General features: G+C 62.0%; 211 protein-coding genes, 3 tRNA genes and 2 pseudogenes (2 of these 216 only partly in view). 142 read left to right on the plus strand and 74 right to left on the minus strand.

Translation table 11 applies throughout. The features are described from left to right. A protein-coding gene (locus LAC81_RS00790; protein WP_223726348.1) for a winged helix-turn-helix transcriptional regulator crosses the window boundary here: on the minus strand, positions 1–24 show its 5' end (the start). Its footprint begins 486 nt before the window's first position; 24 of the gene's 510 nt are visible here — the first part of the coding sequence; its start codon is at positions 22–24; its stop codon lies off the left edge, out of view. A gap of 135 nt (positions 25–159) precedes the next feature. Here LAC81_RS00790 and LAC81_RS00795 point away from each other — a divergent pair, with 135 nt between their 5' ends. Then, positions 160–627, plus strand: coding sequence for an SRPBCC family protein (locus LAC81_RS00795; RefSeq protein ID WP_223726349.1), 468 nt, complete (start codon positions 160–162; stop codon positions 625–627). Positions 628–692: 65 nt separating this feature from the next. On the opposite strand, the gene LAC81_RS00800 is transcribed toward LAC81_RS00795, so the two are convergent. Further along, the gene (locus LAC81_RS00800; protein WP_223726350.1) at positions 693–1295 is read right to left on the minus strand and encodes a LysE family translocator; all 603 of its coding nucleotides are present in this window, start codon (positions 1293–1295) and stop codon (positions 693–695) included. A 200-nt stretch (positions 1296–1495) separates the two neighbouring features. Here LAC81_RS00800 and LAC81_RS00805 point away from each other — a divergent pair, with 200 nt between their 5' ends. Continuing rightward, positions 1496–2380: a DMT family transporter gene (locus LAC81_RS00805; protein ID WP_223726351.1), complete on the plus strand. Its 885-nt coding sequence runs from the start codon at positions 1496–1498 to the stop codon at positions 2378–2380. Between the two features lie 17 nt (positions 2381–2397). On the opposite strand, the gene LAC81_RS00810 is transcribed toward LAC81_RS00805, so the two are convergent. The 6 genes from LAC81_RS00810 to LAC81_RS00835 form a co-directional block, all read right to left on the minus strand. Next, positions 2398–2751, minus strand: a complete 354-nt coding sequence (locus LAC81_RS00810) for a GNAT family N-acetyltransferase (protein WP_328717346.1) — start codon at positions 2749–2751, stop codon at positions 2398–2400. Next, a complete protein-coding gene (locus LAC81_RS00815; protein ID WP_223726352.1) occupies positions 2694–2930 on the minus strand; it encodes a hypothetical protein in 237 nt (78 codons plus the stop codon). Before LAC81_RS00815 ends, LAC81_RS00810 begins: the two co-directional genes overlap by 58 nt. Before the next feature lie 61 nt (positions 2931–2991). Then, positions 2992–5208 carry an FAD-dependent oxidoreductase gene (locus tag LAC81_RS00820; protein WP_223726353.1) on the minus strand — a complete coding sequence of 739 codons (2217 nt, stop codon included), beginning with the start codon at positions 5206–5208 and terminating at the stop codon, positions 2992–2994. An 11-nt stretch (positions 5209–5219) separates the two neighbouring features. Beyond that, entirely contained in the window at positions 5220–5633 is a 414-nt protein-coding gene (locus tag LAC81_RS00825) for a YbaY family lipoprotein (RefSeq protein ID WP_223726354.1), read from the minus strand. A 2-nt stretch (positions 5634–5635) separates the two neighbouring features. Next, positions 5636–6844 carry an acetyl-CoA C-acetyltransferase gene (locus LAC81_RS00830; RefSeq protein ID WP_223726355.1) on the minus strand — a complete coding sequence of 403 codons (1209 nt, stop codon included), beginning with the start codon at positions 6842–6844 and terminating at the stop codon, positions 5636–5638. Positions 6845–6916: 72 nt separating this feature from the next. Further along, positions 6917–8713, minus strand: coding sequence for an acyl-CoA dehydrogenase C-terminal domain-containing protein (locus LAC81_RS00835; RefSeq protein ID WP_223726356.1), 1797 nt, complete (start codon positions 8711–8713; stop codon positions 6917–6919). Between the two features lie 536 nt (positions 8714–9249). Between LAC81_RS00835 and LAC81_RS00840 the strand changes: the two genes are divergently transcribed. The 4 genes from LAC81_RS00840 to LAC81_RS00855 all read left to right on the plus strand — a co-directional run bounded on the left by LAC81_RS00840 (position 9250) and on the right by LAC81_RS00855 (position 15597). Beyond that, positions 9250–13083, plus strand: coding sequence for a peptidoglycan-binding protein (locus LAC81_RS00840; protein ID WP_223726357.1), 3834 nt, complete (start codon positions 9250–9252; stop codon positions 13081–13083). A 339-nt stretch (positions 13084–13422) separates the two neighbouring features. Beyond that, positions 13423–14349 carry a sulfite exporter TauE/SafE family protein gene (locus LAC81_RS00845; protein WP_113536515.1) on the plus strand — a complete coding sequence of 309 codons (927 nt, stop codon included), beginning with the start codon at positions 13423–13425 and terminating at the stop codon, positions 14347–14349. Then, positions 14349–15149, plus strand: coding sequence for a TIGR02186 family protein (locus tag LAC81_RS00850; RefSeq protein ID WP_113536514.1), 801 nt, complete (start codon positions 14349–14351; stop codon positions 15147–15149). Before LAC81_RS00845 ends, LAC81_RS00850 begins: the two co-directional genes overlap by 1 nt. Positions 15150–15360: 211 nt before the next feature. Then, a complete protein-coding gene (locus tag LAC81_RS00855) occupies positions 15361–15597 on the plus strand; it encodes an Lrp/AsnC ligand binding domain-containing protein (protein ID WP_034797129.1) in 237 nt (78 codons plus the stop codon). A 51-nt stretch (positions 15598–15648) separates the two neighbouring features. On the opposite strand, the gene pdeM is transcribed toward LAC81_RS00855, so the two are convergent. Continuing rightward, positions 15649–16374, minus strand: a complete 726-nt coding sequence (gene pdeM / locus LAC81_RS00860) for a ligase-associated DNA damage response endonuclease PdeM (RefSeq protein ID WP_223726358.1) — start codon at positions 16372–16374, stop codon at positions 15649–15651. Between the two features lie 117 nt (positions 16375–16491). Beyond that, positions 16492–19038, minus strand: coding sequence for a ligase-associated DNA damage response DEXH box helicase (locus tag LAC81_RS00865; RefSeq protein WP_223726359.1), 2547 nt, complete (start codon positions 19036–19038; stop codon positions 16492–16494). Positions 19039–19148: 110 nt separating this feature from the next. Between LAC81_RS00865 and LAC81_RS00870 the strand changes: the two genes are divergently transcribed. Both LAC81_RS00870 and LAC81_RS00875 read left to right on the plus strand, forming a co-directional pair. Continuing rightward, positions 19149–19652 carry an Rrf2 family transcriptional regulator gene (locus LAC81_RS00870; RefSeq protein ID WP_223726360.1) on the plus strand — a complete coding sequence of 168 codons (504 nt, stop codon included), beginning with the start codon at positions 19149–19151 and terminating at the stop codon, positions 19650–19652. Positions 19653–19698: 46 nt separating this feature from the next. After that, positions 19699–20163, plus strand: coding sequence for a carboxymuconolactone decarboxylase family protein (locus LAC81_RS00875; protein WP_223726361.1), 465 nt, complete (start codon positions 19699–19701; stop codon positions 20161–20163). 80 nt (positions 20164–20243) lie between these two features. Here the strand turns inward: LAC81_RS00875 and LAC81_RS00880 are convergent, their stop codons facing one another. After that, complete coding sequence (locus tag LAC81_RS00880) at positions 20244–20879, minus strand: YitT family protein (protein ID WP_034797123.1); 636 nt, start codon at positions 20877–20879, stop codon at positions 20244–20246. Positions 20880–20984: 105 nt separating this feature from the next. Next, positions 20985–21923 (minus strand): methyltransferase, encoded by a 939-nt coding sequence (locus tag LAC81_RS00885; RefSeq protein WP_223726362.1) that lies wholly within the window; start codon positions 21921–21923, stop codon positions 20985–20987. Between the two features lie 162 nt (positions 21924–22085). Between LAC81_RS00885 and LAC81_RS00890 the strand changes: the two genes are divergently transcribed. From LAC81_RS00890 to LAC81_RS00900, 3 genes are all read left to right on the plus strand, one after another. After that, positions 22086–22352: a DUF6460 domain-containing protein gene (locus LAC81_RS00890; RefSeq protein WP_113536508.1), complete on the plus strand. Its 267-nt coding sequence runs from the start codon at positions 22086–22088 to the stop codon at positions 22350–22352. A 2-nt stretch (positions 22353–22354) separates the two neighbouring features. Beyond that, positions 22355–22858, plus strand: coding sequence for a CAP domain-containing protein (locus LAC81_RS00895; RefSeq protein ID WP_223726363.1), 504 nt, complete (start codon positions 22355–22357; stop codon positions 22856–22858). 301 nt (positions 22859–23159) lie between these two features. Then, positions 23160–24515: an MATE family efflux transporter gene (locus LAC81_RS00900; protein ID WP_223726364.1), complete on the plus strand. Its 1356-nt coding sequence runs from the start codon at positions 23160–23162 to the stop codon at positions 24513–24515. Here the strand turns inward: LAC81_RS00900 and LAC81_RS00905 are convergent. Beyond that, positions 24491–25576, minus strand: coding sequence for a quinone-dependent dihydroorotate dehydrogenase (locus tag LAC81_RS00905; protein WP_223726365.1), 1086 nt, complete (start codon positions 25574–25576; stop codon positions 24491–24493). The genes LAC81_RS00900 and LAC81_RS00905 overlap by 25 nt on opposite strands. Then, positions 25573–25920 (minus strand): DUF952 domain-containing protein, encoded by a 348-nt coding sequence (locus LAC81_RS00910; protein ID WP_223726366.1) that lies wholly within the window; start codon positions 25918–25920, stop codon positions 25573–25575. Before LAC81_RS00910 ends, LAC81_RS00905 begins: the two co-directional genes overlap by 4 nt. Positions 25921–26089: 169 nt before the next feature. On the opposite strand from LAC81_RS00910, the gene LAC81_RS00915 reads away from it, so the two are divergent. Then, on the plus strand, positions 26090–26509 hold the full coding sequence (locus LAC81_RS00915; protein ID WP_113536504.1) for a hypothetical protein: 420 nt from the start codon (positions 26090–26092) through the stop codon (positions 26507–26509). 81 nt (positions 26510–26590) lie between these two features. Continuing rightward, positions 26591–27241, plus strand: a complete 651-nt coding sequence (locus LAC81_RS00920) for a response regulator transcription factor (protein WP_113536503.1) — start codon at positions 26591–26593, stop codon at positions 27239–27241. A 58-nt stretch (positions 27242–27299) separates the two neighbouring features. Here LAC81_RS00920 and LAC81_RS00925 read toward each other — a convergent pair whose 3' ends face one another. Next, on the minus strand, positions 27300–30803 hold the full coding sequence (locus LAC81_RS00925) for a PAS domain-containing hybrid sensor histidine kinase/response regulator (RefSeq protein WP_223726367.1): 3504 nt from the start codon (positions 30801–30803) through the stop codon (positions 27300–27302). A gap of 260 nt (positions 30804–31063) precedes the next feature. Between LAC81_RS00925 and mscL the strand changes: the two genes are divergently transcribed. Together mscL and LAC81_RS00935 are read left to right on the plus strand one after the other, a co-directional pair. Beyond that, a complete protein-coding gene (gene mscL / locus LAC81_RS00930; RefSeq protein WP_223726368.1) occupies positions 31064–31492 on the plus strand; it encodes a large conductance mechanosensitive channel protein MscL in 429 nt (142 codons plus the stop codon). 207 nt (positions 31493–31699) lie between these two features. Continuing rightward, complete coding sequence (locus tag LAC81_RS00935; protein WP_223726369.1) at positions 31700–32866, plus strand: pyridoxal phosphate-dependent aminotransferase; 1167 nt, start codon at positions 31700–31702, stop codon at positions 32864–32866. A gap of 27 nt (positions 32867–32893) precedes the next feature. Here LAC81_RS00935 and LAC81_RS00940 read toward each other — a convergent pair whose 3' ends face one another. The 8 genes from LAC81_RS00940 to LAC81_RS00975 all read right to left on the minus strand — a co-directional run bounded on the left by LAC81_RS00940 (position 32894) and on the right by LAC81_RS00975 (position 40808). Continuing rightward, on the minus strand, positions 32894–33202 hold the full coding sequence (locus LAC81_RS00940) for a chorismate mutase family protein (RefSeq protein ID WP_113536499.1): 309 nt from the start codon (positions 33200–33202) through the stop codon (positions 32894–32896). Positions 33203–33703: 501 nt separating this feature from the next. After that, positions 33704–34708 carry a cytochrome d ubiquinol oxidase subunit II gene (cydB, locus tag LAC81_RS00945; protein WP_223726370.1) on the minus strand — a complete coding sequence of 335 codons (1005 nt, stop codon included), beginning with the start codon at positions 34706–34708 and terminating at the stop codon, positions 33704–33706. Continuing rightward, positions 34698–36125 (minus strand): cytochrome ubiquinol oxidase subunit I, encoded by a 1428-nt coding sequence (locus LAC81_RS00950; protein WP_113536497.1) that lies wholly within the window; start codon positions 36123–36125, stop codon positions 34698–34700. The genes cydB and LAC81_RS00950 overlap by 11 nt, the downstream gene beginning before the upstream one ends. Before the next feature lie 274 nt (positions 36126–36399). Continuing rightward, positions 36400–37569 (minus strand): M20 aminoacylase family protein, encoded by a 1170-nt coding sequence (locus LAC81_RS00955; RefSeq protein ID WP_223726371.1) that lies wholly within the window; start codon positions 37567–37569, stop codon positions 36400–36402. A 1-nt stretch (position 37570) separates the two neighbouring features. Continuing rightward, positions 37571–38395, minus strand: a complete 825-nt coding sequence (locus tag LAC81_RS00960; protein ID WP_113536495.1) for an ABC transporter permease — start codon at positions 38393–38395, stop codon at positions 37571–37573. After that, positions 38392–39117 (minus strand): ABC transporter permease, encoded by a 726-nt coding sequence (locus LAC81_RS00965; protein ID WP_113536494.1) that lies wholly within the window; start codon positions 39115–39117, stop codon positions 38392–38394. The genes LAC81_RS00960 and LAC81_RS00965 overlap by 4 nt, the downstream gene beginning before the upstream one ends. 98 nt (positions 39118–39215) lie before the next feature. Beyond that, entirely contained in the window at positions 39216–39998 is a 783-nt protein-coding gene (locus LAC81_RS00970) for a transporter substrate-binding domain-containing protein (RefSeq protein ID WP_113536493.1), read from the minus strand. A 36-nt stretch (positions 39999–40034) separates the two neighbouring features. Continuing rightward, on the minus strand, positions 40035–40808 hold the full coding sequence (locus LAC81_RS00975) for an ABC transporter ATP-binding protein (protein ID WP_113536492.1): 774 nt from the start codon (positions 40806–40808) through the stop codon (positions 40035–40037). Positions 40809–41082: 274 nt separating this feature from the next. Between LAC81_RS00975 and LAC81_RS00980 the strand changes: the two genes are divergently transcribed. From LAC81_RS00980 to secD, 5 genes are all read left to right on the plus strand, one after another. After that, positions 41083–41706 carry a TetR/AcrR family transcriptional regulator gene (locus LAC81_RS00980; protein WP_223726372.1) on the plus strand — a complete coding sequence of 208 codons (624 nt, stop codon included), beginning with the start codon at positions 41083–41085 and terminating at the stop codon, positions 41704–41706. Positions 41707–41723: 17 nt separating this feature from the next. After that, positions 41724–42914 carry a pyridoxal phosphate-dependent aminotransferase gene (locus LAC81_RS00985; RefSeq protein ID WP_223726373.1) on the plus strand — a complete coding sequence of 397 codons (1191 nt, stop codon included), beginning with the start codon at positions 41724–41726 and terminating at the stop codon, positions 42912–42914. Next, positions 42911–44518 carry a 5-guanidino-2-oxopentanoate decarboxylase gene (locus LAC81_RS00990; RefSeq protein WP_223726374.1) on the plus strand — a complete coding sequence of 536 codons (1608 nt, stop codon included), beginning with the start codon at positions 42911–42913 and terminating at the stop codon, positions 44516–44518. Before LAC81_RS00985 ends, LAC81_RS00990 begins: the two co-directional genes overlap by 4 nt. 229 nt (positions 44519–44747) lie before the next feature. Further along, positions 44748–45155: a hypothetical protein gene (locus LAC81_RS00995; RefSeq protein ID WP_223726375.1), complete on the plus strand. Its 408-nt coding sequence runs from the start codon at positions 44748–44750 to the stop codon at positions 45153–45155. Between the two features lie 111 nt (positions 45156–45266). After that, entirely contained in the window at positions 45267–47801 is a 2535-nt protein-coding gene (gene secD, locus LAC81_RS01000; protein ID WP_113536488.1) for a protein translocase subunit SecD, read from the plus strand. A gap of 270 nt (positions 47802–48071) precedes the next feature. Here the strand turns inward: secD and LAC81_RS01005 are convergent, their stop codons facing one another. Beyond that, positions 48072–48242 carry a hypothetical protein gene (locus LAC81_RS01005; protein WP_223726376.1) on the minus strand — a complete coding sequence of 57 codons (171 nt, stop codon included), beginning with the start codon at positions 48240–48242 and terminating at the stop codon, positions 48072–48074. Positions 48243–48342: 100 nt separating this feature from the next. Between LAC81_RS01005 and LAC81_RS01010 the strand changes: the two genes are divergently transcribed. The 3 genes from LAC81_RS01010 to LAC81_RS01020 all read left to right on the plus strand — a co-directional run bounded on the left by LAC81_RS01010 (position 48343) and on the right by LAC81_RS01020 (position 50379). Continuing rightward, a complete protein-coding gene (locus LAC81_RS01010; protein WP_113536487.1) occupies positions 48343–48555 on the plus strand; it encodes a hypothetical protein in 213 nt (70 codons plus the stop codon). A gap of 212 nt (positions 48556–48767) precedes the next feature. Beyond that, positions 48768–49223 (plus strand): RrF2 family transcriptional regulator, encoded by a 456-nt coding sequence (locus LAC81_RS01015; RefSeq protein WP_113536486.1) that lies wholly within the window; start codon positions 48768–48770, stop codon positions 49221–49223. 145 nt (positions 49224–49368) lie between these two features. Then, positions 49369–50379: a KpsF/GutQ family sugar-phosphate isomerase gene (locus LAC81_RS01020; protein WP_223726377.1), complete on the plus strand. Its 1011-nt coding sequence runs from the start codon at positions 49369–49371 to the stop codon at positions 50377–50379. A 45-nt stretch (positions 50380–50424) separates the two neighbouring features. Here LAC81_RS01020 and LAC81_RS01025 read toward each other — a convergent pair whose 3' ends face one another. After that, positions 50425–50949: an Lrp/AsnC family transcriptional regulator gene (locus LAC81_RS01025; protein ID WP_223726378.1), complete on the minus strand. Its 525-nt coding sequence runs from the start codon at positions 50947–50949 to the stop codon at positions 50425–50427. A 48-nt stretch (positions 50950–50997) separates the two neighbouring features. Between LAC81_RS01025 and LAC81_RS01030 the strand changes: the two genes are divergently transcribed. Next, a complete protein-coding gene (locus LAC81_RS01030; RefSeq protein WP_223726379.1) occupies positions 50998–52170 on the plus strand; it encodes an MFS transporter in 1173 nt (390 codons plus the stop codon). Positions 52171–52201: 31 nt separating this feature from the next. Here LAC81_RS01030 and LAC81_RS01035 read toward each other — a convergent pair whose 3' ends face one another. The 5 genes from LAC81_RS01035 to LAC81_RS01055 form a co-directional block, all read right to left on the minus strand. Continuing rightward, positions 52202–53512, minus strand: a complete 1311-nt coding sequence (locus tag LAC81_RS01035) for a capsule biosynthesis protein (protein ID WP_223726380.1) — start codon at positions 53510–53512, stop codon at positions 52202–52204. Positions 53513–53540: 28 nt separating this feature from the next. Continuing rightward, positions 53541–55133 carry an LTA synthase family protein gene (locus LAC81_RS01040; RefSeq protein ID WP_223726381.1) on the minus strand — a complete coding sequence of 531 codons (1593 nt, stop codon included), beginning with the start codon at positions 55131–55133 and terminating at the stop codon, positions 53541–53543. A gap of 97 nt (positions 55134–55230) precedes the next feature. Continuing rightward, positions 55231–56070, minus strand: coding sequence for an SDR family oxidoreductase (locus LAC81_RS01045; protein ID WP_223726382.1), 840 nt, complete (start codon positions 56068–56070; stop codon positions 55231–55233). A 97-nt stretch (positions 56071–56167) separates the two neighbouring features. Continuing rightward, positions 56168–57583 carry an aminotransferase class I/II-fold pyridoxal phosphate-dependent enzyme gene (locus LAC81_RS01050; RefSeq protein WP_223726383.1) on the minus strand — a complete coding sequence of 472 codons (1416 nt, stop codon included), beginning with the start codon at positions 57581–57583 and terminating at the stop codon, positions 56168–56170. Beyond that, entirely contained in the window at positions 57580–65085 is a 7506-nt protein-coding gene (locus LAC81_RS01055; RefSeq protein WP_223726384.1) for a type I polyketide synthase, read from the minus strand. The genes LAC81_RS01050 and LAC81_RS01055 overlap by 4 nt, the downstream gene beginning before the upstream one ends. Positions 65086–65493: 408 nt before the next feature. On the opposite strand from LAC81_RS01055, the gene LAC81_RS01060 reads away from it, so the two are divergent. The 3 genes from LAC81_RS01060 (at position 65494) to pncB (ending at position 68796) form a co-directional block, all read left to right on the plus strand. Continuing rightward, positions 65494–66675: a polysaccharide biosynthesis/export family protein gene (locus LAC81_RS01060; RefSeq protein ID WP_113536478.1), complete on the plus strand. Its 1182-nt coding sequence runs from the start codon at positions 65494–65496 to the stop codon at positions 66673–66675. Between the two features lie 177 nt (positions 66676–66852). After that, positions 66853–67452: a bifunctional nicotinamidase/pyrazinamidase gene (pncA, locus tag LAC81_RS01065; RefSeq protein WP_223726385.1), complete on the plus strand. Its 600-nt coding sequence runs from the start codon at positions 66853–66855 to the stop codon at positions 67450–67452. A 39-nt stretch (positions 67453–67491) separates the two neighbouring features. Then, a complete protein-coding gene (gene pncB / locus LAC81_RS01070) occupies positions 67492–68796 on the plus strand; it encodes a nicotinate phosphoribosyltransferase (RefSeq protein WP_113536476.1) in 1305 nt (434 codons plus the stop codon). A gap of 341 nt (positions 68797–69137) precedes the next feature. On the opposite strand, the gene LAC81_RS01075 is transcribed toward pncB, so the two are convergent. Continuing rightward, positions 69138–69851: a DNA helicase gene (locus LAC81_RS01075; RefSeq protein WP_223726386.1), complete on the minus strand. Its 714-nt coding sequence runs from the start codon at positions 69849–69851 to the stop codon at positions 69138–69140. Between the two features lie 322 nt (positions 69852–70173). Next, positions 70174–70248: transfer RNA gene (locus LAC81_RS01080), tRNA-Thr, on the minus strand. A gap of 157 nt (positions 70249–70405) precedes the next feature. Here LAC81_RS01080 and LAC81_RS01085 point away from each other — a divergent pair. The 12 genes from LAC81_RS01085 (at position 70406) to LAC81_RS01140 (ending at position 79597) form a co-directional block, all read left to right on the plus strand. Continuing rightward, on the plus strand, positions 70406–70651 hold the full coding sequence (locus tag LAC81_RS01085) for a hypothetical protein (protein WP_223726387.1): 246 nt from the start codon (positions 70406–70408) through the stop codon (positions 70649–70651). Between the two features lie 255 nt (positions 70652–70906). After that, the gene (gene murA / locus LAC81_RS01090) at positions 70907–72199 is read left to right on the plus strand and encodes a UDP-N-acetylglucosamine 1-carboxyvinyltransferase (RefSeq protein WP_113536472.1); all 1293 of its coding nucleotides are present in this window, start codon (positions 70907–70909) and stop codon (positions 72197–72199) included. A gap of 105 nt (positions 72200–72304) precedes the next feature. Then, positions 72305–72745 (plus strand): DUF2948 family protein, encoded by a 441-nt coding sequence (locus tag LAC81_RS01095; protein WP_223726388.1) that lies wholly within the window; start codon positions 72305–72307, stop codon positions 72743–72745. A gap of 42 nt (positions 72746–72787) precedes the next feature. Next, complete coding sequence (gene hisD / locus LAC81_RS01100) at positions 72788–74092, plus strand: histidinol dehydrogenase (protein WP_223726389.1); 1305 nt, start codon at positions 72788–72790, stop codon at positions 74090–74092. Continuing rightward, positions 74089–74565 carry a UPF0262 family protein gene (locus LAC81_RS01105; protein ID WP_113536470.1) on the plus strand — a complete coding sequence of 159 codons (477 nt, stop codon included), beginning with the start codon at positions 74089–74091 and terminating at the stop codon, positions 74563–74565. Before hisD ends, LAC81_RS01105 begins: the two co-directional genes overlap by 4 nt. 13 nt (positions 74566–74578) lie before the next feature. Further along, positions 74579–75046: a low molecular weight phosphatase family protein gene (locus LAC81_RS01110; RefSeq protein ID WP_223726390.1), complete on the plus strand. Its 468-nt coding sequence runs from the start codon at positions 74579–74581 to the stop codon at positions 75044–75046. Between the two features lie 272 nt (positions 75047–75318). Continuing rightward, the gene (gene infA, locus LAC81_RS01115) at positions 75319–75537 is read left to right on the plus strand and encodes a translation initiation factor IF-1 (protein ID WP_004435948.1); all 219 of its coding nucleotides are present in this window, start codon (positions 75319–75321) and stop codon (positions 75535–75537) included. 149 nt (positions 75538–75686) lie between these two features. Next, entirely contained in the window at positions 75687–76307 is a 621-nt protein-coding gene (locus tag LAC81_RS01120; RefSeq protein ID WP_113536468.1) for a Maf-like protein, read from the plus strand. Positions 76308–76312: 5 nt separating this feature from the next. Next, the gene (gene yacG / locus LAC81_RS01125) at positions 76313–76525 is read left to right on the plus strand and encodes a DNA gyrase inhibitor YacG (RefSeq protein ID WP_223726391.1); all 213 of its coding nucleotides are present in this window, start codon (positions 76313–76315) and stop codon (positions 76523–76525) included. A 343-nt stretch (positions 76526–76868) separates the two neighbouring features. Next, positions 76869–76944: transfer RNA gene (locus LAC81_RS01130), tRNA-Phe, on the plus strand. A gap of 347 nt (positions 76945–77291) precedes the next feature. After that, positions 77292–79058 carry a flagellin gene (locus LAC81_RS01135; RefSeq protein ID WP_223726392.1) on the plus strand — a complete coding sequence of 589 codons (1767 nt, stop codon included), beginning with the start codon at positions 77292–77294 and terminating at the stop codon, positions 79056–79058. Positions 79059–79414: 356 nt separating this feature from the next. Beyond that, positions 79415–79597, plus strand: a complete 183-nt coding sequence (locus tag LAC81_RS01140; protein ID WP_223726393.1) for a hypothetical protein — start codon at positions 79415–79417, stop codon at positions 79595–79597. Between the two features lie 106 nt (positions 79598–79703). On the opposite strand, the gene LAC81_RS01145 is transcribed toward LAC81_RS01140, so the two are convergent. The 7 genes from LAC81_RS01145 to LAC81_RS01175 form a co-directional block, all read right to left on the minus strand. Then, on the minus strand, positions 79704–80951 hold the full coding sequence (locus LAC81_RS01145) for a glycosyltransferase family 2 protein (RefSeq protein WP_223726394.1): 1248 nt from the start codon (positions 80949–80951) through the stop codon (positions 79704–79706). Between the two features lie 508 nt (positions 80952–81459). Further along, positions 81460–81846, minus strand: a complete 387-nt coding sequence (locus tag LAC81_RS01150) for a DUF930 domain-containing protein (RefSeq protein ID WP_223726395.1) — start codon at positions 81844–81846, stop codon at positions 81460–81462. A gap of 120 nt (positions 81847–81966) precedes the next feature. Beyond that, positions 81967–82428 carry a YbaK/EbsC family protein gene (locus LAC81_RS01155; protein WP_113536462.1) on the minus strand — a complete coding sequence of 154 codons (462 nt, stop codon included), beginning with the start codon at positions 82426–82428 and terminating at the stop codon, positions 81967–81969. An 88-nt stretch (positions 82429–82516) separates the two neighbouring features. Then, on the minus strand, positions 82517–82705 hold the full coding sequence (locus LAC81_RS01160) for a hypothetical protein (protein WP_223726396.1): 189 nt from the start codon (positions 82703–82705) through the stop codon (positions 82517–82519). 145 nt (positions 82706–82850) lie between these two features. Continuing rightward, a complete protein-coding gene (locus tag LAC81_RS01165) occupies positions 82851–83105 on the minus strand; it encodes a GlsB/YeaQ/YmgE family stress response membrane protein (protein ID WP_223726397.1) in 255 nt (84 codons plus the stop codon). A gap of 114 nt (positions 83106–83219) precedes the next feature. Next, positions 83220–84515 carry an L-rhamnose catabolism isomerase gene (rhaI, locus tag LAC81_RS01170; protein WP_223726398.1) on the minus strand — a complete coding sequence of 432 codons (1296 nt, stop codon included), beginning with the start codon at positions 84513–84515 and terminating at the stop codon, positions 83220–83222. A 14-nt stretch (positions 84516–84529) separates the two neighbouring features. Next, positions 84530–86629, minus strand: a complete 2100-nt coding sequence (locus LAC81_RS01175) for a bifunctional rhamnulose-1-phosphate aldolase/short-chain dehydrogenase (protein ID WP_223726399.1) — start codon at positions 86627–86629, stop codon at positions 84530–84532. Positions 86630–86830: 201 nt separating this feature from the next. Between LAC81_RS01175 and LAC81_RS01180 the strand changes: the two genes are divergently transcribed. From LAC81_RS01180 to visR, 20 genes are all read left to right on the plus strand, one after another. Continuing rightward, on the plus strand, positions 86831–87643 hold the full coding sequence (locus LAC81_RS01180) for a DeoR/GlpR family DNA-binding transcription regulator (RefSeq protein WP_113536458.1): 813 nt from the start codon (positions 86831–86833) through the stop codon (positions 87641–87643). A 115-nt stretch (positions 87644–87758) separates the two neighbouring features. Beyond that, the gene (gene rhaS, locus LAC81_RS01185) at positions 87759–88748 is read left to right on the plus strand and encodes a rhamnose ABC transporter substrate-binding protein (protein WP_113536457.1); all 990 of its coding nucleotides are present in this window, start codon (positions 87759–87761) and stop codon (positions 88746–88748) included. Between the two features lie 301 nt (positions 88749–89049). Further along, the gene (locus tag LAC81_RS01190; protein WP_223727872.1) at positions 89050–90546 is read left to right on the plus strand and encodes a sugar ABC transporter ATP-binding protein; all 1497 of its coding nucleotides are present in this window, start codon (positions 89050–89052) and stop codon (positions 90544–90546) included. Beyond that, positions 90543–91523 carry an ABC transporter permease gene (locus tag LAC81_RS01195; protein WP_223726400.1) on the plus strand — a complete coding sequence of 327 codons (981 nt, stop codon included), beginning with the start codon at positions 90543–90545 and terminating at the stop codon, positions 91521–91523. Before LAC81_RS01190 ends, LAC81_RS01195 begins: the two co-directional genes overlap by 4 nt. Continuing rightward, positions 91523–92527: an ABC transporter permease gene (locus tag LAC81_RS01200; RefSeq protein ID WP_223726401.1), complete on the plus strand. Its 1005-nt coding sequence runs from the start codon at positions 91523–91525 to the stop codon at positions 92525–92527. Before LAC81_RS01195 ends, LAC81_RS01200 begins: the two co-directional genes overlap by 1 nt. 7 nt (positions 92528–92534) lie before the next feature. Further along, positions 92535–92849: an L-rhamnose mutarotase gene (rhaM, locus tag LAC81_RS01205; RefSeq protein WP_223726402.1), complete on the plus strand. Its 315-nt coding sequence runs from the start codon at positions 92535–92537 to the stop codon at positions 92847–92849. Positions 92850–92853: 4 nt separating this feature from the next. Further along, the gene (locus LAC81_RS01210) at positions 92854–94242 is read left to right on the plus strand and encodes an FGGY-family carbohydrate kinase (RefSeq protein ID WP_223726403.1); all 1389 of its coding nucleotides are present in this window, start codon (positions 92854–92856) and stop codon (positions 94240–94242) included. Between the two features lie 690 nt (positions 94243–94932). Further along, positions 94933–96546 (plus strand): globin-coupled sensor protein, encoded by a 1614-nt coding sequence (locus LAC81_RS01215; RefSeq protein ID WP_223726404.1) that lies wholly within the window; start codon positions 94933–94935, stop codon positions 96544–96546. 41 nt (positions 96547–96587) lie between these two features. After that, positions 96588–96881: an STAS domain-containing protein gene (locus LAC81_RS01220; RefSeq protein WP_065372388.1), complete on the plus strand. Its 294-nt coding sequence runs from the start codon at positions 96588–96590 to the stop codon at positions 96879–96881. A gap of 3 nt (positions 96882–96884) precedes the next feature. Beyond that, a complete protein-coding gene (locus tag LAC81_RS01225) occupies positions 96885–97250 on the plus strand; it encodes a response regulator (RefSeq protein ID WP_025425897.1) in 366 nt (121 codons plus the stop codon). A gap of 19 nt (positions 97251–97269) precedes the next feature. After that, entirely contained in the window at positions 97270–99552 is a 2283-nt protein-coding gene (locus LAC81_RS01230) for a chemotaxis protein CheA (protein WP_223726405.1), read from the plus strand. 5 nt (positions 99553–99557) lie between these two features. Beyond that, positions 99558–100025, plus strand: a complete 468-nt coding sequence (locus tag LAC81_RS01235; RefSeq protein WP_113536449.1) for a chemotaxis protein CheW — start codon at positions 99558–99560, stop codon at positions 100023–100025. After that, positions 100022–100930, plus strand: coding sequence for a protein-glutamate O-methyltransferase CheR (cheR, locus tag LAC81_RS01240; RefSeq protein ID WP_223726406.1), 909 nt, complete (start codon positions 100022–100024; stop codon positions 100928–100930). Before LAC81_RS01235 ends, cheR begins: the two co-directional genes overlap by 4 nt. Continuing rightward, positions 100927–101988 (plus strand): protein-glutamate methylesterase/protein-glutamine glutaminase, encoded by a 1062-nt coding sequence (locus LAC81_RS01245; RefSeq protein ID WP_223726407.1) that lies wholly within the window; start codon positions 100927–100929, stop codon positions 101986–101988. The genes cheR and LAC81_RS01245 overlap by 4 nt, the downstream gene beginning before the upstream one ends. After that, positions 101988–102377 (plus strand): response regulator, encoded by a 390-nt coding sequence (locus tag LAC81_RS01250; protein ID WP_034851752.1) that lies wholly within the window; start codon positions 101988–101990, stop codon positions 102375–102377. The genes LAC81_RS01245 and LAC81_RS01250 overlap by 1 nt, the downstream gene beginning before the upstream one ends. After that, positions 102374–102928 carry a chemoreceptor glutamine deamidase CheD gene (cheD, locus tag LAC81_RS01255; protein WP_113536446.1) on the plus strand — a complete coding sequence of 185 codons (555 nt, stop codon included), beginning with the start codon at positions 102374–102376 and terminating at the stop codon, positions 102926–102928. Before LAC81_RS01250 ends, cheD begins: the two co-directional genes overlap by 4 nt. 69 nt (positions 102929–102997) lie before the next feature. Further along, positions 102998–103390, plus strand: a complete 393-nt coding sequence (gene cheT, locus LAC81_RS01260) for a chemotaxis protein CheT (protein ID WP_113536445.1) — start codon at positions 102998–103000, stop codon at positions 103388–103390. A 359-nt stretch (positions 103391–103749) separates the two neighbouring features. Further along, entirely contained in the window at positions 103750–105420 is a 1671-nt protein-coding gene (fliF, locus tag LAC81_RS01265) for a flagellar basal-body MS-ring/collar protein FliF (RefSeq protein ID WP_223726408.1), read from the plus strand. Positions 105421–106248: 828 nt separating this feature from the next. Further along, the gene (gene visN / locus LAC81_RS01270; RefSeq protein WP_223726409.1) at positions 106249–106989 is read left to right on the plus strand and encodes a transcriptional regulator VisN; all 741 of its coding nucleotides are present in this window, start codon (positions 106249–106251) and stop codon (positions 106987–106989) included. A gap of 12 nt (positions 106990–107001) precedes the next feature. Continuing rightward, complete coding sequence (visR, locus tag LAC81_RS01275; RefSeq protein WP_113536442.1) at positions 107002–107742, plus strand: transcriptional regulator VisR; 741 nt, start codon at positions 107002–107004, stop codon at positions 107740–107742. An 80-nt stretch (positions 107743–107822) separates the two neighbouring features. On the opposite strand, the gene LAC81_RS01280 is transcribed toward visR, so the two are convergent. The 6 genes from LAC81_RS01280 to motA form a co-directional block, all read right to left on the minus strand. Continuing rightward, positions 107823–108263, minus strand: coding sequence for a hypothetical protein (locus LAC81_RS01280; RefSeq protein WP_065372397.1), 441 nt, complete (start codon positions 108261–108263; stop codon positions 107823–107825). Between the two features lie 5 nt (positions 108264–108268). Further along, entirely contained in the window at positions 108269–109345 is a 1077-nt protein-coding gene (flhB, locus tag LAC81_RS01285; protein WP_113536441.1) for a flagellar biosynthesis protein FlhB, read from the minus strand. 272 nt (positions 109346–109617) lie between these two features. Next, positions 109618–110649, minus strand: coding sequence for a flagellar motor switch protein FliG (gene fliG / locus LAC81_RS01290; protein WP_223726410.1), 1032 nt, complete (start codon positions 110647–110649; stop codon positions 109618–109620). 29 nt (positions 110650–110678) lie between these two features. After that, positions 110679–111338, minus strand: coding sequence for a flagellar motor switch protein FliN (fliN, locus tag LAC81_RS01295; RefSeq protein ID WP_223726411.1), 660 nt, complete (start codon positions 111336–111338; stop codon positions 110679–110681). 24 nt (positions 111339–111362) lie between these two features. Then, complete coding sequence (locus LAC81_RS01300) at positions 111363–112307, minus strand: FliM/FliN family flagellar motor switch protein (RefSeq protein WP_223726412.1); 945 nt, start codon at positions 112305–112307, stop codon at positions 111363–111365. A 4-nt stretch (positions 112308–112311) separates the two neighbouring features. Beyond that, entirely contained in the window at positions 112312–113190 is an 879-nt protein-coding gene (motA, locus tag LAC81_RS01305) for a flagellar motor stator protein MotA (RefSeq protein WP_113132131.1), read from the minus strand. Between the two features lie 183 nt (positions 113191–113373). Here motA and LAC81_RS01310 point away from each other — a divergent pair, with 183 nt between their 5' ends. The 14 genes from LAC81_RS01310 (at position 113374) to fliP (ending at position 123119) form a co-directional block, all read left to right on the plus strand. Beyond that, on the plus strand, positions 113374–114153 hold the full coding sequence (locus LAC81_RS01310) for a DUF1217 domain-containing protein (protein WP_223726413.1): 780 nt from the start codon (positions 113374–113376) through the stop codon (positions 114151–114153). Positions 114154–114155: 2 nt separating this feature from the next. Further along, positions 114156–114881: a flagellar basal-body rod protein FlgF gene (gene flgF, locus LAC81_RS01315; protein WP_223726414.1), complete on the plus strand. Its 726-nt coding sequence runs from the start codon at positions 114156–114158 to the stop codon at positions 114879–114881. Positions 114882–114899: 18 nt separating this feature from the next. Continuing rightward, positions 114900–116291 (plus strand): flagellar protein export ATPase FliI, encoded by a 1392-nt coding sequence (gene fliI / locus LAC81_RS01320; RefSeq protein ID WP_223726415.1) that lies wholly within the window; start codon positions 114900–114902, stop codon positions 116289–116291. Continuing rightward, entirely contained in the window at positions 116291–116848 is a 558-nt protein-coding gene (locus LAC81_RS01325; RefSeq protein WP_223726416.1) for a flagellar protein, read from the plus strand. The genes fliI and LAC81_RS01325 overlap by 1 nt, the downstream gene beginning before the upstream one ends. A 175-nt stretch (positions 116849–117023) precedes the next feature. Beyond that, on the plus strand, positions 117024–117404 hold the full coding sequence (flgB, locus tag LAC81_RS01330; RefSeq protein ID WP_113536756.1) for a flagellar basal body rod protein FlgB: 381 nt from the start codon (positions 117024–117026) through the stop codon (positions 117402–117404). 5 nt (positions 117405–117409) lie between these two features. Further along, entirely contained in the window at positions 117410–117829 is a 420-nt protein-coding gene (flgC, locus tag LAC81_RS01335; RefSeq protein WP_113536434.1) for a flagellar basal body rod protein FlgC, read from the plus strand. After that, on the plus strand, positions 117829–118170 hold the full coding sequence (locus LAC81_RS01340; protein ID WP_065372406.1) for a flagellar hook-basal body complex protein FliE: 342 nt from the start codon (positions 117829–117831) through the stop codon (positions 118168–118170). The genes flgC and LAC81_RS01340 overlap by 1 nt, the downstream gene beginning before the upstream one ends. 11 nt (positions 118171–118181) lie before the next feature. Then, positions 118182–118970 (plus strand): flagellar basal-body rod protein FlgG, encoded by a 789-nt coding sequence (gene flgG / locus LAC81_RS01345; protein WP_113536433.1) that lies wholly within the window; start codon positions 118182–118184, stop codon positions 118968–118970. A gap of 17 nt (positions 118971–118987) precedes the next feature. Beyond that, complete coding sequence (flgA, locus tag LAC81_RS01350; protein WP_223726417.1) at positions 118988–119500, plus strand: flagellar basal body P-ring formation chaperone FlgA; 513 nt, start codon at positions 118988–118990, stop codon at positions 119498–119500. Continuing rightward, positions 119497–120612 (plus strand): flagellar basal body P-ring protein FlgI, encoded by a 1116-nt coding sequence (locus LAC81_RS01355; RefSeq protein WP_113536431.1) that lies wholly within the window; start codon positions 119497–119499, stop codon positions 120610–120612. The genes flgA and LAC81_RS01355 overlap by 4 nt, the downstream gene beginning before the upstream one ends. Further along, positions 120609–121148: a MotE family protein gene (locus tag LAC81_RS01360; RefSeq protein WP_223726418.1), complete on the plus strand. Its 540-nt coding sequence runs from the start codon at positions 120609–120611 to the stop codon at positions 121146–121148. Before LAC81_RS01355 ends, LAC81_RS01360 begins: the two co-directional genes overlap by 4 nt. Further along, on the plus strand, positions 121145–121858 hold the full coding sequence (gene flgH, locus LAC81_RS01365) for a flagellar basal body L-ring protein FlgH (RefSeq protein ID WP_113536429.1): 714 nt from the start codon (positions 121145–121147) through the stop codon (positions 121856–121858). Before LAC81_RS01360 ends, flgH begins: the two co-directional genes overlap by 4 nt. Positions 121859–121875: 17 nt before the next feature. After that, positions 121876–122373: a flagellar basal body-associated FliL family protein gene (locus tag LAC81_RS01370; RefSeq protein ID WP_113536428.1), complete on the plus strand. Its 498-nt coding sequence runs from the start codon at positions 121876–121878 to the stop codon at positions 122371–122373. An 8-nt stretch (positions 122374–122381) separates the two neighbouring features. Then, the gene (gene fliP / locus LAC81_RS01375) at positions 122382–123119 is read left to right on the plus strand and encodes a flagellar type III secretion system pore protein FliP (RefSeq protein ID WP_113536427.1); all 738 of its coding nucleotides are present in this window, start codon (positions 122382–122384) and stop codon (positions 123117–123119) included. A 99-nt stretch (positions 123120–123218) separates the two neighbouring features. Here fliP and LAC81_RS01380 read toward each other — a convergent pair whose 3' ends face one another. Next, complete coding sequence (locus LAC81_RS01380; RefSeq protein ID WP_419195791.1) at positions 123219–125162, minus strand: glycosyl transferase; 1944 nt, start codon at positions 125160–125162, stop codon at positions 123219–123221. Positions 125163–125536: 374 nt separating this feature from the next. Between LAC81_RS01380 and LAC81_RS01385 the strand changes: the two genes are divergently transcribed. The 23 genes from LAC81_RS01385 to LAC81_RS01495 all read left to right on the plus strand — a co-directional run bounded on the left by LAC81_RS01385 (position 125537) and on the right by LAC81_RS01495 (position 147139). Then, the gene (locus tag LAC81_RS01385; protein ID WP_113536425.1) at positions 125537–126478 is read left to right on the plus strand and encodes a flagellin; all 942 of its coding nucleotides are present in this window, start codon (positions 125537–125539) and stop codon (positions 126476–126478) included. 290 nt (positions 126479–126768) lie between these two features. Then, positions 126769–127713 carry a flagellin gene (locus tag LAC81_RS01390; RefSeq protein WP_113536424.1) on the plus strand — a complete coding sequence of 315 codons (945 nt, stop codon included), beginning with the start codon at positions 126769–126771 and terminating at the stop codon, positions 127711–127713. A 272-nt stretch (positions 127714–127985) separates the two neighbouring features. Beyond that, positions 127986–128930: a flagellin gene (locus LAC81_RS01395; RefSeq protein ID WP_113536423.1), complete on the plus strand. Its 945-nt coding sequence runs from the start codon at positions 127986–127988 to the stop codon at positions 128928–128930. 361 nt (positions 128931–129291) lie between these two features. Further along, entirely contained in the window at positions 129292–130263 is a 972-nt protein-coding gene (locus LAC81_RS01400; protein ID WP_223726420.1) for a flagellin, read from the plus strand. 444 nt (positions 130264–130707) lie between these two features. Then, the gene (locus LAC81_RS01405; RefSeq protein WP_113536421.1) at positions 130708–131361 is read left to right on the plus strand and encodes a hypothetical protein; all 654 of its coding nucleotides are present in this window, start codon (positions 130708–130710) and stop codon (positions 131359–131361) included. Next, complete coding sequence (locus LAC81_RS01410) at positions 131358–132593, plus strand: MotB family protein (RefSeq protein ID WP_223726421.1); 1236 nt, start codon at positions 131358–131360, stop codon at positions 132591–132593. Before LAC81_RS01405 ends, LAC81_RS01410 begins: the two co-directional genes overlap by 4 nt. Before the next feature lie 5 nt (positions 132594–132598). Next, positions 132599–133900 carry a chemotaxis protein MotC gene (gene motC / locus LAC81_RS01415; protein ID WP_223726422.1) on the plus strand — a complete coding sequence of 434 codons (1302 nt, stop codon included), beginning with the start codon at positions 132599–132601 and terminating at the stop codon, positions 133898–133900. After that, positions 133897–135336 (plus strand): flagellar hook-length control protein FliK, encoded by a 1440-nt coding sequence (locus tag LAC81_RS01420; RefSeq protein ID WP_223726423.1) that lies wholly within the window; start codon positions 133897–133899, stop codon positions 135334–135336. The genes motC and LAC81_RS01420 overlap by 4 nt, the downstream gene beginning before the upstream one ends. Further along, on the plus strand, positions 135287–135838 hold the full coding sequence (locus LAC81_RS01425; protein WP_223726424.1) for a transglycosylase SLT domain-containing protein: 552 nt from the start codon (positions 135287–135289) through the stop codon (positions 135836–135838). The genes LAC81_RS01420 and LAC81_RS01425 overlap by 50 nt, the downstream gene beginning before the upstream one ends. Positions 135839–136108: 270 nt before the next feature. After that, a complete protein-coding gene (gene rem / locus LAC81_RS01430) occupies positions 136109–136780 on the plus strand; it encodes a transcriptional activator Rem (protein WP_113536416.1) in 672 nt (223 codons plus the stop codon). A gap of 91 nt (positions 136781–136871) precedes the next feature. Beyond that, entirely contained in the window at positions 136872–138113 is a 1242-nt protein-coding gene (locus tag LAC81_RS01435; protein ID WP_223726425.1) for a flagellar hook protein FlgE, read from the plus strand. 23 nt (positions 138114–138136) lie between these two features. Continuing rightward, positions 138137–139585 carry a flagellar hook-associated protein FlgK gene (gene flgK / locus LAC81_RS01440; RefSeq protein ID WP_223726426.1) on the plus strand — a complete coding sequence of 483 codons (1449 nt, stop codon included), beginning with the start codon at positions 138137–138139 and terminating at the stop codon, positions 139583–139585. A gap of 2 nt (positions 139586–139587) precedes the next feature. Beyond that, positions 139588–140646, plus strand: a complete 1059-nt coding sequence (locus LAC81_RS01445) for a flagellar hook-associated family protein (RefSeq protein ID WP_223726427.1) — start codon at positions 139588–139590, stop codon at positions 140644–140646. Positions 140647–140680: 34 nt separating this feature from the next. Further along, complete coding sequence (gene flaF, locus LAC81_RS01450) at positions 140681–141028, plus strand: flagellar biosynthesis regulator FlaF (RefSeq protein WP_034800744.1); 348 nt, start codon at positions 140681–140683, stop codon at positions 141026–141028. Next, positions 141025–141474 (plus strand): flagellar biosynthesis repressor FlbT, encoded by a 450-nt coding sequence (gene flbT / locus LAC81_RS01455; RefSeq protein ID WP_034800746.1) that lies wholly within the window; start codon positions 141025–141027, stop codon positions 141472–141474. The genes flaF and flbT overlap by 4 nt, the downstream gene beginning before the upstream one ends. Beyond that, positions 141465–141875, plus strand: a complete 411-nt coding sequence (flgD, locus tag LAC81_RS01460; protein WP_113536411.1) for a flagellar hook assembly protein FlgD — start codon at positions 141465–141467, stop codon at positions 141873–141875. Before flbT ends, flgD begins: the two co-directional genes overlap by 10 nt. Positions 141876–141882: 7 nt before the next feature. Beyond that, positions 141883–142149, plus strand: a complete 267-nt coding sequence (gene fliQ / locus LAC81_RS01465; protein WP_043624946.1) for a flagellar biosynthesis protein FliQ — start codon at positions 141883–141885, stop codon at positions 142147–142149. A 132-nt stretch (positions 142150–142281) separates the two neighbouring features. After that, a complete protein-coding gene (gene flhA, locus LAC81_RS01470; RefSeq protein ID WP_113536410.1) occupies positions 142282–144369 on the plus strand; it encodes a flagellar biosynthesis protein FlhA in 2088 nt (695 codons plus the stop codon). After that, positions 144366–145118, plus strand: a complete 753-nt coding sequence (gene fliR, locus LAC81_RS01475) for a flagellar biosynthetic protein FliR (RefSeq protein WP_113536409.1) — start codon at positions 144366–144368, stop codon at positions 145116–145118. The genes flhA and fliR overlap by 4 nt, the downstream gene beginning before the upstream one ends. Positions 145119–145122: 4 nt before the next feature. Next, on the plus strand, positions 145123–145536 hold the full coding sequence (locus LAC81_RS01480; protein ID WP_223726428.1) for a hypothetical protein: 414 nt from the start codon (positions 145123–145125) through the stop codon (positions 145534–145536). Positions 145537–145638: 102 nt separating this feature from the next. Continuing rightward, entirely contained in the window at positions 145639–146190 is a 552-nt protein-coding gene (locus LAC81_RS01485) for a rod-binding protein (RefSeq protein ID WP_113536407.1), read from the plus strand. 14 nt (positions 146191–146204) lie between these two features. Next, entirely contained in the window at positions 146205–146573 is a 369-nt protein-coding gene (locus tag LAC81_RS01490; protein WP_113536406.1) for a hypothetical protein, read from the plus strand. Beyond that, positions 146573–147139, plus strand: a complete 567-nt coding sequence (locus LAC81_RS01495; protein WP_113536405.1) for a hypothetical protein — start codon at positions 146573–146575, stop codon at positions 147137–147139. Before LAC81_RS01490 ends, LAC81_RS01495 begins: the two co-directional genes overlap by 1 nt. A 109-nt stretch (positions 147140–147248) precedes the next feature. Here LAC81_RS01495 and LAC81_RS01500 read toward each other — a convergent pair whose 3' ends face one another. Further along, entirely contained in the window at positions 147249–148238 is a 990-nt protein-coding gene (locus LAC81_RS01500) for a glycosyltransferase family 2 protein (RefSeq protein WP_223726429.1), read from the minus strand. 155 nt (positions 148239–148393) lie between these two features. On the opposite strand from LAC81_RS01500, the gene LAC81_RS01505 reads away from it, so the two are divergent. The 3 genes from LAC81_RS01505 to LAC81_RS01515 are packed head-to-tail and all read left to right on the plus strand — an operon-like array spanning position 148394 to position 151334. Then, positions 148394–149632 (plus strand): glycosyltransferase, encoded by a 1239-nt coding sequence (locus LAC81_RS01505; protein WP_223726430.1) that lies wholly within the window; start codon positions 148394–148396, stop codon positions 149630–149632. Beyond that, the gene (locus LAC81_RS01510; protein ID WP_223726431.1) at positions 149629–150444 is read left to right on the plus strand and encodes a WecB/TagA/CpsF family glycosyltransferase; all 816 of its coding nucleotides are present in this window, start codon (positions 149629–149631) and stop codon (positions 150442–150444) included. Before LAC81_RS01505 ends, LAC81_RS01510 begins: the two co-directional genes overlap by 4 nt. After that, a complete protein-coding gene (locus LAC81_RS01515; RefSeq protein ID WP_328716809.1) occupies positions 150441–151334 on the plus strand; it encodes a DUF6492 family protein in 894 nt (297 codons plus the stop codon). Before LAC81_RS01510 ends, LAC81_RS01515 begins: the two co-directional genes overlap by 4 nt. A 12-nt stretch (positions 151335–151346) precedes the next feature. Here LAC81_RS01515 and LAC81_RS01520 read toward each other — a convergent pair whose 3' ends face one another. Continuing rightward, on the minus strand, positions 151347–152621 hold the full coding sequence (locus LAC81_RS01520) for a lipopolysaccharide biosynthesis protein (protein WP_419195792.1): 1275 nt from the start codon (positions 152619–152621) through the stop codon (positions 151347–151349). A gap of 255 nt (positions 152622–152876) precedes the next feature. On the opposite strand from LAC81_RS01520, the gene LAC81_RS01525 reads away from it, so the two are divergent. After that, a complete protein-coding gene (locus LAC81_RS01525) occupies positions 152877–154877 on the plus strand; it encodes a GumC family protein (RefSeq protein WP_223726433.1) in 2001 nt (666 codons plus the stop codon). A gap of 214 nt (positions 154878–155091) precedes the next feature. Beyond that, positions 155092–155991, plus strand: coding sequence for a bifunctional methylenetetrahydrofolate dehydrogenase/methenyltetrahydrofolate cyclohydrolase FolD (gene folD / locus LAC81_RS01530; protein ID WP_223726434.1), 900 nt, complete (start codon positions 155092–155094; stop codon positions 155989–155991). Positions 155992–156039: 48 nt separating this feature from the next. On the opposite strand, the gene LAC81_RS01535 is transcribed toward folD, so the two are convergent. Further along, complete coding sequence (locus LAC81_RS01535) at positions 156040–157071, minus strand: substrate-binding domain-containing protein (protein WP_223726435.1); 1032 nt, start codon at positions 157069–157071, stop codon at positions 156040–156042. 290 nt (positions 157072–157361) lie between these two features. Between LAC81_RS01535 and LAC81_RS01540 the strand changes: the two genes are divergently transcribed. The 8 genes from LAC81_RS01540 (at position 157362) to LAC81_RS38270 (ending at position 164889) form a co-directional block, all read left to right on the plus strand. Beyond that, entirely contained in the window at positions 157362–158720 is a 1359-nt protein-coding gene (locus tag LAC81_RS01540) for an ABC transporter substrate-binding protein (RefSeq protein WP_223726436.1), read from the plus strand. A 191-nt stretch (positions 158721–158911) separates the two neighbouring features. Then, the gene (locus tag LAC81_RS01545; protein WP_419195793.1) at positions 158912–159925 is read left to right on the plus strand and encodes a carbohydrate ABC transporter permease; all 1014 of its coding nucleotides are present in this window, start codon (positions 158912–158914) and stop codon (positions 159923–159925) included. Position 159926: 1 nt separating this feature from the next. Further along, entirely contained in the window at positions 159927–161072 is a 1146-nt protein-coding gene (locus LAC81_RS01550) for a carbohydrate ABC transporter permease (RefSeq protein ID WP_223726437.1), read from the plus strand. A 28-nt stretch (positions 161073–161100) separates the two neighbouring features. Continuing rightward, positions 161101–162753: an alpha-glucosidase family protein gene (locus tag LAC81_RS01555; protein WP_419195794.1), complete on the plus strand. Its 1653-nt coding sequence runs from the start codon at positions 161101–161103 to the stop codon at positions 162751–162753. Positions 162754–162810: 57 nt separating this feature from the next. Beyond that, positions 162811–163899 (plus strand): ABC transporter ATP-binding protein, encoded by a 1089-nt coding sequence (locus LAC81_RS01560; protein WP_223726439.1) that lies wholly within the window; start codon positions 162811–162813, stop codon positions 163897–163899. Between the two features lie 135 nt (positions 163900–164034). Then, positions 164035–164445, plus strand: coding sequence for a hypothetical protein (locus LAC81_RS01565; protein ID WP_113536395.1), 411 nt, complete (start codon positions 164035–164037; stop codon positions 164443–164445). Between the two features lie 78 nt (positions 164446–164523). Next, positions 164524–164733: a hypothetical protein gene (locus LAC81_RS01570; protein ID WP_223726440.1), complete on the plus strand. Its 210-nt coding sequence runs from the start codon at positions 164524–164526 to the stop codon at positions 164731–164733. A gap of 27 nt (positions 164734–164760) precedes the next feature. Further along, positions 164761–164889, plus strand: a complete 129-nt coding sequence (locus LAC81_RS38270; protein ID WP_268906753.1) for a hypothetical protein — start codon at positions 164761–164763, stop codon at positions 164887–164889. Positions 164890–164990: 101 nt separating this feature from the next. Here the strand turns inward: LAC81_RS38270 and edd are convergent, their stop codons facing one another. The 5 genes from edd to LAC81_RS01595 form a co-directional block, all read right to left on the minus strand. After that, the gene (edd, locus tag LAC81_RS01575; RefSeq protein WP_223726441.1) at positions 164991–166811 is read right to left on the minus strand and encodes a phosphogluconate dehydratase; all 1821 of its coding nucleotides are present in this window, start codon (positions 166809–166811) and stop codon (positions 164991–164993) included. Between the two features lie 234 nt (positions 166812–167045). Further along, on the minus strand, positions 167046–167744 hold the full coding sequence (gene pgl, locus LAC81_RS01580) for a 6-phosphogluconolactonase (RefSeq protein ID WP_223726442.1): 699 nt from the start codon (positions 167742–167744) through the stop codon (positions 167046–167048). Positions 167745–167752: 8 nt separating this feature from the next. Next, entirely contained in the window at positions 167753–169228 is a 1476-nt protein-coding gene (zwf, locus tag LAC81_RS01585; RefSeq protein WP_113536391.1) for a glucose-6-phosphate dehydrogenase, read from the minus strand. A 198-nt stretch (positions 169229–169426) separates the two neighbouring features. After that, positions 169427–170713 (minus strand): NAD(P)/FAD-dependent oxidoreductase, encoded by a 1287-nt coding sequence (locus LAC81_RS01590; protein WP_223726443.1) that lies wholly within the window; start codon positions 170711–170713, stop codon positions 169427–169429. A 15-nt stretch (positions 170714–170728) separates the two neighbouring features. After that, on the minus strand, positions 170729–172165 hold the full coding sequence (locus tag LAC81_RS01595) for a glutamine synthetase family protein (RefSeq protein ID WP_223726444.1): 1437 nt from the start codon (positions 172163–172165) through the stop codon (positions 170729–170731). 124 nt (positions 172166–172289) lie between these two features. Between LAC81_RS01595 and LAC81_RS01600 the strand changes: the two genes are divergently transcribed. The 3 genes from LAC81_RS01600 to LAC81_RS01610 all read left to right on the plus strand — a co-directional run bounded on the left by LAC81_RS01600 (position 172290) and on the right by LAC81_RS01610 (position 176732). After that, positions 172290–173474 (plus strand): NAD(P)/FAD-dependent oxidoreductase, encoded by a 1185-nt coding sequence (locus LAC81_RS01600; protein ID WP_223726445.1) that lies wholly within the window; start codon positions 172290–172292, stop codon positions 173472–173474. A gap of 235 nt (positions 173475–173709) precedes the next feature. Next, positions 173710–173856: a hypothetical protein gene (locus tag LAC81_RS01605; protein ID WP_223726446.1), complete on the plus strand. Its 147-nt coding sequence runs from the start codon at positions 173710–173712 to the stop codon at positions 173854–173856. A gap of 353 nt (positions 173857–174209) precedes the next feature. Then, positions 174210–176732, plus strand: a complete 2523-nt coding sequence (locus LAC81_RS01610) for a methyl-accepting chemotaxis protein (RefSeq protein WP_223726447.1) — start codon at positions 174210–174212, stop codon at positions 176730–176732. A gap of 96 nt (positions 176733–176828) precedes the next feature. Here the strand turns inward: LAC81_RS01610 and LAC81_RS01615 are convergent, their stop codons facing one another. Continuing rightward, positions 176829–177020 (minus strand): hypothetical protein, encoded by a 192-nt coding sequence (locus LAC81_RS01615; RefSeq protein WP_223726448.1) that lies wholly within the window; start codon positions 177018–177020, stop codon positions 176829–176831. Positions 177021–177124: 104 nt separating this feature from the next. Between LAC81_RS01615 and LAC81_RS01620 the strand changes: the two genes are divergently transcribed. Beyond that, positions 177125–177994 (plus strand): LysR family transcriptional regulator, encoded by an 870-nt coding sequence (locus LAC81_RS01620; RefSeq protein WP_223726449.1) that lies wholly within the window; start codon positions 177125–177127, stop codon positions 177992–177994. A gap of 60 nt (positions 177995–178054) precedes the next feature. Here the strand turns inward: LAC81_RS01620 and LAC81_RS01625 are convergent, their stop codons facing one another. The 3 genes from LAC81_RS01625 to aceA form a co-directional block, all read right to left on the minus strand. Continuing rightward, on the minus strand, positions 178055–179164 hold the full coding sequence (locus LAC81_RS01625) for a LuxR C-terminal-related transcriptional regulator (protein WP_223726450.1): 1110 nt from the start codon (positions 179162–179164) through the stop codon (positions 178055–178057). A 281-nt stretch (positions 179165–179445) separates the two neighbouring features. Beyond that, positions 179446–179685 carry a hypothetical protein gene (locus LAC81_RS01630; RefSeq protein WP_034800815.1) on the minus strand — a complete coding sequence of 80 codons (240 nt, stop codon included), beginning with the start codon at positions 179683–179685 and terminating at the stop codon, positions 179446–179448. 131 nt (positions 179686–179816) lie between these two features. Next, positions 179817–181106: an isocitrate lyase gene (gene aceA, locus LAC81_RS01635; protein WP_223726451.1), complete on the minus strand. Its 1290-nt coding sequence runs from the start codon at positions 181104–181106 to the stop codon at positions 179817–179819. A 227-nt stretch (positions 181107–181333) separates the two neighbouring features. Between aceA and LAC81_RS01640 the strand changes: the two genes are divergently transcribed. Beyond that, on the plus strand, positions 181334–182743 hold the full coding sequence (locus LAC81_RS01640; RefSeq protein WP_223726452.1) for a helix-turn-helix domain-containing protein: 1410 nt from the start codon (positions 181334–181336) through the stop codon (positions 182741–182743). Here the strand turns inward: LAC81_RS01640 and LAC81_RS01645 are convergent. Next, positions 182737–183720, minus strand: coding sequence for a fatty acid desaturase family protein (locus tag LAC81_RS01645; protein ID WP_223726453.1), 984 nt, complete (start codon positions 183718–183720; stop codon positions 182737–182739). The genes LAC81_RS01640 and LAC81_RS01645 overlap by 7 nt on opposite strands. 334 nt (positions 183721–184054) lie before the next feature. On the opposite strand from LAC81_RS01645, the gene LAC81_RS01650 reads away from it, so the two are divergent. The 4 genes from LAC81_RS01650 to LAC81_RS01665 all read left to right on the plus strand — a co-directional run bounded on the left by LAC81_RS01650 (position 184055) and on the right by LAC81_RS01665 (position 188134). Continuing rightward, positions 184055–185149 (plus strand): polyamine ABC transporter substrate-binding protein, encoded by a 1095-nt coding sequence (locus tag LAC81_RS01650; protein WP_223726454.1) that lies wholly within the window; start codon positions 184055–184057, stop codon positions 185147–185149. A 104-nt stretch (positions 185150–185253) separates the two neighbouring features. Next, positions 185254–186396 carry an ABC transporter ATP-binding protein gene (locus tag LAC81_RS01655; RefSeq protein WP_223726455.1) on the plus strand — a complete coding sequence of 381 codons (1143 nt, stop codon included), beginning with the start codon at positions 185254–185256 and terminating at the stop codon, positions 186394–186396. A 4-nt stretch (positions 186397–186400) separates the two neighbouring features. After that, positions 186401–187312 carry an ABC transporter permease subunit gene (locus LAC81_RS01660; RefSeq protein ID WP_223726456.1) on the plus strand — a complete coding sequence of 304 codons (912 nt, stop codon included), beginning with the start codon at positions 186401–186403 and terminating at the stop codon, positions 187310–187312. Positions 187313–187315: 3 nt separating this feature from the next. Further along, positions 187316–188134 (plus strand): ABC transporter permease subunit, encoded by an 819-nt coding sequence (locus tag LAC81_RS01665; protein ID WP_223726457.1) that lies wholly within the window; start codon positions 187316–187318, stop codon positions 188132–188134. Positions 188135–188222: 88 nt separating this feature from the next. Here LAC81_RS01665 and LAC81_RS01670 read toward each other — a convergent pair whose 3' ends face one another. After that, positions 188223–190046: an AsmA family protein gene (locus tag LAC81_RS01670; RefSeq protein WP_419195835.1), complete on the minus strand. Its 1824-nt coding sequence runs from the start codon at positions 190044–190046 to the stop codon at positions 188223–188225. A 185-nt stretch (positions 190047–190231) separates the two neighbouring features. Between LAC81_RS01670 and LAC81_RS01675 the strand changes: the two genes are divergently transcribed. Continuing rightward, positions 190232–192184, plus strand: coding sequence for an acetoacetate--CoA ligase (locus LAC81_RS01675; RefSeq protein ID WP_223726459.1), 1953 nt, complete (start codon positions 190232–190234; stop codon positions 192182–192184). Between the two features lie 299 nt (positions 192185–192483). Here the strand turns inward: LAC81_RS01675 and LAC81_RS01680 are convergent, their stop codons facing one another. Both LAC81_RS01680 and LAC81_RS01685 read right to left on the minus strand, forming a co-directional pair. Continuing rightward, positions 192484–194166: an ABC transporter permease gene (locus tag LAC81_RS01680; protein WP_223726460.1), complete on the minus strand. Its 1683-nt coding sequence runs from the start codon at positions 194164–194166 to the stop codon at positions 192484–192486. A gap of 91 nt (positions 194167–194257) precedes the next feature. Further along, on the minus strand, positions 194258–197935 hold the full coding sequence (locus LAC81_RS01685) for a PAS domain S-box protein (RefSeq protein ID WP_223726461.1): 3678 nt from the start codon (positions 197933–197935) through the stop codon (positions 194258–194260). 229 nt (positions 197936–198164) lie between these two features. On the opposite strand from LAC81_RS01685, the gene LAC81_RS01690 reads away from it, so the two are divergent. Next, positions 198165–198614, plus strand: a complete 450-nt coding sequence (locus tag LAC81_RS01690; RefSeq protein ID WP_223726462.1) for a phasin — start codon at positions 198165–198167, stop codon at positions 198612–198614. Between the two features lie 193 nt (positions 198615–198807). Continuing rightward, a tRNA-His gene (locus LAC81_RS01695) sits at positions 198808–198884 on the plus strand. 64 nt (positions 198885–198948) lie between these two features. On the opposite strand, the gene LAC81_RS01700 is transcribed toward LAC81_RS01695, so the two are convergent. Then, a complete protein-coding gene (locus LAC81_RS01700; RefSeq protein ID WP_223726463.1) occupies positions 198949–199149 on the minus strand; it encodes a hypothetical protein in 201 nt (66 codons plus the stop codon). 346 nt (positions 199150–199495) lie between these two features. Here LAC81_RS01700 and LAC81_RS01705 point away from each other — a divergent pair, with 346 nt between their 5' ends. Further along, positions 199496–201259 carry an adenylate/guanylate cyclase domain-containing protein gene (locus LAC81_RS01705; RefSeq protein ID WP_113536371.1) on the plus strand — a complete coding sequence of 588 codons (1764 nt, stop codon included), beginning with the start codon at positions 199496–199498 and terminating at the stop codon, positions 201257–201259. Between the two features lie 24 nt (positions 201260–201283). Here the strand turns inward: LAC81_RS01705 and LAC81_RS01710 are convergent, their stop codons facing one another. After that, positions 201284–202165, minus strand: a complete 882-nt coding sequence (locus tag LAC81_RS01710; RefSeq protein WP_113536370.1) for a LysR family transcriptional regulator — start codon at positions 202163–202165, stop codon at positions 201284–201286. A 128-nt stretch (positions 202166–202293) separates the two neighbouring features. Here LAC81_RS01710 and LAC81_RS01715 point away from each other — a divergent pair, with 128 nt between their 5' ends. From LAC81_RS01715 to LAC81_RS01725, 3 genes and pseudogenes are all read left to right on the plus strand, one after another. Then, positions 202294–203790, plus strand: a complete 1497-nt coding sequence (locus LAC81_RS01715) for a CoA-acylating methylmalonate-semialdehyde dehydrogenase (protein ID WP_113536369.1) — start codon at positions 202294–202296, stop codon at positions 203788–203790. A gap of 235 nt (positions 203791–204025) precedes the next feature. Beyond that, positions 204026–204304: pseudogene (locus tag LAC81_RS01720) on the plus strand (DUF898 family protein); the annotation flags it as partial. Then, positions 204303–204578, plus strand: a pseudogene (locus LAC81_RS01725) (M48 family metalloprotease); the annotation flags it as partial. The pseudogenes LAC81_RS01720 and LAC81_RS01725, both read left to right, overlap by 2 nt. An 88-nt stretch (positions 204579–204666) precedes the next feature. On the opposite strand, the gene LAC81_RS01730 reads toward LAC81_RS01725, so the two are convergent. Further along, entirely contained in the window at positions 204667–205686 is a 1020-nt protein-coding gene (locus LAC81_RS01730) for a Fe(3+) ABC transporter substrate-binding protein (RefSeq protein ID WP_419195836.1), read from the minus strand. A gap of 213 nt (positions 205687–205899) precedes the next feature. Here LAC81_RS01730 and rirA point away from each other — a divergent pair, with 213 nt between their 5' ends. Beyond that, complete coding sequence (gene rirA / locus LAC81_RS01735) at positions 205900–206364, plus strand: iron-responsive transcriptional regulator RirA (protein ID WP_113536750.1); 465 nt, start codon at positions 205900–205902, stop codon at positions 206362–206364. Positions 206365–206498: 134 nt separating this feature from the next. Here the strand turns inward: rirA and LAC81_RS01740 are convergent, their stop codons facing one another. Further along, positions 206499–206888 (minus strand): response regulator, encoded by a 390-nt coding sequence (locus tag LAC81_RS01740; protein ID WP_223726465.1) that lies wholly within the window; start codon positions 206886–206888, stop codon positions 206499–206501. 73 nt (positions 206889–206961) lie between these two features. Beyond that, a complete protein-coding gene (locus tag LAC81_RS01745) occupies positions 206962–207675 on the minus strand; it encodes a helix-turn-helix transcriptional regulator (protein ID WP_223726466.1) in 714 nt (237 codons plus the stop codon). Positions 207676–208324: 649 nt separating this feature from the next. Between LAC81_RS01745 and LAC81_RS01750 the strand changes: the two genes are divergently transcribed. The 8 genes from LAC81_RS01750 to LAC81_RS01785 all read left to right on the plus strand — a co-directional run bounded on the left by LAC81_RS01750 (position 208325) and on the right by LAC81_RS01785 (position 215847). Next, positions 208325–209920: an ABC transporter substrate-binding protein gene (locus LAC81_RS01750; protein WP_223726467.1), complete on the plus strand. Its 1596-nt coding sequence runs from the start codon at positions 208325–208327 to the stop codon at positions 209918–209920. A 203-nt stretch (positions 209921–210123) separates the two neighbouring features. Next, positions 210124–211128: an ABC transporter permease subunit gene (locus LAC81_RS01755; RefSeq protein WP_077962292.1), complete on the plus strand. Its 1005-nt coding sequence runs from the start codon at positions 210124–210126 to the stop codon at positions 211126–211128. Positions 211129–211137: 9 nt separating this feature from the next. Continuing rightward, the gene (locus tag LAC81_RS01760) at positions 211138–212046 is read left to right on the plus strand and encodes an ABC transporter permease subunit (protein ID WP_113536362.1); all 909 of its coding nucleotides are present in this window, start codon (positions 211138–211140) and stop codon (positions 212044–212046) included. A 2-nt stretch (positions 212047–212048) separates the two neighbouring features. Next, a complete protein-coding gene (locus LAC81_RS01765; RefSeq protein ID WP_223726468.1) occupies positions 212049–212891 on the plus strand; it encodes an ABC transporter ATP-binding protein in 843 nt (280 codons plus the stop codon). After that, complete coding sequence (locus tag LAC81_RS01770) at positions 212888–213715, plus strand: dipeptide ABC transporter ATP-binding protein (RefSeq protein ID WP_223726469.1); 828 nt, start codon at positions 212888–212890, stop codon at positions 213713–213715. The genes LAC81_RS01765 and LAC81_RS01770 overlap by 4 nt, the downstream gene beginning before the upstream one ends. 171 nt (positions 213716–213886) lie before the next feature. Beyond that, on the plus strand, positions 213887–214234 hold the full coding sequence (locus LAC81_RS01775; RefSeq protein WP_223726470.1) for a RidA family protein: 348 nt from the start codon (positions 213887–213889) through the stop codon (positions 214232–214234). 177 nt (positions 214235–214411) lie between these two features. Next, positions 214412–214582, plus strand: coding sequence for a hypothetical protein (locus LAC81_RS01780; protein WP_223726471.1), 171 nt, complete (start codon positions 214412–214414; stop codon positions 214580–214582). Positions 214583–214707: 125 nt separating this feature from the next. Beyond that, complete coding sequence (locus LAC81_RS01785; RefSeq protein ID WP_223727875.1) at positions 214708–215847, plus strand: AI-2E family transporter; 1140 nt, start codon at positions 214708–214710, stop codon at positions 215845–215847. 17 nt (positions 215848–215864) lie between these two features. Here the strand turns inward: LAC81_RS01785 and LAC81_RS01790 are convergent, their stop codons facing one another. Then, the gene (locus LAC81_RS01790) at positions 215865–216662 is read right to left on the minus strand and encodes a response regulator (protein ID WP_113536357.1); all 798 of its coding nucleotides are present in this window, start codon (positions 216660–216662) and stop codon (positions 215865–215867) included. Between the two features lie 186 nt (positions 216663–216848). Here LAC81_RS01790 and LAC81_RS01795 point away from each other — a divergent pair, with 186 nt between their 5' ends. Further along, complete coding sequence (locus LAC81_RS01795) at positions 216849–217052, plus strand: NepR family anti-sigma factor (protein ID WP_223726472.1); 204 nt, start codon at positions 216849–216851, stop codon at positions 217050–217052. Between the two features lie 60 nt (positions 217053–217112). Here LAC81_RS01795 and LAC81_RS01800 read toward each other — a convergent pair whose 3' ends face one another. Continuing rightward, complete coding sequence (locus tag LAC81_RS01800) at positions 217113–217361, minus strand: glycine zipper domain-containing protein (RefSeq protein ID WP_113536355.1); 249 nt, start codon at positions 217359–217361, stop codon at positions 217113–217115. 498 nt (positions 217362–217859) lie between these two features. On the opposite strand from LAC81_RS01800, the gene LAC81_RS01805 reads away from it, so the two are divergent. Continuing rightward, positions 217860–218183, plus strand: coding sequence for a hypothetical protein (locus tag LAC81_RS01805; RefSeq protein ID WP_223726473.1), 324 nt, complete (start codon positions 217860–217862; stop codon positions 218181–218183). A gap of 50 nt (positions 218184–218233) precedes the next feature. Next, complete coding sequence (locus tag LAC81_RS01810) at positions 218234–218431, plus strand: CsbD family protein (protein WP_057250941.1); 198 nt, start codon at positions 218234–218236, stop codon at positions 218429–218431. A gap of 168 nt (positions 218432–218599) precedes the next feature. Here the strand turns inward: LAC81_RS01810 and LAC81_RS01815 are convergent, their stop codons facing one another. Both LAC81_RS01815 and LAC81_RS01820 read right to left on the minus strand, forming a co-directional pair. Next, positions 218600–220297 carry a hypothetical protein gene (locus LAC81_RS01815; protein WP_223725502.1) on the minus strand — a complete coding sequence of 566 codons (1698 nt, stop codon included), beginning with the start codon at positions 220295–220297 and terminating at the stop codon, positions 218600–218602. A 158-nt stretch (positions 220298–220455) separates the two neighbouring features. Next, a complete protein-coding gene (locus LAC81_RS01820) occupies positions 220456–220653 on the minus strand; it encodes a hypothetical protein (protein WP_223726474.1) in 198 nt (65 codons plus the stop codon). A 227-nt stretch (positions 220654–220880) separates the two neighbouring features. Between LAC81_RS01820 and LAC81_RS01825 the strand changes: the two genes are divergently transcribed. From LAC81_RS01825 to LAC81_RS01835, 3 genes are all read left to right on the plus strand, one after another. Then, on the plus strand, positions 220881–221045 hold the full coding sequence (locus tag LAC81_RS01825; protein WP_113536352.1) for a DUF1328 domain-containing protein: 165 nt from the start codon (positions 220881–220883) through the stop codon (positions 221043–221045). Between the two features lie 153 nt (positions 221046–221198). Next, on the plus strand, positions 221199–221702 hold the full coding sequence (locus LAC81_RS01830) for a TIGR00645 family protein (RefSeq protein ID WP_113536351.1): 504 nt from the start codon (positions 221199–221201) through the stop codon (positions 221700–221702). Positions 221703–221767: 65 nt separating this feature from the next. Then, positions 221768–223021, plus strand: a complete 1254-nt coding sequence (locus tag LAC81_RS01835) for an NAD(P)/FAD-dependent oxidoreductase (RefSeq protein ID WP_223726475.1) — start codon at positions 221768–221770, stop codon at positions 223019–223021. 81 nt (positions 223022–223102) lie between these two features. On the opposite strand, the gene LAC81_RS01840 is transcribed toward LAC81_RS01835, so the two are convergent. Continuing rightward, positions 223103–223855: an SDR family NAD(P)-dependent oxidoreductase gene (locus LAC81_RS01840; RefSeq protein ID WP_419195795.1), complete on the minus strand. Its 753-nt coding sequence runs from the start codon at positions 223853–223855 to the stop codon at positions 223103–223105. A gap of 93 nt (positions 223856–223948) precedes the next feature. Between LAC81_RS01840 and LAC81_RS01845 the strand changes: the two genes are divergently transcribed. Continuing rightward, positions 223949–224566 (plus strand): TetR/AcrR family transcriptional regulator, encoded by a 618-nt coding sequence (locus LAC81_RS01845; RefSeq protein WP_223726477.1) that lies wholly within the window; start codon positions 223949–223951, stop codon positions 224564–224566. Between the two features lie 63 nt (positions 224567–224629). Here LAC81_RS01845 and LAC81_RS01850 read toward each other — a convergent pair whose 3' ends face one another. Continuing rightward, positions 224630–225088: a hypothetical protein gene (locus LAC81_RS01850; RefSeq protein WP_328716826.1), complete on the minus strand. Its 459-nt coding sequence runs from the start codon at positions 225086–225088 to the stop codon at positions 224630–224632. Positions 225089–225344: 256 nt separating this feature from the next. Between LAC81_RS01850 and LAC81_RS01855 the strand changes: the two genes are divergently transcribed. After that, the gene (locus tag LAC81_RS01855; RefSeq protein WP_223726479.1) at positions 225345–226484 is read left to right on the plus strand and encodes a fumarylacetoacetate hydrolase family protein; all 1140 of its coding nucleotides are present in this window, start codon (positions 225345–225347) and stop codon (positions 226482–226484) included. A 28-nt stretch (positions 226485–226512) separates the two neighbouring features. On the opposite strand, the gene LAC81_RS01860 is transcribed toward LAC81_RS01855, so the two are convergent. Then, positions 226513–226608: the 3' portion of a hypothetical protein gene (locus LAC81_RS01860; protein WP_223726480.1), read on the minus strand. Its footprint extends 153 nt past the window's final position; only the last 96 of its 249 coding nucleotides appear in the window; its start codon lies beyond the right edge, outside the window — the gene reads right to left on this strand; the stop codon is at positions 226513–226515.

Raw genomic sequence — 226608 nt, forward strand, 5'->3', positions numbered from 1 at the left:
ACCCGAGCGAATGTCGTCCTTCATTGGCACCTCTTCAAAACCGCTTGCATTATCGCAGCAGTGAAGCTAACGTGCAACTGCTTTCAAAATTATAGCAGTTTTTAAAAGAAACCAGTTTTGCAATTGCCACCGGTTTTCCGGTCCAGAGGAGACAAGCACATGACTGACAGATCCGTGGAACATACGAGCTTCACCATTGAGCGCAGCTTCAAGGCGACGCCGGAACAGGTGTTCAGGGCCTTCTCCGAGCCGGCGGCGAAGGAGCGCTGGTTCGTCAATGTCGACGCCGGGGCTCAAATCACGCACGACTTCCGCGTCGGCGGTCGGGAAAGCGGGCGTTTCGTTCAGGACGAAGAGACGACCTATCACGACGACACCGTTTATCTCGATATCGTGGAAAACCGCCGGATCGTCTTTGCCTATACGATGGCGCAGAACGACAGGAGGATTTCCGCTTCTCTTGCCACGGTCGATATCCGGCGGGAGGGCAGCGGCACGCGCCTGGTTTTTACCGAACAGGTTGCGTTTCTCGATGGGCTGGACAAGCTCGAATACCGCCGCGATGGCTGGGAACAGTTGGTCGGGGCGTTGGCCAAGGAGCTTGGCGAGGCGGCCACCGCCGCCTGACGCGCGGCAGCCTGTGTCAAAAGGTCAGTGAAATCCCCGCGGGACGGTGCCGATCTCCGGGGATTTCAATGCATGGCGGCGATGGCGCTGCCGGCAATTCCCATCGAAAACAGTGTGAGGCAGACGGCGGCAATCCGACGCGGCAGATGCGATGTCGACAAGCCTTTCGACATCTGCACGAGCATGGCGCCGGCGCCGATCCAGCTTGATCCGACGGCAACGACCAGTAGCGAAAATCCGGCGATCCAGGGCCAGACGGTCGCCAGTCCGGTCTGCGGCAGCAACACCAGGGCGACGATCAGGGCTTTCGGGTTGAGCAGGGTCGTGACGAAGACCTGACGGACGGAGATGACGACGCCTTCGCTGCGCTCGGCATCGGTGGTCCAGAGCGCATAGGCGAGATAGAGAACCCAGCAGGCCGCGATCAGCCTCAGCGCCAGGCCAAGCTGTGGATGGGCGGCGAGGAATGGCGCGAGAAGCGCAACCGCCGGAATGATGACGACGAGATAGCCGCCGAGTTCGCCGGTGAGCAGGGGCAGTGAACGGCGGAAGCCGATAGAGGCGCCGGACAGCCAGAGCAGCGTGTTCGTTGGCCCCGGCGTTGCGAGCAGGATTAGGGCGGCAAGGGCGAAGGCGAGCGGCTGCATGTCGTTGAACTCAGGTTTCATGGCCGTTATCGCTGTCTTCTAGCAACGGCGCAAGCGCCCGTTCTTGATCTCCATCAAGCGGGTATCCGATCGCGCCGGAAGCGACCCGCAAGAAATCGCCACAGGCGCCCGCCGGAATGCCTCTTCCGCGTGTGTCACGGCCGCGCTATCAGACGGGGACGCTGCCGCTTCTCTCCCGCCGGCGCGATCGAGGCTTTCCCATGAACAAGACCGTATTGTCAGGCATCGTCATGACGACGTTTTCCTATTTCCTGTTCTCGCTGCAGGATGCGTCGGTCAAATGGCTCGTCGTCGGCTATTCGGTCTGGCAGATCCTGTTTACCCGAAGCATCACGATCCTGCTGCTCTGCCTGATCATCGGCCGCGGCAAGCTGGTGCGCAATGCCATCTCTTCTCCGGTGGTCAAGCCGTTGTTCGTGCGCAACCTCCTGTTGCTCGCCGCCTGGCTTTCCTACTTCAACGCGGCCCGCGATCTTGGCCTCGCCGAAATGACGACGCTCTACTATGCAGCACCGATCATCGTGACGCTGCTGGCCGTGCCTATCCTGAAGGAAGACGTGCCGCCGATCCGCTGGTTCGCCGTCTTCATCGGCTTTGTCGGCGTGCTGATTGCCTGCGATCCGCTCGGGACCGGCATGAAGCTGTCGATGCCGGTGTTCCTGGCGCTCACGGCTGCCGTCTTCTGGGCGATCGGCACGGTGATGTTGCGCAAGACCGCGCTCCAGGAAACGACCCTGGTTCAGATGACGATCTCCAACGTCTTCTTCATCGCCATGACCGGCCTAGCGGTCGGCTTCTTCTGGACGCCGCCGGCGCTTTTCGATGTCGCCTTGATGGCCGGCACCGGCGTCATCGCGGGCATTGCCCAGTACGCACTGTTCGAAGGCATGCGCCGTGCGCCGATCTCGGTGATCGCACCCTTTGAATATACTTCGCTCGTCTGGGCCTTCGGCCTCGGCTTCCTGATCTGGGGCGACGTTCCGGCCTCTAACGTCTTCGCCGGCGCCGGCCTGATCTTTGCTGCGGGCCTGCTGATCATCGTCGGCGAGCGACTGGCGCACCGGCGCGCGAGTGCAGCCGCCTGACTCCTTCCCAGGGGTGGTCAGGCCGCCTCTGAGGTCATGTAGCGGCGCTCGGCGGTCTCGTCATAGATGCGGAGACCCTCGCGCTGGTAGAAGGCGACGGCCGGATTGGTGGTTAGCACACTGAGCCGCAGGGGCAGGCCGATCGCCCTTGCTTCGCCAAGCACCTGGCGAAGCGCGATCGCGCCATAGCCGTGATTCTGATGATCGGGGGCCACATAGAGCTTGTTGACCCAGACATGATCGTCCCGTCGGGTGACCGAAACGCAGCCGACATCTTCTCCTTCGGCAACGATGATCCGATGTTCGCCGAGGATCAGCGCATCCGCCGACCGTGGCCGCCCCAGAGCGCGATCGCATAGTCGCGCATGCAGGCCTCTTCGAGCGAACGCAGGTAGGGTTCGTCGCCAACGATGGCGGGGCGCAAGGTGGCTTTGGTCATGGCTTCGACACGGGAGTACGTTGCTTCGACGCGGACAGGTCTAGCATCGTAATCGTGACAGGTTAATGCCTGTGCCGATGCGGGCTGCAGCACGCCATGCTTCTGGAGCAAGCTTTTCGCCCAAGCGAAAACAGGCCCGGAGGGGGCCTGTTTTCAATGCGTTGAGCGGAGTTTACGCCGCTTGCTTCTTCTCGCCATAGGGATCGAAGCGACCGTAGAAGGTCTCGCCGCGTTCGGCCATTTCCTTGAGGAGCGCCGTCGGCTTGAAGTGGTCGCCATAGTCCTTGGCGAGCTTCTCGCACATCTTGACGAAGGTCTTTACGCCCATGCCGTCGATGTAAGAGAGCGTACCGCCGGTATAGGGCGCAAAGCCGAAGCCGAGGATCGAGCCGACGTCGGCTTCACGCGGATCGGTGACGATGCCTTCTTCCACGGTGCGTGCGGCCTCGAGCGCGATCGTCGCAAGCAAGCGCTGCTTCAAGACTTCGACGTCGATCGTGTCGGCGTTCTTCTGCGGATAGAGCGTCTTCAGCTCCGGCCACAAATACTTCTTGGCGGGCTTGGCCGGGTATTCGTAGAAGCCCTTGCCGTTCTTGCGGCCACGACGGTCGAGGTCGTCGACCATCTTGTTGATCAGCGCCAAGTGCTTGGGATCGACGGCCTTTTCGCCGAGGTCGGCGACGGTGGCCTTCAGGATCTTCTGGCTGAGGTCGATCGCCACTTCGTCGTTGAGCGACAGCGGGCCGACCGGCATGCCGGCCATCTTTGCGGCATTCTCGATCATTGCCGGCGGTACGCCTTCGATCAGCATGTCATAGGCTTCGTGGATGTAGCGGAAGACGCAGCGGTTGACGTAGAAGCCGCGCGTATCGTTGACGACGATCGGCGTCTTCTTGATCGCGGCCACATAGTCGAGCGCTGTGGCGAGTGCCTTGTCGCCGCTCTCCTTGCCGAGGATCACTTCCGTCAGCATCATCTTCTCGACCGGCGAGAAGAAGTGGACGCCGATGAACTGGTCCGGGCGCTTGGAGTTCTTGGCAAGACCGGTGATCGGCAGCGTCGAGGTGTTGGAGGCAAAGATCGCGTCCTCGGCAATCACCGCTTCCACCTTCTCGATCACGTCCTTCTTGACCTGGCGATCCTCGAATACCGCTTCGACGACGAGGCCGGCGGTCTTCAGATCGTTGTAGTCGGCCGAAGGCGTGATACGGGCAAGCAGGGCTTCGCCTTCTTCCTTGGTCAGGCGGCCCTTGCCGATCGAATCCTTGACGAGGCCTTCCGAATGGGCCTTGCCCTTTTCGGCCGCTTCCATGTCGCGGTCGATCAGCGTCACGGCAATGCCGGCAGCAGCCGTCACATAGGCGATCGAGGCGCCCATGAAGCCGGCGCCAACGACGCCGACATGCTTGAATTCGGACTTCGGCACGCCGGCCGGGCGGCGGGCGCCCTTGCCGAGTTCCTGCATCGAGACGAACAGCGAGCGGATCATCGAGAAGGCTTCGGTGGTCTGAAGGATCTCGGTGAAGTAGCGCTGCTCGATCTTGAGCGCCGTGTCGAACGGCACCTGCAGGCCTTCATAGACGCACTTCAGGATGGCAACGGCGCCCGGATAGTTGCCGTAGGTCTCGCGGCGCAGGATGCCGGAAGCGGCCGGCCACAGCTGGGCCGAGGCCGGCGTCCAGATGCCGCCGCCCGGAACCTTGTAGCCCTTTTCGTCCCAGGGTTGGACCGGCTTCAGGCCGTTCTTGATCATCGCCTTGGCAGCATCGACCAACTTGTCGGCATCGACGACCTCATGCACCAGGCCGAGCGCCTTGGCGCGGGCTGCCGTCAGCGACGAACCTGTCGTCATCATCTGCAGCGCGTCCTGTGCGTTGGTAAGGCGAGGCACCCGCTGGGTGCCGCCAGCGCCCGGGAAGATGCCGACCTTGACTTCCGGCAGCGCGATCTTCACCGCCTTGGAGTTGGAAGCGACGCGGCCGTGGCAGGCGAGCGAGAGTTCGAAGGCGCCGCCCATGCAGGTGCCGTTGATCGCCGAGACCCAGGGCTTGCCCGAGGTTTCGAGCTTGCGGAAGAGACCGGTCATGCGGCCGACCAGGCCGAAAAGCTTCTGGGCGGCGTTATCCGGATCCTTCTTCTTTTCTTCTTGCTGGAAGGTGAACATCGACTTGATCATCGAGAGATCAGCGCCGCCGGAGAAGCTCGACTTGCCGGATGTGAAGACGACGCCCTTGACCGCTGCATCGGCAGTCGTTGCGTCGACGATGGCGTTGAGTTCCTCCATCACCTCCTGGGTGAAGACGTTCATCGACTTCTCAGGCATGTCCCAGGTGACGAGTGCGATGCCGTCGGCGTCGGTCTCGATCTTGAAATTGGTGTAATTCGTCATGGTTCTCCCCCTCAGTAGAGAATGGGTTCGATGTGCAGCGAGATATTCGATCCGCCGCTGTAACGTTGTTTGCTGGTGTTGGTGGCGATCAGCCGTCCGTCGCGCTCGACGCGGACGGTGAAGCCCGCATCGACGGCCTTGTCCAATTCGGGCTTGGGCACCTGCAGCACGAAGGGCACGCGCGTCGCCTTGCCATCGCTGACGACGGACGTTTCCGCAATCTGCTTGGCGGCGACATCCATCACGCCCTGCTCCTCGAGCCGGATCGTGACGGTGCCGGCCGGAACCGGGCCGCTGGCGACATTGGAGATCGTACCGGTGAGCGTGAAGCTGTCGCCGCCTTCTTCCTCGTCCGAGACGCAGCCGGCGGCTGCAAGCAGCCCCAGACCCATCAGTCCGAGAAGGGTGCGGCGCGTCACGTCCATCGTCAGACCCTTTCGATAATCGTGGCCGTGCCCATGCCGGCGCCGATGCAGAGTGTCACGAGCGCGGTGTTGAGATCGCGGCGCTCCAGTTCGTCAAGCACCGTGCCGAGGATCATCGCGCCGGTCGCGCCGAGCGGATGGCCCATGGCGATCGCGCCGCCGTTGACGTTGATCTTGTCGTGCGGGATGTCGAAGGCCTGCATGTAGCGCAGCACGACGGCTGCAAACGCCTCGTTGAGCTCGAAGAGATCGATGTCCGACAGCTTCATGTCGGCGCGCTTCAGGAGCTTTTCGGTGACGTCGACCGGACCGGTCAGCATCAGCGCCGGATCGGAGCCGATATTGGCGAAGGCGCGGATGCGGGCGCGCGGCTTCAGGCCCATGCTCTCGCCGCCGGCCTTGGAGCCGAGCAGCACGGCAGCGGCGCCGTCGACGATGCCGGAGGAGTTGCCGGCGTGGTGCACGTAGTTGATCTTCTCGATTTCCGGATGGGCCTGGATGCCGACGGATTCGAAGCCGCCCATCTCGCCCGGCATCTGGAAGGACGGGTTGAGCGAGGCGAGCGCCTGCATGTCGGTGCCCGGGCGCATGTGCTCGTCACGGTCGAGGATCGTCAGGCCGTTCTGGTCCTTGACCGGAACGACGGACTTCTTGAAGTAGCCCTTCTCCCAGGAATGGGCCGCACGCTTCTGGCTCTCCACCGCATAGGCGTCGACGTCGTCGCGGCTGAAGCCGTATTTGGTGGCGATAAGATCGGCCGAAACACCCTGCGGCATGAAGAAGGCCGGCAGATTGACCGAGGGGTCCATGAACCAGGCACCGCCGGACATGCCGAGACCGACGCGCGACATGCTCTCGACGCCGCCGGCAATGACAATGTCGTCGGCCCCTTGCGCGATCTTCGCCGCGCCGAAGTTGATGGCGTCGAGACCGGAGGCGCAGAAGCGCGAGATCTGCATGCCGGGAGCGCGGGTCGAGTAACCGGCCTCAAAAGCGGCAGCCTTCGGGATCACCGCGCCCGCATCCATAACCGGATCGACGCAGCCCATGATAATGTCGTCCACGGTCGAGGTGTCGAGGTCGTTGCGGTCACGCACCGCTTCCAGCATTTTGGCGGCGAGGCGCACGGACGGCACTTCGTGCAGCGATCCGTCCTTCTTGCCACGGCCGCGCGGCGTGCGCACGTGGTCGTAAACGAAGACTTTCGTCATGTCTCATCTCCCTTTCGGCAGCACCACGCGGTGCTGCCCGTCAAAACATTTTAGATCGAACCCGCGACGCGATTAGAAAGCGGCCGCGTCGAGCGCCATCAGCGTGTCGGCGCCGGTTTCGATGCGGGCCTTGCGCAGGGCCGTTTCCGGCAGGATCCTTTCCATGAAGAAGGTCGCGGTGATCAGCTTGTTCTTCAGATAGTCTGCACGCGCCGTTTCGCCAGAGGCAAGCTTTTCCCCAGCGGTCTTGGCGATCTTCGCCCACATGTAGCCGAGGACTACGAGACCGAAGAGGTGCATGTAGTCGGTCGAGCCGGCACCCGCGTTGTCGGGCTTGGCCATGGCGTTCTGCATGAACCACATGGTGGAGGCCTGCAGGTCGTTGAGGCCCTTCTTCAGTGCCTTCGTATAGGCGGAGAGCTTCTCGTTGCTGCGGTTTTCCTCACAGAAATCGCCGATCTCCTTGAACAGGGCCATGACGGCGCGGCCGCCGTTGAGGCCGAGCTTGCGACCGACGAGGTCGAGCGCCTGGATGCCGTTGGCACCCTCGTAGATCATCGCGATGCGGGCATCACGGACATACTGGCTCATGCCGTGTTCTTCGATATAGCCGTGGCCGCCAAACATCTGCTGCGCCATGACGGCATGGTCGAAGCCTTTGTCGGTGAGCACGCCCTTGAGGATCGGCGTCATCAGGCCAAGGATATCATCAGCCGTCTGGCGGTCGGCTTCGTTGTCGGAGCGGTGCGCGATGTCGGACTTCAGTGCCGTCCAGAGCGTGAAGGCGCGGCCGGCTTCGTTGAAGGCCTTGATCGTCATCAGCGTGCGGCGGACGTCCGGATGCACGATGATCGGGTCGGCCTTCTTGTCCGGCGCCTTCGGGCCGGAGAGCGAGCGGCCCTGGATACGGTCGCGGGCATAGCTGGCGGCGTTCTGATAGGCGATTTCGGCAATCGACAGGCCCTGCAGGCCGACGCCGAGGCGGGCCTCGTTCATCATCACGAACATGGCGTTGAGGCCCTTGTTCTCCGTGCCGATGAGGTAGCCCTCGGCCTCGTCATAGTTCATGACACAGGTGGAGTTGCCGTGGATGCCCATCTTGTGTTCGATCGCGCCGCAGGAAACGCCGTTGCGTTCGCCGGGTTCGCCGTCGGCATTCAGCTTGAACTTCGGCACGATAAACAGCGAGATGCCCTTCACGCCCTCGGGCGCGCCCTCGATGCGGGCGAGCACCAGATGGATGATGTTGTCGGACATGTCGTGTTCGCCGGCGGAGATGAAGATCTTCTGGCCGGAGATCTTATAGCCGCCGTTGCCATCCGGAACCGCCTTGGTGCGCAGCAGGCCGAGGTCGGTGCCGCAATGCGGCTCGGTGAGGTTCATCGTGCCGGTCCAGGTGCCGGCGACCATCTTCGGCAGATAGGCCTGCTTCTGTTCGTCCGTGCCGTGGACGAAGATCGCAGCGATCGCGCCCTGGGTGAGGCCCGGATACATGGTCAGCGCCATGTTGGCCGACGACATGTATTCGCCGACGGCGGTGTGCAGCGTATACGGCAGCCCCTGGCCGCCGAATTCCTCGGGAACGGCGAGGCCGAGCCAGCCGCCTTCGCGGTAGAGATCGAAGGCTGCCTTGAACCCCTTCGGCACGCTGACCGAGGCGTCGTCGCGGCGCTTGCAGCCTTCCTGGTCACCGGAGAGATTGACCGGGAAAAGAACCTCCTCGGCGAGCTTGGCTGCCTCGCCGACGATCGCCTCGATCATGTCAGGCGTCGCATCGCCGAAACCTTGAAGATTGTTGTAGCGTTCGATGCCGAGCACGTCGTTCAGGATGAAGAGGGTATCGTCGACTGGAGCCTTGTAGATGGGCATTCTTTCCTCGCCTTTGGTGCTTCGGGCCGTCGTGTCTCGTTGTCGACGCCCGGTTGCAGGATGCCGGATGCGCCGCCCTCCTCTAAGAGCGCCGTGCGTTCGGATGACCGCACAAGGGACGCCCTAGAACTATGATTCTAGAACATCTTTCCACTTTCGGTGATTCCACGTGAAAGCGGGTTGCTCTAGGGGTCTCGCATCGTTGGCAGGATGCTACAAAATTTTGACGTTTGCGTAAACGTCAAAAATTGCGGGTTGCGAAGTTTCGTCGCGTATACCCGCAGAAGTGGAAATGGGCGCGCCGGAAACCCGACGCTTGCGGCACGATCCTGCCAAATCGTTAAAAACCACCCGCAGGTTAACCGCTTGTTTACCACGTTTCGTGAAAGGTGGGTGTTGAGATGGTCAAAACTGCAACCTGTCCTGGCGTCGCATCGTTGTAGTTTTGCCCGCGTCGGAAGCGCCACAGGGGTGAAGAAAGCTGTTTTCTTCCGTGACGACTTTCGAGATGGCCGACGACAGGGGCGAAGAACACCATGAATGGATCGCGATCAAATCCTCAGCGCGCAGGCAGCCAGTCCTATAGCGAGCGGCCGTCGCTCGACGCATTGAACCGCACCATCGAAGGTTTGGAGGCCCGGATCGAGGGCCTGATGAACGGCGCTGCCCGCGACGCGGCCCCAAGGCCGCCCGAGCGCGTTCCCGCCCGCGAACCGGCCAGAGAACCCATAGCGCCCCGTGACGCCGTCGCCGAGATCATGCAGCGTCAGCGCAGCCTCAGCGCTTCGCGCGAGCGTCCGCCGCTTCGCGATCGGCTGTCGCAGCGCGAGCCGGAACGCTACGCCCCGGAACGCATCGCTTCTGAGCGGCCGGTCTCTGCGCGCTTCGCAGAAGAGCCGCGCCCCCAGCCGCTCCATAGTCAGCCGCAGCGCCCGTCCTCAGCCGTCAACGATATCGCGGAAGCCCTCGTCGGTTTGCGCCAGGACCTGAAACGCGACATCACCGACGGGCTGACGCGCGAGATGAATTCGTTGCGCTCCGAAATTCGCGGCATCAAGGACCAGGCACAGGATCACAGCTTTGCCGAAGACGTGCGTGGCGACATGCAGCGCCTCGCCGACAGCATCCAGCAGCTCGGCCGCCAGGCGTCTCCCGCGCAGGCCGATGCGCTACGCGGAGACTTCGACGAACTGCGGGCGATGATCGACGGCCTGGCGCGTGAAGACAGCATGCGCCGCATGGAAAACCGCTGGAACGGCGTCGAGGATCGGCTGATCGCGTTTGATCAGAACCGTGACGACGAGCTGGTGGCACTTGCCTATCGGCTGGACGAGATCAAGTCGCAGATCGGCTCGCTGAACAACAGCTCTGCCGTCGACGTGCTGGAAGACAAGCTGATCGCTGTCGCGCAGGCGATCGAAATGCTCGGCCGGCAGATCCAGCCCGACGATCGCCGTCTCGTTTCGCAGTTTGCGGATATCGACAGCCGGCTCGACGAAATCAGCCGCGCCATCGCTGCCAACAGCCGCACGACGACCGCACTCGATGGCGGCTTCGGCAATCGCCTGGAAAATCGGCTCGGCGACCTTTCCCGTCAGATCGACAGCCTGTCGCGCCCGAACGATTCCGGGCTCGGCGCACGCCTGGAGGCTTTGACGAGCCGGGTCGAGGATCTCGCCGGCGAGAAGGCGGCCGCCCGTCTCGAGGAGCGGCTCGACCAGCTTTCGCTGCTGATGGAGCGCAGCAACAGGACCGCACAGTCGGATCTCAACGACTACCTGTCGGACATTTCGCGCAAGATCGAGGCCTTGGACCAGGGCAGCGTCAACGACGCGCTGGCCGAGCGGCTCGACTATCTGGCGCGCCGGATCGACGAACTTGACGCGCATGGGGCTCAGCCTGCCTCCGACCCGCGTTTCGATCGGCTGGAAGATCGCCTTGTCGGCATTGCACAGCGTCTCGAAGAGACCCACGCCGCGCCGTTCGACGATCGCGCCGCCCTGCAGAATCTGGAAGCACAGATCGCCAATCTGTCGACGCTGGTCAGCCAACCGCGCGCGGACGTTGCCGCGAGCGCCATGCCCGTCGATTTCGAAAACCGCATGAGCGCACTCGAGGACTACCTCTCGACCAGCGACGAATACATCGTCGAGGCCGCTCGTCAGGCGGCCGAAGCGGTGATGGAAGCCTACGCCAAGAATGGTTCTCCACGCGGTTCCGGCGGAGATCTCGCGGCAATCTCGGCGCTTGCCGAGGACCTTCGCACGCTCGAGGACCTGAGCCGCTCCAGCGAGGAGCGGACGGCGCGCACCTTCGAGGCTTTGCACGAGACGCTCGTGCATATCGCCGACAAGCTGGAGCGCATCGAAAATCGCGAGCCGACGATGGCGGCGCGGACCGAGGCGCCGGTAATGCGCGAACCGGCGATGATGCCGAGGGCCGCACAGCCGGATTTCAACGATCCATTCGGCGGCAACGAGCTCGACGACCGATACGAGGACCTGCAGCGCAACGTCCGCGCCCTGCAGGCTGAAGATCAGGCGGTGGTCGCGCAGGTCGCAGAGCCGGAAACGGCTTTTGCCGACGAGCAACAGGTCTCGACCGTTGAAGTCGAAGACGTGCGCGAACCGGCCGCTGCAGCCCGCACCGGCCTGCTTGCAGGTTTGACCCGGCGCTTCTCCGGCAAGCGGTCCGAGCCGGCGCCGGAACAGGCTCGGCAGATCGTCGAGCCGACCCCGTCGATCGATCCGTCCGAAATGCTTGCGCCCGAGGAAGCCAACCAGCTGCTGGAGCCGGGTTCGGGCGTTCCAGACGTCAAGAAGATCCTGGAGCGCGTGCGCGCCGGCCAGATGAGCAAGGCGGGTGTGCAGCCCGCCGACGGCGACAAGTCGGATTTCATCGCCGCCGCCCGCCGCGCCGCCCAGCTCGCCGTCGAAGAGGCCGACACCCTGAACAAGGCCGGTCAGGGCGGGAAGACCTCCGGCATCGGCGGCGCTTTTGCCCGTCACCGCCGGCCGATCCTGATGGCCGTCGGCGCGGTCCTGCTGGCGATCATGTCCTATCCGCTCGTCACCAACATGCTGAAGAAGCAAGAGAGCGCACCGGTCGAGCCGGCTGCGATCATCGAGCATCAGGCAGTGCCGGAATCGCGCGAAAACAAGATCGTCGACGGCCTGTTGCCGCAGAGCGCGGCCGTGGCGCCGGCTGAAACGTCGCTTACGGCATCCGGGACCCCGGCCGCATCACCTCTCGATTCCGCTGAAGCACCAGCGAAGATATCTCAAGCTTCGATCTCGGTCCCGGCGACGACCGTGCCGACGACCAGCATCGGGACGCCGGTCGAGGAAAAGGCACCGATGCTCGCGCCGGTGGCGGAGACGAAAGCTGCTTCGCCGGTTTCCGAGTTCCAGCCGACGCCGGCCGGCAATGCGCCTGCCAGCGGTGCTGCCCTTGTCAGTTCATCCGCCGAGAGCGCGGCGACACCGGCGCTGTCGCCGGTCGCCGCACCGGGCGACGTCGTCCTGCCTGAAGGTTTCGGTCCAGCCGCCCTGGTGACGGCCGCCAAGGGGGGCGATCCGCTTGCCTACTACGAGATCGGCGCTCGCTATACCGAGGGGCGCGGGGTTCTGGAAAACATGGCGGAAGCCGCCAAGTGGTATCAGCGCGCGGCCGATGCCGGCGTCGTTCCGGCGCAGTACCGCCTTGCGAGCATGTACGAGAAGGGCACGGGCGTGACACGCGACGCCGCCAAGGCGAAAGCGCTCTATCTCGCTTCCGCCGGCCAGGGCAACGCCAGCGCCATGCACAATCTTGCTGTCATGCTGGCGAGTGGCCGTGACGGTGCCCCGGATTTTGCCGAGGCGACGAAGTGGTTCGCGAAGGCGGCCGAACTCGGCATTCGCGATAGCCAGTTCAACCTTGCCGTCCTCTATGCGCGTGGCAACGGCGTACCGCAGGATCTCACCGAATCCTACAAGTGGTTCTCGGCCGCCGCCCGCGAAGGTGATGTGGATGCCGCCGCCAAGCGCGACGAAGTTGCCAAGGCGATGAAGCCCGAGCAGCTCGAAAGCGCCAAGGCGAAGGCGGATGCCTGGAAAGCACAGCCGGTCGACGCCAAGATGAACACGGTGGACGTTCCGGATGCCTGGGTCGGCCCGGCCAACAAGACCGCCAGCGTCGACATGACCAAGGCGGTCCGCAACATCCAGGCGATCCTGAATAACAACGGCTTTGACGCCGGCAAGCCGGATGGCCAGATGGGCAAGAAGACCGTGGCGGCCATCAAGGCCTTCCAGAAGTCGGTCGGCCAGGAGCCGACGGGCGAGATTACCGAGCAGCTGGTCAAGGAATTGCTGAAGCGCAATTCCTGACCTTTGGACTTGCGCCGTAATAAAGCCGCAGAGCCGGGCGACACGGGTTGCGGGTGGCGAAGCCGTCTGCCATGTGGCTGAAAAGGTTGAAATGTCAGGCCTGCTGCATAATTCCTTAATCGGAATCAGGCTAAGGAAGAATTGATGCAGCAATCAAGGTCCGACTGTGGCCTTGGCACGTCCTGGTGGAAGCGCAACGCTGCAGGAGTGCATGACGAAAGCCGCCTCGCCCTCGGGAGAGGTGCCGGCCTTTCGAATAATCCCTCATTCGTGGTGAATTGCTTGCCACACTAACCGGTTTGCCCGCATTGCGGGCCGTTGGCATATCGAGGACCCGGCGTGACGATCTATCTGCCCATCGCAGAGTTGTCGGTGAACATACTCATCATTCTCGGTATGGGCGCAGCCGTCGGCTTTCTGTCCGGCATGTTCGGCGTCGGCGGCGGCTTCCTGATCACACCGCTCCTGATCTTCTACAATATTCCGCCTGTCGTGGCGGTGGCGACCGGCGCCAACCAGGTGGTGGCCTCGTCGATCTCGGGCGCGATCACGCATTTCCGGCGCGGCACCATCGATATCAAGCTCGGCACGGTGCTTCTATGCGGGGGTCTTGCCGGCGCGACGGTCGGCGTCTGGCTATTCTCGCTGCTGCGCCGCCTCGGTCAGCTCGATCTGGTGATTTCGCTGCTCTATGTCGTGCTGCTCGGCACCGTCGGCGGCCTGATGCTTTGGGAAAGCATCACCGCCATGCGCAAGGCGGCCAAGAACCAGCAGACGACCTTGCGCCGTCCCGGACAGCACAACTGGGTGCATGGCCTGCCGCTGAAGATGCGCTTCAAGAAGTCGAAGATCTATCTGAGCGTCATTCCGGTGATCGCTCTCGGGTTCTGCATCGGTATCCTGACCTCGGTCATGGGTGTCGGCGGCGGCTTCATCATGGTGCCGGCGATGATCTATCTCCTGCGCATCCCGACGAACGTCGTCGTCGGTACGTCGCTGTTCCAGATCATATTCGTCTCGGCCTATACGGTCATCGTCCAGGCATCGACCAACTATACTGTCGACATCGTGCTCGCCTTCGTCCTGATGATCGCCGGCGTCATCGGTGCTCAGTATGGCGTGCGCGTCGGTCAGAAGCTGCGCGGCGAACAATTGCGCGCGCTGCTGGCGCTCCTCGTTCTCGCCGTCGGCATCCGTCTGGCGATCGAGCTCGTCATCCCGCCGAAGGACGTCTATTCGGTCGTATCCGCGGGGTTCGGTTTCTGATGATCCGTTTTGCCCGCACAGCACTCGCTCTTTTCGTCCTTGCCCTGGCCGCGCCGGCCGGTGCCGCCCTGCAGGAAGAAAACGCCGATCTCACAGAGAAGCTGGAGATCGGCATCTCCACCGACGAGATCGCCATTACCTCGGATTTTCGCGGCGCGGATCTGACGATCTTCGGCGCAGTGGACGGTTTTGATTCCGGGTTATTGGCCCAAGGCCGGTACAACATCATCGTGTCCCTCGAAGGCCCGAAAGACAACGCGACGGTGCGCAAGAAGGAGCGCGTCTTCGGCATCTGGGTGAACACCAGCTCCATGACCTTCGAGCTGGTGCCGGAATCCTATTCGCTGTCGAGCACGCGCGATATCGAAACGATCGCGCCGCCCGGCGAGATGGGCAACATGGGCATCGGTGTCGATCATATGCGGTTGGTCCCGCTCGGTTTCGTCGGCGACGGCAGCAATCTCGGCGAGTTCCGCGATGCTTTCCGTCGCATCCGTGAAACGAGCGGCGTCTACGAGCGCGATCCGGGCGGGGTGCAGTTCATCAGTGCGAGCCTGTTCAAGGCCTCGGTGCGCCTGCCGGCGAACGTGCCGAACGGGGTCCACGTGGTGCGCGCCTATCTCTTCCGCGACGGCGTCTTCGTTGCCGCCAAGGCGCTGCCGCTGCGTGTCGTCAAGACGGGCCTGGAGCAGTTCATTACCCAGGCCGCGCATCAGCAGCCGCTTTTCTACGGTCTCGTCGCCGTCCTGCTCGCAGTCATCACAGGCTGGGGCGCCAGCGTGATCTTCCGCAAGGAATAGTTTGGGCAGAAGCTTGCCTTGCGTTTGCTTTTGCCCGGCACGCGTTTAAAGAAAGAGCAGCAGGATGCTTTAGGGGTAAAGTACCCGGTGTCCCGAACATGTTGATCTGAACGCGTCGCGCCAAAAGGCGTGGTGAGTTCGAGAAAGCGATGCAGCTTGCGCCTATCCCCCGGATGACGGCAAGCGACGCGACACAGACAGAGGAAGCTCGATGAAACCGATTTTTGTCCAGTTGCAGTGCGCTCCCGGCAAGACCTACGAAGTCGCCGACGAGATCTACCGCAAGGAGATCGTTTCGGAGATGTACTCGACGAGCGGCGATTACGACCTGATCATCAAGGTCTACATCGAAGAAGGCCAGGACATCGGCAAGTTCATCAACGACAACATTGCCACGGTGCCGGGCATCTCGCGCTCGCTGACCACCCTGACGTTCAACGCGTTCTGATTACAGGCGGAGCCCCGGCGCGGGAGAGCCGCGCCGTTTTCCCCGCTCTCGTCAGGCGATGAGATTGGCAAACCGTACTGAATAGATCCGGTCGCGCCCGAGCATATGGGCGACCAGCTTGCTGCGGTCGAACAGCCCGGTCATCGCCCGATGCCTGAGGTCGAGCCCGCCGGTGGTCACACCAAAGGCGGGCATCAGCATGCGTGTGCCGTCCGTCGCAAAGCAGGCGCGGCGCACGGCCCTGTCCCGTCTGACCACCGTTGCTGCCGGATGCAGATGACCGGCGATCTCGCCCGCGACTTCGCCGCGCTTCGGCTCATGCCGGAAAACGAGACCGGCATGGCTAAGCTCGTCCATCGAGGCGCCCGGGAGCCCAAAGGCGCCGTCCGGGTCGTGGTTGCCGTTGATCCAGACCCATTCCCGCCCGAGCGCCATGGCGGCAATCATGTGGCGGAACGTGTCTGGCATCGCAGCTGAGCCGACGCGGTCGTGGAAATTGTCGCCGAGGCTGATGACGAGTTTCGGATTGTGACGGGCGATCGCGGCTTCGAGAACGCGTAGCGTCGCCAGCGTATCATAGGGCGGCAGCAGCATGCCGCGCCGGGCAAAGGCGGAACCTTTTTCCAGGTGAAGATCGGAAACGACGAGCGTGCTTGTCTCCGGCAGATAGAGGCTGCCGAGCGGATCGCACATCGCCGCGACTCCGTTGACGATTGTCTGGGCGTGGAGGAGCGGGGCAGTGGTCTGAGCCGAGAGGGCGTGGGCGAGCCGGTGCATGGTTATGGTCTCGCACGCTCTGTACGGAGGGGGGTACCCGCCTGACGCGGCAGACCGTCCAGAGAGGGATCACCCGCCCAACGCCACCGACTGCTCATTCTCAAAACCATTTTGCTATCAATCCACATTCAGCCCACCCATCGCCTCGTGGATCAGGTCGTCGGCGGCCTCCGAAAGCAGGAAGTCCTGCGCCTCGCCCTGGACCATCTCCTTGCCGATCTCCAGCATGACGGGCACGGCCAGCGGCGAGATGTGGTCGAGCCGTCGATGGGTGATGTGTCCCTTGATTCGCTTCAGCATATCCCCGAGGCGAGCGATGTCCAAAAGCCCTGTTGCCGCATCGTTGCGGGTCGCCTCGAGCAGCAGGTGGTCCGGCTCGTGCGCGTGCAATACGTCGTAAATGAGGTCGGCCGAGACGGTGACTTGGCGGCCGGTCTTTTCCTTGCCGGGATGCCGCTGGTCGATCAGCCCGGCGATCACGGCGCAATTGCGAAAGGTGCGCTTCAGCAGGAAGGATTCGTTCAGCCAGGCCTCGAGGTCGTCGCCTAGCATGTCCTCATCGAAAAGGTCGGCGAGCGCCCCGCGCCTGAGTTCGAAGGTGGCGCCGAGATCGTCGAGTGCCCATACCGCCAGGGAGTAATCGGTGGCGACGAAGCCGAGTGGCTTCAACCCGGCGCGGTCGAGCCGGCGGGTAAGCAGCATGCCGAGCGTCTGGTGCGCCAGCCGCCCCTCGAAGGCATAGGCGACCATGTAATGCCGGCTGCCGCGCGGAAAGGTCTCGATCAGAAGCTCGTCCTCACGCGGCAGCATCGAGACGTCCTTCTGCAGCGACAGCCAGTCGCGCACCTGTTCCGGCAGCGCCGAGCGCCGCGCCGGATCGGCGAGCATCTTGCGCACCTGCGCGGCCAGATAGGTCGAAAGCGGGAACTTGCCGCCGGCATAACTCGGCACCTTGGGATCAAAGGTGAAGGCCTGGCTGACGAGGCACTCGTTCTCGCGGATGCCTTCGAAGCGCAGCACCTTGCCGGAGAACATGAAGGTATCGCCCTGGGACAGCATTTCGAGGAAATATTCCTCGACCTTGCCGAGCGGCATGCCGCCGCGGCCAAGCGCGCCGCGCTGGTTGCGCTTGACCATGCGCACGTTCAGCATCGGCGACTCGACGATCGTGCCGACGTTCAGCCGGTATTGCTGCGCCACCAGCGGATTGGAGACGCGGTAGAGCCCGTCCTTGGTCTTGCGGATGCGGGCGTAGCGCTCATAGGTCTTCAGCGCATAGCCGCCGGTCGCGACGAAATCGATCACCCGTTCGAAGGTTTCCCAGGAAAGTGCCGTGTAGGGCGAGGCGGTGGTGATCTCGTCATAGAGGTCGAGCGGAGCGAACGGAGCAGCACACGCCATGCCGAGCACGTGTTGGGCGAGCACGTCGAGCGCGCCCTTGCCGACGGGTGGCGTATCCTGCGCACCGATATAGTTGGCGTCGAGCGCCGCCTGGCATTCCATCACCTCGAAGCGATTGGCCGGCACCAGGATCGCCTTCGAGGGTTCGTCCATGCGGTGGTTGGCACGGCCGATGCGCTGGGCAAGGCGGCTCGCCCCCTTCGGCGCGCCGACATGCACGACGAGATCGACATCGCCCCAATCGATACCGAGGTCGAGCGTCGAAGTGGCGACGACGGCGCGCAGGCGGTTCTCCGCCATAGCCGCCTCGACCTTGCGACGCTGGGCGACATCGAGAGAACCGTGATGCAGCGCGATCGGAAGGTTGTCGTCATTGATCGTCCAGAGTTCCTGAAACAGAAGCTCCGCCTGGCTGCGGGTGTTGACGAAGAGCAGTGTGGTACCGTGCTCCTTGATCGCGGCGTAGACATCGGCGATGGCGTAGCGCGCCGAGTGCCCGGCCCAGGGCACGTGCTCTTCCGTCTTGAGGATGGAAATCTGCGGTTTCGCACCGCCTTCGACGAGCACGAGCCCGGCGTGGTTGTTCGCGTCCGGCTCCTGTGGCACCAGCCAGCGCTGCAGATCCATCGGATCCGAGACCGTCGCCGAAAGCCCGATTGTCTGCAGTCGCGGTGCCAGCCGGCGTAACCGCGCCAGGCCGAGCGAGAGAAGATGACCGCGCTTGGAGGTGACGAGCGAGTGCAACTCGTCGAAGACGACGTAGCGCAGGTTTTTGAAGAAACGCGTCGCTTCGCCGTTGGCAAGCAGCAATGCCAGCTGTTCCGGCGTTGTCAAGAGAATGTCGGGCGGATTGAGCTTCTGCCGTTGGCGCTTGGCGGTCGGCGTGTCGCCCGTTCGGTTTTCGACGCGCACCGGCAGGCCCATTTCGCCGACCGGCTTCATCAGATTGCGCTCGATGTCGACAGCGAGAGCTTTCAAAGGCGAAATGTAGAGCGTGTGGATGCCGACGAAGGCGGAGCCCGGCGGGATCTTGCCGCGTCGGGTGAGATCGACCAGCGATGGCAGAAAGCCGGCAAGCGTCTTGCCGGCGCCCGTCGGCGCGATCAGCAGCGTGCTTTCTCCCGCCTCGGCGTGTGCCAGCAGCTCGAGCTGGTGGGCACGCGGCCGCCAGCCTTTCTCGCCGAACCAGCGTAGAAAGGGTGCGGGCAAGGTCAGGGCATCGCCTTGCGGTTCCGGGGAATCGATCCTGTTCACGGAGAACAAAGGTAGATCAAATCTGCCAAAAGAGAAGCCTGTGAGGCGGGTGGCAGACGGTCCCGTTGACTCTTTTTGAGAATCATGGATAAAATATATCTATGATTATGGGGGTGCCAATGAAACTTGGTGATGGGGTCGAGCAGGCCATTCACAGTGTGACGATGCTGAGCTGTCTGCAGCCGGGCAGCACGCTGTCGGCTGCTGCCCTTGCGGAGTTCCATGGCGTCTCCACCAGCTATCTCCTGAAGCACCTGCAGGCAATGTCGGGGGCAGGGTTGTTGGAGGCGGTGCCGGGCCCGAAGGGCGGTTATCGCCTTGCCCGCAAGCCGGAGAAGATAAGCCTGCTCGACATCGTGCTTGCGGTCGAGGGCCCGGAGCCGGCGTTCCGCTGCAACGAGATCCGCCTGCGCGGTCCCAATCCATACACCTGCAAGCCGACGGCGCCCTGCACCATCAATGCCGCGATGCTGAGGGCCGAGCAGGCCTATCGCGCCGAGCTCAGGCGCGTGACCATCGCCAGCATCATGGAAGAGCTCTATGCCAAGGATGACGGCAGCATTGCCGCAAGAACCAATGCGTTCCTGAAGATCAACGAACGCCGGTCAGCCGCCGGCGTTTGAGATCGTCCGCCAACCCCATAAATCACGTCAACCCAAGGAGAAGTGCATGCAACCGCGTTTCAATTTCGTCGAAGCCGCCCCGGATGCCTATAAGGCCGTTGCCGCGCTGGACAAATACGTCGTCAAGGACTCGGGCCTGGAGCCCCGCCTGATCCACCTGATCAAGCTTCGCGCCTCGCAGATCAACGGCTGCGCCTATTGCGTCGACATGCATGTGAAGGAGGCGCGCCATAGCGGCCTCAGCGAGCAGTGGATCCACCTGATCTGCACCTGGCGTGAATCGCCGATCTACGACGCGCGCGAGCGCGCTGTGCTTGCATGGACGGAATCGCTGACCAACATCGCCCAGACCCGTGCGCCGGACGAAGACTTCGAGCCGCTGAAGGAACATTTCACCGAAGCCGAGATCACCAAGCTCACGGTCGCGATCGGGGTGATCAACACCTGGAACCGGATCGCTGTCGGCTTCCGCTCCCAGCACCCGGTCGACGCGCCGTCAAAGGCTGCCTGAACCATCGTTATTCCGGGAAAAGCATGAAGCGCTCTCCCGGAAATGCCTCTTGCAACAGGCCTTCCAAGCGGAGAACCGATCTAGAGGGCGATGTACCGATCGGCGCGGTGATTGATGGCCACGAACAGGTTGAGGACGACCGCGCCGAGCACCGACCACGCGACGACTGTGGGTGAGGTCACGCCGAAGGCAAAGACGAGCACGACCATGTCGATCGCAAGCTGCACGAGACCGGCGCGAATGCCGAAACGCTCCTGCAGGTAGATGCCGAGAATGCCGACGCCGCCGAGGCTGGCGCGGTGGCGATAGAGCGCCAGGAGGCCGTAGCCGAGCAGCAGGCCGCCGAGCAGGGCCGCCCAGGCCGGCTGGATCGTGCCGATCTGGAAGAGGCGCGACTGGATGTCTGTCAGGAACGAGGTCACGCCGATGGCGATGAAGGTCTTGACCGTGAAGGCCGGGCCGAGCCGCTTCAGCGACAGGTAGAAGAACGGCAGGTTGAGCAGGAAGAAGGCGAGGCCGAAATTGATGCCGAAGGCATAGTGCAACAGGAAGGCGACGCCCGCGGTGCTGCCGGTGAGCAGACCCGCGCTTGCGAGGAAATAGAGGCCGAGCGCGGCAATCAGGCTGCCGGTGAAGATGCCCTGCAGGTCCTCGACGGCTGAGTGCCGGGTCGGGCTGGTGTTCCAGAGACCGAAAACGCTGCTGATCTGAGCCATGGCAAATCCTCGATTGCGATGGCAAAGCAATGCTGCAACGCACAAAAACAATCAAGAAAAATACGTCAGTTATGCTGACCTATTTTTGCGACTCTGCCTTGCGTTTTACGCAGGCTTGCGCGCCAGGAACAGGATGCCGAAAACCGGTTGGCCGGCATCCATACGAATGACGGTGCGCTCGATGGCCTTGAACTCCAGACCATGCGTCGCGCAGAGCCCGCGGATATAGGTTTCGCTGTGGGCATAGCGCAGCGAGGGGCGTAGGAGGAAATCCACGCCATCGCCCGCATCCTCGACCGAGAAGGCGAAGTGGCCGCCTGCGTCAAGCAGTCGGAGGGTAATCTCAAAGACACTGTCGAGATTGCCGAGATACATGAGAACGTCGGCGGCGCTGACGAGATCGGCCCGGGCGGGGGCGAAGTTGCCGAAGATGCCGGATGTTTCCGGCGAGAGCGAGAGGTCGGCGCGTGCCAGCCGATCGTAGGTGGATTTCGCCTCGGCCTTGGCGAGCATGTTGATGGAGATGTCGAAACCTTCGAGAAACTGCGCTCGATCCCGGATGCGCTCGCCAAAGAGGCCGGTGCCGCAGCCGAGATCCGTCACATGCTCGAAGATGAGGCCTCCGGTGTGGCTTTGGATTAGGGCCGCGAGCTTCTGCGGCACGGTATAGCCGAGCTTCGCCACCAGCGCCTTGTCGAAGCGGTCGGCATAGTCGTCGAAGAGCCGCTCGACATAAAGGCTCGGCGGCTGTTCGGGCATATCTGCCGCGCCGAGAAGCGCCAGCTTCAGGCCGGCGCCGAAGATGTCCTGAGGGCTCAGCGACAGGGTTTTTCTGAGCGCGTCGATCGCCGCCTCTTTCCGGCCAGATTTTTCTTCATAGTCCGCGAGCCGAAACCAGCCAGCTGCCCAGTTGGGGGCCTGTTCCAGCGCTTGCGACATGAGTTCGGCCGCGCTTGAGTGCTCGCCGCCCTCGGCAAGCATTTTTGCGTAGTCGGCGCGGCGGTCGGCGATCAGGTCGCCGGAGGAGAGCTGGTTGAGCGTCATCAATGTGAGATGTTGGTTGCGATCAGCGCTTCTGACGCCGGATGCCGCAAAACACAAGCGGAATCTGGCCGAAACCGAGAGCTTGGGCGCCATGCAGGGGCTGGCCGACTTGCGACGCCGCCGATCGCGGCTTATGTGAAGACAAACAGGAGAAGTTCGAGGATGTCGGACGGAATGGACAGATTCTTGGGTGACTCGCCGCTGCGCGTGCTGGTTAAGCTCGTCGTGGTGTCGATCCTCGTCGGCTTCGTGATGAGGATGTTCGGCTGGTATCCGACCGATATCTACTTCGCTGTCCGCAACTTCCTGCTCGACCTCTGGTATACCGGCTTTGCCGCACTCGGCCGGGTAGGGGACTACCTGCTGCTCGGTGCCGTGATCGTCGTTCCGGCCTTCGTCATCCTTCGCGTGCTGAGCTATCGGCGCTGATGATGCAGGACCGGTTTCTTCTCATCGAACGCCGCGGCCTTCTGCGCGCCACCGCCATCCTATCGCTCGGCGCGCTTGCCGGCTGCACGACCTCCAAGGTGCTGACGCCTGAAAGCGGCACCGGCAGCGACCAGACTGCGGCGAGCCTCGGCTACGTCAACAAGCTGCGCAAGGGCAGGGGGCTGACAGAGCTCGTGGCCAACCACGCGGCTTCGGCCGCTGCAATGAGCCAGGCGGCGCGCATGGCCAAGGTTGGTAAGATGCAGCATCTGATTGGCTGGAACGACAGTTTCTACGACCGGATGAAGGGCCAGGGCGTGACCCTGCCGGCCGCCGAAAACATTGCCGTGGGCCAGGACGACGCAGAGCGCGCCTATGACGCCTGGTTCAAGTCGCCCAAGCATCTCGAAAACATGCTCGGCAACTATCGCGGCCTCGGCGTTGCGGTCGCCCAGAACGCCGCCTCCGGCAACCGACCCTTCTGGGCCATGGTGCTTTCGGGCTAAGCGCGCCTCACCACTACGCGACCGCTCTCTTGGAGCTTTGCCCCTCATCCCCCTGCCGGGCCCTACTCCCCAGAGGGATGGGGAGCAGGAGACCTATGGCGCTTGCTCGGTCCGTCGCGACGTCCCCTCTCTCCATCTGCGGGGAGACGGCCAGTCCTCCGGTTAGATCCGAGGAGAGGGGCCTTCACATACGCTGACCCGCGCATGCATTCGCGGTCGGCAGCGGCAAATGCCACCTTGCATCCCCCCATGCTCATTCCCTAAAACGGTCATCTCTCACCTATCACGCCCGGACCGTTCGATGACCGCCTCTCCCGTCTCGCCGAGCGAACCTGCCGGCCCCTTTCACGTCACCCATCGTCTGATCCTGGCAATTGCGCTGCCGATGACGCTCGGCTTTCTGACGACGCCGTTGCTCGGGCTGGTCAACACGGCTGTCGTCGGGCGCATGGGGCAGGCGACCCTGCTGGCGGGCCTTGCTGTCGGCGCCATCCTGTTCGACCTGATCTTCACCACCTTCAACTTCCTGCGGGCAGCGACGACGGGTTTGGTTGCCCAGGCCTATGGCCGCGGCGACCGCCGTGAGCAGCAGGCGGTGTTCTGGCGATCGCTGATCATCGCGCTCATTTGCGGTACGGTCAGCCTGCTCGTTTCGCCGCTTCTGCTATCCGGCGGCCTCTGGCTGATGGGACCGGAGCCTGAGGTGGCAGCCGTCACCCGGACCTATTTTCTCTGTCGCATCATTTCAGCGCCTGCCGCTCTTGCGAACTACGCCATCCTCGGTTTCGTGCTTGGCCGCGGCGAAGGTACCATCGGCCTGGTGCTGCAGACGCTGATTAACGGCATCAACATCGTGCTCTCGATCCTGCTCGGTCTCGTTCTCGGCTGGGGTGTGACGGGTGTCGCGCTCGCGACCGTCATCGGCGAGATTGTCGGTGCGCTTGCCGGCTTTGCCATCGTTTATGGGCGCTTCGATCTCAAGGACGCGCCGAGCTGGGCGTCGATCTGCGATCGCGAACGGCTGAAGCCGCTCTTCGGGCTCAACCGCGACATCATGATCCGCTCCTTCGTGCTGCTGGCCGCCTTTACACTGATGACGCGCATCGGTACGGCCTTCGGGCCGGTGACGCTAGCGGCAAACGCGGTGCTGATGACGATCTTCCTGGTTGCCGGCTACTACCTCGACGGTCTCGCCAATGCTGCCGAACAACTGATCGGCCGCTCGATCGGTGCCCGCTACCGCCCGGCCTTCGATCGGGCGCTACGCCTCACGGGCGCGTGGTCGCTGGGGCTCGCTCTGGTCACCACGATCGCCCTCGTGCTTCTAGGCGACAGGCTCGTCAATCTGCTGACGACGGCGTCCGATGTCCGCGCGGCCGCATACGAGTATCTGCCATGGGCGGCGGTGACCGCGACCACGGGCGCGCTCGCCTTCCTGATGGACGGCGTCTTCATCGGCGCCACCTGGTCGCGCGAGATGCGCAACATGATGGTCGCGGCCTTTGTCGGCTACGCGGCGGCCCTGGCCGTGCTTGTACCCGTCTTCGGCAATCACGGGCTCTGGGCCGGCCTCAACCTTTTCCTGCTGATGCGCGGCCTGTTTCTGCTTTCGAGAATTCCCGCGAAGGCGCGTCAGACCTTCCGACCGGCCCAATAGTCGAGGCGGCTGTCGCGGATGTCGCGGATCGAGTTGAGCCGTTCGCGGTCGCAGAGATCGGAAAGACCACGCACAATACGGCCGGGCAGCGCGGGGCCCTCATAGACCATGCAGGAATAGAGCTGGACCAGATCGGCGCCGGCGCGGATCTTCTCCGCTGCGGTCTCGGCCGAACCGACGCCGCCGACGCCGATGATCGGCAGGTTCGGTCCGACGCGCTTGCGCATACGGGCAAGCACTGCCGTCGACTTCTCGAAGAGCGGCCGGCCGGAGAGGCCGCCGGCTTCCTTCGCTTGGGTCTGATCCTTCAGGCCTTCGCGCGAAAGCGTCGTGTTGGAGACGATCAGACCATCGAGATTGTGGGCGAGCACTTCGGCTGCGATGTCATCCATGCCCTCTTCCGTCAGATCGGGCGCGATCTTCAGGAATACCGGAACATAGCGGCTGCTGCTGCGGGCTTCCTCGTCGCGAGCCGAGAGCACGGCCGATAGCAGGGCGGCGAGGCTCTCACGCGCCTGCAGGTCGCGCAGGCCGGGCGTGTTGGGCGAAGAGATGTTGGCGGTGAAATAGCGGGCGACCGAGTAGAAGGCGTGGATGCCGTTCACATAATCGGCAATGCGGTCGGCACTGTCCTTGTTGGCGCCGATATTCACGCCGATCAGCGCATTGCGCGAGCAGGCCTTGAGCCGCGCCAGCGCCGCGCCATGGCCCTCATTGTTGAAGCCCAGCCGGTTGATGACGGCCTCGTCCTCGACCAGCCGGAAGATGCGTGGCTTGTCGTTGCCGGACTGCGGCTTCGGCGTGACCGTGCCGATCTCGGTGAACCCGAAACCGATCTTCAGCAGCGCTTCCGGCACCTCGGCATTTTTGTCGTAGCCGGCGGCCATGCCGATCGGGTTCGGGAACTCGATGCCCGCGACCGTCTGGGACAGCCGCTTGTCGGCCTTGGCGGGACAACTCGGCACGAGCCCGGTCTTCAACGCCTTGATCGAGAGGCCGTGCGCGGCCTCCGGATCGAACAGGAAGAGGCCACGGCGGGCGAGATTGGTAAGCGGGTTCATGCGTCAAGTTCCGGGAAGATATGCGAGCCATCGGCACCGAGCGGCAGGGGCTTTTCCCAAACCACGGCGGAGAGGAAGAGGGGGGCGTAGAGATGCGGAAAGAGGGCGCCACCGCGCGAAGGTTCGTAGACCAGCTCCTCTCCGAGCGCGTCGCCATCGACGGCGACCAGCAGCAGGTCTTCCTGTCCTTCGAAATAGCGCGCCGCCGTCTCGACGACCTGCTCGCCGGTCGAAAAATGGACGTAACCGTCGGCGAGATCGACGGGCGCGCCGTCGAAGCGCCCGCTGCGCTTGGCTTCCTGCCACAGCGAGGCCGGAACGATCTTGTAGATGATGGAACCCATTGTGCCCGTCTGTCCCCGTAATCTTCTGTCGTGGCCTTGCCGCAAATATCGGCGATTGTCCATCGCAGAAGGACGTCGATTCGCGCATAATCGGTGGTGAAGATCGATTTCGCTCATCCCGTTCATGTGCCGGACGTCATCTGGCAAGGACCGCAACGGAGAGGACGTCATGAGAAAAGCAACTGTCGCACTTCTGATTGGTGCCGGCTTGGCATTCGCCGGCATCGCCTCGGCGCAGGATCCGGCGCCCGGCCGCTATAGTATGCAGAAATCCGAGACCGGTATCGCCCGTCTCGACACGCAAACCGGCGAAGTGTCACTCTGCCAGGAAAGGAACGGCGAACTCGTCTGCCGCATGGCAGCGGACGAACGCTCTGCGCTCGAGCTGGAGATCGACCTCCTGACCAAACGGGTGGAGACCTTGGAAAAGGCCGTCAAATCCGGTGATAGCGTCGCGAAACGGGACCTTCCGACCGACGAAGAGATTGACCGGACAATGGGCATCATGGAAAGAATGATGCGTAAGTTCATGGATATCGTGAAGGATCTCGAAGGCAGCGACCCCGCGACGGAGCCGCAGAAGACCTGAGACGCCGGATCGGCCATGCGGAATGCGGATCGGCGCGTGGAGGCGTGCAGGTCGCAGACCGGGCTCTTGGGAGGGAGCGACATGACGCCGGACATGACCATCATCATCGCGGACGATCATCCGCTGTTTCGTGGCGCCATGCGCCAGGCCCTCAGCGGCATGGACGGCGCGCCTGCCATCGTCGAGGCAGGCGATTTCGCAGCCGCGCGCAAGGCTGCTGCCGATTATCCGGATGCCGATCTCCTGCTGCTGGACCTGACCATGCCCGGCGTCAGCGGCCTCTCGGGCCTGATTGCGCTTCGCGCCGAGTTTCCGAGCCTGCCGGTCATGGTGGTTTCGGCCCACGACGATCCGGCAACGATCCACCGCGCGCTCGATCTTGGCGCCTCCGGCTTCCTGTCGAAGTCGGCCGGTATCGAGGAAATCCGTGAAGGTATCGAGAAGGTGATGGCCGGCGAGGTCTTCGTGCCGGCGGGTTATGACCAAACACAGGAATACGAACCGGAAGTCGCCGATCTGCTGCAGCGGTTGCAGACGCTGACGCCGCAGCAGTCGCGTGTTCTCAGCATGCTGGGTGAGGGGCTGCTCAACAAGCAGATCGCCTATGAGCTCGGTGTCTCCGAGGCAACCATCAAGGCGCATGTCTCGGCGATCCTGTTGAAGCTGAATGTCGACAGCCGCACCCAGGCGGTCATCCAGCTTTCCAAGATAGGCACCGTCGCCGCGGCCTGAGGCGGTTGACCTAGCGCTGCAGCCATTTTCTTCTATCGCCGGCGCACCGCCGACGCGCTCATTCAGCAGCCGTTCGCGCCGCAGTCGAAAGTTGCGTCAGCCACGCCCGCATCGCTGCCGGTCGCACCGGCTTGTTCTGGACCGAGACGCCGTCGCGCTCGGCCGCGGCGCGTACTTCCGGAGTGCGATCCGCCGTCACCAGCAAGGCCGGAATCGCCTCACCCGCGCATAGCCGGATCTTTGCAATTGCCTCGATGCCCGTTCCATCGTCGAGGTGGTAGTCGGCGATAACAGCGTGCGGCTTTTCGGCCGGCTGTGCGGCCATCTCGGCGCAGGCGGCAACCGATTCAACCGTGCTGACGACGCAGCCCCAGCCGGACAGCAGCACCTTCATGCCCTCGAGGATGCGCGGCTCATTGTCGATGCAGAGCACACGCAGGCCGTTGAGCGCCTCGCTTGCCTTGCTGGGAACGACCGGGCGGACGCCGACCCGTTCGCCGGCGCTGATGTCCAGCGGCAATGTCACCTTGAAGCCGGTGCCCTTGCCCGGTGTCGATTGCAGGCTGACCGGATGGTTGAGCACGCGCGAGATGCGATCGACGATCGAAAGGCCGAGGCCGAGGCCGGAAGCCGTGCGCGCACCCTCATCGAGCCGGGCGAACTCCTTGAAGACCGTGCGGAATTTTGAGGATGGAATACCGATGCCGGAATCGAGCACCTCGATCGTCGCCATCGCACCATGCCTGCGCACGCCGACCAGCACCTTGCCGGTGAGCGTATATTTAATCGCGTTGGAAACGAGGTTCTGGACCACGCGTCGAAGCAGGTTCGGATCGCTGCGCACCGTGAGCGAGGTCGGCATGACCACCAGTTCGAGATCCTTCGCGCGGGCGATCGGCGCGAAATCGGTCTCGACGCGGCGGAGCAGGTCGTTGAGCGGCACGGATTGCAGCCGCGGCTTCATGGCGCCGGTGTCGAGGCGTGAGATGTCGAGCACGGCGCCGAGAATGGCTTCGACCGATTCCAGCGAGGAATCGATGTTCTCGACCAATGTGCTGTCATCGGAATCGCCGAGCCGCTCGACCAGCGAGGAGGAGTAGAGCCGGGCGGCATTGAGCGGCTGCAGGATGTCGTGGCCGGCCGCTGCGAAGAACCGCGTCTTGCCGATATTGGCCTCTTCCGCGGCAGCCCGTGCTTCGGCGAGCTCCCGGTTCACGCGGGTCAGCTCGCCAGTACGCTCCTCGACGCGCAGTTCCAAAGTCTCGTTCGCCTGTTTCAGCGCCATGTCGGCGGCAACGCGCTGGGTGATGTCGGTATAGGTGGTGACGATGCCCTTGTCGGGCATGGCGTTGGTACGCACTTCGATGATGCGCTCGCCATTGCCAAGTTCGAGCAGGAAGGGTTTGTCGAGTGTCAGGAAGTTGGCGATCAGCCCCTTTTCCTGATCCTTGCGGATATCGCCGCGCTTGGTGAGGATCGAGACGATATCGGCAAGCGGGAAGCCCACCTGGCCGGCGGCTTCAGGCAAGTCGAGAAGCTGGCGGAAGCGCCGGTTCCAGATGATCAGGTTGTTGGCATTGTCGAAGACGGCAATGCCCTGGTCCATCTGCGAGAGTGCCGTCTGCAGCATATCCTGATTGTACTGCAGCGCCTCGCTTGCCTGGTCGAGCAGCCACGCGGTGTCCGACGACGTGTCGTCGCCGCGCTGCAGGACGAGCGAAAGCACCAGACGCGCCGAGGATGAGCCGATGGCGCTGCCGAGCAACTGCTCGGAAAAATGCACGACCGCCATGTCGGCCGGCGCGTTGTCGTCCAGCCAGCGGCCGGACTGGCGCTCATAGGTGTGGAACGAGCGCTGCATGCGCTCGGTGCCCATGTAGCGGCCGATCGTCGCCTTGAGATCGCGCACCGTGACCTTGGTCTTGCGACCGCGGAAGGTGCCCTCGGTGCGCGACCGCCGGGTGATGAAGATGCCGGCCTGGAAGCGCTCGATCGGCTTTGGTGTCCGCGTCAGCGACGCCAGCACATAGGCGCTGCAGTTGACGAGCAGGCTCAGCGTCGTGGCATTGACCAGCGGGTCGGCGCCGGGACCCGAGAACAGGTCGGTAAATGGCAGCAGGAAGCTTAGGACCGTTGCCGCGACCTGGGAATTGTCCGGTCCGCCGAGGCTCGGCAGGAACAGCAGATAGGCCCAGACGAAGAAACCGGAGACCATGCCGGTGATCGCGCCGCGCGCATTCGCCTGGCGCCAGACGAGGCCGCCGAGCATGGCCGGCGCCATCTGGGAGATGGCGACGAAAGACAATAGCCCGAGCGAAGCAAGCCCGGCGCTGATATCGGCGGAGCGGTAATAGCCGTAACCGAGCAGGAGCACGACGAAGATCGCCGAGCGGCGGATGTTGAGAAGCGTCCCAGCAAGGTTTTCCTGCAAGCCTCCGCGCTGGCTGAGATTGCGGCGCAGGAAAACCGGCATGACGATGTCGTTGGAAATCATGATCGACAGCGCCACCGACGCGACGATCACCATGGCCGTCGCTGCCGAGAAACCGCCAATGAAGGTAATCAGCGTCAGGAGCGGCAGGCCGTTGGCGAGTGGCAGGGTCAAGAGGTAAAGGTCCGCGTCCCCCGAGCCCGAGAAGGTGAGGAGTCCGGCAATCGCGATCGGCAGCACAAAGAGATTGATGGCGACCAGATAAAGCGGGAAGAGAATGCCGGCGGTCCGAAGTTCTCCGTCCGTGCGGTTTTCGACGACGGTGACGTGAAATTGGCGCGGTAGCATGATCACCGCGAAGGCCGAGGTGACGATCAGCAGGATCCATCGCGCCGTCGGGGTCTCGTAGGACAGTGCCGATTGTACCGCCGGGCTTTCGGTGGCCAGCGACCAGAGATGCGCCGGGCCGTTGAAAATGACGAAGACGATGTAGAAGCCGGCAGTGACGAGTGCCACGAGTTTGACGAGCGACTCCATCGCGATCGCCAGGATCAGCCCGTCCTGGTGCTCCGTCGCGTCGGTGTGGCGCGTGCCGAAGACGATGGCGAAGCAGGCGAGAAACAGGGTCACGAGCAGCGGCAGGTCGATGAAGCTCTGCCCGGCGCCGATGCCGTAGTCGCTGGTGTTGATCATCGCCGCGACAGAACTCGAAATCGCCTTGAGTTGCAGCGCGATGTAGGGGATGGCGCCGACCAGCGAGATCAGCGCGACGATTGCTGCCACGGCCGGGTTCTTGCCGTAGCGCGCGGCGATGAAGTCGGCGACCGAGGTCAGTTTCTCTGTCTTGGCAAGGCGGATGATCTTGCGGATCAGCGGCATGCCCAGCGTGAACATCAGGATCGGCCCGATATAGATACCGGTGAATTCAAGCCCGCGCTCGGCCGCAAGCCCGATACCGCCGAAATAGGTCCAGGACGTGCAATAGATCGCAAGGCTGAGGGCATAGACGAGCGGTCTGCCTTTCAGCGCAGCGCTTTTCCTCCTGGCCCGCCGGTCGCCATAGCTCGCGACTGCAAACAGCAGCAGCAGATAGGCGAAGGCCGAGGCAAAGATGACCGAACCCGAAAGCATGCCTCATTCCTCCGACACGAAGCATAGGACAAGTCCGTCAGGTTGAGAATTGCCCCGCGCATGAGTCTTAAGTCCAAGGCGCTGCTAGAGAAAATGCGCTCTCGGGTGCGGCGGGGTTTCGGTCCTTCTTTTCGCAGGCGCGATTTGACCAAAGCAAAGAAAGGTTTTCTCGCTGCCCGCTTTGGTTTAGTTTCCGTAAACGGTTGCAGCGCGGGACAGCGCCGGCGGTCGCTTTCAACGGGGATAAAACGGAGAGACGTATGCTGAATGAGTTCAAGGAGTTTATTGCCCGCGGGAACGTGATGGATCTCGCGGTCGGTGTCATCATCGGCGCCGCCTTCAACAAGATCGTGACGTCGGTCGTCGAAGACCTCGTGATGCCGATTGTTGGTGCGCTCACCGGCGGTGGTTTCGATTTCTCCAATTACTTCGTCCCGCTCTCCGCCAATGTGACCGCGACGTCTCTCGCCGCTGCCCGTCAGCAGGGCGCGGTGTTTGCCTATGGCAACTTCATCACCGTGCTCATCAACTTCCTGATCCTTGCCTGGATCATCTTCCTGATGATCAAGGCCGTGAACCGCATGCGCACCTCGCTCGAAAAGCAGAAGGAAGCAGCACCGGCCGCTCCGCCGGCGGAAGACATCCAGCTTCTCTCCGAAATCCGCGACCTGTTGAAGCAGCGCGCCTGAGCCATTTCTCGCGGCCTCGGCCAACCGGGGCCGCGAAACATCACAGAAATCGATAAACCGGTCAGATAAAGTCGCGTGATCGCTCACGCGAAAGCGGCTAGAAGCGATGGACAGTCTGGAGCGGGCCATTTCCGCTCTAATCCATTGGAATCTTTCGCGATGATCTCGGGCGATCCGGCCGGGACCGTCGCGCGTCCGGAGCCCGTCATGACCATCCTCAGCACCATCAGCCCCCGCGCTCTTGCGGCGCCCGAAAGCGGTATCGTCGAGGTGGTGAACTATGCCCGCGGGCGTGACGGCCTGATTCCGCTCTGGGTCGGCGAAGGCGATCTGCCGACGCCTGCCTTCATCAGTGACGCGGCGCGCGAGGCGCTTGTCGCCGGCGAGACCTTCTACACCTGGCAGCGCGGCATCCCGCCACTGCGCGAGGCGCTGGCGCGCTACTACCAGAGGCGCTTCCAGAAAAGCCTTTCGCCCGAAAACTTCTACGTCGTCGGCTCCGGCATGCAGGCGATCAAGCTCTCGATCGAGGCGATCGCCTCGCCGGGTGACGAGATGGTGCTATTGACGCCGGCATGGCCGAACTTTGCCGCCGCCGCCGATCTCTCCGGCGTCCGTCCGGTTTCGGTCGAGCTGCGCTTCGAACACGGTAAATGGCAGCTCGATCTCGATCGACTGGAAGCGGCAATCGGACCGAAGACCAGGGCGCTGTTCATCAACACGCCGTCGAACCCGACCGGCTGGACCGCGACCCGCGAAGAACTGGCCGCGATCCTCGCGCTCGCGCGCAAGCACGGCCTCTGGATCATCGCCGACGAGATCTACGCCCTCTACTACTATGCCGGTACCCGCGCGCCGTCCTTCCTGGACGTCATGGAAGAGGGCGACCGTATCCTCTTCGTCAATTCCTTCTCGAAGAACTGGTCGATGACCGGCTGGCGTGTCGGCTGGATCGTCGCGCCTCCGGAGATGGGCCAGGTGCTGGAAAATCTGGTGCAATATTCGACGTCGGGTGTTGCCCAGTTCATGCAGCGCGGCGCCGTCGTTGCGCTCGACGAGGGCGATGCCTTCCTGGACGCGAATGTCGCCAAGGCGACGAAAAACCGTGACGTCTTCTGCGATGCGCTGATTGCCACCAACCGGGTGGAAACGCTGAAGCCCGACGGCGCGCTCTACGCGTTCCTGAAGATCGATGGCGTTACGGATTCGCGTGCGGCGGCGATCGATATCGTCGACAAGACTGGCGTCGGCCTGGCGCCGGGCACCGCCTTCGGCGACGGTGGTTCGCTGTTCATGCGCGCCTGTTTCCTGCGCGATCCGGCTCAGGTGAAGGAAGCCGCAGACCGCCTGCAGCGCTATATCCTTGGCGGCTGACGCCGGGGCGCGTGACCGAAGAGGCGACTATTCGTCGCCGGTCTCGCCCAGAACTTTCTGTTCATGGGCAATCGCATGGCCAATCAGCCGCGCCCAGATATCCTCGTAGAAATCGGGGTCGAGATTGAAGTTCGCGGCGTTCTTGCGGGCGTTCTCGCGCACTTCCATGACGCGCGCCGGGATATCCGCCTTCAGCTTCAGCGGCGCCTTGATCTCGGCTGCCCGGTCGATATAGCCCCAGCGTTCGGCAAACAGCGTCATCAGTGCCTCATCGAGCCGGTCGATTTCGGCACGCACATCGGCCATGGTTTCGCATTGCGCGGGGGTCTTCTGCATCTGTCTCGTCCGATTGCCTGGGGTCCGACCGTTTCGGCCGAGCGCAGATCCAGGGCGTTCGAGCGTCCCTCGGCTCTCAGTAAGCGGGGCGCCCTTGCGGCGCACTGCTAACAAACGGCGAGCTTTCTGAGAAGGGGCAACAGGGTCGCACTGTGGGACGTCACCACTCCGAAAGGAGGGGGAAAGATACGCAGGCGGCTGAGCGCGGGGTGGTCACCTCAGCAGGCGATCGCTTTGCAGGGGAGGAGGGTGCGGTCCTGTCTCCGTCTGCGGCGATCGCCTGCTGACGTGTTTAGAGAAGTTAGCCGGCCAAGCTTGAGCGAGGCTTTATAGAGCGGAAAAACTCCGCGCGGGCTTCTGCCTCCCGCGCTGAATTTATGTGATTCGGTCACGTTCCGATCATCAGCTTGATCGCAAGGCCGACGAGGGTGACGGCCGCCACCCCCGCACACCAGAGGCCGACGAACCAGAGAAGCTTGCGGCCGGTACCCGTCTCGCTGGTCAATGGTAGCCCTCCTCGGGATCGACCTTGCCACGGAACACCCAATAGGCGTAGGCGGTGTAGGCAAGGATGATCGGCACCAGCACCAAGGCGCCGGCGAGCAGGAAGGACAGGCTTTCCTCCGGTGCTGCCGCATCCCAGATCGTCAGCGATGGCGGCACCATATAGGGATAGAAGCTGATGCCGATGCCGGCATAGCCAAGCACGAAGAGGCCGAGGGCGGCGATGAAGGGGCGGCTGTCGTGCCGGTTGCGAATGCCTGTGATCAGCGCATAGAGGCAGCCGAGAACGAGGGCCGGCACAATGACGCTGAAGATCGCCGTCGGAAAGCCGAACCAGCGATCCAGATATTGCGGCTCCAGGAACGGCGTCCAGAGGCTGACGATGCCCATGGCAGCGATGGTGCCGAACGAGCACTTGAGCGCAAGGCCGCGAGCCCGGTCCGCAAGTTCGCCGTGGGTCTTCATGACCAGCCAGGTGGCGCCGAGCAGCGCATAGCCGACAACGACGGCGATGCCGGTCATGATCGAGAACGGCGTCAGCCAGTCCCACCAGCCGCCGACATAGGCACGGTTTTCGACCGGGATGCCCTGGACCAGCGCCCCGAGCGTGATCCCTTGCGCAAAGGCCGCAAACATCGAGCCGCCGGAAAAGGCCCAGTTCCAGAGATATTCGGCCCGGCGCGTGCGCCAGCGATATTCGAAGGCGACGCCGCGGAAGATGAGGCCGATGACCATGGCGATGATGGGGGCGTAAAGTGCTGGCAGGATCGTCGCGTAAGCGAGCGGGAACACCGCCATCAGGCCGCCGCCGCCGAGCACCAGCCAGGTTTCGTTACCGTCCCAGACCGGGGCGACGGAATTCATCATCACGTCTCGGTCGTGCTTCTCAGGGAAGAATGGAAAGAGGATGCCGACGCCGAGGTCGAAGCCGTCGAGAATGACATAGGCGAGTACCGCAAAGGCGATGATACCCGCCCAGATGAGCGGCAGATCAAAGTCCATGGTGACCTCCCTGGGTGTTGGCGTGCGTGCTGTGGATGGCAGGGCCGGGCATGATGCCGGAACTGCGCAATGGTCCTTCGTCGAGATCCGGCAGGGTGTCCTTTGGCAGACGTGCCATGAGGCGGAGGATGTAGAAAGTGCCGGCGCCGAAAACGAAGAAATAGACGATGATGAAAGCGATCAGCGAGGCGGCGACAGCCGGTGCTGCAATCGGCGCCACTGAATTCGCCGTTAGCAGGTGGCCGTAGACTGTGTAGGGTTGGCGCCCGACCTCGGTGGTGACCCAGCCGGCGAGCACGGCAACGAAACCGGCGGGCCCCATGGCGATGGCGGCGCGGTGCAGCCAGACATTGCTGTCGAGCGTGCCGCGGTAGCGACACCAGAGCGACCAGAGGCCGATGCCGAGCATGGCGAAGCCGAGGCCGACCATCACCCGGAACGACCAGAAGACGACGCCGACGGGAGGATGTAGCTCTTCCGGGATCGTGTCGAGACCGGCGAGCGGGGCGTTGAGATCATGCTTCAGGATGAGGCTGGAGAGCTTCGGCACTTCGATCGCATAGTCGATGCGCTTTTCCGGCGAGTTCGGGATGCCGAAAAGGATGAGTGGCGCGCCGTCCGGATGGCTCTGGTAATGGCCTTCCATCGCCATCACCTTGGCCGGTTGGTGTTCCAGCGTGTTGAGGCCGTGCATGTCGCCGGCAAAGATCTGGATCGGCGCGACGATCGCCGCCATCCACATGGCCATAGAGAACATCTTTCGCGCGCGCCGCGGCGCCGTCTTGCGGATGAGGTGCCAGGCGCCGCAGGCACCGACGACGAAAGCGGTTGTCAAATAGGCGGCAAGCACCATGTGTACGAGGCGGTAGGGGAAGGAGGGATTGAAGACGATCTTCCACCAGTCGACGGGAACGAACTGGCCCGCTTCGTTCATGGCGAAGCCAGCCGGCGTCTGCATCCAGGAATTGGCCGAGAGGATCCAGGTGGCGGAGATCAGTGTGCCGACGGCGACCATGAGCGTCGCGAAGAAATGCAGCTTCGGTCCCACACGATTGAGCCCGAAAAGCATGACGCCGAGGAAGCCGGCTTCGAGGAAGAAGGCCGTCAATACCTCATATCCCATCAGCGGCCCGATGATTGGCCCGGCCTTGTCGGAAAAGACGCTCCAGTTGGTCCCGAACTGGTAGGACATCACGATGCCGGAGACGACGCCCATGCCGAAGGCGACGGCGAAAATCGTCTTCCAGAAGTGGAAGAGCTCGAGATAGACTGCGTCCTTCTTCAGGAGCCACAACCCCTCCAGCACCGCAAGGTAGCTCGCAAGACCGATGGAAAAGGCGGGGAAAATGATGTGGAAGGAGACGGTGAAGGCGAACTGGAAGCGAGCGAGCAGGGTCGCATCGAAACTTTCAAACACGGGCGCAATCCTTTCAGACATACGGACGCACGGCGTCGTTGACGCGGGCCGTATCGCTCTGGCTGCTGCATCTTGTTGTCCGTGACCGATCGCCGATCAGGGAACCTCTTTGGCCGTTTGCCAGGACAGACTTCAGTGTTTGTGCCGGCGTCTCAGCATGCGCTTGAATCTGCGCCAAATTTGCCAAACGTCAATGACAGCGCGTCCGCCACGTTGTCACACTGCGGCAATGTTGCGCTGCGGCATATTGGCGAAACGGTAGGACGAGCGCGCCTCAGCGGCGCGCGAGATAGGCTTCGGCAAGCTCGGTCCAGAAGGCGGCGCCGATCGGCAACAGGTCGTCGTTGAAGTTGTAGCCGGGGTGATGCAGCGGTTTGTCGTCATCGCTGACCTTCGAGCCCAGGAAGAAGTAACTCCCCGGCCTCTCCTGCAGCATGTAGGCGAAATCTTCGCTGCCCATGAACGGACGGGCAAGATCGACCACCTTGTCGGCCCCGGCAAAGCGTACTGCGAGTTCGCGAACGAGATCCGTCTCGGCCTTGTGGTTGATCGTCGCGTCGTAGCTGCGCTGGTAGTCGACCGATGCGCGCATGCCGAAACTGGCGGCCTGCGCTTCGGCGATCATGCGGATGCGGCGTTCGAGTTCGTCGCGCACGGCGGGGTCGAAGGAGCGGATGCCGACGACGATTTCAGCGCGCTCGGGAATGATGTTGCTGGCCGAGCCCGCATGGAAGGCGCCGACGGTGACGACGGAGGGATCCATCGGGTGAATGTTGCGCGAAACGATCGACTGCAGCGCCATGATGATCGAGGCGCCGCAGACGATAGGGTCAGCCGTTTCTTGCGGCTCGGCGCCGTGTCCGCCGCGGCCGTGCACGGTGATGCGCGCCTCGTCGACGGCGGCCATGATCGGCCCTTCGCGAAGCGCGAACTGGCCAAAGGGCAGGCCCGGTTCGTTGTGAAGCGCGAAGACGGCGTCGCAGGGGAATTTTTGAAACAGGCCCTCGTCCATCATGATCTTGGCGCCGCCGAAATTCTCCTCGGCCGGCTGGAAGATCAGGTGGATCGTGCCATCGAAATTGCGTCGTTCGGCGAGCGCTCGGGCCGCTCCCAGCAGCATCGTCGTGTGGCCATCATGACCGCAGGCATGCATTAGCCCTGCGGTCTTGCTGGCATAGTCGAGCCCGGTCTCCTCCAGAATCGGCAGCGCGTCGATATCGGCGCGGATACCGATCGAGCGCGTGCTCGTGCCGTTTCGGAGCGTGCCGACGACGCCGGTTTGCGCGAGGCCCGTCGTTACTTCGTAACCGAGACTTTTGAGATGTTTGGCGATGAAGGCAGAGGTGCGCTTCTCCTCCAGCCCGAGTTCCGGATGGGCATGCAGATCGCGGCGGATGGCGACGAGTTCGGGCATGGCGTTGGTGATGGAGGAGGAAAGCTTCATGTCAGGCACCGCGGGTTGGGATGCGATTTTCGAATGTGCGGAAGGCCACCACCAGAATGCCGGTGAGGCACATATAGATGAGCGCCAGCAAAAGCAGCGGCTCGTAGGTGAGGAACGTTTCCTGCCGCACCTTGGAGATCACCGCATAGACGTCGACGACGGTAACGGTGGCAACGAGCGGCGTCGATTTCAGCTGCAGCACGGTTTCGCCGTTGAGCGTCGGTAGCGCGCGGTGGATGGCGCGTGGCAGCCAGATTCGGCGGAACATCGTCCAGCGGCCCATGCCATAGGCCTTGGCCGCTTCCAGCTCTCCATGCGGAACCCCGGCAAAGGCACCGCGCATGACCTCGCCCTCATAGGCGGCGAACGAGATGGTCAGCGCCGCCATGCCATAGGGCCAGGCCTCGCGCAGATAGGGCCACAGGAAGGATTGTCGGATGGCCGGAAACTGCGGGAACAGCGAGCCGAGCCCGTAGTAGAGCAGCCAGAGCTGCAAGAGCAGCGGCGTGCCGCGGATGACGGTGCAAAAGACCTTGGCAGGGAGCTTCAGGAACCAGGGGCCGGTCACCTGCACCAGGCCGATCGGCACCGCGAAAAGGAAGCCGAGGATCGATGTGCTGAACAGCATCAGGAGGCTGACGAGAATGCCCCAGCCAAGCCGCGGCAGGTAGCGCGGCAGCCAATCCCAGCGCATGAAGACGGCGATCGAGACGACGAAGGCTGCGAAGACCAGCATCATCACGATGCGATGGGGCTGGAAGAAGCTCTTGGCCGTCGGCAGGTCCTCGGGCGTGAAGGCAACGGCGTGTGTGGTTTCGTCGGTCATCGCTGCACCGCCAACCCTCGTCGTGCATGGCGTTCGAGCATGCCGATAAAGATGTTGGAGACGAGCGTCAGCATCAGATAGAGCGCGCCGGCGGCAAGGAAGAACAGGAGGTAGGCCTTGGTCGTTCCGGCCGCCTGGCGCGTGACCAGCGTCAGCTCGCTGAAGCCGACGACGGCGAGCAGCGCCGTATCCTTGGTCGCGATCAGCCAGAGATTGGAAAGGCCGGGAATGGCATAGGGCAGCATCGCCGGCAGCGTGATGCGCCTCAAGACCTTGGTCGGCGACATGCCGTAGGCACGCGCGGCCTCGATTTGCCCGGCAGGAACCGCCTTGATCGCGCCGCGCAACACCTCGGTCGAATAGGCTCCCTGGACGACGCCGATGACGAAGATGCCGGCCATCAGGCCGCTGATGTCGACCGGGCCGATCGAAAAGAGCGCAAGCACCTGGTTGAGGAGATCGGTGCCGGCGTAATAGAGCAGCAGGATCAGCACCAGTTCCGGCACCGCGCGTACGACCGTGGTGTAACATTCGAGCAGGTCGCGCAGCACCGGGCCGCCATAGAGCTTGCCGAAGGCGCCGCCGACACCGAGGGCGAGCCCCAGCGTGAAACCGCCGACGGCGATCTGAATGGAATTGAAGAAGCCTTGCAGCAACACGCCGCCCCAGCCGGGCGCCGTAAGCGAAAGCAGGCCCCAATTGATGAGGGAATCCGCAGCCATACGTCGAGCTCCGATGGCGCCGGCCGGCGGTCGCTACGGCGTTGCGTGCCCTTCAGACATGCAACGCCTTAGCGGGTTGAACGCCGGCCGATCGCGCCTTACTTGCCGTAGATGTCGAAGTCGAAGTACTTCTTCGAGAACGTGTCGTATGTGCCGTTGTCACGGATCGCCTTGATGGCGGCGTTGACCTTGTCCTTGAGTTCGGTTTCGCCCTTGCGCAGGCCGACGCCGACACCCGGGCCGATCACGGCGACGTCTTCGGCGACATCACCCTTGTAATCGCAGCATTCCTTGCCCTGGTCGGTCGCGAGGAAGGTCTTGAGCGCGATCGCATCCGCCTGGACCGCATCGAGGCGACCGGCGGCGAGGTCGTTGTTGGCCTCGTCCTGCGTCTGGTATTCCTTGACCTCGACGCCTGCTGATGCGAAGTGCTTGGCGGCATAGGCCTGATGGACCGTCGAGACCTGGACGCCCAGCGTCTTGCCGTTCAGGCCTTCCGGCGTCGGCTTGATGTCGACGCCCTTGGTGCCGATGATGCCCGTCGGGGTGTTGTAGTACTTGTCCGAGAAATCGATCGTCTTCAGCCGCTCGTCGGTGATCGACATCGAGCTGATGATCATGTCGATCTTCTTCGAGGTCAGCGCCGGGATGATGCCGTCCCAGGCGACAGGCGTCAGCACGCATTCGAGTTTTGCCTCGGCGCACATCGCGTTCATGAACTCGACTTCCCAGCCTTCCCACTTGCCGCTGGCATCGGGTGCGGTGAACGGCGGATAGGGTTCGGCGGCGACGCCGACCTTAAGCGCTTCCGCCGAGGCGGCCACGCCGCCGCTGACGGCGATTGCCGCCGCAACGGCCAGGACTTTCAATGCCTTCTTCATGCTGTTCCCCTTTTTGGTTGTTTAGCATTCAGGAATTCAGTGAATGGAACTGATGAACTTCTTGAGCCTTTCCGATCTCGGTGCGCCGAAAATGGCCTCTGGCGGGCCCTGTTCCTCGATCACGCCGTTGTGGAGAAAGACGATGTGGTTGGCGACGTCGCGCGCGAACTTCATCTCGTGCGTCACCAGGATCATCGTGCGCTTCTCGCGCGCGAGGTCTCCAATGACCGATAGCACTTCGCCGACAAGCTCGGGATCGAGTGCCGACGTCGGCTCGTCGAAGAGCATGACGAGCGGCTGGATCGCAAGCGCCCGGGCGATCGCCGCGCGCTGCTGCTGGCCGCCGGAAAGAAAGGCCGGGTAGGCGTCTCTCTTTTCGTAAAGGCCGACACGCCGGAGCAGCGTTTCGGCGGTTGCAACCGCTTCTGCCCTGGGCTTGCCGAGCACGTGGATCGGGGCCTCGATGACGTTTTCAAGGATTGTCATGTGCTGCCAGAGGTTGAAACTCTGGAAGACCATGCCGAGCTGGCTGCGGATGCGCTGGACCTGTTTGCGGTCCTCCGGCACCAGGCCGCCGCGGCCGTCGGATTTCATCTTGATCTTTTCGCCGTGCACGCTGACGCTGCCGGCTGACGGAAGTTCCAGGAGGTTGATGCAGCGCAGAAAGGTCGATTTGCCGGAGCCGCTGCCGCCGATGATGGCGATCACGTCACCCTGTTTCGCCGTCAGCGAAACCCCCTTCAGCACTTCCAATGGCCCGAAACGCTTGTGCAGGTCAGTGACCGCGATTGCCTGGGCCGTATCCGTCATCGGCACGCCACTCCGGCGGCTCTCAGAGCATTTGCTGTTGGCATGAGAACTGTTCCCCTGTCGTTTTCCGCGCGGCATCTTCGGCCTGTCACGGGTCTTTGTTGGCCGGCATCGTTGCACTTGTGTCGCTATTGTTCAAGCGTATAATAACAGCCGTCGTCGATTTTTTGACGCCCGCCCTGAGTCTCGATTTCCCGAAGGAGCCGCCCATGCCCCCGTCCCGGCCGATGCCATTGCCGACCGCGCCAGGGCACGTTTTCAAGCGGGCCGTGGCATGAACAGGCGCAGTTTTCACCGTGCCCCGGAAGGCGAGCGCCGCCAGGAACTGATCGAGGCGACGCTCGACTGCATCTCCGAATTCGGGCTCAAGGGCGCGACGGTAAGGCAGATCGCGATTCGCGCCGGAGTGACCGCGGGGCTGGTGCGCCACTACTTCGAATCGAAGGACCAGATGGTCGCCGAGGCCTATCGCGCCGTGATCGCATCCTTGACCGACAAGGCGAGCAAGGTGGAGGGCGATCCGGAAACACGGCTTCGGGATTTCATCGCCATCAACCTCACCGAGCCGGTGGCCGACAGCCGCAGCATTTCGCTCTGGGCGGCGTTCATCAGCCAGGTGCGGGTCGATCCGGTACTCGCCGAGATCCATCGCGAAGGTTATCTCGCATTCCGCAATACGCTGCAGGAACTGCTTGCGGACTTTCTTGCCGCCAAGGGGAAGCCGGCGGATCCGGAAAGCTGCCGGGCCTTCGCCATCGCCATCAACGGGCTGGTCGACGGCCTCTGGATCGAGGGATGCCTGGCTGGCGATCTCTTTCGCGAGGGCGAACTGATCGCCATCGCCATGTCCTCGGCCGAAGCGCTGCTCGGCACGTCGATCGGAACTGCAAAACAATGAAAACGGGAGAAAGCACCATGCGCTACGCGTCCATCACCGAACGTCTTGCCGATCTTGGTTCGGGAAAATGGTCGCTGCATATTCGTGCCCGCCAACTGAAGGCGAGCGGCGCCGACATCATCGAATTGACGATCGGCGAGCCGGATCTCCCTCCGGATCGCGCGCTTCTCGACGAATGCCAGCGCGCGATGAATGCGGGGCGCTATCGTTATTCCAACGGTCGCGGCGAACCCGCGGTCGTGGCCGCGCTCGCGCAGAAATACAGCCGACGCCGTGCCGACGTTACCGCGGCGAACGTCCTGTGCTTTCCGGGCACCCAGACAGCGCTCTTTGCCGTGATGCTGGGCCTGGTGGAAGCCGGCGATGCGGTGCTCGTCGGCGACCCGCTCTATGCGACCTATGAAGGCGTGATCCGCTCCACCGGCGCCCATCCGGTGCTGGTGCCGCTGAAGCCGGAATTCGGCTTCCACATGCAGGCCGAAGATCTCGAAAAGGCGATCACGCCTGAGAGCCGGGTGCTGCTGCTCAATACGCCGCACAATCCGACCGGTGCCGTGCTGACGGCCGCTGAAATTGCCGCGATCGGCGAAGTCGCCCGCCGCCACGATCTCTGGATCGTCTGCGACGAGGTCTATGAGGAGCTGGTCTTCGACGCGGTGTTTGCCTCGCCCTTCGACAATCCGGATCTCGCCGAGCGCACCATCGTCGTCTCGTCCATTTCCAAATCTCATGCGGCGCCCGGTTTCCGCAGCGGCTGGGCGGTGGGCCCGGTCGAGTTTGTCGACCGGCTGCTGCCGGTCTCGGAGACGATGCTCTTCGGCACCCAGCCCTTCATCGCCGACATGACGGCTTACGCCCTGACGCATGACATCGACACAGCCCGCCGGATGCGTGAAGCGTACAAGTCCCGCGCCGCGCAGATCGTCTCCGGCCTCGCCGCCGCACCCGGCATCGACGTCTTTGCGCCGGAAGCCGGCATGTTCATTTTGATCGACGTTTCCGGAACCGGCCTCGATGGCGACGCGTTTGCCTGGGCACTGCTCGAAGAAGAGGGGGTTGCCGTCATGCCCGGATCATCCTTTGGCGATCAGGCGCAGAATTATCTGCGCGTCAGCCTGACCGTGCCCGATAGCGCCATCGACGAGGCCTGCCGGCGCATCACCGCGCTCGCCGAACGGGCCAGCCTGCGTAAGGAGCGCCGCGCATGACTATGGAAAAGACGGTTGGAGAAGTCCTCGTCGATCTGCTCGAGGCCAATGGCGTCGAGGTCGTTTTCGGCATTCCCGGCGTGCACACGGTCGAACTCTATCGCGGACTGGCGGCATCGAAAATTCGCCATGTGACCCCGCGCCATGAACAGGGCGCGGGCTTCATGGCCGATGGCTATGCCCGCGTCAGCGGCAAGCCGGGCGTCGCGCTCGTCATCACCGGACCGGGACTGACGAACACGATCACGGCAATGGCGCAGGCCCGGCAGGATTCGATCCCGATGCTGGTGATCTCCGGCGTCAATCGCCGCGATTCGCTCGGTCATGGTCGCGGATTGCTGCACGAGCTTCCCGACCAGCACGGCATGATGAAGACGCTGGCGCTCTATTCGCACACCCTGCTCAATCCGGATGACCTGCCGTTCGTCGTCGACCGGGCGTTCTCGGTGCTCGTCTCCGGCCGACCGGGCCCGGTGCATATCGAAATCCCGACTGACGTGATGGCGGCGAAGATCGCGCCGCAGGCAGCACGGCCCGCGACCGCCACGCGCCCGCGCTCCGACAGTGAGACGCTGCAGCGCGCTGCCATCCTCTGCGCCGACGCCTCGCGACCGGTGATCATCTGCGGCGGCGGCGCCTTGACGGCGGAGGCCGAGGTGAAGGAGCTTGCCGAGAAGATCGGCGCCCCCGTCGTCACGACCGTCAATGCCCGCGGCATGCTCGCCGGCAATCCCTTGCGCGTTCCGGCAAGCCCCAGCCTGAAGGCGGTACGGTCACTCCTGAAGGAGGCCGACCTCGTCCTGGCGCTCGGCACCGAGATGGGTCAGACGGACTACGACATGTATGCCGATGGCGGCTTCCCGGCCTTGCGCAACCTCATCCGCACTGACATCGACGCCGCCCAGCTTGCGCGCGGACCGCATGCGGCGCTCTCCATTCTCTCCGGCGCCAAGGCGGCAACCGCAGGCATCCTCGCCTTCCTGCCCGGCCACACCGCGAAGGACGGCGTGGGGCGTGCCGAAACCGCGAGACGGGCAGCGCAGAAGGAACTGACGCCGAAGATGCGGGCCGAGATCGCCATCATCGACACGCTCTACAGGACGTTGCCGGATTGCACCGTTGTCGGTGACTCGACCCAGGCCGTCTATGCCGGCAACCTCTATTGCGATGCGCCGCGCCAGCGCAGCTGGTTCAATTCCGCGACCGGCTACGGCTCGCTCGGTTACGCCCCGCCGGCGGCGGTGGGCGCTGCGGTCGCCGATCCGTCGCGGCCAGTGGTTTGCCTCGTCGGCGATGGCGGCTTCCAGTTCTCGCTGGCCGAAATCGGATCCGCGGTCGATGCCGGAGCGAAGGTGATCTTCCTCGTCTGGAACAACGACGGCTACCAGGAAATCGAGTCCTACATGGTCGACGCCGGCGTCACCCCGGAAGGGGTCAAGCCTTCGGCGCCGGACTTCTTGATGGCGGCCAAGGCCTATGGGGTAGAAGGGCAGCGGCTCACCTCGATTGCCGATCTGGCGCAGGCGCTTGCCGTGGCCGCAGGGCGCAAGGGGCCGTCGCTCATCGAGATCCACGAGAGGCGGACGGTGGGCCTTTCGGCCTGACGGCGCGGGAGTGGTACAACGGGCCGGATTTGACTTTTCCGGCCCGCAATGGTGTTAAAGGCGCGCATGCTCGATTCCGGCCACGTTCTTGCGGTACGGTTGGGGTTCGGGCTGATTTTTTCGTGTCGCAGGCGCTGTTGCGCTTCGAATTGCTGCTTATGCTTCCCTCGGATCGAATAGGATTCAAGGAAATATGCAGTAGGCGCCAAGGAAAGGGACTGCGTCCTCGATGGACCGCTTGGGTGGTGGCAGCAAGAACATGCAGGCCGGCCGGCTTCTAGCCGTGCTGTGGCTGTTCTGTGCCTCCTTCGCTATGCAGGTCATCTCGGTTGGGCAGAGCATCCCGTCTCGCTCGTCCTCTGGTGCCCAGGCCGGCAACGTCACCGATACCGGCTCGAGCGATCGCCCTGCAGCCCGACAGATGTCGCGGGCGACACCACTTTCCGATCTCCGATTTACGGCCGAACGCAAGGACGCCAAGTCCGCAGCAGACGACGGTTTGCCGGCTCTGCTGCCCGTACTGGCCGAGCTGGAATATCCCCAACCGTCGGACGGTCGGTTCCTGCGCCGTGTCGCAGAGCAGATCGGTGGGACTGCGAACCACGGTCCCCATATTCGCGCGCCCCCGCGCGCCTGATCCATCGAGCACATACTGGCTGGCTGGCGGATTCGACGCAGCACTGCCTTTGATGAAACAAAGTCCTGACGGCGCGCCCCGTGCCCGTGCAGGCTCTTCTGGAACCACAACATGCGTACATCGAAATGGGCGATTCTCGTCTATGTCGTCGTGATCATCTTCGGATGTATCGCGGCGCTTCCCAACGTGCTGACACCAACGCAGCGTGAACAGTTCGGCCGCTGGCTGCCGGTCAAGCCGGTGACGCTCGGCCTCGACCTCAAGGGCGGTTCGCACCTCGTCCTCGAAGTCGATGCCGCCGGCCTGCGCAAGGCCCGCCTCGAAACCCTGCTCGACGATACGCGCAGAGCGCTTCGTGCCGAGCGCGTTCCGGCGTCGTCGGCCCGCATCGCCGGCGATACCGTGACGGTCAAGATCGAGGACGCGGCCGACCGCGACAAGGTCCTGCCGAAGCTTAAGGAACTGGCGGCTCCGGTTGGCACGCTCGGCTTCGGCGGCTCGGCTTCCGATATCGAGGTGACCGAGGACGGCGACACCATCACGGTCGCGATGACCGAAGCCGGCCTGAACGACCGAACGACCAAAGCAGTCGAGCAGAGCCTGGAAATCATCCGTCAGCGCGTCGACACGGTCGGCGTCGCCGAACCCTTGATCCAGCGCGTCGGTTCCAACCGCATTCTCGTCCAGCTCCCGGGTCTTGAAGACCCGACGGCGCTGCGCCAGCTTCTCGGCTCCACCGCACAGATGAGCTTCCACATGGTCGACCAGACCGTGGATCCCAATCAGCCGGCGCCGCGTGGCGTCGACATCCTGCCGGGTGCACACGACACCAACAAATACGCCGTCGAAAGCCGCGTCGCCATCTCGGGCGAGCGCCTGGCAGATGCCAAGGCCGGTTTCGATCAGCGTAGCAACGAGCCGATCGTCTCCTTCAACTTCGACGCACTCGGTGCCCGTCAGTTTGCTGAAATCACCCAGGCCAATGTCGGCCGGCCCTTCGCGATCGTGCTTGATGGCAAGGTTCTGACCGCGCCGGTCATCCGCGAGCCGATCATCGGGGGCAGCGGCCAGATCAGCGGCAACTTCACCGCCCAGGAAGCGACCGTCCTTTCGGCGCTGCTGCGCTCCGGCGCCCTGCCGGCACCGCTGACCGTCATCGAAGAGCGCTCGGTCGGCCCGAACCTCGGCTCAGACTCGATCCGCATGGGCATCTACACCGGCCTTGCCGGCTTTGCCCTCGTCGTCACCCTCATGGTCGTGCTTTACGGCGCCTGGGGCATGATCGCCAACGTCGGTCTGGTCCTGCACACGATCCTGACGATCGCCGTCCTGGCGATGCTCGGCTCCACGCTGACCTTGCCCGGTATCGCCGGTATCATTCTCGGCATCGGCATGGCGGTGGACGCCAACATCCTGATCAACGCACGTATCCGCGAAGAGACGGAAGGCGGAGCGGGCGCGATGAAAGCGCTCGATATCGGCTTCAACAAAGCCTACGCGACCATCATCGATAGCAACGTGACGACGCTCTCGGGCACCATCCTGCTGTTCGCCTTCGGCTCCGGCCCGGTGAAGGGCTTCGCCATCACCATGATGCTCGGCATCATCATCTCGATGTTCACCTCGATCACCGTCGTGCGCCTGATGATGCGTGAGGTCGTCGTTCGCCGTAAGATGAAGAAGCTGGAAATCCCGTCGCTCTTCGGCCGGGTTCCGCGTCTGCCGACCTTCTCCTTCATGAAGGGTCGCTACATCGCCATCGGTATGTCGGCCTTCCTGTCGGTAAGCTCGGTGGTCCTGTTCTTCACGCCTGGCCTCAACTACGGCATCGACTTCGTCGGTGGTATTCAGGTGGAAACTACGTCGAAGAACACGCTCGACCTTCCGAACCTGCGCCACAATCTCGAGGCGCTCAACATCGGCGAAGTGGCACTGCAGGAGTTCGGCCAGGACAAATCGGTCCTGATCCGTGTCCAGCGTCAGCCGGGCGGCGAGCAGGAACAGACCACTGCATTGAACCGCATCAAGGACGCGGTGGTGCAGACGATCCCTGACGCGACCTTCGAGCGTACCGAGGTCGTCGGTCCGACCGTCAGCGCCGAGCTTGCCCGCTCGGGCTTCCTCGCGGTCGGCCTCGCCATGGTGGCGATCCTGCTCTACATCTGGTTCCGCTTCGAATGGCACTTCGCCGTCGGCGCGATAGCGGTTCTGCTGCTCGACATCACCAAGACGATCGGCTTCTTCGCGCTGACCGGTATCGACTTCAACCTGACGGCCATCGCGGCCCTGCTGACGATGATCGGTTACTCGGTCAACGACAAGGTCGTGGTCTATGACCGCATGCGCGAGAACCTGCGCAAGTATAAGTCGATGCCGTTCTCCGACCTGATCGACATGAGCATCAACCAGGTGATCGCGCGATGCATCTTCACCTCGATGGCAACGGCACTGTCTCTGGTGCCGATGGCGATGTGGGGCGGTGACGCGGTCAAGAGCTTCGCCTGGCCGATGATCTTCGGCGTGATCGTCGCGACGACTTCGTCGATCTATATCGGCGGCCCGATCCTGCTGTTCCTGAACCGTTGGTGGAAGGATCGCGAAGCGTCTCGCTCGACCACGACCCAGGCGGGCACGCCGGCGGCATGACTTGGGTCTCGGTTTGAGCGCGATGCATTGATCCCGCTCACCGGATATAAAACGTGAAAGGGCGGCCCGGCGGGCCGCCCCTTTTTTGTCCGAATGTGCTGTCTTTATCCCACTCGTGCCTTGCAGACTGATTCTTCGCTACCTAGATAGCAAGGGTCTCCGGTTTCGGGGTGGGAGAACGGATTTGCGTCCGTGTCCCCCTAAAATTTGAAGGGCGGGAATTATTTTTCGCGTCTTCATCTTTTTAATTGACGGAATTGGTAGATTATTCTAGTTTGCCAATACGTGACGCGGGGAGTCCGCCTCACGGTTGTTCATCAAACGCACCGGCATGTTGATGCCGGGCCAGCCAAAGGAGAGTGACATGTTCGGAAACGTCTCGACCGCCGCCTTCTTCGGCACGCGTCTCCTTTGTCGCGCAACAGAGAAAAAATGGCTCATTCGCAATCTCTGCCGAATGTGACCGTCGAACCCCTCGAACTTTATCTTTTGCCGAAATTGAAAGTCTCCGCGCCTCCGGCGTGGAAGGAGCGTTATTTGTATGAGCAAGCAAGTTATCGAATTTGGCGGCGAAGCCGTCGGCGTGGTCGTCCCGGATGAAGATCGGTTCAAGTTCCTGGCGGTGAAGTATCACGTCTGGGATCTGGACGCGAAACGCTTCGGTTCGGCCGAGGAAGCCCGTGCCGCGATCCGCCAGTTGCTGGCCCATCAGGCCGTTTCGGCGAACCGGCGGGGCCACAGCGCAGCCGCTTGAAGCGGGTGAGGAAAGCCGTATTCGGCCTTCCTCCCGCATCCGCCAGATAGGTCTGAAAACTGTCGTTGCTTCTGCTGCAAGCGCGGCCGCGACTTCGGCTAATTCCCCACTATAATTATATGTTGGCAGTACGTTTCTTGTGCTATGCCAAGATATATTTGCATTTGCGCGGATGATTCCCGTTCAGGGAGCCGCAGGGAAAGCGTGCCGGAATGCTGACGAAGAAGGGAAAATACGGACTGAAGGCTTTGGTCGATCTTGCACGGCTGGAGCCGGGGGAGACCGCCTTCATTACCGAAATCGCACAGCGCAACAATATCCCGAAGAAATTCCTGGATACGATCCTGCTCGAACTGCGCAACGCCGGCATGCTGCGCTCCAAGAAGGGGCCGGGTGGCGGTTACTCGCTGTCGCGGCCGGCGGCCGAAATCCGCATCGGTCATGTGATCCGCACGCTGGATGGCCCGCTTGCACCGATCCGCTGTGCCAGCCGCACGGCCTATGAGGTCTGTGAGGACTGCAACGATCCCGAAACCTGTCAGGTGCGGGTATCGATGACGACGGTGCGTGACGCCGTTGCCGCGATCCTCGACTCGATGACGTTAGAGGAATTCGCCGCGGACAAGTCGATGCCGCTCGAAACACTGGAAGAAAAGCGGGCCGGCTGACGAAAACGCCGCCGATTGCGCCAGTTTTCCCCCAAAGTCTGCTTCCAAGGCTTGGTTTGCCAAGAAAAAGCGCTTATCTGCCGTCAATGGTCTGGCGCGCAGCGTTGCAGCCTGCCGCTTAAGTCTTCGCAGAATTGGGGTCATCATGGGTTTGAGACAAGCATCGGCGCATGAGCGCACCGCGGTTGCGGCTTTGGAGTCGATCGGTCGGACGCTGACGACTGCAATGGTCGGCATCAAGGCGCTGGCAGATCACCTTGGCTCCGACGAGGCCTTCGCCCGCAACATTGTCGATGCCGTCGAACTGATCGGCGAAAGCCAGGGGCGTGTCGTCGTCTCCGGCGTCGGCAAGAGTGGCCATATCGGTCGCAAGATCGCCGCGACCCTGGCATCGACCGGCACCTCCGCCTATTTCGTGCATCCGACCGAAGCGAGCCATGGCGACCTTGGCATGGTCACTTCCCAGGATGTGCTGATCCTGCTTTCCTGGTCGGGAGAGACGGCCGAACTCGCCAACATGCTCACCTATGCCAAGCGCTTCAATGTGCCGATCGTCTCGATCTGTGCCAACCGCGACAGCGTGCTGGCGCGCAACTCCGAAGTGCCGATCGTCCTGCCCAAGGTGCAGGAGGCCTGCCCGCACGGCCTCGCGCCGACGACGTCCGCCATGCTGCAGCTCGCCGTTGGCGACGCGCTGGCGATCGCACTTCTGGAACGCCGCGGATTTTCGGCCGAGGACTTCAAGACATTCCACCCGGGCGGTAAGCTCGGTGCGCAATTGCGGCTGGTCCGCGAACTGGCGCACGAGGGTGCCCAGATGCCGCTGCTGGAAACGGGACGGCCGATGAGCGAAGCGCTTATCGAAATGTCGTCGAAGGGTTTCGGCGTCGTCGGCATCGTCGAGAACAGTGGCAAGCTTGTCGGCGTGATCACCGATGGCGACCTGCGTCGCCACATGTCGGGTGATCTGCTCCTGCAGCCGGTCGAGGCGGTGATGTCACGCAATCCGCGCGTGATCCGCGGTGACGTGCTCGCCAGCGGCGCCATGGAGTTCATGCAGCAGCACAAGGTGACGGTGCTGTTCGTCGTCGACGATGGGGGAGCACCGGTCAGCATCCTGCATATTCACGACCTGCTGCGCGCCGGCGTCGTCTGAGGGGGCTTGGGGCAGTAGGGCAGGCCGTGCGCCCGACAAAACTGTCTAGCCCTTGACCACGGCGGGCCAATCGCTCGTCGTGCCCGGCTGCACCGGCCGTTCCAGATAGGTGGAAAGCACCACATAGCTCCGCGTCGCCTTGACGCCCGGCGTGTCGTAGAGACGCGCCAGCAGCCCCTCGAGCGCATGCGTGCTTTCGGTGCGCACCTTGAGAAGCATGCAGGTATCGCCGGCGACCGAGTGGATTTCCTCCACCTCCGGGCATTCCTCGATGGCAAGCAGCGCCTGTGTCTTGCCCCAGCCGGTCGTGTCGACATGGACGAAGGCGAGCAACGTCTTTCCGATGGCCTCCGGATCGATCCGCGCCGACACACTTCTGATCGCTCCCGATCGCCTCAACCGCTTCACACGTTCATGCGCCGCCGGCGGCGAAAGTCCGACCCGTTCGCCGAGTTCGGCATAGCTGGTGGTCGCGTCCTCCACCAGCACGCCTAATAGTTTTCGGTCCATCGCATCAAGCTCGCGCTCTGGCGTGCGCTTCCGCCGAATGTCATCTGTATTTTGATTCATTCCAAAATATCCTCTTGCTGCTGAATGTCGTTCTGCAAACATGAGGTAATGACGAACATCAATCAATCAGTTTCCGATGGCTCGATCGACAAGGCGCGTATCCCGCCCTTTGCCTACGTGCTCACCATCTGCATCGGCGTCATCGGCTCCAATTCGCTTGCGCTCGGACCGATCGCGCCGGAAGTGGCGCGAAGCCTTGCGGCCGACGTTCCAGCCGTCATGACGGCTTCCGCCGCCTTCGGTCTGGGCACGGCGGTCAGCGCCGTCTTTCTTGGCCGCTTCATCGATCGTCATGGCCCGCGTCGCATGTTGGCTGCTGCCCTCCTACTTCTGGCTGCAGGATTGGGCGGCAGTGCGCTCGCGCCATCGCTTGCGGTCCTCGTCGCTGCCCAGCTCGTCGTCGGTCTTGCTGCCGGCATTGCACTTCCCTCGATCTATACGCTGGCCTCGGTCATTGCGCCGGCCGGACGGGAGAGCGAGACGATTGGCCTTGTGCTGACAGGCTGGACTCTCAGCATGGTGGCGGGCGTGCCGTTATCGGCCGCGATCGCTGACTTTGCGGGCTGGCGCGCCGTTTATGTCATCGTCGCATCGGCAACATTGATCGCTTGCGCCGCCGTCAAGTTCGCATCAGTGCAGGAAGCTGTCACCGGCAAGGCGACATCGCCGCTGGCGGCATTGAGCGTTCCCGGCGTTGCGCCGCTTCTGATCGCCTGTGCTGCCTTCATGGCCGCCTTCTATGGCGTTTACGCCTATATCGGCGAGCACTTGCATGTTGCACTTGGCCTGCCGGTCAGCGCCAATGGTCTCATCGCGGTTTCCTATGGGTTCGGTTTCGGGGCCGCCGCCTTTCTCGACCGCCTCATTGATCGTTTCAGCGCGGGCGGATTGTTACCATTGATCTTTCTGGTGGTCGGAGGTGTCTATGTGGCCATGGCGGTGGCAAGCGGCTCCTATACGGCCATGTTGGCCGTCGTCTTCCTCTGGGGGCTTGCCAACCATTTTGGGCTGAATGTGCTGATCATGCGCCTCACAGGCCTCGATCCCGGCAAGCGCGGCGCGGTCATGGGGCTGAACAGCGGCGTCACCTATCTCGCGCTCTTTGTCGGCACGATCGGGTTCGGCGCGGCCTATGCTCGGGTCGCTTTCTTCATGCTGCCTTTGGTAGCGGCGGGCCTGATGCTGCTCGCAGCTTTTGTCGTCGCGACGGCGCGGCGTTAGGCTGGCACAGCAGCCGCTACGTCAGCCTTCGTCACGCGGACGAGGCGATTCTTGACCGTTTTTCCGGCTTGCGGCGGGGCGGCGGGTCGACAAAAGCGCCGGGCTGGTTGAGGCTGTTCTCACTGAGGCGCTTGGCAATCGCCTCTGCACCCGCATCGCTTCCGGCGCGCGAATAAAGATTTCCACGCACCTGGATCGAGGCGGCGAGCAGGCGGAACATCGCATTCGCCAGGTCCGGTTCCGGTGCCTGCGGTGCGCCCCAGAAATCATCGAGCGACTGCTGATCGGTCAGTCCGGCGATATCGAACACGGCGGTGCCGAGCACCTTCACCGGTCGCCCCTGCTTCAAGGCATGCAGACCGGCCGTAGAATTGACCGTGACCATGCCTGCACTGGCCTCTCCGAGCGTATCGAGGTTGCCGCCATCGAGATAGAAGACACGCCCGCCGAGACCCAGCGCGGCTGCTCGTTCTTCGATGATCCTGCGCCAGGGGATCAGGTCGTTGTCGAGCGGGTGCACCTTGAAGACGAGGCGTGCGTCGCGCGCGGCAAAGGCGGCGAAGGAAGCCAACGCCTCGGCGATCGCGTCCTTCTGGCTGTGGAACGGTGAGTGCGCCCTGAGCTGGAAATCGGTTTCGAGCTGCAGCGGATAAACGAAATAGGGGGCGTCATCCGAAAGCAGCTTGGCAACGGTCGTCTCGGCCTCGGCATTGCGCCGCTTTTCGGTCACGAGCCGGCGAATCCAGCCCGCATACTCGGCAAGCGGATGGAAGATCGCGTGGCGTCGATAGTGCGGGAAGAGAAACCAGAGAAAGACGTTCGGCAGATTGTAGAGCAAGTCATAGCTCGCATCGGCGAGGAACGTCTGGCTGTAATGCTTGCGCCAGTCCGGCTCGGGCACGCCCGCTGCCGCTGCAAGTATCTGCACGGGATCAGCAGGGAAATGCGAATTCGAGGACATGCCATTGCGCTCTAGCGTCAGCCAGTCCGGTCGCAGATACCCCATCTCGATAATGGCGACGCTAACGCCTGCGCGCCGTGCGACCGCGGTTGCTGCCTGGTGGTACGCCCGCTCCTCACCGAGCATGAGCATGTCGGTGACGCCGTGCTGCGCGACGAAGGTCGTGAGATAGGCAGGCCAGTCGGCTGCCGTGCCACGATAATTGTACGCACCCTTGCGGCCCCAGATGATCTGGTCGCCGACATTCAGGTTGATCCTCAGGCACGTGTGCCCGCGAGCTTCGAGCCGGTCAGCGATCTTGCGGAAGATCGACGAAGAGGGTCCCTGCAGGAACAGGAATACCCGTCGCTTTGGCCGATTGGCCGCTCCGGTCGATGTCATCGAAGCGTTTTCCATTCGTCCACCGCCGCTACCGCAGCGTATCCTTTCTGAGGTTGGCGTGGTTGAGCAGGTCTTCGACCAAATTCCAGGCCTCGACGTTGCTCGGTTCCACCGGCTTGTGGGAGGACGACTTTGCCTTGGCAAGCGGTACGATCAGGTAGTCGGTGCGCGGATCGGGGAAGGGATCGGCAAAGGATTTGAGCAGCGGCGCATGGTCGCCGTAGAACACGAGCCAGACCGGGCGGTCCAGCTTGTCCAGGCGCTCGCTGAGCGTGTTCAGGGCAGCGTCGGATTGTTCCAGAATGGCCAGATAGATATCGACGGGATTGGCAAGATCGTCGACGCGGCCCGGTTCCCATGGGCCGTGATTGGCCATGGACGCAACGAAGATGAAACCGCTTTCGTCCTCAGGCAGTTCTTCGCAGGCGTCGATCACCTTGGCTGCGAGCTTCTCGTCGGAGACGTAAGGCCCGTCTCTTTCGGGCCGATGGTCGAAGCCGTCGAGCATCGTCAGCTTGGAAAAGCCGAGCTGCGGCATCGCCTTGTGGCGAAGGAAGAAGGTGCGGTCATAGGGATGGATGAAATGCGTGTTCCAACCGGCACGCTTCATCTTCCCCGGCCAGACCACGTCCGCATAGTGCGAGGCCCTGAGATAGGGGTAGCTGGCGTCGACGTGGATGTCGTCAGGCACGAGACCGCTGATGACGGCGAACTCCGTGCGCAGCGTATAGCCGCCTTCAAAGACGCTGCTGAGCCGGCCCCATTGCACCGCCTCGCGACGCAGCCGGTCCAGGGTCGGCATGTTGAGCGTGTTGACGCCGAAGTGCCGCATGTCGATGAAGGATTCCGATTGCCAGACCACGATCAGCGGCGAGCCGTCGTCACCGATCAGATCATGCACGGCCGCGCGGACGATCTCGGAGAGTTCGGCGACGATCTTTTCACGCCGCACGCCAAGCCAGACGATGAAGCGGAAAACGACCGAGCCGAAGGTGCCGAAGCGCACCGTATTCATCTTGACGTCGAGCACCTTCAGCAGTCTTTGCACCAGCGCCGCCGTCGGGCGGTTGACCGGACCGTAGAAGAGCAGGAGCCAAGGGCCGTAGGCGATGCCGAGCATCAGGAGGATCCAGAACGCTTTGCCGCGATCAGGCAAAATGGCCGGCTCGAAATACATGTAGAGGCCCGACACGCCGAAGACATAGAGAAAGGCGACGGTCCAGAAGACGACGTTCAGCGAACTCGCGTAGAAAATCGTCTTGTACTTGAAGACGTCGACGACGAGCGCGATATCCGAAAAGATCAGCGGTTCACGGATGAACTTGAACTTGGCGCGGGAAATGCCGGTGAAAATGATGAAGAAGCTCATCGTACCGGCTGCGGCATAAAGCGGCCGCCAGGAGCCGGCGAAGAAGCCGGCAAAGACCAGCGCGATGACCGGCAGGCGGGCGAGCGCATCAATCACATCCTGCGTCCGTCCGAACGGCGAGGGGTGGGCACGCCGCTCCCGCTTCGGCAGTGCAAAGCGGTCGGTAAAGAAGATCACCGCACAGGACAGCACGTAACAACAGAGCGTCAGTGTTCTTGGGTAGTCGTGCAGCTGAAAGGGAAGCAACGCCAAGCGGAAACCTTCATGTCTTCATGCCGGCCGAAGCCGCTTCATGCGGCACAGCGTCCGCCCGACACTTAGATCTTATCGCCTGGACGTACAAGCGCAGTCAGGTCTGGCGCTCAGACACTCCACTATTATGCGTCGCGGTGTTGCTGCCACGCGCAATCGCCCTGTCGAACCACCAGTTAAGCAACGGGCGGATGGCCGGCGCGAAGCGGCCGAGGAGAAAGAGCGTTGTGCCGAAGTAGACTTCGAACCGTCCCCGGTCGATCCCCTTGACTATCGCTTTCGCCACGGCCTCCGCCGGCCAGGGACGGACCGTGCCCATGATGATGGCGGCCTCCGGCGGGCGGCTTGCAAGCTCACGCTGAAACTGCGGGGTCTCCGTATCCGGCGGAAAACACACGGAAACACTGACGCCATGGGCGCAGGCTTCCGAGCGCAGCGCCTGGGCGAAGCCGTGCAGCGCGAATTTCGACGCGCAATAGGCCGAATAGCCGTAGATACCGATGAGGCCGGCGCCGGACGAGATCATCATGATCCGACCGCGCCCGCGCCGCTTCATGCCGTCATAGACTGAGCGGACCGCATGCACGGTACCGGAGAAGTTGATGTCCATCTGGCGGCGGAACGAAACGCTGTCGAGCTCCTCGAAACGGCCGGGCTCGACGATGCCTGCCGATGTCACGAGGATGTCGCAGGCTCCGAAGACCTGTTCGCACCTTAGGACCGCCGCCTCGACGTCGTTTTCCGAAGCGACATCGGCAGCTTCGATCCTGATGTTGCCGGCACTGCCCCCGCTGGAAGTTGCCAGCTTCGCTTGCGCTTGTTCCAGAAGGTCGCGGGAACGGGCGATCAGCGAGACGCGCGCCCCGCGCGCCGCATAGATCGATGCGACCGAAAATCCGATACCGCTCGAGCCACCGGTGATGATCACATGCGTCATGCTGATATTCCGCCCTAGAGCAAATTCCGGAAAGGCGCCAAGCGGGCTTGCGTCCGGTTTTGTGCGAATGCAAGACGACCGCACACGTGGATGGCTCTTAGCGCGCCGAGAGCGCCTTCATCATCTGATCGATGTCGATGCCGCCCAGTCCGAAGTTTCGCTCGGTGAGATCTGTCAGTCGTTCCGCGGTCAATGTCACCGTCCGGCGGATCTGTTCTTCCGTGTGATCGCTGGTGATGAAGAAGCGCAGGCGCGCAAGCCCCTCGGGTACCGCCGGGTGGATGATCGGCAGCGCATTGACCCCTTCGGCAAGCAGGTCATTCGAAAGCTGAACGGCGCGCAGGGAATCCCCAACCAGAACCGGGACAACGGAAAAGCCGCTGCTAAGGCCCGTGTCGAGGCCGGCTTCCTTGGCAAGCTTCAGGAACAGGGCACCGTTGCGGCGCAACGCCGCCGTCCGCGCCGGTTCGCGTTCCAGTACCTCGAGGCTCGCGGTTGCTGCGGCCGCCAGCACGGGCGCAAGGCCGACGCTGTAGACGAAGCCGCCTGCGGATGCCTTCAGCACCTCGACCAGTGCTTCGCTGCCGGCGATGTAGCCGCCGCAGCTCGACGTGGTTTTCGACAACGTGCCCATCCAGATGTCGATCTCGCGTGGATCGACGCCGAAATGTTCGGCAAGGCCGCGTCCGGTCTTGCCGAGAACGCCGAGCGAGTGTGCCTCGTCGACCATCAGCCAGAAGCCGTATTCGGCCCTAAGCTTCAAAAGCGCAGGCAGATCGGCGACATCGCCGTCCATCGAGTAGATACCCTCGACGATCACCATGATGCGGCGATAGTCGCCAGCAACCGTGCGTAGTACGTGTTCGAGGTCGGCGACGTCGTTATGCTTGAACAGGCGCCGGGTCGCGCCCGAAAGCTTGATGCCGGCAAGCGCGCTGTTGTGGATGAATTCGTCGTGGACCACGAGGTCCTTCGGGCCCATCAAACAGCTGATGGCGGCGACATTGGTCAGATAGCCGCTGACGAAGCAGACGGCGGCGTCCACGCCGTAGAAGCTTGCGATCTTCTCTTCGAGCGCCACGTGCACTGGCCGTTCGCCGGCAACGAGGCGGCTTGCCGACGCGGAGATACCGAAGGTGCCGATCGTATCCCTTGCCTTCGCCAGCACCTCCGCATGGCGGTTGAGGCCGAGATAGTCGTAGGAGGCGAAGTTGATCAGCTTGCGGCCGTCGATGACGGTCGTCGCCCCGGCCGCGGTCTGGTGCGCGCGATAGAACGGATTGGCGATGCCAAGCTGCTCGCTTGCGAACTTCTGAGTCATGACCTGCTTGTATTCGGGCAGATCTTCGAAACGGGCCTGCTGACGGCGTGCCGGCGGCGGCATCTCCCGCTCCGAGCGCGCCATGCGGTTGCGCTCGGAGGATTGATGCGTATTTCGCATCCGGTCCAGCAGGTTCTCCTTGAGGCTGCTGGTCATCTTGGATGCGCCTGGACCGTTTCCGTTCGTGCTCATTGGCTCTGTGCTTTTTCCTTCGCCGTTCCGACGTGCCGCTGTGCGAGATCGCTGACGATCTTGTCGTCGGCGGGCTCGGCATCGTCGCTCTGGTCGCGCTTGCTGACCTTCTCATAAAGCTTGCGGGCGACATCGCCAACCGTCGTGTTGTCCGCGACCCCGCTGAGCGGCATGTCGAAGCCGGTGTTCTGCTGGAAGCTCATACCGAGTTCGACGGCCATCAAGCTGTCGAGGCCGATTTCCTTCAGCACCTTGGCGCGCGTGACCGTATCCTTCGATACGCGCAGGATTGCGGCGATCTCGCCGGCCACGAGGTCGAAGAGAATGTCTTCGGCTTCCTGCGGCGACTTGCCTTCGATCATCGCGACCAGGTCCATCTTGGTGCCTTCGCCGCCTGCGGCGTGCTGGTCGGCGCTGCGCAGGATGACTTCGAAGAGGGCATTCTTGGCGACCGGCAGATTGCGCGCGGCCGACCAGTCGATCTCCGAGATCATGACGGTCGCCGCATCGACGGTGCCGGGGTCGAAGGCGAGGTGGCTTTCGACCATGTCGAGCGCCGTCTGCGCCTTCAGCGCCGTCTTGCCGATGCGCTTGGCGAGCAGGTCGTTCACATCGGTGTTCTGGGCCAGGTAGCCCGTGTCGGCAATTGCGCCGAAGCCGACGGCAAGACCCGCAAGACCGCGGGCGCGACGGGCGCGGGCGAGACCTTCGAGGTAGCCGTTGGCAGCGACGTAGTTCGCCTGCCCCGGGTTGCCGACGAGTGTCGTCGCCGAGGAGAACAGGATGAAGTTGTCGAGCGTGTCGTCCTTGGTCAGTTGATCGAGAACGGCAGCACCCTTGGCCTTGGTATCAATGACCGGGCGGTTGCGCTCACGATTGAGATTGCTGATCAGCGCGTCGTCGAGCACCATCGCCGCGTGGACGATCGAGCGAAGCGGGGCGATTGCGCGCAGCTCTTTCAGCATACGCTCGGTTGCTGCCGGATCGGTGACGTCGCAGGCACGGACCGTGACGGAGACGCCGACCTTCGTCCAGGCTTCGATCATCGCGGTCGTTTCGGCATCCGCCTGTCCCCGGCGCGAGCAGAGGGCGATTTTCGTCGCTCCCTTTTCGACGAGCCAGTTGGCGGCAGCCAGACCGAAACCGCCGATACCGCCGACCACGAGATGCATGCCGTTCGGATCGACCTTCATGCCGCCATGCGGGCGCTTGGCGACGCGGTGCATGCCGGCAACCGGCGGCAGCACGACGATCTTGCCGATGTGGCCGGCATTCTGCATCAGCCGGAAGGCGTTGCCGATCTCATCGAAGTCGAAGGCGCGATAGGGAAGCGGCGTGAGCTTGCCATCTTCAAACAGCGCGCCGATCTCGGTGAAGATCCGCTTGGTGAGTTTCGGCTGGTTGACCAGCAACTGGTCGGCATCGATGCCGAAGTAGCTGACATTGCGACGGAAGGGCCTAAGGCCAATCTTGCTGTCGGCATAGTAGTCGCGCTTGCCGAGTTCGAGGAAGCGCCCGAAGGGCTTCACCAGCGCCAGGCTCTGCTCCATCGCTTCGGCAAAGAGCGAGTTGAGGACGAGATCGACACCCTCTCCGTCCGTCACGGCGCGGACGTCGTTGACGAAGCCGAGCGAACGCGAATCGAAGACATGATCGGCGCCGAGCATCGAGAGGAAGCGACGCTTCTCGCGTGTGCCGGCCGTGGCAATAACCTTGGCGCCCTTGAGTTTCGCGACCTGCAGCGCGGCAAGGCCGACGCCACCGGCAGCACCGTGGATGAGGATCGTCTCGTCCGGCTGGATCCGGCCGAGTTCCACCATGGCGTAGTAGGCCGTGAGGAACGCGACAGGAACCGTTGCTGCGGCGACCGGGCTGACCGACTGCGGCAGCCGGGCGACGCCGGCGCGCGAGACGACGGCATGGGTCGAGAAGGCGGAGGACGCGATCGCCATGACGGCGTCACCGGCGGCGAGATCGTCGACTCCTGGGCCGACGGCAACGACGTGGCCGGAAAGTTCCATGCCGATCGTTGCGCCTGCGAAACCGTCTTCCAGTGCCTCTTCGGGCAGCAGGCCCATCGCCCACATCACGTCGCGGAAGTTCAGGCCGGTGGCTGCGACCTCGACGACGACTTCACCCGAACCTGCCGAGGGAATGTCGCTCTCTTCCCAGACGATGCTGCCCACCTGTGAGCTGACGCGCTGGCGGATCGTTGCGGCCTTGAAGGTGTCGATCGCCGCATGGGCGTTGTCGACTGGGCCGGGTACGGCGCGGATTTCGGAAAGCGCCGCGTCTTTTCCTTCCAGCAGCCACTCGCGGTTGACGGTGACGCTGCCGAGCAGCGGACGTGCTGCCGCGATCTGCTCGATCGTGGTCGGCGAACCATCGATATCGAGCGCGTGCACATCGAGGAATTCGTATTCGTTTTGAAGCACGCGGGCGAAGGCCCAGAGACCGGCATTGACGCCGTCACTTGCAACCGTTTCACCGGTCGCCCGGCTCGCGATCGGGGCTCCACCTGGCGCGACGAGCACGAGACGCGGGCGATTTTCGCCTGACGGCTCGGCTCCGCCGATGTGCTGTCGCAGAGCTTCGGCGAACGCACCGAGAGCAAGGATCTGCGCCTGCAGCGAGGCGGAATCGTCTTCCCGGGATGTGGCGGCCGGCGACGCAAGGAAGATCGCCCGCAGCGGCTGGTCGCCAAAGGTTTCGAAGCCGCTGAGAAGGGCTGCCTTGTCGGCGACGATATCACCGCTCAGATTCACGGGAATAGCCGGCGTCGAAGGCTTGCTGTCCTTGCCGCCTGCGGTCTGCAGCAGCAGATACGGGCCGGCGGCCGGTGCTTCGGCGCTTACCGAAGCCGCGGCGGCGCCGCGCGCTTCGAGCAGGATGACATTGCCGCTGGCGCATTCACGGTCGGCGATATCGACGTCGCGCAGATCGAGATCTCCGAGACATTTCTGCCAATGCGGGGCGGCCGCAAGATTGCCGATCGGGAACTCCGCTGTCTGACTGCGGGCGAACCATCCTTCGGAAAGCCCGAGGGCGAAATCGTTGAACAGCGACGGCGCGCTGACGGCGGCAATCAAGCCGCCGGTGTCGCGCAGCGCCGAGCGAAGTGCGGTGCGAACCGCAACGTCGTCCTCGATCAGGCTGTAGAGACCGTCGGACGCGCTGACCACGAGATCGAAGGACGTAAGCGTTGCCAGCTCACCCTTCTTGAGAATGCGCACGTGGGCATCGTTCTCGAAGGCGAGCTCCAGGCCACGCTGGGCGTTGTCACGCGCTTCGAAGACGGTCAGGCTGGCGGCGTGCTTTTCGGCAAGCGTTGCCAGGCGGCGGGTGAACGCGGCCGAAACGCTGCCGATTTCGACGACGCGCAGGCGCGTACCGGGTGTCGCAGCCAGAGATTTTTCGAGCGCGTCGAGAACGAACGCCATCCGTTCTCGACTTGCCTCCGAGTGGACGGCCTGATGGTCGAGCGTGGCATCGCTGATGAACGTGGTGCCGAGGGATCCTTCGTCGCCGGCCTGCAGAGCATCAAGGCGCGCAAGAGCTTCCGCATAGGCATTGTTGATCAAGACGGCTTCGACGGCGCGATCCGAGCGTTCGCCATAGAGTTCGCGCAGGATTTCCGGGACGCTCGGCAGATTGAAGTCCTGAGCAATCGTCCAGACACCGTCCCTGTGTTCGCAGAGACCGGCGTCCTCCAACACGTAGAGGCAGCTCGTCAGGAAACACTGAAACGCAAAATCGCCGGGCAGGTTGTTGCCTTGAAGGGTCGGTCGGCCCTTGGCGAGTTTGAGGGCAATCTCCTGACAGGCGCGATAGATGGCGGCGTTGAAAAGCAAGGTCGTATTGTCGACGCCGGCCTCGCTGGCGTCAGGCATGGCGATCTTGATCGGCGTCGGTGCCTTGCCCTGCAGACCCGGCAGCGCGGATTCCGATTGCACTGCCTCGTAGTGGAAGGACAGCGCATCGAGCGTTTTGTGCTTGCGCAAATAGGTGCGGCGGAAGCGGCAATCCTCGAAGTGGGCGATCGGCGCGCCCGACTTGTCGAAGAAGTGGAACTTCGCCTTGATCGAGTTGGGGCTGACGCGCTCGATCTCGATCATCGCGCGCGCGATTGGCTGGCTGCCGTTGACGACCCGCACCGAACCGAAGCGAACGGGGATATACGGGGCACCGCTCTTGTCGCCGGTGAAGCGATCGAACAGGGCGACGAGCCCGTGGAAGGTCGCATCGACCGAAATCGGGTTCAGCGCATAGGTGACGAGCGGGTGACCGGCTACATCGGGTGTCTTCAGCTCGACATCAACCAGCCGATCGCCATAGGCGACGGCCTTGGCCAGCAGCTGGAAGCGCGGGCCGTAGTCAAGACCGAACTGTTTTGCCGTCTCGTAAGCACGCGCGGGTGCGACCGTTGCGGTCTTCGCCAAGCCGGCAAGCGACGGATAGGCGCGCTCCTCGGCCGGCAATGGCTTGCGGCAGCGGGCAACCGCATGCACGGCCCAATCGTCTTCCGACAGCCGCTCGCGCGAACGGATCTCGATGTCGCCGGTCTCCGGCGAAAGCACCGTCGACAGCTCCATGATCTTCGTGTCGCTGAGCTCCAGCGGCCGGACGATTTCGAGATTGGTGATCTCGACCTCGTCGCTGCCATAGAATTGCTGTGCTGCAGCCACGGCGATTTCGATGAAGCCGCTGCCTGGCAGGATCGCCTTGCCGTCCACGACGTGTTCGGCAAGGTCCGGGAAGAGATGCGCATCGACATGGTTCTTCCAGCTGCCGCTGTTCGGGTCGCTGCGCCAGCCGGTCAAACGGTAAGGCTTCTCGGTCCGGCCGAAGAGGTCGGTCGCGTCGGTTGTTGCCGCAGGGCGCAGTTCGACGGGCTCGAACGGCAGGCTGGGCAACGCGATCGACGCGTTGCGCTTGCCGAAGACGCGGGCCGTGTCGACGACCGCGCCATGTGCGACGGCACGCGCCATCGCTGCCGAAATCGGGTCCTGGCCAGTTTCGCCGACGTCCCGCAGCAGGGTCGGCACGACCATGCCCGGGGCCGCAGCCTGCTTGATCGTCTCCTTCACATAGGACGACAGGATCGGACGCGGCGAAATCTCGATGAATAGGCGGCAGCCCATCTCGATTGCAGCTTCGGCGGCCGCCTGGAAGCGGACCGGCTCGCGCACGTTCTTCCACCAGTAGTCCGGATCAAGCTGCGTGCCCTCGAGAGCGGCACCCGTCACCGTCGACAGATAGGCGAGTTCGGTGCGGCGCGGCGCGATATCCGGAATATCCGAGAGGAAGGCGTCCTTCGCCCGATCGATGATCGGATGGTGGAAGGGATAGTTGATGTCGAGGATCTGGACCGGAATCTTCGCCTTGCGCGCGGCGTCGCGGAAGCTCGAAATCTGATCGGCCGGCCCGGAGATCGTCACGGAATTGTGGGCATTGATTGCGGCAACGCAGAGCTCGTCAAGGCCGCGTGCTTCGGCGAAGGCGCGAGCGGCCTCTTCCCCGAGCATCACGGCGGCCATCGTTCCGTGACCGGCAAGCAGATCCTGATGCAGCGAGCGCTTCGCCACGATCGAAACGGCGTCGACCAGCGACAGCGCACCGGCGGCATAGGCGGCGGCGATCTCGCCGACGGAGTGACCGAAGACCGCAACCGGCTTGACGCCCATGGCGACCAGCGAATCCGACAGTGCAGCCTGCACCGCAAAGAGCAGCGGCTGTGCGATCTTTGTATCGCCAAGCTTCTTGTCGAGGTCTGGATCGGTGAGAAGATCTGTCAATGCGATGTCGGAGTGGAACTTGAACAGCGCGCTGACGGACGTGAAACACTGACGGAAATGCAGGTTCTCGCGGAAGGCCTCGACACCCATGCCGGCCCATTGCGAGCCATTGCCGGAGAAGACGAAGGCGACCTTGGCATCGCGGGCGACGGCTTCGCCGATCTCGCCGATGCCGGAGCCCGGCTTTTCCAGATGGCTGGCAATCGCGCGGACGATATCTTCCGGCTGGTCGCTGCGAGCGGCGAAGCGATGGCGCATATGGGTGCGGTTCGCACCCGATGCGGCGATCATCGAACGGGCTTCGCCCTTGGAAGCATGCGCGAATGCCGCCTTGTAGTCGTTGAGAAGCGCCTCCAGGCTCGACGCCGTATGAGCACTCGCCAGGAAAACATGACCGGAAGACGACGGGTTCGACGCCTTTTCGTCGGCCGCGGGTTCCGGGTCGCTGATGACGACGTGCGCATTGGCGCCGCCGAAACCGAACGAGTTGATGCCGGCGAGCCGGGTGCGCTTTCCGCGCAGAAGCTCGATCGGGTTCGCCGTGACGCGCACGTTGAGACCGTCGAAGTCGATGTGCTCGTTTGGCGTGTCGAAGTGCAGCGAAGCTGGCAGGTAGTTGTTTTCGAGCGCCATTACGGCCTTCAGCATGCCGAAGAGGCCGGAGGCGGGTTCCGTATGACCGATGTTCGACTTGATCGAACCGATCGGCACTGGCGCCCGGCGCTTGGCGCCGATGACCGTTCCGATCGACCAGACTTCGGCCGGATCGCCGACCTTGGTGCCGGTGCCGTGGCCTTCGACAAAGGCCACCTGGTTGGCATCGATGCCGTTGCCTTCGTAGATCGCCCTCAAGAGATTGGCCTGCGCCTCGCGCGAAGGCAGCGAGATGCCGTTGGTGCGGCCGGCCGAGTTCACGCCGGTCGCGACGATCCGCGCGTAGCTGCGATCCTTCTCCCGGCGCGCCCGATCCGAGCGGCGTAGAACGAAGACCACGCCACCTTCGGCGCGCACATAGCCTGCGCCGTCGTTGTCATAGGCGCGGCACAGGCCCTCCGGCGACAGCATGCGCGCCTGGGCGAAGCCGACGAAGGGCAGGGGGTGAGCAAGGATGTTGACGCCGCCGACGATCGCGGTGTCGATTTCGCCCGAGTTCAATGCCCGCATCGCCTGGTCGAGCGCGACCAGCGAGGAGGAACAGGCAGTATCGACCGTCATGCTGGGGCCGCTGAGGCCGAAGATATGGGAGATACGGTTGGACACGATCGACAGCGTATTGCCGGTCATGAAGTAAGGGCCGGCCGCTGCCGGGTCTTCCACCGTCAGGTTGGCATGGTCGAGGCTCGATGCGCCGATATAGACGCCGACATTCTCTCCCTGCAGCGATGTCGCCGAGATATTGGCGTCCTCGAGCGCGCGCCAGGCGAGCTGGAGCAGCACGCGCTGCTGCGGATCCATATACATGGCTTCGCGCTGCGACATGCCGAACACGGCAGGGTCGAAATCATAGAGTTGGTCGAGCACGCCGGCGGCAAAGGAATAGGTCTTGCCCTGCGTGCCCATGACGGGGTGCCAAAAACGCGCGACGTCCCAGCGATCCGACGGAATGCTGGTGACGGTGCACTTGCCTTGACGGAGAAGTTTGAACAACGCCGAAGGCGATTCTGCTCCAGGGGCGAGGCATGCACGCCCAATAATCTCAACAGCCATGTATGATCGAACGCTCTAAACTGCCGCTAAAGTTGCATCTGCGATTGCGCGTCGGAGGCCGAAATGCAATCGCCAATCGTCATGCTGCCGGGCTATCCCCAGCTATATTCGTTCCGCCTCATTAGTCAGCTTTTAACTTAAAGTCCCTAGCTTTCAACCCCAAACACTGAAGATATACACGCTGTCAACGCCAGTCCAAGGCGGATAAGGCGATAAACCACGCTCAAGGTAGAGAAGGTATGACCAGAAAGACGCGGGTCCAAATATTTTGCCCGTCTTGGTCTTCGGATGACTTGTTGTGGGACGGCGATTGTGCTTTTCAGGGACCGGCGAAATTCCCGGTCGGGAGATGATGCGGCGCGGAACTGTGAGTAAAATCATGGCCGTGTCGAATTTGGAGTGTCGTAGTTGAAACGAGTCAGTGCCCTTCTGCTTTGTACCGCCCTCGTGGGATGCCAGGCCGTTCCGGGCGAGGGGCCGCTGGCCGGAGCGATCGTCAAGGATGCCGGTCAGTCCGGCGCGGAGATCGGGCGCCAGAATGCGACCGTCTTCGATATCGTCGAAGTGGATGGCCGCACCGCGCGCCTCGTTTCCGATTATGTCTCCTCGACGCTCAACCGTCGTTTCGGCATTGGCGGCGGCGTCGGCCGAGTCGTCATCGGTGTCGGCGACGCATTGAAGGTGTCGATTTTCGAGGCCGGCAGCGATGGTCTGTTCTCGACGCAGGATTCCAAGCAGACAAGCATCGATCTCGTCGTCCAGCCGGATGGCAAGGCTGCGATCCCCTATGTCGGTCCGGTCAACTTTGCCGGCCTGACACTGGAACAGGCGCGTCAGGAAATCCTGGAAGCGCTGAAGCAGAAGGCGGTCGAGCCGGATGTCATCGTCACCAGCATGAGCACCGCCTCGCGCAACGTCACCGTTTCGGGTGCCGTCGGTAAGTCGTCGGTCGTGCCGCTCAGCCTCGTCGACGAAACGATCAACGAAGTGATCGCCAAGGCGGGTGGTCCCGTCGCCCAGCCCTACGAGACCTATGTCACGTTGGTGCGCGGCAAGAAGACCGGCACGGTTCTTCTCAAGTCAATCATCGAGAACCCGTCCGAGAACATCCACGTAAAGCCTGGAGACCAGATTTTCGTTGCACGCGATCCGCGTCGTTTCACGATCCTGGGCGCCGTCAAGGCCAACCAGCGCGTCGAATTTGGTGCCAACGACCTGAACCTGCTCGAGGCCATGGGTCTTGCCGGCGGTGGCGCGGACTATACGCTCGACATGAAGGGCTACTTCATCTTCCGTTACGAAGAGCCTGATGTGGTCATGAGCCTGCTCGGCCAGCAGCGCTTCAATGAGATGCTGCGCAAGGGCATGAAGACCGACAGCATGGGCCGCTACCCGATCGTCTATCGCTTCGACATGAGCAAGCCCGATAGCCTGATCGTCGGCCAGACCTTCCCGGTCAAGAACCGCGACGTCATTTATGCCTCGCGCCATCCGTCGGTCGACTTCTCGAAGTTCCTCAACTTCATCGCCCAGCCGGTCGGCATCGCCAATTCCGGCTTCGCGATCGCGGACAACCTCAACGGCAATTGATCGCACCAGACCGCTTTTTTCGAGGGGCGTCGACCGCAAGGTCGGCGCCCTTTGTCTGTCTGGCCTTCTGATTTTCAAAGCCAGCGGAAGCGGCTTGTCGTCGCTCAAATTCTGTGATTGATCTTGGACTTAAATCGATTTTGGTGATCGATGACGTTTGGCAGGCAGGGATGAATTATGGCGGATAAGGCGTTGGTCGTCGTGGATGTGCAGAACGATTTCTGCCCTGGCGGGGCGCTTGCGGTCGCAGGCGGCGATGAGATCGTACCGATGATCAATGGCCTGATTGACCGCTTCGAGCATGTGGTGCTGACGCAGGACTGGCATCCCGCTGGCCATTCGAGCTTTGCTTCCAGCCATCCTGGCAAGAACCCGTTCGAAATGATCGCGATGCCCTATGGCGGCCAGACGCTCTGGCCGGACCATTGCGTCCAGGGAAGCGGCGGTGCTGATTTCCATCCGGCGCTCGAATGGACGCGGGCCGAGCTCCTGATCCGCAAGGGCTTCCGGCCCGAGATCGACAGCTATTCCGCCTTCTTCGAAAACGACCGCCGGACACCCACGGGCCTCACCGGCTATCTCAGGGACCGCGGCATCAAGAGGGTCACGCTGTGTGGGTTGGCAACGGATTTCTGCGTGGCCTTTTCTGCGCTCGATGCCGTCGCGCAGGGGTTCTCGACATCGGTCATTCTCGAAGCCTGTCGAGGCATCGACCTCAATGGTTCGCTTCAGGCTATGATTACCCGCATGCGTGATGCCGGTGTCGAGCTGAACTAGTTCGACTGCCCTCGCGCTGAGGAAGGAGAGATTTCACCGATGACGAAGACCGATATCGCCAGGCGCGTCTATAACCACGCCTGGAAGCTCGACCCGATCGTGCGAAGCCTGCTGGATACGGATTTCTACAAGCTCTTGATGCTGCAGATGATCTGGCAGCTTTACCCGGATGTCGACGCCACCTTCTCGCTGATCAACCGCACGAAGACGGTGCGACTTGCGGACGAGATCGACGAACAGGAACTCCGCGAACAGCTCGATCACGCGCGCGAGCTACGCTTCTCCAAGAAGGAGATGATCTGGCTCGCGGGTAATACGTTTTACGGCCGCAAGCAGATCTTCTCGCCGGAGTTCCTTGCCTGGCTCGCGAAATTCCGCCTGCCGGACTATGAGCTGAAACGCAGCGACGGCCAGTTCGAACTGACGTTCCGCGGCCGCTGGGCCGAGACCACCATGTGGGAAATCCCGGCGCTGGCGATCATCAACGAGCTGCGCTCGCGCTCGGCGATGAAGGGACTCGGTCCCTTTACCCTCGACGTGCTCTATGCCCGCGCCAAGGCCAAGATGTGGTCCAAGGTCGAGCGCCTGCGGCAATATCCGAACCTCAGGATCTCCGATTTCGGTACGCGGCGGCGGCACAGCTTCCTCTGGCAGCGCTGGTGCGTCGAGGCGCTGAAGGAAGGGATCGGCAGTTCGTTCTCCGGGACCAGCAACGTGTTGCTCGCCATGGACAACGATCTGGAAGCACTTGGTACCAACGCACACGAATTGCCGATGGTGGCTGCGGCCCTTGCCCGCAATGACAAGGAACTGGCTGCCGCCCCCTATAAGGTGCTGCAGGACTGGAACCAGCTCTATGGCGGCAATCTGTTGATCGTGCTGCCCGATGCCTTCGGAACCGCAGCATTCCTGCGCGACGCGCCGAAATGGGTGGCGGATTGGACGGGCTTCCGGCCGGACAGTGCGCCGCCGATCGAGGGCGGTGAAAAGATTCTTGCCTGGTGGAAAAAGATGGGACGGGACCCCCGGGAAAAGCTGCTGATCTTCTCCGACGGTCTCGACGTCGACACGATCATCGAGACCTACCGGCATTTCGAGGGGCGCGTGCGCATGAGCTTCGGCTGGGGCACCAACCTCACCAACGACTTCGCCGACTGCGCCCCGACGGAAATCAGCGGCCTCAACCCGATCTCGATCGTCTGCAAGGTCAGCGAGGCCGACGGCCGCCCGGCGGTGAAGCTCTCCGATAATCCGCGCAAGGCGACCGGCGATCCCGCCGAAGTCGAGCGCTATCTCAAGTTCTTCGGCTCCGAAGACTTCGTCGAGCAGGCCGTCAAGGTCTGACGCCGAGGTAGCGCCAAGAAGAGCGCGCAGCGGCTTCCGCCAATTCAAAAAAGAAACCGGCAAGTGCCGGTTTCAATAGGGGATCAAAGATGTTGCGACTGTCCATCATCGCGATGTCAAATCTGGCAGTGGAATCTTAAGGTTGCGTTAAGGCGCCAACCTGCCGTTGCGTATCGCTTCTCTAAAACACGAACATGTAGAGAAGGATGATGACGATGAGCGGCACGCCCATGAGCCAGAGAATGATGCCTTTCATGTATAAGCCTCCGCGTTGCTGTCTTTGAAACTGTAACGCGGCGAGGGCGGATACGTTCCCGATCTTGGCTTGCTCGCCCGGTGCGTCAGGCCACGCACTGCAATCGCGTCTCTCCGCGGTTCAGAAAGCACGTCTTGTCGAAAAGCCTGAGGTCGAGCGGATTCGGCAACCGGATATCGTCGATATCGGGAAACGGTTTTGTACTGGCATCGTAGGAACGGTCGATCTGGGAAATGAAGACCATGATGATGCCGTGTTCCTGTGCAAACGCCCTTAAGCTCAGAACCTGCTTCCCCAGTTCCGGGTTTTCACGCCTCTGGTCGAGCAGTTGCAAATAATCCACGACTACCAACGAGTCGCGTGGCGCTGATGCCAGCTTCTTGATGATGTACTCGGCGTTGATTGCATCCGAGCAGTCGATCTCGAAGAGTTCGACAAACGACGCGTATTCGGCGCCGACTGTGGGAAAACGATCGATCACGTCCTTCGTCGTATATTCCAGCGTGAAGAAATACGCCCGCCGGCCGACCTTCATCGAATTCACGGCCAGCTCGAGGCTCTTCAGCGTCTTGCCCTGTCCGGGCCGTGCACCTAGGAGAAGCAGGTCTCCCGGTCGCAGGCGCTCCAACAAGGTGTCTTCGGGCTTGGCAGAGACATGCCTTGAGGCGAGAAGGCTCCAATTCGCATAGCCTTCGTGAACGGCGACGCGATTGAGTGCCTCATGAAGCGGAATGTCTTCATCGCGGGAAAGCCGCTTCGCTTTGCGCTTCAGATGGTAGATTGGCGCAGACAGTTTCATCGGTAACCTCCTGATGCGAGCAGTCTTCGCAATCCCTCCTTATGCTCAAGGCTCGAACAGTTGGCTCGATGGTGGATGGCCCCGTATGAAATCTACTTTCCCGAGCGGAGGGGGGAGGCATGGGCGCGCCCGAATCGGAGCATAGCGCAGTGGCTGGACGAGTTGAATTGCCTGGTGACGGCCGAAATGGGAGAGAAGCCCGACGGGTGAGATGGCGCGGACGGAGCGGCGCACGGTCCGCATGAGGCGGTCACGGGTGAAGCCGACGGGTCATCTGTACCAGAGTGACCGGATTAAATGTTTGAATGTCCTGCGGGAAAACTGGTGCTGCTAGAGAGATTTGAACTCTCGGCCTCTCCCTTACCAAGGGAGTGCTCTACCCCTGAGCTATAGCAGCATCTGGCGGCCGGTTCGTGTGTCAGCCGCATCAAGCGAGGGGGCTATTGCCATAGCTGGACGGGGAGTGCAAGCCGCATTTCGAAGTTTTTCGCGAAGACCTGTGAGAAAGTTTGCCGCCGCTTCCGAAGACCCTGGTTTTGCGCTAATGCAGGACCATGCAGATAAACGACAGTGATGGTGGAAAAAACGAGCCCGCGCCGGACGAGTCGCGGAGCGAGGGCAAGGTGCGCCGGGACAAGAAGAAGGATACGACCGAGGCGGACCTGAAAAAGGCGCGACTTGCCAGGAACTTGCGCGACAATCTCCAGCGCCGCAAGCAGCAGGCGCGGGCGCGTCGCTCCGGTGCAGCTGATGAAGTGAGCGGCCTTCCTGCCGCAAAAACGGACGAATCCCAAGATTAGTACGGGGCAGGGGCGGCGTTCGCCGGCTCTTTCCCATGTGCGGGCGGCCCGGCCGTCTGGCGTCCAATTGCATAAATGCTCGCGGTCGGTGGCGATCGAGGGCAGCGACTTAATCGATATGGCGACCTCAGGCGTTTGAATGGACGCTTGGCGTTCAAGGTACTTCTAATTTCGCGGCGTCTCCACTAAAGAGGCGCCTTCAGACAAACATGGATTATTTTTGGAAAGGCGGGCCAAGCCCGTTCGAGAGGCCTCATGGATCGCATCAGGATTGTAGGCGGCAACAAGCTTAACGGCGTCATTCCGATTTCCGGCGCCAAGAACGCGGCCCTGCCGCTGATGATCGCGTCGCTTCTGACCGACGATACGCTGACGCTCGAAAACGTGCCGCACCTCGCCGACGTCGAGCAGTTGATCCGTATCCTCGGTAACCACGGCGTCGATATTTCCGTCAACGGCCGCCGCGAGCGCCAGGGCGAGAGCTACGCCCGCACCATTCATTTCACCTGCCGCAACATCGTCGATACGACCGCCCCTTACGAGCTGGTCTCGAAGATGCGTGCCAGCTTCTGGGTGATTGGCCCGTTGCTGGCCCGTGAAGGCAAGGCCCGCGTTTCGCTGCCCGGCGGCTGTGCCATCGGCACGCGTCCGGTCGATCTCTTCATCGAAGGCCTGCAGGCGCTCAGCGCCAATATCGAGATCGACGGCGGCTACGTCAACGCGACGGCGCCGGAAGGCGGCCTGATCGGTGCGCGTTACACGTTCCCGAAAGTCTCGGTCGGTGCCACCCACGTCCTGATGATGGCAGCGACCCTTGCCAACGGCACCACGGTGCTGGGCAACGCTGCGCGTGAGCCCGAAGTGGTTGATCTCGCCAACTGCCTCAATGCCATGGGCGCCAAGATCACCGGCCAGGGCACGCCGACGATTACGATTGAAGGCGTACGTTCGCTCTCCGGCGCGCGCCACCGCGTCCTGCCGGATCGAATCGAGACCGGCACCTATGCCATGGCCGTTGCCATGACCGGCGGCGACGTCATCCTCGAAGACACCAATATGGCGCTGCTCGACACGGCGCTCGAAGCGATCCGCCGCGCCGGTGCCGAGATTACCGAGACGAACAGCGGCATCCGCGTCGTGCGCAACGGCGCCGGCATCAAGCCGGTCGATGTCGTCACCGATCCTTTCCCTGGCTTCCCGACCGATCTGCAGGCGCAGTTCATGGGTCTGATGACCATGGCGAAAGGCACCTCGCACATCACCGAGACGATCTTCGAAAACCGCTTCATGCATGTGCAGGAACTGGCCCGTCTCGGCGCCAAGATCTCGCTTTCCGGCCAGACGGCGAAGATCGAAGGCGTCAGCCGGCTGAAGGGCGCGCCCGTCATGGCGACTGACCTTCGCGCCTCCGTCTCGCTCGTCATCGCCGGTCTGGCTGCCGAGGGCGAAACCATGGTCTCGCGCGTCTATCACCTCGATCGCGGCTTCGAACGGCTTGAAGAAAAGCTCACCCGCTGCGGTGCGCATGTCGAGCGCGTCAGCGACTGATTTGATCGGTTGCGCCTGATACCGTTGCGGTTTCAGGCGCAACATCCTATGTCCATTTCAATTGTGGCACGGAAGATGTGCGGCGAAATGAAAGGGATGGACGGCATGAACGGTCTGAAGCTGCTGGCGCTCGACGAGGAGGATCTCGCTGTCGTCTCCGCGCACGTCCAGGATGCCGTGTTCAAGGTGTCGGGCCTGGAATATGACGCTCGGCGCAAGCAGTTCTCGCTCATCGTCAATCGGTTCGTCTGGGAGACGGCCGACGGCAAGCGGCGCTCCTTCGAGCGTCGGCGCGCACTTTTGTTGTTCAAGCAGGTGAATGCCGTCCGCTCGGTCGGCTTTGACCGGCGCGATGCCGAGGCGGTTCTCGATCTGCTGACGCTGAAGTTCAGCCTGCGCGGAGAAGGGCCGGAAGGCACGCTTGAACTGGTTCTGGCCGGTGCTGCGTCGATCGCGCTTGACGTGGAGTGTATCGAAACGCAGCTTGCGGATACCGGCGGGGCGTGGGAAACCGCATTTAAGCCCAAGCATCCTGAAGGCGCTTGATCCACTCGACCCGAACGACACTGGCATACAAGGACGTCTCCTTTGGCAATCAGGCTCAACTTCCTCGACGGCGACTTCGAACAAAAGTTCGCGTCCTTCCTGACGACCAAGCGTGAGGTGTCCGAGGACGTCAATGCGGTGGTCAAGGCGATCATCGACGACGTACGCGTCCGCGGCAACGCGGCGCTCGCCGAGTATTCCAAGCGTTTCGATGGCGTCGATTTCTCCGTGACGCCGATGGCCGTGAGTGCCGCCGAAATCGATGCGGCGATCCAGGCGGTCGAGCCGGAGGTTCTGGGCGCCCTGAAGGTTGCCGCCACCCGTATCGAGGCGCATCACGCCCGCCAGCGGCCGAAGGACGATATCTACGAGGACACCATGGGTGTCGGCCTTGGCTCGCGGTGGACGGCGGTGGATGCCGTCGGTCTCTACGTGCCCGGGGGTACGGCGAGCTATCCGAGCTCGGTGCTGATGAACGCGCTTCCAGCGAAAGTGGCCGGCGTTCCCCGTATCGTCATGGTGGTGCCGGCAACGGGCGGCGAGATCAACCCGGCGGTGCTTGCAGCAGCAAGGCTTGCCGGTGTCGAGGAAATCTACCGCATCGGCGGCGCGCAGGCCGTTGCAGCCCTTGCCTATGGCACCGAGACTGTCGCGCCGGTCGCCAAGATCGTCGGCCCCGGCAATGCCTATGTGGCCGCTGCCAAGCGCCAGGTGTTCGGCACCGTCGGCATCGACATGATCGCTGGCCCCTCGGAAGTGCTCGTCATTGCCGACGAGCACAACGACCCGGACTGGATCGCCGCCGATCTTTTGGCCCAGGCCGAGCACGACGTCGGCGCCCAGTCGATCCTGATCACCGACAATCCGGCCTTCGGCCAGGCGGTCGAGGAGGCGGTCGAACGGCAACTGAAGACGTTGCCGCGCGCCCAAACCGCGGCGGCAAGCTGGCGCGATTTCGGCGCCGTCATCCTCGTTCCCGATCTCGAAAAGGCTGTGCCGCTTGCCAACCGTATCGCGGCGGAACACCTGGAGCTGGCGCTCGCCGATCCGGAACCGATGATCGCCAAGATCCGCAATGCCGGCGCGATCTTCGTCGGCCGCCACACGCCCGAAGTTATCGGCGACTATGTCGGCGGTTCAAATCACGTGTTGCCGACGGCGCGCTCGGCGCGCTTCTCCTCCGGTCTCGGCGTGCTCGATTACATGAAGCGCACGTCGATCCTTAGGCTCGATCCCGAGCAGCTGCGGATCCTGGGGCCTGCGGCGATCGTGCTGGCAAAATCCGAGGGCCTTGAGGCTCATGCGCGCTCCGTCGCCATTCGTCTCAATTTCGAGGATGCTGGATGAAGGCGGACCGCAACCTGCGCCTCTGCGATGTCGTTCTGGACGAGACCATCGGCCGCTCGACGCCTGACGTGGAGCATGAGCGCGCGGTTGCGATCTTTGATCTGCTCGAAGAAAACCTGTTCGAGCCCGTCGGCCATCCCGGCGGTCCGTACAAGCTCAACCTCTCGCTCGTCGATGCGAAGCTGGTCTTTGCAATTTCGACCGAAAAAGGCGGCGACGTTGCCACCCATATCCTGTCGCTAACGCCGTTTCGACGGATCGTGAAGGACTACTTCATGATCTGCGAGAGCTATTACGAGGCGATCCGATCGGCGACTCCAAGTCAGATCGAGGCGATCGACATGGGGCGCCGCGGCATCCACAACGAGGGCTCACAGACCCTCCTGGATCGTCTGTCCGGCAAGATCCGGCTGGATTTCGATACGGCCCGTCGCCTGTTCACGCTCGTCTGCGTGCTCTATTGGCGCGGATGAGAGCGGGACCGGCATGACGGGAACCGAGGTTTCGCCACTCAAGACGCCCCGTTCGGTCCTGTTCATGTGCGGCATGAATGCCATCCGCTCGCCGATGGCCGAAGCACTCGCCAAGGCAGCCCTGCCGGCCGGAACCTACGTCGCTTCCGCCGGTGTCCGGCACGGCGAACGCGATCCTTTTGTCGACGTGGTGATGGCCGAGGTGGGCTTGAGTCTCGGACGGCATCAACCGCACACGCTGGACGAACTGGAGGACGATTACTTCGACCTCATCGTCACGCTGGCGCCGGAGGCGCATCACAAGGCGCTGGAATTGACTCGCTCGATGGCCGTCGACGTGGTCTACTGGCCGACGCCGGACCCGACGGTAGCAGCCGGCACCCGCGAGCAGATCGTCGACGCGTATCGCGCAGTGCGTGATCACCTGTCGACGCTGATCAATCTTCGGTTGGTCGGCCCGCACAGACGAGAAAAAACCTGAGAACTTCACGGCGATCCGCATGCGGTTTCCGGCGACAGTTCTTTTACATGTCTTCTTCAATCCTGACCGATTTAAAGCTAAAGACATGCCGCAGTTCAAAGTGCTATAGCGACCGCTGCGCCTCTGATAGGACGCGCGGCATTGTAGCCCGTCACAAAAGCGCAAAAGCCGGTCTTAGATGGTTCACAAATCCTCGTCGATTGTGTAGTTTCCGGCGAATTTTTCGGGATACCTGACGTATCCCTAAACAAAGATAGAAAGAACAGTCCTACATGGCGAAAGAAGAAGTCCTTGAATTTCCGGGCGTGGTCACCGAATTGCTTCCGAATGCGACCTTCCGCGTGAAGCTCGAAAACGAGCATGAGATCATCGCTCACACCGCGGGCCGCATGCGTAAGAACCGTATCCGCGTGCTTGCCGGCGACAAGGTTCTCGTTGAAATGACCCCGTACGACCTCACCAAGGGCCGTATCACCTATCGCTTCAAGTAAGCCGCTCCGGCTCTACGCAATTCCTGGAGCATTTCCGCTTCTTCTTCGAATCGCGAAAACGCTCTAACGTTTGGTTGGATTGCAATTCCAGACGCAAAACCGCCTACCGCATTTTTGCTGGAATTGCTCTGGAGTGACGGCTCGTTCCGATGACAGTGGCCAAGAAACTGATACTGGCGTCCGGCTCGCCGCGTCGCGTCGAACTTCTGGCGCAGGCGGGCATCGAGCCCACGCGCCTGATGCCGATGGATCTCGACGAGACGCCGAAGCGTGCCGAACATCCGCGTTCGCTCGCAAGGCGGCTGTCGGCCGAGAAGGCGCGGGCAGCGCTTGCCGCGATCAAGGGCGAGCCCGGCTGGGACGGTAGCTACATCCTGGCGGCTGACACGGTGGTCTGTGTCGGACGACGTATTCTGCCGAAGCCGGAACTGGTCAGCGACGCATCCAGCGCCCTGCATCTTCTCTCCGGCCGCAGCCACCGCGTCTATACCGGCGTCTGCCTGATCACGCCGGACAAGACGCTCCGGCAGAAGGTCGTCGACACCAAGGTGCGCTTCAAACGCCTTTCAGGCTTTGACATCGAAAGCTACCTCGCCTCGGGTCAATGGCGCGGCAAGGCTGGCGGCTACGGCATCCAGGGCATTGCCGGCAGCTTCGTGGTCAAACTCGTCGGCTCCTACAGCAATGTCGTCGGCCTACCGCTCTACGAAACCGTCAGCCTGCTTGTCGGCGAAGGCTATGACGTGCACAATCGTTGGCTGGAAGGCTGAAGCCAGTGACCGACGAAACCCAAAAGAGCGGTTCGAACATCGCGCCCCTGCGGGCGCCTAGGCCCTGTCCAGAATGCGGGCGGCCGTCGCATCGGGAGCATTATCCCTTCTGCTCCGACCGCTGCCGCAATGTCGACCTCAATCGCTGGCTCTCCGGCTCCTACGCCATTCCGGTCGCCGACGACGAGGCGAAGGCCGACGACAGAGACGACCGCTAACGCGTGCCGACGTGGCCGCTCGCGCAGTTCTGGCCATTTCCCTCCATGCATCCTCTAAGCTCTGAACAACGGCCGGACGATCCTGCGCGTCTGCAGGTGCGTGCAGCCGTCGTTTCGGCTTCTGAAGGCCGCTTCTCTCGCAGCGCGTAGCTGGGAGCGAGCACGATCCCTCTGAAACTCCTTGTCTTTTTGGTTTTTTCGACTGTCCACAGGATTTCGGTCAAAAAACTTTCATTTGGCGCTGGACACCGCCGAACAAGATGTTATAACCCCGCTCGCTTCCGGGGCACAAACAAGCGCCCCGAGGGTTCCGCAAGGAACCGCTGCCCGAAAACGGCAGGATGCCCGGATAGCTCAGTTGGTAGAGCAGCGGATTGAAAATCCGCGTGTCGGTGGTTCAAATCCGCCTCCGGGCACCATTCATCTCAAAGAGTGTTTGGTCCCTAAGATAGATACAAGGCGTCTTCAGCGTGTGCGGCGTGACGCAATCCCACCTCTGGCACTCCGTGTAATGTTCGTTGGCCGCACCCTTGCGGAGGCGGATTGGCGCGGGAAGTCTTTGTCTTGGCGTAGTCCCACCTGAGTGGCCCCCGGCATGCAGTAAACCTTCATGTTTCCGCCGATCCATGCCGGATCAACGGATTATTTTAAGCTCGCGGTGCGGCTATGCCGTTGTCTTAAGATTTAATTAACCATCTCCTTGCTTGTATCGCCACAATCTCGCGTCGCCCATGATGGGTATTTTCAATTTTAAGATGTTTCTAATATGGTCAGCATTCATACGAACGCTGGGGCAATTTCTGCGCTCCAGGCTCTGCGAACGATCAACTCCGGCATGGCTTCGGCGCAGGGCCAGGTAAGCTCCGGGTTGCGGATCCAGACGGCGGCCGAGAACGCAGCCTACTGGTCGATCTCGACGACCATGCGATCGGACAGCAAGGCGGTTTCCGCGGTCCAGGATGCGCTCGGACTTGGTGCGGCGAAGGTCGAGACAGCCTATGCCGGCATGGAAGCCGTCGTTGGCATCCTCAGCGAGTTCAAGTCCAAGCTGGTGGCGGCGAAAGAGCCGGGCGTCGACAAGAGCAAGATCCAAAAGGAACTCGGGGAACTGAAGCAGCAAGTCGCGAGCATTGTCGCGTCATCGAGTTTCAGCGGGCAGAACTGGCTGAAGACCGACGTCTCCGATATCTATGACAGCGATCTCAACCGAACGTCCGTCGTCTCCTCGTTCTCACGCGACTCCAGGAATGGCGTGTCGCTCAATACCGCAGATTTTCATTTGAGAGAGTCCTCGCTGTTCAACAGCACGGGCGGCGGCATCCTCCAGGCTGATACGCGGGATCTGCGTACGGTCGGGGGCATCCGCTTCGTTACCGGTACGGATGTCGACGGCTATACGACCAACAGCCGCAACAATGGGAGGATCGGCGGCGCCGGGGAGTTCGTGTTCACTTTCAACGGTCCGATCACATTTTCGGATCCGAGCCACAACATCACTTTCGATATCATCGTCGACAAGGATAGCAGCACGCAGGGTCTGCCATTGCCGCACCATGCAGGCAAGCCGACGCTCGGGATTACCATCGACCGTACGACCGTGGATGCGGTCCTGGGCGGTGCCGCCAACGGCGTCATCTCGAACTACACGCAATATGCGGCGGTACTCAATCATGCGGTCACAACCGCGGGCGCCGGTGCCGTTGTTCGTACATACAACTACAACTATCCGCCCTATGCGCCTATCATCGACAGGATCGGCTTCAGGACGCAGGAGAGTTCCGGGCTGGATGGATCCTATGTCGAAGTCGCCAATCTGACGGTCAACACCGCAACCGGGGGCGCCGGTGGACTGGCGCCGAACTCGGACTTCGGCGAGCGCGGATCGGAGATGACGCTGACCTTCGAACCTTTCGAGGTTTACAAGGATGTGGTCGTCTCCTTCAGTTTTGCGGTCAACGGCGAGGCAGCCAGTGCGCATTCCTTCGATCGCAACTACGTGAACAACCTGCTCGGCAAGGATACCGGCAAGATCGAAACCGGCGACGAGATGGTGACGCTCCTGCAGTCGCTCGTCACGCGGCCCGGCACCATTGTTCAGAATGATGGGGCAGGCGGGGTGTTGGTAAAGTCCGATCCTGCCGTCGATCGGAAGTCCGGCATTTCGACGCGCATCGAGTTCTCGGGCATCGACGTCAACATCGAGCCGATCGCGCGACGCGATTTTCTGGATATCGATGTCGCCGCAAACCCGCAGTCGATCGATTCCTACATTCAATATATCGAAGTCGTGTTGCAGAAGACGATCGACGGAGCTGCCGCATTGGGTTCGCTGCTGACGCGCATCGACATGCAGTCCAGCTTCGCTCAGTCGCTGATGGCCACCATCGAAAAGGGTGTTGGACGTTTGGTGGATGCCGATATGAACGAGACGTCGACACGCCTGAAGGCATTGCAGACGCAGGAGCAGCTTGGCATCCAGGCTTTGCAGATCGCCAACTCCAACGCGCAGAACATCCTGCAACTCTTTCGCTGAGTGATCTCACCGTCGCGAAGCGATGGTTGTTGGAGAAGCCAAACGCCGATCACAGCTGCTTCAGCTTTCCAGCCCGTTGTTTTCTGGAACGCCCTCCTGCTTCAAGTGGCACCACTTGGAGGGGGGATGTTCCGGTATTGATCCTCCTTTCTATCGAAGGCGGGGATCGGCGGCTGTTACCTGCGTTACATGTCCGTCGCAGCTTCTGCCTATTCTGGCGCCCGGGAGGACCTGAGCGACGAACGTCTCGTCGCGTAATCGATGCTACGGAACCACAACAAAAACAGGATCGTGGCAGGGTCAACCGAGGATTAGAAATGCGTAAATTTGCCAGGCTTTCTTTAGCAACTTTCGTCGTGGCTACGATCGCCGCGGGCGCAGCCGCTCCTGCCTTTGCAGGCGGCAGCTACTACAAGGGCGTGTCACCAACGCCGGTCAACGAAGGCCACCGGAGCGAGAAGTACAATCCGCCCGGAAAGACCGTAAACCGCCCGCCGCCGAGAAACGGCTCCTACTACAAGGGCATCATGCGCAAGTAGGAAGGGCAGGTGTGAGGCCGAAAAGGCCGTTGGCGCTTGGCCACGGCTCCGCCTCTCAGACGGTGCCACCTTGAAAACAAGAAAGGGCGCGGTGGCGCCCTTTCGTTCAGATCAGAACATGGCTGAGAATATCGCCTTCGCTGACCACCATGTTCGGCGGATAGCCTTCGCGCAGATAATGCTTGCGGTCGCTATCGGAGGTGATGAACACGGCGGTGCGGGCCATCTCGTCCGCCGTCAATTGTGTCGTTGGCGGCACTACTGCGATTTCGGAGCGCAGTCCCAGCTCACGCAACAGCGCCTCGATCGCGCCGTGGTCGTCCACGCCGTGAAGGACAAGCCGATCGATTTCTGCGATGGCGTTCGTGTGCCACGTGACGGTCTGGAGCGCGACCATGAGGGGCAGCGCCGCTCGTGCCTGCTGAACGTCGGGATGGTGCTCGAAGCCGCCCAACATCAGCCGCGTATAGAGCTCATAGGCGCGAACATAGTCCTTCTTCAATACCCACATGCGCAAGGCGACGCTCATGCGGACCATGGTGAAGTCCCGAATCTGCGCATCGAAATAGGCGCGGCGATCGGCAGTCAGCTTCACAACGCCGCGTTTGGCGCCGCTGTAGATGAAGTACTCAAGGCCGCCGCGATAGGTATCCCACCCGGTCAGCGTTTCGGCGTGGCCCGCCTGCGGCCGATCGCGGACGATCTTGGAGCGTATCACCTGGCGGTAGAAAGGCTTCTTCAGGAAGGTGACGGCACCGAGTTCGAGAAAATGCGCGAGATAGGAGAAGGCCCAATATGCGAAGTGCCGAGGCGCCCAAGCGGAGCGCAGGGCCGAGGTCCGGTAGATGCCGATCTCGGGAAAGACATGTCGGTCAACGAGAAAATCGAACACCGGCTCGAACTCCCGCTTCTTGAACTTCGTGTCCTTGTCGACCGAGAAGAACGGCGCGTTGTCGCGTTCGTCGACCTCGTCATGCGTGTACCAGGGCGCAAAACAGGCGGTTACTTCCGGATTGAGGTCCAGATAGCGGATTGCCTCGCGCAGGCCATCGTTGATGAGCACGTCGTCGTCGGCGAGGTAGAGCGTGTACTCGCCGACCGCGCGGCTGACAGCACTGATGACGTTGGGAATCGCACCGAAATTCTCCGACTGGCGGAAATAGCGGATCGGCAGCCCCTTGGCGACAAAACGATCGACGATCTCCCGGGTGCCGTCGGTCGAGGCGTTGTCGGAGATGATGATCTCGTACTTGAAGGGGAACTGGTAGAGTTCGACGAAATAGCCGAGCGCCTTTTCGAGGAAGGGCGCGCGATTATAGGTGGGAATGCAGATGCTCAGCTTGACCTGGCTCACTCGCCTCTCCTCAGTCATGTGCGACATCGAGCCCTCGGCCAAGCCGCCGGTCGCGTCTCTTTTGCTTGCACGCCGGCACGAGAGCAGCGGTGGCTGGCGATGCAACGGCAGGGTAGGGACCGGACGCCTCCGGGCGCAACGGCAGCGCGTCGAGGGGCCATTCCTAGGGCTCCCTTATTCCGCTTCGATCTTGCCTGAGCCTTGCCTTGAATGGAGGCGGTTCAGGCGGCCGCGATGTTGGGGGCGAGTGCGGCTCGCGTTAGCGAATTGTTAACCATGCTGGCGCAGTCTCGATGGTTGTAGCAATAGCGCTCGAACCTGGCGCTTTTCGAGACTTCCGCCCAAAAAGCAGACGCATTCGTTCATTCCTGAGGGAGCAGAGACAAGGATGTACGATATGGCAGCTCACATGATGAAGATGTTGATGAGCATCATGGCCGCGTTGTCGCTCGGCTCGCTGCTGTTTCTGCTGGCTGTCCTCTAACGGCGACTTCGGGCGACGCCCCACTCAGGGATAGAGGTAGAATTCGTCCCAGCTCTCGTGCGGCACAAGCTCGCCGATCTTGTATTCGAAGGACAGGACATCCAGGTGCTCCGTATCGGTGCGGCACTTGAACTTCAGCTTGTACCATTCTCCCTTGCTGCGGAATACGGCGCCCGGCGCCTTCATCTTGTCTTCCTTCACCACCGGTTCGGCGAAGGTGTAGGCGATTACCTTGTCCGGTTTGAAGGTCGACTTGTCGGCATTGATGCGCTCCATCGCTTCAGTGTCGCAGCGCTGCTCCAGGCGGGTCTGCGGGTCAAGCTTTTCGAACTGGCGTACCAGGGACTGATCCATCGCCAGCGCCGGAGAAAATGTGGCAGCGAAGATGAGCGGGTACGCGAGTAGCTTCATGCTTGACGGACTCCTGACCATGCAAAGAACCGAACCGGCAAATCACTACCGGTGCGCGCCTGCGGTTTCAGTTAAGCTTTGTGGCCATTCCAAGGCAGGTCACGTTCGTGAAACGCCGAACTACGTTTCCGATACGTCGATCCACTCGGCGCCGGTCAGTTCGGCAATGCGGGCGGGGCTGATGTGCACGGCCGCATTGGTGGCGCCGGCGGCCGGAACGACGATGTCGTAGGCCTTCAGCGACAGGTCGCAATAGATGCTGTGCGGCTTGGCAAGGCCGAAGGGGCAGACGCCGCCGACCGGGTGGCCGGTTTCGGCTTCCACCTCGTCGAAGCCGAGCATACGCGCCTTGGTGCCGAAGCGGGCCTTGTACTTCTTGTTGTCGAGACGGGCATCGCCACGGGTGACGATCAGGATCACGTCGTCGCCGACACGAAGCGCCAGTGTCTTGGCGATCTGAGCCGGCTCGACGCCGTGGCCCTCGGCTGCAAGGGCAACCGTGGCGGTGCTTTGCTGTAGTTCGATGACGTCGATGTCTGGGGCATGCTCGGAAAAGAAGTGTTTGACGGAAGTCAGGCTCATGGCGAACAGTTCACGTTATTAAAAGGCAATGGCGATCAGCCGCGGCGCGAAGAGCGCTATGATCTTGCGCGCCGGGTGCGCAAATCTCTCAGTCGTCGTTGGAGGCGTCAAGGTCTTCCGGGCGCAGACCTTCCTGCTGTGGTGGCAGGTAGCCGTGGCTGGTGAACCAGTTCTCGAGGATTGCGATGATCGCCTCGTCTCGTGTCTGCAGGCCCGGATGATCCGCGATGAAATGCTTGAGCGCCGTTTCGATCTTGTCGGTGTAAAGCGCGTTCATGCTCGCCTCCGTCTGGCAATGTAAGATTTTCCGGCTGATGACCCGGCCAGCAAATCAGAGTGCTACAGCACCCTTCGCGCGTCCAGATCGAGCGACCCGGGGGGCTCCCAGGCGCGAAGGGTTGCTGCTGCTGGATGGTGTGGGATCAGGCCTGTTTGACGATGCGGATCAGCACCAGCAGGATAACGGCGCCGATCGTCGCGTGCAGGATCGCCGAGAGGATGCCTGTCCCGAGGCTGATGCCGATCGCCGGGAAGAGGAAGCCGGCGATGAAGGCGCCGATGATGCCGACCACCATGTTGCCGATCAGGCCAAAGCCGAAGCCTTTGACGATGAGGCCGGCAAGCCAGCCGGCGATCGCGCCGACAATCAGGAAGACGAGAATGCTTTCGATACCCATGAACGGTTCCCTTTCCGTTGGACCTTCAAGGGAAAGATAGATCAGGAATTGAAATCAGATAGGGGGCAATTTCATCGCGCGACGATTTTTTTGAACCGTCGCGCTTGATGAAAGTCAGACGATACCGCCGCCGCCACCGGCAACGGCCGGGCGGTCAGCCGCGACTTTCGCGCGGTAACCGCTCTTGCGATAGGTCGCGACAGGCGCGACCGCCCCGCCGCTTTCAAGCCGCGCCATGGCAAGGATCGGCTCGACGTCGGTGCGGAAGGCAGTCTTCAGCGTCTCGCTCGCCATCAGGGCGTCATTGTCGTCCTGGCAGGTTTCAAGCGCCTTGCGATCGACGATCAGCGCCTGGGCATAGGCGCGGCAGACCTCGGTTGCGCTCGTCATCAGGCTTTCGATCGGGTCGGTGACGTTGTGGCTCTGGTCGAGCATATGCGCCGGCTCAAAGCCTTTGGCGCCGCGCGCTTCCGCATCCACCAGTTCGTTGAATACGAGGAACAGGCGGTAGGGGTCGATTACGCCGGTGTCGAGATCGTCATCGCCGTATTTCGAATCGTTGAAGTGGAAGCCGCCGAGCTTGCCGAACTGGATGAGGCGGGCGACGATCATCTCGATATTGACGTTCGGCGCATGGTGGCCAAGGTCGACCAGGCAGAAGGCCTTGGGTCCGAGTTCCTGGGCGATCAGATAGTTGCTGCCCCAGTCCTGTACCACGGTCGAATAGAAGGCAGGCTCGAACATCTTGTGTTCGGTGAAGACCCGCCAATCCTCCGGCAGGGCTGCATAGACCGACTTCATCGCGTCGAGATAACGCTCGAAGGCGCGGGTGAAGTTGCTCTGGCCGGGGAAGTTGGAGCCGTCGCCGACCCAAACCGTCAGCGCCTTGGAGCCGAGTTGCCGCCCAATCTCGATGCATTCGAGATTGTGTTCCACCGCCTGGCGGCGCGTGGCGGCGTCGGCGTGCGACAGCGAGCCGAACTTGTAGGAGTGCAGCTGGCCGGGCGCGTCGGAGAAGGTGTTGGAGTTCATCGCGTCGAAGCCGAGACCGAGCGACGTGCCCTTCGCTCTCAGTTCGGAAATGTCGTTCACCTTGTCCCAGGGGATGTGCAGCGAGACGGTCGGGGTCGCCCGGGTCAACTGCTGGATGACGGCGCAATCTTCGAGCTTGTCGAAAATGTTGCGTGGCTCGCCCTTGCCGGGGAAGCGGGCAAAGCGCGTACCGCCGGTGCCCACACCCCAGGAGGGGACGGCGACGCCATAGGCGGCGACCTTGCGCTTGATCGCGTCGATCGAGATACCACGGCGGTCGAGCCGCTCGCCGAGGCTTTCATAATCCCGGCGAAGTGCAGTGAGCCGGCTTTCGTTCTCGGCCTCGACCGTTGCCTGGCTGATCATGGTGGTCGTCATGAAACTCTCCTCGATCAGCGGGTGAAGGACTGGGCGTTGCCCGCGTCGACATTGATGATGTTGCCGGTCGATTTCGCCGACATGTCGGAGGAAAGGAAGTAGATCGCCTCGGCGATATCCTCGGGGAAGACACTGAGCTTCAGCATCGAGCGCTCGCGATAATGCGCCTCCAGGTCGTCGACATCCATCTTGTAGGCGGCGGCACGCTGCTCCTTCCATTCGCCGGTCCAGATCTTCGAGCCGCGCAGAACCGCGTCCGGATTGACGACGTTGACGCGGATCTGTGCGCTTGCACCTTCAAGCGCCAGGCAGCGGGCGAGATGGATCTCGGCGGCCTTGGCGGTGCAATAGGCCGACGCGCCGGGGGAGGCGGCAAGGCCGTTCTTGGAAGCGACGAACACGACGTTGCCGCCGGCCTTTTGCTGGCGGAAGATGCGGAAGGCCTCACGCGAGACAAGGAAATAGCCGGTCGTCAGAATGTCGATGTTTTTGGTCCAGAGCGCCAGCGTCGTGTCTTCGATCGCGGCAGACGAGGCGAGGCCGGCGTTGGAGACGAGAATGTCGAGACCGCCGAAGGCAAGCAGCGCGTCGGCGAAACCGCCTTCGACCGCCGCTTCGCTGGTGACGTTCATGCTGACAGAGCGGACGAAATCCTTGCCGTAGCGCGCGGAAAGCTCGCTCGCAGCGGCGCTCAGTGCGGTTTCGTCGATATCGGCGAGCACCACGCAGGCGCCTTCCTGCATCAGCCGGTTGGCCGTCGCCTTGCCGATGCCGCCGGCGCCGCCGGTGACGAGCGCGATACGGCCGGCCAGGCTCTTCGGTTTCGGCATGCGCTGGAGCTTCGCTTCTTCAAGCAGCCAGTATTCGATGTCGAAGGCTTCCTGTTCCGGCAGGCCGACATAGGTGGAGACCCCGGAGGCACCACGCATGACGTTGATGGCGTTGACATAGAATTCGCCGGAGATGCGGGCCGTCGCCTTGTCCTTGGCAAAGGTGATCATGCCGACGCCAGGCACGAGATAGACCACTGCATTCGGATCGCGCATGGCGGGACTGTCTTCGTGCTTGCAGCGCTCGTAATAGGCCGCATAGTCGGCGCGATAGGCGGCAATCGCCTCGGGCAGTGCTGTCAGCGTCTTGTCGACATCCGGATTGGCCGGGTCGAAATCGATCACCAGCGGGCAGATCTTGGTGCGCAGGAAATGGTCGGGGCAGCTGGTGCCGAGTGCTGCGAGCGGCTTCAGGTCGCGCGCGGAGACAAAATCAAGCACGGCCTGGCTGTCGTCGAAATGACCGACCTTGCGCTCGTCTGCGCTGATCAGGCCGCGGATGACGGGCATCAGCTTGCGAGCGACGTCGGCACGGGCGGCAGCATCAAGCGTCGCAGTGACTGCGCCGCCAAAGGCAGGCTTGGTGTTCTCAGCCTCGAACCAGGCGATCGCCTTGTTGATGATCTCGATCGTCGTCTCGTAGGCTTCTTTCGCCGTATCGCCCCAGGTGAAGAGACCGTGGCTTTCGAGCACGACACCGCGCGCCCGGGGATTTTCCAGGCAGAATTTTTCGAGCCACAGGCCGAGCTCATAGCCCGGACGTTTCCACGGCAGCCAGCCGATGTCGTCGCCGAAGATCTTCGCCGTCAGTTCGCGGCTGTTCTTTGACGCGGCAATCGCGATGATCGCATCGGGATGCATGTGGTCGACGTGCTTCTTCGGGACATAGGCGTGCAAAGGCGTGTCGATGGATGCGGCGCGCGGATTGAGATTGAAGGTGCAATGCGGCAGGTAACCGACCATCTCATCTTCGAATGCGACACCGCGATAAATCGACTTCAGCGCGTTGAGCTTGTCCATATAGAGGGTGGCAAAGCCGTCGAGCTTGATCGTTCCGACGTCGCCGCCGGAGCCCTTGACCCAGAGAACCTCGACCGTGCCGCCACCGAGCGGATCCTTCTCCATTACCTTGGCCGAGGTATTGCCGCCGCCGTAGTTGGTGATGCGCTTGTCGGAGCCGAGCAGGTTCGAGCGATAGAGCAGGCGTCCGGATTCGCTCATGCCGGCAGCCTTTGCCTCGTCCCAAAGGTTTGCAAGTCGTGCGCCCTGCTGCTTGTCAAGCATCTCGAATTCCTCCCGGTCAGATGCGCGCGGCTTGGCGACCGCGCAGAGATGTGGTTGGCATCAGATCACAGGACTTGAGCGTTAAAGTCAATCAAAAACGATCAAGTTCGCGCATATTGCGCTGCACAATGAAAAAATATGATTGATTGTGATTGACAATGGTCGATCGTGATGGAAGCATGAAAAGCATCGGAGGAGCGCATGCACGAGAAAGAAAGACACCGGATCATTCTGTCGGCGGTTCAGGAAAAACCCGTCGTCACCGTCCAGGAACTGGTCGATCTGACCGACAGTTCCGAGGCGACGATCCGGCGTGATATTGCAGCCCTCCACGTGCAGAAGAAGCTGCGCCGGGTGCGCGGCGGTGCGGAGGCAATCAACCCGCCGCAGTTCGTCGGGCTTGCCGGTCGGCCGTTCAAGGTCAACGAAGGTCTGCACGCCCGCGAAAAGCAGGCGATCGCCAAGGAGGCGGTGGCGCTTTGCGAAGATGGCGAGCCGATCATCATCAATGGCGGCACCACCACCTTTCAGATGGTGCATTTCCTCAGCAATCGCCGGATGCAGGTCTTCACCAACTCCTTCCCGATCGCCGAGCATCTGCTGAAGCATTCGAAGAATACGGTGATGCTGTCGGGCGGCACGATCTACCGCGAGCAGAACATCATCCTCAGTCCTTTCGACAATGACGTGACGCGCAATTTCTATGCGCGCCGCATGTTCATGGGGGCGCAAGGATTGGGACCGCTCGGCCTGATGGAGGCCGACCCGCTGCTGATCCAGGCGGAACAGAAATTGATCGACCAGGCGGACGAACTCGTCGTGCTGGTCGACTCATCGAAATTTCACAAGCGCTCCAGCCTGATCCTGTGCGGATTGAAGCGGATCGCCACGGTGATCACGGATTCGGGCATCGAGGACAGGCATGCCGCGATGCTCGAAAATGCCGGTGTGAGGCTGGTCGTTGCCAGCGGCAGAGCCGGCACGGATGCAGAGAACATGTCCTCGTCCGCCTGAGGCGGAGGAGGGAGGGGAAGGTGGCGGTCACGGCCGAAACGGCCGGGTCGTCGCCGAACGGAGGAATTCGCGCCGGATGCGATTTTCGCGCACCGGACAATGGGAGGAAATGAGCATGAAGATCCTGAAGTCACTGATGGTAACGGCCGCCGTGTCGCTGGCGCTGATGGCCAATGCCGCGCATGCGGAAAACAAGAAGATCGCGCTCGTCGTCAAGGCGCTCGGCATCGGCTTCTTCGAAGCCGCCAACAAGGGCGCCCAGGAAGCCGCCAAGGAACTGGGCGACGTCGAGGTGATCTACACCGGCCCGACGACGACGACCGCCGAAGGCCAGATCGAGGTGATCAATTCGCTGATCGCGCAGAAGGTCGACGCGATCGCTGTCTCCGCCAACGATACCGACGCTCTCGTTCCGGCGCTGAAGAAGGCGATGGATCGCGGCATCAAGGTCATTTCCTGGGATTCCGGCGTCGCCAAGGACGGCCGCCTGATGCACCTGAACCCGTCTTCGAGCCCGCTGATCGGCAACATGATCATCAAGCTCGCCGCCGACAACCTTCCCGAAGGCGGCGACGTCGCCGTGCTTTCGGCAACGGCAACCTCGACCAACCAGAATGTCTGGATCGAGGAAATGAAAAAGGTGCAGGGCAACTACAAGGGCATCAATGTCGTCGCGACCGTTTACGGTGACGACCTTGCCGACAAGTCCTACCGCGAAACGCAGGGCCTCATTCAGTCCTATCCGAACCTGAAGGCGATCATTGCACCCACCTCGGTCGGCATCGTCGCAGCTGCCCAGGCCGTCACCGACGCCGGCAAGATCGGCCAGATCAACGTCACCGGTCTCGGCCTTCCCTCGGAAATGGCCGGCCACGTGAAGTCGGGCGCCTCCAAGTCCTTCGCGATCTGGAACCCGATCGACCTCGGCTACTCCGCAACGATGATCGCCTATGACCTGATCAACGGTGCCGAAGCCAAGCCCGGCGCAGAACTGAAGATGGGCCGCATGGGCGCCGTCAAGCTCGACGACAACAACGAAGGCGCGATGGCTGATCCGTTCGTCTACGACGCCAAGAACGTCGAGGAATTCGCCAAGATCTTCTGATCGGGTGAACCGCCTGGCCGATGTCGGCCTCATCCTTGCGGGGAGGCTGCCCTTCATCCGCCTGCCGGCACCTTCTCCCCGCTTACGGGGAGAAGGGACGAGCGGCAACGGTTTGCCTTCGTCCTGACGAGGGGAAGGAGCGCGGCATACTCGTTCCCTCTCCCCGTCCGCGGGGAGAGGGTTAGGGTAAGGGGCAACCTCGCGCAGCCCAATGCGGGCATACGAGTCCCGAACGACTTTGCGTCATCGAAACACTGAACTGGTGGACTGTCTCTTGCTGCAGGATACGCTCACATCGCGGATGAAGCCCGCCATTGCGCTCGAGGGGATCTCGAAGTCCTTCCCCGGCGTGAAGGCGCTCTCCGACGTCTCGCTGTCGCTCTATCCGGGATCTGTGACCGCGCTGATCGGCGAAAACGGCGCCGGAAAATCGACGCTGGTGAAGATCCTGACCGGCATCTACCAGCCGGACCATGGCACCATCTCCGTTGCCGATCGGGAGGTACACTTTCCGACAGCGCTCGCGGCGGCGCGTGCAGGCGTCACGGCGATCCACCAGGAAACCGTACTTTTCGACGAACTCTCGGTCGCCGAGAACATCTTCCTCGGCCATGCCCCGCGCAATCGTTTCGGGCTGATCGACTGGAAGAAGCTTAATGCCGATGCACGCGCCCTGCTCGCGCGCGCCGGCGCCGATTTTGATCCGACGATCCGACTGCGCGATCTCGGTATCGCCAAGAAGCATCTCGTCGCGATCGCCCGGGCGCTATCCGTTGATGCCCAGGTGGTCATCATGGACGAGCCGACGGCAGCGCTGTCGCACAAGGAAATCAATGAGCTCTATGCCCTCGTCGAGCGGCTGAAGGCCGACGGCAAGGCGATCCTCTTCATCAGCCACAAGTTCGATGAGATCTTCCGCATCGCCGATCGCTACACGGTCTTCCGCGATGGAACGATGGTGGACGAGGGGCTGATTGCCGATGTCAGCCAGGACGAACTGGTGCGCCTCATGGTCGGTCGCGCCGTCGGATCGGTCTATCCGAAGAAGGACGTCACCATCGGCGAACCGGTGTTGACCGTTTCCGGCTACCGCCACCCGACCGAATTCGAAGATATCAACTTCGAGCTTCGCCGCGGCGAGATTCTCGGCTTCTACGGCCTTGTCGGCGCCGGCCGATCGGAGTTCATGCAGTCGCTGATCGGCATCACCCGTCCATCGGCCGGTGCGGTCCGGCTCGATGGCGAGGTGCTGGTCATCCGCAGCCCCTCCGAGGCGATCCGGTCAGGTATCGTCTATGTGCCGGAAGAGCGCGGCCGGCAGGGCGCGATCATCGGCCTGCCGATCTTCCAGAACGTCACCTTGCCGTCGCTGTCGCGCACCTCGCGCTCGGGCTTCCTGAAACTTGCCAACGAGTTCGCGCTCGCCCGCGAATATACCTCGCGTCTCGATCTGCGCGCCGCCTCGCTCGATCAGGATGTCGGCACGCTCTCGGGCGGCAACCAGCAGAAGGTCGTCATCGCCAAGTGGCTGGCGACCCGGCCGAAGGTGATCATCCTCGACGAACCGACCAAGGGCATCGACATCGGCTCGAAGGCTGCAGTGCACGCCTTCATGAGCGAACTGGCGGCGCAAGGCCTCAGCGTCATCATGGTCTCCTCGGAAATCCCCGAGATCATGGGCATGTCCGACCGTGTCATCGTGATGCGAGAAGGACGGATCGCCGGTCGTTTCGAGCGCGCCGATCTGACGGCGGAAAAGCTGGTGCGTGCCGCCGCCGGCATCCAGGAGGCCGCGTGATGGCGAAGTTTCTTAGAAATCGCGAATTGCTGCTCGTCGGCGCGATCGCCGTGCTGCTCGCGCTGATCACCTGGCGCTTCCCGCCCTTTGTCGCACCGGCAAATCTGGCACGCGTCTATAACGACACCTCGATCCTGATCATTCTGGCCCTTGGCCAGATGGCGGTGATCCTGACGCGATGCATCGATCTCTCGATGGCCGCCAACCTGGCGCTCTCGGGCATGGTGGCGGCGATGCTGAACGCCGCCTTTCCGGGCCTTCCGATCCCGCTGGTCATCCTCGCCGCCATGGCGCTCGGCACGCTGCTCGGCATGATCAACGGCGCGCTCGTGTGGAAACTCGATATTCCGCCGATCGTCGTCACGCTCGGCACCCTGACCATCTATCGCGGTCTGATCTTCCTTTTGAGCGGCGGCAAGTGGATCAACGCGCACCAGATGAGTGATGCGTTCAAGGCGCTGCCGCGTGCCGAGCTCATCGGCTTTCCGGTTCTTTCCTGGCTCTCGCTTGTCATGATCGGACTTGTCTTCCTGCTGATGAGCCGGACGGCGCTCGGGCGCGCCTTCTACGCCGTAGGCGGCAATCCGCATGCGGCCGTCTATACCGGGATTGATGTCGGCCGCACCCGCTTCTCGGCCTATTGTCTTTCCGGTGCGCTCGCCGGGCTTTCCGGCTACCTCTGGGTATCGCGCTACGCGGTTGCCTATGTCGATATCGCAGCCGGCTTCGAACTTGACATCATCGCCGCCTGCGTCATCGGCGGCATCTCGATCGCCGGCGGCATCGGAACGGTGGCCGGCGCCGTGCTCGGTGCGCTGTTCCTCGGCGTGATCAAGAACGCGTTGCCGGTCATCAACATCTCGCCCTTCGCCCAGCTGGCGATTTCGGGCATGGTCATCATCATTGCTGTCGCCGTCAACGCCCGCGCCGAGCGGCGCAAGGGACGCGTCATTTTGAGAAAGGCGGAGGCTGTCTGATGGCCGAGACACACCTTACCCCCCGCAACATTCCCGACCGGTTGGAAGGTCGCGGCGCGCGCCTGTTGAAGAGCTGGGAAAGCCTGCTGTTCGTCGTTGCCTGCCTCATCTTTCTCGGCAACTCGCTGGCCTCGCCCTACTTCCTCGACCCGTGGAACCTTTCGGACGCGACCTTCAACTTCACCGAAAAGGCGATGATCGCCTTTGCCATGGCGCTGGTGATCATCTCCGGCGAGATCGATCTGTCGGTGGCGTCGATCATCGCGCTTGCCTCGACGGCGATGGGCTATGCCGTCCAGCTCGGTTTCGATACGCCGGCGCTGGTGGTGATCGGCCTCTCCGTCGGCCTCATTTGCGGCGCCATCAACGGCCTGCTGATCACCGGCCTCGGCCTGCCATCGATCGTGGTCACCATCGGCACCATGAGCCTGTTCCGCGGGCTCTCCTTTATCATCCTCGGCGACCAGGCCTTCACCGGTTATCCCGACAGCTTCTCCTGGTTCGGTCAGGGCTATGTCTGGTGGGTCTTTTCTTTCGAGTTCACGCTCTTCGTCGCCCTTGCGGTGGCCTACGGCGTCGTGCTGCACAAGACCAATTTCGGCCGTTCGGTCTATGCCATCGGCAACAACCAGACGGCGGCACTCTTCTCCGGCATCCGCGTTGCGCGCATCAAGTTCATCCTGTTCCTCTTGACCGGGCTGATGGCCGGGCTCGCCTCGATCTGCCTGACTTCGCGCCTCGGCTCCACTCGTCCGTCGATCGCGCTCGGCTGGGAGCTCGAAGTGGTGACGATGGTCGTGCTCGGCGGCGTCAATATTCTCGGCGGCTCCGGAACCGTTCCCGGCGTCGTGCTCGCGGCGGTGATCATGGGCATGGTGACCTTCGGCTTCGGTCTGCTCAATGTGCCCGGTATCGTCATGTCGATCTTTATCGGCCTGCTGCTGATCTCGGTGATCGCACTCCCCATCCTCTGGCGGCGTGCCCGCCGCCGTCTTGCGCATTGAGGTTCTGATGGAAAAATACGCATTCCGCATGCGGCTGAACCCGGGCATGGTCGCCGAATACAAGGCGCGGCACGACGCCATCTGGCCGGAGTTGGCGGCGCTTTTGAAGGAAGCCGGCGTCTCCGACTACTCCATCCATCTGGACGAGGAGACCAACCTGCTTTTCGGCGTGCTCTGGCGCACCGCCGATCACCGCATGGCCGACCTGCCCTCCCATCCGGTCATGCAGAAATGGTGGGCCTACATGGCCGACATTATGGAAACCAAAGCCGACAACGAACCGGTGGCAGTGCCGCTGACGACCGTTTTCCATATGGACTGATGCGATGCGGGTTGTTGGCGTTATCGATATCGGCAAGACCAATGCCAAGGTAGCGGCCGTTGACCTCGACCGTTTCGAGGAGATCGCCGTGCGCAAGACGGCGAATGCGGTACGCGCCGATGGTCCCTATCCGCATTTCGATGTCGAGCGTCTCTGGGCCTTCCTGCTCGAGAGCCTTGCGGCGCTCAATTCCGAACACGCCTTCGAGGCAATCTCGATCACCACCCATGGCGCGACCGCGGTCGTGCTCGATGCATCAGGCGACCTGGCGCTGCCGGTGTTGGACTACGAATACGCTGGCCCCGACACCCTCGCCGCCGAATATGGTGCGGCGCGGCCGCCGTTTTCGGAGACCGGCTCGGCCCGCCTGCCGATGGGTCTCAATGTCGGCGCGCAGCTCTATTGGCAGCAGAAGGCCTTCCCGGCTGAGTTTGCCAGGGTCGCCTCGATCCTCACCTATGCGCAATACTGGACCTACCGCCTGACCGGCGTGCTCTGCAACGAGCTCACGTCGCTCGGTTGTCACACCGATCTCTGGAATCCGCGCGCCGCCACGTTCTCGTCTCTGGTCGAACGCCAGGGCTGGCGGCCGCTTTTCGCGCCGGTACTGAAGGCGAGTGATGTCGCTGGTGCTCTGCGGGCGGAACTCTGTGCCGCAACCGGGATTGCGGCCGGGACGCCTGTCTATTGCGGCATTCATGATTCCAATGCCTCGCTGCTCCCGCATCTGCTGACGCGGGCCTCGCCATTCTCGGTGGTCTCCACCGGCACCTGGGTCGTCATGCTGGCGGTCGGGGCAGAGCCGAAGGCGCTCGACGAACGTCGCGACACGCTCATCAACGTCAATGCGCTCGGCGATCCCGTACCCTCCGCCCGTTTCATGGGTGGCCGCGCCTTTCAGCTATTGTTGGGAGAGGGGGCAGCTCCCGCGTCGCCGTCGGTGGAAGATGCGGTGGCCCAGGCCGGCTACATGCTGCTGCCTTCCATTCCCGAGGGATCCGGTCCGTTTCCGGCGTCGAAGGCGGTCTGGACGACCGACGAACAGACGCTTGCTCCCGTCGAGCGTTTCGCAGTCGTCTCGTTCCATCTGGCACTGATGACGGCCACCTGCCTCGATCTGATCGGAGCCCGCGGCGAGGTCGTTGTCGAGGGACCGTTTGCCGTCAACAAGGCCTATTTGCGCATGCTTGCTGCGGCCACAGGCCGGCCAGTCTTCGCCGATCCTCACAATGTTACGGGTACGAGCCTTGGCGCAGCCTGCCTCATAAAGGGATCGAGGGTCAGGACCGGGGTCGAGCCGGTTGACGGTGAGATACCCGAGAGCTTTGTCAGCTACGCGCAGGCGTGGCGCAAGGCCGCCCTGCAGCATGCGGGCAAAGAAAAACAGCCGTAGAACACCCGTTCACGGCCGCAAGGTGCTCGGTTGTGTCAGTAAGAGACGGACCTGAGCCTGATTAAAACACAGAACTGCGCTTTGCCGAGCGGTTGTGTTCGATGTTGAGCACGATCGATACTGCCGTCATTGTCAGGATTGCTGTAAGCGCGGCGCCAATACCAAGAACAATCATTGTTCGTTTCCTGTAAGCGCATCGTCATGATGTCGCCTTGACCGGTGCGAAGGTTTCTTCGCGCATCGAGCGCCCACTTCACTTTCGCTTCGATACGCGAGCGCAAGTCAAAGTACAATTCTAAACTCTTGTGATTGAGAACCTGTTGAAATCCGGGGCCTTTATTACAGTTTTGTTGCGGTGCAAAAATCGCCTGCGAAAACACCCCGCGAATTTTAGTGATTCCGATTAGAGGCTAGGGACCGTTAACCTTCAGGCAAGGAATTAACCATAAACATGGTCCCACACGTCGGAATGGGATAATTCACAAGTCTCCTCAAGGCATGATGCCGCCCCGCCGTACCGGTTCCGGTCCGGTATCCATTCTTCACCGAATTAACTTGCGGGATGAACGATAGCAGACGCCAGCGGCGGGGGCTGATCTCATCGATGTGGCGTGCACGTCCGGTGGACCGTGGCTCCCCTTGAACCTCCCCAGGGCAAATTCGAAAGCACGCACTACCCGGGGATCAGCGTTGAGGCAGGAAGCATCGTCAGAACAGGCAAGGAAGGGCCAGGCAGGCAGCCTGCTGGAGCGCTTGCGTTTTGCCGGGCTCGACGAGGAAAGCTGCAACCGCGTCCGCGACCACAGGCAGAAGCTTTCTCCCCGCATCGACCAGGCGCTTCGTGACCTTTTCCAGCGCCTCCAAACCTATCCTGATGCCTCCCGCCATTTCGAAAGCGACCGCCAGATCGATCGCCTTCAGGACCTTCAATCCTCGCACTGGAACGTGCTGACCGACGCGCGCTTTGACGGGCTCTATGCCGAGCGCGTCAAGGTCCTCGCCGATACCGCAAGCCGCATGGGTCTCGATCCGCGCTGGCAGATGGCAAGCCATGCGGTCGTGCTCGAGCAACTCCTCGTAGGCCTCATCGAAGACGCCTGGCCACGATCCTTCCTGCCGATGGGCAAGACGCGACGCCGCGAACTCTGCGACCTCGTCGCCGCGCTCGTGCGCACAGTCTTCGTCGACACCGAAATCGGCGTTTCGCTCCGCTTCAACGCACTGCGTCAACAGCACCAGCGTCAACTGACCGAGCAGCGCAGTGCCGACGAGCAGGAAGTCAAGGCGCTCTTCGGCGACTTTGCCGAGAGCCTGAGCCACGGCGATCTCGGTGCTCGGCTGCCGGAAGCAACGGCGGAAGCCTACCAGCCGATCGTCGCCAGCCTGAATACGGCGCTGGAGCAAATCCAGCAGAGCCTGCAGGCATCTGATCAGCACAATCGGTCCGCAGAAGCCCTGGTCGATCGCATGCGCGCAAACGCGGCAACCTTCTCGGACAAGGCGACCGCCGAAGCCGATGCGCTGTCCGGCCAGCTTGCAGCGCTCGCCGACATGGCCGGTCGCATGACGAGCGGCTCCGGCCGCATCAGTGCGACGGAGACGAAGGCCAACGAAACCCGCATCGCGGTCGAGCGCAGCGGCGAAATCGCCGGTCAGGCGATCACGGCCATGGCCGACATCGAGGCATCCGCCGAAAAGATCGGTCAGATCATCGGCGTCATCGACGAGATCGCCTTCCAGACCAATCTCTTGGCGCTGAACGCCGGCATCGAAGCGGCCCGCGCCGGCGACAGTGGTCGCGGCTTTGCGGTCGTCGCCCAGGAAGTGCGCGCGCTCGCGCAGCGCTCCGGTGAGGCGGCACGCGAGATCAAGCAGCTCGTCACCGGCACCAAGGCGCAGGTCGAAACCGGCGTCGAGATTGTCGGCCGCACCCAGGACGCGATCAGCAACATTGTCGAGCAGGTCACGTCGATCAATTCGGCGGTGTCGGGCATTGCCCGCGAAGCTGAGCAGCAGGTGGGTGACCTCCGGGGCGTTGCCGCCGAGATCGGCACGATCTCCCAGGGCGTGCAGGCAAGTGCTGCCTTGGCGGGAGAAACCGCGCGTTCGTCGGACGATCTCCACACCGTCATCGTCGAGCTTGGCGAGACCATCCGTCGGTTCCGTCTTGAGCGGCGCCATCCCGTCTCGTCAGCCGTCGGTCGCGAACCGAGCCGGCCGGCCCCGCGCGTGTTTCCCGAGGAACCGACGGCCGCGCTGTTCGACGATGGGCCGCAGCGGCAGTTCGCCGGATGGCAGCGCTGATTTCAAGGGCAGTACAGAGTTAGCAGTCGAGGAAGACAGGAATGGCCAGCAAGAAGACCGCTCAGAAGACGCTCAGCCTCGCTCCGGTGTTGGACCTGAACGAGGCGACGGCGTTGCATGAGAAGCTGCTCGCGCTCAAGGGCAGCGATATCGTGATCGACGCCTCGGCGGTCGAGCGGGTCGGGACGCTTTGTGTCCAGGTGCTGATGGCCGGCGCCAAGACCTGGGAAGAGGATCATTTGTCTTTCACCTTCAGCAAGGTGTCGGACGCTTTCGAGAAAACGACACAGCTCATCGGGGTCGAGATCGACCACCTGGTGGCAAAGGAGATTTGAGAAATGAAGAAGCGAGTTCTGACGGTCGACGACTCCCGGACGATCCGAAACATGCTGCTGGTCACGCTGAACAATGCCGGATTCGAAACGATCCAGGCCGAAGACGGCGTCGAGGGCCTTGAGGTACTGGAAGAAGCCAACCCCGATGTGATCGTCACCGACATCAACATGCCGCGTCTCGACGGCTTCGGTTTCATCGAAGGCGTGCGCAAGAACGACCGCTATCGCGCCATTCCGATCCTGGTTCTGACCACGGAAAGCGATGCGGAGAAGAAGAACCGTGCGCGACAGGCGGGAGCAACGGGCTGGATTGTCAAGCCGTTCGACCCGACCAAACTCATCGATGCAATCGAGCGCGTAACGGCCTGAAGTCCGGGGATAGCCTCCAATGGATATGAACGAAATCAAAGAGATCTTCTTCCAGGAATGCGAGGAACAACTCGCCGAACTGGAATCGGGTCTGCTGAAGCTCAATGACGGCGACCGCGATCCGGAAACGGTCAATGCGGTGTTCCGTGCGGTGCACTCGATCAAGGGTGGCGCCGGCGCTTTCGGGCTCGATGACCTCGTCTCCTTCGCGCATGTGTTCGAGACGACCCTTGATTGCGTTCGTTCCAACCGGCTCGATCCCGGACCGGAGGTTCTCAAGGTGATGCTGAAGTCGGCCGACGTGCTGGCCGACCTCACCAACGCCGCGCGCGATGGCGGCAGCGTTGACGAGGCGCGCAGTCGTCAGCTCATCAAGGAGCTCGAAGCTCTGGCAAACGGTGAAGTGCCGCAGGTGTCCGCTGCACCGGTTGAGCCGGTCGCCGCCGTGGCTCCGCCGCCGGTCAATGACGAAGGCTTCCAGCCGGTCGCCTTCTCCTTCGACGACTTCGAAGCGGACGAAGAGCCACCGCTGATGGAAACGCCCACCTATGAGATCGTCTTCAAGCCGAAGTCCGATCTCTACGCCAAGGGCAATGAGGCAACGCTGCTTCTGCGCGACCTCTCCCGCCTCGGCGAGATGAGCATCCATTGCGACATGGGCGCACTGCCGACGCTCGATCGGCTGAGCCCGGAGAACGCCTATTTCTTCTGGAAGATCTCGCTCAAGACCGACAAGGGCGAGGACGCCATCCGCTCCGTTTTCGAATTCGCCGAGTGGGATTGCGACCTGGAGATTTCTCTCGTCGAGGACGAGGCCGTGCAGTCGGGCGAAGAGCTGCCGATGCAGCCGGTGCCGTTCGATCTGTCGATCCTTGATGATGAACCGGCGGTTTCCGTCGGTGTCGTCGAGGAGGAGGAACAGCTCGCGGTCCAGCAGCAGGAAATCCGCAATGCTGCGGTTTCTGCCGCAGGCACGGCCAGCAACGTGCTTCAGATGGCTCAGTCCGCCGCGCGGGCGCCGGCCGAGAAGTCGACGCCAGCCGCAAGTGCCGCAGCGCAGAGCGCTGCCGCACAGCAGGCCGCCGCATCGGCCGCCACGCCGACGATCCGCGTCGATCTCGACCGTGTCGATCGTCTGATCAACCTCGTCGGTGAACTCGTCATCAACCAGGCGATGCTCTCGCAGAGCGTCGTCGAAAACGACACCAACGGCACGTCCTCGATCAATATGGGCCTCGAAGAGCTGCAGCAGCTCACCCGCGAGATCCAGGACTCGGTGATGGCGATCCGTGCCCAGCCGGTAAAGCCGGTGTTCCAGCGCATGTCGCGTATCGTTCGCGAAATCGCCGACATGACCGGCAAGTCGGTCCGCCTGATCACTGAAGGCGAAAATACCGAGGTCGACAAGACGGTCATCGACAAGCTGGCCGAGCCGTTGACCCACATGATCCGCAACGCGGTCGACCATGGCCTCGAAACGCCGGAGAAGCGCGTTGCCGCCGGCAAGAGCGCCGAAGGCACCGTGCGCCTGACGGCCAAGCATCGTTCCGGCCGCATCGTCATCGAGCTTGCCGACGATGGCGCGGGCATCAACCGCGAGAAGGTGCGCCAGAAGGCGATCGATAACGACCTGATCGCGGCCGACGCCAATCTTTCGGACGAAGAGATCGACAACCTGATCTTCCACGCCGGCTTCTCGACGGCGGACAAGATCTCCGACATCTCCGGCCGCGGCGTCGGCATGGATGTGGTCAAGCGCTCGATCCAGGCGCTCGGCGGCCGTATCAACATCTCCTCGAAGCCGGGCCACGGTTCGGTCTTCACGATGAGCCTGCCGCTGACGCTTGCCGTGCTTGACGGCATGGTGGTCACGGTCGCCAACCAGACGCTCGTCGTACCGCTGACCGCGATCGTCGAGACCTTGCAGCCTGAGGCGTCGGCGATCCACTCTTTCGGCTCCAACCAGCGGCTGATCTCGATCCGCAATTCCTTCTGCCCGCTGGTCGATGTCGGTCGCATCCTCAACTTCCGCGCCATCCAGGCGAACCCGGTCGAGGGCGTCGCGCTGCTGGTGGAATCCGAAGGTGGCGGCCAGCGTGCCCTGATGGTCGACGCGATCCAGGGGCAGCGCCAGGTGGTGATCAAGAGCCTCGAGGCCAACTACACACACGTGCCGGGCATCGCTGCCGCGACCATCCTCGGCGACGGCCGCGTGGCGCTCATCCTCGATGTCGATGCGATCGTCGCCGCCTCGCGCGGGCAATCGCTGAAGCCTGAAATGTCACTTGCTGCTGTCGGATAATGACAATGACCTACGCCGCAAAAAATCTGACGGACGGGCGGGAGCTGATCGCTTTCCGTGTCGGCGCTCAGGAATTCTGCGTGAACATCATGTCGGTGCGCGAGATCCGTGGCTGGACGCCTGCGACGCCGATGCCGCATGCGCCACCTTATGTCCTCGGCGTGATCAACCTGCGTGGTGCCGTGCTGCCGATCGTCGATCTTTCGGCCCGCCTCGGCATGACGCCGGCCGATCCGACGGTCCGTCACGTCATCATCGTCGCGCAGGTAAAGAGCCAGGTCGTCGGCCTTCTGGTGGACGCCGTCTCCGACATCCTGACGATCACCGACGACAAGATCCAGCCGACGCCGGATGTTGTGTCGTCGGAGTTCGAAAAGAGCTTCGCTCGCGGCGTGCTCGCGATCGAAGGTCGAATGATCTGCCTCATTGAGCTGGAAGCCATCTTCCCGCAGGAAGAAAGGGAAGCCGCATGAGGAACCAGGTAGCGTTCGAACAGAAGCTGTCGCCGGACGAGTGCCTGGCAAGCGGCGAATATCCCTTGACCCGTCGCGATCTCACCGAGATCGCCGCCATGATCTATGCGGATGCCGGCATCTATCTCAACGAGAGCAAGGCATCGCTGGTCTATTCGCGTCTGTCGAAGCACATCCGCAATCTTGGGCTCAAGGGTTTCCGTGACTATTGCCAATTGGTTGCTTCACCCGCCGGTGCTGCCGCGCGGCGCGACATGCTCTCGCACCTGACGACGAACTTCACGCGGTTCTTCCGCGAGAACCATCATTTCGAACACCTGAAGACCGAGGTGCTGCCGGAACTGATCGCCCGTGCCAAGGCCGGCGGTCGCGTGCGCATCTGGTCGGCCGCCTGCTCGGATGGGCAGGAGCCCTATTCGATCGCGCTGACGGTTCTGTCGCTGCTGCCGAATGCGGCCGACTACGACTTCCGGATCCTGGCGACCGACATCGACCCGAAGATCCTGGCGCTTGCCCGCGCCGGGGCCTACGACGCGACGGCGCTTGAGACCGTCAATCCGGCCATGCGCAAGCAGTGGTTCTCCGAAGTCAATGCCGGTGGCCGCTTCAAGTGGCAGATCGACGATCGCGTCAAGCGGCTGATCACCTTCAACGAGCTGAACCTGATGGCGCAATGGCCGTTCAAGGGTCCGTTCGACGTCATCTTCTGCCGCAACGTCGTCATCTATTTCGACGAGCCGACGCAAATGAAGATCTGGTCGCGCTTCGCCGGCATGCTGAATACCGACGGACATCTTTACATAGGCCATTCCGAGCGCGTTTCGGGTGACGCCAAGGCGCACTTCGACAACATCGGCATCACCACCTACCGCCATACCGGCAAGTTTCATGGAGGACGGGCATGACCGCTCCCGCACGTGTTCTCGTCGTTGACGACTCGGCCACCATGCGTGGCCTCATTACCGCTGTCCTGAATGCCGATCCTGATGTGACCGTCGTCGGCCAGGCGGCCGATGCCATGGAAGCGCGCCAGGCGATCAAGCAGCTTGACCCCGATGTCGTCACCCTCGACATCGAAATGCCGAACATGAACGGCCTCGAATTCCTCGACAAGATCATGCGGCTGCGGCCAATGCCGGTCATCATGGTCTCGACGCTGACGCACAAGGGTGCCGAGGCGACGATCGCCGCACTCGAGATCGGTGCCTTCGATTGCGTCGGCAAGCCGCATCCGGGCGATCCTCATCCGTTCGCCGGCCTCGTCGACAAGGTGAAGGCCGCCGCACGCTCGCAACGCAAGTTCATCATCACCGGCAACAGGGTTGCCGCCGCTCCCGCTGCTGCCAATGCGAACACGGCTTCGGAATACCGGGCCAGCCGCAAGATCATCGCCATCGGCGCTTCGACCGGTGGCGTGGAAGCGCTGATCACGGTGCTGCAGAAGTTCCCGGCCAATTGCCCACCGACAGTGATCACCCAGCACATGCCGCACACCTTCACCAGGAGCTTTGCCGAGCGGCTGAACCGCTTGTGCGCGCCGGCGGTGCAGGAGGCGACGGACGGCGCGCGGCTCGAAATCGGCAAGGTCTATCTGGCGCCGGGTGGCGAGCGCCATCTGCAGGTCTCCAACCCCACGGCACCCTGCTGCCGGCTGGTCGATCGCGAGCCGGTCAACGGACATCGCCCGTCGGTGGACGTGCTGTTTGATTCCGTTGCTGAACTTGCCGGTCGCAATGCGATCGGCGTCATTCTGACCGGCATGGGGCGCGACGGCGCCTCCGGCCTCCTGAAAATGCGGCATGCCGGGGCAAAGACCTTCGGACAAAACGAAAAGACATGTGTCGTCTACGGCATGCCGAGAGTCGCCTATGAATTGGGCGCCGTTGAAACCCAGCTCCCCCTCGGATCCATCGGGGAGGAGGTCCTGAAAGCAGCGGCGCTCCGCAAGGAAGGAAGCGAATAATGTCCATCGCCGAAAAAATCAAAGTTCTGATCGTCGACGATCAGGTAACCAGCCGCCTGCTCCTGGGTGACGCCTTGCAGCAGCTCGGCTTCAAGCAGATCACTGCCGCCGGTGACGGGGAGCAGGGCATGAAGATCATGGCCCAGAACCCGCATCATCTGGTGATCTCCGACTTCAACATGCCGAAGATGGACGGCCTCGGCCTCTTGCAGGCGGTCCGCTCCAATCCGACGACCAAGAAGGCCGCCTTCATCATCCTCACGGCCCAGGGCGACCGTGCCCTGGTTCAGAAGGCTGCGGCCCTCGGTGCCAACAACGTGCTCGCCAAGCCTTTCACCATCGAAAAGATGAAGGCTGCGATCGAAGCCGTATTCGGGGCGCTTAAATGAACATGGAAGCCGCCGGCAAGCGCGTGCATGTCATCCAGGGCGAGTACAAGGTCTTCAACGATCCCAACATCGTGCTGTCGACCATTCTCGGCTCCTGCGTGGCTGCGTGCATGCGCGATCCCGTGGTCGGCGTCGGCGGCATGAACCACTTCCTGCTGCCCGGTTCCGCGACGTCGCCTGCTTCCGGCGGCGACGCGACCCGCTACGGGGTCCATCTGATGGAGCTCCTGATCAACGGGCTGCTGAAACAGGGGGCACGCCGAGATCGTCTCGAAGCCAAGATCTTTGGTGGGGCCAAGACGATCGCGCGCTTCTCCAATGTTGGCGAACAGAATGCCGCTTTCGCGCGGCAGTTCCTGCTCGACGAAGGCATCCGCATCGTTGGGGAGAGCACTGGCGGCGAGCACGGCCGCAAGCTCGAATATTGGCCGTCCAGCGGCCGGGCTCGGCAATATGCCCTGACCGGAGTCGAGACGCAGCGCACCGTGCAGATGGAGGAGCGCCCGATCATCGCGCCGAAGCCGGCCGAAAGCTCGATCGAATTCTTCTGATCCTGCGAGGCTGGCGCCTCGCAGGCCGCAATACGACTACCGAAGCCCCGAGCCACGTGAGACATACCAATGCAGACCGACTACCAGGGCCACATGCCACACGTGGAAGAAGCACTGCCCGAAGTGCTGATGCGAATCGTCACCGAACTGCATGACGTCGCCTACCTGATCGAACGGATCGAACCGCAGCTCCTGGGCGACGACGGCGTCGATGCGCTCGACAATCCGGACAAGATGATGGTGCTGCAGGGCATCGACCTTGCCGTGCAGAAGACGCGCGGCCTCGCCGAGTTCATCGATACGATAACGTCGTCGATCCCCGATGACTGGCTGGTCGACGTGACCACCGCCGTCAGCCTCGTCAAGCTTGCCGATATGAAGAAGGCACTTGGCAACGGCATGTTGCGCCACGGCCACTCCCAGCCGCTGACCAAGGCAGCCGGCGATTTCGAGGCCTTCTAGCACGCGCCTGAGGTCTGCGCGACGTCCAGCACTGGCAATAGAGCCGTGAAATCAATAGTTTAAGGCGCCTGGGTCAGCGCGCCACGCATGCCGCGTGCCCCGGATATCCGTCTCTGCAGGCTCTTTTCAGTCGGTGGATAACCCCGCCGATATCGCCACTTGGTCTGCCGTCCGAGCCGATCAAGCCAATTTCGCGCAAGTTTCGTTTCCTACGGTCCCGACCGGGGCTGGTAGATTCGCGCGCATTGGAAGTCGATACGAAGCATGTCGATACCCAGCAAACCCGAATGTTGGAACTGCGCAGGGCGTTCGGCCGATGACCGGCTCGAAGACCTTGCGATACTGGGTGCGGAAACAGAATGAGTCTGTTGGATCAACTCTCGACGGTCACGAAGAACCTGAGCAATCTCGGGCAAGGCAAGCTGATCGCGCTCGCGGCAGCCGGCGTTGTCGCCGTCGGCCTGGTGCTCGGGGCAGGCATTTACGTCAACAGACCCTCGTTCGAGACGCTCTATGTCGGGCTCGAACGCAGCGATGTCACCCAGATCAGCATCGCGCTGGCTGAGGCAAATATCGACTTCAATGTCGGCGCCGATGGCGCAAGCCTTCAGGTCCCCGTCGGCATGACGAGCAAGGCCCGTCTGCTGCTTGCCGAGCGCGGCCTGCCGAGCAGCGCCAATGCCGGTTACGAGCTCTTCGACAATGTCGGTTCGCTCGGCCTCACCTCTTTCATGCAGGAAGTGACGCGCGTCCGTGCCCTGGAAGGCGAAATCGGTCGCACCATCCAGCAGATCTCGGGCATCGCCGCCGCCCGCGTCCACATCGTGATGCCGGAGCGCGGCAGCTTCCGCAAGGCGGACCAGAATCCCACTGCCTCGGTCATGATTCGTGCCAGCGCCACCGTTGGCCGCAGTGCCGCCGCTTCGATCCGTCATCTCGTCGCCTCTTCCGTACCGGGGCTCGATGTCGATGACGTAACCGTGCTCGATTCGACCGGGCAGCTGCTCGCCTCCGGCGACGACCCCGCCAACAGCGCGCTTAACCAATCGCTCGGCGTCGTCCAGAACGTTCAGTCCGAGCTTGAGAAGAAGATCGACAACGCGCTGGCGCCCTTCCTTGGAATGGACAATTTCCGCTCCAGCGTCACGGCCCGTCTGAACACCGACACGCAGCAGATCCAGGAAACGGTCTTCGATCCGGAATCGCGGGTCGAGCGCTCCACGCGCGTGACCAAGGAAGAACAGAAGTCCAGCCAACAGCAGCCGGACAATGCCGCGACGGTGCAGCAGAACATTCCTCAGGCCGCCCCGAAGGGCGGCGCCGGCCCGCAATCGAGCGATCAGGCCGAGAAGAAGGAAGAGCAGACCAACTACGAGATCAACAGCAAGACGATCGCCACCGTCAAGAACAGCTACACGGTCGAGCGCCTCTCTGTTGCGGTCGTGGTCAACCGTGGCCGTCTGGCCGCCATGGTTGGCGAACCTGCCGACCAGGCGAAGATCGACGCCTATCTCGCCGATATGCAGAAGATCGTCGCATCCGCCGCCGGTCTCGATACCGCCCGCGGCGACGTCGTGACCCTGACCGCCATGGACTTCGTCGAAACGCAATTGCTCGACCAGGCCGTCGCTGGCCCCGGCGTCATGGAAACGCTGACCCGCAATCTCGGCGGCATCATCAATGCCCTCGCCTTCATCGTGGTTGCCGCCCTCGTTGTCTGGGGCATGCGACCGCTGGCTCGCCAGCTCGGCTTCGGCAGCAATGCCGGCCAACTGGAAGGCGAGGCAGCCGGTCTCGAACTGCCCGACTTCTCTCCGGCGACCGCCGGTGCCGGTGGGGCGCTTATGGACGGCTTCGGGTCGGACTTCGGCTTCGACAGCACCGACGATCTGCTCAACATGGGCGAGGACGGTGGCTTCAATCGCCGCGTCAAGGAAGGGCCGGAGAGGCGCCTGGCCCGGATGGTCGAGATCAGCGAGGAACGCGCTGCGAAGATCCTGCGCAAATGGGCTCTCGACAAAGCCGCCTGATACCGCCGCACCCAGTGCCGCATGCAACAGATCCCGCCCCCGAGGCGGGATTTGTGTTTGTAGCGCGGCTGCTTTACGCGTCGCGCAGGCGTTCATGTTCGGCGCAAATATTATGAGAGTCCCACCGCGTCCGTCGCCCTCGCTGTCAATTTGCTTCAAGTTTCGAAGCGAGGTCGTCGAGTCCCGTCGTATGCCGAAGATGGTAATATTTTAACGTTATCTTAATTTATAGATTCAGCACGCGCGCATGGCGTGCATTGTGGGTGGGCGTCTACTATGCCGGCACTCGTCTATACATAGTCAAATGAAAATATAACTTTAAAATAATCATTAGTTATTCTGAAGAAATCACAATTTATATATCGGTAAAATGAGTAGGAACTGAAAACCTCCTGGTGCAATTCAGCAACAGCTGGCAAGGCAAAGTATAATTTCTTCAGGTTCTAATTTTCAAAGAGCGACAATAAACGCCCGTTTCATGGGCAAAATGTCGCCGATGGCGCTACCTCTGATCGCCAAACTGGCACGGAAACGTCGACCAACTTGGGAGAAAAATGTTTTCTGTCAATACGTTGCGCCTTCGTGTCGTCGATGAGCATCGCTGGGCCGAGCGTGAAAGGCTCGCTTGGATCGAATCGGCCCATGCACAGGATGGGAAGTAAATAGCCAGAACAGGGCGGTGGTATTTTTCTCGCAGCGATGTACATTTTTAACAGTTGATTCGCGTCCTGATCTGCGACTGGTGGTAATATTCGGCTTCGGCCGGCTGTTGGCGGCGACAGTGCAAGTGCAGTTCCGGGATGGGAATCCGGTACAGGGGCTGAACTCATGAACATTTCGCAAGCAGACATCGCTGTCTGGCCTTTGCCGACGGCGCCGACACGTGCACGCGGCGGCGGCTTCTCGCGCGAGCAGCTTTTGCGAAGGCTCGGGGATATTGCCGGGCGGGGCGCTCTGGGCAGCGGCCTGGCGGCATTGACCGAATATGTCGGCGCGGGCCACTATCTCCTGGCGCGTTACGACCTGTCGCAGGACAACGGGCTCGATTTCGTGGTCTGTTCCGATTGGCCCTTCGATGTCGTTCGACGTCTCTCCGGCGTCGTCACGTCGCTGCACGCCAAGACGACCGAACTGGAGAAGTGCCTGGCGGTATTGCAGCCCTGCTTCTACGCACTGCCCGATGATATCGACCTGCCGCGCGGCATGAGCCGCGAATATTGTGCGATCACCTTTAACGTCGGAAGCCTGCGCTTCTCGCTGATGCTGCTCGTCCCCGAAGACGTGATCCTGTCACAGGAGAGCCTGCGGGACGTCACGCTGCTTGCCGGTTATCTCGCGAGCTTCACCACGCGCGCAGAAGTCCGACATGACCGAGACTTCGAGCTGACGGAGCGCGAACTGGAATGCCTGTTCTGGATCGCCGAAGGCAAGACCAGCGAAGAGATCGCGGTGATCCTCGGAATCTCGCGCAACACCATCAACAACTACATCACCAGCGTCATGCGCAAGACTGCGACCAGGACGCGATCGGAAGCGATTGCTTACGCGGTGCGCAACAATCTTGTGTAAGGAACGGGCGCGATGACCCATTTTCTCGGTGGCGGGCGGATCGACGACGAACAAAAGCTCGCCAGACAGGGTAATCGCGCCGCGCGTGCCGCGACCTTGGTCACGCGCCTTCAAGCCATGCAGCGGCAGATCAATGCCAAGCACTTCGCCGTGCTGCGCCTCAACGGCAAGGGAACGGCGCGAAAGCTGACCTGCGTCCTAGACAACTGGGGTCTATCGGCCGAAGCGAATGCGCATGATCTCGTCAGCATCTACGGCGAGGAGCTGATTGCCCACCTCGATCAATCCCTGCTGCCTGTGCTTTGGAACGGGGCAGGGGAGCACCAGGCGGCCGAGGTCTTCGACCTTGCGCCTTTTGCACATCGGCTGAAGGCCCGAAATCTATCCTTTTCTGGTATCGCCTTTCCCGTCAGGCTTGGCGCCCAAGGCAACGGTTACGTGATCTTTGCCGGCAATTATGTCGATGCCTCGACGGAACAGGTGGTGGATCTGCATGGCCGCAGCTGCATGATCATGACTGACCTTTTGGCCGCCGACGAAAAGCGCATGGCGCCGGCCGAAACGCTCAGCGACCGCGAGATCGCCTGCTTGCAGATGGCAGGAGACGGCCATATCAGTGAAGAGATTGCCGAGCGCATGGGCCTCTCCGTCCATACGGTCAACGCCTATCTGGGGGCGGCGACGACCAAGCTCGATTCGGTCAACCGCATCCAGGCGATCGCCAAGGCGATCCGCCTTGGCTACATCAGCTAGAACCAGGCGCGGCTGCCCGCTCCGCAAGGATCTCGAGCACCGGCGCGTCGGCAAAATGCGGACGCGCTTAAGCGGCTCCCTCAACTGGCGAGTGGCAATTCATAGGACTTGATGAACTTTGCGTCCGCCAGGCTTCGTGCCAGGAAGGCCGTGTTCTCGTCCGGGTCGGCCGACGGGTTCTGGAAGCTGATATGGCTGATCTCTATGCCGGCCGTCTCGTTGCCGAGGGACAGGCGGACATAGATGGTGACGCCACGGGGCTTGAGCTCCAGGTCGAGGACGATTTCCGGCTCGCAATCCCAATCCAGATTGTAGTTGCCGCCGAGGCCGAAGTTGACCGTGCCTGGCAGAAAGTAGAGCTCTGCCGCCGACTCGACCAGATCAGCGAGGCTGGCATAGGACTCGAACCGCAAGAGTGCGATGAAATCAGCGGCGTCGATCAGACGCAGTTCGGTCGCCACGGGGCGAATTGCTTCAGCTACGATCTGTTCCCGCTTCTCGGAGAATTCGCACTTTTTCATCGGAGTTATGTCATCCGTTTTGGTTGCGATGCATGCACCCGGTGAATGAGTTCGGCCACAGCCTTGTAAAACACCGGTGGAATCACACTATCGACCGAGACTTGTGCAAACATGGAGCGCGCAAGCGGCGGGTCCTCGAACACCGGCACGCCGTTTTTCTCTGCGATTTCACGGATTTTCAGGGCAACCAGATCCTGGCCCATCGCCACGACGATCGGCGCGTCGCTTTCCTCGCGCACATAGCGCAAGGCGACGGCGTAGTGGGTCGGGTTGGCGATCACCAGCGTGGCACGCGGAACGGACGAGATCATCCGCTTGCGTGCGCGATCACGCTGCATCGAGCGCAGGCGCGACTTGACGATCGGATCGCCTTGGGCCTGCTTCATTTCCTCCTTCACCTCCTGCTTGGTCATCATCAGTTCGGTGTACCAATGGTGCCGTGACCAGAAGAGGTCGGCGATCGCCAGCACTGCGGTCGCAAACAGGATGACGATCATGATCTCGTTGAGATCGCTCGCCATCGTCGAAAACATGGTGACCGGATCGGAGAACATCAGGTCGAGCGTCGCGAAGTAATCGTCCCACAGCACCAGGACGACGACGATCGAGACGATGATGATCTTGAACAGCGATTTGCCGAACTCGACCAGTCCCTGGACACCGAAGATGCGCTTGAAACCGCCCATCGGCGAAATACGGTTCAGTTTCGGCTGGATACGGTCCAGTACCGGGCGCGGCAGGTTCTGGAAGATCGAGGAGCCGACGCCGAAAAGGATGAGCAGCACGAAGGCCGGCACGAGCAGCGCGGTCGATTTCCACGCAAGATGGGTGATGAGCGCCACCACGTCCGTCGCGTTTTCCAGCCGCCACGCTTCGGGTTGCTCGAAGATGTCCTTCAAGGCCTCCGCCATGGTGCTGACGCCGTCGGCAAGAAAGAAGACGAAGAAGATGTAGATCGCGAGCGTCGAGGCGAACATTGTCGCCTCGCGGGAGAAGGGCACATTACCCTTCTCGGCGGCGTCGGAGATCTTCTTCTCGGACGGGGCCTCTGTTTTGCTGTCTTTATCCTGATCATCAGACATGAAGCAGGAAGGCTCCGGTTACATCCAGGCAGCGTTGATCGCGATTCCTTCAACGCCTCGCGTCTCTTCAGACGTGCAAAGGTCGCTGCAAGACGTCGGGCTGCCGCATATTCTTCAAGATCGATGTCGATCCAGGGAATGCAGTAGTGAACCGGGAAGGCAAGGCAGGCAAGCGTTGAGCCCCGGCATTCGCCAGGGCTCAACAGGAAATACGGTGAGGATGGCGCGCGCCGTCTGTCCGTGCGATGGGCTGTCCGCAAGCGGCCGTCGGATCAGGCCGCTTGCGCGTCCTTTTCCTTGAGTTCGAGCTGGCCGCTGGCGGCCAGTCGAATGGCTTCCTGGGTGATCGAACGCCGTGCGATCGCGATGTCGCGCGGGTTGATGCCGGCATCGCCCATGGCGAGGTCGGATTCGATCATGCGGCGTTGTCGTGCGCCGATCGAGGCGAGCACCGATTCGCGCAGTTCTCCCGTCGATCCGCGCAGCGCCATCGTGATGATGTCCGTCGACACGTCGTTGAAGAGCTGAACGCGGCTGCGTTGCGGCATGTAGAGCACGTCGTCGAAGAGGAAGATCTTCGGGCGCACCTTGTTGGCGGACGCGGTGCTGAGCGATTCGAGCGACGCGAGCAGGGTATCCACTTGCGGCTTGTCGAGTTCGTTCATCACTTCGGCGATCTTGGCCGGGCCGGCGGAATTGCGTTCCGCTTCCATCTCGCCGATCATTTCCAGGACGCGCCTCTCGATGATCGCAGCCGCCTTGGAGTTGACGTCCTTCATGTTGACCGCACGCTTCAGGATGTCCGGCCGCTGCTCTTCGGAAAGCTGCAGCAGGACCTTGGCGCCGAAGCCCGAAGGCATCATCGACAGCACGTAGGCGATCGTCTGCGGGTGTTCCTTGGCAAGCTGCATCGATACGGCCACCGGATCGCATTCCTGCAGGCGGTCCCAGATGCTGGCTTCGTAGGATTGGAAGGTGGCGCGGCGCCCGAGCAGGCCGTCGACCTCGTCGGGGGTCAGGCCTTCTTCGAGGATGCTTTCGATCGCCTTGGCATTGTCCATCAGTCCGGCGCCCTCTGTGAAGAGGTCTTCGAACTCGTTGACGAGAGCTTCCAGCTCATGCGGCGGGATGGCGCGCAGCGATTGAGCCGCAGCGATGATCGACTGCAGCTCGCTCTGGGTGAAGAACTTCAAGAGCTTGCTTGCTACGCCCTTGCCCATGGCAAGCAGAACGGCCGCCGCCTTGTCCGTCTGGCTCAGCGGCCTTGATAGCGCCTGAGCCTCGAAACTTTCGAAATCCATCATGGATTTATCCTTCGCCCGATCATCGGGCTTTATGACTTCTTGCTGCCCTTGATCTCGATGAGTTTGACGCCGAATCGGGTGTCGTCGCCTTCGAGAACGGTAATTTCGCCGCGGCCGATCACCCGGCCGTTGACCATGATCTCGACCGGCTCGCCGATCCGGCGATCGAGCGCAATCGTTGCACCTTCGCTCAGGTTCATGAGACCGGAAACCTGCATGCGGCTGGTGCCGAGCACGATCTGGACGTCGATCGGGATATCCATGATCAGGTCGATATTGGCCGTCATGCCGCTGCCTGGCGGCGCGTAGATCGCAGCTTCAGCGCTGTCGAAGGACGTCGCGCCGAAATCCGTGCCGCCGAAATTGCTCGAAGCGGAGCCGCCGCCGAGATCGGCGCCGAAGTCATTGGAGCCAAAGTCGGTGGAGCCGAAATCGCCGCCGAACGCGTCGAGGCCGCCGGCCGGTGCGCCGAACTCGCTACCGAAATCTGTTGCCGCGCCAGCGGGCTCGCTGCCGAAATCCGAGCCGAAGGCCGCCGGCGCATCCGAATCCTGCTTGAGGACACCGCGCAGGTCATTGATCGCCTGGTCGAGTTCCATGTCTCCGACAGCGGCTTCTGCCTGTTCGTTGATGGGTGCTTTCTTGGGTGCCATGTGAGAACTATTCCAGTTGAAGCTTGCCTCAGGCATGCTGCGAGGGCGCGGCAGGCCGATTTAACTCATGATGTGGCGAAGGATGTCCTGCTCGGAGCCATGAGTATCCTTGACCCGAACGGTGTATTTCGATCCCGATCGTCCAAATTCGCAGACATAAAGGTCGCGACCGTTGGCGTTGACGTCGACGCGAACGTCCTGGGCGTCATGGAAGGGAATGACGTCGCCTGCCTGCAGCCGGCTGATCGTTTCGAGCGTCAGGCTTTCGAGCCGGATGCGCGCCTCGATCGTGACGGCGGAACGGCGGACCTGTTCCTCGAGCTGCTCGGTCCATTCGGCCTTCGCCTTGCGCTGCTGGCCGCTGCCCTTCGGGAAGACGATCGTGGTCTTCAAGAGGACGCTTTGCGGGACGATGACGGAGAAGGTGGACAGGACAGGGCCGAAGCCGATCGTCATGTCGATGGCGCCCGCATGGATGTCCTCGATCATCGGATCGACCTTGGGACGCGACACGCTGTTGAGCGGACGTTCGACGATCGGTTCGAAACCGCCAGGCGCGTTGACGGCGGTGCGCAACACGTCGGCGATCTTTTCGAAAAGCGGTACGGCGACGTCGATCTCGATCTGGGAAAGTGCGCGCGGCTGCGGCTCCTCGATGCCTTCAGGCTCGGCGCCGAGCAACGCCTCGACGATAGTGATGATGATCGGGCTGTCGCAGGCGACCTGGAAATCCGCGCACCAGTTGCGCAACGACACGTCGCTGATCACCACGCCGGTACCAAGGCCGGCGATCAGCTGCTGGCGGAGCCCCGTTCGGAAACCGGCATAGCCGATCGTGACGTCGAGGCCCGTCTCCGCCCGGCAGATGTCGGGCAGGAATTCGCCGAAGACCTGACCGAGCTCAAGAGCCAGCCGGCCGATCACCTTGTCGTCGCCAAGCGCGCCGGTCATGCGCGCCAGGAGTTTCCGGTCGAATGCGTGAACGTTGGATGTTGCGGAATTCATGGGATCAAGCCGCCTTGCTTTCGCCGCCGCCGCCGGGGTTCATCATTTCCTGCTCGACCGCATCGATCGACGGACGCTCGTAGGCCGAGATGGTCTTGCGGCCGTATTCGAGCGCAACCTGCGGTACCGAACCGTTCATGTAGGCAAGCAGCGTCTGCTTGACGATGATGTAGAGGCGGTTCTGCTTCTCGCGGACGGACTTGATGTTGGCGACCAGCGGCGCGACGATCGAATAGGACAGGAACACGCCAAGCAGCGTGCCGACGAGTGCGGCTGCGATCTTGGCGCCGAGAACTTCCGGCGCCTCGCTGATCGCGCCCATCGCCTTGATGACGCCGAGAACGGCCGCGACGATACCGATGGCCGGAAAGGCGTCGCCCATCGTGTTCAGCGCGTGATAGCACTTCATCTTGTCGTGGGTGATGGTCTGGATCTCTTCGTCCATCAGCGCTTCGATCTCGTGCGAACGGGCGTTGCCGATGATGATCAGGCGCACGTAGTCGCAGATGAAGGCGGTCAGTTCCTTGTTCTTCAGAACCGTCGGCGCCGCCTGGAAGATCGAGGATTCTTCCGGGTTGTCGATGTGGCTTTCGATCTCGTTGCGCGACTTGGTGCGCAGATCCCGCATCAGCGAATAGAGAACGCCGAGCGTGTCGAGATATTCGCGCTCCTTCGGCACCCGGTGGCGAAAGGCCTCACCGAGCGCCTTGCCGGTGTCCTTCACCACCTTCATCGAGTTGGCCATGATAAAGCCGCCGATGCCGGCACCGCCGATGATCAGCAGTTCGAAGGGCTGGTTGAGGACCTCCATGTGGCCGCCCATGGCCAGATAGCCGCCGAGAATACAGCCGAACGTCACAAGAAGCCCGATGATGATGTTCATTTTCGATACCTGTCGCGATCTTATTTTCCGCTAACGGGATACGGTTTCATCCTTGCGTGAGGCTGGCCGGTAAGGGTGATGGGAGCATTCATCGGAACAGGTTCGCGCAAGGCTATCCGGTCAGGATTTGGCAAGGCAGGGCGCATGCTCTGTCTGTGTCATTCCGGCAGGGGCAAACCGATCGTGACCACGACCTATACGAGCTACAAGCTGATAACGGCCGACTTGACCAGGTCGTTGGCCCGTGTTGCCGAGCAGCCGGATGTGGCCCGCGAGACGGAGTACTACCTGTCGAAAATCGGCGACGTCAAAACGATCGACGATTTCTTTGCCGATACCAGGCTCTACAACTACGCCATGAAGGCTCACGGTCTCGAAGACATGGGCTATGCCAAGGCTTTCATGCGCAAGGTGCTGACCGAAGGCATCGACAAGGATGATGCCTTCGCCAACAAGCTGACCGACAACCGCTACAAGCAGCTCGTCGAATCGCTGAATTTCGCCGCCCACGGCGCAGCCGCCACATCCTTCGACCGCGCGCAGAAGGGCGTCGCCGACAAATACGCCCGCCAGACGCTGGAGCAGAATGCCGGCGAAGAGAATGCCGGCGTGCGGCTTGCCCTCTATTTCTCGCGCATGGCGCCGACGATCGGCAGTGGTTATGAGATCATCGCCGACGAGGCGCTGGCCCAGGTGGTGCGCACGGCGCTGCAACTGCCCGACGAATTCGCCGCGACCGATGTCGATCGTCAGGCCGAGGCCTATGAAGAGGCGATCGATTTCAAGGACTTCCAGAGCCCGAGCAAACTGACCGAGTTTCTCGACCGGTTCACGGCGCTCTGGGAAATCAAAAATTCAACGGACGGTTATGATCCGCTCGCAGTCTTCGGTTCTTCGAGCGGCTACGGCATCTCTTCCGATCTTCTCCTGTCCATCAATAGCCTGAAACTCGGGGGACGCTGAACGTGCAGACCGGTCTTTACGTCGCGATTTCGTCGCAGATGGCGCTCGAAAAGCGCCTCAACACACTTGCAGACAACATCGCGAATGCCAACACCGTCGGCTTCCGTGGCACTGAAGTGAAGTTCAACCAGATGCTCGGCGATACGAAGCCGACAAAGGTTGCCTATGTCAGCAAGGGCGAGGAATTCCTGAACACCAACAACGGCTCGCTGACGCGCACCGGCGCGGCGCTCGACTTCGCCGTCAAGGGCGACGCCTGGTTTCAGATCGAGACGCCGGCTGGCCCGGCCCTGACGCGGGACGGGCGCTTCACCCTGACGGATGCCGGCGAACTCGTCACGATCCGCGGCTATCCGGTGCTCGATGCCGGGGGTGCGCCGATCCAGCTCAACGGCAATGGCGGTGAAATCACCGTCGGGGCCGATGGCGCGCTCCACCAGAACGGTGTCGCTGTCGCCTCGCTCGGCCTCTATCAGGCCGATTTCAGCAACGGCTTCGTGCGCCTCGACAACAGCGCCGTGCAGCCTGCGATGCAGCCGGAGGCAGTGGTCGACCGTTTCGACGTCGGCGTGATGCAGGGCTTCCTCGAGGAGTCGAACGTCAATGCCATCCAGGAAATGTCGCAGCTGATCATGGTCACGCGCGCCTTCGACAACATCACGTCCCTGTTGCGTGACAGCGAAGGATCGCTCGAGGAAGCGGTCAAGACGCTCGGCGGCAGTCGCTAATTTCTGACGGGTACCGGCATGCAACGCGAAAGCCTGAAGACAAGCACGGGATCGACCTCTCTGGCAGCACTTGCCGGCCTCGTCGAGCGCTATGCAAAGCCCGAATTCTCGATCGCCCCCGGCGGTCATGTGCAGACGATTTCGCCCGGTCACTATACGGTGACCGGCCTGTCGCGGCATGTGCGGCTCGGTGATTTCGTCGCCCACAAGAGCGTCACCGGAACGCATCTCGGCGAGGTGGTGCGGGTTGAGCCGGAGCGGGTGGTCGTCTGCCCGATCGAACCGGGCGATCCGATCGGCATCCATGATACGGTCATCCGCAAGGGAGCCTTCCGCGTCGCGCCGACCGATCAATGGTGCGGCCGTGCCATCAATGCACTCGGCGAGCCGATCGATGGTCTCGGACCGCTGCTGCAGGGCGATGTGCGCCGTTCGATTTCCAACACTGCACCGCCATCGATGAGCCGCAAGCGGGTCGAGAAGGGCTTTCTTACCGGCGTAAGGGCGATCGACATCTTTTCGCCTCTCTGCCTTGGCCAGCGCCTTGGCATTTTCGCCGGCTCCGGTGTCGGCAAGTCGACGCTTCTTTCGATGCTGGCGCGCGCCGACGCTTTCGACAAGGTGGTGATCGCGCTCGTCGGCGAGCGCGGCCGCGAAGTGCGCGAGTTCATCGAGGATACGCTCGGCGACAATCTCGCAAAGTCCGTCGCAGTGGTGGCAACCAGCGACGAAAGCCCGATGCTGCGCAAGATGGCGCCGCTGACGGCTGTCACCATCGCCGAGCACTATCGTGACAATGGCGACAACGTGCTCTTGATCGTCGACAGCGTCACCCGTTTCGCGCATGCGATCCGCGAAGTAGCGACCGCTTCCGGGGAACCACCGATCGCCCGCGGTTACCCGGCCTCGGTCTTCACCGAGTTGCCCCGCCTGCTGGAGCGCGCCGGTCCCGGCACCGAAGGCTCGGGCACGATTACCGCGATCATCTCCATCCTCGTTGACGGCGACAACCACAACGATCCGGTCGCCGACTCGACCCGTGGCATTCTCGATGGCCACATCGTACTCGAGCGCAGTCTTGCGGAAGAGGGGCGTTACCCGCCGATCAACCCGCTCGCCTCGATCTCGCGTCTGGCGCGCAAGGCCTGGACACCGGATCAGGAAAAGCTGGTGGCGCGCCTGAAGGCGCTGATCCACCGCTTCGAAGAAACCCGTGACCTTCGCCTCATCGGCGGTTACCGCCCCGGCGGCGATCCCGACCTTGATATGGCGATCAAGCAGGTGCCGGTCATCTATGACGTGCTGACACAGACCGCCGGCGAGCGCCCGGCACAGGACGCATTTGCCGATCTCGCCAATGCCTTGAAGGCGGCAGCGATGGGCAATCAACCGGGCGCGAGAGCGAGGTGATGGCGGTGACCGATTACGAAGCGGACGAAATGGTTCATCAGCGCAAGCGCACCAGCCGCATGCCGATGACCGACAAGTTCCTGGCCGCAACCGGTGTCGCGCTGGCCGCCTTTGCGACGTTCTTTCCCTGGTACGCCTTTTTCCATCAGGACAAGTTCACAATGCCGCCGCTCTGGCAGGGATCGACCCGCGATCTGCCGGAGCGCGCCGCCCGCAACGTCGTTTCGGTCTCGCCATTGGCGATGCCCGACGGAGACGGCGAGACGCTTGCCGCGATCGACCAGTTGACGACGGCGACCGTACCCGGCATCGGCGATGGCCCGGGCCCCGAAGGGACTGCAGCGGAAGAGGGACTTTCGCAGCCCTTCCCCGGCAAGTCGGGCTTCAAGCTGATGCATGTGGCCAACGGCCGGGCGCTGATCGAGGACGCGAGCGGCATGTACATCGTGCGCATCGGTTCCGTCCTGCCCGACAACACCCGCCTTGCCACGCTCGAGCAGCGCGATGGCCAGTGGGTGATGATCACGTCGTCCGGCGAAGTCTACCAGGCCAACTGAGCAAGCCTCACATCGTCGGCGTTGACGGCCGCGTATCTCTTGAGATGCGCGGCGCGCTGCTCTTTGCCCCGCCGACCGGCAGCGGGACGCAAACGTTCCTGTCGCATCTGCGTCCGACGAAAGTCCCACGCAAGATTACCGGCCTAGGTTCGCATCACCAAGCATGGAGCTTTTGATGCAACCGATTCAGCTTTTCGAACTCGCGTCCCGGCAGGCCCAGTGGCTGACCGTTCGCCAGAACGTGGTGGCCGGCAACATCGCCAATGCGAACACACCGCACTACAAGGCGAAGGACGTCAAACCGTTCGAAAGCGTGCTGCAGGACACCGGCATGCAGATGGCTGCGACGAACAAGGCGCACTTCACCGACGGCCTCCAAGCCTCGCAGGTCGCCGAAGTCGGCATGGTCGACGGCGTACAGATCCAGCAATCCGGCAACAGCGTCGCAATCGAGCAGGAAATGATGAAGACCGGCGAAATCAAGCGCGACTACGAGCTTAGCGCCGGGCTTGTGAAGGCGTTTCATCGCATGATGCTGATGACGGTACGGAAGTAAGAACCATGGATCCATTGACCTCAGCCCTCAAGGTATCGGCCTCGGGCCTCCAGGCGGAATCGACCCGCCTGCGTATCGTCTCGGAAAACATCGCCAATGCCCGCTCGACCGGCGACACGCCGGGCGCCGACCCCTACCGCCGCAAGACCGTCAGCTTCGCCGCCGAAGTCGACCGGGCAAGCGGCGCTTCGCTGGTCGAGATCGAACGGCAGGGCACGGATGATTCGGATTTCAACATCGAGTTCGATCCGGGCAATCCGGCCGCCGACGAAAAGGGCATGGTCAAGTTGCCGAACGTGAACATCCTGGTCGAGATGGCCGATATGCGCGAAGCCAACCGCGCCTACGAGGCCAACCTTCAGACCATCAAGCAGTCCCGCGATCTGATTTCCCAGACAATCGACCTGTTGAGAGCCTCGCAATAATGATCGATGCAGTCAAATCCCTCGGCGCGTTCTCGGTCACCAAAGAGACCGACGGCACCCGTTCCACATCTTCCTCTTCGTCGATCTTCGGCATGCCGGCCGCCACGCCAGGCGTACCGCAGGGGCAGAGCTTCGCCTCGGTCCTCGGGGATATGGCGACCGATACCATCAACGCGATGAAAAAGGCCGAGGGCGCATCGCTCGACGGCATTCGCGGCCAGGCAAACACCCGTGAAGTTGTCGATGCTGTCATGAATGCGGAGCAGTCGCTCCAGACAGCAATCGCCATCCGCGACAAGGTGGTCACCGCCTACCTCGAAATCGCGCGCATGCAGATCTGAAGGAACGAGACATGAAGGCCCTTTCCATTGCCGCAACCGGCATGAACGCCCAGCAGCTGAACCTCGAAGTGATCGCGAACAACATCGCGAACATCAACACGACCGGTTACAAGCGCGCGCGCGCCGAATTCTCCGATCTGCTTTATCAGACCGAGCGCGCCCAGGGCGTGCCGAACCGTTCGAACCAGGCAATCGTTCCGGAAGGCGCGATCATCGGTCTCGGCGTTCAGACGGCTGCCGTGCGTAACCTGCATATCCAGGGAAGCATGGTCAACACCGGCAACGACTATGACCTGGCCCTGATGGGTCGCGGCTGGTTCCAGGTCGAGACGCCGGACGGCGAGACGGTCTACACGCGTTCGGGCGCCTTCAACAAGAATGCGCAGGGCCAGCTCGTGACCATCGACGGTTACACGGTCGTCCCCGGCATCACGGTTCCGCAGGATGCGACGGAAATCGCCTTCACCAGTTCCGGTCAGGTGATGGTGCGCATCGGCAACGATCCCGCGATGCAGGAAATCGGTCAGCTGACGATCGCCAACTTCGTCAACGAAGCTGGTCTGGAGCCGCAGGGCGACAACCTCTTCAAGGAAACCCCGGCTTCCGGCGACGCCATCGTCGGTACGCCTGCGGACCCGGGCTTCGCCCAAATCAAGCAGAAGTACCTCGAGGCGTCCAACGTCGATCCGGTCAAGGAAATCACCGACCTGATCTCGGCGCAGCGCGCTTACGAGATGAATTCCAAGATCATTCAGGCGGCCGATGAAATGGCGGCCACGGTGAGCAAGAACCTCAGGTAACGAAAGAGGGGGCAAACATGATGTTTCGCCGATCCGCAAACATCAAGGTTTCGAAAGACGACAGCACCTCCACGGCGCTTCGTCTGGCGGCTGGCGCCTTGCTTGCCGCCACTTTCCTGTTGCCATCGGCAACCCTCGCGGAGCGGCTGACGGCGGTGATCCCGACGCGGACGATCTATCCGGGCGAAACGGTCGACCGCAGCCGCGTCGAAGTCGTCGAGGTTACCAACCCCGATCTCGCGGACGGCTACATCCGGACCCTGAACGAAATCGATGGCAAGGTCACCAAGCGCACGCTCCTGCCGGGCCGGGTGATCCTCGCAAATGCGCTGCGCGAGCAGTACGCGGTCGAACGCGGCTCCACCGTGCGCCTCGTCTTTAGCAACGGCGGCCTGACCATCAGCGCCGCCGGATCACCGCTCCAGGATGCCGCCATCGGCGAACTGATCCGGGCGCGCAATATCGATACCGGCATCATCGTTTCCGGAACGGTGATGGCCGACGGCACTGTCCATGTGGTGGCGAAATGAAAATGCTTGCCTGCAAATGGTTCCTGACGCTGGCCGTCGCGTTCTCCGTGGCGCTGACGCCGGCTCTCGGCGCGTCCAGGATCAAGGATGTCGCCTCGCTCCAGGCTGGGCGCGACAACCAGTTGATTGGTTACGGTCTCGTGGTCGGCCTTCAAGGTACCGGCGACACCCTGCGTGCCTCGCCGTTCACCGACCAGTCGATCCGCGCAATGCTGCAGAATCTCGGCATCTCCACCCAGGGCGGGGATTCCCGCACGCGCAACGTTGCGGCAGTGTTGGTGACTGCCACCCTGCCGCCCTTCGCAAGCCCTGGCAGCCGTGTCGACGTGACGGTCGGTTCGCTCGGCGACAGCACTTCGCTGCGCGGCGGCACGCTGGTGATGACCTCGCTGTCGGGCGCGGACGGACAGATCTATGCGGTCGCTCAGGGTTCCGTCGTCGTGACGGGTTTTGCCGCGCAGGGTGATGCGGCAACGCTCAACCAAGGCGTGACGACGGCCGGGCGGGTTCCCAACGGCGCGATCATCGAGCGCGAGCTGCCGTCCAAGTTCAAGGACGGCTTCAACCTCGTTCTGCAACTGCGCAACCCGGACTTCTCCACGGCAGTCGGCATGGCGGCGGCGATCAACAAGTATGCCGCCCAGCAATACGGCGGCCGCATTGCCGAGGCACGTGACTCCCAGTCCGTGCTCGTCGAAAAGCCGAAGATGGCCGACCTCGCCCGGCTGATGGCCGATATCGAAAACATCGTGATCGAGACCGATGTTCCGGCCCGCGTCGTCATCAACGAACGCACCGGCACGATTGTGATCGGCCAGGATGTTCGCATTAACGAGGTGGCGGTGAGCTACGGCACCCTGACCGTCGAGGTCAGCGAGACGCCGACCGTGGTTCAGCCGCTGCCGTTCTCGCGCGGACGGACAGAGGTGGAGCCGAACACCACCATCAACGCGCAGTCCGATGGCGGCACGGTGGCGATCCTCAACGGGTCGAGCCTTCGCTCCCTCGTCGCCGGTCTCAACAACATCGGTGTCAAGCCTGACGGCATCATCGCCATCCTGCAAAGCATCAAAACGGCTGGGGCCCTACAGGCGGAGCTAGTGCTGCAATGACGGCGTACATCAACCCATTTCTCGGCAAGGTCCGCAATCTGCTGTTTGTCGGCGCGGCCGCAGCTTCGATGCTGACGATGCCCGGCGCATTCGCCCAGGACGTCACCGCACCTCCGGCAGCCGACGCGACGCAAAACGAGATTCAGCAGTTCTGCACCAACATCGCCGACGCGGCACGCGACCAGCGTTATGTTTTGCAGCGCAAGGACCTCGAGACCTTGCAGGCAAGCATCGACGAACGCATCGCGACGCTGGAGAAGCGGCGCGACGAGTACGAGGACTGGCTGAAACGCCGCAACGATTTCCTGAAACAGGCCGAACTCGGGCTCGTCGATATCTACAAAACGATGAAGCCGGATGCGGCCGCCGGCAAGCTTGAAATGGTCAACCCGGCTATCGCCGCTGCGATCGTCATGCAGCTGCCGCCGCGACAGTCGTCGCTGATCCTCAGTGAAATGAGCGACGAGAAAGCGGCAGCTCTCACCAACATCATTTCGAGCGCCAGCGACCCGAACACCTCGAAGGAACCATCATGAAAATGCGTCTAACGGCCGTGCTGACGGCGGCGGGTCTGCTTGCCGGATGTCAGAACCAGGCGTTCAACGAGATTGGTCGGGCGCCTTCGATGAGCCCGATCGGCAGCGGCCTGCAGTACTCCCAGACGCCGCAGCTGGCGATGTATCCGAAGCAGCCGCGCCAGGTGGTGAACGGCTACTCACTGTGGAATGACCAGCAGGCGGCTCTGTTCAAGGACGCGCGCGCAATCAATGTCGGCGACATCCTGACGGTCGATATCAAGATCAACGAAGGCGCCACCTTCGACAACAAGACGGATCGCAGCCGCAAGAACGCGAGCGGCTTCAACATCGGCGCCAACGGCAAATCGCAGTCGAGCGATTTCGACTGGTCGGGCGAGTTGAAGTACGGCTCGAACACCAAGACCGAAGGCGATGGCAAGACCGAGCGTTCGGAAAAGCTGCGGCTGCTCGTTGCGGCTGTCGTCACCGGGGTGCTCGAAAACGGCAACCTGCTGATCAGCGGTTCGCAGGAAGTGCGCGTCAATCACGAACTGCGCATTCTCAACGTCGCCGGCATCGTCCGGCCGCGGGACGTCGACGCCGACAACGTGATCTCCTACGACCGCATCGCCGAGGCGCGTATTTCCTATGGCGGCCGCGGTCGCCTGACCGAAGTGCAGCAGCCGCCCTACGGCCAGCAGATCATGGACCTGATTTCGCCGATCTGACGGCAGGGAATGGCAAGATGGAAGAACTCGATTCCGCCAATGCTTCGAAGTCGCCGTCGAAGATCATAACGATTGCGATCGTCGCGGTGCTGACGCTCGTCGCCGGCGGCGGCGGCTGGCTGGTCGGCGGCCTGCTCGCGCCGCCTCCGCCCAAGGAGCAGGTCGAGGCGACGAAGGAACCGGCTGCCAATGCCACCGGCGAAGAGGGCCTGCCGAAGGTTGCGACGGAAGCGAACGGCGTCGTCCAGCTGGAGCCCATCACCACCAACCTTGCCTATCCTTCGGAGAATTGGATACGGCTCGAGGTGGCGCTGCAGTTCGACGGCGCGCCCGATCCCAAATTGGCCGAGCAGATCCACCAGGATATCGCCGCCTATCTGAAGACGGTCTCGCTGCAGCAGATTCAGGGGCCGCGTGGCTTTCAATATCTCCGGGATGACATTCAAGAGCGGGTTGACCTGCGCTCCGATGGGCGCGTAACCAATGTGATGTTCAGAACCTTCGTCATCCAATGATTCGATAAATGGTCCGGCTTGTCGCCTTTATAGTTGCCATGATGGCGATGTCCGGTATCGCCGGCGCCCAGAGTTTTCCCTCTGATATCCTGAATACGCCTGTCGACGGGTCGGCCGCCTCGTGGATCATCCGCACCTTCGGCCTCTTGACCGTTTTGTCGGTGGCCCCGGGCATTCTGATCATGGTCACCAGCTTTCCGCGTTTCGTGATCGCCTTTGCGATCCTGCGCACCGGCATGGGGCTGGCGACTACCCCATCCAACATGATCATGGTTTCGCTGGCGCTGTTCATGACCTTCTATGTCATGGGCCCGACCTTCGATCGCGCATGGCGTGACGGCATCGACCCGCTGATGAAGAACCAGATTACCGAGGCTGAGGCGATCCCGAGGGTCACCGAGCCCTTCCGCGAATTCATGCTCGCCAACACCCGCGACAAGGATCTGCAGCTCTTCATCGATATCGCCAAGGAAAAGGGCCAGACGGTCGTCGTCGACGACAAGGTCGACCTCAGGGCGGTCGTGCCCGCCTTCATGATTTCGGAAATCCGTCGCGGCTTCGAAATCGGCTTCCTGATCATGTTGCCGTTCCTGGTGATCGACCTGATCGTCGCCACCATCACCATGGCCATGGGTATGATGATGCTGCCGCCGACGGCGATTTCGCTACCCTTCAAGATCCTGTTTTTCGTGCTGATCGACGGCTGGAACCTGCTCGTCGGCAGTCTCGTTCGCTCCTTCAGCTAGATAGACGCCTGTCAGCGAACGGTTGACGCTTCGAACAGACACAAAAAAGGCAGCGCCTTGGCGCTGCCTTTCGTCGTTCAGGATCGAGTGTTCGCTCGCCTAGCGCTCGAACGAGCTGGTACGCGCCGGCAGGGCCGGGACGTCGATATGGTCGGGCGCCAGGCCTTTTCGTGCGCGGTCAGCCATCATTTCGTAGCCCTGTTCCAGGTGGCGGCAGAAGCGTTCGGCGTCGAACAGCGGCATGCGGAAACGGTTTTCCTCGAGAGTCTTGCGGTAGTCGGCAATCTTGTCGCGGTTGCTGTAGAGTGCGACTGCCTCGCGCACATAATCCTCCGGCCCTGCGGCAACGAGTTCCGGCACGCCGATGGCGTTGAGCAGGCTCCCGCTCACGCGCGAGGCGAAGTTGGTGCCCTTGAAGGTCAGGACCGGAAGGCCGGCCCAAAGCTGCTCCGACGTCGTCGTGTGGCCATTATAGGGATAGGTGTCGAGGCCGATGTCCGCCACCGGAATACGGCTGATATGGTCGTGATAGAGGACCTTGGGGCAGACGACGATGCGTTTGGTATCGATGCCGGCGCTCTTGAACTTTGCGATGATGTTCGCTCGTGAGTCCGGGCGGCCGCACATCAGCCACAGCACGCTGTCCGGAGTCTGCTGAAGAATCTCGATCCAGAGGTTGATCGTCTGCAGCGATATCTTGCGATTGGCGTTGAACGACGCGAAGACGAACGCATCCTCGGGAAGGCCGAGCTGGCGACGCGACAATGCCTTCGGCAGCGGGCGGCTGTAAGGGTCGTTCGGCTGATAGGTCTCCGGCAGGCGGCAATATTTTTCGTAGTAATGCTTTTCGCTTCCGTCGGGCAGCACGTGGGGATCGCCGATGATGTAGTCCAGATCGACGTTGACGGTAGTGCCGGGGAAGCCGAGCCAGCTGACCTGGATGGGGGCGGCCTTGTGGTTGAAGATCGTCGCCCGGCTTTCGAGCGTGTGCCCCTTCAGGTCGACGAGGATGTCGATGTTCTGGGCGCGGATGACTGCGGCCGCATGCTCATCGGAAAGCTCGCCGATCTGGATGATATTGCCCCATTTTTCGCGGGAGCCGTTATCCCTTGCGACATTGCTGGGTGAAGTATGGCAGAACAGCGTGACCTCGAAGCGTGTGCGGTCATGCGCCTCAAGCGCCGCTGCCATCAGCTTCATGGTCGCGTGATCGTGCCAGAAGTCGGAAGACACATAGCCGATGCGTATGCGATCGCCCCATGCATGTGGCATGGTCCGGCGCAACTCGGTGTTTTCCGGCGGGAAGGGGCGATATTGCGAGCCGGCGATCCGGTTAAGCCTCTCATCTCCGCACCAGGTAACGTGGTAATATGGCGCTTCCGACGAGAGGGTGTCGTCCTGACCAAGCTTCAGGGCTCTCTCGATATCACGGTGATGCTTCTCGACCTCCGGATAGTCGTTGGCTTCGCGGGCGTAGACGAGATAGGCCGAGCGCAGCGTCGTGTTCTTCGGGTAGGCCTTGAAGAGATTGGCGACGGCTTCGCGGTCCTGCACATCGCCAACATCCGCTGTCAGGAGTTTGAATGCGAGCGATTGGTGATAGCGATTGGCGCTGGTCGAAAGCGGCGCCTTGAACAGGCCGAGAATCTCTTTCTGGTCGCGCTTCAGGAAAATCGAAGCGATGATGAAGGCGATATCCGGATCCGTCTTGGCCTTTTCGAGAAGCGGCAGGCCGATCGCAAGCGCTTCGTCTTCGTGCCCGTTGGTGAAATAGAGTTTCATCGCCTCCGTCAGATAGTCCTGCGACCGCGAGCCGCCGGCCTCGCCGGCGAGCTGGTAGGCGCGCGCCGCTTCAGGCTTGAACCCCAGTTTCAGCAGAACCTTGGCGAGCAGCACATAGGTCTTCGTATCCCGATTGACGTTCATCAGGATGTTGAGCTGGTCGAGCGCGTCCGTGTACTGGCCTTTCTGGTATTGCCGGGAAGCGGTCGAGAAGATGGCTTGGGCGTTCACTGATAGCTCCGTCGTATGGGCTGCCGGCATCGAGGGCTTGGCACCTCGATGTCGCAAAGCGGGTCTTGCAGCCATCGTAGGGGCGGGACCTTGCCTCAGGCATGACGCGGCCGGCCCGGATTGGCGTGCGGTTCCGTCTCGCAAAGGGCCATTTCAATGGTCCGCCCGGTAACCCCACGCGCTCACTTAAAGCCTTGTTAAGTATAAATTATCTCTCGCTGGTACCGTCTCGGCATTTAAGGAATTCGCAAGCATTGGGCTCGATATTCGGCCTCACATGACGGGTTTGGTTTCTTCCGAGAAAGTCGTTGGAACCGAGAGGCATGAAGCCGATCCGCCATCACCGGTAGTGTAAACAGTCCGGTATGTCCCCCAATCGTCTTAAGTAAAAAAGGGACACTCTAATGACGAGCATCATGACCAATTCCGCCGCTATGGGCGCTCTCGCTACCCTGCGTTCGATCAACTCGCAGATGGAAACCACCCAGGACCGCATCTCGTCGGGCCTGCGCGTTGGTTCCGCTTCTGACAACGCCGCTTACTGGTCGATCGCAACCACCATGCGTTCGGACAACAAGGCGCTCTCGACCGTTCAGGACGCCCTCGGCCTCGGCGCTGCCAAGACCGACGTTGCCTACACGGCCATGGAAAACTCCAAGGACGTCGTCGACGAGATCAAGAAGAAGCTGGTTGCCGCCAGCGAGCCGGGCGTTGACAAGAGCAAGATCCAGAAGGAAGTCAAGGAACTGCAGAACCAGCTGGTGAGCATTGCCAAGTCGGCTTCGTTCTCTGGCGAAAACTGGGTTTACAACGACAACAACAACGCGGCTGCCACCAAGTCGATCGTCGGCTCGTTCAACCGTGACAACCAGGGCAACGTCAGCCTGACGACGCTCCAGTTCGACACGAACAAGAGCTCGCTGATCCAGGTCGACAGCACCGGCACCAACGTCACCAACGGCACGGGCCTGCTCTCCAGCAACATGGAGTACAAGGATGCAACCGGCTCGACCGTGACCGCCGGCTACAGCGTCCTGAGCATGGACATCACCAACATGACGGCCGGCGCTCTGGCTGAAGCCATCTCGGGCGTTGACGCAACGCTGCTGCAGATGACCGACGCTGCATCCGACCTCGGCGCGCTCAACAGCCGCGTCGAACTGCAGAAGAACTTCGTTCAGGACCTCTCGGACTCGATCGAGAAGGGCATCGGCAAGCTCGTCGACGCCGACATGAACGAAGAGTCGACCCGCCTCAAGGCTCTGCAGACGCAGCAGCAGCTCGGCATCCAGGCGCTCTCGATCGCCAACTCGAACTCGCAGAACATCCTGTCGCTGTTCCGTTAATCGGTCGCCAGACGACGCGGGTCTCGGTCCGCGCCGGATAGCAGAAAATCGAAACCGCGCTTCGCAAGAAGCGCGGTTTTTTGTTGGGTTTATCGAATGTCGGAGCGTTCCGAAAATAATCGCAGCGTCTTAGGTCGGTGTTAACCACGATGGTGTTTTCTGTGTCCATCGAAGGAGCGGGTTAACCAACAACATTAACCGGTTAACAGGCATGACGCTGACCGCTTCTTCCCGGTAGCTCCCGGAATGTCCCTTTTTTTCGAGTATTGCCAACAAGGGGCACACATCCAATGACCAGCATCATGACGAACACCGCTGCAATGGCGGCTCTCTCCACTCTGCGTTCGATCAATTCGGATATGGAAACCACCCAGGACCGCATCTCGTCGGGCCTGCGCGTCGGTTCCGCTGCCGACAACGCCGCTTACTGGTCGATCGCGACCACCATGCGTTCCGACAACAAGGCTCTCGGCACGGTTCAGGACGCTCTCGGCCTCGGCGCTGCCAAGACCGACGTTGCCTACACGGCCATGGAAAACTCCAAGGACGTCGTCGACGAGATCAAGAAGAAGCTGGTTGCCGCCAGCGAGCCGGGCGTCGACAAGAGCAAGATCCAGAAGGAAATCAAGGAGCTGCAGAACCAGCTCATCAGCATTTCCAAGTCGGCTTCGTTCTCCGGCGAAAACTGGGTCTACAACGACGCGAACAACACGGCTGCCACCAAGTCGATCGTCGGCTCGTTCAACCGCGACGCCCAGGGCAACGTCAGCCTGACGACGCTCCAGTTCGACACGAACAAGAGCTCGCTGATCCAGGTCGACAGCACCGGCACCAACGTCACCAACGGCACGGGCCTGCTCTCCAGCAACATGGAATACAAGCTGGCAACCAACGGCGCGACCGTCACGGCTGGCTACAGCGTGCTGTCGATGGACATCACCAACATGACGGTGGGCGCTTTGGCCGAAGCCATCTCGGGCGTTGACGCAACGCTGTTGCAGATGACCGATGCCGCCGCTGACCTCGGTGCGCTCAACAGCCGCGTCGAACTGCAGAAGAACTTCGTTCAGGACCTCTCGGACTCGATCGAGAAGGGCATCGGCAAGCTCGTCGACGCCGACATGAACGAAGAGTCGACCCGCCTGAAGGCTCTGCAGACGCAGCAGCAGCTCGGCATCCAGGCGCTGACGATCGCCAACTCGAACTCGCAGAACATCCTGTCGCTGTTCCGTTAATCGGTCGCCAGACGACACGGGTTCCGGCCCGCGTCCGACAGCAAAAAATCGAACCGCGCTTCGCAAGAGGCGCGGTTTTTTCTTGGAGGGCTTCAGTGGCAAATGTCGAAAATACTGCGGCGTTTTAGTCTTTGTTAACCACGATGGTGTTTTCTGTGGCCAACGAAGCGGCGGGTTAATCAACATTAACAGGCATGAGGCTGACCGCCGCTTCCCGGTAATCCCGGAATGTCCCTTTACATTCCAAATCAGCCACAAGGGGCAATCAGCCAATGACCAGCATCATGACGAACACCGCCGCAATGGGCGCGCTTCAGACCCTGCGTTCGATCAACTCGCAGATGGAAACCACCCAGGACCGCATCTCGTCGGGCCTGCGCGTCGGTTCCGCTGCCGACAACGCCGCCTACTGGTCGATCGCAACCACCATGCGTTCGGACAACAAGGCGCTCTCGACAGTTGAAGACGCCCTCGGCCTCGGCGCTGCCAAGACCGACGTCGCCTACACGGCCATGGAAAACTCCAAGGACGTCGTCGATGAGATCAAGAAGAAGCTGGTTGCCGCCAGCGAGCCGGGTGTCGACAAGAGCAAGATCCAGAAGGAAATCAAGGAGCTGCAAAGCCAGCTCGTGAGCATTGCCAAGTCGGCTTCGTTCTCCGGCGAAAACTGGATCTACAACGACACCAACAACACGGCTGCCACCAAGTCGATTGTCGGCTCGTTCAACCGCGACGCCCAGGGCAACGTCAGCCTGACGACGCTCCAGTTCGACACGAACAAGAGCTCGCTGATCCAGGTCGACAGCACCGGCACCAACGTCACCAACGGCACGGGCCTGCTCTCCAGCAACATGGAATACAAGCTGGCGACCAACGGTGCGACCGTCACGGCTGGCTATAGCGTCCTGACCATGGACATCACCAACATGACGATGGGCGCTCTGGCCGAAGCCATCTCGGGTGTTGACGCAACGCTGCTACAGATGACCGATGCCGCCGCCGATCTCGGCGCGCTCAACAGCCGCGTCGAACTGCAGCAGAACTTCGTTCGCGACCTCTCGGACTCGATCGAGAAGGGCGTTGGCCGTCTCGTCGACGCGGACATGAACGAAGAGTCGACCCGCCTCAAGGCTCTGCAGACGCAGCAGCAGCTCGGCATCCAGGCGCTGACGATCGCCAATACCAACTCGCAGAACATTCTGTCGCTGTTCCGCTAAGCGAACGACAGGGAAGGGCGGGCGACTATTCGCCCCACTTTTCGACACAACAGAAAGGCCGCACGCCCTCGGGGTCGTGCGGCCTTCTTCGTTTTGCGCATGGTTCTCAGTTTTGGGGCGCGTCGGCAGCGTGTGCGACCCATCCTTAACCGTTTGTCCATATTCCCTTATTTTTGTTCACCTTCGTTACCAGCTCGCTAACGTCGTTAACCATTTGTTAACCATGCGATCGTTACACATTGGTTAAGAGCGAAGGGTCGCCCCCAGGGCAAAACAGGGGCGATTCGCATGATGCCAGTCCCATCGCTGCCGGTTCTGCACTCCGGAATGTCTTCAGAAATTCATTCGGGGCAGGTGACCAATGACCAGCATCATGACCAATACCGCCGCTATGGCGGCGCTTCAGACCTTGCGTTCCATCAACACCGACATGGCCGAAGTCCAGGACCGGATTTCCTCGGGTTACCGCGTCCAGACCGCGGCGGACAATGCCGCCTATTGGTCGATCGCGACCACCATGCGCTCCGACAACGCCGCACTGTCGACCGTCGAAGACGCGCTCGGCCTCGGTGCAGCCAAGATCGATACAGCCTATGCGGCGATGAATTCGTCGATCGACGTCGTCAGCGAGATCAAGCGCAAGCTTGTCGCAGCACGCGAGCCGGGCGTCGACAAGCTGAAGATCGACAAGGAAATCACTGAACTCAAGAACCAGCTCCTGGCGGCCGCCCAGTCGGCATCCTTCTCCAGCGAAAACTGGCTCTACAACGCGAACACGGCCTCGGTCGGCACCAAGTCGATCGTTGCCTCGTTCAACCGCGACGCCAACGGCAACGTGTCGGTCACCACGCTCGACTTCGACACGGCGCAATCCATGCTGATCGACACGGCCAATGCAAGCCGCGGTCTGCTGACCCGGAGCTACGACGCCTCCCAGCTCACCTCGCCGGTCGGCACCTCGGCCAAGCTGTTCCACCTGATCGGCGCGCCGGTGACCACGCCGAACGCGACCTCGTCGGAAGTCAAGCTGACGGCAGCGACCACAGATGCCCAGATGGACGACATGATCCGCGTCGTCGACCATATCCTCGGTCAGCTGACGGATGCAGGCTCCACGCTCGGTGCTATTACCAAACGCATCGACATGCAGGAAAGCTTCATCGCCAACCTCATGGATACGATCGACAAGGGCGTCGGTCGTCTGGTCGACGCCGACATGAACGAAGAGTCGACACGGCTCAAGGCTCTGCAGACCCAGCAGCAGCTCGGCATCCAGGCGCTCTCGATCGCCAACACGAATTCCGAGAACATCCTGCGCCTGTTCCAACAGTAAGGCGCAATGGCGGGGAGCGGCCGGCACGGCCACCTGATCCGCCAAATCCTTCCGCGCCCCAGAACGGGGGCGGCAAAAGTTGAGTTCTGCCACGTCGTCGGTCACGGCACCCGGTGGAAACGGTTGGACCGCGCTAATTGCCCTGGCGCGGTCCAACACATTCATTTTCGCACAAGTTTGACCGAATAGCCTTCTCTCGCAGTCCTGTCGGATGACTGCCGGCCAAAATGAATCTTGGCCGCCGCCTGCATCGGATCGCCCCGGGAACGAATGTCTCCGGATCTCGCCGATGTACGTCAAGAATGTTGGGTTCTCCGCATCCGCGGCCGGACCCGTGGGAGACATGTCAGCAGTGCCAGGAGCAATGGAAGTTCGCGCCAGAGGGTGCCGTCTCGCGACCAGCCGGGGCTTGCCGCATCGCTGCGCTGCCACGAGTGACCGGTCATGAGTGCGATGCTCTCCCGCTACCTCAAGGATTTCAGCGCGCCGAAAGTCGAGCTGTCGCTGATGCCTCAAAAGTATTTCCCTGACCTGGACAGCGACTATGCCGATGGCGACCGCCTCGGCGCGAGGCCAGCCATGCCGGAGATCGACATCGACACGGAGCGCCGAAGGGCCTTTGCAGAAGGCCGTGCCGAGGCGACGGCTGAACTCGTCTTCGAACATGAACGCCAGATCGCCGACCTGCAGGCAGCCCACGCGGCCGAGCTCGCGGCATTGACCCAGCGCCTCGAAGCGGAAACCGCCGCCCGCCTGGCCGAGCGTTTTGCCGACCTGGCCGACAGCCTGGTCACAGCACTTGGCGATCAGACCGCTCGCGTTCTTGCACCCGTCATGGAGGATGCACTCCTGCAGCGCGCCGTCGCCGACATGGCGCAGATGATCAAGCAGGGCCTGGTGGCTGGCGAGGGTTGCACCCTCGTCGTCAAGGGCCCGACACAACTCTTCGAGGCGCTGAAGCGCCAGCTCGGGGAGGACATGCCGTTGTTCCGCCACGTCGAAACCGACGACATCGATCTCGCTGTCGAAATGGACGGTACGATCCTGGTGACGCGCATGGCCGCCTGGGCCGATACTGTCCGGAAAGTTCTCGCATGAGCGACGAAAACCATCACAACGGCAAGCATGAGATCATCATCGTCAAGCGCCACAGTGGCGGCCATGACGGGCATCACGGCGGCTCGTGGAAGATCGCCTATGCCGACTTCATGACGGCAATGATGGCCTTCTTCCTCGTCATGTGGCTGATCAACGCGGCCAACGAGGAAACGAAGGCGGCGATCGCCTCCTATTTCAACCCGGTGCAGCTGACCGACCAGAAGCCTGCCGAGCGCGGCCTGAAGGATCCGGCGAAGGACGCACAGGGTGAGGAGACGCAGCAGCGTTCCAAGGTTGATGGCGAGCAGGACAAGTCCGGCGGATCGGCCAAGACCGGCGACCAGCTGACGGCGACTTCGGGCGAAGAGACCAAGTACTCCGACGCAGACTTCTTCGAAAACCCCTATTCGGTGCTCTCCGAAATCGCTCGCGAAGTCGGCCAGCAGGCCAACATCAGCGTCAAGGGTGAGGGCGGGGCGGCGCAGTCCGGGCCGGCAACCGGCGCCGACGGCGGCGAAGCCTATCGCGATCCGTTCGACCCGGACTTCTGGACCAAGCAGGTCGAAGTGCAGGACGCGGGCAACACGACCAAGAGCGACGTGGCGCTCGCCGCTGCATCGGCGATGCAGGCAGGCGGCGCTCCCGCGGTCGAGAAGTCCGAGGATCAAAAACAGGCGGAGCAGGCGAAGGCCGAGAACGGCACGGATAAGACGGCCGAGAGCGACGCCGGCGACAAGCCGAAGACCGAGACGGCTGAGGCGAACGCAGAAAAGCAGGCCGAAGAACTCCAGGCGGAGCTCAAGAAGCAGCTTGCCGGTGAAGCCGGCCAACTGGCGGAAGGCCTCGTCGTAACTCCGGCCGAGGGCGGCCTCATGGTGACGATCAGCGAGCGCACGGACGCGCAGATGTTCGGCATCGGCTCAGCCGTGCCGCAGAAAGAGCTGGTGCTGGCGATGGAAAAGATCGGCCATCTGCTCGCCGAACGCCCGGGTGCAGTCGCGATCCGCGGCCACACCGACGGTCGCCCGTTCAAGGACGGCACCTATGACAACTGGCGGCTCTCGGCCGCGCGCGCCCAGAGCGCCTATTACATGCTCGTTCGCGGCGGTCTGAAAGAAGACCGCGTCAGCCAGATCAGCGGCTTTGCCGATCGGCGGTTGCAGATCCCCGGTGATCCCTACGCTCCGGGCAACCGGCGAATCGAGATCCTGCTGCAATCGGCTCCGGGTTAAACACGATGCTGAGACGCCTGCGATCGATCCTGATGACCTGCTGTGTGCTGGCGACCCCGTTTGCAATCGGGAATGCCAGGGCAAACGATATCGAGGAACTCGCACCCTTCAAGATGATCCGGTCGCTGCAATATGTGCAGGACTCCGTCGTGCTCGGCGATCATTCGGCGATCGAGATGCAGCGTTTCATGCTGGGCGCGATCGACAAGCGGCTGCGCGCGGCGGATCCCTCGGTGTTCCGCGACCCGCGCAACGTCGATGCCGCGCTGGTCTATGCGATGAGCGGCGGTAATCCTGAGACGCTGAAATATCTTTCGGACCATGACGTCGCCGGCAACTTCGATTCCCGCGTCACCGATGCGCTGCGGCAGTATCTGAACGGCAAGGGCGGCCTGATCGTCGAAAACTTGTCCAAGGCTGCGCCGGAATATCGAAGCGCCCGCATCGGTCCGTATCTCTATCTCATTCTCGGCAACGCGACTTCGCAGCAGGATCCTGTTGCGGCGATGAAGTACTACGACTGGGCGCGTTTGACGGCTCCCGGCACGATCATCGAAGAGGCGGCCCTGCGTCGCTCGGTGTTCCTGGCGGTGCAGGCCAATGCGCCGGACAAGGGCTTCCACTATGCGCTGACCTATGCACGCCGCTATCTGACGTCGCCCTATGCCAGCCAGTTTGCCGACGTCTTTGTTGAGCTGGCCGTCGCGCATTTCGGCGGAGAAGCCCAAGGGCGGATTTCCGAGATCCTAAATTTCATGGACGCACCGCGCCAGCGCGAGGTCTACCTGCGCGTCGCGCGCCGCGCCGCAATTGCCGGCAAGCAGGCCCTGGCGAAGCTCGCCTCGGAACGGGCCGAAGCGCTCGGCGCTGACGGAGCGGCGCAACCGAAAGTGCTCGCCGGCTTCTATGCAGGTCTGGCGTCCGTTCCTTCCAGCGATGTGTTTGCCGCCACGGCAAGCATCGCAGCGATACCGGATGCGGAGCTTTCGCCCCGCGACCGCGCCCTGCGTGATGCCGCCAGGGCCGTCGCCGATGCTGTTGTCAGGCCGCCGAGCGATGAAAGCCTCACGCAAGCGTTTGCATCTAAAACCGATAGACCGGTTGCGCACGATGCCGCGGCCGAAGGAGAGGAAACCGGCAGCGGCATGAGCCCCTTCGGCAACGCACAGACTCCGGTGGTTGCAGCGGCCGACGCGACGGAAGCCACGGCGGGCGAGGCTGGCGATCCCGAACACGACGGGTTCGTGGCGAAGGGGAGGTCGAAGATCGAAGAGATCGACGCTCTCCTGAAGGGAGAAGGGAAATGAGGGCTCTTGATGATAGCCTGCGTGGCCTGCCCCCGGCGCCTGCCGGTAAGGGAAATGGGCGCGCGGGCGGCAAGGACCAAGCGGGTGACGTCCTGGGCGGTGCCTTCGAGGATGCCGTGGCGAACGCCGGACGACAGAAGGCGAATGATCAGGCGGGGACCGGCAAAGGCCTCGGTGACACCGCTACCGGTGACGACACGGAGGCAGGAGCCTTGATCGACAAGGACAACATTGCCAAGACCACCGGCAGACACGGCGCAACCGCACGCAGCATTGCCATCAGCCGCGACGATCAGGCGCCTGGCGAACATGCGCTCCATGATCGCTTTCCGACCGCTGAGCGGGATATCAGTGCGCGACGCGCAGCGGGCAAGGTTGATCAAGCCAAGGCGAACGCTGATCTGACAGGCGCGGGCGCCGCGACCGTCCCGGACGAATTGGCAGAGCGTATCGCTGCACTTGCGGAGCGATTGGCAAAGGCGCAGGCAAACGGCGAGCCGACCGCCGATGCCGATGTCGCCAATGGTGAGGGCGGCGAACGCTCGTCGGCATCGAAGACGGATATGGATGACCTGTTGACGCTGCTCGGTGGCGGTCCGATCGGACAGGCGCTTGGCGACGCGACCAGGGCCGGCCGTCAGCCCGCGGCTGGTCAGGGCGAGGGTGCTGGCATGCATGTCGCTGGCACCGGTGAGCACGGCGCGAAGGCGGAAGCTGCGGCAGGCGAGGGTGATCCGGACCGGCTCTTCCGCTTCGCCCGGGCCGACGGCAAGGGACAGGCCGTGACCATGAGCCTCTCCAAGGATGGAGAGGCGGCATTCGACGGCACCCGTTCACAGGCCGCCAAGGTCGAGAATGTCACGGTGCTCGAGGCTCGGCGCTATCTGGGCATCTCGATGAACCCGAACACGAGCGCGGTGGCCGATGCGATCGCCGGCGAGGTCAGCGCCAGCCCGTTGCAGCCGAGCGCGGCCCTCAGCCAACCCGGCGCCTGGACCCAGGCGGGCAAGACGCTGAACACGCTGAAGATCCAGCTCCATCCGATCGAACTCGGTCTCGTCACCGCCACGCTGAGGCTGAAGGACGACGAACTGCAGGTCGAACTGAAGGTGGAAACCGGCGAGGCGTTCCGGCAGTTGCGCGACGACCAGAGCGAAATGGTGAAGGCTCTGCGTGCCCAGGGCTTTGCGGTCGACCAGGTCAACATCGTCTTCAATTCGGGCGGCGACACGTCACAGAGTGGTGGCTCGCAGACCCAAGCTCAGGCCCAGGCCGGGCAGCAGGGACGCGAGCGCGCCGACGGAAATGGCCAGGGACGCCAGCAGCGACAGGAAGACGGCCAGGCTTCGATGGCGGAAAGGTGGGTTGGCAATGGCGGGACGGACGATGCGGCTGCCGGCACTGAGCGCTCTCGCACTGGTCACGTCTACATGTAGTGCCTTCGCCGGCGCCGGCGTCTGTGAACGCGAGATCATGAGCGCGGCGGCGAAATACAACATCCCTGCCGGGATACTCTATTCCGTCGGGCTGACCGAAACCGGCCGCAAGGGTTCTCTTCAGCCCTATGCGATGAACATCGAAGGCAAGGCTTATTTCGGCACCAGTGAACAGGACGTTCTCACGCAGTTCGGCAACGCTCGTGCGCAGGGTGCCAAGCTCATTGATCTTGGCTGCATGCAGATCAACTATTACTTCCATGGCGAGCATTTCAGTTCGCCGCAGGAGATGCTTGACCCGCGCAAGAATGTCGAATATGCCGCGCGCTTCCTGGCCAATCTGCACGCCAAGCATGAAACTTGGACCATGGCCGTTGCCCGCTACCACGCGGGTCCGAACAACGACCCGGCACAGAAGAAATATGTCTGTCGGGTGATCGCGAATCTTGTCGCGACGGGCTACGGCAAGTGGACGCCGAACGCCACCCAGTTCTGCCAGTAAGCAACCAGTAAGTGTATTTTTGATGTCGATGCCGCATTGTGGCGACAATGCGCGGACAATGTGACGGCAAGCGGATTTGTCGTAGTCCGTTAACTTTTCCACATTATTTTAGTGCCGACGTTAACGGTATGCCACTAGATATAGATCAAATCGGCGAAACATGGTTAATCAATTATTAATTCCACCCAGTAACTTCCTCTAGTTGTTCATGAATCCCCCGATTCGTACCTCTCGATCAGTGCGGTGCCATACTGATTCGGAGGCGGACGAATGATCGTAGTGGTTGATGAAAGAGAACTCGTTAAGGACGGCTATACGTCGCTCTTCGGGCGCGAAGGAATTCCCTCGACGGGTTTCGACCCCAGGGAGTTCGGCGAGTGGGTGAATGCGGCGGCCGATTCGGATATCGATGCCGTCGAGGCCTTCCTGATCGGTCAGGGTGACGCCACTTTCACGCTTCCGCGCGCCATCCGCGATCGGTCCATGGCTCCGGTCATTGCCGTCAGCGACACCCCCTCTCTGGAAAACACGCTTGCGCTCTTTGATTGCGGTGTCGATGACGTCGTGCGCAAGCCGGTTCACCCGCGCGAAATTCTCGCCCGCGTCGCTGCGATCCGCCGGCGCCTGAAGGCAATCACCAACTTCACCGACATCGGACCGATCCGCGTTTTCGCCGACGGCCGTGATCCGGAGATCAACGGCGAAGTCTTCGCCTTGCCGCGCCGCGAACGGCGCATTCTGGAATATTTGGTCGCAAACCGCGGCCGCCGCGTATCCAAGTCGCAGATCTTCAACGCGATCTACGGGATCTTCGACGAGGACGTCGAAGAAAACGTCGTCGAAAGCCACATCAGCAAGCTGCGCAAGAAACTGCGCAAGAAGCTCGGCTTCGACCCGATCGATTCCAAGCGTTTCCTTGGCTACTGCATCGACTGGAACTGAGCGCCACGTGGTTGAGCGGGCACCGAACCAAGACAGGTTCACGCAAGGCCCGCTTCCTAGTGTCGCCGCAACAAGGAAATGAGGATCCGATATGAGTCTCTATGGCAGCATGAGAACGGGCGTGTCCGGTATGAACGCCCAGTCCAACCGTCTCGGCACGGTCGCCGAAAACATCGCGAACGCGAACACGACGGGCTACAAGCGTGCCTCGACCGAGTTCTCGTCGATGATCCTGCCTTCAGGCGGCGGCAACTACAATTCCGGTGGCGTCGAAACCCAGGTGCGCTACAGCATCTCCCAGCAGGGCGGCACCAGCTACACGACCTCGGCCAGTGACCTTGCCATCAACGGCGGCGGCTTCTTCATCGTCCAGGGCAATGGCGGCCAGAATTTCCTGACGCGCGCCGGCTCCTTCGTCCCCGACAAGGACGGCAACCTTGTCAACACCGCCGGCTTCACGCTGATGGGTTACGAATACAAGGCCGGCGCTGATCCGACGGTCGTCGTCAACGGCTTTGACGGCCTGACGCAGGTCAAGCTCAAGGACGAAGGCCTGGTGGCCTCCGGTTCGACCAAGGGTGCGATGGAAGCCAACCTGCCGTCGGGTGCAGCCATCGGCGACGAAAAGCCGACCTCGCTCGTCGTCTATGACAGCCAGGGCAACACCCGCATCCTCGACTTCGTCTACAAGAAAACCAACGTCAACGAGTGGTCGCTCGAGATCCGCGACCGTGCGACATACGCTCCGGCCGTGCCGCCGGCGACGCCAACCGGCGTCATCGGCTCGCAGACCATGACGTTCGACGCAGCCGGCAAGCGCATCGGCGCGGTCCCGGCCACACTCACGACCTCGGCGATTACGAACCTGCCGGGCACGGGCGCCAACCTCGGCGCGCTGACGATCGACACCTCCAAGACCACGCAGCTCGGTGGCGACTTCACCAGCACCGGCGGTGGCATCGATGGCAGCAAGCCGAGCAAGATGTCCGGCTTCGAGATCGACAAGGAAGGCATCGTCTACGTCAAGTATGGCGACGGCAACCTCATTCCGAAGTTCCGCATCGCGCTTGCGAATGTGCAGAGCCCCGACAAGCTGCAGCCGGAATCGGGCAACGTCTACTCGCAGGGTACGGATTCCGGCGTCATCGTCACCGGCTTTGCGGGCTCCGGTGCTTTCGGCAACATCCAGTCCAAGGCGCTTGAGAACTCCAACGTCGACATCGCCAACGAACTGACCTCGATGATCGAGGCCCAGCGCAACTACACGGCAAACTCCAAGGTGTTCCAGACTGCCTCGGACCTGCTTGACGTCCTCGTCAACCTGAAACGGTAATTGAAAGAGATACGGTCCGCGTCATGTCGCTGTCCTCCGCAATATCCATCGCACAGCAGGCCTTCAGCAACACGGCGCAGCAGACCGCGACCGTGTCGAAGAACATCGCGAATGCGGGCAATGCGGATTATTCGCGTCGTCTCGCGCTCCTGGGCAGCACGCCGAACGGTGCGCAGGTCGTATCCATCTACCGGGCTCAAAATGAGGCGCTGCTCAAGCAGAGCATCGCCAGCATCGGTGAAGCCTCGGGCCAGGCCCGGCTTCGCGACGGGCTGGAACTGCTGAAGTCGGCGCTCGGCGGCAACAATTATGAGACCGCTCCGTCGAAGCTCCTGTCCGATTTCCGCAACAGCCTGCAGACCCTGGCCGCAACGCCCGGGAACAAGACGATCGCCGCGACGGCGGTCTCCGATGCGCAGGATCTCGCAGACTCGCTGAACAAGACCTCCGCCACGGTGCAGGATCTGCGCAAGGATGCCGACAAGGAAATCGCAATCGAGGTCGACAAGCTGAACAGCCTGCTTGCCGACTTCGAAAAGGCCAACAACGCCGTCAAGTCGGCGACGGCCCAAGGCGGAGACGCCAGCGACGCGCTCGACCAGCGCGACAAGATCCTGAAGCAGGTTTCTGAGATCATCGGCATCTCCACCGTCACGCGCGGCAACAACGATACCGTCATCTTCACCACAGACGGCACGGTGCTTTTCGAGAATATTCCGCGTCAGGTGACGTTTGCTCCGACGACGACGTTCGACGCGACCGTTACCGGCAACAAGATCTTCGTCGATGGCGTGCCGATCGCGGCCGGAACCGGCGCAGACACGACCGCCAAGGGCAAGCTCGCAAGCCTGGTGCAGCTGCGCGACGACATCGCTCCGAAGTTCCAGTCGCAGCTGGATGAAATCGCACGCGGCCTGGTCGAGCTCTTCAAGGAAGGCAACCCGCCGGCAATTCCCTATCAGCCCGGCCTGTTCACCTGGGGAAGCGCTGGTGTTCCGCCAACGGGTACGGTCGTGCCCGGCCTGGCGTCGAAGATCACCGTCAACGCCATGGCAAAGGCGAACCCGCTGCTGCTGCGTGACGGCGGTTTCAATGGCGTGGTCTCCAATCCGGGTGGAGCCGCAGATCCGAGCCCCGGCTATACCGCGCTCCTCGACGGCTTCATCAACAAGATGGGCGAGAACATGTCGTTCGACCCGTCGACGGGCCTCGACAGCAACAGCAGCTTGCTGAATTTCTCGACCGGTTCGGTCGGCTGGCTGGAACAGACGCGCAAGACGGCCTCGACCGCTGACGACAACAAGCAGGCAATGCTCGCCCGCACCCAGGAAGCGCTCAGCAAGCAGACAGGCGTCAGCATCGACGAGGAACTGTCGCTGCTGCTCGATCTCGAACAATCCTACAAAGCATCGGCCAAGCTGGTCAGTACCGTGGATGCCATGATGGCAGCCCTTATGGAAGCCGTGAGGTAATCATGAAGACGTCCTACGTTTCTAATCTGGCGATCCAGAGCGCGATGCGCCTGACGATCCAGCAGAACCAGTCCGAACTGCTGAAGCTGACCCAGGAGCAGACCACCGGCCGCCACTATGACGTCGGCCTGGCGCTTGGTGCGACGGCGTCTCGTTCGCTCAACCTTCAGCGCGAGCTGGACCGGCTGAACTCGATGAAGAGCACGAACTCGGTCGTGACCCAGCGCCTCTCCGGTTCGCAGGGTGCGCTCGAGACCATGGCGAAGGCCGCGGAAAAGGTGCGCGACACGCTCGTCACCTACAAGGGCAACGATGCGGCCAGCCAGTTGAAGATCCAGAAGACCGAGATCATGGGCGCGCTGCAGACCTTCACTGCTGCCGCCAATACCTCCTTCAACGGCGAGTTCCTGTTTTCGGGCATCAACACTGATGCCAAGCCGGTTGCCGACTACGACACGACACCGCCATCAGCAGCCAAGACTGCTTTCGATAACGCCCTTTCGACCTTCATGGCCGCACAGGTTCCGCCGCTGACCGGCATGGACCAGTTCTCGGTCACGCAGATGCAGGACTTCATCAAGAACACGGTCGAACCGATGTTCACCGGACCGGACTGGGATGCCAACTGGTCCGACGCTTCGAACCAGAACATGACGAGCCGGATCAGCGCCAGCGAAGTCATCGAAAGCTCGACCAACGCCAATACCAAGGGTTTCCGGATGTTCGCGATGGCAAGCGTGATTGCCGCTGAACTGATGGACAAGAACGTGACGCCCGAGGTGCGCTCGGCCATTGGCGTCGCCGCCCTCGACTACGTGGAACAGGGGATCGCCGGGCTCAACGCGGAGCGCAGCTCGCTCGGTATCTCCGAAGCGCGCGTCAAGAAGGCGAACACCTCCATCGATGCGCAGCTCAAACTCGTCAACACGCATGTCGCCGACATCGAAGGCGTCGATCCCATCGAGACATCGACCCGGATCAACACGCTAAAGGTGCAATTGGAAACCTCCTATACACTAACGTCGCGACTACAGCAGATGAGCTTGCTCAATTTCCTCTAGTATGGGGAACCGGACAAACATGAAGGATGTCTGAATGTACCAGTTTTCCTATGCCGAGATCATGGAGGACGGCGTTGCCGACTCCAAAAATCGAGAACGGCAGGTACTCGATCGCTCGATCGCGCTCATGGAAGCAGCGAAACAGCAGAAAGGGTACTCGAGAGAGGCCATCGAGGCCATCTACTTCACCCGCCGCCTGTGGATCCGTTTCATCGAGGATCTGCGCGCTCCGGAGAACCAGCTCAACGAAGAGCTGCGCGCTAATCTGATTTCGATCGCCATCTGGATACTCAATGAAACGGAGAAGATCCGCAAACGCGAATCCTCCAACTTCCAGGGCATAATTGACATTACCACCATCATCAGGGATGGACTGAAATGAAGAGCACATTGCGTATTTCGCTGAAGTCGGGCGAACGGATCTTTGTTAACGGCGCGGTGCTTCGCGTGGATCGCAAGGTTGCCGTCGAATTCCTGAACGACGTGACCTTCCTGCTCGAAAACCACGTGCTGCAGCCGGAAGACGCGACCACGCCGCTGAAGCAGCTCTACTTCATCGCGCAGATGATCCTCATCAATCCGGAAGGTGCGGAACAGTCGACCGCCATGTTCCGCAAATCGATCGTCATGCTGCTGAACTGCTTCAAGAACGAAGAGATCCTTGCCGAACTGAAGCGCGTCGACGGCCTGGTGACCAACGGCCGCGCCTTCGAGGCGCTGAAAGCGATCCGCGGCCTATACGCGATTGAAGACCGCATCCTCAACACACAGGAAATCACGCCGGCTACGGTCGAGCAGATTCGCAAGGAGATCGCACCGTGGCGGTAGGCGGCGTCAACAACAACAGCTACACCCCGATCGTTTCGGGTCAGGATTCGTCCAATGACGCCAGCAAGGCGTCGCTCAACTACGAAAGCTTCCTGAAGCTCCTGGTCGCCCAGATGAAGAACCAGGATCCGACGCAGCCGATGGACGCGACGCAGCAGATCGCCCAGCTCGCGACCTTTTCGCAGGTGGAACAGACGATCAAGACGAACAAGAACCTCGAGAGCCTTCTGCAGCGCACCTCGCTCAGCGAAGCGGACGCCGTCATCGGACGCACTGTCACCAGCGAAGACGGCAAGACCACTGGCGTGGTTAAGGAAGTGAAACTATACTCTGACGGAATCATTGCGGTGCTCGATAGTGGCAAGGAGCTCATTATCGGCCCGGGCGTCAAGGTGAAGTGACACAGTCATGAATGAGGCGGATGCCCTCGATATCGTACAGGCCGCGATCTGGACCGTGATCGTGGCCTCGGGCCCCGCCGTTCTCGCCGCCATGATTGTCGGCGTCGTCATCGCCTTCATTCAGGCGCTGACCCAGGTGCAGGAAATGACCCTCACTTTCGTCCCGAAGATCCTTGCGGTCATGATTACCGTTGCGGTGTCCGCGCCCTTCATCGGCGCCCAGATTTCCATCTTCACCGACATCATCTTCTCTCGCATCCAATCCGGCTTCTGATCCGCTCTCGCCGTTGGGGCGCCCGGGCGATCGCTGTGAAACCCTCGCGCAAGCTTGGGCCGCTATCTCCGTTCCTATAGTGGGGCAGCGCGTGTGAATGCTGCCTTGTTCTCATGATGAGACGGAAGAGACATGGCACAACAAGCAGCGCTGATCATCCCGAAAGTCGCACCGAAGGGCCGGGATGTCGGCTTTGCGCTCGGGATCGTGGCGATCCTGTCGATCCTCTTCCTGCCCATTCCTCCGTTCCTGATCGATATGGGACTGGCGTTTTCCATCGCCTTTTCGGTGCTGATCCTGATGGTCTCGCTGTGGATCCAGCGTCCGCTGGAATTCTCCTCGTTTCCGACCATCCTGCTGATCTCGACCATGGTGCGCCTGGCGTTGAACATCGCCACCACCCGCGTCATCCTTTCGCATGGACATGAGGGTCACGGTGCTGCCGGCGGCGTCATCTCGGGCTTTGCCAGCCTCGTCATGTCCGGCGACTTCGTCATTGGTCTGATCGTCTTCCTGATCCTGATCACCGTGAACTTCATCGTCATCACCAAGGGTGCGACGCGTATCGCCGAAGTCGGCGCGCGCTTCACCCTCGATGCGATCCCCGGCAAACAGATGTCGATCGACGCCGACCTTTCGGCCGGCCTGATTGACGAGAAGGAAGCGCAGCGCCGCCGCCGCGAGCTGGAGGAGGAAAGCTCCTTCTACGGCGCGATGGACGGTGCCTCGAAGTTCGTGCGCGGCGATGCGATCGCCGGCCTGATCATCACGGCCATCAACATCTTCGGCGGCATCATCATCGGTTATCTCCGCCACGGCATGCCGATCGGAGAAGCGGCCGACGTCTTCGTCAAGCTTTCGGTCGGTGACGGTCTCGTCTCGCAGATCCCGGCGCTGATCGTTTCGCTGGCCGCAGGCCTGCTCGTGTCGCGTGGCGGTACTTCGGGTTCGACCGACCAGGCCGTCGTCGGCCAGCTCGGCGGCTATCCGAAGGCGCTGATGGTCGCCTCGGCACTGATCATCCTTCTGTCGGTTGTACCCGGCCTGCCGTTCCTGCCTTTCGCCGTTCTCGGCGGCGGCATGGCATTCCTGAGCTGGCTCGTGCCGCGCCAGATCGAGGCGGCAAACGCTGCCCGCCGTGCGGAGGAAGCGGCCAAGGTCCAGCAGACCAAGGAAGGCGAGGCGGACTCGGTGAAGTCGGTGCTGAAGACCGCCGAGATCGAGCTTCTGCTCGGCAAGCAGGTCTCGACGCGTCTGCTCGGCGCACACCAGGAGCTTGCCTTCCGCGTCGGCAAGATGCGCCGCAAGTTCGCCGGCCAGTACGGCCTCGTCATTCCGGAAATCAAGGTGTCCGACGACATCAGCATTCCGGACAAGGCCTACCATATCCGCATCCACGGTACGACGATCGCCTCGAATACCGTGCGCGTCGGCGAAGTTCTCGTTGTCACCGGCGGCGGCCGCCGGCCGAGCGTGCCCGGAGACGAGATTCGCGAACCGGCTTTCGGCATGCCGGCCGTCTCGATCCTCGAAACCTTCACGGAAGATCTGAAGCGCGAGGGCTTCCACCCGATCGACAACGTCTCGGTGGTGCTGACGCATTTGAGCGAAGTCATCCGCAACAACCTGCCGCACCTGCTTTCCTACAAGGACGTGAAGGTGCTGATCGAACGGCTCGATCCGGAATACCGCAAGCTCGCAGACGAGATCTGCACCTCGCACATGTCCTATTCCGGCCTGCAGGCCGTACTGAAGCTGCTGCTTGCCGAGCGCGTCTCGATCCGCAACCTGCACCTGATCCTCGAAGCGGTCGCCGAACTCGCCCCGCATGTGCGCAAGACTGAGCAGATCGTCGAGCACGTGCGCGTGCGCATGTCGCAGCAGCTGTGCGGCGACCTTGCCGACAACGGCGTCCTGCGTGTGCTGCGGCTCGGCAACAAGTGGGATATGGTTTTCCACCAGGCGCTGAAGCGCGACGCCAAGGGCGAAGTCGTCGAGTTTGACATCGACCCACGCCATCTCGAAGAATTCAGCGAACAGGCGACGAAAGTTATCCGTGAACATCTCGATCGCGGCATGCCCTTCGTGCTGGTAAGTTCGCCCGAATCCCGCTCTTATGTTCGCATGATCATCGAGCGTCTCTTTGCCACTTTGCCCGTGCTCTCGCATGTCGAGCTTGCCAAGGGCCTCGAGATCAAGATCATCGGCTCTGTTTCATGATCACCGACCCGGAGGGTACGGTGCTGGCGCTGTTCGCGGCCTTTTGCCGGATCGGCGGCTGTATCATGATCATGCCGGGGTTTTCGACGGCGCGCATTCCCATGCAGGTCCGGCTGTTCATCGCGGTGGCGATATCCATGGCGATCCTGCCGGTGATGTGGACCGATATCTATCCGCAGGTGACCGGCAAGGGGCACACCTATATCTACCTGATCGCAGCCGAGACCCTGGTTGGCGTCGTCATGGGCCTTGTTGCCCGCTACTATGTTCTGGGCCTGCAATTCGCCGGCTCGGCGATCACGATGCTGATGGGCTTCAGCCCTCCGCCCTCGTCTGATGTTCTTGAAGACACGCCGGAAAACCAGCTGACGAGCCTGATCAGCTTTGCCGGACTGATGGTGCTCTTCATGCTCGACTTCCATCATGTGATGTTCGAGGCGATCGTCCAGTCCTATCGCGCCATGCCGATCGGCACGGCCTTCGACCCCCAGGGCGTTCTGATTACGCTCACGGATTCGCTGACGCAGACCTTCATGATCATGCTGAGGCTCGCCAGTCCCTTCATCATTTATGGCCTGCTTTTCAACGTGGCGATCGGCATGGTGAACAAGCTCGCGCCGCAGATCCCGATCTACTTTATCTCGCAGCCCTATCTGATCATGGGCGGCATGTTCCTGCTCTATCTCGGGATCGCCGCAATGCTGCGCCTGTTCGGCGACGGTTTTGCGCCGGTCATGCAGGGGGGATAGCCGGATGAAGACGCGTTCGCAGAAGCTCAAGCGCCTGGTGGCCGTCCAGCGCCATCTCGAGCAGATGGCGGAGGCCGACTATGTCGAGATGGTACGCCAGCGCGAGGTCCTGGCCGAGACGATCGATGTCGTCGTCGATGCCATGGGCTCGGCCCATCCGATGCACCGCATGTTCTCCGGCCACTACTCCTCGCAGGTGGGGCGTCTGGTGCAGAAGGATCAGATGTTGCACGGCATCCAGCAGACGCACGAAGCCCGCATGCTGAGGGAACGGGCAAAGGCCGACCGGCTCGAGGAAAACATGAAGGAGGCCCGGCAGTTCGAAGACCGCGAAGAGGCCGACAACGCCATCTACGACCTGATCGATCAACACGTTACCGGGCAGGCGCCAGCTTCCCGTAAGGTTGACGGGCGATAGTAGGTCATCCGGGGATGCTCCGACGACGGAGCGATGCCGGTCCGACTGTTGCCTTTATGCACCGACCTTGGTCGCTGCAGGCTCGATTTGAGAGGATTCGTCATGGCCATCTCTCCGCCCAGCGATCTGGTGATGGATGTCGTGCGCGCCGCCGACCCGACCGAAGTGCAGGAGGCGCAGGCGCGGCTGAAGGCCAACCGTGCGGCCTTCCAGGCGACGAGCCTTGCGGAAAACGGCAACGGCTTCACCGCCGCCGTCAACATCCTCAATTCGTCCGAAGGGTCGACCGGGCTCGGCGATATCAACAACCGCGTCGAACATAAGAAGATCCCTGAAACCTATCGCAAGTTCGAGGCCATGGTGCTGCAGAACTTCGTGAAGTCGATGTTGCCGACCGACAGCGAGAACGTATTCGGCAAGGGCAACGCCGGCGATATCTGGAAGAGCATGATGGCCGAACAGATCGGCGACGTGATTTCGAAGAGCGGCGGCATCGGCATTGCCGATCAGCTGGCGAGCGGCAGCGCGACCGACCGGGTCCAGGCTTCGCTCGACGGCAACAGCCGGAACCTCGCCGCAAGCCTCGTGCAGGAATACGAGCGCAAGACGCTGACCGGCTTTTCGACTGACGACGACAAGAACAAGCAAGCTTAATTGGGAGTTGATTGATGGAAGCTGTGGCATCCAATGACGTCCGGATCCAGAACGTGCTCGGGCGACTGGAAATGATCCTCGACAACGAGAACAGCCGCATCGGTACCGACCCGGAATTCGATATCAAGACGTCGAATGCACACAAGAGCCGTTGCCTCTACGAACTGACGATGTTGCATCGCGACATGCTGCCGGGCGAGCCGTCGACGACGTTCTCCTCGCACGCACGTCATCTGCGCGACAAGCTCGCGATCAACTCGCAGAAGGTCGAAGCGCATCTCGAAGCGGTTCGCTCCGTCGTCGATCTCCTGAAGACGGCCGCACAGGATGCCGATGCGGACGGCATCTATTCCGAAGCGCAGTTCCGCTATAGCGATTTCTGATGCTGAAGCTCATTCTCACCGGGGTCTGGGTTTGCGCGGTTACGCTCGGATCCGTCTATTTCTCGATGCAAAGCGCTTCGGCGCCCGTCGTCCCGGACGGCGAGGCTGCCCGGCGCGCATCGGAGCAATATGTTCCCGGTGAGATGATCACTATTCCGGTGATCAATGAAGGCTCCGTTCAGGGCTATTTCCTCACGAAGCTCTCCTTCTCCGCGACCAAGGAGGGGATCAACAACCTTCGTGCGCCGCTCCGCCAGATGGTCACCGACGAGCTTTATGATCTGCTCGTCGGCTCCAGGTTCATCGATGTTGCCGATACCGGCACCTTCGATCTGCCGACCTTCAAGTCCACGGTGAAGGACGGCCTGAACAAGAAGCTCGGCGGAGAGGTGATTACCGAGGTGCTCGTCGAGCAGCTGGAATACCTCACCAAGGATGACGTCAAGCGCGTCGCCAACAGCCAGAACGTGCCACGCCAGAAGCCGGTTCCGATCGTCGACAAGAACGGCAATGTCGCCAGCGACAAACTGCCGGAAGGCGCCGTCAAGGCAAGCAGCGCGCACTGACCGGACAAAAAAAGCGAGCGCCTGTCCGCTCGTTTTCCGCTTTCGATCATCTCAACTTGACGTCACGCAATCCCGGGCGGAAACGCGCTTTTCGGAACGCCCGCTGCCGTCAGTTTTTCTCAGGCGTGCGGTACTGTTCGTTGACGAGGCCGAACTCCGCCATCAACCGGCCGATCGCCACGTAGAAGTGGTAGAGCCCGGCGCTTGCCAGCCCGCTCTTGCTCCAGAGTTCGATGCCGCGCGGGATTGACGCACCGAGCAGCGCCAGCGATTTGGCGAAGGTCCTCATCCGCCCACCGAAGCTCGGGTCGCGTCGATGCTCCAGCATCGTCGAGATCGCGCCGTTGCGCAGGCTCCGCGCCCGGATCCAGGATGCGCTGGTGCGGCGTGCCGGGACCGTCTCGGCGACCCAGGCATCCGATGCCCAGGCGAAACAGAACCCCTGTTCCTTGCTGCGGCTGTAGAAATCCGCATCGCCGCCGCCGATGAAGTTGAATGCCGGGTCCAGGAACGGCTGCGGCATCGCGTCGAGCACCGTCCGGGTTACGAGCACGTTGCCGGAGGAATAGAGGATCGGCACGGGGCCGGTCGTGTCATAATGTGGCGTGAAAACCGGGTGGCGCTTCCATTTTTGCCCGCCATCACCCTCGAAGACCGGAAGCTGCGGCCCACCGACCATGTCGGCTCCGGTCGTTTCCTGTACCGTGATGAGGCAATCCAGCCATTCGGGCGCCGCGACCTCGTCATCGTCGATGATCGCGATCGCCTTGAGATTCGGATAGGTTTCGAGCGCCATCGACCAGCCGGCATTGTAGGCGTGGCAGTTGCCACGCTGACGCGCGACGATGACGATCGATTCCGATGGATGGCCCAGGAAGAAGTCCTTGGCGGCCTGAGCGCCGGCCAGTCCCTCATCGTCGTTCTCGACGACGACCGTGGCAAAGGAGACGTCAGGCCTTTGGGAAACAATGGTTTTCAGCGTCTTGACGACATGCTCCGGGCGACGGAACGTCGGCAGCACGACGACGAGTTCGATGTCGCCGGCGTCTTCCAGCTCTGTCCGGAAGTAGACGGATATGTCCTGGCCGGTCGACGTCATGGCGAAACCTGTGCAAGCAAAGTTGACGCGCAATACAACAAATTTTCCTAAACAGATGCTGAACCCGGACGGCAGATTTTGAAAGGGGGCTTTAAGTGCTCTTTCACCCCATGCTGTTAAAGAGGGGCCCAGCTCCATTCATGACGTGTGGCAAAATGCATCTTGTCCTGGTTTCCTCGCTCGTTCCCGTCGCCAATCCGGCGTCCGGCTTCGACATCGCCAACCGGGCCGTGCTCGACGGCTTGCGCGCACTCGGCCACCGGGTCAGCGTCATCGGTTTTCTCCAGCCCGGACGTACGCCGGCGCTCGATTGCGAGATGCATCTGCTCGGCGAACTCGAGGTCACCAACGCCAAGGTCGGTACGCTCCAGAAGCTGCGCTGGCTCGGGACCGCTTTCCTCAACCGCACGTCTGTTTCATCCGGCAAGATGCTTACGGTGAGAGCGAACCGGATCCAGTCGATCCTCGACAGCCTTGCCCCGTTCGATGGACTGGTGCTCAATTCGGTGCAATTGCCGGCCGCCTTCGCGCAGGTCTTCCGGCCCTATCCGTCGATCTACGTTGCCCACAATGTCGAAGCGGATTCCGCCTTCGAGAGCGCCGAACGGGCAAATGCCACCCTTGAGCGCTTCCTTTTCCGGCGTGAAGCGCAATATCTCGAATACTACGAACAGCACCTGGCGCAGAATGCGGTCGCCGTCTGGACCTTTGCCGAAGCGGATCGTTTCGGTTTCGGCCGCGCCGTCAGTGAGCGGGCCTTCGTGCTGCCGCTGGTCACGGGTTGGGACGCACCGGTGGCCCCAACCAGTGAACATGACCAGGACCTCCGCCACGATCTCGGGCTGATCGGCACGTGGAGCTGGCGGCCGAACAGGTTGGGCCTCGACTGGTTCCTCGCCGAGGTCGTTCCGCATCTGCCGGAGGACATGACGATCGCGATCGCCGGTCAGATGGACGGGATGCCAACGGTCTCCCATCCCGGCGTCCGCTTCGTCGGGCGGGTACCGGACGCGCGCGCCTTCGTTGCGCAAAGTGCGATCGTCCCGCTGATCAGTCGCGGCGGCACCGGCGTGCAGTTGAAGAGCCTCGAGACCTTTGAGCTCGGCATGCCCTGCGTGGCGACGCAGGCGTCGTTGCGCGGCATCGAAGCCATTCCCGACAATTGCTCTGCTGCCGACGATCCCGCGGAATTTGCGCGCCTTTTGGTCGAACGGGTCGTAAAGGTGCGCGCAGGCGACCGTCAAAGGCTCGACGGCTCGGCCTTCCATCGCGCCCAGAAAGTGCGGCTCATGCGAGTGATGCGAAACGTCCTGGCGGGCCTTGCGCCGGCGAGCGTGGCAGAGGGTCCGTCACTGCCGCCGGATTTGACGATCCATGAAGGGGGACGGTCGTGAGCAAGGCCGTTGCCGCAAACAACGTCCCTCTGTCGCGACGTCTGATCCTCGGAATGCCCGTGGTCGATCTCGGCTGGGCAAAGGCTTTCGCCTTTGCTGCCGAGGCGCTATCGCGGCCAGGGGGGCAAACGATCCTTGCCTTCCTCAATGCCAACAATGCCAACCTGATGATGCGCGACTGTGAGTACCGTGCGGCGCTGGCGCGCCAGGTCGTTTTTCCGGATGGGCACGGGGTCGATATCGCCTCATATCTTTTTTACGGGCGCACGTTTCCTGCCAATCTGAATGGCACGGACTTCGTCCCGGCCCTGCTGACGTACGTTGAAAGGCCGCTGCGCATCGCGATGATCGGCGCGCGGCCCAAGGTACTCGCGCGTGCCGCCGAGAATTTTCGCGAGCATGCGCCGTGGCACGATTTCCTGCCGGTTTCGGATGGCTTCTTCGACCGGGAACAATCCCGGGAGGTTCTCGCTGAAGTCCGCGCGTTGAGGGCCGATGTCCTTTTGGTTGCGATGGGTAGCCCGGGTCAGGAGAAATGGGTCGATGCCCATGTCGGCCCCCAGGATGCCCGGCTCGTCATCACCGTCGGCGCGCTCTTCGACTTCGTCGCCGAGGAGTTTCCGCGGGCGCCGAAGTTCCTGCGCCGGCTGCGGCTGGAGTGGTTCTTCCGGCTGGCGATGGAACCGCGGCGCATGTGGCGCCGCTACGTGCTCGGAAACCCGCTTTTCCTGTGCCATGTGCTCTGGCACAAACTGTCGGGACGTTCGCGCGAGGCGATCGCTGACACAAGCCTTCGGACGGGAACATCGTGAACGGTCAGGTCATGCGCACTGCGGTTGTCACGGCATCCTATGCCAACGATTTCGAACGCTGCCGGCTCATGTGCGAAAGCATGGATCGCAAGCTTCAGGGCGATTGGAAGCACTATCTGCTGGTCGCCGATTTCGACGTCGCACTCTTCCGTCAACTGGAAGGATCGCGGCGCGTAGTCGTCAGCGAGCGCGACCTTCTTCCCTGGTGGCTGCATCCGATTACGGATCCGCTGTCGGCCGGTCGCAGGAAGGTGTGGCTCAGCCCTTTCGGTCTGCCGCTCCGCGGCTGGCATGCACAGCAGCTTCGGCGCCTGGCGCTCGCGCGGCATATCGATGAGGCCGCGATGTTTGCGGTCGACTCCGACGTCGTCTTCCTGCGCGCCTTTGATCCTGCCAGTCTGTGGCAGGGAGAGCGGCTGACGCTCTACCGCAAGGACGGCGCGATCAACGTGCAGATGCGCTCCAACCACCTCGAATGGCTCGCCCATTCCGATCGGCTTCTCGGCATCGGCCCCTATCGCCTGCCGGCCAACGACTACATCAACACGCTGATCGCCTGGCGCACGGATAGCTGCCGGAAGCTGCTGGACCACATCGAAGCGCAGCATGGCCGGAATTGGGCGCGGGCGATCACACGAACGCGCGCCTTTTCGGAATGCACGATCTATGGCCGTTTCGTCGATGAGGTTCTCGGCGGGGAGGGGCATGTTCCTTCCGAGGCAGCACTCTGCCACGTGCTCTGGTTCGAAGACAGTTACAGGCAGGATCTTTCCGGCCTCAGGGACTTCCTGAGGGATATGGAGCCCCATCAGATCGGGATCGGCGTGCAGTCCTTCGTCGGCCACGACCTCGATGACATCCGGCGCGCGATCGTCGAACTCGCCGCCTGAGGCCGGCCATCGTCAGATGACGCGTTCGGCGGGCCTTCTAAGTGCCGTATAGGTCAGCACGAAAGACAGAGCGTAGAGCGCGAAGAAGATCGCGTTGAGCGAAGGTGCCCATGCGGCGACATCCGTCGTTGTGCGGAGCAACAGCACCAGCAGAGCCACCTTGACCACGCCGGCGATCAGCAGGTTGAGCATGCGCCGCACCGTCCGTCCCGTCGCATAGAGCAGCTCGGAGTGGTACTCGATCAGGTTGCGGAACGAGGGAACGAGAAGGATCATCGCGACGATCGGCGCTGCGGCCGAGACGTTGCGTCCAAGGCCGTTCGGGAAGATCCAGAGGTAGGCAGCCATCGCGGCGATGGCTGCGAACGAGGCTAGTGCGACCAGCAGTTCGATCGACAATCTGGTGCGCCAGCGCGCGATCGACCCGGGTGTTCGCATGATGCGCTGGACGAGCAGCGTGTTGAACGATCGCACCGGCAGCGCGGTCAGGTCCGCCAGCCGCATCAGGATGGCATAGAGGCCGGAGACCGCCGGGCCGCCGATGGCAAGAACCGCGATCTTGTCGAACTCCGACTGGATGTAGAACAGCACCTCGGCACCGGCGACGGATACGGAATCCGCCCAGCGCCGGTAGTAGAGCCGGGGCTGCCAGCGCAGCCGGACGCGGGGGTAGAACCAGAAGAGCGCGACGACGAGGCCAAGTGCATTCGCAACCAGATAGAAGTAGGACCAGGCTTCGAGCGTCTTTAAGGATAGAAGCGCAAAAAGCAGCGCCGCGCCGGTACGGATCGCCGTGCCGATCACCACGAGCAGGGCTCCGCGCCCGAAACGACCTAGGCCGTTGAGCACGATCACGGCGGTTTCCAATCCGCGCCAGCAGATGATTTCAGCCAGCATGAAGGCAGAAAAGGCGCTTGCCGTCATGTCCCGGGAAAAGAGCAGGATGAAGGTGACGACGCAGATGAGGGCAATCAGCGGCAGCGAGAGCGCCGCGCCGACCAGGAAGCCGGCACTGTAAGTCCCGACCAGCAGGGGTTTCACGGTCGCGACCCGATAGAGCGGCGACATGAAGCCGAAGGCGAGCACACGCGAGATCATGATACCGGCGGCTGATGCTGTGGCGAACAATCCGAAGTCGGCGATGGCAAGCGTGTTTGCGACGGCGATGAAATAGACGAGCGACAGCACGAGCCGCCCCGCCGAACCTCCGGTCATGGAGAGGTAGGCGTGGATCAGCGCCTGGTGGCGGAGATAAAGCGCTTTGACGCGATGAGGCACGACCGGCATCCCGATAGGCGGTTTCCTTCGAGGCCGACGGAAGCGCTCTATCTCCTTGTTTTCACGCGATTCCAAGCGCTGGGCATGCTACGCCTTCTGCAGGAACCGCTCTTGCCTTACCTCATAGACGGGAAAGCTTAATAAGGCATGAGATCGGTGCGTTTGCATGCATGCGCGCGCGGAAGTTAACCATTTGTTTTCCATGTTTCCTTAGGTTGGCTTCACTATTCGGAATTCGCCGTTTCGGCAGCCGCGGGATCAGTCATGTTCAACATCGACGACGAGAAACGCCCGGTTCCGCGTGCATCGTTGCTCGATTTCGTAGCCGAGGACACGCGCGGTTCCGCGCGCGCAAAAAAAAACCGCGCAGCCGGCGCTTCCGCGACCAATTCTTCTTTGCTCAATCGCACGTCCGCGGCCGCAGGGTCGGCTGGCCATTCCAGTGCCCGCGCCGTAGCGCAGCCGCAAATCGGCGGCAAAACTGCAAAGGAAACCAAAGGATCGGCCAGGCATCGTCGCACCTTGAGCGGCATGGGCGACCGGCTGGTGCGCTGGTTGGCCGACGGCCAATCGGACGATACCCAGGCAGCATCCACGCCGGCCGCCGCGAATTTTAGCGATCGTCCCCTCGTCGATATCAAGACCGTCCTGCGCTCGGTTTGGCAGCTTCGCAAGATCATCATTGCGACGACTGCGCTCGGCGCCGTGGGCGGCGTTCTCATCGCGCTTTCGACGCCCAGCGTCTACGTCGCCGAAAGCAAGCTCTATGTCGACCCCCGTGAAGTGCGGCTGACCGATTCCGACCTGTCGAAACAATCGCTGGCGACCGAAGGCATTCTCGCGCTCGTCGACAGTCAGCTCGAAGTGCTGCGCTCGCGCACCGTGATGGAGAAGGTTGCGGCGGGTCTGGACCTCGAGAAAGATCCGGAATTTGCCGGCAGGGCTGGCGGCGACGCGTCCGCCCGCGTGCTGAAGAAGCTGAGCGAGGCCATCCAGGTCTGGCGCGACCCGAAGACCTTCATCGTCACGGTCGAAGCGCAGACGCGCGATCCGGAGAAATCGGCACTCATCACCAACCGGCTGGTCGAAACCTTCCTCGGAGAAGAAACCGCAGCACAATCCGGCTTCTTCCAGAAGACGACGGTAGCGCTTGACGCCCGCATCAAGGAATTGAAGGCCGAGCTCGACGCGGCCGAGAAGGCGGTCGAGGACTATAAGGCGAGCTACGACATCGTCGGCGCCGGCGGCGAGTTGATTGCCGACAAACAGCTTCTGAGCCTCAGCGACCAGGTGGCCGCCGTCCGCAACCGCATCGCCGAAGCAAAAGCGAAAGCGGAAGCCTCCGGCAAGGTGCAGTTGAACGACGTTTTGACCGGGGCCTATCCTGAGGAAATCAACTCGCTGGCGCTGTCCGAACTGCGCAAGCAATTTGCAGCGACCAAAGCGCAGCTGAGCGCGCTTGACGCGAGCCTCGGGCCACGCCATCCGCAGCGGATCGCAGCCCAGCAGGCGCTGGAGTCCTCGCGCTCCGAAATCGCCAATGAACTGCGCAGAATTGCCGCTGCGGCCGGCACCGAGCTTGATCGCGCCCAGCGCACGGAGCAGGACTTGCTGCAGCAGCTTGCGGTGCAAAAAGCGCGGCAGATCGATTCTTCCGCCGAATTCGTCGAATTGCGTGAGCTGCAGCGGAAAGCCGCGGCAACGCGCGAAATATACGAATCCTTCCTAAAGCGCGCCGGCGAAACGCGCGAAGAGGAAAAGCTGACGGCCAAGAACATCCGGGTGATCTCCAAGGCCGAGCCAGCGCTGCAGGCAAAGGGGCCCTCCCGCAAGATCATCGTGATTGCCGCTACCATGGCCGGGTTCTTCGCCGGCTTCGGCCTCGGCGTCCTGCTCGGCGTCTACCGCAGCATGCGCGGGCTGTTTGCCGGCCCTGGTGCGGGGCCGCAGCGCGATCAGGATCCGGAACCGCCGCAGCCCGAGGGTGACCCCAAACCCCCGCTGCGCAAGCAGCCGCCAGCCGATTCTGCTCCGGCCAAGGCCGACCTTCCGCCGCCGTTCAGCCCGGCGGCGCATCATGCTCAATCGCTGACGGCCGCTTACGCCGCCGCCCGCCGCGGCGAGTTGGCGGGTTCGTCGCTCCGGCACCCTCTGCCCCGTGCGGAACCGGAAAACGATAGCGACATCGCCAAGGTGCAGGAAGATCTTCGGGCGCTGAGGTCCCGCGTCGAGCATTACTCGCGTCAGAAGCTGGCGCGCGGCTAGGCTATCGCCATCGCTCTCTCACGATTTTGAGTGAAGCCTTCTTCACCTCTCAGCTGTGAGAGGAAATCCTGCATGGCGCAGCGAAACTTCGTCAACCTTGTCGGCGCCTCTTGCATTTATGCGTTTGGAACAGCATAGGGCGCTTTGAGGCCATCGCCTTTTCCCGGGCGAACTAGAGTGTGCCGCGTGAACAGGAAGCCAGGAGGAACATGCCGTGACGACTGTGATTGATGGCAAAAAAGTCGCCGCTTCGGTGATCGAGACTGTGAAGGCAGCGACCAAGGCACTCGAGACGGATGCCGGTGTCCGCGCGGGCCTCGCGGTGGTGATCGTCGGCGACGATCCGGCAAGCCACGCCTATGTTTCCTCCAAGAGCAAGATGGCCAAGGAGTGCGGGTTCCTGTCGATACAGCACACGCTGCCGGAAGCAACCACACAGGAAGAGCTCGCCTCGCTGGTCGCAAAGCTCAATGCGGATCCCTCCATTCACGGCATTCTCGTACAGCTTCCGTTGCCGAAGCATCTGAATTCCGAGCCGATCATCCAGTCGATCCTGCCGGAAAAGGACGTCGATGGCCTGCACGTCGTCAATGCCGGCAAGCTGGCGACCGGTGATCTCGAAGGCGGTCTCGTCTCGTGCACGCCGGCCGGCGCTATGGTCTTCGTGCGCCAGACCCACGGCGAGGATCTGTCGGGACTGAACGCAGTCGTCATCGGCCGCTCGAACCTCTTCGGCAAGCCGATGTCGGCTTTGCTGCTCGCTGCCAATGCGACGGTTACGACGGCGCATTCGCGCACCAGGGATCTGGCCGCCGTCTGCCGCAACGCCGATATTCTCGTGGCCGCCGTCGGCCGTCCGGAGATGGTGAAGGCCGATTGGGTGAAGCCCGGCGCGACGGTGATCGACGTCGGCATCAACCGCGTGCCGGCCCCGGAGAAGGGTGAGGGCAAGTCCAAGCTGGTTGGCGACGTCGCTTTCGCCGAGGCCGCCGATGTCGCAGGTGTCATCACCCCGGTCCCGGGTGGTGTTGGCCCGATGACGATCGCCATGCTGATGGCCAACACCGTGATTGCCGCTCATCGCAAGGCCGGCCGCAAGCCGCCCCGCTTCTGATCCCGCTTCAGCGGGAATGAGGAGACGCGTCGCGATTGCGGCGCGTTTTCATTTCTGCGGGGCGGGTCCGGTCGACGCACGTACGATCAGTTCGGCGCGCCAGAGTTCCTGTTCCGGATAGTCGCCACGCTTCAGGATGCCGCCGATCAGTCGTGTGGCGATCCGGGCGCCGGCCGCCCGAAGCGATGAGCGCGTCGTCGTCAGCGGCACGCTGAAATTCTCGGGCTTTAGCATCGGCAGCACGTCGTCATGCGCGATGAGCGAGATATCCTCGCCGATCTTCAATCCTGCCTGATTGATCGCCCGGACTGCACCGAGCGCCAGCACCGTACTGGAGCAGAGCACTGCCGTCGGCGGCTGCGCATGCTGCAGGAAGCGCTGCATGCTGCGGTAGCCGTGCTCGTCCGTCATCAGTGAGTGCTGGACCAGGCCCTCGTCGGGCGTGAGGCCGTGTTCGGCGAGGGCCCGGAGCATTCCCTTTTGGCGACGGATGGAAAAAGTCAGATATTCCGGCCCGTTGATCAGCGCGATCCGCTGATGCCCGAGCTGAATGAGGAGCCGTGCTGCATCATAGAACGCGGCGGTGTTGTCGATATCGAGGAAGGGATAGTCCCGACTTTCGCCGATGGAGCGCCCGTGCACGAGAAAGGGGATCGACAGCGATTTCAGCATGGCGATGCGCGGGTCATTGGCGCGCATGTAGGCAAGGAACAGGGCATCGACATTGCCGCTTGCCGCAAGCCGCCGGAACGTCACTTCCTCGTCCTCCGGCGCGCTCGGATTGAGCACGAAATGGAAGTCGTGCTTGACTGCTTCTTCTGCAAGGCCCGCCAGGAATTCGCCGAAATGCACGTCGGAATCGATGCCGGGCGCAATCGGCATCACCATGCCGATGGAGTAGGCCTTGCCGGTGGCCAGCCGCTGGGCGGCGCGGTTTGGCCTGTAGCCGGTATCGCGTACGGCCTGAAGCACGCGTTGGCGGGTCTCGGCATTCACTTCCGGATAGCCGTTCAGCGCCCGGCTGACCGTCGTCTGTGACAGGCCGAGTAGTTCCGCAAGTTGCTTGAGATTGACCGCCATGGTCAAGTTTCCTCCCAAAGCGCTTTGGGTGCCCGTTTGATTTTAGGTGTTTGTCCCAGCGCCTCGGGTTTGTGTAGCATCCGTTTTTCGAGCGACAAAGCGGAATTCAACCATTGCGCGGTGCAAAATGTTACCGCAGAGCACAAAACTGTCGCGGTTGGGACGGTGGCGGGAAAGCTCTTGACTCCTCGCGTGTCGCAATGGTTTGTTAGCGAACTCAAAGCGCTTTGAATTTTTGCGCGTTGTCGTCTGCCCGGCGGGATCCGGGTTCATCTTGGGAGGAGAAGGACGTGAAGAGATCATTGCTGTTGGGCGTGGCGGCGTTTGCCCTCATTGCAGGTGCTGCCGGCGCCGCGGACCTCAAGTTCAAGCCGGGTGAAGATAAGAAGTTCAACTGGGCAAGCTTCGAAGAATTCAAGAAGGGGCACGACCTCAAGGGCCAGACGCTGACCATCTTCGGTCCGTGGCGCGGCGAGGATGAGGCGCTGTTCAAGAGCGTCTACGCCTACTTCACCGAAGCGACGGGCGCCGAGATCAAGTACTCGTCTTCGGAAAACTACGAACAGCAGATCGTCATCGACACCCAGGCCGGAAGCCCCTCCGAAATCTCGATCCTGCCGCAGCCGGGTCTGATCGCCGATCTCGCCTCCAAGGGTTACCTGACGCCGCTTGGCGACGAGACCCAGAAGTGGCTGCTCGACAACTACGCAGCCGGCCAGTCCTGGGTCGATCTTTCGACCTACAAGGGCAAGGACGGCAACGCCGCGCTTTACGCCTTCCCCTACAAGATCGACGTGAAGTCTCTCGTCTGGTACGTGCCGGAAAACTTCGAGGACGCCGGCTACGAAGTGCCGAAGACCATGGAAGAGCTGAAGGCGCTGACCGAGAAGATCGCCGCCGACGGCGGCAAGCCCTGGTGCATCGGGCTCGGCTCTGGCGGCGCGACCGGCTGGCCGGCAACCGACTGGGTGGAAGACCTGATGCTGCGCACGCAGCCGGCTGACGTCTACGACAAGTGGGTCAAGAACGAGATCCCGTTCACCGATCCGGCCGTTGTCGGCGCGCTCGACGAGTTCGGCTGGTTCGCCAAGAACGACAAGTTCGTCGATGGCGGTGCCGCGGCCGTTGCCTCGACCGACTTCCGCGACAGCCCGAAGGGCCTTTTTGCCTCGCCGCCGAAGTGCTACCTGCACCACCAGGCATCCTTCATCCCGTCCTTCTTCCCCGAGGGTACGGTGATCGGCGAGGACGCCGACTTCTTCTACATGCCGCCTTACGAGAGCAAGAAGGAACTCGGAAACCCGGTGCTTGGCGCCGGCACGCTGGCGATGATCACGAAGGATTCTCCGGCCGCACGCGCCTTCATCGAGTTCCTGAAGACGCCGATCGCACACGAAGTCTGGATGGCCCAGACGAGCTTCCTGACGCCCTACAAGAGCGTAAACGTCGACACCTACGGCAACCCGCCGCTGAAGAAGCAGGGTGAAATCCTGCTCAACGCCACCACCTTCCGCTTCGACGGTTCCGACCTGATGCCTGGCAAGATCGGTGCGGGTGCGTTCTGGACCGGCATGGTCGATTTCGTCGGCGGCAAGTCGTCGGCAGACGTTGCCGACGGCGTGCAGAAGGCCTGGGACGCCATCAAGTAAAACCGACAACGGGCGGCAGAAATGCCGCCCGTTGCCGATCCGGGTTTGCCGCCCGAGCGGGACGAGGAAAAGCACATGCGGTTTTCCGCGCACTCCCCCGCCCTTAACCATGAGAAGCGGTGCGCCCCAATGAGAACGGCGACAATCGCCAGCCCTGCACGCGACCGTGCACCGAGGGGGAGGGACATGTCATGTTGTTTCAGCTTGTAAAGGCTGCAGGGTTCATGTTGGGCGGGGTCATCGGCTGTGCCGCCTATTTCTGGGGAACCAGTTTCATTCTCGACCTGATATTCCCATCGAAGGGAAAATCGGGTGCCGTCGCCTCAAGAAACCTGCGCATCACCAACGCAATCCGCCCGTGGTTGTTTCTGGGGCCGGCGCTGCTCGCGCTGACAGTGTACCTAATCTATCCCGTCTTCATGTCGCTCTGGTACAGCGTGCATGATCGCGCCGGCCAGAACTTCGTCGGTGTCAGCAACTACGTCTGGATGGTCAACGACGGCGAGTTCCGCCAGTCGATCTACAACAACTTCCTCTGGCTGCTGGTCGTTCCGGCCTTGGCAACCTTCTTTGGCTTGATCATTGCCGCGCTCACCGACCGCATCTGGTGGGGCAACATCGCCAAGACCCTGATCTTCATGCCAATGGCGATCTCGTTTGTCGGCGCTGCGGTCATCTGGAAGTTCATCTACGATTTTCGCCCTGAGGGCGCGGAGCAGATCGGTCTGCTGAACGGGATCGTGACTGCCTTCGGCGGCGATCCGCAAGCTTGGATCACGCTGCCCTTCTGGAACAACTTCTTCCTCATGGCGATCCTTGTCTGGATCCAGACGGGCTTCGCCATGGTCATTCTTTCTGCGGCGCTGCGGGGCATTCCCGAAGAAACGATCGAGGCGGCCGTCATTGACGGCGCCAATGGCTGGCAGATCTTCTTCAAGATCATGGTGCCGCAGATCTGGGGCACGATCGCCGTCGTCTGGACGACGATCACCATTCTTGTGCTGAAGGTCTTCGATATCGTTCTCGCCATGACCAACGGTCAGTGGCAGAGCCAGGTGCTCGCCAACCTGATGTTCGACTGGATGTTCCGCGGCGGCGGTGACTTCGGTCGAGGGGCGGCGATCGCCGTCGTCATCATGATCCTCGTCATTCCGATCATGGTCTGGAACATCCGCAATGCGGCCAAGGAAATGAAGGGGCACTGAGATGAATCCAGCGACACGCTCCCCCCTCATGTGGGTTGTCCACCTTTCGGTCCTTTTGATCGTGGCGCTCTGGACGCTGCCGACCGCCGGCTTGTTGATCTCGTCACTGCGCGACAAGGATCAGCTCGCTGTTTCCGGCTGGTGGACGGCGCTTTCGACATCGTCGCAGAACATCGTCGTCCGGGCGCCCGGTCCTGAGAGTCAGGTCGAGCGCGACGGCAAGTTCGTGATCGCCGGCAATCTGCTCGAAGGGCAGGCGGGGCAGATTTCCGCCTTCGGCTTCAACAGCCGCGAGCCGACTGCGTTCAAGGCCGGTGAGACCGCCGAACTCAACGACGGCGAAAAACTGACGGTTCAGGCCGACGGCAATTTCGAGATCGTCTCAGACAAGAAGATGGAAGGAAGCCGCGGCCAGCGCGTGTTCATCACGGCCTCGTCGCCGCCGCGCTTCACCTTCGACAACTATGCCGAGGTGCTGGCCGCCGAAAACATTGGCCGGTCCTTCATCAACTCGCTGACCGTCGCGGTGCCCGCGACGATCATTCCGATCATGATTGCCGCCTTCGCGGCCTATGCGCTTGCCTGGATGCCGTTCCCTGGCCGGGCAATTCTGATTGCCGTCGTCGTCGGCCTTCTGGTCGTGCCGCTGCAGATGTCGCTGATCCCGCTGCTGAAGCTCTATAACGGTGTCGGTACAATCTTGGGCGTGCCGCCCAAGACCTATGTCGGCATCTGGCTGGCGCATACCGGCTTCGGCCTGCCGCTGGCGATCTATCTCTTGCGCAACTACATGGCCGGCCTGCCGCGCGAAATCATGGAATCCGCCCGCGTCGATGGCGCCAGCGATTTCGATATCTTCGTCAAGATCATCCTGCCCTTGTCCTTCCCGGCGCTTGCCTCGTTCGCGATTTTCCAGTTCCTTTGGACCTGGAACGACCTTCTGGTGGCGATCGTGTTCCTGGGGGCGGGGCCGGACGAATTGGTCCTGACGGGCCGGCTCGTCAACTTGCTCGGTTCACGCGGCGGCAATTGGGAAATCCTGACGGCCTCCGCCTTCATTACCATCATCGTTCCGCTGATCGTCTTCTTCAGCCTGCAACGCTATCTCGTGCGCGGCTTGCTGGCGGGTTCGGTCAAGGGCGGCTGACTATCAAGGACCACCAGAGAAAATGAGCATGACCGAAATGAGCAACTCCACTTTGCAACCGGACCGGGACTGGTGGCGCGGCGCGGTGATCTATCAGATCTATCCGCGCTCCTATCAGGACTCCAACGACGACGGCATCGGCGACCTGAAGGGCATCGTTGCCCGGCTGCCGCACATCGCCGCCCTCGGTGCCGATGCAATCTGGATTTCGCCGTTCTTCACCTCGCCGATGAAGGACTTCGGTTACGACGTCTCCAACTACACCGATGTCGACCATATCTTCGGCAGCCTTGCGGATTTCGATGCCGTGATAGCTGAGGCGCACCGCCTCGGCATCCGGGTGATGATCGATCTGGTGTTATCGCATACCTCGGACCAGCATCCCTGGTTCGTCGAGAGCCGGTCGAGCCGGACGAACGCCAAGGCGGATTGGTACGTCTGGGCAGACTCCAAACCCGACGGCACGCCGCCCAACAACTGGCTGTCGATCTTCGGTGGCTCGGCCTGGGCGTGGGATCCGACCCGCCTGCAGTATTACCTGCACAACTTCCTGACCTCGCAGCCGGACCTCAATCTGCACAATCCGGAGGTTCAGGAAGCGCTTCTCGGCGTCGAACGCTTCTGGCTGGAGCGCGGTGTTGACGGCTTCCGCCTCGACACCATCAACTTCTATTTCCATGACAAGCAGCTGCGTGACAATCCGGCACTGGCGCCGGAGCGCCGCAACGCCCAGACCGCGCCTGCCGTGAACCCCTACAACTATCAGGAACATCTCTACGACAAGAATCAGCCGGAGAACCTGGCATTCCTGAAGCGCTTCCGCGCCGTCATGGACGAATTCCCCGCGATCGCCGCGGTCGGCGAGGTCGGCGACAGCCAGCGCGGCCTGGAGATCGCCGGCGAATACACCTCCGGCGGCGACAAGATGCAGATGTGCTACGCGTTCGAGTTCCTGGCGCCGGATCCGCTGACGCCGGCGACCGTTGCCGAGGTTCTCGGGAATTTCCAAAAGGCTGCGCCCGAAGGCTGGGCCTGCTGGGCCTTCTCCAACCACGACGTCGTGCGCCATGTCAGCCGCTGGAGTGAAGGTGTTGCCGATCGCGACGCGCATGCGAAGCTTCTCGCGAGCCTGTTGATGTCGCTACGCGGCTCGGTCTGTATCTATCAGGGCGAGGAGCTGGCACTGACGGAGGCGGAACTTGCCTATGAGGATCTGAAGGATCCCTATGGGATCCAGTTCTGGCCCGACTTCAAGGGCCGCGACGGCTGCCGCACGCCGATGGTTTGGGATGGCGCGGCGGTCAATGGCGGCTTCGGCGCCGCCAAACCTTGGCTGCCGGTGCCCTCAGAGCATCTCCAGCGCGCCGTGTCGATCCAGCAGGGCGACGAGGCCTCGGTCCTCGAACACTATCGCCGCTTCCTGCATTTCCGGAAGGCGCATCCGGCGTTTGCCAAGGGCGAGATCGAGTTCGTAAGCACGGATACTCCGGTTCTCGCCTTCGTGCGCAGCTACGGCAACGAGAAGATCTTCTGCCTCTTCAACATGAGCGGCGAGCCAGTGGCGGCCCTGTTGCCGAATGAACCGCTTGCCGCGCTGGAGGGGCATGGCTTCGTTGCCGAGGTCGGGGCTGGAACGGTCAAGCTTTCAGCCTGGGGCGCGTTTTTCGCGCGGATGGTATGATTCTGATGAACAATATGAGAGCAAGGACAGACGGGAAGATTCGAAGGGGAGGGTGCAATGACAGGTCTGCTGCTTAAAGATATCCGCAAGTCCTACGGCGCGGTCGATGTCATTCATGGCATCAATCTCGACATCAAGCAGGGCGAGTTCATCGTCTTCGTCGGCCCGTCCGGCTGCGGAAAGTCGACGCTGCTGCGCATGATCGCGGGTCTCGAGGAGATCACCGGCGGCGACATGTTCATCGATGGCGAGCGCGTCAACACCGTGCCGCCGTCGAAGCGCGGCATTGCCATGGTGTTCCAGTCCTACGCGCTCTACCCGCACATGACGGTTTACGACAACATGGCCTTCGGCATGCGGATCGCCAAGGAGACGAAGGAGGAGATCGACCGTCGCGTGCGTAACGCCGCCGATATCCTGCAGCTCACCAAATATCTAGACCGCTTGCCCAAGGCTCTGTCCGGTGGCCAGCGCCAGCGCGTCGCCATTGGCCGCGCGATCTGCCGTGACCCCAAGGTCTTCCTGTTCGACGAGCCGCTGTCGAACCTGGATGCGGCCCTGCGCGTCGCCACCCGCATCGAGATCGCCAAGCTCAGTGAGCAGATGGCGGACACGACGATGATCTACGTCACTCACGACCAGGTGGAGGCGATGACGCTCGCCGACCGCATCGTGGTTCTGTCACAGGGGCACATCGAGCAGGTGGGCGCGCCGTTGGAACTCTATGAGCGTCCGGCCAATCTCTTCGTCGCCCGTTTCATCGGTTCACCGGCGATGAACATCATTCCCTCGACGGTGACGGCATCCGGTGCGCAGACAACGGTTAAGCTGACCGGCGGCAAGAGCGTGACCCTCGATATCCCGACCGACGCATCACAGAACGGCAAGACGGCGAGCTTCGGCGTGCGACCTGAAGATCTGCAGGTGAGCACGGGCGACGATTTCCTGTTCGAAGGTACGGTCTCGATCGTCGAGGCGCTCGGCGAAGTGACGCTGCTCTACATCGAGGGGCTCGTCGACAAGGAGCCAATCATCGCCAAGATCCCCGGCATCCTGCCGGTTCACCGCGGTGACAAAGTGCGCTTCACCGCGGACAAGGCCAAGCTGCACCTCTTCGATGCCGAAGGCCGCAGCTATCGCACCTGAGCGACGACGTCGACCTCACGTTTTTCGACCCGCCCTTAAAATCGGGCGGGTTTTTTCAATGCAACCGGCCGATCAAACCCTCTGTTAAATCTCTGCCGCTAATCTGTCTCAAAAGGGGATAAGAAAGGCATATCGATGAGAGGCGCGGCGCCTGTGATGCACCAGCACTTCCTGAACAAGGAAGAGTCCTTCATGTACGATCGGGAAGCGAGCTTTCCGATGGAGGACACCCGGAACGAAGCGCGCATCGAATACACCGAAAAGGGCATGACGCAGCTGAGTTCTCGCCGCTGCGAAATCCTCAAGCTCTCCAAGAGCGGCGCCGTTCTCGGCATCCTGACCCAGTACCAGCTGCCGCAGAATTTCTATCTGGATATCCCGAGCGCCCGCATCCAGATGGTCGGCTGCCTGCTGAAGCGGGTGCACGCCAACAATGTCGTCGAAGCCCGCTTTCTCCGTCTGCTGACCGACCGCGATCTCAATCGCATCTTCGTCTACAGCACCCATCCGAACCACCGGAACCGCACGCTCGACATCTACCGTTAACCAGTACGCTCAGGTCTTGACCGGCGTGCAAGGTTCAATGGAAGGTTGTGGTTCCCGCAACGGATTCGGACCACACCCATGCAGCGACCGTATCGGCTTTCCTGCCATTGCGGAGACATCGCCATCGAAGTCGACGAGGAGCTGAGAGGCCTCGTCGACTGCAATTGCTCGACCTGCCGGCGCTCCGGTTTCCTGCACTGGAAGGTGGATGCAGCCAAGGTGAAGCTGCTTACCGAGAAGCGCCGCCTGTCGAGTTACATCTGGCGCGGGCTTAGCGAGGGGCATTAGTTTTGCCCGACCTGCTCGACGCCGATCATGCGCAGCGGCTACCCGGACAACCGGATTTCCATCAATGCCCGCTGCATCGAAGGCGTCGATGTCTTCACGCTCGAAATAGAGCGCTATGACGGTCGCAACGACATGTTCCCTGGCCCGCTGCCGTAAGCGGTGCCGATGTCACGCGCCTTCGAACGGACCTGACGAAAACGCCGCTCCAAGGGAGCGGCGCTCTGCTTTTCCGGAGCGTGCAGGCCCGGAGGAATGCGCTAATGGAAGAGAACGCTGGCGCCGTGATCGGCCGTGCCGGCAATTGCGCGGAACGGCGCGAAAAGCTCGCGCCCCATGCCGAACTCGTTGTCCGATAGGTCGGCATGCGCCGGCACGCGCGTCTTCAGCGCGATGTCTTCGACCAGGACTTCGATCGTTCCGGCTGTCGCATCGATGCGGACGATGTCGCCTTCCTGGATGCGAGCGATCGGGCCGCCGTCCTTGGCTTCCGGCGTCACGTGGATCGCCGCAGGCACCTTGCCCGAGGCGCCCGACATGCGGCCGTCCGTCAGGATGGCGACGCGCTGACCGCGATCCTGGAGGATGCCGAGCACGGTCGTCAGCTTGTGCAACTCGGGCATGCCGTTCGCCTTCGGGCCCTGGAAGCGCACGACGGCGACGAAATCGCCTTCGAGCTTGCCGGCCTTGAACGCGGCATTGAGCTCGGCCTGATCGTGGAAGATCTTGGCCGGCGCCTCGATGACGTGACGATCCGGCTTGACGGCGGAGATCTTGATGACCGCCTTGCCGAGATTACCGGTCAGCATCTTCAGGCCACCGGTATGCTGGAACGGTTGGTCGATGGTCGCGAGCACCTTAGGATCGGCGCTTTCCTTCGGCGTCGGCACGCGTTCGACCCCGCCGTTGGCGCCGAGACGGATATCGATTTTGTAGGCGTCGAGGCCCTGGCCGAAGACGGTGCGGACATCATCGTGCAGCAGGCCGCCGCGAAGAAGCTGGCTGATCAGGAAGCCCATACCGCCGGCGGCGTGGAAGTGGTTCACATCGGCAAGCCCGTTCGGATAGACGCGCGCGAGCAGCGGCACGATATCGGAGAGCTCGGAAATATCCTGCCAGGTGAGAACGATGCCGGCAGCGCGCGCCATGGCGACGAGGTGCATGGTGTGATTGGTCGAGCCGCCTGTCGCATGCAGACCGACGACACCGTTGACGATCGAACGCTCGTCGATCATTTCGCCTGCCGGCGTGAATTCGTTGCCCATGGCGGTGATCGCGAGCGCCCGCTTGGCGGCTTCCTTCGTGAGCGCGTCGCGTAGCGGCGTGCCCGGATTGACGAAGGAGGCACCGGGCATGTGGAAGCCCATGATCTCCATCAGCATCTGGTTGGAGTTGGCGGTGCCGTAGAAGGTGCAGGTGCCGGGACCGTGGTAGGACTTGGACTCCGCCTCCAGGAGCTCGTCGCGGCCGACCTTGCCTTCGGCGAAGAGCTGGCGCACCCGCGCCTTCTCGTCGTTCGGTAGACCCGAGGTCATCGGGCCGGCGGGCACGAAGACGGCCGGCAGATGGCCGAAGGTCAGCGCCGCGATGACGAGGCCCGGCACGATCTTGTCGCAGACGCCCAGATAGACGGTGGAATCGAACATGTTGTGCGACAGGCCGACACCGGCGGCCATGGCGATCAGGTCGCGTGAAAAGAGCGAAAGCTCCATGCCGGGCTGGCCTTGCGTGACGCCGTCGCACATGGCCGGCACGCCACCCGCAACCTGCGCGACGCCGCCAGCCGCGCGTGCCGCCTCGCGGATCAGCGCCGGATAGGTCTCGAACGGCTGATGGGCCGAAAGCATGTCATTGTAGGAGGTGATGATGCCGAGATTGGGCACGCGGTCGCCTGCCAGCGCCACCTTCTCAGCGGGGGAACAGACGGCAAATCCGTGCGCGAGATTGCCGCAACCGAGCACGCTGCGGTGCGGGCCGCTTGAAGCCGCGCGGCGGACGCGGTCGAGATAGGGTTCGCGGTGGGGTTTGGAGCGCTCGACGATACGTGCGGTGATCGCGGCAATGCGGGAATCGGCGGACATGGCAAATCCTGTTCCGGAGCCTTGAAGCTCCTCATCTTCATCCAGTCATCGGTCCGGAACGCGGCGCGCTTGGGAGAACGCAAGTAGCGTCCCGGCATTTCTCAGAAACACGTGTCCGTTCCGATGGGAGCGCCACCGGCTGAACGCGTTTCCAAAAGTCCTATTGGGTCGGTACGACCCAACATTATTCGATCTAGAGGCGCCCGCCGTGCGTTCACAGGAACGCACGGCACCTCAGGGCGCCCAGTAAATCTGTACCGGCGATACGGCACGGCGCAGCATTGCGCGGATCGGCATGTCCTTCTCGTCGCCGGCTTCTTCCGCCTTGGCGAGAACGGTCTTCTTGCCCTCGCCCTCGATGTGCAGCACCAGCAGCCGCGCATCCTGAAGGCTCGCGAAAGTAAAGGTCAGGCGCGGTTCGCCGGCACCTTCCGCTTCCATGGTGATTACGCCGCGCGGCGTTGCCGGATCGATGGCGCGCGCGAGGTGTGACCCACCCGGGAAGAACGATGCGGTATGCCCGTCCGTTCCCATGCCGAGAATGGCGACATCGAACGGCGCGCCGATCTTGGCGGTTTCACGGCTTGCTGCCTCTGCCGCTGCGTCAGCGGACGGAGCCGCATGATAGAGGGGTACGAACGTCGCTGCTGCCGCTTTGTCCTGGAGCAGGTTGGCGGCAACCAGGCCATGGTTCGAGCGGTCGCTTTCCGGCGGCACGAAACGCTCGTCGACGAGCGTCACGCTCACCTTGTCCCAGGCGATGTCCTTCTTGGAAAGCGCCTGGAAGAAGGCCTTGGGGGTGGAGCCGCCGGAGACGGCGATACTTGCGGAACCGCGCGCGGTGATGCCGGCGGTCAGCGCCTGGCTTACGGCATCGGCAAGACCTTCCGCCAGTGCCGCACCATTCTGGAAGGTATGAAGCTTAGACGTCATCGGCGCACCTATATCGCATCGTTCCAAGTGCGGCCGTCGCGCTCGATCAGCGCGATCGACTGGCTCGGGCCCCAGGTGCCGGCGGTGTAGCCCTGGACCTGCTGCCCGGTTTCCTCCCAGGCCTTCAGGATCGGATCGACCCACTTCCATGCCGCCTCGACTTCGTCACGGCGCACGAACAGGGTCTGGTTGTTGCGGACGACGTCGAAGAGCAGGCGCTCATAGGCGTCGGCGTTGCGCACGGCAAAAGCCTCGGCAAAACTCATGTCGAGCGAGACGTTGCGCAAGCGCATGCCGCCCGGGCCAGGGTCCTTGATCATCAGCGACTGCTTCACGCCTTCGTTCGGCTGCAGGCGGATGACCAGCTGGTTGGCGGAGATGCGGCCGGCATTGTTGTCGAAGATCGAATGCGGGATCTGCTTGAAGGTGATGACGATTTCAGACATGCGGCCGGCAAGGCGCTTGCCGGTGCGGATGTAGAAGGGCACGCCGGCCCAGCGCCAGTTGCTGACTTCCGCCTTGATCGCCACGAAGGTCTCGGTGTTGGAGACGCCGCCTTCGAGCTCTTCCAGGTAGCCCTTGACCGGGCCGCCGGCAGAGGCGCCGGCGCGGTACTGGCCGCGCACCGTCACCTGTTCGACGTTGGACGACGTGATCGGCTTCAGTGCCCTCAGCACCTTCAGCTTTTCGTCGCGAACCGCTTCTGCGTCCATCGAGGTCGGCGCTTCCATGGCGACGAAGCAGACGAGCTGCAGGATGTGGTTCTGCACCATGTCGCGCAGCGCACCGGCCTTGTCATAGTAGCCGGCACGGTTTTCGAGGCCGACGGCTTCCGACACGGTGATCTGCACGTGGTCGATATGGGCGGAATTCCACAGCGGTTCGTAAAGCGCATTCGCAAAGCGCAGCGCCATCAGGTTCTGCACCGTCTCCTTGCCGAGATAGTGGTCGATGCGGAAGATCTGCTCTTCGCGGAACACCTTGCCGATCGTGTCGTTGAGCTCGGTCGCCGAGGCGAGGTCGCGGCCGATCGGTTTCTCGACGACGATGCGGGTGTTCTTGGTGATCAGCTTGTGATCGCGGATGCGTTCGGAAATGTCGCCGAAGATTGCCGGGCCGACGGCTAGGTAAAAGGCGCGGATGCGCTCCTTGCCCTCTTCGAGGATCTTCTTCAGCGCGTCCCAGCCCTGATCCGACTTGGCGTCGACCGATACGTAGAACAGGCGTGCGGCGAACTTCGCGACTTCCTCTTCCTTGTATTCGTCAGCCTTCAGATGCTCCTTCAGTGCATCGACGGCAAACTTGCGATAGTCCTCATGGCTGAGTGCCGCGCGCGACGCGCCGATGATGCGGGTCGGCTCTGTGATCTGGCCTTCCAACTGGCGGTGATAAAGCGCCGGCAACAGCTTGCGCTCCGCAAGATCGCCGGTGCCCCCGAACACCACATAGTCAAATGGTTCGACGGGAATGATCTGGCTGCTCATGGGATATCTCGATCTGTTCAGGTCACGGGCACATATAATCTAATCGATTTAAAAGCGCTAGAGCGGGAAGAGGAAAAGTGCATTCGGTTTTCCGCTCGCATCCCGCTTCAACTTCTAAGTATCGATCACGTTTATGTTTTTGGGCCGATCCGATCCAAAATCATCGTGATTTGAAGTGCGGCGCGACGCACGCGCTTCTCAGAACCTGTCGCGTAATGCGTACCAGCTTAGCGCGAGGAAGAGAAGGGCGGAGCGGAACCGAGTACCACCGGGAAAAGCAGGGATTTTCAGCGCCTTCAGCAGATCGAGCTCGGTGTCCTTGCCGAGCGCGAGATCGGCATAGAGCTTGCCGCAGTAGTTGGAAAGCATCACGCCGTGACCGGAATAGCCGCCGATCGAGGTGACGCCGGGCATGACCTCGCGACAGAAGGGCGTGCGCGGCATGGTGATGCCGACGGAGCCACCCCAGGCATGGGTGATCTCGATATTGGCGAGTTCCGGATAGATCTCGCTGATCTGCCGGCGGATGTGGGTGGAAATGTCGCGCGGATTGTCGGCGGTATAGGCCTCGCGGCCACCGAAAAGCAGCCGTCCGTCGCGAGACTTGCGGAAATAGCGCACGACGAAGCGCGAATCGTCGACGGACTCGCCGCCGGGAATGACGGTCGGGTGATCCGAAAGCACAGTCGTCGCGCCGATGAAGGAGCGGATCGGCATGACGTGGCTGGCGCTCACCGGTTCCAGATTGCCGATATAGGCGTTGCAGGCGACGAGCACGCGGTCGGCGGTGATCGTGCCGCGGTCGGTGGTGATGACGATTGCGCCGCTTTGGCGGTCGATCTTCAGGGCCATCGTCTGTTCGAAGAGATTGGCGCCTGCAAGTGCCGCCTGCTTCGCAAGGCCCACCAGCAGCTTCATCGGATGGATATGGCCGGTGCCGGCATCGCGGATGCCGAAGTGGTAATGATCAGACCCCAGCCGGCTTGCGGTTTCCTCGCGCTCCATGAAGGAAAGATGCGGATAGCCGAAGCGTGTCGCCATCGCTTCCGCATGGTCGCGATAGTCCTTCTCCAGGCTCTTCTTGTGGCTGACCGAAAGTTGACCCGGCACGAACTCGATGTCGACGTCGTGCGCTTTTGCAAAGTCGAGCACGTAGCGCTTGGCATTTTCGGCCATATCGAACAGGGCTTGCGCACGCTCATGGCCGAGGCTTTCCTCGGTCTCGTCCGCCCAGGCGCGTTGCCCGGTGCCGAACTGGCCGCCATTGCGGCCAGAGGCACCGTCGCCGAAGCGGCAGGCGTCGATTACTGTGACGTCGACGCCTTCTTTCGCAAGGTTCCAGGCAGCCTGTAGCCCCGTATAGCCGCCGCCGATGATCGCGACGTCGGCTTTCCGCGATCCCGGCATGGCAGGATATTCGGGCCGGTCCGGAACTGTTGCCTCATACCAGGAATAACCGGGCGAGATCGGGCTTTGCCAAGGCATGGAGAACCTCTGAGGTCAGACGTTGAGAAGCAGGAATTCGCGTTCCCAGGGACTGATGACCTGCATGAAGGTCTCGAACTCGCCACGTTTAACGCCGGCATAGATGGCGATGAACTCTGGGCTGAGCACTTCGGCGAGCGACGGCGCTGATTCCAGGAGTGACACGGCCTCGAGCAGCCCGCGGGGCAGGAGGATCTCGCCCTCGTTCGCCGTGTCCTCGGTCGGTGCCGTCGGCTCCCGCTGCTCGATGATGCCGAGATAGCCGCAGGCAAGGGAGGCCGCGAGCGCCAGATAGGGGTTGGCGTCCGAGCTCGGCAACCGGTTCTCGATACGCCTTGCGATCGGCTCCGATACCGGAATGCGGAACGCCGTCGTGCGGTTGTCGTAGCCCCAGGCGGTATTCACCGGTGCCGACATGTCGGGTGTGAGCCGGCGATAGGAGTTTACATAGGGGGCCATCATCACAAGCGTGCGCGGCACATAATGCTGCATGCCGCCGATGAAGTGGAAGAACTCCTTCGATGCCGAGCCGTCAGGGTTCGAGAACAGGTTGCGGCCCGTGTTGATCTCGACCACCGACTGGTGGATGTGCATCGCCGAACCCGGCTGGCCCTGCATAGGCTTTGCCATGAAGGTGGCATAGATGCCGTGTTTCAGCGCCGCCTCGCGGATCGTCCGCTTGAACAGGAAGACCTGGTCGGCAAGCTCGATCGGGTCGCCGTGGCGCAGGTTGATCTCGAGCTGCGCCGGTCCTTCTTCATGGATCAGCGTGTCGATCTCCAGCCCCTGCTTCTCGGAGAAGTGGTAGATGTCGTCGATCAATTCGTCGAACTCGTTGATGCCGGCGATCGAATAGCCCTGACCGCCAAGGATGGAGCGGCCGGAACGGCCCTTCGGCGGATGCAGCGGGTAGTCCGGGTCGTCGTTCTGGGCGACGAGATAAAACTCGATTTCCGGTGCCACCACCGGCTTCCAGCCCTTCTGGCGATAAAGCTCGACCACGCGCTTCAAAACGTTGCGCGGGGTGTAGCTGATCTGTTCGCCCTGCGAACCGACGATGTCGCAGATCACCTGCGCCGTCGGGTCGGTTTCCCAGGGCACGACCGAAAGGGTCGAGAGGTCGGGTACGAGCTTGATGTCGCTGTCGCGGGAATCGTAGCGGAACTGCCCGGTTTCATCGGGGTATTCGCCCGAAATCGTGTGGCGATAGACGGCCGAGGGCAGTGCAAGCGAAGTGTTGGACGTGAATTTAGAGGTCGGCATCATCTTGCCGCGCGGAACGCCGGCAAGGTCTGGCGTGATGCATTCGATGTCTTCGATGCCGCGGATCTTGAGCCAGTCCGTGGCTTCCTTCCAGGTGTTCACGCCACGGAGGGAATGCAGGGCGGGGGGGATTTTCGAGGATTTGCTGGTTTTCGTTGTTTGTTGGGCAGCACTTCTCTTGGAGGGCATAAATCACCGGTTTTGGCTTCTGATGACGCATCATAACCGTAGATTGGCAATTGGCTAGATGGGCTTCGTCATTGACTTTCGTCTCCGCCACCGGGAAGGAAGGACAAAAGAGCTGGGGTGTTTCGTGGCTGAAAAGAAGGATGTGGTCATCATCGGCGCCGGTGCCGCGGGCATGATGTGCGCCATCGAGGCGGGCAAGCGTGGACGCCGCGTGGCTGTGCTCGATCATGCCAAGGCGCCGGGCGAGAAGATCCGCATCTCCGGCGGCGGCCGTTGCAACTTCACCAATATCCATGCGGGGCCGAAGAACTTCCTGTCGGCCAACCCGCATTTCTGCAAGTCGGCGCTGGCACGCTACACGCCGCGCGATTTTCTCGCACTGATCGAAAAGCACGGCATTGCCTGGCACGAAAAGACGCTCGGCCAGCTCTTCTGTGACCATTCGGCCAGGGACATCATCAAGATGCTGCTTTCCGAAATGCGCGAGGTTCATGCCGAACTGCGGCTGGAAACCTCGATCGAGAGCGTCGAGCGTCACGGTGCCGGCTTCCGCGTCATGACCGATGAGGGGCCGATCGATGCGCAGTCGCTCGTCATCGCCAGCGGCGGCAAGTCGATCCCGAAGATGGGCGCGACCGGGCTCGCCTACCGGATCGCCGAGCAGTTCGGGCTTGGTCTCGTCGAAACACGGCCGGGCCTTGTGCCGTTGACGCTTGATCCGGTGCAACTCGAAACGATCGGGGAACTGGCGGGCGTCGCGGCTGATGCAGAAGCCCGGTTCGGCAAGACGGCGTTTCGCGAAGCCGTGCTGATCACCCATCGTGGCCTGAGCGGCCCGGCGATCCTGCAGATCTCCTCCTATTGGCGCGAAGGACAGGAGATCGTGCTCAGGCTGATGCCGGACATCGACATTGCCGCGATCCTGAAGGAAATCCGCCGCAGCCATGGGAAGCAGGCGGTGCAGACGGCGCTCGGTGACATCCTGCCACGCCGGCTCGCACAGTTCTTCGCCGATGGCGCGAAGCTCACCGGCCGTCAGCTGGCCGACCTTTCGGACAAGACGCTCAATCAGCTTGCGGCCTCGATCCAGGCCTGGACGATCAAGCCGGCAGGATCGGAGGGCTATCGCACCGCCGAGGTCACGCTCGGCGGCGTCGATACCAATGGGCTCGATTCCAAGACGATGCAGGCGAAGGCGGTGCCGGGCCTCTACTTCATCGGCGAATGCGTCGATGTGACCGGGTGGCTTGGCGGCTACAATTTCCAATGGGCCTGGGCATCGGGCTTTGCTGCCGGGCTGGACGCCTGATCTCCCTGCTTTTGGTGGGTCGCGCTTCAGCAATTGTTAACGGATCTGATCAAACCTTTATTTTCGTCGGCACAGCCGGCGGTTGGTGAGATCGGATTGTCACATAAACGGAAATAACACTGTTTCCTATTTTTTGACTTTCCTCCGCCACGGCATGGCTGCAATATGTGTGTGACTGGCAAGCCGGTTCATTCGGGCCGATGGTTGCTGGTCGATGTGACAAGGACAGGATGCCATGAACGAACCACGCCGCCGTTCCCGCGCCATCGCGATTGCCCGCACCGACGAAAGCCGTCAGCAGAAGGCCGCTGTCACGCGCCTCGCACTGATCGCCTTCTTCGCCGTAGCCGCGCTCGCAGCCATTCCGGCCCTTTGGTTCTGATCACCGGCGACCGGCCCTGGCGGCCGGTTCCATGGGGCGCAGCGTAAGCGCCCCCGCGCCCCTTCGGATTTTCCGCCGCAGGCGATTGCGCTTATATAATTTTTAATCGTTCAAATTGAATAGTACGACGATGTGAGTTTCGTCAGGTTCGCGCTGCCTGGAGGGGTGGCGCGGATCCGCAATGATTGCCGACGGACTTGCGGCGTGCGCCGTATGATTTTCCGAAAAACATCAGCCTGTTTGCGCATCGGGTGGCTCTCGATCGTTCGCGCCTTCACGCCCTGTCGTGGAACGCGCAGACGTCTCGAGCCGTCGGGGGAGGCGAATGCGAGCTGCGAGCCAAGGTGTTTTCAATGTTCATTGATAGAATTCTTGCCCGTTTCAAGATCCAGACGAAGGTGCTCTTTTTCATCCTGCCTTTCGTCGTCAGCATCTGTGCCGTCGGTATCACCGGCCTCTATGCATCCGGCCTGCTTCAGGGCCGCATGGAGATTTCCAACAGCGTGCTGCAGACATTGAGCGGCTTCAAGGATGTCTATGCGGGCATGAACGCCTTCCTGCATTCGACGACCGAGGAAACCAGGCAAGCGGTCCAGTCGAAGATCTCGGCGCAGAAGGATGTGCTTGCCGCGACGGCCGCACAGGTCGCCGGCCAGAGCGGCCAGGACGAATTGACCGCCGCAATCGCCGCGACAAACGACATCGAGGCGCGCATTGACGGCCTCTGGAAGCTGCATGTCGGTGAACAGGAGCTGCGCGCGGCGATGGCTGCGAACCTCGACGCACTGCTGATCGAACGCTCCAAGATCAACGAGGAATCGAATCGGCTGCAATACGCCGTGCGGAAGAACGAAAACGCCGCCAAGACCATGCTGCGCGAAGCCGAAAAGCTGTTGCGTGCCAGCCGTTTCTTCAATGAATTCGGCACCGAGGTCAGCAAGGCGATCACCGTCGACGACAAGCTGAAGGCCGTGAAGGAGCGTTTCCCGATGATCGGCCGCACCGAGCGCGACATCTTCCGCCTGCTGCCGAAGGATGAGAAATCGCTCACCGAAACGATCACCTCGGCCTCGAGCGAGATCGGCTCGCTGCTGAAGGCGCCGGCCGGTCCGGAAACGCTTGCCGGTATCTCCAAGTACGTCGACCGTTTCCGCACCGCAAGCTTCCGCCTGGAGGCAGCATCCGTCGGCAAGATGCGTGATGCGACGCGCATTTTCGCCGAGCTCGACGAGCAGATCGTCACGACGGAATCGGTGCTGACCGCAACCCGCCGGCTCGCCGCGTCGATCACGGACATCCAGATCTCTGCTGCGACCTTCATGGGGCAGACGAACGAAGAGAACCGCCAGAAGCTGCTCGACAAGTCGCTTGCCGTTCAGCAGAACATGGCGACGCTGCGTGGCGTTGCCAGCGACGGCGCTTCCTTCGACAAGATTGCCGATACGCTGATGCCGATCCTGACGGCGATGAAGAAGGATGCCGCAGCACTCGTCGAAATCACCGTCAAGCGCACCTCGGACTTCGACGCCGCCGGCCAGTCGATCGACCAGATCTGGGGTGATCTCACCGGCTTTGCCGAGCAGCAGAAGGTGGCTGCAGGAACGGAACGCCAGGAAGCAAATCAGATCTCGGTAGCTGCAACCGTCGCCGGCGTCGTCATCGCGCTGCTTGCCGGTATTGCGCTGACGCTGACGCTGAAGAAGCCGATCGGCCAGATCACCGCTGCCATGCGTCGCCTCGCAGATGGTCGCCTGGACACCGCAATCGACGGCGATGCCCGTCGCGACGAAATCGGCGACATGGCGCGTGCGCTCGGCGTGTTTAAGGAGAACGCGCTTTCCAAGGTGCGCATCGAGGCCGAGAGCGAAGAGCAACGGACTCGCGCCGATATGGAGCGCAGCCGCAACGACCAGGAAAAGCGCGAACTCGATCGCCAGATCGATCTGGCCGTCAGCGAGCTTGCGGCCGGCCTCGGTCGCCTGGCGCAGGGCGACCTCTCGCGCCAGATCGAGGTTCCCTTCCACGGACGTCTCGAGCAGTTGCGCGAAGACTTCAACGGCTCGCTGATCCGCCTGCAGGATACGCTATCGCAGATCCGTGCCAATGCGCAGGCGATCCAGGAAAGCGGTTCCAGCATGCACCATGCCGCGGACTCGCTGTCGAAGCGGACGGAAGCGCAAGCCGCATCGCTCGAAGAAACCGCCGCCGCTGTCGACCAGATCACCGTGACCGTTCGCTCGTCGGCCGAACGCGCCGGCGAAGCCAACCATGCCGTGATCCAGACCAAGCGCAGCGCCGACAGCTCGGCCACCGTCGTCACCAACGCGATCGCGGCGATGGGACGCATCGAGGACGCCTCGCGCCAGATCGAGCAGATCATCGAGGTGATCGATGACATCGCCTTCCAGACGAACCTCTTGGCGCTGAACGCCGGCATTGAGGCGGCGCGTGCGGGTGAAGCGGGCAAGGGCTTTGCCGTTGTCGCGCAGGAAGTACGTGAACTGGCACAACGTTCGGCAGAGGCCGCGCGCGAGATCAAGGGCCTCATCAACAAGTCGACGAACGAGGTCAATGCCGGTTCGCACCTGGTCAAGGAAACCGGTGAAGTGCTCGCATCGATCAGCGCGCAGATCGTCACCGTCAGCCAGCATGTCGAGATGATTGCGACCGCAAGCCGCGATCAGGCCGTGGCTCTGAACGAGGTCAACGGCTCGGTCAACCAGATGGACCAGATGACACAGCAGAACGCATCCATGGTCGAGGAAGCGACGGCGACGAGCCGGTCGCTCGCGCACCAGGCGGATACGCTGATGATGCTTGTCGAACAGTTCCGCCTGGAGCCGGAAGCAGACGAGTACAACTACCGGGCCGCCTGAGGCGACCGACTATCGAATTCGCTGACGGCGGACGTTCCGCCTACCGGCGAAGGCACGGCAAACCGGAATCGCCGTGCGACATAACAAGGGCAGGGGCTAACATTGCACCGCGTGGCCGCAGGGCTCCGCGGTGCTCTTTTTTTCAGCGTCGACGCGCCTCATGCGGCGTCTCTCTGCGATCCTGGCGGTCAAGGCGTTGAACAGGCGCCGAAGATATCCCGGCGGCTTCGGGTCGAAGTCTTCGTCCCAACGCCGGTTTTTCAGGGCCATGTCGGCGATATAGACCATTGCCATCATTTCCATCGTGATGCTCCTCATGTGGTGGGCATCACCTCTTTTATGCATCAAAAGTAGTTTTACATACACCGGATATCGGCCTATGTTTTTCATTAATGAAAAACCTGGATTGGGATATCTACCGCTGTTTCATGAGCGTGGCGCGCACGGGCGGCTTGACCGGAGCGGCGCAGACGCTCGGCTCGAGCGCGGCCACTGTCGGGCGGCGGATGCTGGAACTCGAGGAGCGGACGGGTCGTGCGCTGTTCCTGCGCAGCCAGACCGGCTACCAGTTGACCGGTGACGGCGAGCTTCTGTTTGAACAGCTTCAGGAAATGGAAGCGGCGGCGCGGCGGGTCGAGAGCTGGCGGCGCGAGGGTGAAGGCGCGACCGTCCGCATCACCGTCGGCACCTGGATCGCCTGGCTGCTTGCCGAGAACTTCCCGGCGCTCTGCAGCGAGAGGGACGGCTTCAGCCTCGCGATAAACGTCGGCGAGACGCGCGCCAGCCTTGCCTATCGCGAGACCGACATCGGCATCCGCGCGTTCGAGCCCGAGGAGACCTATCTGGCGGCGAGCCCGGTCGGCGACGTCGCCTATGCCGCCTACCGCCAGAAGAACGCGCCGTCGGCTGTCAGCTCCCGGTGGGTGGCGGTGGGCGAAGAGGAAGCGATTTCGTCCTATCTTCGCTGGCCGCACCAGCAGGCGGACGGGCGGATCGTCGCGACGATCACGCGGCCGCGCTCGCTTTTGGATCTCGCCCGCGCCGGCGCCGGTTGCGCCGTGCTACCCTGTTTCGTCGGTGATCTCGACCCGATGCTGGAACGGGCCGGCGAGGAGATCTCGGCGCTACGGCACCGGCAATGGATCGTGATGAACAACGAAGACCGGCACCGAAGGGAAATCCGCACGGTGGTCGACCGCATGACGAAGCTGTTGCGCAGCCATGCCGACGTCTTTGCCGGAAAACGACCGCGTCGCGGCTGAACAGGTGTGCAACCGGCCGGCATCCAGGCCGCGTGCTTAGCATTGGATCTGCGCGTTTGCTCAACGCATCAGGAGTTTGACGAGGGCTGCCTGGGAATTGACCCGGGTCTTGGCATAGATGCTTTTCAGCTGGGTGCGGATCGTCTCGTAGCTGACGCCGTTGGCATGCGACATTTCCTTCAGCGTCAGGCCAGCGGCGACGCCGGAGGCGATGCGGATTTCGGCCGGCGTGAGGCCGTAGCTGTCCTTCAGATGGTCGAGGCGTTGGTCGCAAACGAGCGACGTCGCCGGCTCGATCAGCACCGCGACCGTGGGCCCATCCAGAAGTTCGGTAAAGATGTTGGCGCTTCGCCGGACCAGGGTGATCCGGAAAGCGCCATCCTCCGCGGTCGTGACGATGCGAACCTGCGGCTGCGCCGGGGCGCCGACCGGTGAGGCCAGCAGCTCCAGCGTCGCATTGGTTTCCGGCTCGTCCATGAACAGGCGCCCATTGAGCGTGACGCGAAACGGAGAGCCCTTGGCCGCCATCTGTTCGGCATTGTCGTTCATCGAACGGATGCGGAGATTGTCGCCGACATAGATGACGCCGACGCCGATCGTATCCAGCAGCGTCCGGCCCTCATGCTGTTCGGCCATCATCAGGTCACGCCGCCGCAGGAAGTCGAAGGCGCGCTTCAGATGGGGAGCAAGCTGGGTGTATTGATCGGCTGCCCGCTGGTTGACCTCTTCGTCCGTCGACGATGTGCAGGTCGATACCAGCAATGTGCGGGTCGGGCTGCGCACGATCGTCACGCCCACAGTGGTCTCGCAGCCGGTCTGGCTCTTCAGCCAATCATTGTAGAACTCCGATTTGATGAGGTCCGCGCGCGAGACGATGTGTTCACCGGAGAGACCCCGCCCCACCGGCACGAGCACCGACTTCGGAATCCAGGGGTTGATCGCCGCGAAGTGGTTGTTGAATTGGTCGATCGCATCAGGGGTAAAGCCGGAGACATAGGGCACGCAGGCGGCTGGCGATGTCAGATCGTGGTAGTGCAGTGCCGAGCGCCCGTCGGGCATGGTCGTCGTCAGCCGGTCGAGAAAGTCCTGCCAGCTGCAGTCGCCAAAGGCGGCGCCGTAGATCAGCTCCGTCAGTTCGGCCGTATCGGCAGCTTTCGTCGATCGATACATGCTTGCCCCTAGCTCAGATAGGCTAGGCTAATGTAACCCGCTGCAAGGCGACCGATCAACTTGAAATGGCAGTTCAAAGGCAAGCGTTGAATCACGATTCAGTGTTGCAACGCGGAATGGCCGGCATTCTCGCCGGCCATTCCGATCTCGTGCAGCGTCATATCGTTGCTTTGATAGATGTAGAAATCAACCTTAAATTGCTTTCGCTGCTCTGATTGCGGCCAGCGGCTGAAATGAAATTGACGACAGCAGGGCCATCGCAAGCGTCATCGCGATCAGCATCACGGCCGGCCCTGAGTAACGATGACGGGGATCAGAAGATCGCCCCAGTTGCCTTCGCCGCCGTGGTGGCGGGCCGAGCGAACGAGCTCGACCGATACGCCGGCGTCAACGGCTTTCATGACGGACTGGTTGAGGCGGTGCAGGTCGTTCGCGACCATGCGGATCGCAGCCTGTTGGTCCGGGGTCATTGCCGAAGACTGCTCCTCGGCCCGTTCCTTGACGCGTGTCTGGACTGTCATTGGACTTCTCCTTGAGGTTCGAGGCTGGAACGAGATGCGGAATGTCTGCGGTTTCCGTCCGCGTCCCGCTCCAATTTCTGGGGGTCGGCAGGAGCGCAGCGGGCAGGGATTGCCGCGCTCCCGCCGGGCTTTCACGCTGCGGCCGGGCGGAACTGATCGTGCTCGGTCGATTCTTTCATGGCGGTCGTCGAGGATTGGCCGCCGGTGATCGCCATCGAAACGGCGTCGAAGTAGCCGGTGCCGACCTCGCGCTGGTGCTTGGTGGCAGTGTAGCCGTTGACCTCGGCTGCGAATTCCGCCTCCTGCAGCTCCGAATAGGCGGCCATCTGCCGCGCCTTGTAGCCGCGTGCCAGCTCGAACATGCCGAAGTTCAGCTGATGGAAGCCGGCAAGCGTGATGAACTGGAACTTGTAGCCCATCGCGCCCAGCTCCCGCTGGAACTTGGCGATCGTTGCGTCGTCGAGGTTCTTCTTCCAATTGAACGACGGCGAGCAGTTGTAGGCGAGCAGCTTGTCCGGATGCACCTTGTGCACGCCCTCGGCAAACTTGCGGGCTTGCTCCAGGTCCGGCTTCGATGTTTCGCACCAGATCAGGTCGCAATGCGGCGCATAAGCCACCGCGCGGGCGATGCAGGGCTCAAGCCCATTCTTCACCTGGTAGAAGCCTTCGACCGTGCGGCCGGCATCGTAATCAACGAAGGGACGGTCGCGCTCGTCGATATCGGAGGTCAAGAGCTTGGCCGCTTCCGCGTCGGTGCGGGCGATAACCAGCGTCGGCGTGCCCATGACATCGGCAGCAAGCCGCGCCGCATTCAGGTTGCGGATATGGGCCGCCGTCGGGATCAGAACTTTGCCGCCGAGGTGGCCGCACTTCTTTTCCGAAGCGAGCTGGTCCTCGTAGTGGACACCGGCGGCACCCGCCTCGATGAAGGCCTTCATGATCTCGAAGGCGTTGAGCGGACCGCCGAAGCCGGCTTCGGCATCGGCGACGATCGGCGCGAACCAGGTGTCGACCGAAAGGCCCTTGCCTTCGGAGGTCTCGATCTGGTCGGCGCGCTGCAGCGTGCGGTTGATGCGCTTGGCAAGCTCGGGCGCGGCATTGGCCGGATAGAGCGACTGGTCCGGATACATCGCCGAAGCGGTATTGGCGTCGGCCGCAACCTGCCAGCCGGAGAGATAGATCGCCTTCAGGCCGGCGCGGACCATCTGCATGGCCTGGTTGCCCGAGAGTGCGCCGAGAGCATTGACGAAGTCATCCTCGTGAATGAGCTTCCACAAGCGGTTCGCGCCCATTTCGGCCAGCGAATGGCGGATCTCGACCGACCCGCGCAGCCGCTTCACGGTCTCTGCGGTGTAGGGGCGTTCGACGCCATCGAAGCGGCCTTGCGGTGCGCTGGGAACAAGCTTGTAAAAATCAGTCATTACGTCCTCCCATCAAAACCTGGCATCCGTCCGACTTTCGTCGTTCGGTGCTTTCGTTTCGAGTTCATGTGACAGTTTTTACATTGCGCTGCGGCATTCGGCTATTGGAAACAATGAGCTGGCGCTGTTAAAAGGGTTATCTTGTCTTGCCTTTGACAGGCAAGCGAAGTAAATTTGTAAAAAATGTAAATCATGCTGTGCTGCAGGGCTTGTAAAGGTAATTACAAATGGCCGAGAACAAGATCTTTGCCGGTCCGCGGGTCAGGCGTATCCGCAACGGCCTGTCGCTGACGCAGACGGCCATGGCCGATGCGCTTGGCATCTCGCCGTCCTACCTCAATCTGATCGAGCGCAATCAGCGGCCCTTGACGGTGCAGCTGCTTTTGAAGCTCGCCTCGGTCTACAAGGTCGATCTCGACGAGTTGCAGGGGGAAACCGGTGGTAGCCTCGCGCAGTTGCGCGAGGTCTTCGCCGATCCGCTGCTGTCGGCGGAGCTGCCGGGAGAGCAGGAGTTGATCGAGGTGGCGGAAGCCGCCCCCAATGCCGCCGGCGGTGTCGTCAAGCTCTATCGCGCCTATCGCGAGCAGGCGGCTCGCCTCAAGGACCTCGCCGATCTCCTGGCGGGGCAGGGGCATATGGAGGCGCTTTCGGGCACGCGGCTGCCGATGGACGAGGTGCGCGAGACATTCGAAGCCCGGCCCAATCATTTTGCTGCAATCGAGGCGGCGGCAGAAGCCTTCCATGAGGCACTGTCGCCCGGCGATGACCTCGTGGGCGCTCTGAAGAATTGGTTGAAGAAGGAGCATGGCCTGATGGTCCGCAGCCTGCCGGTGCATGCCATGCCCAACCTGCGCCGCCGCTTTGACCGCCATTCCATGCGCCTTTTCATCTCCGAACGGCTGTCGCCCTATGACCAGCTGCGCGAGATCGCCATGGAGGCGGTGTCGATCGCCTGCCACGACGCGATCATCGCGGAACTCGAGCTCTTGCGCTTCTCGACCGCGGAGGCGCGCCGCATCGCTCGCTTCGAGCTTGCGCGCTACGGCGCGCATGCGCTGATGATGCCCTATGCCGCCTTCCTCGCCGCGGCGCAGCGCGCGAAATATGATGTCGATATGTTGCGCGCCCGCTTTCAGGTCTCCTTCGAGCAGGCCGCCAACCGGCTGACCATGCTGCAGCGCGCCGGAGCGCAGGGCGTGCCGTTCTTCCTGATGGAGATCGACAATGCCGGCCACCGCCTGCGGCGGGCAGGCGCATCAGGCTTCCCGCAGGCGAAATTCGGCGGCGGCTGTCCGAAGCTCAATATCCATGCCGCGTTCTCGGTGCCCGGGCAGGTTCTGGTCGATCGCGTCGAAATGCCCGATGGCGCTGCGTTTCTGACGGTGGCACGCACGTTGGACGGCCCGCAGGCGGCATTCCAGGAGCGGGTCCGGCGCACGGCCCTGCTTCTCGGTTGCGAAGCATCCTTCGCCGACGAGGTCGTCTACGGTTCGGCGCTGCCGCCTGCGGTCGCAATCGGTGCTGCCTGTCGGCTCTGCGAGCGGCAGGGCTGCCTCGCGCGTGCCGAGCCGCCGGTCACGCGGCCGCTCGGGCTCGATGAGATGGCGACCGGCCTCAGTGTCTTTGATTTTCAGTAGCTGACGGGATGCTGGTTCGGCAGTAACGGTGCGTTCGGCGCGAAGCATTCCGCTGGCAGTCCGGTCGTGTAGCCCCGGGTAATGTGCGCCTTGTCCGCATAGGCCCTGTCGCGCATCAGGATCGCGTGCAATTCCGGCAGATTGTAGAAGGGCACACCGGGATAGAGATGGTGCTCGAGGTGGTAGTTGATGTTGTGGGGGGCAAAGAACAGCTTCTCCCAGGCATACGGATAGACCGTGCGTGAGCTCGTCAATTCGTCGCTGTAGTCCATGTTGCCGAAGTGTTCGGCGACGCTGCGTATATAGAGAAACAGGCAGAAGAACGTAAGGAACGGCACCACCCAGTAGAGCGCCGCTTCCCGCCAGATACCGAGCAGCGTGAAGATCGCCGCCGCGGCCACATAGAAGCCGATGCGCAGCAACTTGTATTGAAGCGTCGAGCGGTCGTTCTTTCCCATGCGCTTGGCCATATGCAGCATGTCGCGCAGCGAGTTGACCGCGACGAGATAGCCAAGCAACTGGGCGACGCCGCGCACAAGCTTCTGCGGGAAGGTGAATTGCGGCATGCCGAGCTTTGCCGTCCAGTCCGGATCCTCGTCGGTATTGGCGTGTTGATGATGGGCGAGATGGTTCTGGCGATAGCCGTCGACGGTCGCAAGCACCGGCCAGGCGAGCAAGAGATCGCTCATCCAGTCGCTGAGTTTTCGGTTGCGGATGATGCGATAATGCGCCGCCTCGTGGATCATGCAGCCGAGCGCGTGCATGCGTCCGGCTATCAGCACCACGGCGATCAGGTAGACAAGCGGATTGCCGGCATATTCGCTGACGGCGATTGCCACTGCAATCATCGCCCAATCGAAAGCGATTGCGCTCAGCGCCTTTCGCGGTTCGAGCACGGAAAGGCGTTTCAATTCCTTGGGGTCGATCCTGCGGCGCCGCCCGCCCATGGCCTTTTCGCCAATGATCTTCTCGCCCATCGCAATATCCGTACCTTGATGCACAACCGGAGCGAAAATCGCACGGCGGTTATGGTTAATCAATTGTAAACGTCGGTCCGTACATGTCGAGCATGGACATGGTTAACTGTGGGTGGACGCTGCCGCCCGGTTTGATGGGGGGTGCGGCGCTTCGCCATAAGTGCCCGATTTTCCTTGACTTGTGAAAAGCGTTGGCCGATGCGACGGCGCCTTTTATTGGCACGAAAGCGCTTGAGGTTATCGAGAAACATGCCTAACCTCGCGGCCTGAGCGAAGCGTATTGCACGGAGTTCCGGCGTGCCGGACCCGAAATGAAAACCAAGAGGGGAGTTGTATGTCCAAGCTCATCGTCACAACCCTGGCGGCAGCCGTCCTGGCCGGTTCGACCATGCTGGCCTCGGCGCAGGAGCGCGTGGTCAACGTCTACAACTGGTCGGATTACATCGACAGCAGTATTCTGGAAGACTTCACCAAGGAGACGGGCATCAAGGTCGTCTACGATGTCTTCGATTCCAACGAGATCCTGGAGACGAAGCTGCTCGCGGGCGGTTCGGGCTACGACGTCGTCGTGCCGACGGCGACCTTCCTGCAGCGGCAGATCGCTGCCGGCGTGTTCCAGAAGCTCGACAAGTCGAAGCTGCCGAACCTTTCCAATATGTGGGATGTGATCATGGATCGTACGGCCAAGTACGATCCGGGCAACGACTATGCCATCGACTACATGTGGGGCACCACCGGCATCGGCTACAATGTCGACAAGATGAAGGCGATCCTCGGCACCGACGAGAAGCCCAACTGGGACGTCGTCTTCAAGCCGGAACTGGCGGCGAAGTTCAAGGATTGCGGCATCCACATCCTCGATTCCCCGACCGACGTCATGCCTTCGGCGCTCGCCTATCTCGGCCTCAACCCGGATAGCCACGAGGCTGCCGATCTGGAAAAGGCGGCTGAACTGCTGGCGAGCATCCGCCCCTATGTGCGCAAGTTCCATTCCTCCGAATACATCAACGCGCTCGCCAACGGCGACATCTGCCTCGCAATCGGCTTCTCCGGCGACGTCTTCCAGGCCCGCGACCGTGCGGCCGAAGCAAAGGCCGGTGTGACCGTCGACTACGCGATCCCCTCGCAGGGCGCGCAGATGTGGTTCGACATGCTTGCTATCCCTGCTGACGCACCGCACGTCGAGGAAGCCCACGCATTCCTCAACTACATGATGAAGCCCGAAGTCGTGGCCAAGGCATCGAACTATGTCTTCTATGCCAACGGCAACAAGGCCTCGCAGCAGTTCCTCGACAAGGCCGTTCTGGAAGATAGCGCCATTTATCCGTCGGACGAGGTGATGCAGAAACTGTTCACGGTGACGCCCTTCGAGGCGAAAGAACAGAGGGTATTGACCCGACTCTGGACAAAGGTCGTAACCGGCCAGTAAGAGCGGAAAACGAATTGCCCGGACCTCAAAATCCGGGCAATTTTCTTAAGGGGGCACCGGGGAAAACGAGAGTGCCCATCGGCTGTATCATTCGGGGATAGATGATGAAGTCTCTCGGCAGTATCCGGCGGTCCTTTGCCCCTTGGGCGGATCCCGCTTCCAAGCCATTCATTTCCGTCAAGAACGTGACGAAGCGGTTCGGCGACTTTACCGCCGTCGACGACCTTTCGCTGGACATCTACACACGCGAGTTCTTTGCGCTCCTCGGCGCCTCGGGCTGTGGAAAATCGACGCTTCTGCGCATGCTCGCCGGCTTCGAGCAGCCCACTTCGGGCGAGATCATTCTCGACGGCCAGAGCCTGGCCGGCATTCCGCCCTACCGGCGGCCTGTCAACATGATGTTCCAGTCCTACGCACTCTTTCCGCACATGACGGTGGAGAACAACATCGCCTTCGGACTGAAGCAGGACGGCATGCCGAAGGCGGACATCGCAGCGCGTGTAGCGCAGATGCTGAAGCTGGTGAAGCTCGAGAAGTTTGCCCAACGCAAGCCGCACCAGCTTTCTGGTGGCCAGCGCCAGCGCGTGGCACTCGCCCGCTCGCTCGCCAAGCGGCCGAAGGTGCTGCTCCTCGACGAACCGCTCGGCGCGCTCGACAAGAAGCTGCGCGAGGAGACCCAGTTCGAACTGATGGACCTGCAGCAGGAGCTCGGTCTCACCTTCGTCGTCGTGACCCACGACCAGGAAGAGGCGATGACCATGGCGGACCGCATCGCCGTCATGAGCCACGGCAAGGTCATCCAGGTTGCGACCCCGGCCGAAATCTATGAGGCGCCGAATTCCCGTTTCGTCGCGGACTTCATCGGCGACGTCAACATCTTCGAAGGAGCCGTCTCGGGAGCCGAGGGTGGCTATGTGCGCCTCGAAGGCACCAATGGCTTTCCCATCCGCATGGCATCCCCCGAAACGCCGGCTGCCGGCGGAAAATCCGCCGTCGCCGTCCGTCCGGAAAAGATCCGCGTCAGCCGGCAGCCGCCGGCCCACGCGCCCGTCAACACGGTGCAGGGTGAGATCTGGGACATCGGCTATCTCGGCGACATGACCGTTTTCCACGTGCGCCTGAAGGACGGACGCGTGATCAAGGCGTCGTCGCTGAATGCGGTGCGCGCCGTCGAGGATCCGCTCGGTTACGATCAGGAAGTGTGGGTTTCCTTCGGCGAAGACGCCGGCGTCGTTCTGAAGGATTGAGACCATGACACGCGTCGCCTCCGCTCTCTTCAGCCGCCTCGTCATCATCATCCCCTATGCCTGGCTGCTGTTTTTCTTCCTGATCCCCTTCTTCATCGTCTTCCGTATCTCACTGTCGCAGACGGCAGTGGCGATGCCGCCCTATACGCCGGTCTTCGATCTCTTCGGCGGCCTGTCAGGGATCCTTGAAAAGGCGCGGGAGTTCTCGTTCGACAACTATGTCTGGCTGACGGAGGATGTCCTCTACTTCAACGCCTATGTGTCGAGCGTCATCATCGCGGCGGTTTCGACCGTGCTGACGCTGCTGATCGCGTATCCGGTCGCCTACGGCATGGCGAAGGCGCCGAAGACCATTCGGCCGACGCTCTTGATGCTGGTGATCCTGCCGTTCTGGACAAGCTTCCTGATCCGCGTCTACGCCTGGATCGCGATCCTGAAGCCCGAGGGTCTGCTCAACCAGTTCCTGATGAGCATCAACGTCATCGACCAGCCACTGATCATCCTCAACACCAATTGGGCGATCTATATCGGCATCGTCTATTCCTACCTGCCATTCATGGTGCTGCCGATCTACTCCTCACTGGAGAAGATGGACCACTCGCTGACCGAGGCGGCGCTCGATCTCGGCTGCACGCCGTTCACCGCCTTCTGGCGGGTGACATTCCCGCTGTCGCTGGCGGGCGTGGTCGCTGGCTGCCTGCTCGTCTTCATTCCTGCGGTCGGCGAGTTCGTCATCCCCGATCTGCTCGGCGGTTCGGAGACACTGATGATCGGCAAGACGCTTTGGAACGAGTTCAACGCCAACCGCGACTGGCCGGTATCGTCGGCCGTAGCGACGATCCTGTTGCTGATCCTGGTGCTGCCGATCGTCTATTTCCAGAACGCGCAGGCGAAAGCCGATGGCGAGGGGAGGTAGGTCATGGGCACCTGGTCACGTTTCAACATCGCCTCGATCGTTCTCGGCTTCGGGTTCCTGTACCTGCCGATCGTGCTTCTGATTATCTTCTCTTTCAACGAATCGAAGCTCGTCACGGTCTGGGCTGGCTTTTCGACCAAGTGGTACACGCAACTCTGGCACAATCAGGCGCTGCTCGATGCTGCCTGGGTGACGATCCGCGTCGCCTTGATCTCGGCAACCTGTGCAACCGTGCTTGGAACGCTCGCGGCACTCGCGCTCGTTCGCTACACGCGCTTTCGCGGCCGCATGCTGTTCTCCGGCATGGTCTATGCGCCACTCGTCATGCCCGAGGTGATCACCGGCCTGTCGCTGCTGCTGCTTTTCGTGGCCATCGGCCTCGACCGTGGCTTCTGGACGATCACGCTGGCACACATCACCTTCACCATGTGCTTCGTTGCTGTGGTCGTGCAGTCGCGGCTCCTGAGCTTCGACCGGTCGATCGAGGAGGCGGCACTCGATCTCGGGGCGACCCCGGTTGCGACCTTCTTTGCGATCACCTTGCCGGTCATTGCGCCGGCGGTGTTTTCCGGCTGGGTGCTGGCCTTCACCTTGTCGCTGGATGATCTCGTGATCTCGAGCTTCACGACCGGACCGGGTGCAACCACGCTGCCGATGAAGATCTACAGCCAGGTGCGGCTTGGCGTGACGCCGGAAATCAACGCGATCTGCACGATCCTCATCGGTGTCGTCGCGATCGGGGTGGTCGTCGCCTCGCTCGTCACCAAGCAGCGCGAGGCACAGCGTGAGCGTGACGAACGGGCCGCATTTGCCCAATCCTGAACCGAAGCGGCTCTGCACCTGGTGTAAGGCTGCTTTGCGTTCTTAATGATTTTCAAGCCAACGGCCGGCGTCCCTGACGCCGGCCGTTTCAGTTGGGCTCGCCGAGCACCGATAGCGGCGAGATCACAGCGTTTGGCCAAGAGCCGCCGACGAAGAAGCGCAGCCTCTGTCCGGCATTGAACGTATCGATGAAGGTGCCGGCGAGCGCGAGGCTGCCGCTGCGATAGGGGATGACGCCGTTGACCGAAAGGCTGCCGGTCTGGCCGGTGAAGAGCGCCTGGTTCAGCCGCGCCGACCCCTGGCCGAAGCTGGCTTCGATGTCTGCCGTCTGGAAAGAGAAGCTGCCATCGCTCGCCTGAGCCAGCGAGAAGAACTCGCCCGCCCTCACCAGGTCCGCGAAGGCGTTTGCGTCAAAACCGGTAAGGCTGCCGTTGGCAAGCGAGAGCCTGATGCGGCCCGAAGCCTCGGCGGCCTGCTCGGTCCAGAACGGACGATCAGTCACCAGATCGAAATTGACGTTGCCTCGGCCGGTTGGGATCGGTCCGGTAAATCCGAAATCCGCAAGTGCCGCCGCGAGGTCGGCATTCTTCAGCACAAGCTCCAGCTTGCCGCCTTTCGCCAATCCCGCTTCCGAAACGGCGATCCGGCCGCTGAGCCGGCCATTGGCATAGGTGCTGTCGGCGATGTCGATGGAGGCGCGCCCATGGTCGATGATGATGCCGGCGGCCAGGTCCATCAGCCGCAACGGACCGACCAGGGCTTCCTGCGCCGACAGGCGGACATCGGCACGCCAGGTCCGCACGAAAACGTCGCGAAGCTGCTTTGCAATGTCGTCGGGTTCCGACGGCAACTGGTCAATGATCGGTTGCAAGCCGTTGAGTGCAATGCGGTCGAAGGCGAGCGTGCCTTCTATCCGAGGCGTGTCGTTCGCAGGCATCGAGATGTCGAGAACACCGGTCGCGTTGGCGCCGCCCAGGGCCACCTGCAGCTCGTCGAATTTCAGCGAGCGGTCGCTGGTCGTGACACTGGCACTGAGGTTGAGGCTGCTGTCGGGCAGGGCAGGGTCGGACTTCCCCTGATACCATGCGACAAGCGTTTGCAGGGATGCGGTCGAAAGCTGGAGCCGGCCCGAATTGATCGGCTTCTGTGACAGGCTGCCGATGCCCTCGAATGAAAGGTTCAGCGGAGTAGAGGCCAGCGATGTCCTGAGTGTCGTATCGCGGCCGGCAAGCAGCGCCAGCGGTTCGTTGCAGTCGAGCGTCCAGCTCACCAGCTGACCGCCAAGGCTGCCCGAGAGCTGCGCGCTCAGGCGTTCGGAGAAAGACGGCCACTTGACCGTGCCGGATATGCCGGAAAATTCATGCGTTCGATTGGTGATGAGATCGATGACCTGCAGGCGTCCGTTTTCGACCGTGACGTCACCGAAGGGGGTATCGTCGCCGGAGGCCGGCTTCCCAGTTGTATCCAGCCAGTGTGGGCGTTGCCAGTTGAGCGTGCCATCCGTCCGCCTTTCCAGCGTCACGACCGGCTCGATCAGGCGGATGTCCTCGAGCTCAGGGTCGCCATCGATGGCGGAAAGCAGGCTGAAGGAGGCAGTGATGCTGCCGATATGCGCGAGCTTGCGCGCAGTGCCGTCCGCGGTCTCGATCGTCGCCGAACGCAGGGTGAGGGTCGGGTGTGGCCAGAAGCGGATCTCGGGCTTGCCTTCGATGCGAGCTTTCCCGCCGGACCAGGCGTCGAGCATGTGCTCCATCGTCGGGCGCACATCGGTGGTCGAAATCAGCAGGGGCAGGGCGGCATTGTAGCCCACGGCAAGCCCGACGCCGATCGCGGCGGGCCAAAGGAAATGACGGCGCCGCAGCCGCGACCACAGGCGTGCGTCGCGCATCGTATGCAGGAAATTCCGTATCATGTCTGCCTGGTCGCCGTCGCTTGGATCACGCATGTTGGATAGGCCTTCGGTCCTCAGAAATCAAATGCGACAGACAGGAAACAGACAGGTAAATGTCGCCAGCGCGATGCCGATGCGACCGCGGGTGCTGTTTATTTTGCGATGCAGCATGGTATAGAGGGCGTGGAGCAGGAGTGGAGGAAAGCATGCAAGCAGAGCAGCCGTTGTGGGTTCCGAGTCCCGAAATCCGTGAACACAGCCCCATGGCCGAATTCATCGCCTGGTGCAGCGAACGCTTCGGCCTGACCTTTGCGGATTATGACGCGTTCCATGCCTGGTCGGTGGCCGAGCGCGGCGATTTCTGGACTGCTGTCTGGGACCATTGCGGCGTCATCGGCGAACGCGGCGTGACGGCCCTCGCCAACGGCGGCCGGATGCTCGACGCGCGCTTCTTCCTCGAAGCAAAACTGAACTTCGCCGAAAACCTGCTTCGCGAAACCGGTAGTGGCGACGCGCTCGTCTTCCGTGGCGAGGACAAGGTCAGCTACCGTTGGTCCTGGGATGACTTGCGCGCCCTGGTCTCGCGCCTGCAGCAGGCGCTGAAGGCACTGGATATCGGTCCCGGCGACCGTGTCGCGGCAATGATGCCGAACATGCCGGAAACCATCGCGCTGATGCTGGCGACAGCCTCGATCGGAGCGATCTGGTCGTCGTGCTCGCCCGATTTCGGCGAACAGGGGGTTCTCGACCGGTTCGGCCAGATCGCGCCGAAGCTGTTTATCGCCTGCGACGGCTACTGGTATAACGGCAAGCGCCAGGACGTCGATGCGAAGGTGCGCGCGGTCTCGGCAAGCCTGGCCGTGCCCGCACTGATCATACCCTATGCCGGCGACAGTGCAGCACTTGCAGCCTCGATCACCGGCGGCACGACCCTCGGAGATTTCATCGCGCCCTTCGAGGCGAAAGCGCTCACCTTCGAACGGCTGCCGTTCAGCCATCCGCTCTATGTGCTGTTTTCATCGGGCACGACGGGTGTTCCCAAGTGTATCGTTCATTCGGCCGGCGGCACCCTGCTGCAGCACCTGAAGGAACACCGTTTTCACTGCGGTCTTCGCCGTGGCGAAAAGCTCTTCTACTTCACCACCTGCGGCTGGATGATGTGGAACTGGCTGGTCTCGGGCCTCGCGGTCGGCGCCACGCTCTGCCTCTTTGACGGCTCGCCCTTTTATCCCGACGGTAACGTGCTCTTCGACTATGCTGCTGCCGAGAAGTTTGCCGTTTTCGGCACGTCGGCCAAGTATATCGATGCGGTTCGCAAGGGTGGCTTCGTGCCGGCGAAAACCCATGACCTCGCGACCCTCAGGCTGCTTACCTCCACCGGTTCGCCCTTGTCGCCGGAAGGCTTCTCCTTCGTCTATGAAGGCATCAAGTCGGACGTCCAGCTCGCTTCGATCTCCGGCGGCACGGATATCGTCTCCTGTTTCGTGCTCGGCAATCCCCTGAAGCCGGTCTGGCGCGGCGAGATCCAGGGGCCCGGCCTCGGATTGGCGATCGACGTCTGGAATGATGAGGGGCAGTCCGTGCGCGGTGAAAAGGGTGAGCTCGTCTGCACCAAGGCGTTTCCCTCGATGCCGGTGATGTTCTGGAACGACCCGGACGGCGCCAAGTATCGCGCCGCCTATTTCGAGCGCTTCGACAACGTCTGGTGCCATGGCGACTTTGCCGAATGGACTGAACATGGCGGTATCGTCATTCACGGCCGGTCCGACGCGACGTTGAACCCGGGCGGCGTGCGCATCGGCACCGCGGAGATCTACAATCAGGTCGAGCAGATGGAGGAGGTCGTCGAGGCCCTCTGCATCGGGCAGGACTGGGAAGACGATGTGCGCGTCGTTCTGTTCGTCCGCCTTGCATCTGGCGTCGCGCTCACCGATGATCTGACGAAGGCGATCAAGAACCGCATCCGCATCGGCGCGTCGCCGCGCCACGTGCCGGCGAAGGTGATTGCGGTCACCGATATTCCCCGCACCAAGTCGGGCAAGATCGTCGAACTCGCCGTTCGTGATGTCGTCCACGGCCGTCCGGTGAAGAACAAGGAGGCGCTCGCCAACCCCGAAGCGCTCGACCTTTTTGCCGGGCTCGAGGCCCTTAAGAATTGAGGGCGCGTTAACTTCTTGGCGCTCCCGGAATTAACCAAGCCTTCAGACTTGCTGAAAAATCACTAAAATTGCGGAGTCGCCTGGTAAGGTCTTGTTAAGAATTGGGGGCGCATGGTCATGTCAACTTGAGGCCGGTCGATGTAGTTCGGCGCTTGGCAGCGATGCCGCCGCTGACATGATGTCATCCCTTCTCGAGCACTTGTTGGTTTAGCATTCGACTATCGAGGTGGCCTCCCAGCCACCTTTTTTTTGTGCCGTTGCTGCCGTCGGAAGAGAGCGGAGCAGGCCTCGCCAGTCGATCAGGATCGCCCTTCGAGGGACCGCGAAACGGCGATGACCGGGATCATGCCGGCGATGACGATGATCATCGCGGCAACCGAGGCATCCTCGACCTTCGCCCGCGACGCGTCCTCGTAGACGAGGGTGGCGAGCGTGTTGAAGTTGAAGGGGCGCAGCATGATTGTCGCCGAAAGCTCCTTCATCGTTTCGATGAAGACGAGCAACGCCGCCGTCAGAACGGCGGGACGCATCATTGGCAGGAGCACGGTGCGCAAGGTCTGTCCGCCCGTGCGCCCGAGGGCGCGTGCGGCCATGTCGAGATGCGGTGAGAGCTTCTGGAAGCCGGCTTCGAGCGAACCTTCCGCCATGGTGAGGAAGCGCACGCTGCAGGCATAGATGATGGCAAAGCCCGTACCAGTCATCATCAGGCCGGTCGAAATGCCGAAGGTCTCCCGCATGCCGGCGTCGATCGCATTGTCGAGGGCGGCGAGCGGAAAGAGCACGCCGATCGCCAGCACCGTGCCGGGCACACCGTAGCCGAAGGAGGCGAGCCGCCCGGCCGTGTCGGATACCCTTGAATGCCCGGTGCGGGCCGCATAGGCCAGCACGAAGCCGAGCAGCACCGTGACCATTGCCGTCGCGCCCGAAACCAGGATGCTGTGGAAGAGCGCGTTCAGAAGACGAGGCTCCACGAACTGGTCGATCCGCTTCAGCGCAAAGTTCCCGAGGATGAAGAATGGAACCGCAAAACCGGAGAGCACGGGCAGCAGGCAGGCGAACGTTGCCGCCCATTTCTTCCACCCGGTGAGGGACAGCCGGACGGCGTCATGCACGGCTGAGGTTGTCTTCTGGCTCGAAAAGCGCTGGCGGCGGCGTGCGGCCCGCTCGATCATCATCAGGCCGATGACGAAGACCAGCATAATGCAGGCGATCTGTGCGGCGCCCGCGAGACTGCCGCGATTGAGCCAGGTATCGAAAATCGAGAAGGTCAGCGTCTGCACGCCGAGGAATTCGACGGCGCCGATGTCGTTGAGGGTCTCCATCGCAACCAGCGTCAGGCCGATCATGATCGCCGGACGGGCCATCGGGATCTGGATGCGGAAGAACACTTTGAGCGGCCCGGCGCCGAGCGTGCGCGCGACATCTGCAGCCGCCCGTCCCTGCATCAGGAACATCGAGCGGCAGGCGAGATAGATGTAGGGGTAGAGCACCGAGCTCAGCACCAGCACCGCGCCGCCGAGCGAGCGGATATCCGGAAACCAGTAGTCGCGGCTCGTCTTGAAGCCGAAGATGACGCGGATCAGGCTCTGCACCGGTCCGGTAAATGTGAAGAGCTCGCCGAAGGCATAGGCCGCAAGATAGGCGGGAATGGCGAGCGGCAGCACCAGCGCTGCGGACAAGAAACGGCGCAGCGGAAACTCGCAGCTCGCCACCAGCCAGGCGGTCAGGATGCCGATGATTGCCGTGACGGTACCGGTGAGCGAAACCAGCAGCAGCGTTCGCCCGGTCGCCCGCGGAATGACGTTCTCCATGAGATGCGACCAGTTGCCGCCCCCGCCTGATACGGCGAGCCACGCGATCGCGATGATCGGCATCAGCACGATCACCGACGTCAGGCCGGCCCAGGTCGCCAGGAGTGGATGGGAAAGACCGGTTCCTGCACGTGCAAGACGCCGCTTTGTGCTCTGAGTGGTGGACTGCAATCGATCGATTCCGAAGCGAGACGGCAGGAAAGCCAACCGGCGGCCAGCAAACTGGCCGCCGCAAGTCAACATTTCCTTATAACATCCGGTCTCAGTTCGCCAAGACGCGTTGTGACGGGAAGGAGATTTCCACCAGCGTACCTTCGTTCGGCGCGGAGGTGATCGAGAAGTGCGCCCGGTTCGCTTCCGCCATCGCCTTGGTCAGCGGTAGACCGAGCCCAGTGCCGTCGCCGCGCTTGCGCGCGCCCGTCGTCACCTGCCGGAAAGGCTTCATCGCCTGGTCCAGCTCGCTTCGCGTCATGCCGACGCCGGTGTCGCGGATCCTCAGAATCACGCTGCCGTTCGCCTCGTAGGAGGTCGAGACGACGATTTGCCCGCCCGAGGGCGTGAAGCGGATGGCGTTGGCGAGGATGTTGAGCGCGATCTGCTTGATCGACCGACCATCGGCGACGACGTTCGGCACGGCTGCCGAAAGCGAAGTGCGGATGATGACGCGCTGGCTGTTGGCTTGCGGCTGGACGAGAGACACGGCCTCTGAAACCGCATCGTTGATCTCGACGGCGCCGAAATCCAGCTCCATCTCGCCGGCTTCGATCTTCGAGATATCCAGGAGATCGTTGACGATATCGAGCACGTGGCGACCGGATCGGCCGATATCGCCGGCATATTCGATATAGCGCGGGTGACCGACCGGACCGAAATGCTCGCTTGCCATCATGTCGGAAAAGCCGATGATCGCGTTGAGCGGCGTGCGGATCTCGTGGCTGACGCGCGCGAGGAACTCGGTCTTGTGGGCGTTTGCCGTCTCCGCTGCGCGCTTGGCGTTGCGGAGTTCTTCCTCCGTCCGCTTCCACTGGGTGATGTCGCGGATCACGGCGCAGAAGCCGTTCGATGCGGAAAGCCTGCCGATGGTCATGAACAGCGGAATGAAGCCGCCATTGGCTTCCCGCCCGATCACCTCGCGACCGTCGTTCAACACGCTTGCCACGCCATGGCCGGAAAGGCCGTGCAGGTAGTCGATGACGGCCTTCTGGCTCTCATGGGCAAAGAGTGCCGCAAACGGCTTGCCGCGGATCTCGCCCTCGTCATAGTTGAAAAGCGCACTCGCCGAACGGTTCACCGAGCGGATATCGCCGTCATGGCCGAGAACGACCACGCCGTCGGTGGCCGTTTCCAAAATGGACTTGAGTTCGTCGATTTCCGTCTTCAGGCGGTCGACCTGTTCGCCAGCTGCGAGCGCTTCGTCATCCTTGGCCGGTTGGGCGTTTGGTACGCTTGCCGGGGTCAGTGCCAGCATCAGCGCGCTCTTGCCGTCCCAGCGGATCGAGTGCAGCCGGGCGGTGACCGGTCGCAACTGGCCGTCCTTGCGGATCAGCGTCAGCGTGCCGTCGGGCTCGCCGTCGATTGCTTCCTCGCCGTTGGCAAAAAGCGCATCTATGCCGCCTTCCTGGGCGAACGCGTCGAGATCGCCGTAGGCCGTGAGCCGCAGGAACTCCGGATTGGCGTGCAGCAATTGATCGCCGCGATGGACGAGCATGCCGATCGGCAGGCTGTCGAGGATCTCGCCGCTGAGACCGATATCGGCCGTTTGCTGCTGGACGTCGCTCTCGCTGGCGTCGCCGGCGTGTCCGTGTGTCTCCGCGTCAGGCTTGGTTTCGCCTTCGCTTGCCTCGACACGCGCTGCGTCTTCAATCTCCGGCTCACCCAACGGGAGCTGCTGCGAAGCGGTGCCGTCGCTTTCGCTCGGTGGAAGGGGCTCGGCCGTTGCATTGACTGTTTCGCCGCTTTCCGGCGCGGCTTCTTCCTCTTCAGCCGGTTTACCGAAATCGCCAAGTTGCCGGGCGATCTCCCGAAAAGCCGCCTGTTCGCCACGTGTCAGCCCGCTCGCCGCGCGGCGCTGGTCGAGTTCGATGACCTTGTCGGAGGTTCGCCTGCCCGGCGTCTCGACGACGCGCAGGGCCGGACGTTCGCCCTGGAAGGAATCCGTGGAGGAGGCGGGCTCTTCGGCAACGCCTTCTTCCGTCGGAAGGTCGGCGGAAGCTTCCGGCACGGATGAGAACAGCGGCAGGTCCTCGGGTTCGGCCGCGTTGCCTTCACCCGCGACAGGCTCCGCCGCGGCGGCGGGCGGCGCTTCTTCCTGCACCGGCGCTTCGTCCGCAACCCGGCTTTCGCCCTCTACCTCTCCGGTTGGACCTTCGCTCTCACCCTGTTGCGGCAGTGGCGTATCCACGGCGTCGCTCGCGAGCGCGTTTGCCGCGGCGCGGGGGCCGAGTGCCAGGCCGTTGGCATTTTCGTCCTCGACGGCATCGGCAAGGCGCACGATGCCGAAACCGCGGAAGCCGTCGAATTCGCGCGAGCGGGAATAGGTGGGTAAAGCCGCAAGATCGACTGGAACCTTGAGGCTAGTGCCTTCAACCGGCCAGAAGATCGTCTTGCCGGACCAGGTGTCGCGACGCTGCAGCAGCGTGCCGATCTTGTGGTCGCGGTCGAGATCGTAGCGCGCCGCAACATCGGTGAAGCTCGCGCCGATCACATCGGCCGAGCGCGGGCCGACCGCGGTCGCGAATTCCTCGGAGATTTCGCTGAAGCGCCCCTCGGCATCGATCTTCCAGACGAAACGCACTGCACGACCGCCGGGCGTGAAGACGAAATCTGCCTGCTCCGCGAGAGCCGTGTCCTGTTCGCCGATTTCGCTCGCCTCTCCTTCTGCCTGGACCTCCGCCTCCTCGGGGACAGCGGCTTCGGCGGCTGTCTCTGTGGTCTCGACGTTCAAGTCTTCGCCGTCGCCCTTGTCCTCGGACGGCGCAATTATCGCCTCATTGGTGGTGCTGGACGGTTCCGGTTCGGCGACGACGGCCTCTGCAATGCCGGCTTCGTCGGTGACCTCGGCGATGTCGGCCCGTGGCTCAAGGGCCGATGCCTCCGGATCGTCGGCCGTTTCGAATGGCTCGTCGGGCGCAAGGCTTGCTGCCGGTTCGTCGCCAATTTCGTCAGTTGCCAGTTCGGTGTCGATCTCGCTTTCGTCCGGATGCTGATCCTCGACGGGCGGCAGCACCGGGATCTGCTCGGCAGCAGGAGAAACTTCCTCGGGATCGAGGGTGCCGAGAATGGTCTCGACGGCAAAGAGCAGATGCAGCGACGGGTCATCGGCAATCTTGCCGACGGCTGCCGGCAGATGCCCCTTGCGGGTGGCAACCGGGCGCTTGATCAGCCAGTCGTGGTCGCGCGAGACGGCGACGATGAGTTGCTTGCGGGTCTCGTCCGACATGCCAAGATCGGGGAAGCCCGGTGAATGCGCGACGATGGCGCCTTCGCCATCGAGCACCGCCATGTGAGTGTCGGGACCGTCAAGCCCGGCAATCATGCGCGCGGCCCGATCCTCAATCGAAAGCGGTGCGCCCGCATGCGGCGCGGTAAAGAGCACGGCGTCCTCATCCGGCCGAACGCGGATCATCTCGACGGCGACATTGAGCGGCGTTCCGCGGAAGCCTGAGTACTTGCGGATCGAAAGCTGGCGGCGGTCGCCGACGCGCACGAGCTGCGCGGCTGCAGCGCGTAGCTGGCGCAGCGAAATATCGTTCTGTTCCGGCCCTGCATCGATGAAGTCATAGATCGACGCGGCGCCGAAGAAAGCGGCGCCCTGATCGTTGGCCCAGAGAATGCGTGCGAAATCCCGCGAAAACAGGATCGCCGCATCGCCGCGCGCGAAATGCTCCCGCACCCGTGCATGCACGGCGATATCGATGAAGGGATACTGTCTCGCGGGCATGGACTGGCCTATTGACGGATCACTTACGGGTTAACACTCTATTAATACCCGGCGGACCCGCGAGGGTCCAGCGACGCCCGAAGCTTCGCCACGGCTTTCATCGCGCAAGGTTAATGCTCGGGTTTTTGTGCGCTGCACAATTTTATTGCAATGCACAAGGAACTCGACTATATAGGGCGCATCAAGCAACGGCGCCTCAGAAGAGGGCCTGACACCAAGGAGCGCTTTCATGGCTACCAAGAAGACCGACGACGTATTTTCCCTTTCCTCGTTCGACCCGGCGAAGTTCACCGACAGCTTCCGCGATTTCGCGGAAAAGGGTGCCGTCCAGTCGAAGGAAGCCTATGCCAAGATGAAGACCGCCGCCGAAGAGGCGACGAAGACCGTCGAAGCCACGCTTGAAAGCGCTCAGACCGGCACCGTCGAACTCGGCCTCAAGGCGATCGATGCGCTGCGCACCAATGCTGAAAACTCGCTCTCGCACATGGAAGCGCTGCTTGGCGTGAAGTCGCTCTCCGAACTCGTCGAACTGCAGACTGGCTTCATCCGCAAGCAGGCCGAGCTCGCCGTCGAGCAGGCCAAGACGATGCAGGAAGCCACCAAGAAGGTAGCCGAGAACGTCACAAAGCCGGGCAAGGAAGCTGCCGAAAAGGCAATGTCGTCCTTCAAGAAGGTCTAACTCGACCGATCGCAGCCGCAGGCTGGCGGCGACAGATCGCTGTTGCCCCTGGGACCGACGGGTGCGCCGAAATTCAAGAAGACCGGATGGGTTGCCATCCGGTCTTTTTGCAGGATAATCTCAAGTTAAGGCTTGCAATGCGACGGAAGTCTCCGTATGTGAGCCGCCAAGCGACACACAAGTCGCTAGCAGTGCGGTTGTAGCTCAGTTGGTTAGAGCGCAGGTTTGTGGCACCTGAGGTCGTAGGTTCGATTCCCACCAACCGTACCATTTCTTCCCTATCTCATTGATGTCAGGCATTTTGCCAAACCATCGGCGCGAACCACGCGCGCTCTCAAAACAGTTTGGCCATCGCCCTCAAGGCCACCGCGTCCTCTACGCCGTTCTGGTAGAGCTCGATCAAGCGCACTGCCAGCGCCGTCGCCTCAGATGAGCGGCGCGGCAGGTTTCTCTCTCGTATCGCATGCTTGAAGACGTCTTCGATCTTGATGAATTCACCCGGCAGGATTGGCCGGCCCGTAACAGCGACAAGCATCGTTCCATCCTCCTTCCTCGAATCCGAGTGCGAAGCGTCTGCAGGGCGGGCCATCTGTTGGTTGCCGCCGTCTGCAGTCATCGCACGGGGTTCTCCCATCGAGCAGAAACGCCGAGACACTGCGCTCTGTTCCTGCCGCTCCGATACCCATATCGGGCTATTCGCCCCGGCTGGCAGCCGCATGACAGTCAGTCCGGCTGCGCGAACTCTCCATGGCGCGGAGCGAAGGGACCGCCCATTCTCCTCGGGTGTGAAGACTGCTGCCGGCTGCCTTCAGTCTGAATAGACATCAGGGCCATCCATCGGTAAAATTTCGAGAAGGGATTCTCGGAAGGCGCCGCAATCCATGGCCAACGAATCCATCATGCGCAGGCTCGCCGCCATCCTGGCTGCTGACGTCGTCGGCTACAGCCGGCTGATGGAGCGTGACGAGAAGAATACCTACAGACAGCTTATGGCACGATGGAAAGAGGTGCTGGAGCCGCTTGTCGCCACCCATCGGGGGCGGGTCTTCAAGACGACGGGCGACGGCGTGCTCGTCGAGTTTTCCAGCGCCGTCAATGCCGTCGAATGTGCCGCAGCACTCCAGCGGGCCATGACGGCTGCAAACAGGGACGTTCCGGCGGAACAGGCGATCGTGCTGCGCGTCGGGGTCAACATGGGCGACATCATGGTCGCCGACAGCGACCTTTATGGCGATGGCGTCAACGTCGCGGCGCGGATCGAAGCGCTCGCCAGACCCGGCGGCGTGGCGATTTCGGACGGGGTGCACGAATATGTGCAGGGCCGCATCGACCTCGATTTCATCGATAGCGGCCACCATGAAGTCAAGAATATCGAACGCCCGGTGCACATCTGGAGCTGGTCGCCGGACGAATATGCAGATGTGCCCGTGAGGGTTGTTCCCGAGGCGCCGCCGCAGATCCCGAGTCGGCCCTCCATCGCCGTGCTGCCGTTCGACAACATGTCCGGCGATCCGGAACAGGGCTACTTTGCCGACGGCATCACCGAGGACATCATCACAGACCTTTCGAAAGTCTCCGGTCTCTTCGTCATCGCCCGCAATTCCTCCTTCGCCTACAAGGGCAAGTCGCCGGATATCCGTCAGGTGAGCCGCGATCTCGGCGTTCGCTACGTGCTTGAAGGCAGCGTGCGCCGCGCCGCCAACCGCATCCGCATCAACGCCCAGATGATTGACGGCACGACGGGCGGCCATCTCTGGGCCGAGCGCTACGACCGCGGCATCGAAGACATCTTCGAAGTTCAGGACGAAGTGACCCGCACCATCGTCACCGCGCTGAAAGTGAAGCTGACGGCCGGCGAGGAAGAGCGACGCGAGAGCCGCAACAAGGTCGATCCGCAAGCCTATGACATGCTCGTGCGGTCGCGACAGGCCATTCTGCGGTTCGAGGCTGCCTCATCTGCCGACGCACGCAACATGCTGCAGCGTGCCATCGCCATCGATCCGGGTTTGGCCGCAGCCTACGCCTCCCTCTCGATCATTGCACTTACGGATTACATCAATCGGTGGAACGGCGGCACCGTCGACAACGTCGCGCGGGCCTTGGAGCTGGCACAGAAGGCCGTCGATATCGATGACAACGAGCCACATGGCTATCACGCGCTCTCGCTCGCGCTCTGCTGGCAGAGGAGTTTCGATGAAGCCGAGCGGGCAGCGCAGCGGGTGATCGAACTCGACCCCAATTCCGCAAGCGGGCACACCGCGCTCGGTACGATCAGGGATTTCCAGGGGCAGTTCGAAGCCGCGCTGCCGTTCTACACCCGGGCCCATAGGCTTGACCCGCAGTTCGACCTTTCGCTGCATTTTCTGGGGCGGACGCTGCTCAATCTCGGCCGGTTCGATGAGGCGGAGATTGCTTTCAAGCGGCGTCTGACGCTGGCGCCGCGATCGGACATGACGCGGTTTTATCTCGCCTGCCTCTATGGTCGAACCGGGCGGCATGAGGATGCGCGACGCTACTGGCACGAGGTATTCGAGGTTAACCCGGATTTCTCGATCGAGCACCTCAAGCGGGCCATGCCCTATCGTGATCCCGGCGTGCTCGGCCGGCTCGCCGATGGTTTGCGGGACGCCGGCATCTCCCTCTAGCCACCAGCTTTCGAAACCTGTCTGTCAGACGAAAATCTGGTGTTCTGCCGTCACCAGTTCCTGCAGGAAGGCAACCACGGTGCGCACGCGAACGAGGTCGCGGGCGCTTTCGTGATAGGTCGTCCAGTAGGCGCGGCGGATGGTCGTCTCCGGGAGGATGCGCTGGAGTTCCGGTGTGTGGCGGGCGATGTAGTTGTGCAGGATGCCGATGCCGGCGCTGGAACGCACCGCTTCCGTCTGCCCGGTGGCGCTGGAGATCTCGAAGGAGGCATCCCAGCTTCGCATGATCTCCGCGGAAAAATTCAGCGACGGGGTGAAGATAAGGTCTTCGACATAGCCGATGCGGCGATGCTCCCTGAGATCGTCGATCGTTTGCGGCGTGCCATGTTTCTCAAGATAGGCCGACGAGGCATAAAGGCCGAGGGTGTAATCGGTAAGCTTCGAGGAGACGAGGCGTCCCTGTTCCGGGCGCTCGATGGTGATCGCGATGTCGGCCTCGCGCTGCGACAGCGAGAAGGAGCGCGGCACCGGCACCAGCTGCAGTTTTAGTTCCGGATAGCGGGCCGTCAGCCGCCCAAGGCGTGGCGCCAGGAAGGAAACACCAAAACCGTCGGGCGCGCCGATGCGGACGGTGCCGGCGATCGCCGTGTCGATCCGGCCGATCTGCGACTGCGCCGCCAGCATCTCGGTCTCCATCCGTTCGGCTGCCGCCAGGAAGATCTCTCCTTCAGCCGTCAATTCGCAGCCGTTCGGCCGGCGCACGAGAAGCCGCGTTTTCAGTGTTTCCTCAAGCGCCGTCACCCGGCGGCTGAGGGTGGCATGGTTGACGCCAAGCCGTTTTGACGCCGCAAGGATCTGTCCGGTGCGCGCCACGGCTAGAAACATTCTGACATCGTCCCAGTTCATAGTGTCGAGACCTCGGTCTGCAGCCGTGGACTTTGATTTTTGCACAACGGTTGCTGAATATCGGAAATTGATTTGTTGAAATCGTAGTGCGATCATGCCGCCACAATCAAGGTCTGGAGGAACCAACCATGTACGAAATCGGTCATTTCATCGATGGCAAGCGCGTTGCCGGCACCAGCGGCCGCGTGAGCAACATCTTCAATCCGGCAACCGGCGAAGTGCAGGGCACGGTCGCGCTCGCCAGCGACGCGGAGCTGGCGGCAGCGGTCGCAAGCGCCAAGGCGGCGCAGCCGAAGTGGGCTGCCACCAACCCGCAGCGCCGCGCTCGCGTCTTCATGAAGTTCGTGGAACTCCTGAACACGCACATGAACGAGCTTGCCGAGATCCTCTCGCGCGAACACGGCAAGACTGTCGAAGACGCCAAGGGTGACCTCGTCCGCGGCCTGGAAGTCTGCGAATTCGTCATCGGCATTCCGCATCTGCAGAAGAGCGAATTCACCGAAGGTGCCGGCCCGGGCATCGACATGTACTCAATCCGCCAGGCCGTCGGCGTCGGCGCCGGCATCACGCCGTTCAACTTCCCGGCGATGATCCCGATGTGGATGTTTGCTCCGGCGATCGCCTGCGGCAACGCCTTCATCCTGAAGCCGTCCGAGCGTGACCCGTCGGTTCCGATCCGCCTCGCTGAACTGATGATCGAAGCCGGCCTGCCGGCCGGCATCCTCAACGTCGTCAACGGGGACAAGGGCGCGGTCGACGCCATCCTCACCCACCCGGATATTGCCGCCGTTTCCTTCGTCGGCTCGACGCCGATCGCCCGCTACGTCTATGGCACGGCGGCGATGAACGGCAAGCGCGCCCAGTGCTTCGGCGGCGCCAAGAACCACATGATCATCATGCCCGACGCCGATCTCGACCAGGCCGCCAACGCGCTGATGGGCGCCGGCTACGGTTCGGCCGGCGAGCGCTGCATGGCGATCTCGGTTGCCGTACCGGTCGGTGAAGAAACGGCCAACCGCCTGATCCAGAAGCTGACCCCGATGGTCGAAAGCTTGCGCATCGGCCCATACACCGACGAAAAGGCCGACATGGGCCCGGTTGTCACCAAGGAAGCCGAACAGCGCATCCGGAGCCTGATCGACAGTGGTGTCGAGCAGGGCGCGAAACTCGTGGTCGACGGCCGCGATTTCAAGCTCCAGGGCTATGAAAACGGCCACTTCATCGGCGGCTGCCTGTTCGACCATGTCACGCCCGACATGGACATCTACAAGACGGAAATCTTCGGACCGGTTCTCTCGGTCGTTCGCGCCAAGAACTACGAGGAAGCCCTCGACCTGCCGATGAAGCACGAATACGGCAACGGCGTTGCGATCTACACCCGCGACGGCGACGCTGCCCGCGACTTCGCATCGCGCATCAACATCGGCATGGTCGGAGTCAACGTTCCGATCCCGGTTCCGCTCGCCTACCATTCCTTCGGCGGCTGGAAGTCCTCGTCCTTCGGCGATCTCAACCAGCACGGCACGGACTCGATCAAGTTCTGGACCCGTACGAAGACCATCACCGAGCGCTGGCCCTCGGGCATCAAGGACGGTGCCGAGTTCGTCATGCCGACGATGAAGTAACGGGACACGATATATCCTCCCGCCTCGGGGCCTCCTTCGGGAGGCCCTTTTTTGTTGCATTCGGCGATACGACACAACTAATTTGCGAGTCGTGGGCAAGGGTCGTGAATTGACCGCTGCTCCAACGGCAGCTTGGTGGGCGGGGGCGCACCAGACGAATTGTGTTGGATCATGTGCAGCCGGAGTGCCGTTGCGGCGCGGCCGGTGTACGAAGAGTGGTCAGAGGGGGACCATCATGGTCGTGTCTGAAACGACGGCGCTTGAAGCAGCACCGACGCGCGATGTGTCGATCGATTTTCACCGTTTCTCGTTCATGGGGAGCGGCAAGGAATACTTCGGCATCTGGATCGTCAACGTGTTTTTGACGATCGTCACGGTTGGCATTTATTCCGCCTGGGCGAAGGTTCGGCGCAATAGGTATTTTTACGGAAATACGGTTCTGCTCGGTCGAGCCTTTGAATACCATGCCAAAGGCAAGCAGATCCTGATCGGGCGGGTAATCGTTTTCGGCTATCGGTTCGGGTGTCGAGGATGTCCTGGTACAGGGCGCCGGTCTGCTTTCGCTATCCTATTCGCGCGGTGCTGAAAGTGCCGCAGACAGGCACTCGGTCGAGCTGATGCAGACGGCAGGGCGAGACCCGACGGCCGCTGCGCGCTTTTTCGACCTGTTCGAAGACAAGCTCGGCGCTCGCGGCAGCACCAACATCCTGTCGACCCATCCCGGTACGCCGGAACGACGCCAGGCGATCCTCGATTACGCTGCGGAGTTGCGCGCCAAGGCGCAGTAACCTCTGGCGCTTGCCGCGCACGCGGCATCTCGAAACGAAAACAGCGGGCCTTGGCCCGCTGTTCCTGTCTTGTGATCCGGCTTGTTGATCAGTCCTGCGGACCGTCGTTGTAGCCGACCTTGTCGACCAGTTCCGAAGCCTTCTTGCGGTTCGCCGCGATATCCGCGAGCGGCAGTTCGTCCGGCTTGATCGTGCCGAAGGACTTCACGACATCAGACGGTTCGGCGCCCGGCAGGACCGGATACTCGAATACCTGCTCGGCGTAGATCTTCTGGGCTTCGCCTTCCGACAGATATTCCATCAGCTTCAGCGCGTTGTCCTTGTTCGGAGCATTCTTGGCGAGCGCCATGCCCGAGATGTTGACGTGCGTGCCGCGATCCTTCGCATTGGGGAAGAGCACCTTGATGGCGGCCGCCCATTCCTTCTGTTCGGGCTCCTTCTCGTTGGTCATCATCAGACCGACATAGTAGGTGTTGCCGAGTGCCAGATCGCATTCGCCGGCGAGGATCGCCTTGGCCTGGTCGCGGTCGCCGCCATCCGGCTTCTTCGCGAGATTGTTCTTGAGGCCCGTCAGCCACTTCTCGGTCTCGGCTTCGCCGTGGTGGGCGATCATCGAGGCGAACAAGCCGATATTGTAGGAGTGCTGGCCGTCACGCGTGCAGATCTTGCCCTTCCACTTCGGATCGGCAAGTTCCTCATAGGTGATGTCGTCCTGGGTAACGCGCTCCTTGGAAGCATAGACGACGCGGCCGCGGGTGGTGAGGCCGAACCAGTTGCCCTCAGGATCGCGGAAGTGCGCCGGGATGTCCTTGTTGATCGTCTCGTTGACGACCGGCTGCGTGACGCCCGCGTCCTTGGCTTCGGTCAGGCGGCTGATGTCGACGGTCAGGATAACGTCGGCCGGCGAGTTTGCGCCTTCGGCCTGGATGCGCTCCACGAGGCCCTTGTCGAGGAAGAGCACGTTGGTGGTGATGCCGGTTTCCTTGGTGAAGGCGTCGAGCAACGGTTTGATCAGATCGGGCTGCCGATAGGAGTAGATATTGACTTCACCATCTGCCCAGGCGGCGCTCGTCGTAAGCAGGGTTGCCGTCAGGGACAAAACGCCCATCGCGGCTCTTGAAACGGACATCGCTTCCTCCATTTTCTTGTTTGCGTTAAGTTAACAAAATCGCTCATCTTTCTGACCGCAGCGCCGTAAACAGTCAATCGGGAAACGGTTAATGCTCAAGAAGAAGTGATTTTTCGAGCTTTTTGGAATTGTTCCAAACTACGATCCGTCCTATATGATGAACTCGTGAACCTCTCGATGCCGGAGTGAATGATGCGTCTGACGAAGCAAACGAACTACGCGGTTCGCATGTTGATGTACTGCGCCGCCAACGGAGAAAAGCTCAGCCGCATTCCCGAAATCGCCAGGGCCTACGGCGTTTCGGAGTTGTTTCTCTTCAAGATTTTGCAGCCGCTGACCAAGGCTGGCCTGGTCGAGACGGTTCGTGGCCGCAACGGCGGCGTCCGTCTGCCGAAGCCGGCATCGGCCATCACGCTGTTTGATGTCGTCAGGGTCACGGAAGACAGCTTCGCGATGGCTGAGTGCTTTGAGGCGGGCGAAATCGATTGTCCGCTCGTCGACAGCTGCGGCTTGAACGCGGCGCTCCGCAAGGCGCTCAACGCCTTCTTCGAAGTGCTTCAAGGTTACACGATCGACGACCTCGTCAAGGCGCGTCCGCAGATCAACTTCCTGCTCGGCCTCGAAGAGACCAAGCGTCCGCAGACGACGGCCGCCTGACAATCCCGGACCCACTGCATGTCGCCTTGAATCGACCGCGATTTAAGGACAGAAACATGCAGCAAATCAAAGTGCTACGGCGACCTTTGCGCGTCCGACAGGACGCGCGGCGCCGTAGCGGAGATCGCTGGCATTCACGCCTGCGGCAGATATTCCCGCAATATGAAATCGATCGCGGTCGGGTCGATTTCCGCCTTGTCGATACGGAAATCGGCGCCGTACTCCTCCAGATTCTGAAAATAGGCATCGGCCAGCGACGCCGAAATCACCCCGATCGGTCCGATGTAGCCCTGGTGCCGGAGCGCCGGTACCGTCTCGCGGAAATCGAGTTGCGGCTGAAGGCGGTTGTCCAGCAGGATCATCGACACCGGCTTGCCCGAGCGCAAGAACGCAAGCGCGCCTTCCATCGTCTGGCAATAGTGCAGCTCGATCTCGATGTTGCTTACCTTGCGGATCAGCGCACGCAGGATCAGGTTCTCCGTCGGATCGTCGTCAACGAGCAGGATGTGAGCTTTTCGCGTCATGACCGATACCCTTGCTGATTTGCAGGCGTCCTGTTCATTGGGCGTGGCGTCATGGGATGCCACGCATCGGCTGTCACTGGATGATCTGTTCCCGGATCGCTTTCGCCACCATCTGAGTGCGATTGACGACGTCGAGTTTCTTCAGGATCGTGGCGGTGTGAGAATTCACTGTGTGCTCCGACACGGAAACGATGAGGGCGATCTCGCTTGCCGTCTTGCCGTGCGAGATCCATTTGAGGATTTCGGTCTCGCGTGGCGTCAGGCCCATTCCGGCCTTGTTGGCCAGCGCGATGCGGTGGAAGTAGTCGAAGGCTGAGACCGCGTCGTAGGCAACTTCGACATGTTCGGCGCGGCTGATGTCGTCGCCATCGCCGAGAAAGAGAACGGCGTAGCGCGCACCGGTCGCGGCCGCATGCACGGGCACGCTGAGAAGCAGATCGAAGCCGAGTTGCACGAGCAAATTCTGGCCGTTGCCGAACCCAGGGTCGTCCGTCCGCCAGACGGAGGAAATCGCCGACCTGTGCAGCGTCTTGTAGAAAAGCGAGTCACCGAAGCGGTGGCGCTTGTCGTACTCCTCCGCAAGCCCCGACGGGAGGTCGTGCAGCACCAGACGGGTGGAAAGCATGCAGGCATCGTTCTCGTTGCCGAGCTGCAGAATGCCGAAATGGCTGAAGCCGAACCGGAGCGCCATGGTGTGGAAGATGCGAAAGAAGTCGACGCGGTTCAGCGCTTTCTCGAGCTCGTCGCGAAGATCGTACCGCCTGTGATTTTCCAGCAAAGCCGCCACGGAATGGCTATCCCCCTGTCGTCGCGCGGCAGTCTATCCGACACACCGGAGCGATCAACCGGCCAAGATCGGCGCCGGCATTGCTGGCAGCAAAGGTCATACCCGTCCCTCGGCAACCCAGCCGCAAGACGGCGAATTGCGAAAGGCGGCTGCCGGTCCCTCCCAAGGACGTCTGGGCACGTCGATTGTCTCCCCCGAATTTTGTATACATTTTATTGCACAATCCCGCTGGTGATTTCTACCGTAGTATCTTGGGATTGACGGAAACCTGTCGGGGCCGAATCGCAGGCCCGTGCGGTCAATGTTCACATATTTCTCCAGCCAACCATTCACGCTAGAACGTGAACGGGCATCCGGGGCGATCGAAGCCCCGCTGGAGGTACTGACAGCGCGTGTGACAAACCTCGCGGAAGCAGCCGGAAAGCCTTCGTTCGAAGCTGTCGCGGCGCATTGATTCGTCAGTCAATTCTAAAACAGTGGACAGCTATCCCGGCTCTACTTGCGGGTGAATTTTTCGCATGGACAAATTTATGCGGCGACTTATTGCAATGCGACGCCAAATGTCGTTCCATCCGGCCTTGACCGGGGGGCAACGGCATTCCGCGTCAGGAAAACACGAGAACAAAAACAAATCTGGGAAGCAAAGCTCATGAAAAAGCTCACTACTCTCTTTGCAGCGACGGCGCTTGCCACGCTGATGGCCGGCTCTGCCTGGTCGAAGACGTTCGTCTATTGCTCGGAAGGTTCGCCTGAGGGTTTTGACCCGGGCCTGTACACCGCCGGCACGACGTTCGACGCGGCTGCGCACACGGTCTACAACCGCCTGCTCGAGTTCAAGAAGGGCACGACCGAAGTCGAGCCGGGCCTCGCCGAGAGCTGGACCATCTCCGACGACGGTCTTGTGTACACCTTCAAGCTGCGTCCGGGCGTCAAGTTCCAGACGACCGAGTTCTTCACGCCGACCCGCGAGCTCACCGCCGATGACGTGGTGTTCTCTTATGAGCGCCAGCTGAAGGCTGATAACCCGTGGAACAAGTACATCACCGGCACTTCGTGGGAATATGCCGCCGGCATGGGCTTCCCGGAAGTCATCAAGTCGGTCGAGAAGGTTGACGACCTGACGGTCAAGTTCACCCTGACGCGCAAGGAAGCTCCGTTCCTCGCCAACATCGCGATGCCGTTCGCTTCGATCCTGTCGAAGGAATATGCCGACAAGCTGCAGGCCGAGGGCAAGATGGAACAGATGAACCAGATGCCGCTCGGCACCGGTCCGTTTGCTTTCGTCGCCTACCAGCAGGATGCGGTCATCCGCTACAAGGCAAACCCGGATTACTGGGGTGGCAAGCAGAAGATCGATGACCTCGTCTTCGCAATCACCACCGACGCTTCGGTCCGCTACCAGAAGCTGCAGGCCGGCGAATGCCACCTGATGCCGTTCCCGAACGCTGCCGACGTCTCGAAGATGAAGGCTGACCCGAACCTGAAGGTGATGGAACAGGCTGGACTCAACGTCTCCTACCTCGCCTACAACACGACCCAGGCTCCGTTCGACAAGCCGGAAGTGCGCAAGGCGCTGAACAAGGCAATCAACAAGCAGGCAATCGTCGATGCCGTCTTCCAGGGCGCAGCCCAGCCGGCTGTCAACCCGATCCCGCCGACGATGTGGTCGTACAACGACAAGATCGAAGACGACACCTACGAGCCTGAAGTCGCCAAGAAGATGCTTGAAGACGCAGGCGTCAAGGACCTGTCGATGAAGCTCTGGGCGATGCCGGTATCGCGTCCGTACATGCTGAACGCTCGCCGTGCAGCTGAACTGATGCAGTCGGACTTCGCCAAGATCGGCGTCAAGGTCGAGATCGTCTCCTACGAATGGGCCGAATACCTCGACAAGTCCAAGGCCAAGGATCGTGACGGTGCCGTCATCCTCGGCTGGACCGGCGACAACGGCGACCCGGACAACTTCCTCGACACGCTTCTCGGCTGCAACGCTGTCGGCGGCAACAACCGTGCACAGTGGTGCAACCAGGAATTCGACGCTCTCGTGAAGAAGGCGAAGGAAACCTCTGATCCCGCAGAGCGCACCAAGCTCTACGAAGAGGCGCAGGTCGTCTTCAAGCGCGAAGCGCCGTGGGCGACGATCGACCACTCGCTCTCGGTCGTGCCGATGCGCAAGAACGTCGAGGGCTTCGTTCAGAGCCCGCTTGGCGATTTTGCCTTCGACGGCGTGGACATCACCGAGTAATTTAGTTAACTGATCCTTAAGGGGGCGTTTGCCGAAGGCAAGCGCCCCTCTTTGCATCCACTATAGCGACCCGAGCTCCATCTGGAGCGCAAAAGGTCGCTGTGGCATTTCGACTTGCTGCACGCTTCGCCGTTGAGTGGGAAAGCATGCAGTGGTGCCAGCGGCGGGATACAATGCCGCGGCAACATGGCGCGGGGTTTAAAATGTTCCGATTTCTCTTGGGGCGACTGGCTGTCCTGATTCCGACTTTCGTCGGGGTCTCCATCATCGCCTTCTCCTTCATTCGCCTTCTTCCGGGCGATCCGGTCGCGCTGCTTTCGGGCGAGCGCGTAATGTCGCCGGAGCGACATGCGGAAATCTCACACGCACTCGGCTTCGACCGGCCGATCGTGGTGCAATACCTCGATTACCTCTGGGGCGTGCTCCATGGTGATTTCGGCACCTCGATCGTGACCAAGAAGCCGGTCATCGACCAGTTCTTCGATCTGTTCCCGGCGACCGTCGAGCTTTCGCTCTGCGCGATCCTGTTTGCGGTCATCCTCGGCATTCCTGCCGGCGTCATCGCTGCGATCAAGCGCGGTTCGGCCGTCGACCAGGCGATGATGGGAACCGCTCTCGTCGGCTTCTCCATGCCGATCTTCTGGTGGGGCCTACTGCTCATCATGCTGGTTTCCGGCATGCTGCAGTGGACGCCGGTCTCGGGTCGCATCTCGCTGATGTACTTCTTCCCGCCGGTCACGGGCTTCATGCTGGTGGACTCGCTGTTGTCGGGTCAGGCGGGCGCGTTCAAGTCGGCGGTCAGTCACCTGATCCTTCCGACGATCGTTCTCGGCACCATTCCGCTTGCGGTCATTGCGCGCCAGACACGCTCGGCGATGCTGGAAGTTCTCTCCGAAGATTACGTGCGCACGGCGCGCGCCAAGGGGCTTTCGACCTTCCGGGTCGTCGGCGTCCATGCGCTGCGCAACGCGATGATCCCGGTGGTCACGACCATCGGCCTGCAGGTGGGTGTCATGCTCGCCGGCGCGATCCTGACCGAAACGATCTTCTCCTGGCCGGGCATCGGCAAGTGGATGGTGGATTCGGTATCGCGTCGCGACTACGCCGTTATCCAGGGTGGCCTCCTGGTCATCGCCGCGGTGATCATGCTGGTCAACCTCATTGTCGACCTGCTCTACGGTCTCATCAATCCGCGCATCAGGCACTAGGAGGGCGTCATGTCTCAAGCTGCTGCTACAAGCACCGTTTCGACCGATCCGTCCCGCCGGGCGCGACTGGCCGAGTTCTGGTATTACTTCTCCGAGAACCGCGGCGCCGTCATCGGCCTCGTGTTCTTCCTGCTCCTCGTCCTGCTGGCGATCTTTGCGCCGTGGGTCGCGCCCCATGATCCGGTGGCGCAGTACCGTGATGCGGTTCTGGTGCCGCCGATCTGGCAGGAGGGCGGCCGCGCCGGCTTCCTGCTCGGCACCGACGCCGTCGGCCGTGACATGCTGTCCCGCCTGATCTACGGCACGCGCTTCTCGCTGTTCGTCGGTGTCATCGTCACGACCCTGTCGCTCGTCGGCGGCATCGCGCTCGGCGTCATCGCCGGCTACTTCCGTGGCTGGGTCGACACCGTCATCATGCGCGTGATGGACATCATCCTCGCCTTCCCGTCGCTGCTGCTCGCCCTGGTGCTGGTGGCGGTTCTCGGCCCGGGCCTGGTCAACGCCATGATCGCGATCGCGCTCGTCTTCCAGCCGCACTTCGTGCGCCTGACGCGCGCTGCCGTCATGAGCGAAAAGACCCGTGACTACGTCGTCGCCGCCAAGGTTGCCGGTGCCGGCCACGGCCGCCTGATGTTCAAGACGATCCTGCCGAACTGCATGGCGCCGCTGATCGTCCAGGCGACGCTTTCCTTCTCGAGCGCGATCCTCGACGCTGCAGCCCTCGGCTTCCTCGGCATGGGTGCTCAGCCGCCGACACCGGAATGGGGCACGATGCTCGCCGAAGCCCGCGAGTTCATCAGCAGCCATTGGTGGGTGGTCACGCTTCCGGGTATCGCGATCCTGATCACGGTGCTGGCGATCAACCTGATGGGTGACGGCCTGCGCGATGCACTCGATCCCAAGCTGAAGAGGTCCTGATCATGGCGCTTCTCGAAATCGAAAACCTGGTCGTCGAATTCCAGACGGCCTCCGGTCCCTTCCGCGCCGTCAATGGCGTCTCGATGAAGGTTCATGAAGGCGAGGTTCTGGCGATCGTCGGCGAGAGCGGCTCGGGCAAGTCCGTGTCGATGCTGGCCGCCATGGGCCTTCTTCCCTGGACGGCAAAGGTCACCGCCGACAAGCTCACCTTCAACGGTCGCGACCTGCTTGGCATGACGGCCAATGAGCGGCGCAAGATCGTCGGCAAGGACATTGCCATGATCTTCCAGGAGCCGATTGCCAGCCTCAACCCGTGTTTCACCGTCGGCTTCCAGATCGAGGAAGTGCTGCGCATCCACATGGGTCTCGACAAGGCCGGTCGCCGCAAGCGCGCGATCGAACTCTTCGAAGCGGTCGGCATTCCGGATCCGGCCGAGCGGCTCAGCCATTTCCCGCACCAGATGTCGGGCGGCCAGTGCCAGCGCGTGATGATCGCGATCGCGATCGCCTGCAATCCGAAGCTTCTCATCGCCGACGAGCCGACAACCGCGCTCGACGTGACGATCCAGAAGCAGATCCTCGACCTGCTGATGAAGCTGCAGGCCGAGCACAAGATGGGCCTGATCATGATCACGCACAACATGGGCGTGGTTGCGGAAACCGCCGACCGGGTGGTCGTGCAGTACAAGGGCCGCAAGATGGAAGAGGCCGACGTGCTGACGCTCTTCGAAAACCCGAAGAGCAACTACACGCGCGCACTTCTGGCGGCCTTGCCTGACAATGCGACCGGCGATCGTCTGCCGACGATCTCGGAACTCTTCGTCGATGAAGGAGCGGCCCAATGAGCGTGATCCTCGAAGCGCGCAATCTGGTGCGTGACTACCATATCCCCGGCGGCCTCATGAAGAAGGCGAAGACGGTTCACGCGCTGAAGGGCGTGAGCTTCAGCGTCGAACAGGGCAAGACGCTGGCGATCGTCGGCGAGAGCGGCTGCGGCAAGTCCACCCTTGGCCGCATCCTCACCCTGATCGATCCGGCGACGTCGGGCGAGCTCCTGATCGAAGGCAAGAAGATCGACATCGCCAAGGGCGACATGACCTCGGAGATGCGTCGCAAGGTGCAGATCGTCTTCCAGAACCCCTATGGCTCGCTCAATCCGCGCCAGAAGATCGGCGACATCCTGATGGAGCCGTTGGTTATCAACACCAACACGCCGGCCGACGAGCGTCGGGAACGGGCGATGGCGATGCTGAAGAAGGTCGGTCTCACCGAACTGCACTTCAACCGCTATCCGCACATGTTCTCCGGCGGCCAGCGCCAGCGTATCGCCATTGCGCGCGCGCTGATGCTGAACCCGAAGCTGCTGGTGCTGGACGAGCCGGTATCGGCACTCGACCTGTCGGTTCAGGCACAGGTCTTGAACCTGCTCGCCGACCTGCAGGACGAGTTCAAGCTGACCTACGTCTTCATCAGCCACGACCTCTCGGTCGTGCGCTACATCGCCGACGACGTCATGGTGATGTATTTCGGCGAAGCCGTCGAATATGGCAGCCGCGACGAGGTCTTTGCGGATCCGAAGCACAGCTATACCAAGACGCTGTTTGCGGCGACGCCGCGTGCGGACGTGGAGAGCATCAAGGCCCGCCTCGCCAAGAAGCAGGCGGCCTGATCCCTTCGTCTCTGAAATGAAAAAATGGAAGCCGGGCAGCCACTGTCCGGCTTCTTTGACTTGAGGGCGCGATAGTGTAGAGGTGTCGCGCCGCCTTCACTTCTCGCCTCTGGGCGGCGGGCAGCCGCTTTTCGGCCGACGACCGTTCGGCCCAACCTCAGGAACACGATCATGGAAATCAAGCGTTTCGAAACCGGCCCCCGTATGAGCCAGGCCGTGGTCTACAACAACACCGTCTACCTCGCCGGCCAGGTCGGCAATGCCGGTGACGATGTCGTGACGCAGACCAAGCAGGCGCTTGCCGAAGTCGACCGTCTGCTGGCGCTCGCAGGCACCGACAAGACCCGCATTCTCTCGGCCACCATCTGGCTCGCCGACATGGCCGACTTCCCGAAGATGAACTCGGTCTGGGACGCCTGGGCACCGCAGGGCCACACCCCGGCCCGCGCCACCGGCGAAGCCAAGCTCGCGACCCCGGAATACCTCGTCGAAGTCATCGTCGTCGCCGCTGCCGTCTAAGGCCTGCGGTACGGGTTTACCCGTCGCTTTCTTTTCTGCGCCGCCGGCTCTCGTCCGGCGGCGTTTTTCGTTGTGCTGCAGGAGCGCGCGGGGAACCAATCGACCAGCCCGCACGTTAATTGTCCGATCCAAGAAACCGGCCGAAAAATCGGGCCAACTCAATTGGGAGGACTGTCTATGCTCTATTGGCTGCCAAGGGTCTGTGTCCTTCTTTTCGCAGTCGTCCTGATCGGCTTCGGTCTCGTTCCGTACACGGCCGCGGGTGTCGCTCATACCTTGCTCGTCATCATACTGGGGCTCGGCCTGCTGTCGCTGACGCTGCACGTCTTTCCGCCCGAACGACATTGATCGAGCATGATCCAAGCGGTGTATCGCATTCGCAACCGGAGCGACCGCCCCGGCGCCCCAATCTCTCGTCCGGAAACGCGGATGCATTTCGCGCTGGCCTGGCTGAAGGAAAGCGAGGAATGATCGTGGACACCTTGCGGCGGACCGGTGCCTCCTATGAGAGAAAACGTGCCAGGCGCGTCGTCGAAGAGGAGGCGGCGGTCGCGATCGCGGCGCCGTCGACGGAACCGCGTCGCGACGGTATCGACCTCATGGTCGCCTGGAGCATTATCGGCCTCTTCGTGATAGCGGCGTGCGCCGCGGTCTACGCCATGGAGACGATCCTGCTGCCGATCACGCTCGCGATCGTTGTCGGCATCGTTCTCGGGCGAACGGCTGACGGACTGGCGCGTTACGGCCTTCCTCCGATTTTCGGTGGCCTTCTTCTGGCGATGATTTTTGTCACCGGTCTGTCCTGGCTCGTGGATGCGCTGCTCGGCCCCTTGACGGCGCTTGCCTCCGAGGCTCCGAAGCTTGCCGAAAGCGTCGTTGCACGCGTCATGCCGTTTATCGAGCGGTATGAATGGTTGCGGCTGGCAGTGGCGCGCGGCGTCGGCAACGATGCGATTGCCGATACCGTCATGAAGAATGCCGGCCCCATGCTCGCCACCACCGCAGCGGGGCTAACGCCGGCCCTCGTGCAGACCCTGATTTTCCTGGCGGCGCTCGGTTTGTTTCTGCTCGGCCGACTGCAACTACGCAAGGCCGTGATTCTCGCTTTCGCCAGTCGTGAGCGGCGGCTGAGCGCCATCCGCATCATGAACGGCATAGAGGATGCGCTCGCGCGTTACTTCTCCATCGCCAGCCTGATCTATCTGGCGCTCGGAACGGTGACCATGATCATTGCGCTCGTGGGCGGTCTTGCCATGCCGCCGCTCTGGGGCCTGTTTGCCTTCGTATCGAGCTTCATTCCCTATCTCGGCGTGACGGTCATGACGCTCAGCCTGCTCGTGGCAGGGCTGATGACACATGAGGTCCTGTGGCTGGCATTGGCACCGGCCCTAGCCTTCTTCGTCGTTCACCTTGCGATGGAGAACCTCGCCATTCCAGCCGTCCTCGGCAACGAGCTCGAGGTGAACCCGTTCCTCGTGTTCATTGCCATCGTCTTCTGGACCTGGATGTGGGGCGCGGTCGGCGCCATGCTGGCGTTGCCGCTCTCGCTCATCGTGCTGGCGATCGTCGAAGAGATCGGCGAGCAGCCACCGGAACGCCAGCTCCCCGGATAGGCAGGCCTCAGGAGAAATCAGCGCCGGGCCGACCGTGCGTGCTCGTCGAAGAACAGGGCCTGGCTGATCAGAGCCTTGACCATGTCGGGATTGAACGGCTTGGTGACGAGAAAGGCCGGTTCCGGCCGCTTGCCGGTGAGCAGCCGTTCAGGGAAGGCGGTGATGAAGATCACCGGCACCGCCGCCTGGGTGAGGATCTCGTTGACGGCATCGATGCCCGAGCTGCCATCGGCAAGCTGGATATCGGCGAGCACCATCTTCGGCGATGTCTTGCGATAGAGATCCAGCGCCTCCGTATGGGTGCGGGCGATTCCGGTGACCCGGTGGCCGAGGCTTATCACCATGTCTTCGATGTCGAGCGCGATCAGCGGCTCGTCCTCGATGATCAGCACGTCCGTTGCAACCTGGCGCGAGATATCTTCCGACGCGATCGTCAGCAACTTCGAGAACTCGCCCTGGCTCAGCCCCATGATCTCCGCCGCATCGGCGATCGAGAAACCTTCGACGGAAACGAGCAGGAAAGCCTGGCGCGGGGCAGGGGCGATCAGCGAGAGGTTGGCAGCCGCCTGTTGTTCCCAGGCAAAAGGCGAGGCGTTTTCGGTTCGATCGATCGAAATCTTCTCGAACTGCGAGCAGAATAGCTTGTAGAGGCTGATTCGGTCATTCGACGTATCCGGAAAGAGGCTGATGTCTTCGATGAGAGCCTCGAGGACGGCGGCCACATATCCGTCGCCTGCAGCCTGCGAACCGGTGACGGCGCGGGCGTAGCGGCGCAGAAAGGGCAGGTGTGGCGCGATCCGGGTCGAAAGGGACATCAACGACTTCCTTAGGTGCAATACGATTCGTTTGTTTTCTGAGGATAGGGGAGATCCGGCGGAATACGTGAATGGTTTTGAACACGTTTTTCAGCCTAGAGCAAATTCGGCAAACTCGCGATGCGGTCTTCTGTGCGGGTGGGTGGACATCAACGGGAAGACGGCAAGCGGCGGTGGAAGTAGAACATGGATGACGGGATCGAAGGAGCGCATGAGCCGGGCAGGGGATTGGATGCGGTCGACGAAGGCTCGGATGCCCGTGGGCTGATCGGCGCCAGATTGAAGGCGCTCTACCACGCCTTGGAACAGGAGCCTGTCCCTGACTTCTTCATCGATCTTCTTGAAAAGCTGGATAAGGCGGAAGCGGCGACGGCTGAGCGCGCGTCCTGAGCTGTGTTAGCTTTAACGAGAGAAACGGGCCTTGGCCCGTTTCTCCATTGTTCGTGCCGATCAGCAGGCGGCCTCATAGCGGCGACCGTAGCGGTCGCGATAGATGCAGCGGCCCGGCTCGTTGGCGTGGCCGATGAGAGCACCGGCGACACCGCCGATCGCGGCACCCACGGCTGCACCTCTGACATTGCCCGTTGCTGCGCCGCCGATGATGGCGCCACCGGTTGCGCCGATTGCTGCACCCTTTTCTGTTTGCGTGCAGGCGGCGAGCGGGAGAATGAGGCTTGCTACGATCAGTATCTTTTTCATGACGCGTTCCTATCTGAAGGTTGCTCTGTTGAACGTAGAATCGGTTGCTCGAAATTTGATTTGCCGGGACTGATGACGAACAGAATGACGACAATGAGGCATCTGTCGCACCCCGTGCCGCGTCATTGGCCAGCTTCGACTTGCTCGCAATGAGCGAGCTCGGTGTGGTGTGTCCTTGCCTCCCAGCGTATCCTCCATCGCTCCGCCGCAGTCGCAGCACTTGTTATCGTTGCGAAAACGACGACTGCGGCGTTTTGTTCCATAGCCGTCGCTACGGCATTTCATCTCTCGGCGGCAGTTGTGTTGATTGATCACACCCTGGCGCGGCGGTGACGGCGGCAGCGGGGACGTTTGTCCGCGCCCAAAAGAGCGAAATAGGGCGCAACGAACGCATTGCCCGGGCAAAAGGTTCCAACAAAAATTTGATCTCGGCCGGCGGAACACGAGGGCATGCGTCTCCGTTTGCCGTTCTCGAGTTTGATGTTGGGGAGCATGCCCATGGAACATATCGCTGCCATCATGGTCCTGGTCGGTTGCATGCAGGCCACGGACGCCTGCCGCGAAGTACCGGCGCCCACCGAAGCGTTCGAGACCGTCGACGAATGCCGGGAACTGCTTTCACCGGCGATCGAGGCGACCGCCGGGGCCTTCAAGCACGCCTATGGTGTCTGCGCCGAGGTCGACCCGGCTCTGTTCGTCGAGGACGCGACCATTGAATGGCACGTAACCCCTCCGGGCCGCTTGCAGGTCAAGGTGCAGGCCGATGACGGTAGCTACACCGTCGCCGCGCGCCACGACGGCAATGCGAACATCCGCAACTGAGTTCACTGACCGCCCGTGTGCGGCGGCCCCACCAACCGAAAGGCAAAACAATGAATTGGGATATCGTCGAAGGCAAATGGCATGAACTGAAAGGCAAGGTCCAGGCGCAATGGGGCAAGCTCACCAATGACGACCTTGACGTTATCGATGGTCGCCGGCAGGAACTCGCTGGACGTATTCAGGCCCGCTACGGCGTCGCTCGTGACGAAGCTGAGCGTCAGATCGATGAGTGGATGTCGCGGCGTTAGGGAGGCCTGACAACGGGATAGAGTGTAACGTCAGACCCGCGCGAAGTGTCGACCAAATAAAGATAGACGTTCGAACAAGAAAAGCCGCCCGGTCTTGGCCCCAGCCACTTACTTAAATGTGGAATCGACTTTCGGGTCGATTCCACATGATTTAGCTCTCTCTAAAATTCAGTCGAAATAGAGGATATCCTCGAAGCGAACTGGCCCCTTGGCGAGGCCCAAGCGCATGGCTGGTGTTTGGCCGTCCTTGCCCTTGGCGATGAAGTTGAAGTAGGTGCGGAAGATCACCAGGCACTTCTCGACCATGTCGGGGGAGTAGAACCCGTACAGGTACCATTTTCGCGCCGCACGCCTCGGATACGACGGCGCTCGTTCCAGCCCGGCGATGCTGCGGCGGACCTGCATGAAGAACCTGTCGACCTGGTGGAGCGAGACATCGTGGAGCACCCTTGCGATCTGCAGGCCAGTCCGTCTGCCGTCGTCCGTTAGCAGGCGGACGCGCTTTCCGGGTTCTGACTTGTTGATGTACGGGTAATCGACCTCGGTGGTCCTGAGGTGCTCGCTTCGCTCCGAGGTGCTCATCCGATCCAGCCCGCTAATCTGCAGGAAGAATGTCAGCCAAGCCACGAATGGATGAAGGAAGGGATAGGCCTCCTCGGCGAGCGCCTTGATCTTGTTGGCCGCCATCACCCGCTCGTTCTTCTCGTCGATGGTGGAATTCTTGTCGAACGACATAACCGCGACGTCGAGCTTGCGGGCCATGGCCTTGTCGACCCAGCCCGCCAGGACGGCGGTCGGGAGGCCGGGGTCAGCGTCGAGCGAAAAGTACACATGGTCGGCGCGGCCGAGCAGATGGCGGAGATATCGGAAGTGCCCTATTGCCAGATAATCGATGTGAACCATCGCCCCCTGCCTGGGTAGCTGGCGGTCTTCGGTCATGTGCTCTGGCGACTCCTGGTCCTCGCGGACTGGTCGAAACACGTTCGATGGAAGCGACAGGGCGCTGGCGTAATCCTCGAAGTTCCAAAGGCGGGCGTACTCCCGGAAGGCGGGCCGCTTCAGGAGATCGTCGCATTCCTCGACGAGCTGCTGGACCTCCAGCGTATTGAAACGTAGATCGAGCTGCGGGTGGCAGGCGAGGACGTATCCGGTGTTGAGGCAGCTCGTCACGATTGCCCGGAACTGGATCGTCTTGCGCATCGCCTTGGTCGGCCAGTTGACCATGTAGTCCTGCATGTCCGTGCAGAGACGCATGTCGCCCAGGTCCATCGTGGGAAGGCGACGCTCGCGGTCCGCGACGAACTTGGCGCACTGGCCGTGGATAAAATCGATCTTGTCGTAAACCGTCTTGATATTCAGGCCCGTGACCTGCGCGATCTTGGCAAGGGCGACCTTTGCGACGAGAAGCTGGAAGACGGTCTTGTTCTCGTGCGACTTCCGATGCCTTGCATGCCGCCTTGCCGCCGAAAAGGTCGTCCGGCATTCACGGCATCGGTATCGTGGGTCGCCGCTCGCGTTGGTGCCGTGGCGGTAGTATTCTCCGGGATGCGAATCAAGCGGCTTCGAGTGGTTCGAGCAGGTCTTCTTCGTGCACCTGTGGCCAAGAGGTGCGGCGAGCGACTGTAGGTGTCGGTCGAACTCCTCCCAAACGGCCTTGTTGCTTTTGACGATGGAGGACGTGCCGCATGTCGTGCACCTGAGGACAGCGTTATCGTCCCTCGCTGAAACCTTATACGGTGTCCGATTGTTGTCTGATCGGGATCGCCCTCGACCGTCCTCCAGCTCCGCTGCAACGCCGAAGTTTGGGCAGTGCGGATTTTTACAGAAGTTGACGTTCACTCCCTGGAAGGGGAGAGGCAGTCGCAAGCGTTTTTGGGTCTCCGAAAAAATCTCCGGCATACGCAATACCCCCGATAACCGGGGTTATAAGGGGTATTGCTGAAGACGGTCCTAACGATTCCACATTTAAGTAAGTGGCTGGGGTCTTGGCCGTGGCGGCTTTTCAATTGTTTTGCGGAATCTTGCTATTTCTTCTGTGCCATCTGTTCGCGCCGGCGAAGTTCTTCGAGAAGATACTCGAGTTTCGAGCTCTGTCCCTCGCCATTATTGACGTAAAGATCGCGCATCGTCTTACCGATGTGAAGATTTCCATCCGGGAGATCCGCTCGCTCCCGGCCCGCCTCAACCGCAGTTTTCCAGATATGTGCTGTCGGCATCTTCATTTCGACCCTGCGTATTCCATGGGGGAAGAACGCCAGAGTATCGCGAAGGTTCCGGGCGTTTCCTGTACAAACCGTCTCGATTTGGGACTCTTTTGTCTATCGTGGTAAATAAATCCTTACCGTTCCGTGCGGTTCAAGAATCTCGCCGTTCGCGTCTCAAATGCAATTTGGAACAAAGTGATAGTTGTGGCGTTTGCTTTGCAGTCATGCAGGCAAGGAGAATTGCTATGTTATACTATGCGCTTGTCTTCCTCGTTGTGGCAATCATAGCGGGTGTACTTGGTTTTGGCGGAATCGCGGGTACGTCCGCGGGTATCGCCCAGATCCTTTTCTTCCTCTTTCTCGCCTTCCTGGTGATCTCGCTTGTCGCTGGTCTCGTGCGTCGAGGCTGACAGGGGCGGTCGCAAACCTGAGTGGGTTCGACATGGGCGGCGGCAACGTCGCCCTTCTTGCTTCGGCGAGAGGCGTCGTCTTGCTTGCCCTTCAAGGTCCGCTTGGCTATTGATGCCGAAATCGCAGCTTTTGCCCTGAGGATACCGAACATCATGAAATCGCTGGAACTGCTCGTCGAGCGGATCATCCTCTCCAGCCGCTGGCTCCTCGTCATTTTCTATCTCGGTCTCGTCGCGGCACTTGCGCTTTACGGCGTATCCTTCATCTACAAGTTCCTGAAAATCGCGAGCATGGTCTTCGTCTACGACGATGCCCAGATGATCCTGGCGATGCTCGGTCTGATCGACGCCGCGCTGGTCGCGAGCCTGATCGTCATGGTGATGATTTCCGGCTACGAGAATTTCGTCAGCCGCTTTGACGAGGGCGATGCCGAGGTTTCGTTCCTTGGCAAGCTCGATGCCGGCAGCCTCAAGATCAAGGTTGCTTCTTCGATCGTCGCCATCTCATCGATCCATCTGCTGCAGATCTTCCTGAACACGCAGCAATATTCGAGCGAGCAATTGATGTGGGCGACAATCATGCATCTCGCCTTCGTCGTCTCCGCCGTACTGCTCGGCTATCTCGAGCAGATCATGAATGCACTGAAGAAGAAGTGACGTTTGGCGCCGTGGCTTGAGCGAAGCCGCGGCTTGTCTTGATCGAAAAAACGGGGCAGCCGCACATGAAGACTGACGTAGTGGTTCTCGGCGCCGGCATCGTCGGTATTTCCACCGCCATCCATCTGGCGCGGCGCGGCAAATCGGTGGTGCTTCTCGATCGCCGCGGCGCCGGTGAGGAAACTTCCTATGGCAACGCCGGTCTGATCCAGCGCGAGGGTGTGTTTCCCTATGGCTTCCCGCATGATTTCGGCGCGCTGTTTCGCTACGCGTTGAACAATACCATCGACGCCCACTACCACTTCCGTGCCCTGCCAGGACTGGTGCCGTTCCTGGCGCGCTACTGGTGGCACTCCGGATTTACCCAGCACCAGCGCATCGCCCATCTCTATGCGCCGCTGATCGAGCACTCGATCAGCGAGCACCAGGACCTGATCGAGGCGTCCGGCGCGGGCGAGTTGATCCGCAAGGACGGCTGGATGAAGGTGTTCCGCACGGAGAAGCAGCGGGATGCCGCCTACAAGGAAGCGGAAAAGCTCTCGGCCGGCTTCGGCGTCAACCACCAGAAGCTCTCGACCAGCGAACTGAAGACGATCGAACCGTCGATCCGGGCCGATCTCGTCGGTGGCCTGCGCTGGAGCGACCCCTGGTCGATCCGTGACCCGCACAGCCTCAACAAAGCCTATCTTGCTTATTTCCAGTCGCTCGGCGGACGGTTGGTTTCCGGCGATGCCGCCACGACCGAACATGTGCTCGAAGGTCCCGGCTGGCGCGTCGCCACACCGGAGGGGCCGCTCGAAACCCGTGAGGTCGTCGTGGCGCTCGGTCCTTGGGCCGACACGGTTACCCGCAAACTCGGCTATCATTTCCCGCTCGCGGTCAAGCGCGGCTATCACATGCATTATGGCATGCAGGAGGGCGCTCAGCTCAACAACTGGGTGCTCGACGCCGAAAGGGGGTACTTCCTGGCGCCGATGCTGCGCGGCGTCCGACTCACGACCGGTGCCGAATTTGCCTGGCGCGACGCACCGAAGACGCCGGTACAATTGACGCGCGCCGAGCGGGTGGCGCGTGAATTCTTCCCGCTCGCCGAACGCCGCGACGAAGAGCCGTGGATGGGCGCGCGTCCCTGCACGCCGGACATGATGCCTGTTATCGGCAAGGCGCCGCGCCACGAGGGCCTGTGGTTTGCCTTTGGCCATGCGCATCACGGCATGACGCTCGGTCCGGTGACCGGCCGGGCACTGGCGGAAGCCATGACCGGAGAAAAGACGGTCATCGATATCGCACCCTATCGCCCCGAGCGCTTCCTGGCCTGAAGCAAATGCATCGACTCAAGATCAAGTAGGTGAAAAGGCCAGAAGCATCGTTTCCGGCCTTTTCATTTCTGGCAGATCGTCTCAGGCGTTGGTGCCGCCATCGATGGTGAACTCGGCGCCGGTGACGCTGCGGCCGTCAGGTCCCGCAAGCCAGGCGACCACGCCCGCGACGTCACTTGCCTCGTTGAAGCGCGGGATCGCCATCAGCCCCCGCTGCGGACCAGCGTGTTCACCATCGGCAGGGTTCATGTCCGTATCCGTCGAGCCGGGATGGACGACATTCACGGTAATCCCTCTTGGCCCAAGGTCGCGTGCCACCGCCTTGGTAAATCCGATAAGGGCGCTCTTGCTGAGCACATAGAGGCTCATGCCCGGCCAGGGAACGCGGGCGGCGAGATTGCTGCCGATCGAGACGACGCGTCCGCCCTCTGGCATATGGGCGGCTGCGGCGCGTGTCGCCAGAAACACCGCCTTCACGTTGATGTCGATCGTCCGGTCAAAATCCTCCGCGGTCACCTCCGTCACCGTTCCTGCATCGAACACGCCGGCATTGTTGACGAGGATGTCGATGCGGCCGTGTTTCTCGGCAACCGTGCCGACAGCGGCCTCGACCGCGCCCGGGTCGCGGTTGTCCGCCTGGATCGCCAGTGCGCTGCCGCCGGCCTTGGTCATTTCCGCCACCAGCGCCTCGGCCTTCTCCTTGGACTGGCTGTAGGTCACCGCAACGGTTGCGCCTTCGTCCGCCAGGCGCCTTGCGATCGCAGCGCCGATGCCGCGGCTGCCGCCCGTTACCAGGGCCACCTTGTTTTTCAAACTCGTCACTGGTCTCTCCATATTTGTAGTGATCGATACATATATGGAGAGACGACTTGCCAGCTGCTGTCAAGCGATTTATGTATTGATCGATACAGAAAGGAAGTTGCCTCCATGTCCCGCGGCCGTCCACGCAATTTTTCCCGAGAGGAGGCGCTTGCGAGCGCCATGCAGCTCTTCTGGGACAAGGGCTACGACAACACGTCGCTGACCGATCTGACCCAGGCCATGGGCTTGAAGCCACCGAGCCTCTACGCCGCTTTCGGCAGCAAGGCGCAGCTCTTCATCGAGGCGGTCGATCTCTATGGCCGGACAGACGGCGCCGGCATCTGGGATGAACTGGAAACGGTGCCGACTGCCAGGGCAGCGGTACATGACCTCTTGAGACGAACCGCCGACAATTTCACCCGCGGCGGCGAACCGCGCGGCTGCATGGTCGTGCTCTCGGCGCCACAGATGGCGGGTGGGGATGCGGAGGTCTGCGAGGCGTTGAAGCTGCGCCGGCTTGAGAAGCAGGTCGCGTTGGAGCAGCGCTTCGAGCGCGCTGTTGCGGAGGGCGATCTGCCCGAGGGCACGCCGTGCGCGGCAATCGCGGCCTATGTCGCCTCGCTCCAGCACGGCATGTCGATCGAAGCCCGCGATGGCGCAACCCGAGAAACCTTGTTGGCGATCGCCGACTGCGCCGCTGCCGGCTGGGACGCCATGATCGGGGCATCGATCAAGCGAACCTGAGCGATTGTTTTGAGCGCGAAGGGCCGGAGGGAAATCCCTCCAGCCATTGGCGTCGGCTAGCCGTTACTGTGCCGGCTGGGTCATGTTGGGCGTGGTACCGGGCGTAGAGTTCGGGGTCGAGCCCTGCGTCTCCGGTGCCTGCTGCGGCGTCGATTCGGGTGCCGGCTGGGTGGTCGTTACGCCGGAAGGTGCCGCGCTGTTATCGGCCGGAGGCGTTGCCTGGTTCGTCGTGCCGGGTGTCGCTGTGCCCGGGGCCGTCGTATCCGGCGTTGCCTGGCCGGTGGCCGGCTGATCCGTGGTCGGCGGCGGCGCTGCGGTATTGGCCGTATCGCGGCTCAGTTCAGCCGGCAACCATGCGATCAGCGCCAGCACGAGGCCGGCGAGCAGGATGATGACGATCGGCCAGTTGCTGCGCGAACGGGCCGGAGGCACATCACTCATCGGCGTTTGCGTCTGTGGCAGAGGCTGCCCGGTCACCGGATCGATCACCGGCTTGTCCTTGAACTCTTCGTGCTGGTTCATTGCGTTCATCCTTTTCTTGGCGTCCTCCTGGCCTCAGGCGGCTGCTCCTGAACCTTCCCGGGCAGCCGTGGGCAGCGGATTTCGCGCCGTCGCGAAGCGACAAGGGCGCCCGGAGGGCGCGTGACATAACCGTAAACGCGTGAAAATTTGCAATGTTCCGGTCGCTACAACCCAAGGGACGTTTGCGCGCCGCCGCCGGCTTTACAGCCATCGTTTCGGCTGCAAGAAATAGAGCGCGCATGGAGGATGAGGCGGCATGAGCGATACAGCGTTTAACGGGGGCACTTTTGTCGGCCGCGTTTGGCGTCCCGATCTCGGCGGGCCGTCGCTTGTCACGATCCGTGACGGCGCGCTCATCGACATCACCTCGAAAGAGACGCCGACCATGCGCGACCTGTTTGAGCTCCCGGATCCGGTCGCACATCTGCGCTCCGTTTCCGGCGAGCGCCTCGCCCCGCTTGACGCGTGTCTCGCGCAAAGGGCCGACGCATCGATCCTGCATCTCATCGCGCCCTGCGACCTGCAGGCGGTGAAGGCCTGCGGGGTGACTTTCGCGCGCTCGATGATCGAGCGCGTCATCGAGGAGCGGGCGGCGGGCGATGCGTCCCGGGCCGAAGCGATCCGCAGCCGCGTCACTGCCGTCATCGGCGACAGCCTGCGCAACCTGAAGCCCGGCTCTCAAGAAGCAGCCCGCGTCAAGGCAGCGCTCCAGGAGGAGGGCGTGTGGTCGCAATATCTGGAGGTCGGCATCGGCCCGGATGCCGAAGTCTTCACCAAGGCCCAGGTGCTCTCGGCGGTGGGCCCCGGCGCCGATGTCGGCCTGCACCCCGCCTCGCGCTGGAACAATCCGGAGCCGGAGATCGTGCTTGCGGTTTCATCGAGCGGCCAGGTCAAGGGCGCCACGCTCGGCAACGACGTCAACCTGCGCGACATCGAGGGCCGCTCCGCGCTGCTTCTCGGCAAGGCCAAGGACAACAACGCCTCCTGCGCCATCGGCCCCTTCATCCGCTTCTTCGACGAAACCTACACGATCGACGATGTGCGCAAGGCCGAACTCACCCTGGTCGTCGAAGGCGAGGACGGCTACAGGCTCACGGGCCGGAGTTCGATGGCGGAAATCAGCCGTGACCCGCTCGATCTTGTCGCCCAGACCATCGGTCCGCACCACCAATATCCCGATGGCGTGATGCTGTTCATGGGCACGCTCTTTGCCCCTGTCGAAGACCGCGACGAACCGGGGCAGGGCTTTACCCACAAGCTCGGCGATGTGGTGACGATCGCCAACGCCGAACTCGGCCGGTTGACCAACACCGTCACGCTTTCGACCGAATGCACGCCCTGGAGCTTCGGCGCGGCGTCGTTGATGCGCAATCTGGCGAGGCGCGGCCTGCTCTAGCGCGGCCCGCGGTTCCGGCAGCAAGCGGCTACGTCATCTTCCGCATGATCCAGAGAGTCCGGCCCGGATGGGCGATGTCGGGCACGATTTGAAGGCGTGCATCGTCTTTCAGTCGTTCCGCTTC

The sequence above is a fragment of the Ensifer adhaerens genome, from assembly GCF_020035535.1.
Lineage (GTDB): Bacteria > Pseudomonadota > Alphaproteobacteria > Rhizobiales > Rhizobiaceae > Ensifer.

What these genes read in the sequence shown, in the direction of transcription:
- LAC81_RS01555 (WP_419195794.1), top strand. Translation starts at nt 161,101, where the DNA reads ATGACCGAAATGAGCAACTCCACTTTGCAACCGGACCGGGACTGGTGG.
- LAC81_RS00995 (WP_223726375.1), top strand. Translation starts at nt 44,748, where the DNA reads ATGGACCGCTTGGGTGGTGGCAGCAAGAACATGCAGGCCGGCCGGCTT.
- fliI (WP_223726415.1), top strand. Translation starts at nt 114,900, where the DNA reads ATGCAACGCGAAAGCCTGAAGACAAGCACGGGATCGACCTCTCTGGCA.
- LAC81_RS01110 (WP_223726390.1), top strand. Translation starts at nt 74,579, where the DNA reads ATGACGGGAACCGAGGTTTCGCCACTCAAGACGCCCCGTTCGGTCCTG.
- LAC81_RS01410 (WP_223726421.1), top strand. Translation starts at nt 131,358, where the DNA reads ATGAGCGACGAAAACCATCACAACGGCAAGCATGAGATCATCATCGTC.
- LAC81_RS01355 (WP_113536431.1), top strand. Translation starts at nt 119,497, where the DNA reads ATGAAAATGCTTGCCTGCAAATGGTTCCTGACGCTGGCCGTCGCGTTC.
- LAC81_RS01545 (WP_419195793.1), top strand. Translation starts at nt 158,912, where the DNA reads ATGTTGTTTCAGCTTGTAAAGGCTGCAGGGTTCATGTTGGGCGGGGTC.
- LAC81_RS01805 (WP_223726473.1), top strand. Translation starts at nt 217,860, where the DNA reads ATGGAACATATCGCTGCCATCATGGTCCTGGTCGGTTGCATGCAGGCC.
- LAC81_RS01150 (WP_223726395.1), bottom strand. Translation starts at nt 81,846, where the DNA reads ATGAAGCTACTCGCGTACCCGCTCATCTTCGCTGCCACATTTTCTCCG.
- LAC81_RS01770 (WP_223726469.1), top strand. Translation starts at nt 212,888, where the DNA reads ATGAGCGTGATCCTCGAAGCGCGCAATCTGGTGCGTGACTACCATATC.
- LAC81_RS00805 (WP_223726351.1), top strand. Translation starts at nt 1,496, where the DNA reads ATGAACAAGACCGTATTGTCAGGCATCGTCATGACGACGTTTTCCTAT.
- LAC81_RS01550 (WP_223726437.1), top strand. Translation starts at nt 159,927, where the DNA reads ATGAATCCAGCGACACGCTCCCCCCTCATGTGGGTTGTCCACCTTTCG.
- LAC81_RS01775 (WP_223726470.1), top strand. Translation starts at nt 213,887, where the DNA reads ATGGAAATCAAGCGTTTCGAAACCGGCCCCCGTATGAGCCAGGCCGTG.
- flgH (WP_113536429.1), top strand. Translation starts at nt 121,145, where the DNA reads ATGAAAATGCGTCTAACGGCCGTGCTGACGGCGGCGGGTCTGCTTGCC.
- LAC81_RS00855 (WP_034797129.1), top strand. Translation starts at nt 15,361, where the DNA reads ATGAAACCGATTTTTGTCCAGTTGCAGTGCGCTCCCGGCAAGACCTAC.
- motA (WP_113132131.1), bottom strand. Translation starts at nt 113,190, where the DNA reads ATGAACATCATCATCGGGCTTCTTGTGACGTTCGGCTGTATTCTCGGC.
- LAC81_RS01045 (WP_223726382.1), bottom strand. Translation starts at nt 56,070, where the DNA reads ATGACGCATGTGATCATCACCGGTGGCTCGAGCGGTATCGGATTTTCG.
- LAC81_RS01160 (WP_223726396.1), bottom strand. Translation starts at nt 82,705, where the DNA reads ATGAACGCGCTTTACACCGACAAGATCGAAACGGCGCTCAAGCATTTC.
- motC (WP_223726422.1), top strand. Translation starts at nt 132,599, where the DNA reads ATGCTGAGACGCCTGCGATCGATCCTGATGACCTGCTGTGTGCTGGCG.
- fliF (WP_223726408.1), top strand. Translation starts at nt 103,750, where the DNA reads ATGAGTCTGTTGGATCAACTCTCGACGGTCACGAAGAACCTGAGCAAT.
- LAC81_RS01645 (WP_223726453.1), bottom strand. Translation starts at nt 183,720, where the DNA reads ATGGGCGAGAAGATCATTGGCGAAAAGGCCATGGGCGGGCGGCGCCGC.
- LAC81_RS01175 (WP_223726399.1), bottom strand. Translation starts at nt 86,629, where the DNA reads ATGCTTGACAAGCAGCAGGGCGCACGACTTGCAAACCTTTGGGACGAG.
- LAC81_RS01165 (WP_223726397.1), bottom strand. Translation starts at nt 83,105, where the DNA reads ATGGGTATCGAAAGCATTCTCGTCTTCCTGATTGTCGGCGCGATCGCC.
- LAC81_RS01505 (WP_223726430.1), top strand. Translation starts at nt 148,394, where the DNA reads ATGCATCTTGTCCTGGTTTCCTCGCTCGTTCCCGTCGCCAATCCGGCG.
- cheD (WP_113536446.1), top strand. Translation starts at nt 102,374, where the DNA reads ATGAACATGGAAGCCGCCGGCAAGCGCGTGCATGTCATCCAGGGCGAG.
- rem (WP_113536416.1), top strand. Translation starts at nt 136,109, where the DNA reads ATGATCGTAGTGGTTGATGAAAGAGAACTCGTTAAGGACGGCTATACG.
- LAC81_RS01245 (WP_223726407.1), top strand. Translation starts at nt 100,927, where the DNA reads ATGACCGCTCCCGCACGTGTTCTCGTCGTTGACGACTCGGCCACCATG.
- LAC81_RS01710 (WP_113536370.1), bottom strand. Translation starts at nt 202,165, where the DNA reads ATGAACTGGGACGATGTCAGAATGTTTCTAGCCGTGGCGCGCACCGGA.
- LAC81_RS00800 (WP_223726350.1), bottom strand. Translation starts at nt 1,295, where the DNA reads ATGAAACCTGAGTTCAACGACATGCAGCCGCTCGCCTTCGCCCTTGCC.
- LAC81_RS00850 (WP_113536514.1), top strand. Translation starts at nt 14,349, where the DNA reads ATGATCCGTTTTGCCCGCACAGCACTCGCTCTTTTCGTCCTTGCCCTG.
- LAC81_RS01595 (WP_223726444.1), bottom strand. Translation starts at nt 172,165, where the DNA reads ATGCCCTCCAAGAGAAGTGCTGCCCAACAAACAACGAAAACCAGCAAA.
- LAC81_RS01590 (WP_223726443.1), bottom strand. Translation starts at nt 170,713, where the DNA reads ATGCCTTGGCAAAGCCCGATCTCGCCCGGTTATTCCTGGTATGAGGCA.
- pncA (WP_223726385.1), top strand. Translation starts at nt 66,853, where the DNA reads ATGGCGGATAAGGCGTTGGTCGTCGTGGATGTGCAGAACGATTTCTGC.
- LAC81_RS01845 (WP_223726477.1), top strand. Translation starts at nt 223,949, where the DNA reads ATGTCCCGCGGCCGTCCACGCAATTTTTCCCGAGAGGAGGCGCTTGCG.
- rhaS (WP_113536457.1), top strand. Translation starts at nt 87,759, where the DNA reads ATGAAGATCCTGAAGTCACTGATGGTAACGGCCGCCGTGTCGCTGGCG.
- rhaM (WP_223726402.1), top strand. Translation starts at nt 92,535, where the DNA reads ATGGAAAAATACGCATTCCGCATGCGGCTGAACCCGGGCATGGTCGCC.
- flhA (WP_113536410.1), top strand. Translation starts at nt 142,282, where the DNA reads ATGGCACAACAAGCAGCGCTGATCATCCCGAAAGTCGCACCGAAGGGC.
- LAC81_RS00960 (WP_113536495.1), bottom strand. Translation starts at nt 38,395, where the DNA reads ATGACCGACGAAACCACACACGCCGTTGCCTTCACGCCCGAGGACCTG.
- LAC81_RS01485 (WP_113536407.1), top strand. Translation starts at nt 145,639, where the DNA reads ATGGCCATCTCTCCGCCCAGCGATCTGGTGATGGATGTCGTGCGCGCC.
- aceA (WP_223726451.1), bottom strand. Translation starts at nt 181,106, where the DNA reads ATGACTGATTTTTACAAGCTTGTTCCCAGCGCACCGCAAGGCCGCTTC.
- LAC81_RS01075 (WP_223726386.1), bottom strand. Translation starts at nt 69,851, where the DNA reads ATGAAACTGTCTGCGCCAATCTACCATCTGAAGCGCAAAGCGAAGCGG.
- LAC81_RS01560 (WP_223726439.1), top strand. Translation starts at nt 162,811, where the DNA reads ATGACAGGTCTGCTGCTTAAAGATATCCGCAAGTCCTACGGCGCGGTC.
- LAC81_RS00955 (WP_223726371.1), bottom strand. Translation starts at nt 37,569, where the DNA reads ATGAAGCTTTCCTCCTCCATCACCAACGCCATGCCCGAACTCGTCGCC.
- LAC81_RS01300 (WP_223726412.1), bottom strand. Translation starts at nt 112,307, where the DNA reads ATGAATTCCGCAACATCCAACGTTCACGCATTCGACCGGAAACTCCTG.
- LAC81_RS01535 (WP_223726435.1), bottom strand. Translation starts at nt 157,071, where the DNA reads ATGGCGGTCAATCTCAAGCAACTTGCGGAACTACTCGGCCTGTCACAG.
- LAC81_RS01055 (WP_223726384.1), bottom strand. Translation starts at nt 65,085, where the DNA reads ATGGCTGTTGAGATTATTGGGCGTGCATGCCTCGCCCCTGGAGCAGAA.
- infA (WP_004435948.1), top strand. Translation starts at nt 75,319, where the DNA reads ATGGCGAAAGAAGAAGTCCTTGAATTTCCGGGCGTGGTCACCGAATTG.
- LAC81_RS00885 (WP_223726362.1), bottom strand. Translation starts at nt 21,923, where the DNA reads ATGACGCTCAACCAGCTCTCCTCCGGCGACCTGATCGCCGACCGCCGC.
- LAC81_RS01480 (WP_223726428.1), top strand. Translation starts at nt 145,123, where the DNA reads ATGAAGACGCGTTCGCAGAAGCTCAAGCGCCTGGTGGCCGTCCAGCGC.
- LAC81_RS01655 (WP_223726455.1), top strand. Translation starts at nt 185,254, where the DNA reads ATGAAGTCTCTCGGCAGTATCCGGCGGTCCTTTGCCCCTTGGGCGGAT.
- LAC81_RS01425 (WP_223726424.1), top strand. Translation starts at nt 135,287, where the DNA reads ATGCGGCTGCCGGCACTGAGCGCTCTCGCACTGGTCACGTCTACATGT.
- LAC81_RS01740 (WP_223726465.1), bottom strand. Translation starts at nt 206,888, where the DNA reads ATGACGCGAAAAGCTCACATCCTGCTCGTTGACGACGATCCGACGGAG.
- LAC81_RS00795 (WP_223726349.1), top strand. Translation starts at nt 160, where the DNA reads ATGACTGACAGATCCGTGGAACATACGAGCTTCACCATTGAGCGCAGC.
- LAC81_RS01500 (WP_223726429.1), bottom strand. Translation starts at nt 148,238, where the DNA reads ATGACGTCGACCGGCCAGGACATATCCGTCTACTTCCGGACAGAGCTG.
- pgl (WP_223726442.1), bottom strand. Translation starts at nt 167,744, where the DNA reads ATGACGTCTAAGCTTCATACCTTCCAGAATGGTGCGGCACTGGCGGAA.
- LAC81_RS01705 (WP_113536371.1), top strand. Translation starts at nt 199,496, where the DNA reads ATGGCCAACGAATCCATCATGCGCAGGCTCGCCGCCATCCTGGCTGCT.
- rirA (WP_113536750.1), top strand. Translation starts at nt 205,900, where the DNA reads ATGCGTCTGACGAAGCAAACGAACTACGCGGTTCGCATGTTGATGTAC.
- LAC81_RS00830 (WP_223726355.1), bottom strand. Translation starts at nt 6,844, where the DNA reads ATGACGAAAGTCTTCGTTTACGACCACGTGCGCACGCCGCGCGGCCGT.
- rhaI (WP_223726398.1), bottom strand. Translation starts at nt 84,515, where the DNA reads ATGACGACCACCATGATCAGCCAGGCAACGGTCGAGGCCGAGAACGAA.
- LAC81_RS01675 (WP_223726459.1), top strand. Translation starts at nt 190,232, where the DNA reads ATGCAAGCAGAGCAGCCGTTGTGGGTTCCGAGTCCCGAAATCCGTGAA.
- LAC81_RS01420 (WP_223726423.1), top strand. Translation starts at nt 133,897, where the DNA reads ATGAGGGCTCTTGATGATAGCCTGCGTGGCCTGCCCCCGGCGCCTGCC.
- LAC81_RS01010 (WP_113536487.1), top strand. Translation starts at nt 48,343, where the DNA reads ATGAGCAAGCAAGTTATCGAATTTGGCGGCGAAGCCGTCGGCGTGGTC.
- cheT (WP_113536445.1), top strand. Translation starts at nt 102,998, where the DNA reads ATGCAGACCGACTACCAGGGCCACATGCCACACGTGGAAGAAGCACTG.
- LAC81_RS01015 (WP_113536486.1), top strand. Translation starts at nt 48,768, where the DNA reads ATGCTGACGAAGAAGGGAAAATACGGACTGAAGGCTTTGGTCGATCTT.
- LAC81_RS01665 (WP_223726457.1), top strand. Translation starts at nt 187,316, where the DNA reads ATGGGCACCTGGTCACGTTTCAACATCGCCTCGATCGTTCTCGGCTTC.
- LAC81_RS01380 (WP_419195791.1), bottom strand. Translation starts at nt 125,162, where the DNA reads ATGCCGGCAGCCCATACGACGGAGCTATCAGTGAACGCCCAAGCCATC.
- visR (WP_113536442.1), top strand. Translation starts at nt 107,002, where the DNA reads ATGACCCATTTTCTCGGTGGCGGGCGGATCGACGACGAACAAAAGCTC.
- cydB (WP_223726370.1), bottom strand. Translation starts at nt 34,708, where the DNA reads ATGGACTTTGATCTGCCGCTCATCTGGGCGGGTATCATCGCCTTTGCG.
- LAC81_RS00900 (WP_223726364.1), top strand. Translation starts at nt 23,160, where the DNA reads ATGACCGCCTCTCCCGTCTCGCCGAGCGAACCTGCCGGCCCCTTTCAC.
- LAC81_RS00910 (WP_223726366.1), bottom strand. Translation starts at nt 25,920, where the DNA reads ATGGGTTCCATCATCTACAAGATCGTTCCGGCCTCGCTGTGGCAGGAA.
- fliR (WP_113536409.1), top strand. Translation starts at nt 144,366, where the DNA reads ATGATCACCGACCCGGAGGGTACGGTGCTGGCGCTGTTCGCGGCCTTT.
- LAC81_RS01225 (WP_025425897.1), top strand. Translation starts at nt 96,885, where the DNA reads ATGAAGAAGCGAGTTCTGACGGTCGACGACTCCCGGACGATCCGAAAC.
- pncB (WP_113536476.1), top strand. Translation starts at nt 67,492, where the DNA reads ATGACGAAGACCGATATCGCCAGGCGCGTCTATAACCACGCCTGGAAG.
- LAC81_RS01840 (WP_419195795.1), bottom strand. Translation starts at nt 223,855, where the DNA reads ATGGAGAGACCAGTGACGAGTTTGAAAAACAAGGTGGCCCTGGTAACG.
- fliG (WP_223726410.1), bottom strand. Translation starts at nt 110,649, where the DNA reads ATGATGGATTTCGAAAGTTTCGAGGCTCAGGCGCTATCAAGGCCGCTG.
- LAC81_RS01085 (WP_223726387.1), top strand. Translation starts at nt 70,406, where the DNA reads ATGCAGATAAACGACAGTGATGGTGGAAAAAACGAGCCCGCGCCGGAC.
- LAC81_RS01525 (WP_223726433.1), top strand. Translation starts at nt 152,877, where the DNA reads ATGTTCAACATCGACGACGAGAAACGCCCGGTTCCGCGTGCATCGTTG.
- LAC81_RS01230 (WP_223726405.1), top strand. Translation starts at nt 97,270, where the DNA reads ATGGATATGAACGAAATCAAAGAGATCTTCTTCCAGGAATGCGAGGAA.
- LAC81_RS01810 (WP_057250941.1), top strand. Translation starts at nt 218,234, where the DNA reads ATGAATTGGGATATCGTCGAAGGCAAATGGCATGAACTGAAAGGCAAG.
- LAC81_RS01050 (WP_223726383.1), bottom strand. Translation starts at nt 57,583, where the DNA reads ATGAGCACGAACGGAAACGGTCCAGGCGCATCCAAGATGACCAGCAGC.
- LAC81_RS01670 (WP_419195835.1), bottom strand. Translation starts at nt 190,046, where the DNA reads ATGATACGGAATTTCCTGCATACGATGCGCGACGCACGCCTGTGGTCG.
- LAC81_RS01690 (WP_223726462.1), top strand. Translation starts at nt 198,165, where the DNA reads ATGGCTACCAAGAAGACCGACGACGTATTTTCCCTTTCCTCGTTCGAC.
- LAC81_RS01730 (WP_419195836.1), bottom strand. Translation starts at nt 205,686, where the DNA reads ATGGGCGTTTTGTCCCTGACGGCAACCCTGCTTACGACGAGCGCCGCC.
- LAC81_RS01800 (WP_113536355.1), bottom strand. Translation starts at nt 217,361, where the DNA reads ATGAAAAAGATACTGATCGTAGCAAGCCTCATTCTCCCGCTCGCCGCC.
- LAC81_RS01850 (WP_328716826.1), bottom strand. Translation starts at nt 225,088, where the DNA reads ATGAACCAGCACGAAGAGTTCAAGGACAAGCCGGTGATCGATCCGGTG.
- flgA (WP_223726417.1), top strand. Translation starts at nt 118,988, where the DNA reads ATGATGTTTCGCCGATCCGCAAACATCAAGGTTTCGAAAGACGACAGC.
- LAC81_RS01650 (WP_223726454.1), top strand. Translation starts at nt 184,055, where the DNA reads ATGTCCAAGCTCATCGTCACAACCCTGGCGGCAGCCGTCCTGGCCGGT.
- LAC81_RS00890 (WP_113536508.1), top strand. Translation starts at nt 22,086, where the DNA reads ATGTCGGACGGAATGGACAGATTCTTGGGTGACTCGCCGCTGCGCGTG.
- LAC81_RS01685 (WP_223726461.1), bottom strand. Translation starts at nt 197,935, where the DNA reads ATGCCCGCGAGACAGTATCCCTTCATCGATATCGCCGTGCATGCACGG.
- LAC81_RS01610 (WP_223726447.1), top strand. Translation starts at nt 174,210, where the DNA reads ATGTTCATTGATAGAATTCTTGCCCGTTTCAAGATCCAGACGAAGGTG.
- LAC81_RS01135 (WP_223726392.1), top strand. Translation starts at nt 77,292, where the DNA reads ATGGTCAGCATTCATACGAACGCTGGGGCAATTTCTGCGCTCCAGGCT.
- cheR (WP_223726406.1), top strand. Translation starts at nt 100,022, where the DNA reads ATGAGGAACCAGGTAGCGTTCGAACAGAAGCTGTCGCCGGACGAGTGC.
- LAC81_RS01765 (WP_223726468.1), top strand. Translation starts at nt 212,049, where the DNA reads ATGGCGCTTCTCGAAATCGAAAACCTGGTCGTCGAATTCCAGACGGCC.
- LAC81_RS01565 (WP_113536395.1), top strand. Translation starts at nt 164,035, where the DNA reads ATGAGAGGCGCGGCGCCTGTGATGCACCAGCACTTCCTGAACAAGGAA.
- LAC81_RS01325 (WP_223726416.1), top strand. Translation starts at nt 116,291, where the DNA reads ATGGCGGTGACCGATTACGAAGCGGACGAAATGGTTCATCAGCGCAAG.
- edd (WP_223726441.1), bottom strand. Translation starts at nt 166,811, where the DNA reads ATGTCCGCCGATTCCCGCATTGCCGCGATCACCGCACGTATCGTCGAG.
- fliQ (WP_043624946.1), top strand. Translation starts at nt 141,883, where the DNA reads ATGAATGAGGCGGATGCCCTCGATATCGTACAGGCCGCGATCTGGACC.
- LAC81_RS01190 (WP_223727872.1), top strand. Translation starts at nt 89,050, where the DNA reads ATGAAGCCCGCCATTGCGCTCGAGGGGATCTCGAAGTCCTTCCCCGGC.
- flgB (WP_113536756.1), top strand. Translation starts at nt 117,024, where the DNA reads ATGCAACCGATTCAGCTTTTCGAACTCGCGTCCCGGCAGGCCCAGTGG.
- LAC81_RS01370 (WP_113536428.1), top strand. Translation starts at nt 121,876, where the DNA reads ATGGAAGAACTCGATTCCGCCAATGCTTCGAAGTCGCCGTCGAAGATC.
- LAC81_RS38270 (WP_268906753.1), top strand. Translation starts at nt 164,761, where the DNA reads ATGCGCAGCGGCTACCCGGACAACCGGATTTCCATCAATGCCCGCTGC.
- LAC81_RS01715 (WP_113536369.1), top strand. Translation starts at nt 202,294, where the DNA reads ATGTACGAAATCGGTCATTTCATCGATGGCAAGCGCGTTGCCGGCACC.
- LAC81_RS00985 (WP_223726373.1), top strand. Translation starts at nt 41,724, where the DNA reads ATGCGCTACGCGTCCATCACCGAACGTCTTGCCGATCTTGGTTCGGGA.
- LAC81_RS00965 (WP_113536494.1), bottom strand. Translation starts at nt 39,117, where the DNA reads ATGGCTGCGGATTCCCTCATCAATTGGGGCCTGCTTTCGCTTACGGCG.
- LAC81_RS01820 (WP_223726474.1), bottom strand. Translation starts at nt 220,653, where the DNA reads ATGAAGATGCCGACAGCACATATCTGGAAAACTGCGGTTGAGGCGGGC.
- LAC81_RS00835 (WP_223726356.1), bottom strand. Translation starts at nt 8,713, where the DNA reads ATGCCCATCTACAAGGCTCCAGTCGACGATACCCTCTTCATCCTGAAC.
- fliN (WP_223726411.1), bottom strand. Translation starts at nt 111,338, where the DNA reads ATGCCTGAGGCAAGCTTCAACTGGAATAGTTCTCACATGGCACCCAAG.
- LAC81_RS01795 (WP_223726472.1), top strand. Translation starts at nt 216,849, where the DNA reads ATGGATGACGGGATCGAAGGAGCGCATGAGCCGGGCAGGGGATTGGAT.
- LAC81_RS01005 (WP_223726376.1), bottom strand. Translation starts at nt 48,242, where the DNA reads ATGAGCCATTTTTTCTCTGTTGCGCGACAAAGGAGACGCGTGCCGAAG.
- LAC81_RS00920 (WP_113536503.1), top strand. Translation starts at nt 26,591, where the DNA reads ATGACGCCGGACATGACCATCATCATCGCGGACGATCATCCGCTGTTT.
- LAC81_RS00870 (WP_223726360.1), top strand. Translation starts at nt 19,149, where the DNA reads ATGAAACTTGGTGATGGGGTCGAGCAGGCCATTCACAGTGTGACGATG.
- LAC81_RS01395 (WP_113536423.1), top strand. Translation starts at nt 127,986, where the DNA reads ATGACCAGCATCATGACGAACACCGCCGCAATGGGCGCGCTTCAGACC.
- LAC81_RS00975 (WP_113536492.1), bottom strand. Translation starts at nt 40,808, where the DNA reads ATGACGGATACGGCCCAGGCAATCGCGGTCACTGACCTGCACAAGCGT.
- LAC81_RS00925 (WP_223726367.1), bottom strand. Translation starts at nt 30,803, where the DNA reads ATGCTTTCGGGTTCGGTCATCTTTGCCTCGGCCTTCGCCTATCTGCTG.
- LAC81_RS01030 (WP_223726379.1), top strand. Translation starts at nt 50,998, where the DNA reads ATGACGAACATCAATCAATCAGTTTCCGATGGCTCGATCGACAAGGCG.
- LAC81_RS01235 (WP_113536449.1), top strand. Translation starts at nt 99,558, where the DNA reads ATGACCTACGCCGCAAAAAATCTGACGGACGGGCGGGAGCTGATCGCT.
- LAC81_RS01825 (WP_113536352.1), top strand. Translation starts at nt 220,881, where the DNA reads ATGTTATACTATGCGCTTGTCTTCCTCGTTGTGGCAATCATAGCGGGT.
- LAC81_RS01625 (WP_223726450.1), bottom strand. Translation starts at nt 179,164, where the DNA reads ATGTATCGATCGACGAAAGCTGCCGATACGGCCGAACTGACGGAGCTG.
- LAC81_RS01760 (WP_113536362.1), top strand. Translation starts at nt 211,138, where the DNA reads ATGTCTCAAGCTGCTGCTACAAGCACCGTTTCGACCGATCCGTCCCGC.
- LAC81_RS00905 (WP_223726365.1), bottom strand. Translation starts at nt 25,576, where the DNA reads ATGAACCCGCTTACCAATCTCGCCCGCCGTGGCCTCTTCCTGTTCGAT.
- LAC81_RS01400 (WP_223726420.1), top strand. Translation starts at nt 129,292, where the DNA reads ATGACCAGCATCATGACCAATACCGCCGCTATGGCGGCGCTTCAGACC.
- LAC81_RS00980 (WP_223726372.1), top strand. Translation starts at nt 41,083, where the DNA reads ATGAACAGGCGCAGTTTTCACCGTGCCCCGGAAGGCGAGCGCCGCCAG.
- LAC81_RS01155 (WP_113536462.1), bottom strand. Translation starts at nt 82,428, where the DNA reads ATGAGCCTGACTTCCGTCAAACACTTCTTTTCCGAGCATGCCCCAGAC.
- flhB (WP_113536441.1), bottom strand. Translation starts at nt 109,345, where the DNA reads ATGTCTGATGATCAGGATAAAGACAGCAAAACAGAGGCCCCGTCCGAG.
- LAC81_RS00875 (WP_223726361.1), top strand. Translation starts at nt 19,699, where the DNA reads ATGCAACCGCGTTTCAATTTCGTCGAAGCCGCCCCGGATGCCTATAAG.
- LAC81_RS01105 (WP_113536470.1), top strand. Translation starts at nt 74,089, where the DNA reads ATGAAGGCGGACCGCAACCTGCGCCTCTGCGATGTCGTTCTGGACGAG.
- secD (WP_113536488.1), top strand. Translation starts at nt 45,267, where the DNA reads ATGCGTACATCGAAATGGGCGATTCTCGTCTATGTCGTCGTGATCATC.
- LAC81_RS01180 (WP_113536458.1), top strand. Translation starts at nt 86,831, where the DNA reads ATGCACGAGAAAGAAAGACACCGGATCATTCTGTCGGCGGTTCAGGAA.
- LAC81_RS01660 (WP_223726456.1), top strand. Translation starts at nt 186,401, where the DNA reads ATGACACGCGTCGCCTCCGCTCTCTTCAGCCGCCTCGTCATCATCATC.
- LAC81_RS00970 (WP_113536493.1), bottom strand. Translation starts at nt 39,998, where the DNA reads ATGAAGAAGGCATTGAAAGTCCTGGCCGTTGCGGCGGCAATCGCCGTC.
- LAC81_RS00990 (WP_223726374.1), top strand. Translation starts at nt 42,911, where the DNA reads ATGACTATGGAAAAGACGGTTGGAGAAGTCCTCGTCGATCTGCTCGAG.
- flgG (WP_113536433.1), top strand. Translation starts at nt 118,182, where the DNA reads ATGAAGGCCCTTTCCATTGCCGCAACCGGCATGAACGCCCAGCAGCTG.
- visN (WP_223726409.1), top strand. Translation starts at nt 106,249, where the DNA reads ATGAACATTTCGCAAGCAGACATCGCTGTCTGGCCTTTGCCGACGGCG.
- LAC81_RS01385 (WP_113536425.1), top strand. Translation starts at nt 125,537, where the DNA reads ATGACGAGCATCATGACCAATTCCGCCGCTATGGGCGCTCTCGCTACC.
- LAC81_RS01640 (WP_223726452.1), top strand. Translation starts at nt 181,334, where the DNA reads ATGGCCGAGAACAAGATCTTTGCCGGTCCGCGGGTCAGGCGTATCCGC.
- LAC81_RS01755 (WP_077962292.1), top strand. Translation starts at nt 210,124, where the DNA reads ATGTTCCGATTTCTCTTGGGGCGACTGGCTGTCCTGATTCCGACTTTC.
- zwf (WP_113536391.1), bottom strand. Translation starts at nt 169,228, where the DNA reads ATGAGCAGCCAGATCATTCCCGTCGAACCATTTGACTATGTGGTGTTC.
- LAC81_RS01025 (WP_223726378.1), bottom strand. Translation starts at nt 50,949, where the DNA reads ATGAATCAAAATACAGATGACATTCGGCGGAAGCGCACGCCAGAGCGC.
- LAC81_RS01445 (WP_223726427.1), top strand. Translation starts at nt 139,588, where the DNA reads ATGAAGACGTCCTACGTTTCTAATCTGGCGATCCAGAGCGCGATGCGC.
- LAC81_RS01835 (WP_223726475.1), top strand. Translation starts at nt 221,768, where the DNA reads ATGAAGACTGACGTAGTGGTTCTCGGCGCCGGCATCGTCGGTATTTCC.
- flaF (WP_034800744.1), top strand. Translation starts at nt 140,681, where the DNA reads ATGTACCAGTTTTCCTATGCCGAGATCATGGAGGACGGCGTTGCCGAC.
- LAC81_RS01220 (WP_065372388.1), top strand. Translation starts at nt 96,588, where the DNA reads ATGGCCAGCAAGAAGACCGCTCAGAAGACGCTCAGCCTCGCTCCGGTG.
- LAC81_RS00895 (WP_223726363.1), top strand. Translation starts at nt 22,355, where the DNA reads ATGCAGGACCGGTTTCTTCTCATCGAACGCCGCGGCCTTCTGCGCGCC.
- LAC81_RS01035 (WP_223726380.1), bottom strand. Translation starts at nt 53,512, where the DNA reads ATGACATCGACCGGAGCGGCCAATCGGCCAAAGCGACGGGTATTCCTG.
- LAC81_RS00840 (WP_223726357.1), top strand. Translation starts at nt 9,250, where the DNA reads ATGAATGGATCGCGATCAAATCCTCAGCGCGCAGGCAGCCAGTCCTAT.
- LAC81_RS00935 (WP_223726369.1), top strand. Translation starts at nt 31,700, where the DNA reads ATGACCATCCTCAGCACCATCAGCCCCCGCGCTCTTGCGGCGCCCGAA.
- fliP (WP_113536427.1), top strand. Translation starts at nt 122,382, where the DNA reads ATGGTCCGGCTTGTCGCCTTTATAGTTGCCATGATGGCGATGTCCGGT.
- LAC81_RS01360 (WP_223726418.1), top strand. Translation starts at nt 120,609, where the DNA reads ATGACGGCGTACATCAACCCATTTCTCGGCAAGGTCCGCAATCTGCTG.
- mscL (WP_223726368.1), top strand. Translation starts at nt 31,064, where the DNA reads ATGCTGAATGAGTTCAAGGAGTTTATTGCCCGCGGGAACGTGATGGAT.
- flbT (WP_034800746.1), top strand. Translation starts at nt 141,025, where the DNA reads ATGAAGAGCACATTGCGTATTTCGCTGAAGTCGGGCGAACGGATCTTT.
- LAC81_RS01790 (WP_113536357.1), bottom strand. Translation starts at nt 216,662, where the DNA reads ATGTCCCTTTCGACCCGGATCGCGCCACACCTGCCCTTTCTGCGCCGC.
- LAC81_RS01020 (WP_223726377.1), top strand. Translation starts at nt 49,369, where the DNA reads ATGGGTTTGAGACAAGCATCGGCGCATGAGCGCACCGCGGTTGCGGCT.
- LAC81_RS01780 (WP_223726471.1), top strand. Translation starts at nt 214,412, where the DNA reads ATGCTCTATTGGCTGCCAAGGGTCTGTGTCCTTCTTTTCGCAGTCGTC.
- LAC81_RS00820 (WP_223726353.1), bottom strand. Translation starts at nt 5,208, where the DNA reads ATGACGAATTACACCAATTTCAAGATCGAGACCGACGCCGACGGCATC.
- LAC81_RS01405 (WP_113536421.1), top strand. Translation starts at nt 130,708, where the DNA reads ATGAGTGCGATGCTCTCCCGCTACCTCAAGGATTTCAGCGCGCCGAAA.
- LAC81_RS00880 (WP_034797123.1), bottom strand. Translation starts at nt 20,879, where the DNA reads ATGGCTCAGATCAGCAGCGTTTTCGGTCTCTGGAACACCAGCCCGACC.
- LAC81_RS01490 (WP_113536406.1), top strand. Translation starts at nt 146,205, where the DNA reads ATGGAAGCTGTGGCATCCAATGACGTCCGGATCCAGAACGTGCTCGGG.
- LAC81_RS01250 (WP_034851752.1), top strand. Translation starts at nt 101,988, where the DNA reads ATGTCCATCGCCGAAAAAATCAAAGTTCTGATCGTCGACGATCAGGTA.
- LAC81_RS01630 (WP_034800815.1), bottom strand. Translation starts at nt 179,685, where the DNA reads ATGACAGTCCAGACACGCGTCAAGGAACGGGCCGAGGAGCAGTCTTCG.
- LAC81_RS01495 (WP_113536405.1), top strand. Translation starts at nt 146,573, where the DNA reads ATGCTGAAGCTCATTCTCACCGGGGTCTGGGTTTGCGCGGTTACGCTC.
- LAC81_RS01210 (WP_223726403.1), top strand. Translation starts at nt 92,854, where the DNA reads ATGCGGGTTGTTGGCGTTATCGATATCGGCAAGACCAATGCCAAGGTA.
- LAC81_RS00940 (WP_113536499.1), bottom strand. Translation starts at nt 33,202, where the DNA reads ATGCAGAAGACCCCCGCGCAATGCGAAACCATGGCCGATGTGCGTGCC.
- LAC81_RS01095 (WP_223726388.1), top strand. Translation starts at nt 72,305, where the DNA reads ATGAACGGTCTGAAGCTGCTGGCGCTCGACGAGGAGGATCTCGCTGTC.
- LAC81_RS01340 (WP_065372406.1), top strand. Translation starts at nt 117,829, where the DNA reads ATGATCGATGCAGTCAAATCCCTCGGCGCGTTCTCGGTCACCAAAGAG.
- LAC81_RS01620 (WP_223726449.1), top strand. Translation starts at nt 177,125, where the DNA reads ATGAAAAACCTGGATTGGGATATCTACCGCTGTTTCATGAGCGTGGCG.
- LAC81_RS01520 (WP_419195792.1), bottom strand. Translation starts at nt 152,621, where the DNA reads ATGCCGGTCGTGCCTCATCGCGTCAAAGCGCTTTATCTCCGCCACCAG.
- LAC81_RS01615 (WP_223726448.1), bottom strand. Translation starts at nt 177,020, where the DNA reads ATGGTCTATATCGCCGACATGGCCCTGAAAAACCGGCGTTGGGACGAA.
- flgK (WP_223726426.1), top strand. Translation starts at nt 138,137, where the DNA reads ATGTCGCTGTCCTCCGCAATATCCATCGCACAGCAGGCCTTCAGCAAC.
- LAC81_RS01605 (WP_223726446.1), top strand. Translation starts at nt 173,710, where the DNA reads ATGAACGAACCACGCCGCCGTTCCCGCGCCATCGCGATTGCCCGCACC.
- LAC81_RS01200 (WP_223726401.1), top strand. Translation starts at nt 91,523, where the DNA reads ATGGCCGAGACACACCTTACCCCCCGCAACATTCCCGACCGGTTGGAA.
- LAC81_RS01830 (WP_113536351.1), top strand. Translation starts at nt 221,199, where the DNA reads ATGAAATCGCTGGAACTGCTCGTCGAGCGGATCATCCTCTCCAGCCGC.
- pdeM (WP_223726358.1), bottom strand. Translation starts at nt 16,374, where the DNA reads ATGCACCGGCTCGCCCACGCCCTCTCGGCTCAGACCACTGCCCCGCTC.
- LAC81_RS01435 (WP_223726425.1), top strand. Translation starts at nt 136,872, where the DNA reads ATGAGTCTCTATGGCAGCATGAGAACGGGCGTGTCCGGTATGAACGCC.
- LAC81_RS01700 (WP_223726463.1), bottom strand. Translation starts at nt 199,149, where the DNA reads ATGCTTGTCGCTGTTACGGGCCGGCCAATCCTGCCGGGTGAATTCATC.
- flgC (WP_113536434.1), top strand. Translation starts at nt 117,410, where the DNA reads ATGGATCCATTGACCTCAGCCCTCAAGGTATCGGCCTCGGGCCTCCAG.
- LAC81_RS01570 (WP_223726440.1), top strand. Translation starts at nt 164,524, where the DNA reads ATGCAGCGACCGTATCGGCTTTCCTGCCATTGCGGAGACATCGCCATC.
- murA (WP_113536472.1), top strand. Translation starts at nt 70,907, where the DNA reads ATGGATCGCATCAGGATTGTAGGCGGCAACAAGCTTAACGGCGTCATT.
- LAC81_RS01750 (WP_223726467.1), top strand. Translation starts at nt 208,325, where the DNA reads ATGAAAAAGCTCACTACTCTCTTTGCAGCGACGGCGCTTGCCACGCTG.
- LAC81_RS01280 (WP_065372397.1), bottom strand. Translation starts at nt 108,263, where the DNA reads ATGAAAAAGTGCGAATTCTCCGAGAAGCGGGAACAGATCGTAGCTGAA.
- LAC81_RS01855 (WP_223726479.1), top strand. Translation starts at nt 225,345, where the DNA reads ATGAGCGATACAGCGTTTAACGGGGGCACTTTTGTCGGCCGCGTTTGG.
- LAC81_RS01390 (WP_113536424.1), top strand. Translation starts at nt 126,769, where the DNA reads ATGACCAGCATCATGACGAACACCGCTGCAATGGCGGCTCTCTCCACT.
- LAC81_RS01120 (WP_113536468.1), top strand. Translation starts at nt 75,687, where the DNA reads ATGACAGTGGCCAAGAAACTGATACTGGCGTCCGGCTCGCCGCGTCGC.
- LAC81_RS00915 (WP_113536504.1), top strand. Translation starts at nt 26,090, where the DNA reads ATGAGAAAAGCAACTGTCGCACTTCTGATTGGTGCCGGCTTGGCATTC.
- LAC81_RS00825 (WP_223726354.1), bottom strand. Translation starts at nt 5,633, where the DNA reads ATGGACGTGACGCGCCGCACCCTTCTCGGACTGATGGGTCTGGGGCTG.